Source organism: Pseudomonas sp. CFBP 13711 (assembly GCF_014842265.1).
GTDB lineage: Bacteria > Pseudomonadota > Gammaproteobacteria > Pseudomonadales > Pseudomonadaceae > Aquipseudomonas.
The window spans coordinates 115344-322508 of sequence record NZ_JACYVI010000009.1 but is presented as its reverse complement, the minus strand read 5'-3'; the positions used below and the strand labels follow the sequence as shown (position 1 = coordinate 322508).

Below are 207165 nucleotides of genomic sequence, written 5' to 3'. Positions count from 1 at the left end.
GCATCTCTCGTTCGTGGGTCGACGCTACCGAAACCTCAGCGCTATTGCACTGCGCAGATGTAGCAATGTACAGGGGTAAGGTTACGGGTCGTTCAACCTACCATTTTTACGAAACAGAGCATGGGCTCCAATATCAGGCTCAAATCGATGAAGACGCTGCGCTTAAACAGGCAGTGGAACTGAATGAGATCGTTCCATTCTATCAGCCTATTGTTGCACTGCCTTCTCAGGAAGTCGTCGGATTTGAGATCTTGGCCAGATGGCTCAAGCCAGATGGGAGCACTGGGATGCCTGCTGATTTTATTCCAGCGCTTGAACGCCTAGGGTTGATCCCCATGATGACTCAATCTCTCGTTAAGCAAGCTTGTAACGCTGCCAGGGATTGGGACGATCATCTTCATCTTTCGCTAAACGTCAGTGCAGCAATGATCACCGATGAGCTTTTTCCTGATCGGTTCCTGGATCAGTTGCGCCATGAGCAGTTTCCATTTGACCGCTTTGAGGTCGAAATAACCGAAGAGGCCTTGGTCGGTAACATCGAAGCTGCCGAGCGCAACCTGAACAGACTTCACGCACATGGCATCACAGTGGCACTTGATGACTTCGGCACTGGATACTCAGGCCTTTACCATTTGACACGTTTGTCCATTGATAAAATCAAGATAGACCGATCTTTTTTTGAGCTCGGTAAGACTGATCATCGTCCAATGGTAGAAGCTATTTTAGGGATGGCACGTAGCCTGAATATGAAAGTGACGGCGGAAGGCATCGAGGATTTTCACTCACCCTCCCTTCCATCATGGCTGGCCAGCAATGGGTGTAACTATGCTCAGGGGTATCACTACGGTCGGCCGCAGGCTTACGTTTCACGCTCCGTAGCTGGAGTTCCGGATCCTGAAGTTCTATCGCGACTCTAGCTGGTCGTGCAGCTCCTGTCAGTTTTCTTGCCGGCCTTCTATTTAATACCTCACCTTGTAGGTGGGTGAATCCTCTGGTCGGTTCTCACGTCGATCATAGATCTTTTTCGTGCTGATGTCGGCATGACCCAGCCAGGCCTGAACCTTGGCGATATCGGCTTCATGCTCCAAGGCATTGGTGGCTGCGGTGGCTCTGAGTCAATGCACCCCCAGGCCGTCGACCTGAATCCCGGCCTTTTTCGCTTAAGCCGCCACCACGGTATAGATGCCATCGGCCGTGACCCGCCAGCCTGCCTCGCCGCGGTATGAACAGCGGCACCTTCCTGTCCGCCACATGATGCCCCGAGCTTTCCAGGTACTGGTGAATGCGCCCCGCTGCCACCGGGTGCATTGGCAGGTAGCGCACCTTGCCGCCCTTGCCATGCACCTTTAAATGCTGAATACCACGGGGCTCCTGGATGTCGCTCACCTGCAGCAGCGCCGTTTCTTGACGGCGCAGCCCGTGGTAGAGAAGAACAGCCAATAGCGCCCGGTCGCGCAGACCTTTCAGCGTGGTTTTATCCGGCGCCTCAAGCAGCGCCTTCGCCTGGTGATCACCCAATGCTGGTGTCTTGCCTTCGTTGCTTTCAATCTTCGGTCGTTTTACTCCGTGCACTGGATTGTCGCCAGCGATTGCATTGCTCTCCAGGAGGTGATCAAACAGGCTGGCCAGGCGGCCAATTTGCGTCGGATCGTGGCGCCCGCCCAACCGCAATGCTCGAGCTGGGCACGCTAGGCCAGAACGCGCGATCGGGTCACAACGCGAAACTCATCGGCCGAAGCCAGGCCGACAAAACCACAGAAGTCTTCCAGGTCATTTTGATACGCGCGGCGTGTCCGAGGGTTGTCCAGGTTAGCAAACCACTCCACTGCGGCGGGAACCTGGGCCTGTGTCTGAAATTCAACCGACGTGAGCCGACGCTGATCGTTCTGATGGGTTTTCGTCAGTTCCTGCTTATCGTCCTCATGATTGATTCTCTAGAGACCACTGAGAACGGTTTCAGTCACAAAATAGCGTTAAATCGTGTCTATGTGTACGAAACCTATAAAGTACTCGCGCGTAGTATTGGATTTAGCTCCCTACCGCTGATCCGTATGAATGCTGTCTGCCTTGAACGCTACTTGTTTTCCTCGGACAAAGCGTAGGCGCGTCTTCTGCAGCGCCCGCCGCCACTTTCGTGGCCATAGCTGCACTCATCGAGGATTCACCATGCGTTCGTCCCATCCAATACGTTGTACCCTGGTTGCTGCAGTAACCGCCGTCAGCTTGGCAACCTTAGCCGGTTGCGCTCGCGATCCGGAAAAACCTACTTTGTCGGAATTAGCTGTCAGCTCGACCAAAAGCTTGTTCCGCACTGACAGCGACATGCAGAAAGTGCTTAACGCCCAAGCGGCGTTCGATCCTAAAGCCATTGAAAAGATCACGCCGGACGAAGCCCGTAAACAGCCTACTGTGGCTGATGGCGTAAAGCGGGTACTGGCCGACCAGGAGCGTGACAGCAGCCCCACAGCACTGGTCCCGGGCGTGGCAACCCATGAGATCACCGTAGCCGGTGCTGCAGGGAACTTGCCAGCAACCGTCTATACCCCTGCTGGTAACGGACCATTCCCGGTAGTGCTGTATTTCCACGGCGGCGGTTGGGTGATCGCGGACCGTACCGTGTATGACGGTGGCGCCCGCGGCCTGGCCAAGCAGGCCAATGCTATCGTGGTGTCAGTGGACTACCGTCGCGCGCCTGAATATAAATTCCCGGCAGCCCATCTAGACGCTGTTGCTGCCTACCGCTGGCTCACTAACAACGCTGCTAGCATTGGCGGAGACCCTAAACGCCTGGCGTTGGCCGGCGAAAGCGCCGGCGGCAATCTGGCGCTCGCCACTGCTGTGGCAGCACGCGATCAGGGCCTGACCTCGCCCAAGAGTGTGATTGCTGTGTACCCAGTGGGGCAGACCACGACCAACACCGAGTCGTACTTGAAGTACGCTGACGCCAAGCCACTCAATCGCCCCATGATGCTTTGGTTCGTGGCCAATGTGACCAAAAGCTCTGCCGATCTGAAGGATCCACGTTTGGACCTTGTGCACGCCAACCTTCACGGTCTGCCGCCAGTGACTCTGATCAATGCCGAGATCGACCCGCTGCGTGATGACGGTGCGCAGCTGGAGCTGGCGTTGCGAAACCAGGGCGTAAGCGTGGAGCGCAAGCTGTATGACGGCGTGACGCACGAGTTTTTCGGCACCGCTGCGGTGGTGGTAAAGGCTCAGGAAGCACAGGCCTATGCCGGCGCTCGCCTGAAGGCAGCTTTCTAAAACAGCCCTCTGGCTGCTGCGATGTCAAACCGTAGCAGCCAGTACCTTGGCTTACAGCTGGGTCAAAACGTACCTACTGTATGACAAATATGGATCACCAGACGTCCGTCGCAACCGGCGACATCTGACCCAAAACAGACGTGTCAAACGTCACTATTTATCTGAGATTCCTAGAATCGCAAGTCTTCAGTTACGTCTTCAGAACGCTGACCTTGCGACCCCGGCTTACTGAGCCGCCGCCAAGTTGAACGTGACCGCTCGCAGGGCTAGCCCTGTCATCACCCACAAGCGTCGAGGGCGTTCCATAGTCACAAAGTGGGAAAAAGGGTTGCGGCGCAGTAACAGTAGCCTCCCTGTTTTTTCTGAATGAATACCTTACGTGGCATGTCTCATGCGCTGACGGCTCCATTCCGGCGCCGGCATTGCCAGGACTCCCCACATGACTTCACCTCTTAGCGTCGTCGCGATCATGAAAGCCAAGCCAGGCAAGGAAGCGCAATTGAAAAACCTGCTGCAATCCGCCCTGCCGCAATTCCAGCACGAGCCTGGGTGCCAGGCCTATGCGCTGTTGACGGATCTCGAAGACCCCACCCGCTTTGTTTCCTACGAAAGCTGGGACGATGAAGCGGCATTGCAAGCGCACATGAAGGCCCCGACCCTGACAAACGCTATGCCGGTTCTGGAAAATATCCTAGCCGAGCCCATGCAGCAGATTCGCCTTAATCAATTGCCAGGCAGCACCGTCTAGGTCGTGGTGTGCCATGCACGCGTGATTGACATCCGATCAAAGGGAATGAGTCATGAAACATATTTTCTTCACTTCGTTGTTTGTTTTTAGCCTGACCGCTACAGCTGCACAGCAAAGCCTCAATCTTCCAAGCTGTGACATCCAAAACCAACAAGAAACAGCCGGCGAGACTGGCGGGCAGATCAGCGATCCAGGACAAGCACATATCTCAGTAAGAGCGAATGTTCTAAGTGCCGATATCAGTACCTCAAGAAAAGGCCGTGGTATTACCGAGGTTGAAGCACAGCGCATGGTGAAGCGTGTAGAGAACGTCCGGAATGAAACTAATCGGTTCGTCGAGCAGCAGGGTTTCTTGAGCGCGGCAGAGAAAGCTAGCTTTGACCGTGAGTTCGATGCCATTGCGATGCAGCTGTGTAGGTAAGAAAAATTGAGCAACGCCCAATTCCCGTCACGAGTGGGGCTGTGGCCGTAGAGGAATACCGTGATCGAGCAGGAAAAGCGGCTATCGCGCCTGAGGGCTTGATGGCTGATGGTAACCACGGCGAGAAGTCACCCAGTCCACCACCAACACAAATAACGGACATGTCGCTGCATCCACCACAAGTCCTCCCCGTGCGGGCTTTGTCAGTAGTAACAGGGCATCATCGGACCTCAGATCGTCCAGGAAAATCAGCCGTGACCAATCTTAGTGAAACGCTTAGTGCAACTGCCAGAAAATGGCGAAATGCTAACCAGGATCATCGTGGCGGCGTCGTGCTGATCTGGCAAGGCGCAGTGTACGGCTGGAAGGATTCCTTGCGTGACGCGAGCGATGAGAGTCCAGGCGTATACGCTGTGAATGAAACAGATCACATTTTCATTGCCGAAGGCGGTGATGAATACAACGGTGCAAAAGGCTGGGTAGCGGCTTTTTTTGAAAATTAGTAGGAAAAGTCGATGAGTACGAAAAAGCAATCTGCCCCGTATCCATTCCGACTGCCGACAGAGTTGCGCGAACGGCTGGAACACTGCGCGGTGGTGAATAACCGCAACCTCAACGCAGAAATGATCGCACGTTTGGCGACAAGCTTACGTGAGGTTGAGAAAATCGATTTAGTAGTTGAAAACAACGTCATGCTGAAAGCGCTGTGCGCCAAGTTGGAAGTTCAGGCAGAAAGTTAGAGAAAAGTCTGCTGTGCACCACATGTCTTTGGCAGTAGCAGGGCGCGTCTTTCGCGTCCGAGAGTTCAACGGGAAGATCGCTTCCAGAATGTTGCCGATGTGCAAAAAGAGATCACAGATAGGTCATGGATGAAAGCAGAACTCAGTGATGCCCCGGAACGAATTACCCGAAGAGGCCACAGGCGTGGCGTGCAAAGTCTTGTCGCTTGCCTAGCAATAGGCAGTGTCATTGGAGTCAGCGCTTTGCTGTGGGCAATCCGATCGGGGCCCCACCGACAAGTCCCGTCGATGGAGTCCAAAGCCCAGGTGTTGAACGCAGAGGCGGACAGAGGCTCTGTCATACGCTCGAATCCAACATCGTTGGACACAGGTCCGAACCCCGGGTCTCGGCAAACCAGCTTCAATGATCAGAACTTTATCCCGACCGGCGCTCACAACATCGTCACCTTTCAGCACAGCCCCTCTAACCCTCCTCGGGCTGATTCTCCGCAGAAGGTCAAGCTGACGATCGTCCGGCAAAGTCCCAGCATGAAGGATCGGGCGTGCTGGCCTTTCAAGTAGGGGAGTATTGAGTCCCGCAACTGTAGGCTTTCAGTGCGCCTCAAGCATCGCGACTAAGGAAAAAGAGTTAGCCGCGCACCGTGCCGGCCGGCGATAACATCGACATCTTATAAGTGGATGAAGGCAGCTATAAGTTCTTCGAAGTGCCGGTTACCTATACCTCCGAAGTTGCGGTGAATTTTAGCGATGAATCCTGCACACTTCCCGTTTGATGGCTTTAAGCACACGTCTACGAATCAGCCCGCTGAAGGGGCGTATCAGGTACCAATACGGGCGAAATTGGCGCAGGGCAACGGCATCAAGGCACTGCACGCGTGTTTCCGTAACAAGGCGGGTGAGACCGTCACCAAGTTCATTGGCGCTGAATCCGAGCACTAGACGCGCCGCGCCAGGCTGTTCGAAATGCTTAAAACTTTCAGCATCCGGGACGATTTCTTGGCCGTAGTCTAGCTTCCAAAAGCGCCCCGCCAGACCTAATGCGAGAGCTTTATCAGGAATGGTTCCAAGGTTGGTAAAGTTTTCAAGACTGAATGGCGGACGATTGCTAGCGGGAGCATTACCTAGCCTCCAAATTAACCGCTGCGGCATCTCGCGCAACGCGGTCATCGCCCGAACGAGTCGATCCTCGGTACTATCGTAGCTTTCGACAGCCCCCATTACTTGGGCGGCTGTAGCGCGAATATCGAGGGCGTGACGCTCACGAAAATGGTAATGAGGGAGGTAAATATCGAGCAGTTCCATTGCGTGACCTGCGGTTTTCGGTGCCCAACTCTAGCCATCAAGGCGATCGACACGCAAGGGGTATTTCGGCAATAGGGTATGCCTCCCCTCTCTCTTCTCTTAACAGGCGACACGATCAGCCCGGCAAGTAAACGCAATGACATAATAAGCGATCGCATTTTATTGACAGCATGTAAGCCCTCTAAGAACACAGGAAAAGACGCAAGAGCGCGTGGGGTAGCGCGTGATCAAACCGATGTATGAGGCTTGTGCATGGCACGATTAAAATTTTCTGCTAGTCGATATGGTTCCGTCCTCCTATCGCCGAATGCTTAAACGTGGCGAAGGCGGCGGCACCTCAGGCATTGCTCAGGCAAATTAATTACGCAAGATGCAGACCGGCTCAACCAGAGGTGCCAATCGTTTATGTCAAGCTGCCTTTTGGCATGATTTTACAAGTAGAGCGTCAACATGGAGGATATAAACACCCAACTGGTGATTCTGCTGGTGATAAGGCTTTCGCCGAAATGCTCCGAGCAATATCGGATCCTGCCGTGGGATCCGTTGTCTGCCCGGGCGGATATCCAATGGTCCTACCGGGCAGGCCGGGACGAATGGGGGGTGGAGGTTGATAGCCAATTAAGTATCTGCGCTGATGAGCAGTGGTTCTATGTCAGCGCTGAGCAAGTGGCGCGAGAAAACGGCAAGGAGATCCATCTCCGCACCTGGGAGGAACGAGTGGCCCGAGTCGCATTGTGATACAGATGATGGCAGGATGGCAGGATGGCAGGATGGCAGGATGGCAGGATGGCCGCAGGCCGGTTCTGCCTGGGCCCGCCTCTCGTCTCTGGAATTGCCATGTCGCGCCGTAATGTCGACCTACCGCCACTCAATTGTCTACAAACCTTCGAAGCGGCTGCACGCCAACTGAGCTTCACTCAGGCCGCTTACGAATTGAACCTGACCCAGAGTGCGGTAAGTCGCCAGATCAAACGGCTGGAAGAAAACCTGGCCCGACCTTTATTTCACAGACAGGCAACGGGACTCACCCTGACCCCCGCTGGCAATCAGTATTTCCGTACAGTGCAACGACTGTTGCGAGAGCTTGATCGCGAGTCGGCGGAACTGCGTCGTCGCGGTGCGGATGGTCAGCTGACGCTGGCCAGCACACCCACTATCAGCTCTATATGGTTGGCGCAATTGCTGCCGGAGTTCGAGAGCCTGCACCCGGATCTACACATCCGCATCCTGTGCAGCGAAAGCCCGCAACATATCGACGTCAGCGAATATGATCTTGGATTGTTCTATCACCTGGACGAACTCCTCTCACCCCACGGACTGGATCTATCGCCGGTATTCCAGCACGAACAGGTCATCAGCGTATGCAGCCCCGAATACCTGGCGCGACGCGGCATTATTCAGAGTGCGCAACAACTGCTGACCTCCCACACGTTGCTGATCGTTGAAGACCATTTCCATGACTGGCTGACCTGGGCGGACTGGTTTGCAGCCATCGGCGCGGTGTACAGCACCCCACGTCATGCACTGCGCACCAACAGCTATGAACTGCTGATGCAATCAGCCATCCGCGGGCAAGGCGTTTCCCTGGGCTGGCGCAGCCTGCTGGAGACCGAACTGGCGTCCGGGCGTCTGGTCATGGCCTTACCAGATACGATGGTTAGTCGAGGACGCTTGCATCTGATGCAGCCTCACCACCGCAACCCTCCAGCCTCGGTACGCAGTTTCTGTCAGTGGCTGCTGGAACGTGCAGGCAGCGGCGGTTGATTACGCCCTGAGTACACGGCCAGCGCGTGTATCACTCAACGAAACTGATCAACTTCCTTACTCAGCCCGGTAGCCAGCGAGGTCAACCTTTCTGCGGTGACGGCCATCCACACCTCAACCTAGTTGATTTGGTCGGGCCTCACAAAGATCCAATTTTTGTCTGCGGTTACCGCTATTCCATTTTCGGCCTGAGCTTTGGCATTATCCTTGATCATAGTGTCGATCTCGGTTCGAGATTTAGCATTATTATCCAACCAGAGACGCATACCGCCTTTTGTTGAATCCAGCGCATGGAAAAGCATAGGGCCATCGCTGTCTGGAGTATCACCCGCAACGAGAATAGGTTTTTTCCACTGATTAATGTAGGTAGAAATCGCAGCAGGCTTACCAGCAAACCAGGTTGCAGGAGTCCACAAATATGAGGACATTTTGAGCTTGAGATTGGCAACAGAATTGTAACGGCCTTCTGCGATCTGCTTACGCGAAGTCGTCAATTCTCCGCTTTCTCGATCACTAAGCAATGTCGTAACACCTATAACATTTTGTGGTTTTACCCCATAGCCATAACGGGGGTCGCTAGCAATCATCCTCACTAATTCCTCATGCGCTGCTGACACTACATAAACGTTAATACCATTTTCCATCAGTTTACGATAAAGTTCCTGCTGGCCTGCATATAATTTAGGTGCGCGAACTTCGCGAATCTCAATAATATTGTTTTTATCATACTGATAGATAGGAATTGGTTTTTCATAGGCCATTAGTTCGTCAACATATCCTTTGAGCTGAGCCAAGGTGAACCCTGAATATACCTGTGCTGCCCAAGGGTAACAGACCATATTGTCAAAAGCACAAAGCCGGTAATAATAACTGCTCAGGCTTTCTTTGTGGCCGTTTACATCTTTGAAAGGAATGAGCTTTAGGGAGGGGTCAAGGTTTTCTCGGTTAAGTAATCCTTTCATCTCCAGAAAAGGGAGTAGCGCTTCTTCCAAGTCATATTGATAACTAGTGTTGTCCATGTCAAACACTGCGTAGGCGCCGATATTTTTATTTGAATTTATTAAATTGTTCAGATGACTCGCTATTGATGGTGGCCAATGATTAAGTTCGGTAGCGCTTACGGTAAAGCTAATGATGCCTAAGAAAAACAAATATACTGATTTTTGAAGCAAAGAAAACATTAGTCCATCCATGCATGAGTTTGGCGAAATGTAAAGCTCGTTTCGCAATGATACCTGAACGCAATCTGTATTGCACCGCATTCCACTCTTGGGATCAAAATCGTGTTCGTCGGGATACCCTATGCCAGAGCCACTCGTGCTAGTAGTTCATAGAATACCTATGAATTCCAATCGTTGAACTTCACTGTCGTATCACGGGGCGGTAATGTCTAATGCTACGTCAAATGAAAATGCTGGCCACCCTGCTCACGGGTGTGTCAATCATTATTAATACGAGCTTGTTAGTGAAAACATATACATACTCACCGATGAAATTCGCTAGTTTTCAACGCAAGGTTCTCTCACTGCCTGACAATCTGCTTAGTCCAACTCAGGACGCGACCATGGGCCGTTCTACACATTAAACCCCCGTGCCGCAGATCACGGAAAATGTAAACCCCGAGCGATTCTCCCGGCTGTTGTAGATCTTGGTCGTGCTGATGTTGGCAAGTCCGAGCCAAGCCTGGACCTTGGCGATGTCGGCCTCGTGCTCCAGGGCATTGGTGGCTGCGGTTACGCTGAGACCATGGACGCCCAGGCCGTCGACTTCAATCCCGGCTTTTTTCGCGTACGCCGCGACTACCGTATATATGCCGTTGGCCGTGATGCCGGCACCGGCCAGCTTGCCTCGCGGCGGTATGAACAGCGGCACCTTTCTGTCGGCCATATGATGCTCTGAGCTTTCCAGGTACTGATGAATGCGCCCAGCTGCCACCGGGTGCATCGGCAGGTAGCGCACCTTTCCGCTCTTGCTATGCACCTTCAAATGCTGAATACCATGGCGCTCCTGGATGTCGCTCACCTGCAGCAGGCCGCTTCTTCGCGGCGCAGCCCGTGATAAAGAAGAACAGCCAGTATTGCCCGGTCGCGCTGCCCTTTCAGGGTTGTTTCATCGGGCGCCTCGAGCAGCGCCTTCGCCTGGTGATCGCCCATTGCCGGGGTTTTGCCTTCGTTGCTTTTAATCTTCGGTCGTTTCACCCCATGCACGGGATTGCCGCCGGCGATCGCGTTGCTCTCCAGAGGGGATCTAAGAGGCTGGCCAGCGCGGCCAATTTGCGCCGGATCGTGGCGCCGGCCAAACCGCGATGCTCGGGCTGGGCACGCCAGGCCAAAACGTGCGAACGGATGACGACGCGAAACTCATCTGCGGAGGCCAAATCCACAAAGCCGCAGAAGTCTTCTAGATCATTTTGGTAGGCGCGTCGTGTTCGAGGGTAGTCCAGGTTGGCAAACCACTCGACCGCGGCCGGAACCCGGGTCAGTGTCTGAAATTCGACCTGCTGTGAGCCGACGCTGATCGTTCTGGTGGGTTGTCGTCAGCTCTTGCATAGCGCCCTCATCATTGGCTCGGGTGCGTCGTTCATCACACATCCAGTCACGAAATTAACGGGAATACTTCCACCTATACAACCTACGTATCCATCGTCTCCCGTGTTGACGTGGGAGCAGCGTTTGCCATGGCAGGTAAGCCAGAGATCGAAATCCCCGAGTACCTGTTCGGGTGTCATTGCAGCCTCTGTCCCCGTTACCTGCTTCCTCTCTGCCTTTGCTGGGGAGACAGGAATAGCTCGTTGTGGCACATGTAAAGAATAAGGCGCTTTTTAGGTGGAAATTTAGCAAAATACTAGACAAAATGCCGTTCGGGATTGGGCATCTGGCTGATTTACAACTATTTTTACTGCGAAGTAGTTCCCTCAGCTGTACAGAAGATTTTTAAGCAGCGCGTTACCCAAACGCAATAACGCTGCAAACAAAAGCCCCCGCACAGCTCAGCTGTCGGGGGCTTTGTTTTGGGTCGCGTTCGAGGATTACAAACCCAGATCCGACAACCCGGGATGATCGTCAGGACGACGGCCCAGCGGCCAGTGAAACTTGCGATCCGCTTCTTTGATCGGCATGTCATTGATGCAAGCGAATCGCCGCGCCATCAAGCCGTCTTCATTGAATTCCCAATTCTCGTTGCCGTGCGAGCGGAACCAATTGCCTGAGTCGTCGTGCCATTCGTACGCGTAACGCACCGCGATGCGGTTATCGGTGAACGCCCAGAGCTCTTTGATCAGGCGATAGTCGAGCTCCTTGTTCCACTTGCGTATCAGGAAATTTTTCGCCTCTTCACGGTTCTCGGCGAAGTCGGCGCGGTTGCGCCACTTGGTGTCGAGTGTGTAGGCCAGCGAAACCTTTTCGGCGTCACGGCTGTTCCAGCCATCTTCAGCCAGGCGAACCTTCTCGATGGCGGATTCGCGGGTGAAAGGGGGAAGTGGCGGGCGAGTCTGGGCATTGGACGACATGGTGGACCTCCAGGCGGTGATGATTCGGTGGTGGGTGGGACGTTTAAGGCTAGGAACTGGAACGCAAACGCTGCTCCAGCATCAGTTGCGCAACCGCCTTGGCGTTTTCAGCAGCACTGTAGTCACCTATGACGCGGGCGACGGTGATCGCGCCTTCCATGAGGATGAGTAACTGCTTGGCCAAGGCTTGCGGATCGGCAATCCCAATCTGCTCGCAGAGCTCCAGTGTGTAGTCCAGCAGCTTTTGTTTATGCAGTTTGGCGATCAGACGGATGGGGTCTTGCGGGTCGCCCACTTCACCTGCCGTGTTGATGAACGCGCAGCCGCGAAAGCCTTCGGACTCGAACCAGCCTTTGAGCACGTCAAACATATTCAGGATGCGCGCTTCAGAGGTGTCAGCCTTGTCGGACTCAGTCCGGAACCAGTCCATCCAGCGCACGTCACGGGCGTTGAGTGCAGCGGCGGCCACATCGTCTTTGGTGGCGAAATAGCGATAGATGCTTTTCCTCGCGACGCCCGACGTCTTTACCAGAAGGTCCATGCCGGTGGCCTGGATGCCGTTCTGATAAATGAGTTGCTCGGCAGTCGCGAGGATTTTCTCACGGGTGAGGTTCGTTGATATATTCATGACGCAGAAGGTAGAACGTACGTTCTCCTGCGTCAAGCCACTCATTCAAAAACAGGCTCAACGCACCTGATCGGACTCCGGCAGCGCACGTTTCAAATCGGCTGCGCTGGGTGAGGCCTTGGCCAGCGTAACGGGGATGGATTTGGCCGCAGGCACCTTGCTGCGTTCAGCGTGGTGCCACAACGGAACGAGTGGGTTGCACTCGGGGTAGTACGCTGCGCAGCAGTTTTCGGGGATGTCGTAAGCGATGATCTGCAGAGGCCCTACCGAACGCGTGACCTGCGGCTCGATGGCGGTGGTGACGTTGACCCAGTCTCCCGGTTTGAAGCCCATTCGCAGGACATCATTACGGTTCATGAAGATGACCGCGCGGGTGCCGCTGACGCCACGGAAGCGATCTTCGTAGCCGTAGATCGTGGTGTTGAACTGGTCGTTGCTGCGCAGCGTCATCAGTTGCAGCACGTCGCGGCGAGTATGGTTCGGGTACACGTCATCGTCTTCTTCAAGCAGCTCGGGCGTAATGAACATTGCGCGACCGCTCTCGGTTTTCCATTCACGCTTCGCTGCGGCAATGGGGCGATGAAAACCGCCGGTTTCCCACATGCGGGTTTCCATGTCGTGGAAAATCTCGGGGTAGACCTGAGCGATGCCCTGACGAATCAGCGCGTAATCGCGGCGCCAGGCGTCCCAGTCGATTTGAGTGGTCCCAGGTAACGTTGCCTCGGCGATGCCCGCGAGGATGGCGATTTCGGCGCGGAGATGGGCGCTGGCGGGTTCGCTATTACCCTGCCAGGCCCGCACGCAGCCGGTGCTGTCTTCAGTGGTATAGACCTGCTCGACGCCATTTTGCACATCCTTTTCGATGCGCCCGAGGCAGGGCAGGATCCACGCGTTTTTCCCCGGGACTAGATGTGTGCGGTTCAGCTTGGTCGCTATCTGGACGTTCAGGTCCAACGTGTTCCAGGCCGGCTCCATGCGGGAAGTGTCCGGGATAGCCCGCAGAAAATTCCCGCCGAGCCCGATGAATCCGCGCACGCTCCCATCCAGCAGTCCTTCGCAGGTCTCAACGGTGTTCAAGCCTTTTTTCGACGGGACCGAGAAGCCATACAGCGCCTCAATCTTATCCACAGGAATTTTTTTCGGGTCTTCGGTAATGCCAACCGTGCGCTGCCCCTGCACATTGGAGTGACCTCGCACCGGGCAAATCCCGGCGCCGCGCTTGCCGATGTTGCCGCGCAGCAGGAGCAAATTCACCAACATTTGCACGTTGGTCACCCCGCGCCGGTGTTGGGTGATGCCCATGCCGTACACCAGCATCACGCGCTCGTGTCTGGCGTACACCGTCGCCACTGCCTCCAGCGCGCTACGGCTGAGTCCTGCCTGACGCTCGATGGTTTCCCACGGTGTTTGGAGCACGCAGTCGCAGAACTCGGCAAACCCTTCAGTGTGCTGGGCGATAAACGCCTGATCGATGATCCCGGGCTGACCCTTTGCCAGCGCCGCTTCATCCATTTCAAACAGCGACTTGGCGATGCCTAGCACAACCGCCGTGTCGCCACCGATTGCCAACTGATGGTATTGGGTGCTGATGACCGTCGACTTCGGCCCGAGCATTTCCACGGGGGACTGCGGATTGACGAAGCGCTCGAGGCCGCGCTCGCGGATCGGGTTGAAAGTGATGATCGGCACGTCACGCTGCCGGGCTTCACGTAGTTGATGCAGCATCCGTGGGCTGTTGCTGCCTACGTTCTGGCCGAAAAACAGGATGCAGTCGGTGTGCTCGAAGTCATCCAGCGTCACCGTTCCTACAGGTACCCCAATACTTTCCTGCAAGCCTACCGAGGTGCTCTCGTGGCACATGTTCGAGCTGTCGGGCAGATTGTTGTTGCCGTAGGCGCGGGCGATGAGCTGGTACATGAACGATGTTTCCAGCGAGGCCCGGCCCGATGCATAAAAAACCACGCTGTCGGGCGTCATGCTTTTCAGCTGCGCGCCAATGTCACGGTAGGCTTCCTCCCACGTGGTTTCCTGATAGCGATCGGTCGCTGCGTTGTACCGCATGGGGTGCGTGAGGCGGCCCTGTTGCTCAAGGTCGTAATCGGGCCACTGGCGCAGTTCGGTGAGCGTGTGCCGGGCGAAAAAGGCCGGGTCGGTCTTGCGCGACGTCAGCTCCCAAGCAGTGGCCTTCGCGCCGTTTTCGCAAAACTCGAGGCTGTGGGGTTTGCCGGGCTTGGCCCACGCGCAGCTGACGCAGGCAAAACCGCCGGGCTTGTTTTGCTTGATCAGCGGCAGGCCTGCTCGAATCGGCGCCTGCTCGCGCCAGAGGATCTCCATCACCGACTTTGCCGAGCCCCAGCCGCCGGCGGCAGACGTGTAGGGACGGAAATGAGCTTTGGGATGGATAAGCGACATGGAGTTGATCCTCGGCGGAGCGGGCGCACTGGAGACAGTCGCCCTCGTTAAGGCTACGACGAAGCGGCTCGGTAAAGGTTCGTTACATTTGCTGGCGGGCAGACCGTCAACGGCCAACATGACGATTGCGCCTTGGAAACGAACTTGCTGGATGAAATTCGATCAGTTCCAGAGGGCCGATTTTTCCACGGTTCCCTGACCGAAGGAGTGACTCGCGTTTTGCCGAATTTCAAACCCTTTCTGTTGCTGTGCCTGCTGTTAAGCGTTTTCAGCGTCAATGTTCAAGCCGCCGACGCCCCCGCCGCTGCCACTGCTCCCACTGCTGGCGCTGCCGCACCTGCCGACCCGGCGCCAGAGGATCCTGCCAAAGCGGAGATTCTGGTCAAAGGCGGATTGCTCGGCGCCATCAGTTCCAGCATCGACAGCGTTCAAGACAAGCTCGATGTGGATGGCCACTTGCTCGACTCCTGGCGCCTGCGCGCCGACCGAGCCGCTGACGAGATCGACGCGCTGGTCAACAAGCCGCAGTCGCGCTCAGCGTGGCGGATTGCCGGCGATTTCGTGATGCTGTCCCTGGTGTGGGCGGGCGCGTTCCTGCTGCTCAACCGAATCGGCGCGTTTCTGGTCACTCGGTTATCACGGCATCGGTTCCTGATTCGCCGCGATCGCGTGGTCGGGGTGCTGGGCTATGTGCTGCCATACATGGTGCCGGCGCTGATCTGCCTGCCGCTGACCCTCTACGTCAGTCACTTCATGCCGACCTCGGTGGGGCGCGCGCTGGCGCTGTGTCTGGCGTACTCGACCAGCAGCGGAATTTTCTCCACATCCGTGCTGTTGTCGCTGATCGTGCTGTTCAATTCGGGCCACAAACGGCCGGCGGTGCGCATCATTCGTCACTACGCGCCGCACCCGTTGTTCATCATCGGCTTTCTCGCGGCGTTGAGCGACGCGCTGACCAGTCCGCAGATTGCCCGGCTGTTCGGCGGCAACGTGACCACCAGCATCGCCGCGTTTACCGGGCTGATGGCGTCGGTCATGTTTGGCATGGTCGTCATCCGCATGCGTCGGCCGATCGCCCATCTGATCCGCAACCGTTCCCTCGGCGCCCGGCTGGCGCGGCCCGCGGTGCAACAGACGCTGAAGATTTTCTCCAGCCTGTGGCACTTGCCGATCCTGCTGATGATTCTGGTCTCGGCGGTGAATCTGATCGGCGCCGGCGAAGGCAGCCAGGAAGCCTTGCGTTGCGCGTTGCTGACGACGGTCCTGTTGATCGGCGCGGTGTTTCTCAGCACCTTGTTCCAGCACGTGTTCAAGCCCACCGAGGCGCGAACCGACAGTGTTTACAAGGAGCGTCTGCTGAGCCTGTTGCACGCCGTCATGCGTATCGCGCTGGCGATCGGCTTCATCGAGTTGCTGGGCCGGATCTGGGGCTTCTCGCTGTTTGAATTCGCCCAACGCAATGCGCTGGGCAAAGTGATCAGCGATTCGCTGAGCAGCATCGGTCTGATTCTTCTGGTGACCTGGCTGCTGTGGGTGGTAATGGACACGGCCATTCAGGAAGCCCTGAAGCCTCCGGCCAATGGACGTTCCGCGCGTCAGCCGAGCACGCGGGTGAAGACCATCCTGCCGCTGTTGCGCAACGCGATGAAGATCATCCTGGTGGTGATCTGCACCATCACGACGATGGCGAACCTGGGCATCAACGTCGCGCCACTGCTGGCCGGTGCCGGGGTAGTCGGTCTGGCGATCGGTTTCGGTTCGCAGCAGTTGGTGCAGGACGTCATTACCGGACTGTTCATCATCATCGAGGACACCATCTCCATCGGCGACTGGGTGGTGCTGGATTCGGGCCACGCCGGTACCGTCGAGAGCCTGACCATCCGCACCCTGCGTCTGCGCGACGGCAAGGGCTTCGTGCATTCGGTGCCGTTCGGACAGATCAAGGCCGTCACCAACCAGTCCCGACAGTTCGCTTATGCGTTTTTCTCGTTCCAGTTCACTTATGACACGGACGTTGACGCGGCGACCTCGCTGATTCGTGAAGCGGGCCAGTCGATCAGCGACGATTTGCTGCTGGCGAGCAAACTGCAGGGGCCGCTGGAGGTGTTCGGGCTGGACCGCATGGACATGAATGGGATCGTCATCACGGCGCAGTTCCGCACCTCTTCGGGTGGGCAGTACGCGGTGAGCCGTGCATTCAACGACCGGCTCAAGCGGCTTGTGGATAAGTCGGCTGAGGTGCGATTCGCGCAAACTTATCCACAACTGGTGATGAGCCCACACAATCGTCAGGCACCTGAGGGGGAAGAGGGCGCTGAGCAACAAGCGCTGCCCGGCAAGATATCGGTGGTGAACAAGGACGGGTCCGAAAGCCCGGTTTGAGATCTACCGGAACAGCCGATCACGCACCTGCAACATCAGCGCCTCATCCACCTCGCCCCAGTACTGGGGCTTGCCGGCGATGATGGCGGCGATGGGAATGCCGTCGCGGTAAACCAGCTTGTTGCCGACAATCGCCGGGACTTTCGCGCCGGGCAGCAGCGTCCCGGCGAGGTTGAGCGGGTCGACCCCGCTGACGGCAATCAAGCTGCCGTCCAGCGGGCGGTTGCGGACTTCGCGCAACAACGGGATGGCTTCGGGCAGCGCGAATTGCTCACCGGCCAGGCCGGCAACGAAGCGCCCGCCGCGAATCTCTCCGCGAGCTTCAAGCCGATGGAACGTGCGCAGCAACTCGCGCCACGTCGGCAGCCAGTCCGCCTCGCGCTCCAACAGGCGCCAGAACACCACGCCGTATCGACGCAGCAAGGTCATGGCGACATGCTCCAGTGTGTCGCTGTCGATCCGTTGCGACACGCCTTCTTCCTTCGCCGGCGCGCGACGCAACAACGCCCAGCGCCCGGCATCGTCCATGCCGCCAATGAAGGCGCCGCGATTGCGTCGGCTGGTGTGGCTGCTGCGTTTGCTCGCCGGGGTGATCAGCGCGCGCAGCCCGGCGAAGCTGTCGGCATTGACCAGCCCTGCGCCGACCAATTCCTGCAGCGCCGTTTCCAGTTCAGCCCGCAGCAAGTGAGCTTCGGAGGTCAGCTCATCGAAAAACATCGCGCCCTGGCTGGACAACACTTCATGGACCTTCTGCGCGCGCAGTGATAACTCGATCGGCGCCGGCTGTTCGGTCAGCCCGGTCCACAGGCGAACCTGCGGTCGCGGCAGCAGCACAATCGGCGTACTGCGCAACGCAGCGCTGCCGACCTTGTTGCGGCTGGTCAGGCGCATCCACACCACCTTGCCGGACCGACACAGGTCATCCAGCCAGATCGATGAATAGTCCTTCAAGCGGGCTGGAAGCAGATCACTGTCCCAGGCGCCTGCCGCCGACGAAAAACCCTCCAGTTGCGCGACGACTTCCGGCAAGGCGGCTTTGCCCTGACTCTGGGTCGTGGCGGACAGATGCTGCCAGTCGAACAGGAAGCGGGTGAAGTCCTGCAGCGACACCGGCTCGATTTCCCGGCGCAGGCGTTTGACCGTATACCGGTGGATACGCGACAGCAGATGCCGCTCGCACCATTGTTCCTCGCGGGCGTCAGGGTTGAACTGGCCGCGCAGCACATAACCTTCGTTCTCCAGCTGGGCCAGCGCCTGTGCGACTTCGCTGTGCGTCAGCGCCAACGGCTCGGCAATGGCGGGAACCGTCAGCGGGCCGAAACCGCCAAGCCGCGCCCGCACGATTTCTACGCGCGCTTCGTCCTCGCTCCACGTTTCATCGAACCCGGCCAATGCCGCCAAGGGCGGGTGCATTTCGGCGGCGGGATAGATCGCCTGCAAACAGGTCAGCCGCTCCAGCGGAATCCACAACGCCTGCTCCGGGGTGACCTGCAAGCGCGTGCCCCGGCCTGAGCGGGCCAAACTTTCCAGCCATTTCATCCAGTCGCCGTGCTCGCGGGCCTCAACGCCGGTGATGCAGCCCAGGGTCATCAGCGCCTCGTGCATCTCATCCACGCTTTGCGGCTGCGGCCAGGCTTCATCGGCCACCGCTTTGATCGCATCGACATCCAGCGCGCCGAGATCATCGGTGGATTCCGGATCGCTCCAGCGCCGATTCAGCACCGCCTGGGTGCGACGTTCTTCCAGCGGCGCGTTGTCGAGAAACGCATACGGCTTGGCGTTGAGAATTTCCGCTGCGAGTGGAGAGGGCGCGGGCAGATCGCGACTGACCAGACGCACTTCGCCGCTCTCCATGCGGCGCAGCAGTTTGAGCCAGCCTTCGGCGTCCATGGCTTCGTGCAGGCAATCGTCCAGAGTTTGCTCGATCAGTGGATGCTCGGGCACGTCGCGCTCGCCCACCAGATTTTCCAGGCAGGCGATCTGGTCCGGAAACACCGTGGCGATCAGGTCATCGCTCTTGATCCGCTGCAGCTGCGGCGCCACTTTTCGCCCGCCGGTGTAACGCGGCAGGGCCAGTGCGACACCGGCGTTCCAGCGCCAGCGCACGCCGAACAGCGGCGCATCCAGCACTGCCTGAATCAGTAAATGCTCGGCAGTGGCGGAGTTGAGATAACGCCAGACTTCATCGAGCGCAAAACTGTGCGCCGTGGACAGCGACAGCACGATGGCGTCCTCGCTGGCGGCGGCTTGCAGCTCGAAGTTGAAGGTGCGGCAGAAGCGCTTGCGCAGCGCCAGGCCCCACGCACGATTGACCCGGCTGCCGAACGGGGAATGAATCACCAGCTGCGTGCCGCCGGACTGATCGAAAAAGCGCTCAATGACCAGCGTGTCCTGTGACGGCAGCGCACCCAGGGCCGAGTGCGCGCGGGCGAGGTATTCAATGATCTGCTCGGCGCTCGCGAGATCCAGGCCCAGGCTTTTCATCAGCCAGTCCGTGCAGGCCAGAAGGTTGCCGGGATGGGCGCTGAGCTGCTCATCGATGTCGGCCTGCAAACGTGCGACGGCAAAAGACAATTCATCGCTGCGCCCCGGGGCCTCGCCCATCCAGAACGGGATGTTCGGCGGCATGCCGTGGGCGTCCTCGACCCGCACGCGGCCGGACTCGATCCGCAGAATGCGGTAGGACGTGTTGCCCAGCTGGAAGATGTCACCCGCCGCGCTTTCCACGGCGAAGTCTTCGTTGACGGTGCCGATGTTGAGCGCCTGGGGTTCGAGGACCACGCTGTAATCGGCATTGTCCGGAATCGTGCCGCCGCTGGTGACCGCGGTGAGTTTGCTGCCGCGCCGACCACGCAACGTGCGGGTTACCGCGTCGCGATGCAGGTACGCCGCGCGCACGCCCTGACGCCCGCTGTAACCCTCGGCGAGCATGCTGAGCAGCGCCTGATAATGGGTTTCGTCGACTTCGGCGTAGGGCGAGGCCTTGCGGAACAGCGCCAGCAGGTCCTGCTCCTGCCATTCCTGACAGCTGACCTCGGCAATGATCTGCTGCGCCAGCACATCCAGCGGCGCCTCGGGAATGACCAGTGTGTCGAGCTCGCCGCGACGCACGCAATCCAGCAGCGCCGCGCACTCGATCAGATCATCCCGGGAAACAGCAAACAGCCGTCCCTTGGGCGTCCCGCCTACGTGGTGCCCGGAACGACCGACCCGCTGCAAGAAGGAAGCGATGGATCGGGGCGAACTGATCTGGCAAACCAGATCGACGTCACCGATATCAATCCCCAGCTCCAGCGAAGCCGTGGCGATCAACACCTGCAGGTCACCGCGCTTGAGGCGCTGCTCGGCGTCGAGTCGTTGCTCTTTTGCCATGCTGCCGTGGTGGGCCGCTACCGCCTCTTTGCCCAGTCGCTCACTCAGATGCCGCGCCATGCGCTCAGCCAGCCGCCGGGTGTTGACGAAGATGAGAGTGGTGCGGTGTTCGCGCGCCAGCACCGCGAGCCGGTCATAGACCAGTTGCCAGACGTCACTGGACATCACGGCGCTCAAGGCAACCGGCGGCACTTCGATGGCCAGATCCCGAGGACGCGCGTGACCGATGTCAACGATGGCGCAGGGACGGCTGAGCGGATCGCTGCCGACCAGAAAGCGTGACACCCGCTCGATGGGCTTTTGCGTCGCCGACAGCCCGATGCGCAGCAGCGGCTTTGCACACAGCGCCTGCAAACGCTCGAGGGTCAGTGCGAGATGACTGCCGCGCTTACCCGCAGCGATGGCGTGAATCTCATCAACGATGACGGTCTGCGTGCTCGACAACATGCGCCGGCCGGAGTCGGATCCCAGCAGCACATAAAGCGATTCCGGCGTCGTGACCAAAATATTCGGCGCGGTTTTGCGCATGGCCGTACGTTCTTTCTGCGGCGTGTCACCGGTGCGCACGGCGGTGGTGATGCGCAGCCCCGGCAGGCCTTGCTGAACCAATTGATCGGTGATGCCCGCCAACGGATTCTGCAGGTTGATCTGGATGTCGTTGGACAGCGCTTTCAGGGGCGAGACGTAGACCACGAAGGTCTCATTCGGCAGCTCGCCGCCGTGCTCCAGTCCTTGATGCACCAGATCATCGATGACTGCCAGAAACGCCGTCAGGGTTTTCCCGGAGCCGGTGGGCGCGGCAATCAATGTGGACTCGCGTCGTTTGATCAGCGGCCACGCCTGGGCCTGGGCCGCGGTAATGGCCGGGAACGTGGAGCGAAACCACGCGCTGACCGCCGGATGAAAGGCGTCGAGCACCGGGTCGGGCGTCTGGGGAAGGTTCATGCGCAATTAATGCGGGCGCCGGCGGGTAGATGCAAGGGTCAGATGCTCAGGGGAAGACACAAGGGCGAGTGATCGGAGACGCGTTTCAGGGCGCCGCACGCGCGCATGCCCGCCGTTGTTGGGACTTGCCCGATGACGTGTTATGTTTGCGGACGTTTTTCACCTATTTTTAATCGACCTGAAGACTGAGCCTGCTGACTCTATGCGAATGCGCCTTATGCTGTTGGGCGGCGGGAATGCCCTCGGGCAGGCGTTGATTCGTCTAGGTGCCGAGGAGAACATTGGTTTCCTCGCGCCGCGTCCACCCCAAGACGGTTGGGACGCGGCAAGCCTGACGCAACTGCTCGATGACACCCGCCCGGATGCCTTGATCAATCTCGCTTACTACTTCGACTGGTTTCAGGCGGAGCGGGTGAGCGCTGACAGGCTGGACAATCAGGAACGCTCCGTCGAGCGTCTCGCTGAACTGTGCCAGCACCACAATATCGTCCTCGTCCAACCGTCCAGCTACCGCGTGTTCGACGGTTCGCGGGCGACGGCTTACAGCGAAAAAGACGAGCCCGTGCCGCTGGGTTCCCGTGGCCAGGCCTTGTGGCGCATCGAGCAAAGCGTGCGCGCCACCTGCCCGCAGCACGTGCTGCTTCGGTTCGGCTGGCTGCTCGACGACAGCGCCGAAGGCGTGCTCGGGCGCTTTCTCAGCCGCGCCGAATCCCCCGGTGAATTGCTGCTGGCGGACGACCGTCGTGGCAATCCGACCCCGGTCGATGACGCCGCAAGGGTCATCATTTCGGTGCTCAAACAGCTCGATTGCGCCGCGCCGCTGTGGGGCACTTACCACTACGCCGGGCACGAAGCGACCACGCCATTGGCGTTCGGTCAGGCCGTATTGACCGAAGCACGTCTGCTGCGCCCGCTGGCAATCGAAACGCCGACCGCCCAGGCCCACGCCGCGCGCCCGGACGCCAGCGAAGAGCCGCAGAACGCCGTGCTCGCCTGCAAGAAAATTCTCCACACTTTCGGTATCAAGCCACGCGCCTGGCGTGCTGGTTTGCCCAACCTACTGGACCGCTATTACCGCCATGTCTGATGCTCCTGTCCTCATCACCGGCGGCGCCGGTTTCATCGGTTCGCACCTGACCGACGCGCTGCTCGCCAAGGGCTACGCGGTACGCATCCTCGACGATCTTTCCACCGGCAAACGCAGCAACCTGCCTCTGGACAATCCCCGTGTCGAGTTGATCGAAGGTGATGTCGCCGATGCCGCGCTGGTGGCCCGGGCGGCGGTGGGTTGTCAGGCCGTGGCGCACCTGGCTGCCGTCGCGTCGGTGCAGGCCTCGGTGGATGATCCGGTGAAGACGCACCAGAGCAATTTCATCGGCACGCTAAATGTCTGTGAAGCGATGCGCGAGGCCGGTATCAAACGCGTGGTGTTTGCTTCCAGCGCTGCGGTTTACGGCAATAACGGTGAAGGCGAGGCCATCACCGAAGACACGCCGAAAGCGCCGCTGACCCCCTACGCGTCGGACAAACTGGCCGGTGAGCACTACTTCGATTTCTATCGTCGCCAGCACGGTTTCGAGCCCGTGATTTTCCGCTTCTTCAACATCTTCGGCCCGCGTCAGGACCCTTCTTCGCCGTACTCCGGCGTGATCAGCATTTTCGCAGAGCGGGCGGTAAACGGTCTGCCGATTGCGGTGTTCGGCGACGGCGAGCAGACCCGGGACTTCTTCTACGTCGAGGACCTGGTGGACCTTGTGGTGCAGGGCATCGAGATGCCGACGGTGGCAGAGGGCGCAGTCAATGTCGGGCTGAACGCGACGACTTCGTTGAATGAGCTGCTGAGCGCCCTTGCCGAGGTGGTGGGAGATCTGCCGCCGGTGAGCTACCTGCCGGCACGTTCGGGTGACATCAAGCATTCACGTGCCAGCAATCAGCGTCTGCTTGAGCGCTTTAAGGTGCCCGAGCCGACGCCGCTGAAAGTCGGGCTGGCGCGGCTGCTGGGGCGCTGAAACCCGCGCAGCAAAAAGGCACCGAGGAGGTGCCTTTTTTGTGCCTGCTGGTTCGGGCGCAAACGCTTCGAACTTCAAGCGCTTAGAACTTGTAGCCCACGCCGACCATGTACACCCATGGATCGACGTCCACGTTCACTTTGGTTCGGCCGACGCCCAGCGCCGACGGACCGTCCAGCGTGGCTTGGGTGTCGATGTCCACGTACCAGACGGCGGCGTTGAGCATGATCTTGTCCGTCAGCATGTAGTCCGCGCCGATCTGACCGGCCCAGCCCCACGAATTCTTGATGTGCAGGTTGTTCATGCCCTGTCCTTTGCGTTCGCTGCTCAGGTTTTCGTCGTAGAACCAGGTGTAGTTCACGCCGACACCGGCGTATGGCTGGAATTTCGACGTCGCGTCCATCGGGTAGTACTGCAGCGACAGGGTTGGCGGCAGCTGTTTCACGTCCGCCAGCTTGCCATCCAGACCCGGGCCCAGGCCTTTAACCGCGACAGTGTGCTGGAAGGGCGTTGCCGCCAGCAACTCAAGGCCCACGTAATCGGTGAGCATGTAGGCGAAGGCCAGCCCCAGTTGGGTGTCGCTGTCCAGCGTCGCTTTGGTACCCGGGACTTTGGTGCCGTCCAGCTTCAGGTTTCCGCTTTCTTCGTTGGGCGCCGTCGTGGCAGCACCGGCGCGAATGATGAAGTCACCGGCCTGGTGGGCGTGAGCGGCGAGAGGGACACCGAGTGCAAGCGCGAGCAGGGGCACGCTGAGCAGGGACTTGTGCATGGGGGCTCCGTAAGGGCATAAAAAGAGATGCCGTATGTTACGAAGCGTCTGTTTCGCGGTTTTTGACCTGGCTCAATGAAAGTGCAATTAGGGTGTGCCTGCTAACGACCCTCACTGCTCATCTGGCATTTCGTACACCAGAATCTTGTCCGCTTCCATCTGGTAACCCGCGTCGGCCAGTTCGGTGGTCGAGGATTTGACCTGCATCGGGCCTTCGATCCAGTAGGGCTGGTACAGCTCGTCCACCTTGACGCCCAGTTCGCTGGTCACGTGGACGATCTGATTCGGCGGCGGTGGAGGCACATGAATGCAGGCGCCGAAATATGGGACCAACAGAAACTCCGTCACCCGGCCTTCCTCGCTGACTTCCAGCGGCACGATGTAACCCGGCAGACGCACTCGCTCGCCGTCCAGCGACTTGACCACCGGTGCATGGGGCGCCAGTTGATGGGCGGCCGGCGCGGACTCGACGGACAGGGTGTCTGCCATGCTCGACAGGTTATGGATCGGCGCGGTGATCAGCTTCACCGGTGGCGCGTCGGGCGGGATCATTTCCTGCCACGTCAGCACGCGCAGGTCCTGGGCCCACAACGGCGTTGCGACGATCATCAACCACAGCAGCCAACCCATTCGCATCACAACGACCTCATAAACGAATCGACAACCCGTCTGCCAACGACTGGCGATAGGCAAGCCACGCGGGAACGGTGCCCATCAACACGGCAGCGCCGAGAATGCCTGCCAGCAGCGTCCATTCGTAGGTGCTTGGCAGGGACAGCGGCAGGTACAAACCGTAATTGGCCTGCACGTAACCCTGCGCGGAGGCAATGCCGATGTAAAGCAGCGCCAGTCCGCAAACCGATCCTCCCAGCGCCAGGGCAAACGCTTCCAGCACCAGCAGACTGGCGATGTGCCAAGGGCGTGCGCCCACCGAGCGCAGAATCGCCATCTCCCGACGCCGCTCGTTGAGGCTGGTGAGAATCGCCGTCAGCATGCCGATCAGCCCGGTGAGCACCACAAACAGCGAAATCACGAACAGCGCTTTTTCAGCCGTGCCCATCAGGCTCCACAGCTCCTGCAACGCCACCCCCGGCAGAATCGCCAGCATCGGCTCGCCCCGGAACTCGTTGATGTCGCGCTGCACAGCGAAGGTGGCGATCTTGCTGTTCAGCCCGAGCATGAATGCAGTGATGGCGGTGGGCGTGAGGTCCATGTTGCGGGCCTGGTCGGCACTGATACGCCCGGCGCCTTGGGCGGGCACGCCGTTGTGCCAGTCGATGTGAATCGCTTCCATGCCGCCGAGGCTAATGTGCAGCGTGCGGTCCACCGGCGTGCCGGTGCGTTTGAGAATGCCGACGACGGTGAACGGCTTGTCGTCATGCTTGACCAGACTCACCGTCGCGACGCCGTGGGCCAGCACCAGCTTGTCGCCCAGCGTGTAATGCAGCGCGTCCGCCACTTCCGCGCCGAGCACCACCTCGAACGGGTCGGTGGCGAACGGCCGGCCGTCGGCCAGCTCCAGGTGCTGCTGACGGCCGTACTGGTAATGCTCGAAATACGATTCGTTGGTGCCCATCACCCGATAGCCGCGATGGCTGTCGCCGAGGGAAATCGGAATCGCCCACTTCACCTGCTTGCTGTTGGCGAAGTGCTCGAAACTGTCCCAGCGAATGTTGTTGGTGGCGTTGCCGATGCGGAACACCGAGTACAGCAGCAGGTTGACCGATCCCGAGCGCGCGCCGACGATCAGGTCCGTGCCGCTGATGGTGCTGGCAAAACTGGCGCGTGCTTCGGTGCGCACCCGTTCGACCGCCAGCAGCAGGCAGACGGAGAGGGCGATGGCGAATGCGGTGAGGAAGGCAGTGAAGCGGCGGTTGGCGAGGCTGGCCAGCGCCAGACGAAGAAGATACATCTCAAACCTCTGCAGCGACGGCGGCGCGATTGAGTTCGGCCAGCGACAGGTTGCGGTCGAACAGCGGCGCCAGGCTTTGATCGTGGCTGACGAATAAGAGGCTGGCGCCGGCCTCGCGGCACTCGGCGAACAGCAACTGAATGAACGCTTCGCGGGCGTCGGCATCCAGCGCCGAGGTGGGTTCGTCAGCGATCACCAGCTCCGGCTGGCCGATCAGGGCGCGAGCGGCAGCAACCCGTTGCTGCTGACCGATGGACAGCGAATCGGCGCGGCGGCTGAGCATTTCGGGGTCTTTCAAACCCAAGTGAGCGAGCAGGGTTTCGGCCGCTATGTCGACGCTGCCGTGGCGTTGGGTGGCCCGCTGGGTGCGTAATTTGGAAAAGCGGCACGGCAGCTCGACGTTCTCGCGCACCGACAAAAACGGCAGCAAATTGAATTGCTGAAAGATGTAGCCGGTGTGGTCGACACGAAACCTGTCCCGGGCGCCGGCCGAGAGCTGTGTCAGTTCTTGGCCGAGCAGGCGAACGCTGCCGCGGTTGGGGCGCTGCACACCGCCCAGCAGACCGAGCAGCGTGGTTTTGCCACTGCCGCTGGGGCCTTTGAGAAACAGGGTTTCGCCGGCATCGAGGCGAAACGCCTGAATGTCCAGCAGCTGCGGATGCCCCGGCCAGCTGAAGCCGAGTTCGGACAATTCAATGAGCGCTTGAGTCATGGCCACACGTGCGTTTGAAAAGTGATCGACCGGGAAGCCCGGTCGCTGATGGAGTGGCGTTGGTTAAAACTTGACCACCGGATTGCTCGGACGCACTTCAGCGCCCATCTGGCGTTTCGGTGTCACCAGCTGCACCTGAATGGTCTGGGTGGCCGGGAAGCTTTTGAACAGCTGGGTCAGATCGAGCTTGTTGAGCACGTTCGGCGCGCTGCAGGTGAACTGATAGTGGCCGTGAATTTCGCTGTGCTCGTGTTCAGCCGCGTCGCCATCGGCGTGGTCGTGATCGTCGTCATCCTTGTCGCCGAACAGCGTGCTTTCCACCCGCTGTTTGGTCGCGGTGCATCCGGCTGCCTCCGGGAGACTGAACAGGGCGTGGGGTTTGAGCAGGGTTTCCTTGGCCAGGGCCAAGGTCATCTTGTCAGCGTCCGTGGTTGCCGGGTGCTCGAAGCCGACGATGTTCATCGCCGGCGTGTCGAGTTCCAGTTCCAGAGTGCGACCGTCCAGCGCCATATCCAGCCGCGCGACACCATGCACATGCGCGCCGAGACTGCCGTGCTCATGATCGTGGTCATGTTCATCAGCCGCTTGAGCAGCAGCGAGGGGCAGCAAGGCGAAGGGCAGGGCGAGTAGCAAACGACGCATGGGGAAGCTCCGGGGGCGAGTCTGAAATTTGTTATGTGATCTTATAACAATGCGTTGCGCTGTTTCTTAACTTTTTCAATCAGCCTTGTGGGAGGGTGAGCTTTCAGGGATCACGTGCAGGTCGACAATTCCTGTGGGACCATGCCGGTCCGCCCTATCAGAGGACACACCCCATGCTGCGAATCCGTGGAACCGTCGGCGATCTGCCGGTGGATCTGACTGTGGAAATGGACGACGCCGACTGGGCACGGCTGGGCATTCAGTCAGGCGCGCAGGTGCAGGCAACGTCGGCGCCGGTTGATACGTCCGTCAAGCCTGCGGCCAGTCGCAACGATGCTGTCTGGGATATCGCTCAAGAGCTGTTGCGCAAAGCGGGCCATCTGACCGGGCCGGATCTACTCGGTCAGCTGGAAGGTTTGTCGGGTAGCACCGCTGCGGGCAAACGCCTGATGGTGCGGATGCGCCACAGCGCCAACGTGAAAGTGGAAAGCCAGGGCGACACGCCGGTGTATCACTGGATCGAATGATACACACAACCGTTTTTGGACCCGTGTAGGACCGGCTTTAGCCGGGAATGCTTCAGCCGTCACACCACAAAATTGAGGGTGCTGGTGCGGGCCTCTTCCCGGCTAAAGCCGGTCCCACAAGTAGACCGCGTACATTCCTTGGAACTGGCTCGGTCCATTAAAAGACCGGCTTCAGCAGGGAAGGCTAGTAAAGCGCCGCAAACAGCCGACGACGGTAGGTCGTGACCAGCGGATGATCATTCCCCAGCAAGTCAAACACCTGCAGCAGCGTCTTGTGCGGCTGGCCTTCGTTGTAGCTGCGGTTGCGGATGAACAGCTTGAGCAGTCCTTCCAGCGCGGCTTCGTATTGCTGACGGGACAATTGCTGGATCGCCAGTTGGTGCGCGGCTTCGTCGTCCTGCGGGTTCTGCGCCAAGCGCGACTTCAGCTCGGCGACGTCAGGCAACGCGGCGGCTTCAGCCAGAAACGTCAATTGCGCCTTCGCCCCGGCCAGCGCGGCTTTGTGCTCATCGCTCTTCACCGCGTCCAGCACCGTGCGCGCTTCCGTCAGCTCGCCACGTTCGGCCAGGCAGCGCGCATACAAAATCAGCGCGGCAGCGTTGGTGTTGTCCTCGGCGAGGATGGTCTGCAGAACCGCTTCGGCTTCGGCGAAATGGCTCTCGGCGAACATCGCCTGCGCGGTTTTCAGCGGGTCGGCGGCGGCCGGCGGTGGCATTTGCACATGGGGCTCAAGCAGTGCGCGGATTTGCGATTCAGGCTGGGCGCCGGAGAACCCATCCACCGGCTGGCCGTCCTTGAACAGCACCACGGTGGGCAGGCTGCGAATGCCGAAGCGGGCCACGATGTCCTGTTCAGCGTCGCAGTCGACCTTCGCCAGCAGCAACTCGCCCTGATAACTCTCGGCAATCTGTTGCAGCAGCGGCATCAGCACCTTGCACGGCGCGCACCACTCGGCCCAGAAATCCACCAGCACGGGTTTGTGAAAGGAATTCTCGATGACCATCTGATCGAAAGTGGCGGTGGTCGCATCAAAGATGTACGGCGTGTCCTGGCTCATCGCGGGTCTCGAAAGAAGGCTTGATGGCGCGAACTATAAAGGGCTGGGGGGATTGTCGGAAGCGGGGTTGATGCCTGTCGTCAAATTGCAGACGCCTAGCGGCTCATCACCTGACCGCGTGATAAAGACTCACCTTGCGAAACTGCCACGGCTCGGCCAGATCGGGCAGCGTCAGCGCCTCCAGAATTCCCAGTCGCTGATACAAGGGGTGCTGAAAGTCCCGCACCCGGGAATCGGCCACCAACGCTTGTTTGCCACGACTGAGAAACTGATCCAGCAACGGCAGGTTGGCGCGGTCGTACAGCACGTCCGCCACGAGGATCAGATCGAAACGATCGTCTTCGGCGAAGAAGTCCCCCGAATACTGAAGCGTCACGCCGTTCAGCTCAGCGTTGGCTCGGCAGGCCTCGATCGCCAGCGGATCGAGATCACAGGCGACGACTTCGAGCGCCCCGGCCTTCATCGCCGCGATGCCTGCGACACCCGAGCCCGCGCCGAAATCCAGCACGCGCTTGCCCGCAACCCACTGCGGCTGCTCGGCGAGAAAGCGCGCCAGCGCCAGGCCACTGGCCCAACAGAAACTCCAGTAGGGCGGGTCTTCGAGAATGCGCCGGGTTTCCTCGGGGCTGAACGCGCGATCCATATTGTTCGCGTCGATCAGCCACAGCTTCAGGTCCGTCCCCGGCAGCGCTTCGGCAACCAGTTGCGCATCGCCCAACAGTTCGCCCAATGCGGCTTGCAGGTGAAACGGAGCGGTCACGGCGCGGGAGCGAATTGCAGCTGACCCAGCGCCTGAGTGGTGGGCTGGGTGATCAGCACGGACGGCAGATGCAGAATCAGCTGCCCCGACTTGCTGGCGCGGCCGCGCAGTTCAACGCGCGCGCCCACCGGAAAGGCCTCAGGATTGAAGCGCAGCTGAAACGGCAGCGACTGGTTGTTCCCCAGCAGCTTGGTGCTGGCCAGCAGTTTCTGCGGGCGATTGCGATCGTCGATCACCAGCAGCGCCAGCTCGACTTCCGCGCCGGCTGGCACGCCCAGCAACTGGCCGCTCAATTCGCGCTGGAACGGCTGCAACGGACCTTGTCCTTCCGGCAGCGTAATGGCGTTGGGCGCAGGTTTGGCGGGCGCCGCAGGTTTTGGCGCTTCGGCCGTGCTGCAGGCAGCGAGCAGGCCCACAAGGCTGATTACAGCAAGCGTACGTAGCGTCATGAACAGCTCCAGACAAAGCAGAATGCGGGCGAGATACGCACGGGATGGCGCAGTATCGCTGAGTGCGACGGGTTTCACCGCACTGAATGCGCGTCTATATACCTTAAAGCCCCGGACTTGTCTTGCCAGCGAGATGCGCTACCATGGCCCTCCCTTTTTTTGTTGCCTGCCACCATGCACTGTCCCTTTTGCGGTGCCAACGACACCAAAGTCATTGACTCGCGCCTCGTTGCTGAAGGCGATCAGGTTCGCCGCCGCCGCGAATGCGTCGCCTGCGAAGAACGCTTCACCACATTCGAAACCGCTGAACTGGTTCTGCCCCGGCTGATCAAGCAGGACGGCAGCCGTCAGCCCTTCGACGAAGAGAAGCTGCGCGCCGGCATGCAGCGCGCGCTGGAGAAGCGCCCGGTCAGCGTCGAGCGTCTCGAAGCGGCCCTGGCCCATATCAAAAGCAAACTGCGTGCGACCGGCGAGCGCGAGGTCAAATCGCTGATCGTGGGTGAGCTGGTCATGGGCGAATTGCAGAAGCTCGACGAAGTGGCCTACATCCGCTTTGCTTCTGTTTATCGGCGGTTTCAGGACCTCAACGAATTCCGCGAAGAAATCGACCGACTGGCCCGCGAGCCGGTTAAAGAGTGAGCATGACCTCGACAGAGCAAGGCGTGCTCGACGCAGCCTACATGGCGCGGGCGCTGGAACTGGCGCGCAAAGGCGTCTACTCGACGCATCCCAACCCGCGTGTTGGCTGCGTGATCGTGCGTGATGGCGCCATTGTCGGCGAAGGCTGGCACGTCCGCGCCGGCGAGCCCCACGCTGAAGTGCATGCGCTGCGCCAGGCGGGCGACAAGGCGAAGGGCGCCACCGCTTACGTCACCCTCGAACCCTGCAGTCATCATGGCCGCACCCCGCCGTGCGCCGACGCGCTGGTCAACGCCGGCGTGGCGCGTGTGGTCGCTGCCATGCAAGACCCCAATCCCGATGTGGCCGGCCGTGGCCTGTTGCGCCTGATGAACGCCGGGATCGCGGTGCAGAGCGGCGTGCTTGAGAGCGAAGCGCGAGCGCTGAACAAAGGCTTTCTAAAGCGCATGGAACACGGCCTGCCCTACGTGCGGGTCAAGCTGGCGATGAGCCTCGACGGACGCACGGCCATGGCCAGCGGCGAAAGCCAGTGGATCACCGGCCCTGAAGCGCGATCTGCCGTGCAGCGCCTGCGTGCGCAGTCGAGCGTGGTGCTGACCGGCGCCGATACCGTGCTCGCCGACAACGCGCGGCTCACCGTGCGCCCTGACGAGTTGGGCCTGAACGCCGAACTCAGCGCCCTGGCCGCGACCCGACCGCCGTTGCGCGTGTTGATCGACGGCCGTTTGCGTGTGCCTCTCGACGCGCCGTTCTTTACAGCGGGCAACGCGCTGGTGGTGACCTGCGCCGCTGCATCGGCCCGCGAGCGCTACCACGACGAAGGCCACGAACTGCTGGCACTGCCCAGCAGCGGCGGGCATGTCGACCTGCGCAAACTGCTGGTTGAACTGGCGGCCCGGGGCGTCAATGACGTTTTGGTCGAAGCCGGTCCCAAACTGGCCGGCGCGTTTACCCGACTGGGCCTGGTGGATGAATTTCAGATCTTCGTGGCGGGCAAGTTCATGGGCTCGTCGGCGCGACCGTTGCTGGACCTGCCGCTGGCGCAGATGAGCGAGGCGCTCGAACTCAAGATCGTCGAAATGCGCGCGGTCGGCAATGACTGGCGAGTCATTGCGATACCCGCGTCGCACCCCGGCGTATAATTCCGGCTTCCGCGCTCAGCGCTGGCCCTGTTTTCCAGGAGCACCCATGTTTACCGGCATCATCGAATCCATCGGCAGCATCCGCGCCATCACTCCGAAAGGCGGCGACGTCCGCGTTTACGTAGAGACCGGCAAGCTCGACCTTTCCGACGTCAAACTGGGCGACAGCATCGCCGTCAACGGCGTCTGTCTGACAGCCGTTGAATTGCCAGGCGACGGCTTCTGGGCCGACGTCAGCCGCGAAACCCTGAACGTCACTGCGTTCGTCGATCTGAAAACCGGCAGCCGGGTCAATCTGGAAAAAGCCCTGACCCCGACCACGCGCCTGGGCGGCCATCTGGTCAGCGGCCACGTCGACGGCGTCGGCGAAGTACTGTCCCGAGAAGAAAACGCCCGTGCGATCCAGTTCCGCATGCGCGCCCCCCGCGAGCTGGCCAAGTACATCTCCCACAAGGGCTCGATCACTGTCGACGGCACTAGCCTGACCGTGAACGCCGTCAACGGCGCCGAGTTCGAGCTGACCATCGTGCCGCACACGCTCGCCGAAACCATCATGGGCGACTACCGCCCCGGCCGTAAGATCAACCTGGAAGTCGACCTGCTGGCGCGTTACCTCGAGCGTTTGCTGCTCGGTGACAAAGCGGCCGATCCGACCCCAGCCCAGGGCGGCAACATCAGCGAAAGCTTTCTGGCCGCCAACGGCTACCTCAAATCCTGAATCGAAGGGGGTGCCGCGTGGCGCTCAACAGCATCGAAGAACTGGTTGAAGACATTCGCCAAGGCAAGATGGTCATCCTCATGGATGACGAAGACCGCGAGAACGAAGGCGATCTGATCATGGCCTCCGAGTGCGTCAAGGCCGAGCACATCAATTTTATGGCGCGTTACGCCCGTGGCCTGATCTGCATGCCGATGACCCGCGAGCGCTGCGAAACCCTGAAACTGCCGTTGATGGCGCCGCGCAATGGCTCGGGCTTCGGCACCAAGTTCACCGTGTCCATTGAAGCCGCCGAGGGTGTGACCACCGGGATTTCCGCCGCCGACCGCGCGCGCACCGTTCAGGCCGCTGCTGCCAAGGATGCAAAGGCCGAAGACATCGTCAGCCCGGGCCACATCTTCCCGCTGATGGCCCAGGCCGGCGGCACACTGTCCCGCGCAGGCCATACCGAAGCGGCATGCGACTTGGCGCGCATGGCCGGTTTCGAGCCGACCGGCGTGATCTGCGAAGTCATGAACGACGACGGCACCATGTCCCGTCGTACTGAACTGGAAGCTTTCGCGGCCGAGCACAACATCAAGATCGGTACCATTGCCGACCTGATTCATTACCGGATGATCCACGAACGTACCGTTCAGCGGATCGCCGAGCAGCCTCTCGACAGCGAACTGGGCCATTTCAATCTGGTGACCTACCGCGATTCCGTCGAAGGTGACGTGCACCTGGCGCTGACGCTGGGCAAGATCTGCGCGGAAGAAGCCACACTGGTTCGCGTGCATAACATGGACCCGCTGCGCGACCTGCTGATGGTCAAGCAGCCCGGCCGCTGGAGCCTGCGCGCTGCCATGAAGACCGTGGCCGAGGCCGGCAGCGGCGTCGTGCTGCTGCTCGGTCACCCGCTCGATGGCGACACGGTTCTGGCCCATGTGCGTGAAACCGCTGGCGGCACACCGATCAAGACGCCGACCACTTACAGCACCGTCGGTGCCGGTTCGCAGATCCTTCGTGACCTCGGCGTGCGCAAAATGCGCCTGATGAGTTCGCCAATGAAGTTCAATGCGATATCCGGTTTCGATCTGGAAGTTGTAGAATACGTGCCCTCCGAATAAAGACCGGCAGGTGACAGGCCCCGACAGCGTTCAGCCGTGGGTGGTTCTGGTCCCTGCAGTCGCCCATTCGTGGCCTAAAATCCCTGAAAGCGCGCGCCCGATGCGCGCTTTCATGCTCTTTAATACGAGAACACGAGACTCAGCCGAATGACCCTGAAGACCATCGAAGGTACCTTCATCGCCCCCCAAGGTCGCTATGCCCTGGTGGTTGGCCGCTTCAACAGCTTCGTCGTCGAAAGCCTGGTGAGCGGTGCCGTTGATGCCCTGGTTCGCCATGGCGTGAGCGAAAGCGACATCACCATCATCCGCGCACCGGGCGCGTTCGAAATCCCGCTGGTCGTGCAGAAGGTCGCTCAACGCAGCGAATTCGCCGCCATCATCGCCCTCGGCGCCGTCATTCGTGGCGGCACCCCGCACTTCGAATACGTCGCTGGCGAATGCACCAAGGGCCTGTCCCAGGTGTCCATGGAGTTCGGCGTACCGGTCGCGTTCGGCGTCCTGACTGTCGATTCCATCGAGCAGGCGATCGAGCGTTCCGGCACCAAGGCCGGCAACAAAGGCGCTGAAGCTGCCTTGTCCGCCATCGAGATGGTCAGCCTGTTGGCGCAGTTGGAGGCCAAGTGATTAACGACGAAAGCGATCAGTTCAACCCGCGTGATCCACGTGCGGCAGACGCTGGCAAGCCATCGAAAAGCGAAAAGCGTCGTGCCGCTCGCCAGATGGCGATGCAGGCCCTTTACCAGCGCCACATGGCTGGCCAGTCGCTGAACGAAATCGAAGCACAATTTCGCGTCGACAATGACTTCACCTCCGTCGATGCCGCTTACTTCCACGACATCCTCCACGGTGTTCCGGGCAATCAGGACAAGATCGACGCAGCGCTGGCGCCATGTCTGGACCTGACCATCGACGAGCTGGACCCGGTTGAGCTGGCGGTTCTGCGTCTGTCGACCTGGGAGCTGCTGGAGCGCGTCGACGTGCCGTACCGCGTGGTCATCAACGAAGGTATCGAGCTGGCGAAAGTCTACGGTTCGACCGACGGCCACAAGTTCGTCAACGGCGTGCTCGACAAGCTGGCTCCGCGTCTGCGCGAAGTCGAAGTGAAGGCGCACAAGCGCTGAGGCTTCTGGGTTTCTCCAGAACCTGAGCGTCTCCGCCATGGGCGAGTTCGAGCTGATCCGCAATTACTTTGCCGCCGCGCCCTGCGCGCGGCCCGGCGAAGGCGTTGCCTTGGGGATCGGCGACGACTGCGCCCTGTTGTCGGTGGCCGCTGGCGAGCAACTCGCCGTCTCCACTGACACGCTGGTCGCCGGGGTGCATTTCCCCGACGTCTGCGATCCTTTTCTGCTCGGCCAGCGCGCTCTCGGCGTGTCGGCCAGCGACCTGGCTGCCATGGGCGCCAGTCCTCTCGCTTTTACCCTTGCTCTGACCCTGCCGCAGGTTTCCGCCGACTGGCTGGAAGCGTTCGCCCGTGGTTTGAACACCATGGCCCAAGGCTGCGGCCTGCGCCTGATCGGTGGCGACACCACGCGCGGGCCGTTCAGCCTGACGGTCACCGTTTTCGGCACGGTCCCCAACGGGCAGGCCCTGACCAGAAGCGGCGCACGGCCCGGCGATTTGTTGTGCGTGGGCGGTCCGCTGGGCGACGCGGCCGGAGCGCTGCCGTTGGTGTTGAACCAGCGCAGCACCGAGGCGTCTACCACTCAGGCCTTGCTGGCGCGTTACTGGTCGCCGCAGCCGCAGTTCGAGCTGGGCATCGCGTTGCGCGGCAAGGCCAGCGCGGCGCTGGACATCTCTGACGGACTGCTCGCCGACTGCGGACATATCGCCACCGCCTCGGGCGTGCGCTTGCTCGTTGAGCGCGAAAAAGTGCCGATGTCTGACGCGCTGCTGAGTTTTTTCGGGCCTGATGCGGCGTTGAATGCGGCGCTCAGTGGGGGCGATGACTACAGACTGGCTTTCACGTTGCCGCCATCATGGCTGGCTGAACTGCAGGCCGCCGGCTTGCCTGTTTTCGTTCTGGGTCGGGTGGTCGAAGGCCACGGCGTGGCGCTGATCGACGCACTTGGGCAGGACGTCACCCCGTTGATTCGGGGCTATCAACATTTTCAGGAGACACGGTGACAGATCATCCTAATCAGGTCCCGGCGGAGAACGTTCCTCCGTCCGTTTGGACCAATCCGTGGCATTTCCTGGCCTTCGGCTTCGGCTCCGGCACATTGCCCAAAGCGCCCGGCACATGGGGCTCAATGGTCGCAGTGCCGTTTATTCCCCTGTGGCAGATGCTGCCGGACTGGGGCTACTGGCTGGTGCTCGGCCTGACGATACTGTTCGGCTTCTGGCTGTGCGGCAAAGTGGCGGACGACCTGCGCGTTCACGACCATGAAGGCATCGTCTGGGACGAGATGGTCGGGATGTGGATCACTTTGTGGCTGGTACCTGAAGGCTGGCCTTGGCTGCTGGTGGGTTTTCTGGTGTTCCGCTTTTTCGACATCCTCAAGCCTTGGCCCATTCACTGGATCGACAAGCACGTGCACGGCGGCGTCGGCATCATGCTGGATGATGTCCTGGCCGGTGTGTTCGCATGGCTGGCGATGCAAGGGCTGGTCTGGCTGTGGGCCGTGATGTAGGGGCTACGCTCATGAGGCGTTCAGGGGTGGGATGGCTGCTCGCTGTGTGGTTGCTGATGACAAGTGTCTGGGCGACTGCCGATGGGGCAACTCCTGCGCCGATGTCTGACAAGCCTAATGACATCCAGCTGGTCAGCGAGCACTGGATTGGTTACACCGAAACCGACGGCACGGGGCTGGGTTGGGATTTGATGCGGGAGATCTTCGAGCCGGCCGGCGTCAGGGTTGAGCAGCGCATCGAGCCGTACACCCGCGCGGTCGGGCTGGTGCAGCGGGGCGAGGCCGACGCGTGGATTGCCGCCTACAAGGATGAGGTCGAGGGCACGCTCTACTCGAAGTGGAACTACGACACCGACGAGATTTACACGCTGGGTCTGGCCTCCAAACCGCTTCCTACTCTGCAGACGCTGGGCAAATACCGTTTGGCCTGGGTGCGTGGCTACGAGTATCAGCACTATCTGCCCAACGTGACGCACTTCAACGAGGTCGCCCGGCGCGATCACATTCTGCCGATGCTCGAATACGGGCGCGCGGATCTGTATATCGATGCCAAACCGGAAATGGACTTCGTCCTCGCCCAAAGCGACGATCCTCAGCGTTATCGGCTGACCTATCTCACCTCCATTCCTTTGTACCTCAGCTTTGCTGATACCCCGCGAGGGCACGCGCTGCGGGATCTGTTTGACGTACGGATGGGCGAACTTGTGCACAGCGGCAAGCTGCGGCCGATCTTTGCACGCTGGAAGCATGCGTATCCGTTCGATACAGACGGTCGTCAATCCGGCAATGACGCTGCCCACTGATCAAACTTGTTGATCTGATTGGCCGACAATTCAGCCTAAGCGTCTGCCGGAACCTGCTGTTACAATGTTGCGAATTTCCAACCCTCATACTGATCAGGAGCACCCGGTGCCCGTCGTATTTGTCGCGGCTTCCAAGCTGCCTACCCCTTTTGCCACTTTCAAGATGAACGGCTTTCTCGAGCAGGAAAACGGTCGCGAGCATGTCGTGCTGACCCTCGGCGATGTGTCAGACGGGGCCCCGGTACTCGGCCGTGTGCATTCCGAATGCCTGACCGGTGATGCGCTGTTCAGTCAGCGATGCGACTGCGGTTCCCAGCTTGAGGCGGCGTTGCGCGCCATCGCCGCCGAAGGCCGCGGCGTGCTGTTGTACCTGCGCCAGGAAGGCCGCGGCATAGGCTTGATGAATAAGATCCGCGCGTATGAATTGCAGGACGGCGGTGCCGACACCGTTGAAGCGAACGAGCGTCTGGGCTTCGCCGCTGACCAGCGTGATTACGGCATTTGCCTGCCGATGCTGGAGCATCTGGGCATCCAGTCCCTGCGTTTGATGACCAATAACCCCCGCAAAGTCAAAGCGCTGACAGACATGGGCATCACTGTCGCCGAGCGTGTGCCGCTGCACACCGGCCACAATCCGCACAATAAGCTCTATCTGGCGACCAAGGCCGGCAAGCTGGGTCACATGATGGGTAACGAGCATCAGAGCGAAGTCGATCCGGCGTGATGCTTTGCAGTCTGCGCCGTCGTCTGGCGCAGGCTGGACGCGCTTGATGCGCCGCTGGGTTGCCTTTCTCCTGTTGCTGGTTGCTTTTCAGGCCGGCGCTGCGCAGCGGGTCGTTAGCCTCGCACCCTCTCTTACTGAAATTGTTATCGAACTGGATGCCGCCGATCTGCTGGTCGGTGTGGTCGACGGCGGTCCACGTCCGACAAAGGTGGCACGCCTGCCTTCGGTGGGTCGCTACGGGCAGCTCGACATCGAGCGCCTGCTCAGTTTGCAGCCCGATCTTTTGCTGCTATGGCCCGGCAGCGTCAGTGCAACCCAGCGCGACCAACTGAGGCGCCTGAATATTCCTACCTACACCGCCGAGCCTCACACGCTGAAAGAACTGGCTGATCAGATCGAGCAGATGGGCGAACGCCTTGGCCTCGCCGATCGTGGACGACAAGTAGCGGGGGATTTCCGTCAGCGATTGGCCGGATTGCGTGAGCGTTATCGCCGCGATGTCTCGCTGAGAGTCTTTTACCAAGTGTGGGATCAGCCGCTTTACACCGTAGGCGGCGGCCAGATCATCAGCGATGCACTGACCGTCTGCGGCGCACGCAACGTGTTTGAAGACCTGACCCTGCCGGCGCCGCAGGTGAGTATCGAGTCAGTGCTGCAGCGAGATCCGGACGTGATTCTCGCCAGCGACGCTGCATTGTTGCCGGCATGGAAAAGCTGGTCGCAGTTGAAGGCCGTAAAAGCCGGTCGCCTTTTTGCCGTGCCCGATAAAGGCTTCGAACGAGCAAGCGGGCAGATGGTGGAAGCGGTGGCGAAGGTGTGCAGCGTAATAGCGCCGGAACGCTGAACAGTCGGGCTGCAAATCTACAGCTCAGGCGTCCAGGTCACGCCAAACATCCACGTTCGAGCCTCTTCGCGATAGCCGTAGTTGCTGCCATCAAAACTGTACAGCGTGCGGCTGTAGCGTTTGTCCAGGGCGTTATCCAGTTTGAACTCAAGCTTCACTTCGTCGCTGGCTTTCCAGCTGCTGCGCAATCCAAACAACGAATAGCCGCCGATGTGCTGGGTGTTGGCCTCGTCGTTGTAGCTGTCGCTGACGGCCTGCCAACTGGCGCCGACACCGAGGCGATCGAACTGCCGATCAAGATCGAGGTTCAGGGTGCGGCGAGCGCGACGGTTGAGCGTGTGCCCAGTGTCACGGTCACGCGGGTCGATGACCGACGCGCCGAGCTTGCCGGTCCAGCCGAACAATTGCTGCTCAAGGGACGCTTCGACACCCTTGATCCGTGCCGAGCCGATGTTTTGGGGGCGAAAGTCGCTGTCGAGGGCAATCGCGTCCTGCAGATCAGTGCGATACAGCGAGGCCTCAAGGCGGGCGGTTTCGCTCAGGCGACTGCGCCATTGCAGCTCGTAGCTTTTGGAGTGCTCGGGTTTGAGATTCGGGTTGCTGAAGTCCGGGTAATACAGGTCGTTGAACGTCGGCGCGCGGAAGCCTTCGCTGTAGGACAGCAGCACGTCGTTGGCGTCATTGAGCGGAACGGTGAGGGTGCCGCTCCAGGTGTTCTGGCTGCCGAACTGCTCGTTCTGATCATGGCGCAGGCCGAGCTCGGTCGAGAAGTGCTCGCCTTTGAAACGATGCTGGATGAACGCCGCGCGGTTCCAGCGGCTGTCCTCGTCGAACGGCGTGCTGCTGTTGACGCGGTCTTCGTACCAGTCGGCTCCCAGCATCAGGCTGTTGCGCTCGTCCAGGGTCAGGTCGTTCTGCCAATTGAACGAGTCGCGGTAGGTGTTGAACTCGTAGTGATCGTTGCTCAGCTTATCCAGCGTCTTTTCGCGATTCTCGCTGTGGCCCAGCTCCAGACGGGTTTTCCAGGTCTGGTTGATGCGGGCGTCGACGTAGGTGCCGAGGCTGCTCAGGTCAAACTTGCTGTATTGCTGCTGACCCACCGTGTTGAACGTGACCGGGTCGAACAGACCGAACGGGTTGTCGAACTCGGTCTTGCCCCGATTATCCAGAGCGTTGAGGCCCATTTCCACGTCGTCGCTGAGCCAGTGGCTGAGGTTCAGGCTCAGGGATTTATTGCGGTAGGCGTCGTGATCGTCATCGCTGGAGAAGGACGGGCCGGTGCGGTCGATGCCTGCCGTTTCATCCAGGCTGGTGCTGAGGTTGAAATGCGTTTGCTGATCACCGCCCGACACGCCGAGGCTCTGCTGCTGCGTGCCTCGATTGCCGAAACTCGTATGCAGGCGGGCCTGGAGGCCTTGCTCGGCGCCCCGTCGAGTGAAGATCTGAATCACCCCGCCAATGGCGTCTGCGCCGTAGATGACCGAGCGTGATCCGCGCAGCACTTCCACTCGCTCGATCTGCTCGACGTTGAGGTATTGCAGGTTACTGTCCGCCGACGTCGCATTGGCAATGCGCTGCCCATCGACCAGCACCAGGCTCTGCGCAGCTTTGGTCCCGCGAATGAAAATCCCCGGCAAACTGCCCCGGCCGCCGCTGGGCGCCACTTGCACGCCGGGCACGCGACTCAGCAGGTCAGTGACGCTGCTGGGTTGCAGCCGCTCGATGTCGGCACGGGTGAATACGGTGCTCGCCGCAGTGCTGGCATCACGCTGCTCGACTTGGCGATTGGCGCTGATCACCACGCTGTCCAGCTTCAAGGCGCTTTCGCGATCAGGCTGATCGGCGAAGGCTTGGGTGGCGGGGATGAGGGAGAAGGCGAGCGCGAGGCGGGAAAGGGTCATGTTCTATACAAGTAGGCTGTCTGACACCCCTGGCCCCAGTGGGAGCGAGCTTGCTCGCGAATGCCGGGTTACAGGCGATGAAGATACGTTAAATGGGCAGACCTCTTCGTGAGCAAGCTCACTCCCACAGGGTTCGCGTTTGTCAGCTGATTGCGGTGTACAACCACAGCAGGACAGTCTCACGCCCCCCATCGCCCGGACAATGCCAGAGATGGACCTGCTGAAAAATTAACTGTGGGAGCGAGCTTGCTCGCGAATGCTGAGTGTCAGGCGATGAAGATGTGTCGAAGGCACGAACGTCTTCGTGAGCAAGCTCACTCCCACAGGGTTCGCGTTCGTCAGCTGATTGCGGTGTACAACCACAGCAGGACAGTCTCACGCCTCCCATCGCCAGGACAATGCCAGAGATGGACCTGCTGAAAAATTAACTGTGGGAGCGAGCTTGCTCGCGAATGCTGAGTGTCAGGCGATGAAGATGTGTCGAAGGCACAAACGTTTTCGTGAGCAAGCTCACTCTCACAAGTTTGCGGAATGACCCGGTCGCTCGGCCATCCCGCTTACGCCTGTAACTGTCTACATCTTCAGCAGGCGCTGGTTGATCGACGCTTCGATCCCGGCAGCATCCAGCCCGCACTCCGCCAGCATCTGCGCGGGTTTGGCGTGTTCGACGTACACATCCGGCAGGCCCAGATGCAGCACCGACTTGAGAATGTTCTCTCGCGCCAGGAACTCGCTGACCGCCGCACCGGCACCGCCCATGATGGCGTTTTCTTCGACGGTCACGAGCAAGTCGTGGCTGCCGGCCATTTCGCGCACCAGTGCCTCGTCCAGCGGTTTGACGAAACGCATGTCGACCACGGTCGCGTCGAGCTTTTCCGCCACGATCAGCGCTTCGGTCAACTGCACGCCAAACACCAGCATCGCGACTTTGCTGCCTTGACGACGAACCACGCCTTTGCCGATTTCCAGCGGTTCGAGACTGCTCTCGATCACGGCATTGGGGCCGTTGCCGCGTGGGTAACGCACGGCGGCGGGGCCTTTGAACAGGTGACCGGTGGTGAGCATCTTGCGCAGTTCGTTTTCATCGCTCGGCGTCATGACCAGCATGCCGGGGATGCAACGCAGGTACGACAGATCAAAACTGCCGGCATGGGTCGGGCCGTCTTCGCCCACCAGACCGGCGCGGTCGATGGCGAACAGCACGTCCAGATTCTGCACCGCGACGTCATGAATCAGCTGGTCGTAACCACGCTGCAGGAACGTCGAGTAAATCGCCACGACCGGCTTGGCGCCTTCGCAGGCCATGCCCGCTGCCAGCGTCACCGCGTGCTGCTCGGCGATGGCAACGTCGAAATAGCGCTCCGGGAAACGTTCACTGAACGCAACCAGATCCGAGCCTTCTTTCATGGCAGGCGTGATGCCCACCAGACGCTCGTCCGCTTCGGCCATGTCGCACAGCCACTGGCCGAACACGCCGGAATACTTGGGACCGCCGGCTTTCTTGGGCACGACCGGTGCGTTGAGTGGATCAAGCTTGGTGATCGCGTGATAACCGATCGGGTCGACCTCGGCCGGTGCGAAGCCTTTGCCTTTCTTGGTGACCACGTGCAGGAACTGCGGACCCTTGAGGTCGCGCATGTTGCGCAGGGTGGCGATCAGGATAGGCAGGTCGTGACCATCGATCGGGCCGATGTAGTTCCAGCCGAGTTCTTCGAACAGCGTGCCGGGCACCAGCATGCCTTTGGCGTATTCCTCGGTACGACGGGCGATTTCCCACGCGCCGGGCAGACGCGACAGCACTTTCTTGCTGCCTTCGCGCATGCTCGTGTACGTGCGGCTTGAGAGAATTTTCGCCAGATAATTCGACAGCCCGCCGACGTTGCGCGAGATCGACATGTCGTTGTCGTTGAGGATTACCAGCATGTCGGCGCTGACTTCGGGCGCGTGGTTCAGCGCCTCGAAGGCCATGCCGGCAGTGAGTGCGCCGTCGCCGATCACGGCAATGGACTTGCGCTCACTGCCTTGCAGCCGGGAGGCGATCGCCATGCCCAGCGCGGCGCTGATGGAGGTGCTGGAGTGACCGACGCCAAAGGTGTCGTATTCGCTCTCGCTGCGACGCGGGAATGCCGCCACGCCGCCTTTCTGGCGCAGGGTCGACATCTGCTCGCGACGACCCGTGAGGATCTTGTGCGGGTACGCCTGATGACCGACGTCCCAGACCAGCCGGTCGTCGGGGGTATCGAAGACGTAGTGCAAGGCCACGGTCAGTTCGATGACGCCGAGGCCGGCGCCGAAGTGGCCGCCGGTCTGGCCAACGGTGTAGAGCAGCTCCAGGCGCAGTTCATCAGCCAGGGCTTCAAGCTCTGCTTCACCTAAGCGGCGCAGGCCGTCCGGCGTCGCTGCCTTGTCGAGCAGCGGCGTGGACGGGCGCTCGCGGGGAATCTCTTTGAACGTCGTGGGCATCAGGCGAATCGTTATAAGTAAAAGAGGCGGCAGTTTACCTGATGCATTACCGGCTGCGCACGATGTGCAGCAACGCGATGTTCAGGAGAAACGATTGCCGGCGAAATGGGGCAGCGGCAGCAAGGCCGCTCACGCCCGATAAGTCCTATGACCTGCGCTTGGTTGCGGGGTTCGACTCGTTGCGGGCTTCGACTAGTTGCGGCGTTCGACGATATAACGCGCCAACGCGCGCAAGGGCTCCGCAGCCTCATCGAACGGTCGCAGCGCCACAAGGGCCTGATCGCGCAATTCAAGTGCGTAATGTTTGGCTTCTTCCAGACCCAGCAGCGCGGGGTAGGTCGGCTTGTCCCGGGCAATATCGGCGCCCTGGCGTTTGCCCAGCGTGGCGGTATCGCTTTCGACGTCCAGAATGTCGTCCTGGACCTGAAAAGCCAGACCGATGGCGCGGGCGTAAATCTGCAGCGAATCGAGTTGAACCTGGGTTGCGTTGCCGCTGGCCAGAGCGCCAAGCCTGACGCTGGCTTCGATCAGTGCGCCGGTCTTGTGCCGGTGCATGAATTCCAGCGCTTTCTGGTCGAGCTTGAGCCCGACCGAGCCGAGATCGATGGCCTGTCCGCCGACCATGCCGGCAGGGCCGGATGCACGGGCAAGGGTGGCGACCATTTTCAGTCGGGTGTCAGCGTTCTGCGGGGTGAGTGGGTTATCGCTCAGCACGCTGAAAGCAAGGGTCTGCAGACCGTCGCCGGCGAGAATCGCGCAGGCTTCGTCAAAGGCTTTGTGGGTGGTGGGCAGGCCGCGACGTAAATCGTCGTCGTCCATGGCTGGCAGGTCGTCGTGCACCAGCGAGTACGCATGGATCAGCTCGACGGCGCAGGCCGCGCCGTTAGCGTGCTCGGCGTTGCCGCCCAAGGCTTCGCAGGCGGCGTAAACCAGCAGCGGGCGCACGCGCTTGCCGCCATTGGTGACGCTGTAGCGCATGGCGGCGTAAAGGCGGGTCAATTCAGGGGCGGGCGCATCGAACAGCGTCTCCAGCGCCGCATTGACGCGAGCCTGGCTGAGTGCCTGATACGCCGCGATCATTCCGGCTGTTCCGCGTCAAATGGCTCTTCGGCCAATTCGCCGTCGCGTTCCAGCAAGACCTGCACTTTCTGCTCGGCCTGGGCCAGCGCGCTCTGGCACTCGCGGGTCAGGCGGATGCCTTGCTCGAAGGCGGTCAGTGAGTCTTCCAGCGACAGCTCACCGTTCTCCAGACGCTCGACGAGCGTTTGCAAATCCGTGAGGGACTGTTCGAAATCCAGTGCAGCTTTCTTGCGGGCCATGGCGGCTATCCCGGTAGACGTTAAACCGGCGCGACACTAGCAGAGCGCACGCATCGGGGCAAATGAGAAGGGGGTGCAGGTGACGGCTGCTGCCCCTGAGTCAGGCCGCAGGGCTAATGTGGGAGTCGAGCTTGCTCGCGAATAGGCCGGGACAGTCGCTAAACCTTCAGCGGCTGTCATGCCGTCTTCGCGAGCAAGCTCCGCTCCCACACGTTCATAATCTGCGGCCAACACTCGCGAGGCAGATGCAATTCTCGTGGGAGCGAGCTTGCTCGCGAATAGGCCGGGACATCCGATAAATCTTCAGCGGCTGAACGACCGTCTTCGTCCGGATGCGGCCCAGAGCAAGCTCACTCCTACCGGTGGGTGCGGCAAGGGTTAAAGGAAGGTAAACACCGTCTCGGCCGGCAGGCGCGATTTCGGCAGTTTGGCGTTGAAATCGCTGTCGCTGCGGTAGCCCAGGCTGACCACGACCAGGCTGGTGAAACCCTTGTCGCGCAGGCCCAATCCTTCGTCGAGCTTCTTGAAATCGAAGCCTTCCATCGGTGTCGCGTCCAGGCCCAACGATGCAGCGCCCAGCAGCAAGGTGCCCAGCGCCAGGTAGGTTTGCTTTTCCATCCAGTGCTGCACGTCCTTCTGATCGTATTTGTGCATGTTCACGTAACCGCGACGGGTTTTGTCCTGACCGGCTTTGGCCTCGTCATTGGCAAAACGTCCGTCAGCCGCCTCCTGGGCCAGCACGGCTTGCAGGTGCGATTCCGGCATTTCAGTGCAAGTGCAGAGCACGATCACATGGGAGGCGTTGAGCATCTTCGCTTCGTTATAGGCAAAACTACCCTCCGCCGACTTGGCCACGCGCGCTTTGCCCTGCTCATCGGAGGCGACGATGAAGTGCCATGGCTGCGAGTTCACCGATGACGGGCTGTGACGCAGTTGCTCCAGCAACTCGTGGATCGTCTCCTGCGGGATCTTGCGTGAGGCGTCGTAGGCTTTCGTGGTGTAGCGCGATTTTGCCAGTGCGGTCAGTTGCATGATGAATCTCCGAAATTGGAAAACGGAATCAGCGGGTCGGTGCAGGCGCGGCGTCGATCTTCACCCGCAGCAGGCTGTAGGGTTTTTCGCGCAGATCCCTGCCATCGTGGAAACCGGCCTGGCGCTGCAGCTGGTTGGCGGTGAAATACAGGTAGCCATCCGGCCCGACCGACAAGGTGTCCGGCCACAGCACGCGAGGGTCGTGAACGATGGTCTGCCAACTGCCGTCGGCCAGGCGTTTGCGGATGCCGTTGTGTTCGTAGTCGCCGGCGTAGACCGCGCCGTTGGCATCGGCTTCCAGACCGTCCGACGCGCCTTTTTCGCCGAGATCTTTGACCGCAGCGTTCAGTTGCGCCTCGCTCACACTTGCATCACGCAGCATCCCGGTAGGCACTGCATACAGGTGGCGACTGGAAAGCGCGCTGAAATACAGTGTCTTGCCGTCAGGGGACAGGGCGATGCCATCAGACGCAACGGCCATGGTTTTTGGCTTGCCGTCTGGGCCTTTGCTGACCAGTGCGGTTTGGCCTTCGACGACCGGTTTGAAGTCAGAATCGGCCGAAGTGGATTTTGCGCCGCTCAAGCGACGGGTCGCCTTGCCGCTGGCGATGTCCATGACAATGATCGCGCCAGGCCCGGAGACCGACGAATCCGTCACGTAAACCGTGCCTTCCTTGCCGCTGCGGAAATCAAAGCGCATGTCATTGACGTAGGTGCTCGGCAGGATGACGTTTGCCGGGAAGACCAGGGTTTTGACCACCTTGTTACTGGCCAGATCAACCGCCACCAGCTTGGCGCCGCCGGCTTTTGGCGCGGCGAAATTCGGTGCGGCGGTGTCCAGTAACCAGACGCGGCCCTGACCGTCGGCGACCACGCTCTGCACACTGATCAGCCCTGTGGCCGGGTTTTTGGGGTCTTCCTTGTTGATGGCGGCATCGGGGTAGGCGACGACTTTGCCGTCACGAATCTCACCCACGGTAAACGGCACGTCGTCGCCCCAGTGCGGGAAGTTGACGAAGATGCGCCCGGTTTCTGTCACGGTCACGCCGGTGGGCATGGCGTCGTGGAAGGTGAACACCTGCTCCAGCTGACCGATGGTTTTTTCCGCCGGTGCATTGGCGGGTAGCGCGGTGGTTGCGATCGTGGCGGCGATGCCGGTCTGGCTGATCAAAGCGACTGAGAGTGCCAGCGCCGACACCATCATGTTCTGTCTCATGGACACAAACGACTCCCGGCCTGCCGCAGCAGGCCATTCAAATAATGGAAACAGGTTCAGAAACCTTCGAGAACGATCTTGCCCTTGGCCTTGCCGCTTTCGATCACGGCGTGGGCGCGGCGCAGGTTTTCAGCATTGATTGCGCCGAAGTGCTCACCGAGGGTGGTCTTCAGTACGCCCTGGTCGATCAGATCGGCGACGCGATTGAGCAGTTCATGTTGGGCGATCATGTCCGGCGTTTCGTACAGCGAGCGGGTGAACATCAGTTCCCAGTGCAGCGACAGGGCCTTGCGTTTCATCGGCACGACGTCCAGGGATTTCGGGTCATCGATCAGCGCCAACTGGCCTTGTGGTTTGAGGGCCTCGATCAGCTGCGTGAAGTACGAATCGGTGTGGGTCAGGCTGGCGACATGGCTCACCTGGCCGACGCCGATCTGGTTCAGCTGCTCGACCAGCGGCTGGCTGTGATCGATGACGTGGTGGGCGCCCAGGCTTTCGACCCACTCGCGGGTTTCCGGACGGGACGCCGTGCCGATCACGGTCAGCTTGGTCAGTTGGCGGGCCAGTTGCACCAGAATCGAACCGACGCCGCCACCGGCACCGACGATCAGCAGACTGTCACCTTCGCCGCCGCCTTCTTCAACGCCCAGACGGTCAAACAGCAATTCCCAGGCGGTGATCGAGGTCAGCGGCAGCGCGGCGGCGTGGGCGTTGTCGAGTGTCTTGGGTTTGTGCCCGACGATGCGCTCATCCACAAGGTGGAATTCGCTGTAGCTGCCAGGGCGGGCGATGGAACCGGCGTAGAACACTTCGTCCCCGGCTTTGAATAGCGTGACGTCGCTGCCTGTTTCGCGAACAACCCCGACGGCGTCCCAGCCGACCACTTTGGGTTCCGTAGCGGCAGAGCCGGCGCGGATTTTTGTGTCCACCGGGTTCACCGAAATCGCTTTGACTTCGACCAGCAAATCCCGAGGGCCGGGCGTTGGCGTGGGCAGGTCCATGTCGAGCAGCGCATTGGGGTCTTCGATGGGCAGACCGTGTTGGGTGAAGGCGACGGCTTTCATGGCGATCTCTCTAAATGGGATGACAGAGGCGTATTGAAACGTTGGACCCATCTTGTTCTTGTTCGTCAGGCAGAAAAACCTGCAGAATCCGGCAACACTTTCACCGCTGGAGTGAAAATGATCCGCATCGACGACCTGACTCTGTTCGTTCGCACTGCCGCGCTGGGCAGCTTCTCCAATGCCGCGCGTGAGGTGGATCTGTTGCCGGGGCAAGTCGCGGCGGCCATCAAGCGCCTCGAACGCGAGCTGGATATTCGCCTGTTTGCCCGCTCGACGCGCAGCTTGCGTCTCACCGCTGAAGGCGAGCAGTACCTGCCGACCGCCCAGACGGTGCTCGATGCGTTACGGGATGGCCGGGAAAAGCTGCAGCGGGAAAGCGCTGAGCTGCAAGGCACGCTGCAGGTGGCGGCGCCGTCGGATCTGGGGCGAAACATGCTGCTGCCCTGGCTGACGGATTTTCGCAGCCAGCACCCGGCGCTGAATCTGCGCCTGTTTATCTCCGATCAAGTGGCCGATCTGTTTCGTGATCCGGTGGACGTCGCCATTCGCTACGGCGTGATCGAAGACGCGAACTACATTGCGTTGGCGCTGGCGCCATGGAATCGCCGGGTGCTGGTGGCATCGCCGGAGTACCTGGCGCGCAAGGGCCGTCCGATGGTGTCTGATGATTTGCTGCGCCATGAGTGCTTGCTGTTCACGCTGGCGGGGCGGGTGTACGACAAATGGCGGCTGGGCGGGCGAGTGTTTTCGGTGTCAGGCCCGTTGCTCACCGATGATGCTGATCTGGTGAGGCGCTGGGCGGTGGCGGGGCAGGGTGTGGCGTACAAGTCGTGGCTGGATGTCTGCGAGGACGTGCACGCCGGGCGGCTGGAGCTGTTGCTGCCGGATTACCCGGGCGAACCGACCCCGCTGAATCTGGTTTGCCCGCACCGCAAACAGTTTTCCCCGGCGGTGCAGCAGTTGCATTCGCTGTTGAAAAACCGCTTTGCGGGAATGGAGAAGGGGTTGCCGGCATTGTTGTGAGTATGAGTTGTGATCGTTCCCACGCTCCGCGTGGTAATGCCGCCCCTGACGCTCTGCGTCATCTGACGGCGGACGCGGAGCGTCCAGAATGCATTCCCACGCAGAGCGTGGGAACGATCAAGGTCTGTAGTGGATCCTGCGGTGCGCCACCAACTTGAGCGAACGCAAAATATGTGGGAGTGAGCTTGCTCACGAAGACGGGATTTCAACCGCTGAAGATTTGGTGGATGTACGGACGCCTTCGGGAGCAAGCTCCCTCCCACAAGTTATATGCCAGGCGATACATCTGCGGCGTTAATGGGAATGCCGTGGCTCTCCGCTTCGTGCGATGACCCGCAAATGCAAGGTCGCTGGCTCCAGACATCCGCCGGTGGACAACTGCCCCACCAACTGCCGATACAGCTCCTGCCACGGGGTTTGCGAGGCCGGCATCTTCGGTTCGAACAGCGCGCGGCGTTCGGCCATTTCCTCGTCGCTGACCAGCACATTAACGCTGCGGTTGTTCAGATCCACCCGCAGCCGGTCGTTGGTTTTCAGCAACGCAAGGCCACCGCCCACCGCCGCTTCGGGCGACATATTGAGGATCGAGGGACTGGCCGAGGTCCCGCTCTGCCGGCCATCGCCCAGGCACGGCAGCGAATCGATGCCCTGCTTGATCAGCGCAGACGGCGGCGCCATGTTCACCACTTCGGCGCTGCCGGGATAACCGACCGTACCTGCGCCACGGATCACCAGAATGCAGCGCTCGTCGATTTCCAGCGAAGGGTCGTTGATACGCGCGTGGTAGTCCTCCGGGCCCTCGAACACGATCGCTCGCGCCTCGAAGCTGTTCTCCGCGCCCGGCTCGGACAGATAGGTCTTGCGGAAGGCCTCGCCGACCACCGACATCTTCATGATCGCGCTGTCGAAAAAATTGCCGCTCAGCACGATAAAACCGGCGCGGTGTTTGAGCGGGTCTTCGTACGGACGGATCACGTCAGCGTCGTGGGCGACGGCGTTGCGCACGATGTCACCAATGGTTTTGCCGGAGACCGTGCCGCATTCTCCGTGCAGCTTGCCGGCCTTCTGCAGCTCGTGCATCACCGCTGGCACGCCGCCTGCGCGGTGAAAGCCTTCCCCCAGATACTTCCCGGCCGGCATGCAATTGACCAGCAACGGCACGTCTTCGCCGATGCGCTGCCAGTCGTCGAGGCTCAACTCGACGCCCATGTGCCGGGCGATGGCGATCAAGTGAGGCGGGCAGTTACTCGAAGCCCCCAGTGCTGAGGCCACCGCGATCGCGTTTTCAAACGCCTCGCGGGTCATGATCTGCGAGGGGCGCACGTCTTCGCGGACCAGATCGCAGATCCTCTTGCCGGTCATGTAGGCCATCTGCCCGCGTTCGCGGTACGCCGCCGGAATACTCGCGCAACCCGGCAGCGACATGCCCAGCGCCTCGGCCAGCGCGTTCATCGAAAGCGCGGTGCCCATGGTGTTGCAGTGGCCGACCGACGGCGACGCGGCGGTGGTCATTTCCATGAAGCCTTCGTAGTTGATCTCACCGGCCGACAGCAGATTGCGCGCATGCCAGAGCACCGTGCCGGAGCCGATCAGCTCGCCCTTGTGCCGACCGTCAAGCATCGGCCCGCCGGACAACACGATGGCCGGCAGGTCGGTGGTCGCCGCTGCCATCAGGCAGGCCGGGGTGGTTTTGTCGCAGCCGGTGGTGAGGACGACGCCATCCAGCGGGTAGCCGTGAAGAATTTCCACCAGCCCGAGGTACGCCAGGTTTCGGTCCAGGGCAGCGGTCGGACGGCGGGTCTGCTCGGCCATCGGGTGGACCGGAAACTCCATCGGAATCCCGCCTGCATCACGAATCCCGGCCTTGACCCGCTGGGCGAGTTCCAGGTGATGACGGTTGCAGGGCGCCAGATCAGAACCCGTCTGAGCGATGCCGATGATCGGTCGGCCCGATTGCAGCTCCTCGCGGGTCAGGCCGTAGTTCATGTAGCGCTCGACGTACAGCGCCGTCATGTCGGCGTGTTCCGGATCATCGAACCATTGCTGGCTGCGAAGGGGGCGTTTCGGCGTGTCGGACATGGTTCGGGTCTCTCTTGGAATTAGGTGTGCTGCGTAAGGTGTTCAGCGCTACAACAAACCGCGCACGGCGAGATTGCGTATCAACGCGCCGACGCCGAACGTCCACGGCGCCGCGTCACTGCTGTGGGTCACCTCATTGTGCAGGCCGCCGAACAGGCTGCTGCTGATACTGACCTGATCGCCCAGCTTGTGGGTGAAACCGCCACCGGCATGGTCGCGGTCGGCGGTCGGGGCGAAGAGGGTGCCGAGAAACAGCAGGAAGCCGTCCGGGTATTGATGGTTGGCGTTGAGCGCCTGGCCGGCGATGTCGGCCGGATCGCGGCTGATCTGCGACATCGAGCTTGAGCCTTTCATCACGTAACCGTCATCGCCTTTTACCTGCAGGTCGACGACGCAGTTGCGCACGTCATCGAGGGAGAAGGTTTCGTCGAACAGCCGAATGAACGGGCCGATCGAGCACGAGGCGTTGTTGTCCTTGGCCTTGCTCAACAGCAGCGCGCTGCGGCCTTCGAAGTCGCGCAAGTTGACGTCATTGCCCAGGGTTGCGCCGTGGATCTGCCCGCGACTGTTCACCGCCAGCACCACTTCCGGCTCGGGGTTGTTCCACTCCGATTTCGGATGAATACCCACTTGGCTGCCGCTGCCCACCGCCGCCAGCACGGGCGCTTTGGTGAAAATCTCGGCGTCCGGCCCGATGCCGACTTCAAGGTACTGCGACCACATGCCTTGCTCGATCAGCAGCGCCTTGAGTGTGCTCGCCTGTTCGGAGCCGGGCTTGATGTTGCGCAGGTTGTCGCCGATGGCGTTCTGCACGATCGCGCGCACGCTCTCCGCCTTGGCCGGATCGCCTGCCGCCTGTTCTTCGATCACCCGCTCGATCATGCTTGCGGCGAAGGTCACCCCTGCGGCCTTGATCACTTGCAGGTCCGCTGGCGCCAGCAGGTACGGTTTGTTGGGATCAGGCGTCGCGGTCGAATTCGCCAGCAGTTCTTCGAGGCTGGCGACACGTGTGCCCTGGGCTTCACGCACGGCGGCCAAAGGGGATTCCAGCTCCAGCAACTCACTTAACGTGGCGAAGCTCGACGAAAGATCAAACACCCCGTCGTTGCGCAGCACCACAGGCGATGGGCCGCTGACGTGTCCGGGCACCCACGCGCGACCGATCAACGTGCCATTGAGGCCGTCGGCGGGGAGGGTGTTTTCGGGAATGAGCTGGATGGGCATGGTGAAGTCCTCAACGCTTTTTATGATTTACGAACGACCCTAATCAGCACCGGCGATAAACTCCAATGACATCTGCTCAGTAATCGATAACACTGGGTTATCGCTCATCGAGGCATTCCTCATGTCAGACATTTCCTTTTCCACGGTCTGTAACTGGCTCAAGTTCAAGCATCTGGTGCTCATCGAAACCTTGGCGCGCACCCGCAACATGCACGCGGCGGCGCAGCACATGAACCTCAGCCAGCCGGCGGTGAGCAAAATGCTGCGGGAGATCGAACGGCTGCTGGGCTTTGATGTGTTCGAGCGCCTGCCGCGCAACATGCCGCCCACCGCCCTCGGCGAACATGTGGTGCGCTACGCACAGATCGCCCTGAATGACGCGAGCAAGTTCGTTGACCAAATCAGCAGCTTGCGCGAGGGCGGGCATGGCTTTCTGAAGGTGGGGGCGATCTTCGCGGCGACTGCGGTGGTGCTGCCGGAAGCTATCGTGCAGTTGAAACAGCGTTGGCCGCTGCTGTCGATCGAAGTGGTGGAGCAGACCAGCGACCACCTGATGGAAATGCTCGACGACAAGAAGCTCGACCTCGCGGTGGCGCGTTACACCAATGAAAACCAGCAGCAGGTGTACGACTTTCAGGCGTTGGCGCCGGAGCCGTTCTGCATGGTCGTCAACAGTCGCCATCCGCTGACCGAACTGGCACAGACGCCGCTGCAGGCGCTCGGAAACTGGCCATGGATTCTGTACCCGCTGGGCACGCCGATTCGCGCACGGATGGAGCAGGCGTTCGCCAAAGCTGGAATTCCCGTGCCGAAGAACACCATCGATACCATCTCGATGCAGACCTTTCTGCAAGTGCTGCAGGCAGGGCCGATGATCGCCATGTTGCCGGCTTCCATGGCGCAGCCGCATCTGGATTCCGGCCTGCTGAAAGTGCTGAACACGCCGCTGAAACTAGCGCCCCAGGATTACGGAATCCTCACCCGCCGAGGTGAGCCGTTGCTCGGGGCGGCGTCAGAATTTGCCGAAATTCTGCTGGCGAATGCGCAGCTGGCGCGTCAGTAAGCGATAACGCAGCGTTATCAATCAATGGAAACAAGTCATTATCCTAATCAACGCCGCTGTCAGTAACATCGCTCCGTGTTTCGACCCTCACATAACAACAATACAGGCGCCTCCGAGTGCCTGGAGGTCCCACCATGGAAACCGTTTCCCAGCGCCTGCCCGAGTCCTCGGGTCCCGGGCACGCCAGCTTTGAAGACCGCACCTACCGCAAAGTCATTCTGCGCATCCTTCCCGTCCTGCTCTTGTGTTACATGGCGGCGTATCTGGACCGCGTGAACATCGGCTTCGCCAAGCTGGACATGCTCAACGATCTGCAATTCAGCAACACCATCTATGCCCTCGGCGCGAGCATGTTCTTCTGGGGCTATTTCCTCTTCGAAGTCCCCAGCAACCTGTTGCTGCATCGCTTCGGCGCGCGGTTCTGGATCGCCCGGATCATGCTCACCTGGGCCATCGTATCCATGGCCGTCGCGTTTACCGTGCCGCTGGCGAAGTTTTTCCACATTGAGTCGGAAACCATGTTCTACGTGCTGCGCTTTCTGCTCGGCATCTGTGAAGCAGGCTTCTTTCCCGGCGTCATCCTTTACCTCAACTACTGGTTTCCTACCCGTCGGCAAAGCCGGGTGATGGCCGGTTTCCTCATGGCGATGCCGATCAGTCTGACGCTGGGCGGTGTGATTTCCGGCTGGTTGATGACCCGTATGCAGGGCGTCAACGGCATGGCCGGCTGGCAGTGGCTGCTGATCATCGAAGGCCTGCCTTCGGTGGTAATGGCCTTTGTGGTGCTGGCGTTCATGGCCAATAACATCGATGCGGCCAAATGGCTGTCGCCCCAGGAAAAGGCCATGCTCAAGGCCAACCTGGAGACCGACAGCAAAGGCAAGGCGACCAGTCTGCGCGAGGTGTTTTTCAACGGACGCGTGTGGCTGCTGGTGCTGATCCTGCTGACGTTTAATACCGGCTTCTACGGGCTGGCGTTCTGGATGCCGTCGATCATCAAAAGCGCCGGTGTTTCCAACCCGATGGACATTGGCCTGCTGACGGCCATTCCGTATGGCATCGCGGTGATCGCCATGACTCTCAACGCGCGGCACTCCAACAAGACCGGCGAGCGCCGCTGGCACGCCGCAATTCCGGCCATCATCGGCGGCATCGGCTTGATCCTCAGCGCCTACTTCGCCAGCAACGTGGTGCTGTCGATCATCTTCCTGAGCGTGTCCGCCTCCGGCGTGCTGAGCCTGATGCCGATCTACTGGACCCTGCCGGGCACCGTGCTGTCCGGCGTCGCGGCTGCTGCGGGAATCGGCATGATCAACGCCATCGGCAACCTGTCGGGCTTCACCGGCTCGATGATCACCGCCGTGGCAGAGAACCTGACGGGCAACATCAACAACGGCACCTACGTGCTGGGCGCCTGCTTGTTCATCAGCGCCGGACTGATTCTGTCCATCCCGCGGGCAATGTTGGGCAATCACAAGGCCGAAGCGCCTGCGCGGGGCGAGGTGCTTTCTCACGCGTAATCGGGATAGAGCGGACACACGCTTTTCCCTTTGGGAGATTCCCGGCGTCCAGACGTTCCACACTTTCGCGTAGTAACACGGTCCCTGTGGGAGTGAGCTTGCTCACGAAGACGGTATTTCAGTCGCCGAAGATTCAGCGGATGTTTCTGCCTCTTCGTCCGGATGTGGCCCAGACCAAGCTCGCTCCCACATGAACGGGTGCCAGCACTAATATCGTGCCCCGGTCATCCCTATCTTTTTGCCTGCCATCGCCAGCCGCGATGGCAGGCTCGCCATTGCCTGATATACGCAGCTCACCGTCACTCCTAGCATCGGTCGCACATGACCTCGCCGTCGGCGAAATGGAGAAGACCCTGTGAGAAACTTCCGGATTGGCCAGATCGTCCCCAGCTCAAACACCACCATGGAAACCGAGATCCCGGCGATGCTCACGTCGCGGTATTCCCTGTTTCCGGACGAGCGCTTCACTTTCCATTCCTCCCGCATGCGCATGATGAAAGTCAGCCCCGAAGAGCTGAAAAAGATGGACGTCGACAGCGACCGCTGCGCTCTGGAATTGAGCGATGCCCGGGTCGATGTCATGGCGTACGCCTGCCTGGTGGCAATCATGTGCCAGGGCGCCGGTTACCATAAAGTGTCGCAGGATCGTCTGAGTAAAACCGTTGCCAGCAATGCTTCCGACGCACCCGTGCTCAGCTCGGCCGGGGCGTTGATCGACAGCCTGCTTATGCTCGACTACAAGAAAATATCCATCATCACGCCCTACATGAAGCCACTCACCCAACAGGTCATCGACTACATCGAAGCGGCCGGCATCGAAGTGGTGGATGCCATCAGCCTGGAAGTCTCCGACAACCTTCAAGTCGGGCGCCTCGACCCAATGGATCTGGTTTCCCACGCCGACCGGCTCAACATCGGGCAAGCTGATGGAGTGGTGCTGTCGTGTTGCGTGCAGATGCCATCGCTGCCCGCCATCCAGGTCGTACAGGATCGGCTGGATAAGCCGGTTCTATCTGCGTCCGTGGCGACTGTCTATCAGATGCTCAAAACCCTTGGCCTCAAAGCGCAGGTTCCGAACGCCGGCCATCTGTTGTCGGGCGCGTTCTGAGGCGATGTCTGACGGGGTACTATGGCGGCCACTCAGGCCAGCACGCCCGGTACCCCACATGAAACTCGACCCTGTCTCGCTGCGCCTCTTCGTCAGCGTCGTTGAAGAAGGCACCATTGCTGCTGCCGCCAAGCGCGAACACATTGCGGCGGCGGCCGTCAGCAAGCGGCTCAGCGAACTGGAAGAGCTGCTCGATTCCCGGCTGCTCAACCGCACCAACAAAGGCATCACGCCGACCGACGCGGGGCTGTCGCTGTTGTTCATGGCCCGTAGCGCGCTGAACAACCTCAACGACATCGTCCTGCAGATGCGCGACTACTCCAACGGCACGCGCGGCTCGGTGCACGTGCTCGCCAACATCTCCGCGATCACCCAATTCCTGCCCGGCTTGATCAAATCGTTCATGGCGCTTTACCCGCTGATCAACATCAGCCTCGAAGAGCAGCAAAGCCTGGCGATCACCAAAGCCGTCGCCGAAAACCGCGCCGAGATCGGCATCTTCACGCGCCTGCCCCATGGCGCCGACATCGAAGTCTTCCCGTTCCGCACCGACCGCCTGGTGTTGATCGTGCCCAACGACCACCCGCTGGCAGGCCGCGAGTCAGTGCGCTTCAGCGACACCCTCGACCACGAATACGTCGCCCTGCGCAGCGGCACCCACCTGAATTTCCAGCTGATCAAAGCCGCCAACGACCTCGGCCGCTCCCTGAGAATCCGCATGGAAGTCGCCAGCTATGACGCCCTGAGCCTGATGGTTCAGGCAGGCGTGGGCATCGGCATCATGCCCGAAGGCAGCGTAGGGATTTACCGAATGGAGGGAGCGAAAGTGGTTCAGCTGGAAGAGGGATGGGCCAGTCGCGAACTCAACGTTTGCGTGAGGTCGCGGGCGGGGTTGTCGGTGGCGGGGGCGTTGTTTTTGAGGCATGTGTTGGCGGGGTGAGGTTGATCGCCGGTATTCTCGCCCCTACACACCTTAAGACAAGGAACGTTCACATGGTTAATTGGCCCGCCGTAACAGCTGTCTTCTCGGTCTACTGCGCTGGCGTGATCATCCCCGGCCCTAACTTCGTGGCTGTCGCGCACAAAGCGGTTTCTGCGACAACGGCTCACGCACTGATGCTGGTGGCGGGCATCGTGGTGGTGAATCTGTTCTGGGCGACGTGCGCCATCCTGGGCATTGGCGCAGTGTTTTCGCTGTTGCCGTGGCTGGCGTTCGTCGTCAAATGCCTCGGCGCGGGCTACCTCGTCTGGTTCGGCATGCGCCTGATATTCGCCTCCGGTAAACCTCCCGCCCTCAACGCCCGGGCCGGCGAGATGCCCAGCCTGCGAAGCGCCTTCAAACAGGGCGTCGCAACCAACATCGCCAACCCCAAGTCAGTCGCGTTTTACGCCGCGATCTTTTCCGCTGCCGCACCCAGCCATGTCGAGTTTGAAACCTTCGCGGCGATGCTGGCGATGGTCGGCCTCGTGTCGTCTGCCTGGTATGCACTGATCGCGACCGCGCTGTCACGGCCTCGGATTGCCGGGGCGTATGCCAGCAAGAAGAAGGCGATTGATCGGGTGTGCGGGGCGGTAATTGTGATGCTTGGGGTTAGGCAGATGAGTCGATGAAGACAAGCTGTTCTGGGTTTTACTCCCCCGTATTGGGATTTCTAACGCCATCCCGGCTAGAGCCTGGCCCACTGAATGCACGCGGTCAGTTAGTAGGACCGGCTTTAGCCGGGAAGGGGCCTGTCCAGACACCGAAAAGCTACCGGCAGCCGATTCGTCTTTTCCGCGTGTTGGCGCCTCGAGGTCAGCGTCGGTATCCTCGACCATCGCCGAATGGACCCTCCATCCCCATGCTGATCTTTGATTGCACCCAAGACGCCTGTGATTTCTTCTCCAAGAAAGTGAAGGGCGAAATCATCAGCGCTGTGCAGCCCTCCGCCGCTGCCCAATCGCTGGAACCGGACAGCGCAGCCCACGATCGAGTGGATCGCTGGCAACTGCACGTCACCAAATTCGGCAGGACTCATGTCCTGCTCGCCATGAAAGTCGACACGCGCTACGCGATGATGTTTGTGGGCCTGAAACGCAACGACGTGCAGGGTTTTCTGCAGCAGTTCAGCGCTCGATACATTCTTGGAGTGCTTGTGTTGGCGGGTAATGTTCTCGGGCAAATTCCGCCTCAGTCTGAGCTCCAGCGACACGTTGATCTGTTGGAAGAAAGCCTCCAGTCTGTGCATTTCTTCAAGCGTAGCGATCGGAGTGTTCAAGCCCACATCAATGATGTGCTCTACATGGCTGCATACGATGCCTACGAAGGAAAAGGGCTGCCAGTTGAGGCGCCGAGTCTCATCGCCTTCGGTGAGGTGCCCAACGGTATGCTCCGATCAATCAGGGGCGGGGATTACTTCATTCCGGCCGAGCTGGAGCTGAAGCAGGCTTGTCCGAGGTTCGGAATGGTGATGACCGAGGTGGAGATTGCGGATGGGTATAAGAGGTGGAGGTCGCGTCGGCGTGAGCAAGATCCGGAACCTGAATTTGATGATTAAAAAATAGAGGATCAGGACTTCGCGTGCAGAAAGCGCCTATGTTGAGCCACTTGAAAGAACGCTCGAATTGCTCCAAACCATGATGCAGCCAGTGTAGGTAAGCGCAGATGAACAGACTTGAACGGATCAAAGGCTGCCTGCTCGGCGGCGCGGTGGGCGATGCGCTGGGTGCGCCGGTCGAATTTCTCAAATGGAACGCCATCCACGCGACGTTCGGTGCGCGTGGCATCGTCGATTTCGTCCCCGCTTACGGTCGACTTGGCGCCATCACCGACGACACGCAAATGGTGCTCTTCACCGCTGAAGGTCTGTTGCGCGCCTATGTGCGCGGCATCTCCCGCGGTATTTGCAACGTACCCGGCGTCATCCACCATGCGTTGCTGCGCTGGCTGATAACCCAGGACTACTCGCCGGCCACTGACGTCAGCCTGGACGGCTGGCTGGTGCATGAACGCGAGTTGTGGTCCCGCCGCGCGCCCGGCCTCACCTGTCTAAGCGCATTGAAGGCCAGTACGGAATTTGGCTCTTTCGCCCAAAACGACAGCAAAGGCTGCGGCGCCGTCATGCGCGTCGCGCCGTGCGCGTTCTTCCCCAACGCGTTCGACAACGCCGCCGAATCCGGCCGTCTGACCCACGGTCACCCAACGGGCTACATGGCAGGCGGTCTTTTCGCCGACATCCTCCAGCGCATCGTCGACCGCCAGGACAGCCTCGAAGAGGCCGTCGCTAAAAGCCTGTCCGAGCACGGCCAGAAACCCGGTATGGAAGAAACACGTGCCCTGGTCGAGCGCGTGCTGTTCTTTAGCTACGAAGGCCACCGCCCAACCCCCGAGCGGATCGAGGAATTGGGCGGCGGATGGATCGCGGAAGAAGCCTTGGCGATTGGCATCTGGTGCGCACTGACTGCAACATCGTTCGAAGACGGCGTGATCAATGCCGTGAATCATAGCGGCGACAGTGACAGCACCGGGCTGATTGCCGGGCATCTGCTGGGTATTGAGCACGGCGTAGAAGCGATTCCGGATCGATGGCTTGCGCCGCTTGAATTGCGTGAAGTGATTGAAGCGGTGGCGGAGGATATCGAGCGGGTGCCGAGGGTGTTTACGGGATATGGCGGGGAGTTTGATGATGAGATTTGGAAGCGGTATCCGGGGGGGTGAAACTGTGTGGGGCAGCTTCTAGCGCGTCATGAGCGTTGCTTTGCGGTCATGGATGCGATCCTGATCCCTGGGATATACATTTAAAGGCAAAGGCGCTGTGGTGAGCGCCCTTTTCGTGGCGTCAGTGAAAACATGTGTGAATAACGCGTCGCTAAATTTTGGTTTCAGCGACACGTTTTGCTCTCGTGTCGCTGGCGGCGACATGTGCGCACAATGTTGTTTCTGAAATTGATCTTTGGCGACGTGTTAGCTCAACCCAGCGCACAGTGAAAAGTGTTTGGGTACGCTGGCACAAGGAATCCCGTCTCCAGGGCTTCGATAAGAGCATTACGGCGAGCTTCTAGCTCGTCATCCACGGTTATCATGTTGAGTTTTTCGATGACCTGGAACGATGCGCCAACTTCGTTGGCGTTGGATGGCTGCAGACGGTCCCGCTTTCGCAAGCCGTGCGCGAGGTAGAATTCTTTGGTAATCAGAACACGATCTACCGTCCAAGTGCTCCGAAGTGGCGTTGGACGGTAGAACGGTTAAGAGTGTTTTTTCAAGATTTGAATGATGTTCACGCAACGGCACCGCTGATAGGCGGAACTGTGTCGCACGCCTGCGGCTCACGCGATATCGCTCCCAAGCGATGGCATTGACGCTGAAATCTCGATGCCCTCGTACCTGGCATTTTCACTCTGGCGAACGACTAAGAAATACTTAGCAGTTGCCTGCCTCGCTGGCTTTTCATTAATTAGCGCTGGCCTTCAGTCGAGATGCGAAATTTAGGTTGTATTAGGATTTAGGAAGCATCTGTATTGGTGTTTTTTGATATGAGGATGGAATTGATAAATTGTTGTCTGCATCACACCTTCTGTGCAGTCAATGGGGTGCAATCAATGTGATTCATCAGCTAGCATTGTTTTTCATTTGAAAAAAAGCAGGGAGCTAACAATGTCGTTTGACGCATTTATGCAAGTGGACGGGGTAGAAGGTGAGTCGTTGGATGCTGACCATAAGGGTTGGATCGAGCTGCTCTCTTATCATTACGACGCAATCCAGTCGATCAGTCAGTCAGCGAGTTCCAACGGCGGGGCATCCGCAGGCGGTGTGGCGCTGGGCGATCTCCAGATCAGCAAATATATAGATCGAGCGACGCCCAAGCTCTTCGAGCTGTGCTGCCGAGGCTCGCACATCAAGACGGTCACGATTCGCATCCATCGTTCTGGTGGTGAAAAATTCAAGTACATGGACATCGTGCTTGAGGAAGTCTTGATCGCGACCGTCAGCGGACAGGGCGCCGATCAAGGTGGTTTTCCTGTGGAAATCATTAGCCTTAACTATGGCCGTATCAAGTTCGAATACTCCCAACAGCGTCGCGCTGATGGCGGTAGCGCAGGTATTGTGTCCGGAGGTTGGGACAGAACCGCCAACAAACCATTCGCGTAAGGAAACGCAACATGGCAGACGATGGAGAGTTTTGCGTGGCGCTGAGCTTTGCTCAGATGGCTGCGATCTTGACGCAAGAGTCGCTCACACCTGCGGAGATAATGTCAAACCGTATCTTCGGGAGTCTCCGCCTAGTTGGCGGTATCGTAGAGCTGGCAGGTTCAGGGGTTCTCTGCGCCGTGCCCGAACCAACGATGATTACTAAAATCGGATGTGTAGCAATGGGTGTGCATGCTTCCGACCAGCTTTCCGCAGGGGCAACACAGCTCCTTACAGGCAAAGAGACTGACTCTTTTGCTTTCAAAGCCGGCTCATCTGCCGCTGAAGCGCTCGGCACGTCTAAATCGGCTGGCCAGGTTATCGGTCTTGCAACTGAGTTTGCCGTTCCGCTTTCAACCGCTTCGCTTTACAACGCGTTCAGAGTGTCGTCTGTGCGAGCAGGTCGGATCTCAGTCGTCACAAGCGAAAAAATACCAAATGTCCCTAAGAACTTGGGCGGGGGGCACGCGCGGCGCAAGCATGTAGACAAGGACATTGGTTACCTAGTAACAAGATTCGCGTCGAAGAAGGTCGACGTGTCATCCACGTTCTACAACCTGGAGATCGCGGAGTGGGCCGTAAGTCGTGCACTTCAAAAAAACAGGCTTAAGATCTTGATGTATTCGAAAGCTAAATTTTTGCTGAGACACAAGCAATACACTTTTGATACGAGTCTGGAAAACGCCGTAGGCTGGGGCATCACAAGGTGGGATCAATCCAAGACGATCACGATGTCAAAGATCACCATAACCATTAAATATTCAGAATATAACCATATGCCTTACTATATCGTCACTGCATTTCCATCCTTGTGAGGTGACACGTTGAGCAAATACATGCACTTGCACAGCTTTATGTATGAAGTAGGCGAAGGTGTCGGCGAATTCCTGTCGGATGAGGAGAAGCAGGAATTCAAGCCGCTGACCTTGCCCGAGATTGTCAAAAAGTCATTCGGTAATGGCGGGGTATTGAGTTTGATTCATGCCTTGGTTTTGAGGCGACAAATAAAGCTTTATATAAGAAACCATATGACCGCAGACGGTTTAGCGTATGTATACCCCCCGTTTGGCCAGGAAACGTCGTTCGCAGAAGATTATTTTGAGGGTGATCTTTATGATTTCTTGTCGAGCGTTTTGGTCTTGCTGGATGCCGAAATCAAGGTTAGACGACAAAGGTTTTTCCGCTTCTAATCGTGCCGTTCAATGTAATTTAGGCTTCTAAGGCTGGACATGCGATACGCATATATACATGGATTCATGTTCTCCGTCGGTGATGCAGTAGGCGAGTTTCTAACCGAAGAAGAAAAGGGAGAGTTCGAACCCCTCACGCTTCCCCAGATAGTCAAGGAATGCATCGGCTATGGGTTTCTGGATCTGCTGCATGCAATCCTCTTTAAACGAGAAATGAAGACCTACATCCGAAGGAATATGACGACCGAAGGTTTGCAGTACGTCGATCCGCCTTTTGGTCAAGACACCTCCTTCGCCGAAGATTACTTCGAAGGCGACCTGTATGTATTCCTGACCACCGTATCCGCATTGCTCGACAGCGAAATTAAAATCCGAAGGAAAAAGCTTTTCGGATTCTGATTGGGAGACGGCGCAGGGTTGTTCGAAAGCGACTAGCGCACCGGCCACACCTATCTCGCCTCCAGCAACCGCCGCGCAATCTCATCCGTCTCCATCAGCGATATCTCCGTCACCTCACCAAACTCCGTCCCCCCGCCCGGCAACGTCCCCGCCACATGAAAGTGCACGTGCCCGATCGCCTGGCCTGCCGGCACGCCGTTGTTCTGCCAAACCGCAATCCCTGCTCTCGCATACGCCTTTTCAATAAGCCTCGCCGCATTACGCACTTCGACCGCCACCGCCGCCACTTCCTCGTCGGTCATTTCCAGCAACGAGGGCACGTGCCGCTGTGGCAGCACCAGCAAGTGCGGATGACCCCGTTGTTCTCGAGTCACGAAAGTCGCGGTGTGTGTGGTGCAGGAGAGGATGGTGTAGGGCCGCTTACCTTTCAGGTACGCGCAGAACGCGCAGTCGGGGTTGTCCGGCAGATCGAGGCTGGTTTCCGGGTTCATGAGGACCTCAGCGATGAAAGAAAGGACTGCAGCTCCAGCCGGTCAAGTTTTCGGTAGTCGTCGGGGCGGACGACGATGCGCAGCTCGTCGCAGACCTTCGAGTTGCGGGAGGCGAACATGAACGACAGCAGGGTGAAGCGGATGGCGTCCTGGGCGGGCAGCACGCTGGACAGTCGCGCCTGTCCGCCGCCGATCACCGGGATCGAAATCGTTCCGCCGTTGCCGCGTCGGGATACTTCGGCCCACAGCGCGAGCAAGCCTTTCCACACTTTGTCCGGCGTGGAGCGCGCGACGTTCTGGGTGTCCATTTCGCAGTAGGCCAGGAAGAAGATCAGCCGGTGCGCGTGCTTGAGCGTCGCGATGGTGCCGACACCGTATTGCACGTGTTTGCCTGGCTTGTTGAGCGTGCCGATAGAGGGCGTGTTGACCAACGCATCGTCCAGATGACGATCAAGCTCCTTGAGGTCGCCGCCGTAAAGCACCTGCAGCGCCTGGCCCTGCAGGCTGGAGGTGGCAATGATGTTCGGCGTTTCCGTGTCGAAGGTGTCGTTGGTGCCAATCACCAAATGGCCGTCCTCCTTGAGAAGGTCGCCGGGCACGATGGTGATTCGCGTTTTCGGTGCGTTGTACTCCTCGGCAATCGGGCGCGGCCACGCCTTGAACAACGCGGCGGAAACTGACACCACGATGATCCCGATCAGGATGCCAAACCCTTCCATCGCGTGGCTGCCGGGGTAAATGACGTTGAAGGTCTGCATGATCGTCGACAGCCCGCCGACGCAGGCGAACAACGCCACCAGAAAGTGGCGCCAGAAGCGCCACGTCTGCATGTCCTGAAGAATGATCATCACAGGCTCAGCTCGTTGTAGATTCTGCTGACATATCGATGGGGCCCTGCATCTCGCTCTTCGCGTAGCCCTCGACGTAGTTGTCCAGCGCGTACTGAATGATTTTTGGCTGGAAGGATACGGACACGTTGAAGTGCTTTTGATCGATGAGCGGTTGGGGGATGTTGTCCGTGACGATGTTTCTGCTTTGGCAGAGATTGGCGATAACGATCGGAAGATCGAGTTCGAGAATCACCTCGATTTCATAAGCAAGAAACGAATCCCCATCACCGCCTTTGCGTCGGCCATCTTCGCTGCCCAGAAAAATGACTTGCTTGGTGTTATTGAGGCGTTCGCGCAGTCGGCGTTTGATGGTCTCTGGCGAACTGCTGTCCCGCGCTTCGAACAAGTCATGGGCATTGAAAAAGTCGAAGTCGATTTTCTCGTTCTGCTTCCAGGCTTTCATCAGCCAGTAATGCTTGATGTCTTCACTGGCGAACGCGATGTAGGTTTTGTTGCGATAACTCATGATGAACTTCCTGTATTGGAACGAAGGCGGTTGTCCGCTTCGTTGACTAAGGCGCTCAGTCCATTGATTGCCGATTTTCGGGCGCGCGGAGGCGCCGCGTGGGTTAGCGGTGCGACGTATTCATGGGAAGTTAAAAAGCCGGCTTGTGGCCGGCTTCTCGGTGACGGGTTTGATTAGTTTTTGGCTAACCGCACCCGTCCGCAAAAGTGCGCGCTGCAAGGAGGCGCTTGTCAGGTAGACCGGGCAGGTCACGGAGACGGTGCCAGGTCGATCACCCATCGGCGTGTGGCCGACGGGTGCTGAAACGAAGGCGTGCAGGATACCCATGTTGCTGGCATCTGCCCAGTTCTGAAACACGCTCATTCCGCGCCTCGCCGCAATGTTGCCGGATGACGGCGGTTATTGAGGGTCGACCACCAAAAGATCCACCCCAGAATATGAATGTGCTGAGCCTGAACCTGTTCGGCGCTGAAAATCTCGTCCGGGTATTCGGCGCAATTGTGGCTGCGCAGGCGCAAACCGCCGCCCGGCAGGCGATACAGGTATTTCACCCGCAGCATGCCGTCGTGTTCCAGGGCGTACATTTCTCCATCGATGATCTGCACGCGTCCGCGATCAATGCCGATCAGCGAGCCGTCCTGAATCTTGTCCGCCATGCTGTTGCCGACCATTGCCACACAAATGGCGTTGTGCAGCTCCACGTCCATGGTTTCGAGCACACGCCGGGACAGGCGCACTTTGTGGTTGTGGATTTCGCCCACCGCCGTCCGGCCGGAGCTTTGAGTCTCCAGCTCGGTGTAGACCGGCATCTCCAGTTCTTCGCGCACGCTTCGCTCGGCCCGGGGCGGTTGAGTGTCTGGCTGCTGGGCAATTGAGCGGTCTTGTCCGGGGTGCTTCGGGCCCTCGCCGCTGCGCAGCCAACGCGCGTTGACGCTCAGCAGTTCAGCGACTTCTTCAATACGCGCCATGGGGATGCCGCGCTTGAACCAGTTGTTCACGTGTTGGGGCGTAACTTTTCGGTTGGCGGCAAAGTCCGTCGCGGAGAGATGGCACTCTCGCAAAAGGCCGCGCAGTCGATCACCTGATGTATTCATGGGCCGAAGTTTACGGCGGGTTGAAGCTCGTTTAAATGAACGAAGTGTTCAAATGAGCACGCCGTCATGCCTAGGCGTGAATGTAAGGATTACAACGTTCGGCTGTTTTTGTAGGCCGATTCATTCACTGTTTTCTTTTGCATCAACAATGGCTGAAGCCGATGTCATTGTTGGTCTTAAGCCATTGGCGAGCGCAAAGGCCTGACTAAAGCGGCCGGCAGGGAAGTTTGAATCAAACGGTGTTGCTCAGATAAGAAATTCTAACGGCGCAATTAAACACGCTGTGTGTGGAAGGCGAGTTTTAAACATTCGTGTAAGGGCGGAGGGCGAAAAAAAGCGGGATGTATGGGAGAGGGGTGTTCAAAAAGCAGGAGGCGGGGACGTGCAGGTAAAGCGTGGCCCCGTCGAAGCGGCGAGCGCTTCGGCGGGGCACAACCGGATCAGCCCTTGTAGGCCGCTACCGATTTGGTGATCGCTTCGCGAGCGGCGTCAGCGCCAGCCCAGCCTTCGATCTTCACCCATTTGCCTTTTTCGAGGTCTTTGTAGTTCGCGAAGAAGTGCTCGATCTGCTGGATCAGCAGCGGTGGCAGATCGGTGTATTCCTTCACGTCCACGTACAGCTGGGACAGCTTGTCGTGCGGGACTGCGATGACTTTGGCATCGCCGCCGCCGTCGTCGGTCATGTTCAGCACGCCGACCGGACGGGCACGGATCACGGAACCCGGAGCCACCGGATAAGGCGTCACGACCAGCACGTCGAGGGGGTCGCCGTCGTCAGCCAGGGTGTTGGGGATGAAACCGTAGTTGGCCGGGTAGAACATCGGGGTGGCCATGAAACGGTCAACGAAAAGGCAGTCGCTTTCTTTGTCGATTTCGTACTTGATCGGCGCGTGGTTGGCCGGGATCTCGATTGCGACGTAGATGTCATTCGGCAGGTCTTTACCGGCCGGAATCTTGCTGTAGCTCATTGGGCTTTGCCCCCTTGGTTGACCATTCAGAATCTGGCATGCAACGCCAAAAAGTGGCCCGGATTATAGGCACATTCCCGCAGCGTTGCCATGCGTGACGGCAGGCTTCAGGCGTCGTGTTGAGCCTGATAGACCGGGTTGTCGCGCTGAAGTGCCGTTAGCCGCGCCAACGGATCCTGCCGATAGAACGCTTTCAGTTGCCCGTAGACGGCGGGATATGCCTCGACGAGCAAATCCGGGGCGCTGAAGAAGTATTCGCTGATAACCGCGAAAAATTCAGCGGGGTTTTCCGCAGCGTAGGGGTCGATGGCGGTCTCGGCGTCCGGGTCGGCATCGAGTTGCCGATTGAGATCGTCGTATGCGCTCTGCATGGCGCTGGCCCAGTCACTGACGCGCATGTCGGGGTGCAGCGGCGGCAGGCCGTTCGCTTCGCCGTTGAGCATGTCCAGCTTGTGCGCCAGTTCGTGGATCACCAGGTTGTAGGCTTCCCATCCTCCGCTCGTCAGCACACCCGGCCAGGCCAGAATCACCGGGCCCTGGGACCACGCCTCTCCGCTGTGCTCGCCGTCCCATTCGTGTTCGATGCCGCTGGCATCGCGATGGCGTTGCGGGCTGATGAAATCGTCGCCGTAGAGGATGATTTCGTGAAAACCCTGATACCAGTTCAGATCGCCCAGGGCGAGCAACGGCAGCTGCGCCTGAGCGGCGAGAAACAGCCGCGATTCGTCATCCAGTTCGACGCCTTCCAGCGCCGTCAGGTGTTTGGCCTGCAGAAACAGCACGCAGCTGTCGAGCAGGTAGCGGTCTTCTTCGGCGCTCAGCCCGTCGAGGATTGGCAGGCGCCGGCGTGCGCGCTCCCACAGTTGCGGATCGACCGGATGGCGGGCCAGCGTGCGCCGTTTGCGCCATTCCCGGAACGACCACATGGGCTCAGCGCGCCTCGGCGGAGCGACCTGCGCGGCTGCGGATCAGACCGATGATCATCGGCAGCAGCGAGATCAGGATGATCGCCAGCACCAGCAGTGTCAGGTTCTTCTTGATGAACGGGATATTGCCGAAGAAGAAGCCCAGGGTGACCAGCCCGCCGACCCACAGCACCGACCCCAGTACGCTGAAGCCGAGAAAGCGCAGGTAAGGCATGCGGCCAAGACCAGCCACGAAGGGGGCGAAGGTGCGGATGATCGGCAGGAAGCGCGCGAGGGTGACGGTTTTGCCGCCGTGGCGACCGTAGAATTCCTGGGTTTTGGTCAGATAATCGCGACGGAAGATTTTCGAATTCGGGTTGCTGAACAGCTTGTCGCCGGCCGTGCGGCCGATGATGTAGTTAGTGCTGTCGCCGAGAATCGCCGCTGCCATCAGCAGGCAGGCCAGCAACACCGGGTCCATGCCGCCACCGGCTGCCACGGCGCCCGCGATAAACAGCAGCGAATCGCCCGGCAGGAAAGGCATTACCACCAGGCCGGTTTCGCAAAAGATCACCAGGAACAGAATCGCGTAAACCCAGGTGCCGTATTGGGTCACAAGCAGGTCGAGGTAAACGTCGAGGTGAAGAATCAGATCAAGCGGATTGAAATCCATGTAGGCACCTGGTTTTGAGACCCGATCCGGGTCGTGCGGGGCGAAGAGGGGAAATGTGCGCGGCAGTATAAAGGCATGCAGCAGCGATGTCCGCTGACACGCTGCCGCGCGTGCACCTTCAATCGCCGGTATCCGCGAATAAAAAACGGCCTCCGAAGAGGCCGTTGCTTGTCGCCCGATTACGCTAAATCAAAAGAAGCCCAGCGGATTGATGTCGTAGCTCACCAGCAGGTTTTTCGTCTGCTGATAGTGCTCGAGCGCGACCTTGTGGGTTTCGCGGCCGACGCCGGATTTCTTGTAACCGCCGAACGCCGCATGGGCCGGGTACAAGTGATAGCAGTTGGTCCACACGCGACCGGCCTTGATCGCCCGGCCTACGCGATAGGCGCGATTGATGTCGCGGGTCCAGACCCCGGCACCCAGGCCGAACTCGGTGTCATTGGCAATGGCCAGGGCTTCCGCTTCGTCCTTGAAAGTGGTCACGCTGACCACCGGGCCGAAGATTTCTTCCTGGAAGACGCGCATCTTGTTGTTGCCTTTCAGCAGCGTCGGCTGGATGTAATAACCGGTCGCCAGCGAGCCTTCGAGCTTCTCGACCTTGCCGCCGGTCAGTAATTCGGCGCCTTCGCCCTGGGCGATTTCGAGGTACGAAAGAATCTTGTCGAACTGCTGCTGCGACGCCTGCGCACCGACCATAGTGTCGGTGTCCAGCGGATCGCCGCGCTGGATCTTCAGCACCTTCTTCATCACCACTTCCATGAACTGCGGGTAGATCGACTCCTGAACCAGGCAGCGTGACGGGCAGGTGCAGACTTCGCCCTGGTTGAAGAACGCCAGCACCACGCCTTCAGCGGCTTTGTCGATGAACTCCGGCTCGGCCTGCATGATGTCTTCGAAGAAGATGTTCGGCGACTTGCCGCCCAGCTCCACAGTGGACGGGATGATGCTGTCGGCCGCCAGTTTCATGATGTGCGAACCCACCGGCGTCGAACCGGTGAAGGCGATCTTGGCGATGCGTTTGCTGCTGGCCAGCGCCTCACCCGCTTCGCGGCCATAACCCTGCACGACGTTGAGCACGCCTTTGGGCAACAGATCGCCGATCAGCTCCATCAGCACGGTAATACCCAGTGGCGTTTGCTCGGCCGGCTTGAGGACGATGCAGTTACCGGCGGCTAGGGCGGGCGCGAGTTTCCAGGCGGCCATCAACAGTGGGAAGTTCCACGGGATGATCTGCCCGACCACGCCCAGCGGCTCGTGAATGTGATACGCCACGGTGTTGCCGTCGATTTCCGCAGCCGAGCCTTCCTGGGCACGCAGCACGCCGGCGAAATAACGGAAGTGATCGACGGCGAGGGGGATGTCCGCGTTGAGGGTTTCGCGCACGGCTTTGCCGTTGTCCCAGGTCTCGGTGACCGCCAGCAATTCCAGATTCTGTTCGATGCGGTCAGCGATTTTCAGCAGGGTCAGCGAGCGTTCCTGCACCGAGGTTTTGCCCCACGCATCGGCCGCGGCATGGGCGGCGTCGAGGGCCTTGTCGATGTCTTCGGCGGTCGAGCGAGGGAATGTTGCGATCAACTTGCCGGTGATCGGCGAGGTGTTTTCAAAGTATTGGCCTTTGACCGGCGGCACGAATTCGCCACCGATGTAATTGCCGTACTGGGTCTTGAAGGTGACGATTGAGCCTTCAGTACCGGGGTGGGCATAACGCATGGTGAATATCTCCTTGCTCTTGTGATTGTCTGGGGATAACGCGTTGCGGCGTATGACTAGGTCGCATGGCTAGAGCGTAGAGCAAAGCGCGGGCCACTGCCGTCTGACGCCCGTTTTACGGGGACTTTGTGGATGGATCGTGTGGTCCTGACCGAGTGGTGTATCAACGGCGGGGCGGATCGAGTGACACTTTGTACCCTTTGCGTGACAACTCAGTGGCCCCCGCCTTTCGCAGCATTGCAATGAGTCCAGGCGAGGAGGATGCTGAGTCGCAAATCCTCCGCAGAGCCCCGGCTCAGGATGAAGAATAAAAATGCACAGCAATCACCTGACGCGCCACGCCGAACAAGTGCTGACCGTTACACAGGGCAAAACACCCCATCACCTTGCCACCGACCCTTCCATTGCCCGTTCATGGTTGCGGTGTCTGGAGGACTATCACCTCGACCCCGCGCAAGCCATGGCGCCGACCGTGCTTGAGCACGCGCGGGTGCTGGAAAGTCGCGAGCAGTTGCAGCAGGTCCTGACCATCGCCGGCGACGAGATGAACAGCCTGCACCGTCAGCTTGCCGGCGGCAGCGCGGTGCTGCTGACCGATGCCCGCGGGATCATCCTCAACTGCGTGACCGAGCCAGGCGATCGACGGATTTTCGAGCGCGCCGGTTTGTGGCTGGGCGCCGACTGGAGCGAGGCGCGGGAGGGCACCAACGGCATCGGCACCTGCCTGGTCGAGCGTCAGTCGGTGACGATCCATCGCGACGAGCATTTTCGCGGGCGCCACACCGGGCTGACCTGTTCGGCGAGCCCGGTGTTCGATCCCCATGGCGATCTGCTTGCGGTGCTGGACGTGTCGTCGGCCCGTCACGACGTGTCCCGGCAGAGCCAGTTTCACACCATGGCGCTGGTGAATCTGTCGGCGAAGATGATCGAAAGCAGTTATTTCCTGCGCCATTTCAATGACCAGTGGCTGCTGCGTTTTCACCTTCAGGCCGGCGCGGTTGGTCTTTTCAGCGAAGGGCTGCTGGCGTTTGATGGCGAAGGTCGCGTCAGTGCGCTGAACCAGAGCGCGTTGAATCTGCTCGGCTTGAGCCGTGACGAACTGGTCGGGCAGGGCGTGGAATCGTTGTTTGACTGCTCGCGGGATGAACTGCTGAGCCGCGCTTCGCCGGATGCCGCCGCCAGTTGGCCGCTGCGCACGCGTGATGGGCGGGGATTCTTCGCCGTGCTGCGTGGGCAATCGCGTACCGAACTGAGGGGCCTTGCTACGCCGGTGGTCAGCAAGATGGCGGTGCCGCTCCCTTCAAACGACATCTGCCTGGGCGATGCGTCGCTGCTAACTGATTTCCGTCGCGCGCTGAAGGTATTCGAGCGTGACGTGCCGTTGCTGATCAACGGTGAAACGGGCTCTGGCAAAGAGGCGTTTGCCAAGGCAGTGCATCAGGCGAGTCAGCGCTCCGCCAAGCCATTCGTGGCGCTGAACTGCGCGGCCATTCCGGAAAGCCTGATCGAGAGCGAGCTGTTCGGGTATCGCGGCGGCAGCTTTACCGGCGCGCGTAAAGAAGGCATGCGCGGCAAGCTGCAACAGGCCGATGGCGGCACGTTGTTTCTGGATGAGATAGGCGATATGCCGGTGGCCTTGCAGACCCGTTTACTGCGAGTGCTGGAAGACCGGCTGGTAGTGCCCATCGGCGGCGAGCCGCAGGCGGTGGATGTACGACTGATCAGCGCGACCCACCGGAATCTGCTGGAGCGGGTGGAGGACGGCAGCTTTCGTGAGGATTTGTTTTATCGGCTCAACGGGCTGGAAATCGCTTTGCCGCCATTGAGAGAGCGGAGTGATAAGGCGCAGTTGCTGGAGTTGTTGTTGAAACAGGAGGCGGGCGGGCTTTCGATTGAGCTTGAAGCGAAGGCGAGGCAAGCGCTGCTCGACTTCAACTGGCCCGGCAACGTGCGGCAGATGCGCAACGTGCTGCGTACGCTGGCGGCGCTGTGTGATGAAGGGCGAGTTGGTTTTGATGATCTGCCGGTGGCGATTCGGCGGGGGAGTGTGCAGACGATGCCCGATGAGGCCCATTCGCCCCTGGATGACGCCGAACGCGCAGCGCTCATCTCCACCCTGGAAACCCAGCGCTGGCACATGACTCACGCCGCCCGGGAGCTAGGCGTGAGCCGGAATACGCTGTACAGAAAGCTGCGCAAGCATGGAATTAATCGCTGAAATCCTGGGTGGATGAGACCGGTGTGAGTTCTCTCGATACTGCGGCGTGGCACCTGACGCCTTCCCGGCTAAAGCCGGTCCCACTAGGGCGTCGCGTTCAGCCAGTAGGACCGGCTTTAGCCGGGAAGAGGCCAGTGTGGGCACCATCAATTCTGCAATGTGCACGCGGTCTTTTAGTGGGACCGGCTTCAGCCGGGAAGAGGCCGGTGTGATCGCCATCAGTTCTGCGGCGTAGCGCCCGACGCCGTCCCGGCTAAAGCCGGTCCTACCATGGCGTTCACTCGCTCTCGGTAATTCCCCCGTGCGCATCCACTGCCTTCTACGCTAACCTGCGGCCCATGTTCTAAGAGGTCGGTCATGCACATTCATATTCTGGGTATCTGCGGCACGTTCATGGGTTCGCTGGCGGTGCTCGCCAAGGATCTGGGCCATAAAGTCACCGGCTCCGATGCCAACGTCTACCCGCCGATGAGCACACAGCTCGAAGCGCAGGGCATTCAGTTGATGCAGGGTTACGACCCCTCGCACCTCGAACCGGCACCGGATCTGGTGGTGGTCGGCAACGCCATGTCGCGCGGCAATCCCGCGGTCGAATATGTCCTGAACAAGGGCCTGCCTTACGTTTCCGGGCCGCAGTGGCTGGCCGATCACGTCCTTCGCGGTCGCTGGGTGCTGGCCGTCGCAGGCACCCACGGCAAAACCACCACCAGCAGCATGCTCGCCTGGGTGCTGGAACACGCCGGCATGGCACCGGGCTTCCTGATCGGCGGCGTACCGCAGAACTTCGATGTCTCGGCGCGTCTCGGTGATACGCCGTTCTTCGTCGTCGAGGCGGATGAATACGACAGCGCCTTCTTCGACAAGCGCTCCAAGTTCGTCCATTACGGCCCGCGCACCGCCATCCTCAACAACCTGGAATTCGATCACGCCGACATCTTCCCCGATCTCCCGGCCATCGAGCGGCAGTTCCACCACCTCGTGCGCACCATTCCGAGCGAAGGCCTGGTCATTCACCCGACCACCGAGCCCGCGCTTGAGCGCGTGATTCAAATGGGCTGCTGGACGCCGGTGCAAACCACGGGCGAGGGCGGTCAATGGCAGGCGAACCTGCTCAGCGATGACGGCTCAACATTCGAGGTGCTGTTTGAAGGTGCGGTCCAGGGCGTCGTCGACTGGGGCATGACCGGCCAGCACAACGTCGCCAATGCCTTGGCGACCCTCGCCGCCGCCCGCCACGTGGGCGTCGTGCCGCAGCAGGGCGTTGAAGCGCTGAGTGCGTTCAAGAGCGTGAAGCGGCGCATGGAAAAGGTCGCCGAGGTGCGCGGCATCATCATCTACGACGACTTCGCCCACCACCCGACCGCCATCGCCACCACGCTGGACGGTCTGCGCAAGAAGGTCGGCGATGCGCCGATCATCGCCATCGTCGAGCCGCGTTCCAACTCCATGAAGCTCGGCGCCCACCGCGACGGTCTGCCGGAAAGCGTGGTCCAGGCCGATCAGGTGGTCTGGTATGCGCCGGCCAATCTGGGTTGGGATCTGGCGGCAACCGCTGCGCAATGCACCATTCCATCATTGGTCTGCGACAGCCTCGACGGCATCATCGAGCTTGTGAAAAATCAGGCTGTGCCCGGCACCCATGTAGTCATCATGAGCAACGGTGGCTTCGGCGGCCTGCACGGCAAACTTGCGGAGGCCCTGCAATGAGCGGCCCGGAACGCATCACCCTGGCGATGACCGGCGCGTCCGGCGCGCAATACGGCCTGCGCCTGCTGGACTGCCTGGTGCGCGAAGACCGCGAAGTGCATTTCCTCATCTCCAAGGCCGCGCAATTGGTCATGGCCACGGAAACCGACGTCAACCTGCCGCCCAAGCCGCAGATGATGCAGGCGTTCCTAAACGAATACACCGGCGCGACCGCGGGCCAGATTCGGGTGTACGGCAAGGAAGACTGGATGTCGCCGGTGGCGTCCGGTTCCGGTTCGCCGAGTGCGATGGTCGTGGTGCCGTGTTCGACCGGGACGTTGTCGGCAATCGCCACGGGCGCCTGCAACAACCTGATCGAGCGCGCCGCAGACGTGACGTTGAAGGAGCGTCGGCAGTTGATTCTGGTGCCCCGCGAGGCGCCGTTCTCCAGCATTCATCTGGAGAACATGCTCAAGCTGTCGAACATGGGCGCGGTGATTCTGCCGGCGTCGCCCGGTTTCTATCACCAGCCGCAGACGATCGACGATCTGGTGGATTTCGTCGTCGCGCGGATTCTCAACCTGCTTAACATCCCGCAGGACATGCTGCCCCGTTGGGGCGAGCATCACTTTGGCGCTGATGAATAAGCTCGTCGTCATTGCCTTGGGCCTGTTGCTGACCACAGGCTGCTCGACCGTGCGCACCCTCGACGCCAACCAGCCCGGCGCGCCAGTCGTGTACGCCGGGACGCGACTGGATCTGTACGCCATCGAAGGCGGCTGCTGTGAGAAGGACCGCTTCGGCACCGAGGCGCCGAAATACCCGATGCTCGACCTGCCCGGCAGCGCGCTGCTCGACACGCTGCTGCTCCCGCTGTCGATCCTGACCGCGCTGGGTGTGGGGTTTCAGGCTACTGGCGGGATGTAACTCAGAACGGCGATCCCTGTAGGAGTGAGCTTGCTCGCGAAAGCGGTCTATGTCCTGTAGGAGATACGTCGGAAGTGATGGCCTCTTCGCGAGCAAGCTCACTCCTACAATATGCTGCGGTGTCCGGGCCGAATGCATTCCATGTGGTAGCGAGCTTGCTCGCGGCGGTCTATGTCCTGTCGGAGATACGTCGGATGTGATGGCCTCTTCGCGAGCAAGCTCACTCCTACAATATGCTGCGGTGTCCGGCCGAATGAATTCCATGTAGGAGTGAGCTTGCTCGCGATTGCGACATGACTGGCCCTGTAAAAGTGACTGTCAAACCGCGTTCGTGAGCAAGCTCACGACTACACAGTTTTTGCTGTCAGCTTGAGCAGTGCTCAGTCATTTCCCCAACCGCCGCAAATCATCTGATTCAACCACCCGCACCCCCTCCTGCTCTTCCAGCGCCAGGCGCCACAACGCGCGGGCGAGGTTGCAGGCTTCGATGCCGCCGTATTTGCCGGGGATCAACTTGGCAATCGGCGCGGCCAGCTGTTCCACAAACCGCTGATCCTGCCGCTCGCCAATCAACAACGACGGCTGGACGATGGTCAGTTGTGGCCAGCCCTGTAGCTTCAGCGCTTCTTCCATCTCGCCTTTGACGCGGCTGTAAAAGATGCTCGATTTCGGATCGGCATTCACCGCGCTGATCACCAGCAGATGACGCGCGCCCAGCTCGCGAGCACGTTTGCCGAATGCCACGACCATGTCCAGATCCACGGCCCGAAACGCTTCCTGGGAACCGGCCTGTTTGATCGTGGTGCCCAGGCAGCAGAAAGCGATGTCCACCGGACCTTCGAGGGTGGGCAACAAACTCTGGAGATCGCCGACCGGGTTTTCCAGCCGTGGATGTTCAGCCAGAGGACGACGGCTGGGGGCGAGGAGGCGGGTGACAGTGGGTTCGTTAAGCAGGCGGTCGAGCAAGTGCTCGCCAGTCAATCCGGTAGCTCCGGCAAGCAAAATGTGCTGAGGCGTCAAGTACATGATCTTTCTCCCTTGATACGCCACAAGCATAGGCGCTGTACCGGAACAGACTGCGAGCGAAGCGGGAGGGTTTCACAAAAACACATGAAATGTTCAAGTGACCCCGCTTTTGGGCCTGAGCACTCAGCGTCGAACGGTATTCAACGCCCGCTCCGCCTGGCTCTTGCGCAGCTGCCGCCAATGGGCGACCACACCTTTCGGCGCCCACATCTGCGGCTCGGAGGCTTCGAAGCTTTCGTCCGTCTCACGCTGGGCGACGATGTCTTTTGCCTCATTGAACGCTTGCACCAGATCGTCGGTTTCAACCAGCGCCTTGCCGAACAGCGCCTCGCCGAAGTAGGTGAAATCGGCCTCCTCAGAGCAGCCAAACGACACTCGATCTTCACGTGAAGCGGTAATCACCATCGTCCGCTCGTCCTTGATCGCCGGAATGAAACCGCCCGAATAGCAGGCGGAAATCACCACCACCTTGTCGCGATTCTTCAGCGGAGCCAGCACGCCAGCCATCTCATTGGCAGGCAGGTCGGACAGCTCCAGACGCGGCTGATCCAGCACCAACTCGTGTTCGTGGGTGCCGTGGCTGGTCAGGTAAATGAAGATCAAATCTTCCGGGCCGCTGCGCTTGGCCAACGTTTGCACGGCGCGGCTGATGGTCTCGCGGGTGGCCAGCGGTCGATCGGCCATATGATCGCGATGGTTCACCAAGGTGATTTGACCCGAAGCGCCGAAGCGCGTCGCGAGCAGTTTGTTGACGTAATCGGCCTCGCGCAGAAAGACGCTCTGCTTGCCATCGCCGCCCACGACAAGGCTGTAAAGCTCGATGGCCGGCGTGGAGGCGGGCACGGCGGCGAGGGCCTTTTCGACGAGGGCACCTTGGGCGAGCAAGCCGATTTCCAGCGGATCCGGCAGCAGCTTGCCGGCGGCATCGCGCACCCGCTGGCCGTTCGACCAGGTGCCGCTCTGGACTTCGCCTTCCGCGGTGGTCAGCACGCCGCTGCCTTGATAGTTGTCGTTCTCGAACTGCCCGATGTACACGCTGCCGTCCGGGAGCTTCAGGCTGCCTGAGCCTGCGAAGCGCCAGTTTTTGAAGTCGCCTTGGTAGCGCGTGCCGTCCGCGCCGATCAACTCGCCCTTGCCGGTGAACGCGCCATCCTTGAACTGCCCCGACCAGACATCGCCATCGGCGTTTTCGTAGCGACCGCGACCGTTGAGCTGATTGTTGTGAAAGCCGCCAACGTACTGATCGCCATCGGCGCTGTTGAAATTGCCCGTGCCTTCAAGCTGCCCGTCGACGAACTTGCCGCTGAACTGGTTGCCGGCCGAATCGCTGCGCTGGCCCTCGCCGTTGGGTTTGCCGTGGGCGAACTGGCCCTGATACTCGCTGCCGTCATCCAGTTCCAGATGACCGGCGCCGTCGTACAGGTCGGCCTTGAACTCGCCGCGATAGCTCATGCCGTGCTCTTTCAGCGTGCCTTCGCCGTCGCGCCGCCCCAGCTTGTAGCCGCCGACGTAGCTGCCGGCGCTGGTCGTCAGCGAGCCCTGGCCATTGAAAAGCCCGTCCTGGAAACCGCCCTTGTACACGTCGCCGTTGCTGGCGTGCCACTCACCCTGGCCGTTCCACTGACCGTTCTTGAATTCCCCGGCGTACCAGCTGCCATTGGGATAATCGATCCGGCCCTTGCCTTGCAGCACGCCGTTGATCACGTCGCCACGATAGCGTCCGCCGTCGGGCAGGCGAGCGTCCGGGGGCAACAGCGATTCGCCATCGCCGCAAGCGGTAAGAAGGAAGGTCAGGGCCAAAGGAGCAAACGCGCGCATGGTAAATCCCGAAAATAAGATGTTTCGGCGTGATCTGATCGCGTACGTGTATCGAGTCGCTCACACAGCCGCAGCGAGTATGCCGCAGCGAGGAACGCTCATGAAACAGTCTGTTACGACTGTTTCATGTTTCAGGAAGGTTTGCGCAGGCGTTATGGAGAGGCGGCGGGGCTTACACGAAGCACAGCGAAAGCGGTTCCGCCACGAACGCAGGCTTGTCCAGGCCTTCGATTTCAAGGGCCGCGGAGGCTTTGAGCAACCATTGGCCGGGCTTCTTTTCGGTCACCTCCGCCAGCGTGACTTTTAGACGAACGCGCGAGTTCACTTTCACCGGCTGAATGAAGCGCACGCTGTCCAGGCCATAGTTGATCGCCATCTGCATGCCTTCGGGCACGACCATCAAGGACTCCATCAGCTTGGGCATCAGCGACAGCGACAGAAAGCCATGGGCGATGGTCGAACCGAACGGGTTTTGCGCTGCTTTTACCGGATCGACGTGGATGAACTGGAAGTCGCCGGTGGCTTCGGCGAACAGATTGATGCGTCCCTGATCAATGGTCAGCCACTCGGAGCATCCCAGGTCCTTGCCTTCATAGCTCTTGAGTTCTGCAACGGGTACGTGGGGCATCGCTACTCTCCTAGTGGGTGATTGTTTTTGCGCTGGATCTTCACGGGCAGGCCCCCTGACACAACGCGCTCGCAGGTTTGCTGCCGCTTCGCGTCAGATCGCGAGCAAGCTCACTCCTACAGTTTGAACCGCAGTCGACGAGGTGACGCCGGCGCTGTTATTGCTTGGCATTGAAGATCAGCACGCGCCACTGCGCGGGTCAACGTGGTCTCAACTGGTGAATACCGCCCCATAGGCAGCGCGGGTGGCATGCCTATAATGTCGCCGCGAATCTGCTGGAGTTTTCTATGTTGCTAAGAGGCCTGACCTGGCTTGTGCTGTTCCAACTGATCGGAACCGCGCTCAATCACCTGTTTCTGTCGATCCTGCCCGGCCCGATCATCGGGCTGGTGCTGCTGATGATCTACCTCATGACCCGCGGCGAAGTCAGTGAACCCATCAGCCTGGCGGCCAGCAGTCTGCTGCGATACCTGCCGCTGCTGCTGGTGCCGCCCGCCGTGGGTGTGATGGTGTATGCCGACCAGATCGCCGAGGACTTCTGGGCGATCGTCGGCTCGCTGGTGATTTCCCTGATGGTGTCGCTGACCTTCGCCGGCTGGCTGATGCAGAAACTCATCGACCGTCAGGCCAATCGCCGGGAGCCATCATGAGTTTGGACTGGCACGGCGCCTGGCTGTCGGTGATTCATCACCCCTTGTTCGGTATCGCCATCACGCTGGGCGCGTATCAACTGGTGCTGGCTGGCTACGAGAAAACCCGCTGGGTGTTTTTGCAACCGGTGCTGATTTCGATGCTGGTGGTGATAGGCGTACTGGTGAGCTGCGGGCTGTCCTACGTTGAGTACCGCAAAAGCACCGAAATCCTCAGCATTTTGCTTGGCCCGGCAACGGTTGCGCTGGCCGTGCCGCTTTATCTGAACCTGCGGCGCATCCGGCAGCTGTTCTGGCCGGTATTGACTACGCTGGTGGTGGGCGGCGTCCTGGCCACCGGGCTGTGCGTCGGGCTGGGCTGGATGCTCGGCGCCGATCACATGATCCTGATGACCATGGCGCCCAAGTCCGTGACCTCGCCGATCGCCATGCTGGTCGCCGAGCAGATTGGCGGTGTGGCGGCGCTGGCCGCAGTCTTTGTGTTGATAACCGGGGTGATCGGCGGCATATTCGGCCCCGGCCTGCTGACGCTGGCGCGGGTCACCAGCCCGGAAGCCCGCGGCATGGCCCTTGGGCTGACGGCCCACGCGGTGGGTACGTCGGCGGCCCTGCAGGAAAGTGAGGAATGCGGCGCCTTCGCGGCGTTGGCGATGAGTCTGATGGGTGTCGCCACGGCCTTGTTCCTGCCGTTGGCGGTGTCTCTGGTTGCTTGAGGATAGGTTTATGTCGTTGCCGTTGTTTACGCTGCCGCTGTTTCCACTGAACGCCGTGCTGTTCCCGGGGTGCGTGCTCGATCTGCAGCTATTCGAGGCGCGCTACCTCGACATGATTAGCCGCTGCATGAAGCAGGGCGAAGGCTTTGGCGTCGTTTGCATCACTGAAGGCAGTGAGACGGGCGACGTGCCGGACGGTTTCTCGATGATCGGCTGCGAAGCGCGGGTCACCGATTTCCAGAAGCAGGACAACGGCCTGCTCGGCATTCGGGTAGTGGGTGCTCGACGCTTTCGGGTGAAGGACTACAGCACCCAGCGCGACAACCTGCTGATCGGCGAGGTCGAATGGCTCGACGATCCCGAGGAACAGCCGCTGCAAGAGGAGGACGACGATTTGGTCGCGTTACTCGCCGCGCTGGCCGAGCACCCGATGGTGGCCGCGCTGAACATGGGCCTCACCGCCAGCGGTCAGCATTCATTGGCCAATCAACTGGCCTACCTGCTGCCCTTCGCCGAAGAAGACAAGATCGAGCTGCTGGAAATCGAAGACGCCGAACAACGGCTCGATGCGATTCAGGACCTGCTCGACGAAATGCAGGGCGACATGCAGGCCTGAATGCTGTTGTTTTGCGCGGCGCGGACCGGATCGTTCTTCCGGCAGGCCGCGCCTGAGCTGTTTCAGTACTGGTAGCGGATCAAACCGTGGGGGAACGAGTGCAGGCCGAACCCGCCGAAAAGCGCCACCATTGCCGGTAGCACCAGCCACCAGACTTTAATCGGCAGGGCCTCCAACGGCTTTTTGTTCTGCACGAACGCAAGGCTCGCCGCGCAGGTGAAAAACGCCAGCAGCATCCCCGCCGTGACATCCGTTGGCCAATGCACACCCAGATAGACCCGTGACATTGCGATCGCCAGCGCCGGAATGCCGCCCAATAGCAGCCACGTCAGGCGCAGCCGCACCGGCTGACCGCGACCGGCAAGCACCGCCAGCGTCATGAACAGCGCAAACGAGGCCGATGCATGTCCGCTCGGCATGCTGTAGGTCCCCAGGGCCTCCGTCAGTACGTCAGGCCGGGCGCGGGCGAAGGTGTATTTCATGCTCTGGTTGATCAGCGCCGCGCCCAGGGTGGTGCCGACCGCGAAGATCGCATGGCGCCATTGCCGCGTGACGACCAGCAGGATCGTCAGCAGGGCGGCGGCGCAGAACTGAGTGCGGAAATCCCCCAGGCCCGTCACCATCACCACGAAGTTTTCGGCCGCAGCGCTCCGACTGGCCTGGACCACGGTCATGATGCCCTGATCGAAATCGGCCAGGTATGGCCAGCCCAGAAAAACACTTCCCAGCAGCACGAAGCAGGTCAGGGCGATGACCTTGGTCGCGTAGGGCTTTTGCCGAAGGCTGCTCTGCACGCTGATGCCCAGCAGAAGCGCCAGCCCGCCGCCCACCACGGCAGCCTGGGGCCAGAAGTTTTCCGGCAGCGGCAGGCGGATGGCCGCACCGGTCGCCCAGCCCGGCAGTATGTAGGCCACAGACCAGCCGGCAGCGGCAATCAAGCTCACACCGGCAAAGCGCACGAACGGCATGTCGCACATCCCGGCCACCATCGGCAGCATCGGGCGCAGCGGGCCGATGAAGCGGCCGACCAGCAGGCTGGCGATGCCGTAGCGCTGGAAGTAGGTCTCGGCGCCGCCGATCCATTCCGGATGATTGCGCAGGCCGGGCAATTGACGAATCTTCTGATGAAAGCGCCGGCCGAGGAAGTACGAGACCAGATCGCCCAATATCCCGCCGAGGAACCCCAGCAACAGCGCTTCACTCAACGGGAGTATGCCGCTGCCGGCCAGTGCGGCGATCGCGAACAGCACAACGGTCCCGGGGACGACGATGCCGGCAATCGCCAGGCACTCGATGAACGCAACGATGAAAATCGCCGCGCCGAGCCAGGAGGGGTTGGCGCTTAGCCAGGAGGTGATGCTGTCGAGCCACGCGCCCATGGGTTCAGTTTCCTTGCTCGATGAAAATATAGTCGCGTCCTTCGACTTGCCCGCGTCTGACCGGGTTCCGTGTGCAGAAGCGGGCATAGGCGGCGTCAACGAACCGGTACATCAGGTGCTCGTCGCGTCCGGCGGGGATGCCGAGGCGTGTCGTTTGGATAATGCGCGGCGGTCGCTGGCCCACGTCCTCGACGAAAAGCCGTTCTTCATCGAAGCGCTGGGCGTCCCACATCGGCACTTTCAGGCCCAGCGCTTTGCACAGCAGCGTCTGCCCGGCGCACAGCCGCTCTGGCGTGCGCACGTTGCCGCTGGCGTCGGGATTATTGAGCAGCATGCGGGCGAGGGCGTTCTCATCGGACACCGCGTCGACCCAGGGATAAGCCGATTTGATCAACACGGCATTGCCCGGACCTTCCGCGCTGAAGTTCAACGAGTCACCGCCACGGGCGTAATACATATAAATGTGCCCGCCTTCCAGAAACAAAGCCTTACGTTTTTCTGTGTAACCGAGGGACGCATGACTGCCTTTCTCGGCCACGTAATACGCCTCCGTCTCAATAATCCGCGCCGACAACCACAACCCGTCGACCTTGTGGCGGATCACCTTGCCCAGCAAATCCCGGGCAAGCGTCTGAGCATCGCGATGAAAGAAACTGTCCGGCAGGGCGCGTGGCGATTGGTCAGGCATAAACAACGGCAGTCAGAGAATGGACCGCGATCATATCAACATCGGCCTTAATTGGAGCTGAATGGCTAGGCACGCACCGGGGAGCAGATCAAAAATCCCATTGCCCACACGGGCGCCTTCCCGGCTGAAGCCGGTCCCACTAAAGCACCGTGTTCACATAGTGGGACCGGCTTTAGCCGGGAAGCCCTTGATCTGCCCAAACGCGCTTTTGATCTTGATCTTCGTACGCAAAAATTCCAGACACCGCCAAACGCGACTTGGGTGCAGGCTGAGCGCAGGGCCCACGCAGCGGGAACGGAGTGAGGGTATTGCGACGAAGGAGCAACCAAACCCCCGCATTGAGAACAACAAAACCCCCTTATTCTGACCATCCGCCCGTCGCCGCTGTCGTTCAGCACGCCCGACAGCTATAATCCGCCGCTTTCCCATTTGCCAAGACCCCCGAGACCATGACTAAGTCCGTTCTTGACTACATGACCCGCCTGGGTCGCGCCGCCCGCGAAGCCTCCCGCGTGATCGGCCGTGCCAGCACCGCACAGAAGAACCGCGCCCTCGCAGCCACCGCTGCCGCGCTGGACGCTTCCCGTGCCGAGCTGACCGCCGCCAACGAACAAGACCTCGCTGCCGGCCGCGCCAATGGACTCGAACCCGCTCTGCTCGAACGCCTCTCCCTGACCCCGGCCCGCATCGACAGCATGATCGCCGGCCTGCGTCAGGTCGCCAGCTTGCCAGACCCCATCGGCACCCTGCGCGACATGAACTTCCAGCCGTCCGGCATACAAGTCGGCAAAATGCGCGTGCCACTGGGCGTCGTCGGCATCATCTACGAGTCGCGCCCCAACGTAACCATCGACGCCGCCAGCCTCTGTCTCAAATCCGGTAACGCCACCATCCTCCGTGGCGGTTCCGAAGCCATCAATTCCAACCGCGCCATCGCCGCCTGCATCCAGCGTGGCCTCGACGAAGCCGGCTTGCCTGCCGCCGTCGTACAGGTTGTCGAAACCACCGACCGCGCCGCCGTGGGTGCGTTGATCACCATGCCCGAGTACGTGGACGTCATCGTCCCGCGCGGCGGCAAAGGCCTGATCGAACGCGTCAGCCGCGACGCCAAAGTCCCGGTCATCAAACACCTGGACGGCATCTGCCACGTCTACGTCAGTGCCCACGCCGACCTGGCCGCCGCCCAACGCATCAGCTTCAACGCCAAGACCTACCGGTATGGCATCTGCGGCGCGATGGAAACCCTGCTGGTCGATCAAACCATCGCCGCAGACTTCCTGCCGCCCATGGCCGCCCAGTTCCGCGAAAAAGGCGTCGAGCTGCGCGGCTGCGAGCGCACCCGCGACCTGATCGACGTTTTGCCGGCTACTGAAGAAGACTGGCACACCGAGTACCTGGCGCCGATCCTCTCGATCCGCGTCGTGACCGGTCTGGATCAGGCCATCGAACACATCAATCACTACGGCTCGCATCACAGCGACGCCATCATCTCCGACTCGCAAGCCCAGACTCGCCGCTTTATGGCTGAAGTCGACTCGAGTTCAGTGATGGTCAACGCGCCCACCAGCTTTGCCGACGGTTTCGAATACGGCCTGGGTGCGGAAATCGGCATCTCCACCGACAAGATTCACGCGCGGGGTCCCGTGGGGCTCGAAGGCCTGACCTGCGAGAAATACATCGTCGTCGGCGATGGCACACAATTGCGCGGGCAGGGGCCGGTCTGACTTGGCCGACGTCGGTCAGGCTTCAGTGAGCGGCGCCCAGGCAGTGGCCGATCCGATTGCGGTTCCGCTGAACACTGCACGGATGCCCCAGCGCATCGGCATACTCGGCGGCACGTTCGACCCGGTGCACATTGGCCATTTGCGTGGCGCGCTGGAAGTCGCCGAGCTGCTGAAACTCGATGAGCTGCGTCTGACGCCCAGTGCCCGACCGCCTCATCGCGACACGCCGAGCGTTTCGGCCCAGGACCGTCTGGCGATGGTCCAGTGCGCGGTGGCCGGTGTGCCGCCATTGACGGTGGATGATCGCGAGCTGTTGCGCGACAAGCCGTCGTACACGATCGACACGCTGGAATCGATGCGCGCGGAACTCGCCGCCGATGACCAGCTATTTTTATTGCTGGGTTGGGACGCCTTTTGCGGGCTGCCTTCCTGGCATCGGTGGGAAGAGTTGCTGGAGCACTGCCATATCGTGGTGCTGCAACGCCCGGACGCCGACAGCGAGTCCCCGGATGCGATGCGAAATCTGCTCGCGGGACGTGCCGTCAGTGATCCGAAGGCCCTCAAAGGGCCCGGCGGAAAGATTACGTTCGTCTGGCAGACGCCGCTTTCGGTGTCTGCCACCCAGATCCGTCAACTGCTGGCCAGCGGTAAGTCGGTACGTTTTCTGGTGCCAGACGCGGTACTGGCCTATATCGATACGCACGGGCTGTACCGTGCGTCGAACTGAAGGTGTGTTGCTACGCAGCCAAGTGCGCGAAGAAACGCCCAAACATACGAGTTGAAAGAGTTTTTTATGACTGACAAACGCGCTGTAAACCCAATCATCGAAGTGATCAGGGCTGCCCTGGACGACGTCAAGGCCCAGGATATCCAGGTGCTGGACGTTCGTGACAAACAAAGCATCACCGACTACATGGTCATCGCGACCGGTACTTCCAATCGCCAGATCAACGCGATGCTCGACAAGGTCCGTGAAGAAGTCAAAAAACAGGGCCTCAAGCCGCTGGGCGAAGAAGGCAAGGGCGACAGCGACTGGGTGCTGCTGGACCTGGACATCGCCATCGTCCACATGATGACCGCCTCCGCTCGCCAGTTTTACGACCTCGAGCGTCTGTGGGCCGGTGCCGAGCAGAGCCGTTCGGCCAGCGCTGCACACCACAGCCCGGAAAACGCTCACGTGCATTTTGACAAGCTGAACAAAGACCAGGCCTAAGGCTTCGTTGTGCGTTTGCGTCTGATCGCCGTTGGTTCCCGCATGCCCAAGTGGGTGGAAGAGGGTTGGCATGAATATGCCAAGCGTCTGCCATCCGAACTGGCGCTGGAGCTGGTGGAAATCCCGCTCAACACCCGTGGCAAGAACGCCGACGTGGCACGCCTCATCCGTCAGGAAGGCGAGGCCATGCTGGCGAAAGTGCAGCCGGGCGAGCGGATCGTCACGCTTGAAGTGCATGGCAAGCCATGGAGCACCGAGCAACTGGCGGGCGAGCTCGATCGCTGGCGTCTGGATTCGCGCACGGTCAACCTGATGGTCGGCGGTCCGGAAGGGCTGGCGCCGGAAGTCTGTGCACGGGCCGAGCAGCGTTGGTCGTTGTCGCCGCTGACGTTGCCGCACCCGCTGGTGCGCATTCTCATCGGTGAGCAGATTTATCGTGCCTGGACCGTGCTGTCCGGTCACCCTTATCACAAGTAGCGCCGCTGCCTTCACTGTGAACCTGCCCTAAATGTCTCAGCCGATTCGCCTGAAAGACCACGAAAAGGACGCACGCCTGGTGCGCAGCCGAGTCGTGGTCGGCGCAGTCGCGGTCGTCGTGCTGATCTGCGTGCTGGTCGCGCGGCTGTATTTCCTGCAGGTCATCCAGTACGAGTACCACTCGACGCTGTCCGAGAACAATCGCGTTCACGTGCAGCCGATCCCGCCGAGCCGCGGGCTGATCTACGACCGTAACGGTGTGGTCATTGCCGACAACCGGCCCAGTTTCAGCCTGAGCATGACCCGCGAACGCTCGGGTGACTGGACCCAGGTGCTGGACACCATCGTCCATGTCCTTGAGTTGACGCCTGACGACCGGATCATCTTCGAAAAGCGCATGAAGCAGGGTCGCCGGCCGTTTGAGCCGGTGCCCATCCTGTTCGAACTCACTGAAGAGCAGATCGCCCGTATCGCCGTTAACCAGTTCCGCCTGCCGGGGGTTGAAGTGGTGGCGCAGCTGGTTCGCCACTACCCACAGGGCGAGCACTTCGCCCACTCGGTGGGTTACATGGGCCGGATCAACGAGAAAGAGCTGAAAAGCCTCGATCCCGTGAACTACAGCGGCACCCACCACATGGGCAAAACCGGGATCGAGCGTTTCTACGAGCCCGAGCTGCACGGTCAGGTCGGTTACGAAGAAGTCGAAACCAATGCCCGCGGCCGCGTGCTGCGCGTGCTCAAACGGACCGATCCGGTGCCCGGCAAGGACATCGTCCTGAGCCTCGACATCCAGTTGCAGGAAGCCGCCGAAGCCGCCCTGGCCGGGCGTCGCGGCGCGGTGGTGGCGCTGGACCCGAACACCGGCGAGGTACTGGCGATGGTCAGTCAGCCGAGCTTCGACCCGAACCTGTTCGTCACCGGCATCAGCTTCAAGGCCTATTCCGAGCTGCGCGATTCGGTTGACCGCCCGCTGTTCAACCGTATTCTGCGGGGTCTGTACCCGCCGGGTTCTACCATCAAGCCGGCGGTGGCGATTGCCGGTCTCGACACCGGCGTGGTCACGGCCAGCACACGGGTTTTCGACCCCGGCTATTACATGCTGCCGAACTACGATCACAAATACCGTAACTGGAACCGCACCGGCGATGGCTGGGTGGATCTGGACACGGCGATCATGCGCTCCAACGACACCTACTTTTACGATCTGGCCCACAAGGTCGGGATCGATCGGCTGTCGGCGTACCTGAACAAGTTCGGCATCGGCCAGAAGGTCTCGCTGGACATGTTTGAAGAATCCCCCGGCCTGATGCCGTCCCGTGACTGGAAGCGCGTGACCCGGCGGCAGGCGTGGTTCCCGGGGGAAACACTCATTCTGGGGATCGGCCAGGGCTACATGCAGGCCACGCCGTTGCAGTTGGCCCAGGCCACCGCGCTGGTGGCGAACAAGGGCAAGTGGAACCGTCCGCACTTGGCAAAAACCGTCGAAGGGCAGAAGCCGGTGGACGAGAACCCGATGCCGGACATTGTCCTGCGTGATCCGTCGGACTGGGGCAAGGTCAACCACGGCATGCAGCAAGTGATGCACGGCGCTCGCGGTACCGCGCGCAAAGCCGCCATTGGTGCGCAGTACCGCATCGCCGGCAAGAGTGGTACGGCCCAGGTCGTGGCCATTCGGCAGGGCGAGAAATACGACCGCTCGAAAGTCCAGGAGCGCCACCGCGACCACGCCTTGTTCGTCGGCTTTGCGCCGGCCGACAGCCCGAAGATTGTCGTTGCGGTGATGATCGAAAACGGCGAGTCCGGGTCGGGCGTTGCCGCGCCCGTGGTGCGGCAGGTCATGGACGCCTGGCTGCTTGATCCACAGGGCCACCTCAAACCCGAATACGCCAGCAATGCACAGCCTCCGGAGACCGCGGCCCGTGAAGAGTAATTTCGACCGCATCCTGTCCAGCGAAGATGTGATGCGCCGTCGCGCCACGTTTCTGCAGAAAATTCACGTCGACGGCCCATTGCTGATCCTGCTGCTGACGTTGGCGGCAGGCAGCCTGTTTGTCCTTTATTCGGCCAGCGGCAAGAGCTGGGACCTGCTGATCAAGCAGGCGACCTCCTTCGGCATCGGCCTGGTGTCGATGTTTGTCATCGCCCAGCTCGAACCCAGGTTCATGGCCCGCTGGGTGCCCGCCGCCTACGTGATCGGGGTTTTGTTGCTGGTGGCGGTGGACGTCATGGGCCATAACGCCATGGGCGCCACGCGTTGGATCAACATTCCCGGGGTCATTCGCTTTCAGCCCTCGGAATTCATGAAGATCATCATGCCGGCGACCATCGCCTGGTACTTGTCCAAACGCACGCTGCCGCCGCACCTCAAGCACGTGGCGGTGAGCCTCGGGTTGATTGGTCTGCCGTTCATTCTGATCGTGCGTCAGCCGGACCTCGGCACCTCGCTGCTGATTCTGGCGTCCGGCACCTTCGTGCTGTTCATGGCCGGCTTGCGCTGGCGCTGGATTATCAGCGTGGTGGCGGCCGCAGTACCGGTGGCGGTCGGCATGTGGTTCTTCTTCATGCACGATTACCAGAAGCAGCGGATCCTGACCTTCCTCGACCCGGAGAGCGATCCCCTCGGCACCGGCTGGAACATCATTCAGTCCAAGGCAGCGATCGGTTCGGGCGGCGTGTTCGGCAAAGGCTGGCTCATGGGCACGCAGTCGCACCTGGACTTCCTCCCGGAAAGCCACACCGACTTCATCATTGCGGTGCTCGGCGAAGAATTCGGGCTGGTGGGGATTTGCGCGCTGCTGCTGATCTACCTGCTGCTGATCGGCCGCGGGCTGGTGATCACCGCCCAGGCGCAGACGCTCTACGGCAAGCTGCTCGCGGGCAGCCTGACCATGACCTTTTTTGTTTACGTTTTCGTCAATATCGGTATGGTCAGCGGTCTGCTGCCGGTCGTAGGCGTGCCGTTGCCCTTCATTAGCTACGGCGGAACTTCGCTGGTGACGCTGCTGTCAGCGTTTGGTGTTTTGATGTCGATCCACACGCATCGCAAGTGGATCGCTCAGGTTTGATTAAGGTGAAGAACTCAATGCAAGTAGTGCGTGGCTGGGCTGCTCGATATGCGCCGCTGGTCGGTCTGATGGGCATCTTCGGCTCAGTGCAGGAATCACTTGCCGGTGACTATGACGGCTCTCCTCAAGTCGCCCAGTTCGTCAGCGAAATGACCCGCGATTACGGTTTTGCGGGCGAGCAACTGATTGATGTATTCCGCGATGTGCAGCGCAAGCAGGCGATTCTCGATGCCATTTCGAAGCCTGCCGAACGTGTGAAGCCGTGGAAGGACTATCGCCCGATGTTCCTCACCGACGCGCGCGTTGCCCGGGGCGTCGACTTCTGGCGTCAGCACGAGGCCGCCCTGGCGCGCGCCGAGCAGGAGTATGGCGTGCCCGCTCAGGTCATCGTTTCGATCATCGGCGTCGAGACATTTTTCGGCCGCAACACCGGTAATTACCGGGTGATGGACGCATTGTCGACGTTGGCGTTCGACTATCCCCAGCGCGCTGATTTCTTCCGCAAGGAGCTCCGTGAATTCCTGCTCCTGTCCCGCGAACAGCAGGTCGATCCGCTGACGCTCAAGGGCTCCTACGCCGGCGCCATGGGTCTGCCCCAGTTCATGCCGAGCAGCTTTCGCGCCTATGCAGTGGATTTCGACGGCGACGGCCACATCAATATCTGGAACGACCCGGACGATGCAATCGGCAGCGTGGCCAGCTACTTTCAGCGTCACGGCTGGGTGGCCGGTCAGCCGGTTGTCAGCCGCGCGGACGTTCGCGGTGACCGCGTTGACGAGGGCTTGAGCCCCGGCATCGATCCGGTGAAAAACGTTGGGGAGTTGCGAGCGTTGGGCTGGGCGAGTCATGATGCGCTGCGCGACGACATGCCGGTCACGGCGTTTCGCCTCGATGGTGACAAAGGCCCTGAATACTGGATGGGTCTGAAGAATTTTTACGCAATCACGCGGTACAACCGCAGCGTGATGTACGCCATGGCCGTGCATCAGCTGTCTGAAATGCTTGTTCAAGCCCGGGACGTCAAGTAATGCGGCCACTGCCGATGCAACAACCATTGAAACTGATGGCCTTCACGGCGCTGACTTTGCTGATCGTCAGTTGCTCGACCAGCCGCCCGACGACCACGACGCAGCGGCAGCAGGGCAACATCATTCGTTCGCAGCCCGGGCTGGACATCAACAGGGCGCACAAAGACGGCGCGCCCTGGTGGGACGTTGACGTTTCGCGCATCCCCGACGCCATTCCGACCCTGCACACCGGCCCCTATAAGGCCAACCCGTACACCGTGCTGGGCAAGACCTATTTCCCGCTCAGCGATTCCAAGACCTATTCCCAGACGGGAACGGCGTCTTGGTACGGCACCAAATTCCATGGCCAGAACACCGCCAATGGCGAGGTCTATGACCTGTACGGCATGAGCGCGGCCCACAAGACCCTGCCGCTGCCCAGCTATGTTCGCGTGACCAATCTGGACAACAACCGCACGGTGATCCTGCGGGTCAACGACCGCGGCCCGTTCTATTCCGACCGCATCATCGACCTGTCCTACGCCGCAGCCAAAAAGCTGGGTTATGCCGAGACCGGCACAGCACGGGTAAAAGTCGAAGGCATCGACCCTTCTCAGTATTGGGCGCAGCGCGGCAAACCGGCGCCGCTGATGCTGGATCAGCCGCAGGTGGCCAGCAGCAATCCTCCGGCGCGTCAGCCGCAACCGGGCGCTCCGGTGATTACCGCATCAGCGGGTACGATCGAACAATGGACACCGCCGCCGCAGCAACATGCCGCCCCGGTCACGCCCGTGCCGATCGACGCAAAAAAAAACGCTTCCGGACAAGCGTCTGGGCTGTTTCTCCAAGTGGGAGCCTTCGCCAACCCGGACGCTGCGGAACTCCTGAGGTCGAAATTGAGCGGGATGGTCCGGGCGCCGGTGTTCGTGAGTTCGATCGCACGCAATCAACAGACGCTCTATCGCGTGCGGATGGGACCGGTCGACACGCCGGGTGAAGCCCAGCAACTGCAAAACAGCGTAAGGTCGGCCAATCTCGGCTCGCCGAGCGTCGTCACGTCAGACCAGTAACGCTTTTATCAGCGATACCTGCCCCGGAAACGGAGGCGAGTTTCGCTGCCTGACCGACGACGTGCCGACCGGGTGTGTCGTTGTCAGCAGCTTTTCACGGCACGTTCTGTAGAATGTGAGCCCGTTTGCCGGGGTAGCCCGGCACCCGCTTTGCCCGCAAGGGCATGTTTGCCCATTAGCATTTTCGAGAGACGGATGAACATCACCAGCTTTGCAAAACGCCTTTGCCTGCTAATCCCGCTATTCACCGCGCCTGCCGTGTTTGCGGCAGAACAGATGACGCCATCGCCACCGCAACTGGCTGCCAAGGCTTATGTGCTGATGGACGCCAACAGCGGCAACGTTCTGGTCGAAAACAATGGCGACCAGCGCCTGCCGCCGGCCAGTCTGACCAAGCTGATGACCGCCTACATCGCCACGCTGGAAATCCGTCGCGGCCAGATCGGCGAAAACGACCCTGTGACGGTCAGCGAAAACGCCTGGCGCACCGGTGGTTCGCGGATGTTCATCAAGGTGGGCAGCCAGGTCACCGTCAGCGACTTGCTGCACGGCATCATCATTCAGTCGGGTAACGACGCCAGCGTTGCGCTTTCCGAGCACATCGCCGGCAGCGAAGACGCCTTCGCCGACCTGATGAACAAGACCGCTGCCGACCTGGGCATGGTCAACAGCCACTTCATGAACCCGACCGGCCTGCCGAACCCTGATCACTACGCCACGGCCCATGACATGGCCCTGCTGGCGCGCGCGATCATCCACGAAGACCCGGCTCACTACGCGATCTACTCGCAGAAAGAGTTCTTCTGGAACGGCATCAAACAGCCGAACCGCAACCTGCTGCTGTGGCGTGACAAGACCGTTGACGGTCTGAAAACCGGTCACACCGAAGAAGCTGGCTACTGCATGGTGTCCTCGGCCGTTCGTGATGGCATGCGTCTGATCGCGGTGGTGTTCGGCACCAACAGCGAGCAAGCTCGTGCTGCCGAGACCCAAAAGCTGCTGACCTACGGTTTCCGCTTCTTCGAAACCCAGACCTTCTATCAGAAGGGCACCGAGCTGGCTCAGGCGCCGGTCTGGAAAGGCATCGAGCGTCAAGTCAAAGCCGGCCTGGCTGAAGACCTGACCATGACCATGCCAAAAGGCGAGCTGAAGAAGCTGGCTGCCAGCATGACCATGAACCCGCAACTGGTTGCACCGATCGCCAAAGGCGACGTTATCGGCAAGGTTGAAGTCAAACTGGACGACAAGGTCGTGCACAGCGCCAACCTGATCGCTCTGGACGCCGTCGACGAAGGTGGTATCTTCCGCCGCCTGTGGGATAGCATCCGCCTGTTCTTCTACGGTCTGTTCAACTGATCAACGATTGATCAAAAACTGACCGTTGCTCCGTACGCCCCCGTCGCCGAACGCGCCGGGGGCCTGTCCGTTTTCCGGCTTACGAGGCCGTTACTGCCATGACAGATACCGAAGTAAAAGCGCCAAAAATCGAATTTCCCTGCGCCGACTATCCCATCAAGATCATCGGCGACACAGGTGTGGGCTTTAAAGACAGGGTCATCGAGATCCTCGAGAAGCACGCCACCGTCGACATGAAAACCCTGGCCGAGCGCCAGAGCAGCAACGGTAAATACACCACCGTTCAGCTGCACATCATCGCCACCGGCCAAGACCAGCTGTACGACATCAACAGCGAACTGCGGGCCACCGGCTTCGTGCACATGGTGCTGTGATGGGGCCGGTTCTGGGCTTTCGTGAACTCGGGCTGACCGACTACGAGCCCACCTGGCAGGCTATGAAACGCTTCACCGACGGCCGCGACCGCGAAACCGCCGACGAGGTCTGGCTTGTGCAGCATCCGCCCGTCTTCACCCAGGGCCAGTCCGGCAAGCCCGAGCATTTGCTGCTGCCGGGGGATATCCCGGTGGTGCAGGTCGATCGTGGCGGCCAAGTGACTTATCATGGCCCCGGCCAACTGGTCGCTTACTTGCTGCTGGACGTGCGCCGTCTGGGCTTTGGCGTTCGCGAGCTGGTCACCCGGATCGAGCGCAGCCTGATCGATCTGCTGGCCAGTTACGGCGTAGACGCCGCAGCCAAGCCCGATGCACCGGGGGTTTACGTCGATGGCGCCAAGATTGCCTCGCTGGGGCTGCGCATCCGCAACGGCTGTTCGTTTCACGGCCTTGCGTTGAACGTCGATATGGATCTGGACCCTTTTAAACGGATTAATCCCTGCGGGTATGCGGGGCTGGCGATGACCCAGCTGCGCGAACAGGCAGGTCCGATTGAATTTGCCGAGGTTAGTGCCCGGCTGCGTGCGCAGCTCGTCAAACACCTCGACTACGCTGAGCAGACGACCCTAACGGGCGGAATCGATTGATATGACTACTGCGTATGAGGCAGCTGACACTGTCGTGAATACAGAGAATGCCGTACAGACCCTGATCCCGACAGTGAGCGTGACCACGCCCGAGCGTGTGGCGCGTCCGAAAGTGGAGGCCGGCGTGAAGCTGCGCGGCGCGGAAAAAGTCGCGCGCATCCCGGTGAAGATCATTCCGACGGTCGATCTGCCGAAGAAGCCGGACTGGATTCGCGTGCGCATCCCGGTCTCGCCGGAAGTCGACCGCATCAAAGCGCTGCTGCGCAAGCACAAGCTGCACAGCGTGTGCGAAGAGGCGTCTTGCCCGAACCTGGGCGAGTGCTTCTCCGGCGGCACCGCGACCTTCATGATCATGGGCGACATCTGCACCCGTCGCTGCCCGTTCTGCGACGTCGGTCATGGCCGCCCGAAAGCGCTGGACACCGATGAGCCGAAGAACCTGGCCGTCGCCATCGCCGACCTGAAACTCAAGTACGTCGTGATCACTTCCGTTGACCGGGACGACCTGCGCGACGGCGGTGCCCAGCACTTTGCCGACTGCATTCGCGAGATCCGCCTGCTGTCACCAAACGTGCAGCTGGAGACCCTGGTCCCGGATTACCGTGGCCGCATGGACATCGCGCTGGAAATCACCGCCGCGACGCCGCCAGACGTGTTCAACCACAACCTGGAAACTGTGCCGCGTCTGTACAAGGCTGCGCGCCCGGGTTCGGATTACCAGTGGTCGCTGACCTTGCTCAAGCGCTTCAAGGAAATGGTCCCTCACGTCCCGACCAAGTCCGGGCTGATGCTGGGGCTGGGCGAGACCGACGAAGAAGTCATCGAAGTCATGCAGCGCATGCGCGAGCACAACATCGACATGCTGACCCTGGGTCAGTACCTGCAACCGTCGCGTAACCATTTGCCGGTCCAGCGCTTCGTCCACCCGGACGTCTTCGACTGGTTCGCCGAAGAAGGTTACAAGATGGGCTTCAAGAACGTCGCCTCTGGCCCGCTGGTCCGTTCCTCGTACCACGCGGACGAACAAGCCAAGCTGGTCAAGTCGCTGCTCACGGCGGGCTGATCACAGCGTCGTTGATGCAGAAAGCAAAACGGGCCGGATAGAAATATCCAGCCCGTTTTTTTTGCGTTGCGTTTAGCTGTGCCGGAATCTACGGCTGGCGCAACTGCTGCAGCAGCTCCTGCGTCGGGTACCCGTCTGCCGGCCAGCCAAAGGATTGCTGTGCGCTGCGAATCGCCTTACGCGTGTTGGCGCCGATGATCCCGTCCGGGGCGCCTGCGTCGTACTGTCGGGCCGAGAGCAGCGTCTGCAACTCGATACGCTCGGAGCGGCTCAGCGGACGATCACCCCGCGGCCAGCTGCCCTGCACATAACCGCCGCCACTGAACCGCTCGGACAGCAACCCGATGGCCAGTGCATAGGACGACGAGTTGTTGTACTTGAGGATGGCGCGGAAGTTGTCCATCACCAGAAAGGCTGGGCCTTTGTAGCCGGCGGGCAACAGCAAGGCCGCCTGCTGTTGCAGCAAATTGGCCGGCAACGCTGAACCGTTTGGCAGCTTCAGCCCCAGCTGTTGCCATTCGCTGATGGATTTACGGGTTGAAGCGTCGGCCAGCGCGTAGTCGAAACCCTGAGCCAGTTGCACCTCAAAGCCCCACGGCTGGCCTTTCTGCCAGCCCGAGCTTTGCAGGTAATGTGCGGTGGAGGCGAGGGCGTCGGTGGGGGAGTTCCAGATGTCACGGCGACCGTCACCGTCGAAATCCACCGCGTGAGTGTTGTAGGTCGTCGGGATGAACTGCGTCTGGCCCATGGCGCCGGCCCACGAGCCCAGTATGTTCGGCGCATCGATATCGCCGTGCTGGATGATCTGCAGCGCGGCGATCAGTTGGTCCTGGGCAAACTGCGGTCGGCGGCCTTCATAGGCCAGCGTCGCCAGTGAACGAATCACCAATTGCGTGCCCTGGAACTGGCCGAAGCTGCTCTCCATGCCCCACACGGCGACCAGTGCCTGGCGATCAACGCCATAACGCTGCTCGATGGCGCTCAGCGCGTCGGCGTATTGGTTGAGCAGGGCTTGACCCTTGCGCACGCGTACGGCCGACATGGCGCCATCGAGGTATTCCCACACCGGGCGGCTGAATTCTGGCTGACTGCGATCGGCCTTGACCACGCTCATGTCCGGCGTGACGCCGGCAAACGCGCTATCGAACACATCGGGCCGCACACCCGCGTTCAGCGCCAGAGCACGGAACTGGCTCTGCCACTCGCTGAAGGTCATTGCGGGCTGGATTTCAAAGTTGCCGTCGTCGGGTTGCGCAACAGCGCCAGAAGGCGTGGGCAGATTCTTGACGACTTGGGCCGCGGGCGCGGACTGGAGAGGGGTGGCAACGGCAGCGGTAGGCTGCTCGGCACAGGCAACCAGCGCGAAGAGGCTGGAGGCGGCGATCAACTGGCGAAGGTGCCAGCGACGGGGAAAGCTTGGGGGCATTCTGGGGTCCACAGTGCTAAACCGGAAGGTGCAGACCTTAACATGCCGGCCCTGCTGGTGGGGCGTCAGTCAGTAACCTGAAGTTTTCACGCCGCCATAACGGAAGAAGCCTCCCAGCTTTTAGACTGGAAGGCTTCGCGGCGGTAGCTGCCTTTGCCTTTGCCGGGTTGTTCCTGACGGCTGCGGAACAGTGGCTGGGCGATGATGGATTTGGCCTTGTTCGGCCGCTTTTTGGCTTTGCTCATGGCGTTCTCGCTCAAGTGGTGGGGTGCATCAGCGGGGATATTCGGCCACTTCGGCGCCGCTGTCCAATTAACCTGAGCTATCGAAAGGTTACAGATTATTCCGCTGGCAATGCCAGCCGTTGTCCCGCCATCAGCAGCGTCAGTCGACTCAGACTGCTCCAGACCGAGCCTTGGGCCTGTCCTTTGATTTGCGCGTCGATGTGTTGCGCGTCCATCAACAGCTGACCCCAGCGTCGCGCGGAGTGGCGTTGCAGGGCCTTGCTCATCAACGGCTTGCGCTTGTCCCAGATGGGCGGGCGCGCCTGACTGAAGGCTTTGTCCAGCGGAATGCCCTGACTGAACTGCAACGCCAGATTGGCCAGCACACGCAGCTCGCGGGACAGCGCCCAGAGAATGACCGGAGGTTCGACGCCTTCGCCGCGCAGGCCTTCAAGCATTCGCAGTGCGTGGGCCGCTTCGCCATTGAGGATGGCGTCGGTCAGGCCAAAGACGTCGAAGCGCGCGCTGTCGGCCACCGCCGCCTGCACGGTCTCGACCGTGATCTGGCCTTCGTCGGCCATCAGCTTGAGCTTTTCGATTTCCTGTGCAGCGGCCAGCAAGTTGCCTTCCACCCGCGCAGCAATGAGTTCGATGGCGTCCGGCGTTGCTGCCAGACCGGCTTGTGACAGGCGCTGACGAATCCATTGCGGCAGCTGGCTGGCGTCCACCGGCCAGATCTGCACGAACTGGGTCTGCGGCCCTTCAACCAGCGCCTTGCCCCATTTGGTTTTCTGCGCCGAGCCGTCGAGCTTGGGCAGGCTGATCAGCAGCAGCGTGTCTTCGGCGGGACGGCCGCAGTATTCCAGCAGCGCGGCGGCGCCTTTGTCGCCGGGTTTACCGGACGGCAGGCGTAACTCCAACAGCCGGCGCTCGGCGAACAGCGACATGCTCGCGCCCGCCTGGAGCAGGGTGCCCCAGTCGAAGCTCGAATCGGCGCTGAACACCTGACGTTCGTCATAGCCCTGCTGGCGCGCAGCCGCACGAATGGCGTCGCAGGCCTCCTGACACTGCAGCGGGTCATCGCCGCTGACGATGTAGACGGGCGCAAGGGTGCCGTGCAGGTGTTTGGAAAGCTGGGCGGGGGCGAGTTTCATGGGTCAGAAAAGATCAGGGCCGGCGAACCGGCCCCGATGCCGTCACTTGGACGGGATTTCGATAGGCGACTGCTGTGGCGTCTCGTCGCGAATGCGTTGAGCTGCAGCTTCGGCATCGGCCTGGGCGCGGGCAGCGGCGTCGGCTTTGGCTTGGAGTTCATCGAGGCGCTCAGGCGTCAGCTGCTGCAGACGGGCCAGCACTTTTTGCACCAGGTCGCTTTGCATTTCCTTACGGATCTGCGCGGCTTCCTGGTCAGAGCCGATCAGGTTGTTGCCGTCATGGACGAAGACTTTCTGCGACTGCACGGAGTCATCAAGCAGCAGGACGTCTTTGCTGCCGTGAATTTCGTACTTCAGCACGGTGGTCAGCTCGTATTCGGCGGAGCGGCCGGAACCGGCGTAGCTCGCGGTGCGCTGGGTTTCGTCTTCACGGGCAATGAACAGCTTGTACTGCGCGCCGGTGTACACGTGCACGCCGCTGCTGGTCAGGGTCTGACGCAGCTGGGTGACGACGTCGCCGTAAGCATCGCGCGCGCTCACGTCCAGTTCCTTGATCGACAGGGCGTTGGTGCCGGTGCCGCGCAGCTGGAAACCGCAGGCGCTCAGCAGAACCGCGAGTCCCATTACCAGCAGATTGCGTTTGATCATCTTGTTGCTCCCTTGAATCCGTTAGAACCCGGCATCCCGGGTTCTTGAAATTGATGCGGCGCCTGCAGACAGGCGCCCGATGATTGCGTCAGCTGGCGACGATGTTTACCAGTTTGCCCGGCACCACGATCACTTTGCGGATGGTCAGGCCGTCGATGAAGCGCAGCACGTTTTCGTTGATCCGTGCGGCCGTCTCGACTTCCTCGCGGGTGGCGCTGGCCGGCATCTCGATATGACCACGCAGTTTGCCGTTGACCTGAATCACCAGCTGCAACGTGTCCTGCACCAGTGCCGAGTCATCGACCACCGGCCAGCCGGCGTCGATGATCGGGTCGGAGTGGCCCAGTGCCGCCCACAGCTCGTGGCTGATGTGCGGGGTGATCGGCGCCAGCAACAGCGCGACCGTCTCCAGACCTTCCTGCAACAGCGCGCGGTCCTGAGCCGAAGCCTGTGGCGCTTTTTCCAGCACGTTCATCAGCGTCATCACCTGAGCGATAGCGGTGTTGAATTTGTGATGCTGCCCAACGTCCTGACCGGCCTGCTTGATGGCCAGATGAATCGAGCGGCGAACGGCCTTCTGATCGTCGTTCAGCGCGCTCTTGTCGAGTGCGCTTGCAGCGCCCGCCGTCACGTGGGCCTGAGCCAGGCGCCAGACGCGCTTGAGGAAGCGGTGCGAGCCTTCCACGCCGGAGTCAGACCATTCCAGGCTCATGTCAGGTGGCGAGGCGAACATCATGAACAGGCGGCAGGTGTCGGCGCCGTACTGGTCGATCATCGACTGAGGATCGACGCCGTTGTTCTTCGATTTCGCCATCTTTTCGATGCCGCCGATTTCAACCGGCTGGCCGTCGGCAATCAGTTTGGCGCCGATGATCTTGGCCTTGCTGTCGCGTTCGAACTCGACATCAGCCGGGTTGAACCATGTTTTGCTGCCGTTGGCTTCCAGGCGATAGAACGTCTCGGCCACGACCATGCCTTGGGTGAGCAGGTTCTTGAACGGCTCGTTGGAACTAACCAGGCCTTCGTCGCGCATGAGCTTGTGGAAGAAGCGCGCGTACAGCAGGTGCAGGATCGCGTGTTCGATACCGCCGATGTATTGATCAACCGGCAGCCAGTGATTCGCGGCTTTAGGGTCGACCATGCCGCCCTCGTAGTGAGGCGAGGCGTAGCGGGCGAAGTACCACGACGACTCGACGAAGGTGTCCATGGTGTCGGTTTCGCGCTTGGCCGGCGCGCCGCAGGTCGGGCAGCTGCACTCGTAGAACTCTGGCATGCGCGCCAGTGGCGAGCCCGCGCCGTCCGGTACCACGTCTTCAGGCAGCTTGACCGGGAGTTGATCTTCCGGGACAGGCACGTCGCCACAGGTGTCGCAGTGGATGATCGGAATCGGGCAGCCCCAGTAGCGCTGGCGGCTGATGCCCCAGTCGCGCAGGCGGAACTGGGTGCGTGACTTGCCCAGTTCTTTCTTCAGCAGCGCGGCTTCCATGGCGTCGAATGCGCCGGCGAAATCCAGGCCGTCGAACTCGCCGGAGTTGATCAGTTGACCGTGCTCGCCGTATGCGTCCTGCCAGGGCGCAGGGGTTTCATCGCCCGCGCTGGTGCGCACAACGGCTTTGATCGGCAGGCTGTACTTGGTCGCGAACTCGAAATCGCGTTCGTCATGGGCAGGAACGGCCATGACCGCGCCGTCGCCGTAATGCATCAGCACGTAGTTGGCGACCCACACCGGCAGCTTCTCGCCGGTCAGCGGGTGCTCGACGAACAGCGAGGTCGGCAGGCCTTTCTTTTCCTGGGTGGCGACGTCCGCTTCAGCGACGCTGCCGCTTTTGCATTCGTTAATGAACGCTTGCAGCTCGGGATTGTTCTGCGCAGCCAGGGTCGCCAGAGGGTGCTCGGCGGCAACGGCCACGTAGGTCGCGCCCATCAGGGTGTCGGGGCGGGTGGTGAAGACTTTCAGGGTGCCGGCTTCGCCGATCGACGCCTGGTCGTACGGGAACTGCACTTCCATGCCACGGGATTTGCCGATCCAGTTGCGTTGCATGGTCTTGACCTGTTCAGGCCAGCCCGGCAACTCGTCGAGGCTCTCCAGCAGCTCATCCGCGTAGGCGGTGATCTTGAAGTAGTACATCGGAATTTCGCGTTTTTCGATCACCGCGCCCGAACGCCAGCCGCGCCCGTCGATGACTTGCTCGTTGGCCAGAACGGTTTGGTCGACCGGGTCCCAGTTCACGGTGCCGTTCTTGCGGTAGATCACGCCTTTTTCGAACAGGCGAGTGAACAGCCATTGTTCCCAGCGGTAGTAATCGGGTTTGCAGGTGGTGATTTCGCGGGACCAGTCGATCGCCAGACCCAGGCTCTTGAGCTGGTTCTTCATGTAGGCGATGTTTTCGTAGGTCCACTTGGCAGGAGCGACGTTGTTCTTCATCGCGGCGTTTTCCGCCGGCATGCCGAACGCGTCCCAGCCCATCGGCTGCAGCACGTTTTTGCCTTGCATGCGCTGGTAGCGGGCGATCACGTCGCCGATGGTGTAGTTGCGCACGTGACCCATGTGTAGCTTGCCGCTGGGGTAAGGGAACATCGACAGGCAGTAGAAGGTGTCCTTGCCTGGCTGTTCACTGACTTCAAAAGACTTTTGCTCGTCCCAGAAGGTCTGGGCGGCGGCTTCGATTTCGCGGGGCTGGTAGAGTTCGTGCATGGCTACTTTTGGCTGAAATGAGTGACCCTTGACCGCTTCTCGGCGCGACCGGATCAGGAAGCCTTCGCATGCCAGACGAGGCCGTCCGCATTGCGATGCATCCATGCCCGGTTGGGCGGAAGTGGATTTACAGGAAGCGCCGTAGCATACATGAGGCTACCAAGCCGAGGGAAACCCTGATTGCGTGCTCAAGACTCGCCATCTGCGGCATCCGCCGTTGGTCGCGGCACCGCGCCGGTTTTTGCAGTGGCGCTAAGCTCACTGACGGGGGTAAGTGTTTATCTTCAGTGAGGTGAGCGGATGGCAGAGCTGCAGCATGAAGTAGAGCAACCTGATGTGTATGACCGTTTGATCGATCGTCTGGGCCTGGCTCTGGACACAGCAAAAACGGCGGTGCGGCTTCGAAACGAATCCCCCGCCGAGCTTGAGTTGCGTGGATTGAGCCACGCCGAGTTTCAGTTGATCGAGGCTTATCTGGGCAGGACCGAAATCGTTATCAAAGAAGATTCTTCGATCATCACGAGGGGAAGTTCCAGCACCTCACGGGAGCCTTCCGAGTCGATGCGAGCGCCGCATCCTCAAGCCAATGTCATCTGGCTCAAGGATCAGCGCCGAGTCAAGGTGTCGGCAAAGTTGAGTCGCTACAGTTCCACCAAACATTTCAAGCGTTAACTTCTGCGGGGGGCTGACCCCGGCCAATCGAGCATTGCTGCTTAGCGTCATTGCTTCTAGGCTTCGGGCATCTTTGGAGATGCCCGATGCCCTTTCGTTATTTCATCAAAAACCTGCTACTGCCTCCGGGCCTTTTCCTGCTGTTGTTGGTGCTCGCCTGGTGGTTGAAAAATCGCCGGCCGGTGTTGGCGCGGGTGCTGTTCGTCATCGGCGTTGGCGGCATGACCGCGATGAGTCTGCCCATTGTGGTGGAGTGGTCGGCGAAGGGCATCGAGAGCATTCCGCCGCTGCCCCAGAGCGAGTGGGCCACGCTGGCTCAACGTGCAGATGCGATCGTGATTCTGGGCTCTGGCCGTGAACGCAATGACCCGAGCTGGGGCACTGACATCCCGACAGGCGTTGCGCTGGAGCGCATGAGGTACGCCGCGCGTTTGTCGAAGGCGTCGGGCCTGCCGATCCTCACCACGGGCGGGCTGCATTACGGCGAGCCACCGAGCGAGGCGGCGATCATTGCCAACTCCCTGCGCGATGACTTTGGGGTGAATGTCCGTTGGCAGGAAGGCGAAAGCCGCACGACCTGGGAAAACGCCAACATGACCGCCGCGATCTTGTTGCCCCAGGGCATCAAGCGCGTGGTCGTGGTCACCCAGGCGTGGCACATGCCGCGTTCGGTGTGGAGTTTCGAGAAAGCCGGATTTGACGTGGTTCCGGCGCCGGTCGGATTCCTGAGCGTGGACAACGCCCGCCCCTTCGGCGGCTGGACGCCGGAGGCGAGGGCGGTGTGGCAGAACGGGCAATTGATCAATGAAGCGGCGGGACTGGTGGGCTATCGCTTGTTTTACCGGTGACAGAATTGCCTTGGCGTCGTGGGGGACCCACGGTGGTGCGGTAGGCACTGTTCATGTGGGAGCGAGCTTGCTCGCGAAGAGGTCCGATCATCCGGTGAATCTTCAGCGGCTGAAATGCCGTCTTCGTGAGCAAGCTCACTCCCACAAGGTTGCGTTCGCTGCACGACGGCGCTGTGTCAGGACGCCGTGACCTCTATTGCAGAGAGCCAGCAACCGGCTCACACCGCCTTCGCCATCCTTCCTGCGAAGAACGCCCAGCCGATCAGCAGCAGCGACAGCACGATCAGCGGCCATGAGCGCCAGTGCAGGTAGGGCGTGAGGTTGTGCATCGGGGTCACTTCGCCGTACATCACAGCGCGCTCGAACTGCGGCACGGTGGTGGTGATTTCGCCAAACGGGTTGATCAGCGCGCTGACGCCATTGTTGGTGGCGCGGATCATCCAGCGGCCGGCTTCCAGTGCGCGCATTTGCGCCATTTGCAAATGCTGCAGCGGGCCGATCGAGGTGCCGAACCACGTGTCATTGCTGACCGTCAGCAGCAGATCGCTTTGCGCGGAGAGCCCCGCGGCGAATTCCGGATACACCACTTCGTAACAAATGAACGGCGCGATCTCGTAACCCTTCGCCTGCAACAACGACTGCCCGGATGGGCCGCGCGCAAAGTCAGACATCGGCAGGTTGAAGAAGGTAATCAGCCCACGCAGCAGGTCCTGCAACGGCACGTACTCACCAAATGGCACGAGCTTCTGCTTCAGGTAAGTGCCATCGCCTTCGCCCGTTACGGTAATGGCGTTGTAGTAACGGTATTCCCCATGGGTGCCTTTTTCTCGCAGCGGTACCCCGGTGATCAACGCCGAATCGCGCTCGGCCGCAAACTTGCCCATCACCGACAGATAACCTTCGACAGACTCTTTAAGCACCGGCACGGCGGTTTCCGGCCAGATGATCAGGTCCGCTTTTTTCGAGGTGAAGGTCATGTCCCGGTACAGCGCGAGTTGCGCGTTGAGCGCCGCCGGGTCCCACTTCATGCTCTGCTCGACGTTGCCCTGCATGGCTGCAACGGTCAGCGGCTTGCCCGAAGGCTCGGTCCAGGCGTGATGCTTCAGCGCCAGCCCGGCAACCCACGGCGCCAGCAGCAACACAATGCCAGCCGCCAACTTCGGGGCGCGCGTCCGCAAACGGGGCAGATTGCACAGCAGCGCTGCAGTCAGCGCGAGCACAAAGGAGATCAGCCACATGCCGCCCAATGGCGCGAGCCCTGTGAGCGGGCCGTCGAGTTGGCTGTAGCCGGAATACAGCCAGGGGAAACCGGTGAGGAACCAGCCGCGAAACATTTCCTGGCCGAACCACAAGGCGGCAAAGGCCAGTGAATCCGCCAGCGGGGCTTCGTTACGGCGGATCCAGCGGGCCCAAATCCATGCCGGCAGGGCGAAGAAAAACGCCACCGCCGCGCAAAACAGCACCATCAGGAAGGCCGCCAGCCAGACCGGCGCCTCGCCATAGGTGTGGATGCTGACGTAAATCCAGCTGGTGCCGCCGCCGAACAGGCCAAATCCGTAGGACCAACCGCGCCAGAGGGCCTGACGGGGTGTGAGGTCGCGCAGACCGAGATAGAAAACCACCAGCGCGACAATCGCCAGTGGCCAGATATCGAAGGGTGCCAGGGCCAGGGTAATCAACGCGCCGGCCACCATGACCAGCAGGTTACCGGGCCAGCCGGGGCGGGTGATCCAGCGCATTTACATTCCTTCAAGCGGGTAGGGCATCACGTGCGGTTGATCGGGCTCAGGCGCAGCAAGTGAATACGACGGCTGTCGGCATTCAGGATGCGGAAACGGTACGCGCCGATTTCGGTGATTTCATTACGCTTGGGCAGGTGCCCGAACGCGTTCATCACCAGACCGCCGACGGTGTCGAATTCGTCATCTGAGAACCCGCTGTCGAAGAACTCGTTGAAGCTCTCGATCGGGGTCAGCGCCTTGACCAGGAAGTCGCCACTGGGCAGCGGCTTGATGTAGCTGTCTTCCTCGACGTCGTGCTCGTCTTCGATGTCGCCGACGATTTGCTCGAGCACGTCTTCGATGGTCACCAAACCCGCCACGCCGCCGTATTCGTCGATGACGATGGCCATGTGATTGTGGTTGGCGCGGAATTCCCGCAGCAGCACGTTCAGACGCTTGGATTCAGGGACGAAGGTCGCCGGGCGCAGCAGGCTTTTCACGTCGCCGCTGCCACCGTCTTCCTTGAGAATCAGCGGCAGCAGGTCCTTGGCGAGCAAGACGCCCAGCACGTCATCGTGGCTTTCACCGATGACCGGGTAGCGCGAGTGCGCCGAATCGATCACGGCAGGCAGAAACTCGCGTGGGGTCTGGCTGGCCTTGATGCTGATCATCTGCGAACGCGGCACCATGATGTCGCGGACCTGCAGGTCAGCGACCTGAATGGCGCCTTCGACGATGGCCAGCGCTTCACTGTCCAGCAGCTTGTTCTGATGGGCTTCGCGCAGCAGCTCCAATAGCTCCTGGCGGTTTTTCGGCTCATGGGCAAATGCCTGGGTCAGTTTGCCCAACCATGACTTTTGCCCGTTGCTCGATCGGTCTTCGCTCATAGCCCTTACTCGTGGTCCTTGGCTGATGTTTCTAAATGGGGTGTGTCGGAATGCGGACTGTCGACGGATTCGTCGTCGGCGTAGGGATCCGGATAGCCAAGCTCTGCAAGCAACTCCCGTTCCAGCGCTTCCATCTCTTCGGCTTCGTCGTCATCGATGTGATCGTAGCCCAACAGATGCAGACAGCCATGAATCACCAGATGCGCCCAATGAGCGTCCGATGACTTGCCCTGTTCAGCGGCTTCACGGGTGACGACAGGCACGCAGATGACCAGATCGCCCAGCAGCGGAATGTCCAGCATCTCGTCGGGGACGTCGGCAGGAAACGACAGCACGTTGGTGGCGTAATCCTTGTGCCGCCACGTGTTGTTCAGTTCTCGGCCTTCGGCTTCGTCGACGAGGCGAATGGTCAGTTCCGAGTCAGCCGAACGCTGGCGCAGGCCCATTTCACACCAGAGGCGGAACTGGGCTTCGCTCGGGGCGCTGGCCTGACTCGCACGTTGCAGATCCAGCTCAAGCATCGCGTCGAGTGTCCCGTGAACCCTGGGGTACGGCCGGATTGTCGTTGCGTTCCTCGTAGCGCTCGTAGGCTTCGACGATGCGCTGCACCAACGGATGGCGCACGACGTCCTTGGGCTTGAAGTGGGTGAAGCTGATGCCCGGCACGTCCTTGAGCACGTCGATAACGTGGTTCAGACCGGATTTCGTGCCCTTGGGCAAGTCGATCTGGGTGACGTCACCGGTGATCACGGCGGTGGAGCCGAAGCCGATACGGGTCAGGAACATTTTCATCTGCTCGACGGTGGTGTTCTGACTCTCGTCGAGAATGATGAAGCTGTTATTAAGGGTGCGACCGCGCATGTACGCCAGTGGCGCGACTTCGATCACCTGCTTCTCGATCAGCTTGGCGACGTATTCGAAGCCGAGCATTTCGTACAGCGCGTCATACAGCGGGCGCAGGTACGGGTCGATTTTCTGGGACAGGTCGCCGGGCAGGAAGCCGAGCTTTTCGCCCGCTTCTACGGCAGGACGCACCAGCAGGATGCGGCGGATGGTCTCGCGCTCAAGGGCATCAACCGCAGCGGCCACTGCCAGATAAGTCTTGCCGGTACCGGCCGGACCGATGCCGAAGTTGATGTCGTTGGCGAGGATTTCCTTCACGTACCGCTGCTGATTCAAGCCACGGGGGCGAATCATGCCTTTCTTGGTACGCAGAGCGACGCCGACTTCGGCAGCAGGGTGGTTATCCAGCTCTTCAACGCCGGATTCCTGCAGGAACAGATGAACCATGTCCGGTGACAGTTCGGTCGCTTTCGTTTCCCGATACAGCCGGCGCAGCAGGTTCTCTGCCGAGGTGGTTTGTTTGCGCTCGCCGATCATCTCGAACTGGCCTCCGCGATTGCGGATCTCGATGTCCAGGCGCTGTTCGATCAAGCGCAAATGCTCGTCGAATTGCCCGCACAGATTGGCGAAGCGGTGAGCCTCGATAGGTTCGAGGCTGAAGCGATGTGGTTCGATAGGTGCGTTCAAAGTGGTTTTGGGCCGCCCGACGGCAATGTGAAGTGACGTGAAGGATAACCCCTGCAGGCAGTGTCAGGAAGGGTTCACTCACGAATGGATAAATGAGCTGCGCAGACGCCCGGCGGGGCAGCCGATAACAGACAGCCCGCCGGGCCTGCGAGCTGAATCGTGCGCCGGTGCAGCCGACGTATGGCGGCTGTCCGACAGCAGATTCAGCGCCCGGTCCTGCGCATAAACATCATGCGTGGCGATTAGATTGGGGCGCTTTGGCTTATTGCAACAACGACCCGCGCAGCGAGTGGGGTTGGGCGCTGTCGATATAGACATCGGCGAACTGGCCGATCAGCCGGGGGTTGTCGCAGCGGAAATTGACGATCCGGTTGTTCTCGGTACGGCCCTGCAGTTCGCCAGGGTCCTTCTTCGAATAATCGGTGACCAGAATGCGCTGCACGGTACCGGCCATCTTGCGGCTGATGTCCAGACCCTGGCGGTTGATCAGGTCCTGCAGCTGTTTCAGGCGTTCTTTCTTCACTTCTTCCGACGTGTCGTCGGGCAGATCGGCGGCCGGTGTGCCGGGACGCGCGCTGTAGACGAAGGAGTAGGAGAAATCCATGCCGACGTCTTCCACCAGCTTCATGGTCTGCAGGTGATCCTTCTCGGTTTCGCCCGGGAAACCGACGATGAAGTCGGAGCTGATGCAGATGTCCGGCACCGCCGCGCGCAGCTTGCGCAGGCGTGACTTGTATTCTAGCACCGTGTGATTGCGTTTCATGGCCGCGAGAATCCGGTCGGAACCTGATTGCACGGGCAGGTGCAGATGCTTCACCAGTTCCGGGACTTCGGCGTGGGCCTGAATCAGGCTGTCGGAGAACTCCAGCGGGTGCGAAGTGGTGTAGCGAATGCGGTCGATGCCGTCGATGGCGGCGACCACGCGGATCAGTTCGGCCAGGTCAGCGAGGCGCCCGCCGTGGGTGGTGCCGCGATAACCGTTGACGTTCTGGCCCAGCAGGGTCACTTCACGCACGCCGTTCTCGGCCAGATGAAGCACCTCGTTGATGACGTCGTCGAACGGCCGGCTGACTTCTTCGCCACGGGTGTAAGGCACCACGCAAAACGTGCAGTACTTGCTGCAGCCTTCCATCACCGACACATAAGCGCTCGGGCCATCGACACGGGGCTCGGGCAGGTGATCGAATTTTTCGATTTCAGGGAACGAGACGTCGACCTGGGGCAGGCGGGTGATGCGCGCCGCGTCGATCATTTCCGGCAGACGGTGCAGGGTCTGCGGGCCGAACACCACGTCGACGTACGGCGCGCGATCGCGGATGGCGGCGCCTTCCTGACTCGCCACGCAGCCACCGACGGCAATGACCATTTCCGGATTTGCCAGCTTCAATTCGCGCCAGCGGCCAAGCTGGGAGTACACCCGATCCTGCGCCCGCTCGCGAATCGAGCAGGTGTTGAGCAGGATGACGTCAGCGTCTTCCGCCCGTGCGGTCACTTCCAGTGCTTGATGTTCGCCCAGCAGATCGACCATGCGCGAGCTGTCGTACTCGTTCATCTGGCAACCATGGGTTTCGATGTAAAGCTTCTTGGCCATGCGGGGGTTCATCAGGTGATTCAAAGAACCGAGCATTATAGGGATGCGGGCCCCGGCTTCCTAGCGTCGTCTAACCAGCGGCATGCTATAGTTCGCGCCCTTTTCAAAACTCTGATCACTGCCTGCCTGTTATGACCAAACGCGAAGCTCCAATCTACAAGGTGATTTTTCTCAACCAGGGACAGGTGTTCGAGATGTACGCCAAACAGATCTATCAGAGTGATCTGTGGGGCTTTCTGGAAGTGGAAGAATTCGTCTTCGGCGAGCGCACCACCGTCGTGGTCGACCCCAGCGAAGAGAAGCTCAAGGCGCAGTTCGATGGCGTAGTGCGCAGCTTCGTGCCGATGCACTCGATCGTGCGGATCGATGAAGTGGAGCGGATGGGCACAGCGAAGATCACCGAGGCGCGTCACACCGGCAACGTCATGCCGTTTCCGATGCCCATGCCGGACAAGTAATTCAGATCAAGGCTTGTCGCTGTCGGCAGGGAAGGGCGCAAACGGCGTGCGTCCTTCAGCGGTCTGCAGCTCCAGCAGGTATTTGCGGAAAATCTGCCCGAGCACTTGGGTGGCCACTTCGAGATCTTCGCGCTTCATCTGTGCGGACACTTCGTCCGCCTGATCCAGCGCATCTTCCGAACCATTGACCGCCGCCATCTTCAGCACGATATACGCCTGAATGTTGTTGGCCTGCACCCCTTCGCCACGAAAGAACATCAAGCCCAGCTGGTACTGCGCCTGGGCGTGCCCCTGCAACGAAGCTTTTTCGAAGTAATTGAGTGCCTGGGTCAAGTCACGTGGCGCACTTTTGCCCTCGTAGTAGAACTCCCCCAACTCGTATTGCGCCTGCGCATCCCCATCCTGAGCCGCCTGCTGACAAGCGGACAACGCTGCTGGCAGGTTGTCTGGCTGGGTATTGAGGGTGCAACGACCCACCGCCGGGATCAACAACGAGTTGCCACCTGCATTAGCCAGCAGGGGATGAAGAAGCAACAGGCAGCCCAATGCAAGGGTGCGGCCGGTGCGATTCATGGAAGTCGACTTACCTCTGAAAAAGGTGCGGGCATGCCCGTCCAGCGAAACGTGCTGGCTGCGCATTATGAAATAAGCGAGGGCAACCTTACAAAGTCTTTACTGATTTTCTGCTGCGCGGCCTTGATTGGCCTGAATTCAGGGAGGTTGAGCAGGCTGTAGAGACGCGGGCGGAATCCATTCCGCCCGGTCTGCCCGTTATTTCAGTTGGGCGAATGCCTTTTCCGCCGCGTCCAGCGTCTGCTGCAACTCTGCGTCGCCGTGGGCGATCGAGGTGAAGCCGGCTTCGAACGCGCTCGGCGCCAGGTACACGCCGCCTTCCAGCATCAGGTGGAAGAATTGCTTGAAGCGATTGGCGTCGCTGGTCATTACGTCCTGGAAAGTGACGATTTCTTTGGCGTCGCTGAAGTACAGGCCGAACATGCCGCCCGCCTGAGTGGTCACGAACGGGATGCCGGCGGCGTCGGCGCGCTGTTGCAGGCCTTCCAGCAGGCGCGTGGTGAACGCACTCAACTCATCGTGGAAACCCGGGCGGCTGATCAGACGCAGGGTGGTCAGTCCCGCCGCCATTGCCAGCGGGTTTCCCGACAGCGTGCCGGCCTGATACACCGGGCCCAGCGGCGCGATATGCGACATGATTTCGCGTTTGCCGCCGAAACAGCCGACCGGCATGCCGCCGCCGATGATCTTGCCGAAGGTGCTCAGGTCCGGCTTCACGCCGTAATAGGCTTGGGCCCCGCCGAGGGCGACGCGGAAACCGGTCATCACTTCGTCGAAAATCAGCACCACGCCGTGCTCGTCGCAGGCCTCGCGCAGGCCTTGCAGGAAACCCGGCGCAGGCGGCACGCAATTCATGTTACCCGCCACCGGCTCGACGATGATGCACGCCACTTCCTGGCCGACGTCAGCGAGCATCGTTCTGACCGCGTCGATGTCGTTGAACGGCAGGGTCAGCGTGTGTTTGGCGAAGGCCGCCGGTACGCCGGGCGAACTCGGCACGCCCAGGGTCAGCGCGCCGGAACCGGCTTTCACCAGCAGGCTGTCGGAGTGGCCGTGGTAGCAGCCTTCGAACTTGATGATGCTGTCCCGCCCAGTGAAACCGCGCGCCAGACGGATCGCGCTCATGGTCGCCTCAGTGCCGGAACTGACCATGCGCACCATTTCCATCGACGGCACAATCGAGCAGACCAGATCGGCCATCTCGGTTTCCATCGCGGTCGGCGCGCCGTACGACAGCCCGTGTTCCAGCTGCTTGCGCACGGCATCCAGCACGTCAGGATGACTGTGGCCCAGAATCATCGGGCCCCACGAGCCGACGTAATCGACGTAACGCTTGTCGTCTTCGTCGGTGACGTAGGCACCGACCGCGTGTTTGAAGAACAGCGGCGTGCCACCCACGCTTTTGAACGCGCGGACCGGTGAATTGACGCCGCCGGGGATGTGTTTCTGGGCGTTGGCGAACAGGGTTTCAGAACGGGACATGATGAGGTCTCTGTTTGAATCGGGAATGAATGAGTGCGTAACCGGCCTGATGCAGAATCAGGCGGGTTTGAACAAATCGTTGAAAGCCCGGGCGCGGCGCGTAACTTCCTGAGTGGTTTCAGCGCCGAACAGCCCGTGCACGACGGCCAGCAGATCGGCGCCGTGGTCCACCAGCGGCGCGGCGTTCTCCAGGGTGATGCCGCCGATCACCGCAATAGGCAGCTTGATGCGTTTGCGTGCCTGGCTGAGCAGGTCGAGGCTGCAGGTCGGTGCGCCGGGTTTGGTCTGGGAATTGAAGAAGCGTCCGAAGGCGACATACGAGGCGCCGTCGGTCTTGGCCTTGTCGGCCAGTTCCAGCTGTGCGTGGCAGGTCGCGCCGACAATGGCTTTGTGACCAAGCAGGGCGCGGGCGTCAGGCAGCGAGCCGTCGGTTTGCCCAAGGTGCACGCCGACGCCCAGGCGCGCGGCCACTTCGGCGTCGTCGTTGATGATCAGGCGGGTCTTGTAGCGCTCGCACAGCTTGAGCAGCGCCGAGGCTTCGCGCAGGCGGCGGGTCTCGTCGCCGGATTTGTCGCGGTATTGCAGCAGGGTCACGCCGCCATCGAGGGCGGCTTCGACGTAAGACAGGAATTTGCCGGCCAACAGCTGGCTGTCGGTCACGGCATACAAGCCACGTAATCTCATCAGGGTGCCTCTTTTTCGTGGCGTTACGAGCAGAAATCCAGCGGCAGGCGGCGCGGAACGAATTGTCCCCGGCCCAGCTGTTCGGCATCGCGCAGCGTGCGCCAAGTGTAGTCCAGCGCCATTTGCACAGCGCCAATCAGGTCCTGGCCCTGCGCCAGTCTTCCCGCCAGGGCGCTGGCCAGTGTGCAGCCGGAGCCATGATAGCTGCCCGGCAAACGCTGACAGGTGAAGGTGCGTGACTGACCGCCGCGGATGTACAGACGGTTGTGAACTTCGTGCTCATCGCCATGACCGCCGGTGATCAGCAAGTGCTCGCAGAACGGCAGCAGCTTTTCGGCACATTCATCGGCGGTGCCTTCAGGCAGTTCGGCGAGGATGCGCGCTTCCGGCAGGTTTGGCGTGGCGATGGTGGCGAGTGGCAACAGACGCTCGCGCATGGCGTAACCCACTTCGTCCTTGCCCAGCCGACCGCCGCCACCGGCACGCAACACCGGATCGCAGACCATGGGCAGATGCGGATGCGCTGCCAGCAGTTCAACGACGGTGTCGACCATCTCCAGCGAACCCAACATCCCCAGCTTCACTGCCGCGACGGTGGAATCGTTGAGCACGGCATTGGCTTGCGCCAGCACCCACTCGCGGTCCAGCACGCGAAAGTCAGTGACGTTCACGGTGTCCTGAACGGTCAGCGCGGTGACAGCGGGAGCGGCGTGGCAACCCTGGGCGAGCAGGGCTTCGATATCTGCCTGCAAGCCGGCGCCGCCACTGGGGTCGTGACCGGAGAGACAGAGGACAACAGGGCGGGAGCTATAGATATTCATGGTGCGCGAGCTTACCACTAAACTTTTTGCCAGTGGGACCGGCTTCAGCCGGGGGAGGGGACGGTGCAAACACAATCATTTTTGCGGCAGGACGCCTGCTGTTAGTAGGACCGGCTTCAGCCGGGAAGGGGCCAGTGCGAACATCCCTCATTTTGCAGCGAGACGCCTGACGCCTTCCCGGCTAAAGCCGGTCCCACCAGGTGCATTGCGATCAGCCTGTACTGCTTGGCAATCTGGCCAAAGACAGTCCTGCATGTGAACGAACCGGTCTCACCCGATACACAGATTTAGATGGTGTCATCGAGCTATCAATCGCTATCCTGTGGCGCTTCATCTGTTCCGCCAAAAGAGTAAATGCAAGTGCGTTGCCCGCTGACCCTTTCGACCCATACAGCGGTCGCTCGCAGAATTGCGAAGCCGTCCCACGATTCCACGGCGGCTCGCGCCCGTCATCAGTGCCAAGGCGGTGACCCATGCGCTTGGTGCTGATTGCGCTGTTCTGCCTGTTGCCGATGTTCGCCAGCGCCGTGGACTTCGATGAAAACACCCGCACCCTTGCATTGGGGCGCGACACCCAGGTGTTCGAAGACCCCACCGGCGATGCGACCATCCAGCAAGTCTCATCTCCCGAGGGCGCTGCACGCTTCAAACCGCTTGCCGGTCCGTCGCTCAACGCCGGGTATTCGCGCTCGGCGTTCTGGCTAAAGGTGCGACTGACCTATCGTCCCGCCAACCCGCTGGCGTCCGCCGACTGGTTGCTCGAACTCGCCTACCCGCCGATGGACCACGTCGATCTGTACCTCGGCAACGGCGACGCGCGCCCCAGTCTGGCCTGGCAGACCGGCGACATGCTGCCATTTGCCAGCCGGCAGATTAAGCAGAACAACTACGTATTCGATCTCAACCTGAACGCCCACGAGACCAAAACCGTTTACCTGCGCGTCGCCAGTCACGGCTCGGTGCAGGCGCCGCTCAATCTGTGGGCCAGTCATGCGTATATAGAAGAGCAGCCGTCGCGCCTGTACATCCTCGGCATGATTTACGGCGTGCTGGCGGTGATGCTGGTCTACAACCTGTTCATCTACCTGAGCGTGCGCGACACCGCTTACCTGCATTACATCCTCTACATCACCTTCTTCGGCCTGTATCAGGTGTCGGTCAATGGCGCGGCGATCGAGTATTTCTGGCCCGACAACCCTTGGTGGGCCAATACCTCGACCACTTTCCTGATTGCTGCCGCGATCCTGTTTGCCAGCCAGTTCACCCGTAAATTCCTGCAGACGCCGAGCCTCGGTCGCTGGCTGGATGTGCCGCTTCTGGTGATGATGGTCTGCGCGGCGGTGATCATGGCGCTCGCGCTGAGCATGGATTACGGCGTAGCGCTGCGGCTGGTGACGGGGCTGGTCTTGCTGTTCACGCCGGTGGTGCTGCTGATCGGGCTGGCGGCGTGGTTCAAGGGACGGCGGGTCGCGCGGTATTTCATTATCGGCTGGTCGGCGTTCCTGATCGGCGGAGTGGTCAACGCGACCATGCTCCTCGGGCATCTGCCCAACAACTTCTGGACCATGTACGCCAGCCAGATCGGCTCGGTGATCGAGGTGGCGTTACTGTCGCTGGCGCTGGCCGACCGCATCAATGCCATGCGTGAGCGCGAGGCGCAGATCATGGCGCAGTCGCAGCAGGGGCTCGAAGCCCTCAATCAGCAATTGGCCGTGAGCAACCGACTGAAAGACGAGTTTCTCGCCACGCTGACCCATGAATTGCGCACGCCCATGAACGGCGTGATCGGTTCGCTGGAGTTGATGCAGATGGACGTGGCCGACAGCGAGATCGAGCTGTATCGCCAGACCGCCGCCGACTCGGCGCAAAACATGATGGGTATCGTCAACGGCATTCTCACGCTGACTGAACTGCAAGCGGGCCGCATCACCGTGCGCAACGAGCCATTTAGCCTGCGTCATGTGCTGTTTCAGCTGCGCAGTGGCTTCGAACCGCTGGCCCGCAGCAAGGCGCTGGCGTTCAGTGTGGAACTGGACGAGACGCTGCCGGACAGCCTGCACGGTGACGGCATCAAGTTGCGCCAGTGCCTGGAGTGCCTGCTGGACAATGCGATCAAGTTCACCAAGACCGGTTCGATCAGAATCCGCGTCAATGGCCAGCGCCCAGACGCCGAGCAAGTGCGGCTGGTGATCGACGTCATCGACACCGGCATCGGCTTCAGCCGTCTGGATGAAGAAACGCTGTACGCCAACTTCTTCCAGGTGGATGGCTCGACGACGCGGGAATACGGCGGGCTGGGCATCGGTCTGGCGATTTGCCGACAGTTGATTGAATTGCAGGGCGGGCGCCTGAGCCACCAATCCGAGCCGGGCAACGGCAGCCAGTTCCGCTTGAGCCTGGATGTGAAGATCGCCGCGCAAACGGTGTAGGAGCGCCACCCCGGTCACTCCTACATGGGCCGTGCATCCCGCGGGATGTGCATCAACTCTGATGCCAGCCATCGACAAGGCAAAACCGCCGTGATTTCGTCTTTTATGGCGCTGTCGCCGGTGCGGGGTGCGTGATTCACTAGGTCATCTGCACGACCGCCGCGTGCTGCCCGGACCGGAGTCGCCTCATGGACCAGCGCATCAATCTGCATCAGTTCGCCGAGACCCACGAAGTCACCAATCAGCCGCCTTCTCTGGACGGCACTAACCTGTACCGCATCGACCTGCCGCTGCAAGAGTGGTCGCAGCTCTTCGGCGCGGGTTGGGCACGGGACCGAATCGATGCCTATGGCGCACTGGCTGGTGGCCCGTTGATGGAAGCGGGTTTCCTCGCCAATCAGAACAAACCGGTGTTCGCCAGCCATGATCGCTACGGCCATCGAATCGATCTGGTGGAGTTTCATCCTGCGTATCACCAACTGATGCAGACGGCGGTCGAACACGGCATCCCTTCGCTGCCGTGGACCGATCCCCGAGAAGGCGCCCATGTCGCCCGTGCGGCGATGAGCTATCTGCACACCCAGGCCGAGGCAGGCAGCGGGTGTCCGCTGACGATGACCTTCGCCAGCGTGCCGGCCCTGCGTCTTCAACCGGACCTGGCCGAGACTTGGCTGCCGAAGATCCTCGCCACCCACTACGACCCGCGCAACGTCGGCATCGCGCATAAGGCTGGTGCGACCATCGGCATGGCGATGACCGAGAAGCAGGGCGGCACCGACGTGCGCGCCAACACCACCCGGGCCTATCCGGTCGGCCAGCCTGGACCGGGTCAGGCCTATGAACTGGTCGGGCACAAATGGTTTTGTTCGGCGCCGATGTGCGATGCCTTTCTCACCCTGGCGCAGACCGACAAGGGCCTGACCTGTTTCCTGCTGCCACGCCATCGCCCGGACGACACCCGCAACGCGTTTTACATACAGCGGCTGAAGAACAAACTCGGCAACTGGTCCAACGCCTCCAGCGAAGTGGAGTTCCGCGGCGCCCTGGCCTGGATGGTGGGCGAGGAGGGACGCGGCGTGCCGACCATCATCGAAATGGTGGCGATGACGCGCTTTGATTGCATGACCGGTTCCAGCGCGCTGATGCGTCAGGCGCTGACCCAGGCCGCGCACCATTGCGCCCACCGCAGCGTCAGCGGTCGTGTGCTGAGCGAGCAGCCGCTGATGCAAAACGTGCTCGCCGATCTGGCGCTGGAAAGCGAAGCGGCCCTCGCACTGACCTTGCGCATGGGACGCTCGCTGGAGCGTCTGGATGACGGCCACGAAGCCCGTTTCGCACGACTCGTAACGGCGGTGGGCAAGTACTGGATCTGCAAGCGCGCGCCGGCAATGATCAACGAAGCGGCGGAATGCATGGGCGGTGCAGGCTATGTCGAGGACAGCATCCTGCCGCGCCTTTACCGTGAGGCGCCGGTCAATTCGACGTGGGAAGGTTCCGGCAACGTGCAGTGCCTGGACGTCCTGCGCGCGCTGTCCAAAGAGCCCGGCGTGCTGGATGCGCTGTTCGATGAGCTGGGCGACGGTCATGGCGACAGGCGACTGGCCGCGCATATTCATGGCTTGAAGGAGGCGTTTCAGGACACCAGCGACATCCAGTACCGCGCCCGTCAACTGACCGAAGACATTGCCGTCGCGCTGCAGGCAAAACTGCTGCTGGAAGCGGGCAATGCCGTGGTCAGCGACGGGTTTATTGCCGGGCGCCTGGAACGGCCGGGGCGCGTCTACGGCGCCTTGCCGCGCGGGGTGGATGTTCAGGCGCTGGTCGCGCGGTCATCGCCGCAGGTATAACGCGTCCATTGCCGCGTCGGCCGCAGGCAAATCGTGCCTTCGTCATCTGTTGCAGGCAAGATATGCGCTTGCAAGATAAGAAGGATATGCATCGTGACCGAAGCTTTCATTGTCGTAGAAACTGCCGAACACGCCGTTGACCGGCTCGCTGAGCTGCACGCACGGGCAACCACCGCCTTGAGCCAGGCGCTCAAGCGCTACCTGAAAGACCGCGTCGAACCTACTGCCGCCGAGCGTCTGACGTTTCGCTACCCCGAGCTGCGCCTGACCTACCACTGCCAGGGCGAAGTGCCGCTGACCACCCGCGCCTACGCCAAGGTTCAGTTGCCGGGCACTTACAGTGTCACCGTCACCCACCCGGCGGCGTTCCGCAAATATTTGCTCGAACAACTTGTGCCGTTGATGAACGACTTCACCGTGACGGTGGAAGTGGGCGTCAGCGAGCAGAACATCCCTTACCCCTACGTGGTCGAGCAGGGCGATGAGCTAGCCGGTACCGGCGTCACCGCTGCGACCCTGGCCCGCGTCTTCCCGAGCACGGATTTGTCGGCGGCCACCGATGGCATCGCTGACGGTCTGTACGACTGGGCCAACACCGATCCGCTGCCGCTCGCGTTGTTCGACGCCGCCCGTGTGGATTTCTCGCTGCGCCGTCTGGTGCATTACACCGGCAGCGACTGGCGCCATGTTCAGCCGTGGATCCTGCTGACCAACTACCACCGCTACGTCGACCAGTTCATCGTGCATGGCCTGGAAAAACTGCGCGACGACCCGCGCTTCGTGAAGATGGTCCTGCCGGGCAACGTCGTCGTGGACAAGAGCATGGATTACGGCGAAGCCCAGGCCATCGTCTCCGGTGTGGTCTGGCACCGCTACCAGATGCCGGCGTATCACCTGATCGCCGAAGACGGCCATGGCGTGACATTGGTCAACATTGGCGTCGGCCCGTCCAACGCCAAGAACATCACCGACCACCTCGCGGTATTGCGTCCCCATTGCTGGCTGATGATCGGGCACTGCGGCGGCCTGCGTCAGTCGCAGACCATCGGCGACTACGTGCTCGCCCACGCCTACATGCGTCGAGACGGTATTCTTGATCGCGTGCTGCCGCCGAACATTCCGATCCCGGCGCTGGCCGAAGTGCAACTGGCGTTGCAGGAATCAGCCGCCCAAGTCACCGGCGAACGCGGCGACGATCTGAAGAAGCGTCTGCGCACCGGCACGGTCCTGACCTACGACGATCGCAACTGGGAACTGCGCTGGGCCCAGGAACGGCCGCTGATCAACCTGTCCCGAGCCGTGGCGGTGGACATGGAAAGCGGCACCATCGCCGCTCAGGGTTATCGCCTTCGGGTGCCTTACGGGACCTTGCTCTGCGTCTCGGACAAACCGCTGCACAGCGAGATCAAGCTGCCGGGTTCGGCCAACGCGTTTTATGAGCGTGCGGTCACCCAGCATTTGAAGATCGGCATCGCCGCGCTGGACCTGATGCGCACGCAGCTCAACTCGCTGCATTCGCGCAAACTGCGCAGTTTCGACGAGCCGCCGTTCCGTTAAGACGCTAGGCGTTCAACGAAAGGGCCACTAAAGTGGCCCTTTCTGTTTCTGTCATTTTTTTACCGGTTTCCCATGCCCCGCAACCAACGTCCCGATTCCCGCCGTCCTTCGCCTGATCGCACGGGCGCGCCCCGGCGTGTCGCCAAAGCACCGCCCGCCGAACCGCGGTTGATTCTGCTCAACAAACCCTTCGACGTGCTGACCCAGTTCAGTGATGGCGAAGGCCGGGCGACGCTCAAGGATTTCATCGACATCCCCGGCATCTACCCGGCCGGGCGCCTGGACCGCGACAGCGAGGGCTTGCTGCTGCTGACCAACGACGGCCAATTGCAGGCGCGCATCGCCGACCCCAAGCACAAGCTGGCGAAAACCTATTGGGTGCAGGTGGAGGGTGAGCCGACGGAAGAGCAACTGCAGAAGCTGCGCAACGGCGTCGAACTGAACGACGGCCCGACGCTGCCCGCACAGGCTCGGCAACTGGACGAACCGGAGCTGTGGCCGCGCAACCCGCCGGTGCGGTTTCGCAAAAGCGTGCCGACGAGCTGGCTGGAACTGGTGATCAAGGAAGGCCGAAACCGCCAGGTGCGCAGAATGACCGCGGCAGTCGGCCTGCCGACGTTGCGACTGGTGCGCGTGCGGATCGGCGACTGGAGCCTAGAAGGGCTGGGCCAGGGGCAGTGGCGGGAAGTGCCGGCGAAGCTTTGATTGAAGAACTGCAGCAAGACCCGAATTCGAATGCTGCTGAGTTCCATTGTGGGAGTGAGCTTTCTCGCGAAGGCGTCATCTCTACCGGCAGTTATTCAGCGTCTTAACGGGCCTCTTCGCGAGCAGGGTAGATCGGCGCCCCAGTCGCTCCCACAAAAACCTGTACCTGCGCGGACGCGCTTCAGCCGCGCAAATGCACCAGCGGCAGTTCGGTGCTCGCGAGTACCTGATTGAGCACGAAGCTGGAGCGCACGCTGGTCACGCCGTCGATGCGGGTCAGATGGCCAAGCAGAAATTTCTGATAGTGATCCATGTCCGGGACGACGACCTTCAGTTGGTAATCGGCGTCGATGCCGGTCACCAGGCTGCATTCCAGCACCTGCGGCAGGTTGCGGATGTGCTGCTCGAAATTCTCGAAGCGGTCGGGCGTGTGGCGATCCATGCCGATCAGCACGTAAGCCGTCAGGCTAAGGCCCAGCTTCTTGCGGTCCAGCAGCGCGACCTGACCCACGATATAACCGTCGTCTTCCAGCTGTTTGACGCGGCGCGAGCAGGGTGAAGGCGACAGGCCAATGCGTTCGGCCAGTTCCTGATTGGAGATGCGCGCGTCCTTTTGCAGTTCGGCCAAAATACTCAAGTCATATCTGTCGAGCTTGCTCACGATAAGCGCCTTTATTGAATGGATTGCGCAGGATTATTCATCTGAAGTGAATTATTGCGCAAGTGGTGTTTTCATCAGCAATATTCGCAATCCTGTGTCGTCCGCCAAAGCCTATTCTTTTAACCAGAATCACTGCCCGGACACAGCGTCCAGCGCGGCCCGCCGAATCAGGCCAGCCGCGGCCTCCAGCCCGACAGGGTTGATCAGGCCACCGGGCTACGCACTGTCCAGAAGACGATGCGAGGTGAGCCGATGCCACAAGTGTCGAGCCAGGACGAAGTATTCCAGAGAGGGCCATCGAGCCCTCTTTTTTTGTGCCCGGCTTTTGGCCAGCACCGCAGCAAGCGCTTCTATAGTTTCATCCGCCACGCTGATAGAGTGCGGCGAACGGCGCACCCGACTCGCAGTCCTATCCCATAGGTATCCGCGCCGTAGTGAGGAAAGCATGAACACGCGCATCTGGCGTTTGGCAGGTGTCAGTCTCTTGGCCTTGAGCATCAGTGCTCAGGTGTTGGCCGACGACAACAATCAACAGCAGCAACAGCAGCGTAACGAGCAGCAGCAGCGCCAACAGCAGCAACGTGGGTTCGAGATGCAGCGCCAGCAGCAGGAGAACCAGCGCGGCTTCAACGACAACCAGCAGCGTGAACAGCAGCAACAACGCCAGCAACAGCAGAATCAGCAACAACAGCAGCGCCAGCAGGAACAGGTGCAGCAACAACGCCAGATCCAGCAGAACCAGCAGGAGCGCGCCAATCAGCAGCGCCAGCAGCAGGATCGCGAGCGCAATCAGCAGCGTGACGATCAGCGCCAGCAGCAACGCCAGCAACAGCAGGATCAGCAACGACGCCAGCGAGAACAGCAGCAACAACAGCGTCAATTGCAGGACCGTCAGGGCGGTCTGCCCATTCAGGGACGGCCGGACACGGTGGTTCAGACCCAGGAGCCACGTCAGGGCTTCTACCGCGACCAGCCCCGAGACAACCGCTGGCGCGACGGCGACCGTCGTCCCGATAACGGCAACTGGCAGGCCGGCCGCCCCGGTGGTCATGGCGACGGCTGGGGATCGGGTCCGCGCTATCGGCCGGGTTACGAGATCGATCGCATGCCGGGTGGTTACTCGCGGGTGCCTTATCGCGGCGGGGATTACTTCTACTCAGGCGGTTACTGGTATCGCCCACAGGGCCCGCGTTATGTAGTTGTCCAGCCTCCACGAGGCGTTCGCGTCCGCTACCTGCCCGACTACGCGCAACAGGTCTGGCTCGGCAGCGCGCTGTTTTTCGTCGCTGCCGGGACCTATTACACCTACGAGCAGAACACCCAGGAGTACGTAGTCGCCGAGCCTCCGCAGAACGTCGAGCCGGTGTATTCGCCTCAGCAGCCGCAGCCCGTTCAGCAGGCAGCGAATCCCTACGATGTTGTCGCCTACCCGCCTGAAGGCAAGCCGCAACAGGAAATCGAACAGGACCGCTACGACTGCTACCGCTACGCCGTGCAGCAAAGCAATTTCGACCCGGCAGGTGCAGCGTATCAGCCGGCACCGGAAGTGCTCGGTGTGTACCGTCAAGCGATGGCCAGTTGTTATGCAGGGCGGGGATATAGCATTCAGCAGTAGAGGTGAGTAGCCACTGCCCACTCTATGTGGGAGCGAGCTTGCTCGCGAAGACGCCGGTGAGTCTGCGAAATTTTCTGCGGACGGAACATTGTCTTCGCGAGCAAGCTCTCTCCCACACATTGCGCATCGCCGCCAAATTCAAAGAATCCTGCAGGCTTAGCTTTCCCTGCAGGACGCCTTCAATTCAAAACCGGTCCATCCCCACGACCCACCACTTCCTGCGGATCCGCGTGCACCAGCACTTCGGCCTTGGGGAATTCGTCCTGAATCGCCGCTTCCACCTGCTCGCATAGGTCGTGCGCCACCGACAGCGTCAGCGTGCCCGGCAGCTCCAGGTGCAACTGCACAAACCAGTGATTGCCTGAAATCCGCGTGCGCAGGTCGTGGGCGCCCAGTACGCCGGGCACGCCTTCTGCCAGTTCGAGCATCTTGGCGCTGACATCCACAGGCAGTTCAGCGTCCATCAGCACCGACACCGTTTCCCGTGCAATGGAAATCGCGCTCCACAAAATGTAGAACGCGATCGCCAGACCAAAATAAGCATCCAGTTGGGAATAGCCGAAATAAGCCAGACCCAGCGCCAGCATGATGCTGAAGTTAAGCAGCAGGTCAGAGCGGTAATGCAGGGAATCCGCACGAATCGCCGCCGAACCCGTGGCCTTCACCACACGGTGCTGCAACATCAGCAACGCGATCGTCAGGCCGATCGACAACACCATCACCAGCAAACCTAACCCGGGGGCGCCGAGGGGTTGCGGGTGCTGGATGCGGTCAACCGCCTGAAAACCGATCAAGAACGCACTCACCGCGATAAAAAGCGCCTGGGCCATGCCCGACAGCGCTTCTGCCTTGCCGTGGCCATAGCGATGATCATCGTCCGCGGGACGCAGCGCGTAATGCACCGCCAGCAGATTGAGAAAAGACGCCGCGCCGTCGAGCATCGAGTCCGTCAGGCCGGCCAGCAGACTCACTGAGCCGCTTAGCCACCAAGCGACAGCTTTGGCGACGATCAGAATGCTCGCGACCGCAAGTGAGGCGCGGGTTGCCAGACGCAATAAGCGGGCGTGTTCGGGGCTGGTGCTCATGGCGCTTCCTTTAAATCATGAATCTCAAGCGGACGGGACAAGGCCCAGAGCAGCGAGCTGCTGCACGCTGCCTTTGTGCTGGATCAGGCGTGGATCATCCAGCGGCAATGTGCGGCCGAGCTCGGTCTGAATGATGGCTTGCAGCTTGAGGTTGTCGACCGTGCCGTCAGCGCGCACCGCCGGTTCAAGTTTCTGCGGATCGATCTGCGCCTGATTGCCGCTTGGCAGGTAGATCGCGCCTGTGGCGAAGTCCACGCCGAACGCGATCACGCCGGGGATGATGTAGAACAACAGGCCGATGGCGTCGAGTATCACGATGGCGGGGTCCATTCGGCCGCTGCCCTGAATCTGGCCACGACGATCCGGGTAGAAAATACTGCCGCACGCGGTCAGTTGCGTCAGCAGCGTGGCAACCAGAACACCGCCAATCAAACGGGATGGAATGCGCATGGGGATCTCCTCATAAGAAGTCGCAACTATACAAGGCAAATGCCTAATCAATAAGAGTATCCGTGGGGGAAGACAGTTCGTTGGCAGGGTGAACAAAGCCGCAGCGGCTCGCCGTATAATCGTCGCCCTGTTTCTGGAGCTCTCATGAATTCGCTGCCCATCGACGCCGTTCTCCCCGCCTTGCGCCAGGCCCTTGCCGATCGGGACGAGGCTGTGCTCGAAGCGCCGCCGGGCGCGGGCAAGACCACCCGTGTGCCGCTGGCGCTTTTGCACGAGTCGTGGCTCGCAGGGCAGACGATCCTGATGCTTGAGCCCCGGCGTCTGGCGGCTCGTGCTGCTGCCGAACGATTGGCAAGCGAGCTGGGGGAAAGCGTCGGCGAGACGGTGGGTTATCGGATTCGTCTGGACAGCAAGGTCGGTCCCAACACCCGCATTGAAGTGGTCACCGAGGGCATTCTGACTCGGCGGCTGCAGGAAGACCCTTCGCTGGAAGGTGTAGGGCTGCTGATCTTCGACGAATTTCATGAGCGGAGCCTCGACGCTGATCTCGCGCTGGCGCTTAGCCTCAACGGTCGTGCGCTGTTTCGTGACGAGCAGCCGCTGAAGATTCTGCTGATGTCGGCGACGCTTGAAGGCGCGCGTCTGTCGAGCTTGCTCAACGACGCGCCGGTCATCAGCAGCGAAGGGCGCATGTTCCCGGTGTCGATGCAGTGGGGGCGGCCGTTTCAGCCGGGGGAGTTCATCGAGCCGCGGGTGGTGCAAACCGTGCTTGACGCGCTGGGCACCGAGTCCGGCAGCGTGCTGGTATTCCTGCCGGGCCAGGCTGAAATTCGTCGGGTGAATCAGCAGTTGGCCGATGCCATTGGCGAGCGCAGTGACGTGCTGTTGTGCCCGCTGCATGGCGAGCTCGACCTGAGCGCCCAGCGCGCGGCGATCGAACCCGCGCCCAAGGGCAAACGCAAAGTGGTGCTGGCGACCAATATCGCCGAGACCAGCCTGACCATCGATGGCGTGCGGGTGGTCATCGACGCGGGGCTGTCGCGGGTGCCGCGTTTCGATCCCGGCAGCGGCATGACGCGCCTCGACACCCAGCGCATCTCCCGTGCCAGCGCGACTCAGCGGGCGGGCCGGGCAGGGCGGCTTGAGCCGGGCGTGTGTTATCGACTGTGGTCTGAGGCGCAGCACGATCAATTGGCGGCGTATGGGGCGGCGGAAATCCTTCAGGCCGACCTTGCCGGTCTGGCACTGCAACTGGCGCGTTGGGGCGTTGAACCGGCGCAACTGACCTGGCTGGATCTGCCGCCCGCCGCCGCATATGCCCAGGCGCAGGACCTGCTGGCCCGACTGGGCGCTCTGACGCGCAAGCTGGGTGAAGACTGGAAACTCACGGCTCACGGCCAATCGATGGCAGAGGTGCCCGCCCATCCGCGCATCGCCCATTTGCTGCTGCGCGGTCATGAACTGGGTCTGGGCCCGCTGGCCTGCGACGTCGCAGCGTTGCTGGGCGAGCGGGACATTCTGCGCGGCGCCGGTGCCGATCTGCACAGCCGGCTGACGTTGCTGGCCGGCGCAGAACGCGCGGCGAAAGGCGGGCAGGGCGGCGTGCAGCGAGCGCGGCAATTGTCGCGGCAATATCGCGGGTATCTGAGGGGCGCGGCCCGCAAACCGATCGCCGATCCAGATCACCCGCGCTGGCTCGGCGCGCTGCTGGCGCTGGCCTATCCCGATCGCGTCGCGCAACAACGCCGTGCCGGCGGAGCGGAGTATCGACTCGCCAACGGTCGGGCTGCCCTGTTCGCCGAGCCAGACGCGCTGATGAAACAGCCGTGGCTGGTGGTCGCTGATCTGGGCAGCCGCCAGGGCCAGCGCGAAGAGCGTATTTATCTCGCCGCCGAGTTCGATCCCGAGCTGTTCAACACAGTGCTCGCCGAACAGGTGACTCAGTTCGATCAACTGGACTGGGACGAGCGCGAGGGCGTCTTCCGCGCCGAACGTCAGTGCAAGGCCGGTGAACTGATCATCAGCCGCGAGCCGCTCACCGGGCTGGACGATTCCGCACGAGGTCAGGCCCTGCTGGCGCTGGTGCGGCGCAAGGGACTGGAGCTGCTGCCGTGGACGCCGGAGCTGCGCCAGTGGCAGGCGCGCGTCGGTTTGTTGCGTCAGATGGATCTGCAAACGCTGAGCGAAAGCCAGTGGCCGGATGTGAGCAACGACGGGCTGCTGGCGACGCTGGAGCACTGGCTGCTGCCGTACCTGGGCAAGGTCACCCGACTGAGCCACTTCGGTAATCTGGACCTCTCATCGATCCTCCACAACCTGCTGCCATGGCCCTTGCCCCAGCGGCTCGACGAACTGGCGCCGCACCACCTGACCGTGCCGTCGGGCTCATCGGTGCGCCTGGATTACAGCGAGTCCCCGCCCATTCTGGCGGTGCGCCTGCAAGAACTCTTCGGCCTGGCCGACACCCCGCGCATCGCCAATGGCCGGCAGATCGTCAAGCTGCACCTGCTGTCCCCCGCACGCCGCCCGGTACAAGTCACCCAAGACCTCGCCAACTTCTGGCGCAGCACCTACGCCGAGGTGAAGAAGGATTTGAAGGGGCGGTACCCGAAGCTATTCCATAAGTTGGACCCTTGGGTGGAATCGCTTAAGGATAAATGATTGACACATTCCGCAGTTTCCGTAGCACATAACATCAACGATTGACGTGCGGATTGAGCGCCAAGTCGGAGCATCCTGACTTGGCCGAATTCGCGAGCCGATCGAGTCATGCGTAACAACCTCGAACGAGGGTTGGCGTTTGTCGTTAACATCGTCCAGTCCGCGATACGTGGTGCTCATCTCGTACCTACGCCCCTGTTTCAGAGCATCTAAAGCTCGACCCTCAGTAACTGCATCGTGTTCGGATGCATCGCAAACCACAAATCAGTAACGTGAATTCATGCTCATCTGAGGTGATTCATGTCGTTTAGTAATCCATCCCATAAAGGCCGTCTGGCGTTGATATCCTCGGTTAAGGACGTCTCGGCCATTCTTCGATCCTACCCCTTCGCAGGAGCCAAGCCTGTACGGCTTGAGGGCAGCGATCTTTTGGTGATGTACCAAGGTCAAGAAGCTGAAACATCACTTGGTGACACCACATTTCATGTGCCATTTCTGTTTCATAAAAGCGGGGTTCCCTGGCATGAGGCTAATGACTATCTTCTGCAGTCAATTAAGAATAAAACGCATAAGAACTTACGGAATGACGACTTGCGTCGGATAGCCGGGAGATTACTCGATTATTTGAAGTTTTGTGAGGAGCGGAATTTAGATTGGCTAGATTTGACTGGTTCAAGACCAGCTTTTAGGCCAACTTATAAATATTTTGACTATCTTGTTAATCAAAGTGGTAGGAGTAGCGCGGTAATCAATCAGTATACCGCTGCGATCTATGAACTTTATAAATATGTCTCAATCTCATGGCATGTTATCGACATTAATCGGGTTGATGCAGTAAGGGATATCAGTTTTTTCGTTAAGTACGGTGAGGGGGGAGTGGTGGTGTCTAGAAAAAAGCGTGGTCAAACGCTTAGTGTTCCACCCAAAGGCCGGGTACCACTTGGCTTCGTACTTGAGGATGGTGAGATTTTAAGGCCTCTTGCAAACTCTGAGCTTAGCTGTCTTTTGAAATTGATCTCGAGTGAGAAAGAATGGCCCATGCAAGAGCGTCTGATACTGCTCATGTCGTTGATGACTGGGGCTCGTAAGCAAACCATCTTGACTATGCGCCTTCGACACTTAGAGGCATTTAACCCAAGCAAACTCCTGCTGGAGGGGGCGTATAAGCTCCACGCGGGGCCTGGTACGGGTATGGACACCAAAAAGGGTGTCCCTCAGATCCTATATGTTCCGAAGCAATTAGCAGAAGAGCTTTTGGTTTTTTCTAAAAGTCCATTGATGAATGCTCGCCGTGCAAAGCTTCGTTCAAATATCGAGACCTCAGGCTATCCGTGGGTGGAAGAGGATGCTTACCTGTTTATTTCTGATCAGGGAAACTGCTGCTACATGGCTAAAGATGATCCTCGCTACCGTCAAGTCAAGTCTCGGCAGACAGGGCAAGTGACGGATAATATGAGGCGCAAGCTTATAGGCAGCCAGGAGGCTGAGTTTCCAAAAGATTTCTCTTTTCATTGGTTACGGGCTACTTATGCTTATCAGCTTTATCAACGGTTACGGAAGTTGATAGGCAATGGAATGTTGAAGCCTGGTGAAGACATTCAGTTTATTCAGAAGCGGATGCACCATCGATCCAGGAAGACCACGGAAGACTACTTGAAGCTGTTCCTTATGTCACAGGAAACAGTTGTCGCGCAAGAGGTCTGGGAGGGAGTTCTTTTTAATGGTAGTTATAATGTTTTGAATGTAGGGAAGGATGATGTCTGAAGGCTTTGTTTTACGCCCGGCAGTTACTGTGGCAAGAGGGGAGGGCTGGAGTGAATTCTCACATCCAGAGCTATTACAGATCCAGCTCTCGAAACAGGTTCTGACCAAGCCACTTGATATCGGCTGTTTGGCATACAAGAAAAGAAGTGGCGAGAATAAATCTAAAAATTTAAGCGGTACACCCGTTGTGCTGGCTAGTCTCGATGTTAATCGCCGGGATTTAATAATTGGATTGTTAGAGGCATTTGTTGGGCTTGGCGATCAGTCGATGCTAACAAGATTCAGGCATCTTACCTATTTTTTTGATTGGGTAGACGCCCAAGACAGTCTGTGCATTCTAGGAGGTCCGAGTGATGCGCAACAGATATATCGGGAGTTTACTGACTACCTAAGGGCAAAAATAGCGCAAGGGGCTATCAAACCAATTACTGCATCTAGCTATCAAGTCTCAGCGATTATTGTCTTTGGTATCTTATATTCAAGTGTGAGCAGTCATATTGTGGCAGGTGCTTATAGAATAATAGGTGCAAAAGAGTCTCTGGCGCCTCGTGAGAGCCTTGTGTTGAACTACCAAAAAGCGCTGTCCGAAATTGCAGCTGGGTGCGCATCTATTATTTTGCATAATAAACCGTATCCGGCTAGTTTTGCGGTCGCGGGTCGAGATGTAACGATATTTGCCGCTAGGGCGGGCATAATTGGGCCATTTTCAAAGTGTCCACCGGTGTTTAATTTAGCTGAGAAGAGAGTTTCCACATTTGAAGAGTATCTCGACGTCTATAAGAAGGAAAAGTTCAGCCCTGCTGAGATTTTCCAGATCAAAGCGCATATAGCCAGCGCAAACCGACAATGCGTTGAAGCTAACAGCGATCCTAGACATTGGCTCAGAATAAAGATCGCAATTATTTCGCTCAAAGCATATGCGGGTTTGCTTTTGTTGATCACTGGCGCTTCACCCACCGAGTTTTCGCAGTTTTCATACGAAGATGCTCTTGGAGTGGTTAAGTCTCCTTTGAAAAAAGAGCTGTCAGCCGTGAAGTTTCGCGCCGCCGGGAAAACCACACTTTACAATCTTGGTCGCGGGAGCGGCGTCGAAGTGCTTCGCGATTATCTGAAAATTAGAGCTTGGATATTAGGTGGTAAACAGTTTGATCGACTTTTTTTTCTAGTTTCAAACGATAGGACCAGCCTGAAGCCATTTCCTACATCAGGTGTGATGGCAAAGTTTCATAATGCTATATCCGGATTGTTCATTGATCCTGTTGCGAGTATGCCAACGCCGCGTGAGATGCGAAAGCTAAAAAGCAATGTACTCCATCGAAAAAAGTTTTCGCCATCTGTCATCGCTGATGTATTGAATCATACAGAGCGGGTGAATTTGTCGACCTATTCTGAGGCCTCTCCTGAGCAGCAAGGTGAGGAGTTGAGGAAATATTGGGAAGCAGTCCGTCATGCTGCAAATAAGATTCTTGGTAAACAAGAGTCGGCTTCAGTGCAAATAGCAGTTCCAACTATAGCAGGGCACTGTAGTGAGTTTAACTCCCCAGTTATCTTGGGCTCTAATAGTGCATCTTTGATTAGATCGGCATGTAACACCGGCTTTGGGTGCGTGTTTTGCGAGAATTACGTTTTTCATGCCGAAAAGTCTGACTTGCATAAGCTATTGAGTATGCAATATGTGGTAAATAAGATTAGAGGTGTTGCTGCAGATTCGGAGCATGCTGAGCTGACCTATAAAAACTTGTCTGTCAGAGTGGAATATATTATAGCCATTTTGGCTGGTCGCTCTGAGTCTATGCAGAGATTGGTAGAGGACGTCAAGAGGACTGTAAATGAGTATGGAATACTGACAGCATTTTGGGAGAGTCGTCTCTCCAACTATGAGTATATAGGGGTGATTTCGTGAGCGGACGTCTAGAGTCAGTTAGCGTGTTTTCTGCATGTGGGAATTTGGAGCAAGAGTCACAGCCCGACATCGCTGCTCAGTCAGATCGCCCCCCTTCTGTAGGTTTTGTGCTCTGTCGAGATGCCAGTGGTCGTGCAACCGCTATCTATGGAAATGATGTGTGGGATTTTAATCCTTACAGACTTTCCGCTAATAGAATCGGAACCTTAATATTCTCTAGGGTGTTTCCTTCCGCTGGAGCCCAAGAGCGGTTGTTGATAGATGAAGCTAAGTTTATATTATATAAGATAATTTATTTTTCTGGTGGGGGGGTGATAGGCGTGTTGAGTCCGTCTACGTTGAACCAATATTGGCTAATAATAAAAAAAATGATGGTATTTTGCCATGAACAACACCGCAGGCCCCTAGTGGGGTACTTGTCAATCGAGCAGTTGTTGACCGTTAAAGTGTACATGGATTCTTTTATACGAAATCATGTGTCTGGTAATACGATAAAGACTTTGTCAGCGGTAATGACTCAGCTTGTTTCAATAGGGGTGCGCCGTTTAGGATTTGTTGTTGTTGATCCAAAACTTTTCCATCTGAAAGGGCCCGAGTCAAATCAGCATCCTATAATTCCAACAAGTTTATATTTGAACATAATAAACGAATCTGCTGTTTTGATTGATCAGCTTTACAAGGGGGTTGGCGCATATGAGTCATTCATTCAATGCTTTGCTGATGAGCATTATGGTATTAGCTATGAAGCCCAAAAGACTAGGCGGCTTGGCGGGATGAAGAACTACCGCCCAGATATGCTTCAGGCCCTGAAAGATCACAATCTGGAAGCGGTATTTTCGCTGGAATTCGAATGTACAAAGAAGCGAAGCTTGCAAGCAGTGCTTGCCAAGATGTTACTGGTTGTGAAAACTGTCATTCATCTCTATACGGGCATGCGTGATCAGGACGTTATGCGTATGAATTATAACTGCATTAGTCAAGAGGTTTTTAGACCGGATTTGATAGATGGGTCCGGTGTGATGCGGGATCCAGCGCAGTATTTCTCCGTTCTGTCGACGTCTACTAAGTTTGCTGGGTACAGAAAGGAAGGCCGATGGTTCGCTACGTTCGAAGTGGTCAGGGCTATTAATATCGCCCAGGCAATTTGCAGGGGGCTGGCGAAGCTCTATAATGTTAGTTTCACAGATGCACCGTTATTTCTCAATCCTTCTATAGTGGGCTACCGTAGAGGCAAGCCCGAAGTCGCGGTGGGGAATATTTCACTTGTGCACTACACAATTGCCTCTTTCCAAAAGCTAACAATTACTCCTAATGACTTGGTCGAGCTTGCTGAAAGTGATCCGAATCAAGATTTCAGTAGCCGATCCAGCTTTGCAGTTGGTCAACCATGGCCGTTGACTAGTCATCAGTTCCGGAGGTCGCTGGCTTTTTATGGGAGCAGCAGCGGGTTCTTAAGTTTGCCTACGCTGCGCTCTCAGTTTAAACAATTGACAAATGAGATGGCGCGATATTACTCGAACGGGTTTGAGAATTTAAAAACAATTTTCGGATACTATGATGAGGTCAAGAAAGATTTTGTAGTTCCTGGTAATCATTTTGCTTTTGAATTTCAAATGGCTATGCCTATGTCGATTGCTAATGAGCTAATCTCTAATCTCCTTGCCGGAAATGAGCCACTGTTCGGCGGGACGGGTTCGTATATTGAAAAACAGAAGCGGCTAGCTACTGAAGGGAAAGTCAATATACAAGAGCTCCGCAGTGAAACCGAGCGGCGTGTTCGTCAGGGTTTAATCAGTTACCGACCTACGCTCCTAGGGGGCTGTACGAAAGTTGGAAGATGCGATGACTTTATCTTGGGTGATTTTGTAGCGTGTCTATCCTGTGAGAATGCAATCATTAAGCCGGATAAGGTAAAGGCGCTTGTTGAAGAGTTGCACCTTGAGATTCAGCTTTATAAGGAGGGTGAAGGTGAACACATGATTTTGAGTAAAATGTTGGAGGAGTGTTACGCGTTCCTAAGCAGATTTATAAAGTTAAAGGAGTTGTGAAGATGACAGACAATGTTAAAAGTAGCGGTGTTTTGGCTTGCGAAGAAGCACTAGAGCGCTTGATTACCGGAAAACCTAATGTGGCTGCGCACGTAGGACTCGATCTTTCAAAGCTTACGGCGGGAGTCGTCAGCCATGAAGCTGGATTTGATCGTGGGTATCTCAAAAAGTCCCGGAAGCTTCACATGGCGTTGATTGCTAAGATTTCCGCTGTTCGCGATGGAGTGATGAAGGGGGCACTTGCTAATACTACTCGCAATGAATTGATTAGATCGAGCAAAAAAATCGATCGGTTGGAGGAGGAGCTTCTGACGGTTTGCACACAACGTGACGCAGTTCTAACCCAAAATCTACAGCTATGGGAAAGAATTCGACAGTTGGAGGGAATTAATGTGAATAGTACATTATTGGCTTTCAATAGGCGACCATGAGTGGGATTCGACGCGGATCAGTATCATTTTTTTTAACTCAGTAAATTGTGGGCCCGTTGCCTCACCAAGGCTCTTAGGAAACCCTCCTATAGTGATTTTTCGTACATTCAAATAAGCAACGCGACAGCTCGTCGCGTTTTCGTCAGATTTATTACTTCTAGAGTCTAGGAGGGTTCGAGGCTTACTGCGTTTCGTTTGGTGGTTCAAATCAACCTGCCAAGTTGGCAGTGCCCCTCTCAGAGGCTGGTATAGGATTTCTAATTTGCTGCGACACCGCCATACTGGGGTCTTTGCACCATCAACGCAGTGTTCAGCAATAGCTGCGACGCATTAACTAAATAGCTGCGACGGTCCTATAAATGGTCGGAAATAGCCGCGACAAAAATAAACCGGGGTCGGTTCGCCCCATCAAGCCCACAAAAAGGAGCGTCTCCGGCGTGTTTCCATTCCGCGGCGAAGGTGGCATCCCCTACGAGTCCACGCTGGAGCGGGATTTCATTGTCCGTACGGAATTCTCCAAGGATGTCCGCAATATCACCTCGCAGCCGGTTAGCATTCCTTTCGTTAGCAACGGCCGTCTTTACAAATACACCCCAGATTTTCTCGTTCATTTCAATCTCGGAGATCGAGACCTCGACAACCGGTCCAAGCCGTTGCTGGTTGAGCTAAAGCCCGAGGCCGAGTGGCGCAAGAATTGGCGAGTATGGCTTCCCAAGTGGAAAGCTGCTTGGCGGTACGCAAGTGAGCAGGGCTGGGTCTTCCACATCCATGACGAAACGAGAATTCGGGATACCGCGCTGCATAACATCAAGTTTCTGGAACGTTACGCACGAATGACTTTTGAGCCAGAAGACAGTGAGTGGATTATCGGGACGGTGCGGGAGATGGGCGTGGCGCCAGTCCACTACCTGCTGGCATTGCATTCCTGCGACCGGTATCGAGGCGAGGGGATCAGTCATCTCTGGCATCTCATTGCTACAAGACGGCTTCTCTGTGACATACGCCTTCCTTTGAACAAATTCCTAGAAGTTTGGGTGGTGTGATGGCCGACAACGATTTACTTGATGCTCAGCTCACTCCCTACGAGCCTGACCGGCTCCAGGTAATAATTGAGGTCGGTGCAGTCGTCGCTAACGGCGATTCTGCTTACCGTATTTCCCAGATCCTCGACTTTAGAACTGTGGTGGGGATTGAACTGGAGTCAGGTAAAGCTGCTGCGTTGCCCATCGAAGGCTTACGAGCGATCAAGCGCGAGAAAGTCGAGGGGCTCTACGCCAATTACGATATGGCGCTGATTGGCAGCGAAGACTGGGCCGAGGCGCAGAAGCGCTACGCTGCCATCGAGCCGCTTCTGGGGAGTGTGGTTATCGGTCGGCGAGACGTCCAAGCCAGAAGCGCCGCAGTTGGCGTTGATGTCGCGACCTTGTATCGCTGGATAAAGCGTTACAAGGACTGGGGTGAGAAGCTCGCTCTTATTCCGCGAAGGAGGGGATGGAAGGAGGGCAACTCACGCCTTTCGGATGAGGCCAATAGAATCATCGAAGATGTGATTACTAATTATTTCCTCAAACCTCATCGCCCAACGGTGCTATCGACAATCGATAAAATCGTCGAAACCTGTGAAGCCGCGCAGATCACTCCGCCTGGAGTAACTGCGATCCGGGCACGAATTAAAGGTGTCCCCGATAAGGCTTACCTCCGCGGCCGAGGTTATACGGAATTGGCTCGGAACAAGTACACGCCGATACCTGGCTCATTTCCGGGGGCGGACTATCCTCTTGCCGTTGTGCAAATCGACCCCACGCCAACACACCAGGCTGAAAGAAATAGCCTGATGTGATCGTTTTGCCTTGGTACTCATGAGTCTCGATTTTTGAGGCTCGATTGCCAACTGGTTATTGTCGTCGAAGCTGGCGTCATCGCTAATGGCGTAGAGGTATTCCATCAGCGCGGGGGAAGACCAGGTCATTGATTGGTCTTCGTGAAAGTCAGCGATCGCAAAAACAAGCGGGTGCCCCTGGATCTGCTCCAGGTCCCAGTATTTGTTTTTTCGATTGAGTTTCGAGTATAGGGCGCTGCCAAAGCGAATCGGAGCGCGGGTCTTCAGCAGTTCCCTGACCTCCTCCAGTGATCGCATCAAGGGCAAATGCTCCATTGGTTTTGGAGGCGGCTCATCACGCGGGGAGGGGCCTACGGTCACCGCTTCAATGAAAACCTTGCCCCTACCATCGCTCATTTCAAAGTCTGGTGCTTCGTGTTCCTTGTTTACGAATAGGTCGAGCTCGAGAAGCGCGGCGTACAGGTACAGCTCGTTCAGTAATGCCTGCAACCCGGAGCGACGATTTCCGGCGTAGCCATCCATCACAGCATCAACGCCCACGTGATCCGCAAGCGGCTACCGACTTACCGGAATCAATCGCCCACAATCTTGCCGGCTTTCGTTCCGGTAAAAGCGGTACCAAGCCGCGCATCATAAGAGATGGTGATCATCTCGCCGCCTGTGGGTGATAAATCCATCACCGTAAAGTGGCCAGCTGCGGATCCGGATAGCTGCGCGTGTTTCATTCGTGGCCTGGCCCGATGATTCGCGTCGATGCTATCTGGCTCGCCACCGAACCCATGGACATGCGCGCCGGCACCGACATGGCACTGGCAAGAGTAGTTGCCGTGTTCGGCGAGGCGAAGCCGCACTGTGCGTATCTTTCTGCCAACCGCCGGACCAACCGCATGAAGGTGCTCGTGCACGACGGCGTCGGTATCTAGCCAGCAGCGCGGCGCCTGAACCAAGGTAAGTTTCATTGGCGAGGCATCCATCGTGGAACGGAGGTCGAACTCGACCCGAACAACTTCAGGCGCTGGTGCTTGGATGCTCGTGCGAAGCATTCGAGGTCGAAAGGTCTAAGCTCCGACGCGGAATGTGAAGGTGTGATGGCTGGCCAGCCGCGTATCCTAAAGCAAGGTCATAGGCTGGCACACATTTATGGAAAAGCGTATCGTTTGGTGCACCCGCCTGTGTCGGGGGGCTAAGAGAAAGGTTTATGCATATGGATATTGAAACGGCTCTTAAGATCGAGGCGGCAGAAAGAGAGTATTTGTGCTCACGAGTGAAGAACCTGTCATTGATAAATGGAAATCCTTATGGTGCTCGCGTTTTTTTCAACGGGCAATTTTCGTGCTTTCAAGTAAAAGCAAACCCCAGCCCAATGCTTAATCGCATCTACGGTCACAACACGGAAGAGCCACATGCCATTTTGAATTTACTCAGACAATCGGTTGAGTATTCAACTGTAACCCCTTTGGTGGGAAAAACATCTACGCTAGTGCAACACATTCATATGGAGGATGGATGCCTTGAACGCCTGAGAGGGTGGACTCATTTGCAGTTATCTTGTCCGGTAAAGGACGTGATCCTGAATCAACACTCATTCGAAGTTGAGGAGGTCACGCCACAAACGCTTCCGGAATTCGCAGACATTCACGCTAGTGGTTTTCATACCAAGCCTGATCAGAGAATGCTGAGTCAAGCCTCATTTTTAGCGCCAATACCAGATGATCGGATGAAAATTTACGCGCTTAGAGCCGGTGGGAAGATGGTGGCAGGGGCCGTGATTTATTTTGCCAGCAATGGGGTCGCCTATCTTGGAACAGCAGCTACCCGGAAGGACGCACGGGGACTCGGTTACCATGCAGCACTTATATCTCACCGAATCGAACAAGCAAAAAACTATGGCTGCAGTCTGATCGCTGCGACTGCCTTAGCTAGCTCCCAAAGTCGCCGAAATCTGCAATGTGCTGGACTGGCGGAATCCCATATTCAAGCGCTGTATCGGCTGGCAGAAAATTGAGAAAATATTGGGAGTTCCTACAGGCGTTTTTGACCGATACTGAATGCGTTAGGGGGTTGTAAAAAAAGCAATTTTCTAAGCGTCCTATCAGGCCATAAGTCTGGCGACTCCGCACCACATCTCAGGATGCTAAAGACTGACAGAGGCGCTTCGGAGTGACATTCAAAAAGTGGTGGGCAGGGTGGATAGTACCCGTACCCTAGGCTATAGTTGTTCGTGTCCGAACGTGTTGGGGGAAATCACTTACCTTCTAGTTGACATGGTTTGTCTTTTTCATGGAGGTTGGTTGTAGATCGCCGCCCTGTAGAAACTAACACTAGCAGCAGGATTTGTACCGCTCTTCTTTACGTTAGTCGTTGGAGTCTTTTTCGCCCTGCCCGACGTCGCGCAACATCTCTTATTCGAACCTCAGTCTCAGATAGACGAATTACTGCTCAACAATATCTTCTAGTGCCTTGAGAGAACTCACATGAATACGACCGCCGCAGCTCTGAAACGCCCCATTGTTCATCGTACCAAAGGCAAAAATCTTGGCTCTTTGGTAAGACTTATGAGTCCGGGTGACTTGGGCGAAATTTTGAAGCCTTTTGTATTTTTGGCTATTTTTAGTTTAGATAAAAATCACAAGAAAGCCGAATCTGGAATGCATCCGCATTCAGGAATTACGACGGTCACTTTCATGATTGACGGCGATATTGCCTACGAGGATAGCACCGGCGCTGCCGGGATTCTGCCAGCGGGGGGCCTTGAGCTGATGTTTGCAGGTAACGGCGTCTGGCATGACGCTGTGCCAACCTGTGACGGTTCCATTCTGGGGTTTCAGCTTTGGGTGGCATTACCAGCTTCAGAGGAGAATTCCCCGGCGAGAAGTGTCTATCTAGCACCCTCTCAAATCCCGCAAGTTGGCCCGGCACGCTTACTTCTGGGGCAATATGAAAACGCCCATAGCGTTGCTGAAGCACCGGCGGGCGTGAACTATCTCGCAGTACGTCTCAAAGACGGAGAGAGCTGGCGTTACACGCCACCAGCCGGCCATACCGTAGCCTGGTTAGCAGTAGAGTCAGGGAGCATCAGCACTGGAGACCTCGTGACTAAGGGTGAGCTAGCTGTCTTCGAAGAATCCGAGCAGCCCATTGAAATTGTTGCGCGAGGTGAAACCGCATTTGTGTTGGGCTCTGCGGCCAAACATCCTCATGACCTCGTCACTGGTTATTATTCCGTGCATACCAGCAAAGAGGCCATGGCCAAAAGCAAAACCGAGATACACCGCATTGCCGCGCACCTGCGTCAAGAAGGACAATTGAACCAGGTCGTTGCTAGCCCATCGTCCTGAAAGGGGGTGATTGAAGGCTGCCCTGACTCACACCCTTAAACCGCGATCAAGCGTGCCATCCAGAATGTGGGTGTAAAGGTGCTGAATATAAACATCGTGAATGTTGGCTGACTTCAACGCAATGCCCCTTTCAGTTTTATAAAACGTCCCACCGCACCTTTGCAGATGCTTCATGAAGGTACGTACAGGCACGTTTTCGCGGCAAAGCTGCTTGAAATCAAGACCGGTGAGCTGCTCGAACTTGTTGAAGTCCAAGCCATTTTTTGTTTGCAACGCCGCACCCACTCGGGTCATCAATGACTCGATCTGATCCGGTTCCACCCCGAATTTCACGCACTTGCCCAGCACCAGAGGGTTTTCAATGTATTCATCGTAAAAGGCGTTGTCATTGATGATTCGATACCCACCGAGCATTGACTGCGCCCCGCTACCAAGCCCGAGGATGTCGCCTTCCAAGCCGTAGGTGTGCATTCCAACGATAGATTCAGATTGCTTTTCCCGTGCAAAGTACGCCAGGCAATACTGTTCGAATCCCTGCGCTTCGAGTAGGTCTTTCGCCGTCTGATAGGCGAGCTTGGTGTGCTCGAAGCTTAATTGGCCCCGACGGCCCGTATCGATCAAATTGGCCATCTTGGTGCCGGGCGAAGGTCGATATGGGTATACCGATATATGTTGAACGTCCAGCGCCACGGCGCGGGCGATGGAATGCTCGACCTGTGCAATTTCCTCATCGGGAAAGCCGGCGATCAGGTCGACGTTCACATTGGCGACCCCAGCCGACCTGGCCAGATCCACTGCCGCCACGGCCTGTTCGGCGGAGTGCGCGCGTCCTGCCCGACGCAGGTGTTCTTTGTCAAACGACTGTACGCCCAGGCTGACCCGATCCACCGGATGCGCGTCCAACGCACGAAGGTGGGCAACCGTGAGTGTTTCAGGGCTGGCTTCAAGCGAGTGTTGGCGTACTTTTGACAGGTCGAAATTGGACTGAAGCGCTTCCATTATCCGCTCAAGATGGTAGGGGTTCAGGCGAGTGGGGGTGCCGCCGCCCCAATAAATAGAGGTAGGGATATAATCGAGCCCGACACAGTGTTGGCCCGCATCATGTATCTGTTGGCAGAGCGCATCGACGTACGCCTCGCCTTTAGTGTCGGCAGAGGTCAGTTGACGGGTATTATTGCCAATCACATAATCACAAAAATGGCATTTTGATGTGCAGAACGGTACATGGATATAAATTTGCAGATTTCGAGGTGCCGTGTAGACGGGAGTTTGCTCGCGCATAGCACTAAATACATCGGATAAATATTGCATCCTTTAATCGCTCCATTCTTCATTGCATCAGTGACTAGATACCAATTGCTTGATCGTGTTATTCAAGAGGCTTTCCTTTTCAGCACTGCTGATGCGCCGGCAGGCGCCGCCTTGGCAGGCAAATGAATTGGAAATGATATGGTCGAATTCGAACGCCTTGAGTCGATTAAGCGTATCGGCGAGTGTCTTCCGGCTAGGCGGCGAAACCCAATACTGCCATGCCTGTTCTACGGGCACTAAGGTGTCACCAATGAACAATATATTGTTCACGCCGTTATTCCACAGGTATGAAAATGCTCCGGTGGTGTGCCCTGGGGTCGGAATGATCTGGATATCACTTCCTAACGCATGGTGTTCATAGGGCAGGGCTGCATTTATTGCAAAACCCTTGGCACTCAGTATTTTGGCTTCGATGTGGCTGCCTATTAACGGTGCGTTGAAGTGCGTTGAAAGTTTTACAGTGTCCTGGCTCACATGATGGCGGTCACCAATAAGTACCGCAGACACGCCGCCCTTTTTCTCGATAGCAGTATAAAAGGGGCTGATATCGGCCTTTGTGGCGAATAAAACATTACCTTCTGGTCTTAATGCCAAGTAGGTAAACGGGCTGGACGACGCCTGGGCGTCATCCCTGATTAAAAAAACATTGGGTAATATCTCTTTCATCTTATTCTCCGTTTGCTGGTGCACGAGCCCGAGGTCAAGCCTCAATACGCATGGAGTAGCGACCTTGTTTATCCCAGATCTTCCCGTATCGACCTTGTTTGGCAACCAGTTGCAGGTGCGTGCCTTGTTCCAGAATGCGTCCGGCCTCCAAGTAGATGATCAAGTCCATATCTTTGATGGTTGAAACGCGATGTGCGATTGCAATCACCATTCGGTCACTCATGGCATTGGCAATTGCCCTTTGAATGTCTTGTTCGGCGGCAGTGTCCAGCGCGCTGGTTGCCTCGTCGAGAATCAATGTCGGGCACCCAGGCTTGAGTAGGGCTCGGGCCAGACTCAAGCGCTGTCGTTCGCCGCCGGAGAATTCGCTGCCATTCTCGCCTGCAACGGTATTGAAACCTGCGACCCGACGTTTGATAAACGTCTCGGCCGAGGCCATCTGCGCCGCCCTGAGGACGCTAGCGTCGTCAGCATCAGGGGCGCCGTAGGCGATATTGTCGCGCACGGTGCGGTTAAATATCCCGACGTGCTGGCTGACCACCGCGAACTTTTCGCTCAAGGCGTCACGGTCAAAGGTTTTAAGCTCCACACCGTCCAGCAGGATTTGCCCACTGCTCGGGGTCAGTTGCCCTTGGATCAATCGAATCAGGGTGGTTTTACCCGCGCCCGATGGACCTACCAGACCAATCTTATGCCCTGATTCAACGGTCAGATTCAGGTCGTTGAATAACAACCCTTCGCCCGGGTAGCCAAAGCAAACGTTCTTGAACTCGATCCTGCCGGTCTGTTTGGCGACGTTATGCGCCGAACCCTGGACGGCGGGTGAAGGCGCAGGGGTGAGGTCATCCTGGAGAATAAAGTCCAACGCGCCATCCAACGACCCCAGGTTTTCATAAAAGCCAATCAGGTTTTTTGAGAGGTCGAAAACGGTCATCACCAAAATGTTCGTGGCGGTGAACACCAGTGCAAATGCGCCAACGTTGCGTTCACCCGCCAGAACGTCCTGCAAGGCCAGGGTTGTCATGACGGCGAACAGGCTGAACACGGCCACGCTGGAGAATACGCGCATTAGCAATACATAACTGCGCAGCTGGCAAGTACGGCGCCGCTCTTCATCCAGCCCTTCGGCCAGGAACCTGTTTTCGCGTTGGGAGGCGCCATACGAGTAAACCGTTTCGAAATTGCGTAGCACATCACTAATTTGTCCGGCGGACTGCCCTGAAGCCATGAACTGTTGGCGCCCCAACCGCAGGCAACGGAAGGCGAAAAAGGTTGTCCCGGACAAATAGATCACCAGCCAACCGATGATCATGAGTGCATAGTGGCTGTCGGCGATATATAAGATGATGCTGATGTTTAGAATCACAACCATCATGTTGACGACGTCGAACGTGAGCAATTGCACTAACGCAACGCAGTTGTAGCTTGATCGTTTTATGGATTCGACCAGTGCACCGCCGTGCCGGTGTTGAAGTGAGGCCGGCGAGCGATTCAACAGGTAAGCAATCTGCCGTTTCTGGATATGTGCACGCAAGTCAGCACTGGCCCTGACATCCACCCATTGATAAAGCCTGAAGAACACCATTGCGCCTGCGCTTAATCCGATAAGCCCAATAAACCAATGCACGGCCCCCAAGTGTTCGGCATCTCTAACACCCGTCAGCCCGTTGATAACGCGCTCGAATGCAACGGGTGTGGAACTTTCAAAAAAAGTACCCAAGGCGGTAAATACGGCCATTAACCCTATACGCAATGGCACGCTTTCACTCAGCATCTGACGTAAATAGACGAGTGGTGTTCGAGCCAGTGGCGGGTATGAATCCATAGTGCTATTACTCCTTGGACAAATTCAGGTTGTATACTAAAAACGTTTTACCAACTGATAGGAAGAACCATGAGCAGCAACCTCCCAGACCCGAAAAATTTAGAGCAGTCGGTAGCCTTTGATCTTTCATGGGCAGTCGATTTTGCAACGGACCTGCATACGGCCAATAAAACCGGCCAATTTCGCTTTGAGCTGGGAGACATGTCGATGGCAGACCTCGACCTCTCCAATACTCGAGTCACATACTCCAATGTCCGCGATAGCAATTTGTCCGGCGTTTCGTTGAAAGGCGCGCGCTGGGACGGTTGCTTTTTTGATTCGGCGAATCTCTCAAACGCCGACCTGAGCAACGGCATCTTTACCTCCTCCAGCTTCATCGATACGGGCTTGGCCAACACGGTGCTTTCCGGCGCAGATTTGAGTGGTATCAATGCCTCCAGTGCGTTGCTGGACAATTGCGCCGCTGACAATTCCAACTTGACCAAGGCCACGCTTGTCCACACAAAGGTGCTGAGAGGGACGTTCCGGGGTGCCATCTTCGCCGGTGCCGTCGCCCGAGAATCCATGTTTGAATCCGTGGATATGACAGGTGCTGATTTTTCGGATGGCGTTTTTTCGGACGCGGTGTTCAAGTCGGTTAACTTGTCCAATGCCATCTGTGCAGGGGCGAACTTCGAGAGGGCCGAACTCCGTGACATCAACCTGAGCGGTGCTGACCTGAGCAATGCTTTTCTGGCCGGGGCTGACTTGTCCGGCGTGAACTTCAGTGGCGCCAACCTAGCCAACGCCAACCTGCAAGGGGCCAACCTGGCAGGCGCCAACCTCAACGGTGCGCAAATGATCGGCAGCAACCTGCAAGAGGCGGATTTACGCGGCGCCAGCCTTGAAAAGACCGCAGTGGCAGGGGCCAACTTCGCCAATGCCAAGCTCGATGATTCGTTCATTCGCCAATCGGGCCTGCTTACCGATGCACAGGTGCAGGCCGCCAATCCCAAGGCACTCGCGCTGAGGCTCATCTAGGCCTTCGTCGCGTGATCAGCCTCGCCCTGGGACGAGCGTCCCAGGGCGCAGGCTCTGTGTATCACCTCTGTCAGCGTGACGTCGGTCGGGACACTGCTGTCGGCACTCCAACACAGCCGCGTGCCGCCGGCAGTGCGGCGGATCGCCAACCAGCTTCGTCCACCAGCGATCGCCAAATCGGAGACTTCTCGTTCCTCGGTAAATAGCGTGGACGCTGCTGCCGTGGTGTGTTCCAACACGATGACCACCTGCGGGTCGTTGCCATGCAGGCGCTGCTCACTGCCGGTGAAATACCCGATGCGCTGATCGTCGTTTTGACGCAGGGACGCAAGGATACTGACCGGTAAGGGCGAGAGTGCTTCGGCGATCGCTTGGGCAAACTGGTCGCTTGCCACGTCATGGTCCAACACCAGGTGTTTGATGTCGCGCGAACCGCGTCGAATCGGTGCGCTGACCCATGCAGGCAGCCGCGGTTCGGCGGCATTCCCGGCTGTTGCCAGCGGCATTTTCGGCGCGGTGTCGCTGGCGATAATGCGATAGAACCATTCCAGATGGCCCATCATGATCGACCACGAGGCTTCGTCCATGACGAGACGATGCAGGGCAATCGCGAGGGTGCTGTTTTCGTCGACGTTAGGGGAGGTCACCGCAAACAGCGCCAACGGTTCGTTTATCCCGGTGCCGACTTTTGAAAGCAGTGCCGTGGACAGTCGAGCTTCCAGTGTTTTTCTCTGCTCGACGGGCTTACCTGAAAGGTCCGCCCAGATCAGCGGCAGTGCATTGGATATCGGTGCGATGTGGCTTTCAATACCGTTGTCGGTCTGGCTCAACTGCATTCGTAGCGCGGGGTGCAGCGTGAGAAGCTGGAACAACGCACGTCGAAACAAGCTCTGATCCAATGGCTCCCTGGTCACAATGACACGGGTAATCCAGCCTTCTTTGCCCGTGGCGGGGAGCGCGAGAAGTTGCAACTGTGCGGCGGATAACCCCGTGGGTTGTTGGGGCGGGGTTATCTCTATCGGCGTGACCTGCGGCGCCAGCGTTTGTGTAATCGGCCAGCCTTGGTCGTCACGCTGGATAGAGGCCACCCTGATCAGCTTGGGGGCCACATCGTGACGTGGCCAACGGGTTCTGACTGCTTGTTCCAGGTCCGCCATGGTCCCGCCGTTCTTCAATACCGAGAAAATTTCGAGGTGGGGGCGCACTGCCTCCTGCGGTGTAGGTTCGTATTCGATCGAACGAAGGATCTTCGTCACGCGCTCACCGTCGGAAATGCCCGCCAGTTCAGCCAAGGCGCTGTCGCGGTCCAAATGACCTAGACGAACCTCCCAGGCGGTGGGTATTTCATAGTTCGAGAATCCTTTTTCAATGCCGTGAACGGCGACGCCCACGTCATTTATCAAGCAATTGGAAGAGCAGAAACCGGTGTCTTTGGGTTCTTCCCATCCGGCTTGACTGGTGCTCAGATAATCGTAAATGTCCTGCTTTTTGGCGTCGCTGTAGCGGTAGAAGTCGATCAGGCGGACCCGGTCAAAAATCGAATTATCGTAAAACGGTTTTCCATCCAGGCCGGCATAACGCTCAACCTGATGATAGATCCTGCGGCCCTCGGCCAGTTTTGCGTCGATGGTCTGAGGGTCGAAAATATTGCGGTCATGAAAAAACTTGAGGCGTTCCTCAACGATCTGCCCACGGGACATGCCGGTGAAGATGAGGTTGATACCTCGCTGGTCAGCCAGGGTCAGGCTGTGGTCCAGAAGGGCCTTGAAGCAACCTTTGCAGACAGTGCTGTGGCGTTTGAGGCTTTGACGGAAGACCTCGCGCATCTGTGCATGCGTTCCGGTGACGTGCTCGATGTTCAGATCGCGGGTGATACGGGCAATATTGTCAAATGCCTGGCGCGAAATGAAGCCGTTGTCGAACGTGTACGTCATGACCTTCAACTGCATGTCGACCAATTGGTGCAGTACATACGTTGAATCCTTGCCGCCACTGAACAGCAGCATGCAGTCGATATCCGATCGCTTGTGCGGTTGGTTTGCCGTGACGATAGCTTGCAGCGCATCCGCGTCACTGAAATATAGGTCCAGGCGCTCTTTGTAACGATCGTAACGACGGCACTCGTTGCAAACCCCGTCCTGGTCCAAACGGATGCCGCTGACCTGGGTCGAGATCGCGCACCGGCTGCAACGCATGGGCGTTTCAGACTGCGGCGTATGCACAACCGCGACATCCGTGACAAGCCCGGAAGATCGGACGAAGTGCTCAATGGCACTTAACTCCTCGGCGGTGAACGTCAACGGCTCGGTGCTTTTCGTCGGGCTGGTCATAGTTGCTCCAGCAATTGAAGTAGCTCATCGTCATCCGCTGTCGCGGTCAGCAGGTCGGCCTCGATTTTCGCTGCCAGGCCCTGGATAGTCGGGTTATCAAGAAAGTCGCGCAATGCGATACTGATGGCGAAGGCTGCTTCAACACGTGACAGAACCTGCATGGCGAGTAACGAATGCCCACCGACTGAAAAGAAGTTCGCGGTGGTGCTGGGCGTATCGATTTGCATGAGTTCGCGCCAGATGGATGCCAGCGTGACCTCTACCGGGGTTTGCGGGGCGACGTACTGGGCGCTGTCGGCGATTTTCGGGGTAATGTCAGGCAGGGCGCTGTAGTCGATCTTACCGGTTACGGTGCGTGGAAGAATGGGCAGGAAGATGAAATGGCGCGGGATCATCGACGTCGGCAATCGCTCGCTCATCGCCCGACGCAATTCATCCTCGGGTATTTCGGGGCTGGCAACAAGGTAGGCGATGAGTTCATTCTCACCTTCGTCAAGTTTACGTTCTACCAAGGTGATGTCGCGCACGTTGGGGTGTTGGTGGAAGTTGTTTTCGATCTCACCGAGTTCAATACGGATGCCGTTTATCTTGATCTGGCGATCGCGACGCCCGATGAACTCCAATGCCCCATCGTCGAGCGTGCGACCCAGATCGCCCGTGCGGTAAACCAGGTCGTTCGGGTCACCGCTCACAGGGTTGCTCACGAACACTTCTGAGGTGAGGTCGGGCCGTTGGTAGTAACCCAGGCTCTTGAAGGGGGTGCGGATGTAGATCTCTCCAATCATGCCGATGCCGCAGGGCTTTTGCCGGTTGTCCAGTATCAGCACGCGGCAACCGTCGATCGGCTTGCCCACCGGTACACTGGCACGTTCTGCGTCTTGCTCTCGAACAGGATGAAACAACTTGATCATCGTGGTTTCAGAGGGACCGTAGAAGTTGACCAGCTCGACAGCGTTGCCGAACACCTCAAAAAAGCGTTTGACGTCAACCGGTAGCAACACGGATCCGGCTACGCAAATCCGGCGCAGGGTGTTAGGCCGTTGTGAGCGCGCCTGCAAGGTTTTAAGCAAGATGCGCAGGATGGCGGGCGTGGTGTGCATCAAGGTGATCGCCGCTTCATCCAGCCAATTCACCAGTCTTTCACCGTCGGCGACCAAGTTGCGCTCCGGTGGCAGGCACACAGTGCCACCTACATTCAGGGGGGTAAACACATCTCGCAAGAACGCGTCGAACGCCGGGGAGGTCAACTGCGAACAGCGTACGGAGTCATTCAGATTAAACGCCCGCGCTTCCCACTTGGCGAAGTGTGCAATGCTTTTGAGCCGCCCCAGAATCCCCTTGGGTTCACCAGTTGAGCCGGAGGTGAAGTAGATATAGCTCGCGGCTTCGGGGTCTTCTTCTTCGGTGCAGGGCAGTGGCGTTTCCAGGCTTCGAGGTGCGCCGATCTGAATGCTTTCGATAGAGGTCGACAGCTCAAGTTTTTGGGTGGTTGCCGCGCCATTCGCATCACACAACATCGCGACCGGGTCCGCGCTGTCGATCGCATTGCGCAGGCGTGCTGGCTGTGACTGCGGGTCCAGCGGTACAAAGATAAGGCCTTCTTTCATCGTTGCAATGATCGCGGCGATGACTTGCTTGGGCTCCGAGGAGAGCACGATCACCGGACCGGACGTTGAACCCAGGCGGCTTCTCAAATCAGCGGCAATAGCATCAGACCATTGGTCGAGGGCACCGTAGGTGAGGTCGCCCCCAGCGCTCGATAATGCGATGCTCTCGGGGTGCTGTTTTGCAAGGGTGGCAAAGATTTTCGCGGCATTAGTGGTCATGAGCAGTGTTACCTCCAAGGCATAGTCGGCACAGGGCGGTTTCCCGTATCCGCGGCCCGCAATGAGTGATTTGGCGAATAAGGAATCAATTCTTTGAGCACGATGTCGCTTGAGTCGACCGGCGCGCGCAAAAGCGTGCGCAGGCGCTTATCGGCATAGAGCTGCATCTGGTCGCGAACCCCTGGCGGCGAGGGTTCGGTGAAATTTCCATAGGCCAGCAATCCCATGGCACGGGGCTGGGTACCGAACTCCACCACGGCGCTGAAACCATCGCCACCATTGGCGATGTAGCCTGGTGTCGGGCCTGGCTGGGCAAAGTAGGTGGCGCGGATCAGCCCCAGCGGATCAGGTCCGCCATTGGCAGGCAGCCGTTGAGCGCCGGGCAACTTGAACAGTTCACCCCAGGCAACGTCCGGGGCCACGCCTGTTTCGCGCAAGCCCCGAACTGCTTCGCCAAGCAGCCCGGCGGCTTTGGCCGGCACGGCGAGGCCGCGGGGGCCGGCTAAGGGGTTTCTCGGATCGAAGGGGATCGTGAAGATATTGTCGTCACCCGGCATCAGCTTGACCCATTGGCTGAACAGCACGGCGCCGCGGCTGTCGGCATTCATTGCGCGGTCCCAGCCGGAAAGAATCCGCGCCCCTACCTGGCTATCGGGGTCACTGGCCTGGCGTCCCGCCGCAATCAAGTCGTCGAGCGTGCGCAGTGCGAGCTCGGAGCCGGTGTCGAGCTTCAGGTTCAGCAGCGCATTGAAGTCAATCGTTGGAGTGGCCTCCAGGCGCTGAATGATGCGCTGCGCGCGCAAGTTGACGAATGTGCTTGTCACCAGACCTTTCGCATAGTCTGTGGAGGACAGACGCGCGGGCTGAGTGGCTGTCCAGGGTGGGTCATTGGCGTTCTGCACCCATCCGCTTTCAGGGTCGATGACGGCGGGCAACTGCTCCAGGGGCAGCACGTCGGTCCACAGGTTTGCTCGCTTGCTTCCATCCAGAATCAGCGCGTCGCGGTGGATGTTGTTACGCGAGGCCGGGTTGCGGCCGCCGAAGTAATAGGCGATTTTTCCGTCGCGGTCAGCGTAGATGATTGAGAAAATTGCAATCTGCTGGCGCTTGAGTAGCCGGTTGAACGTTTCATGATCCTGTGCACGTGCCATATCGCGGTATTGAGTTAGCGTGTGGGCCGCGTCCTTGCCGGTGACCCAGAGCGCGAGTGCCCGGTCCTTGTTGCGGGCGACCACCGGCCCGAAGAGGCTGTCGCTGAAGGTGATGAGTTTGTCTATGAACTCACCCGAAGGCTGGCGCAAACGAATGGTTTCGGTGCGGGTCTGGAACGCCGTCGGTTCGCCGTCGAGCAGGTATCCATCGCCTTTGAGTTTGAGCTCATACAGGTAATAGCTATGCATGGGGTTGACAGTATGTGTCCAGCCCAGTTTCTGATTGAATCCGATAACTTGCGTGGGCAGGCCGAGCAGGCTCACGCCGTAGAAGTTTCCGTGGGGCGTCACCGACTCATATTCGAACCATCGCACCAGGTCGGACCAAGGCAAGTGCGGGTTACTCAGCAGCAGGGCGGCGCTGCCTGATTTTCGGGGGGCAATGGCAACGGCGTTGGAACCGCGATTCTGCACACTGGCGATCGCCGGCTCTGCGCCCGCACGCCAGGCGCGGGTGTCATCGCCAACCTTGGCCGCTGAGACGGCAAAATCGTAAAGCATCACGTGCGCCAAGCGCGCCAGCACATCGACAGCCTGAATCGGCAACACCGCCCGCAACTCATCATCGATCTCGCCGCGATGCGCCGTCGCGTAGTCGTTAATCCCGTCGGCAAAAGATTGCAGGCTTTCGCGCTCAACGGGCTGCTGTTGCTCCCACCATTGAAGCGCGGTGCTGGCAATGCCCATCTGGTGGACCCAGCGATCCTGCGCCAGCGCGTAATCCAATTGCAGTTGGCCTGGTGTTTCGGCCAGCCGTCCGCGCGAACGGGCCATCAGCGTCAGCACCGCATTGGCGTGGCTGCGCATCTGTGTCCAACCTGCAGCATACGCCAGCGCGTTCTCGGAGCTGGCCTCTATGTGCGGCACACCCCAACTATCCCAGGTGACGGGAATCTGCTCCCGGGCAGGGGCGGCGCGGAGAAAAGGCGACGTGAAAATGACGACACAAATAACAGCGAGCAGACGATTGCCAGTGATCCCCATAAATTACACCTCCCTGTGTCTCGCATCCGCAGATCCGTCTAGTCACGGGGCCATCCCCTAGGTACAGGTACAGCCCTGATGTGAAGCTGTCATGTTTGAACCCCGCTATCGCGAGATGCTCGAGGCTAGTACAGGTTCGTGAGTTGTGCCAATAGAAGAATCTCGATCAGGGATGCTTGATGGCACGAATGGTCAATACAATTTTTAAAGAAAAAATGCTTTTTTTACAAATTGAACTACTTTTGTTTTTCGATATGGGGCTACATTAAGTCCCCGTAACGGCCTGAGGCCGACACGGCGATGGTCATCCCTGAGGGCGAGTGCGTCAGACGACGCCCCAGGTTCACAAGGAGCAGTGAAATCGATGGTAGATCAGCTTCAATTCCCCGTTGACTCACAGCCGTTGCCGGTTAAGGCTCAGGCTCAGGACATTTATCCGCTGACCTTCCTGCAAGAAGGTCTGTTATTTCACTCTCTGCAAGACGGCGCAGAGTGTGACTATCTTGTGCAAGTTTCTTGTCGCCTCAACGGCGTCGACCCTGAGCGCTGGCGTGCAGCCTGGGGGCAGGTCGCCAGTGGCGTCGACACCCTCAAGACCGCCTTTGCTTGGCGCAATGTCTCCCCACCGATGCAGATCGTGGCGCGTGACGTTCCATTGCAATGGACGCTGATCGACTGCAGTAGCCAACCCGCCACAGAGCAGGAGCGCCAGTTCGACAGCTACCTTGAAAAAGATCGTGTCAGCCGTTTCAACCTGTCTCGTCCACCCCTGCATCGAATGGCCGTGTTTATTCTGGGCGACGGCGCATTGCGGTTTGTGTGGACGTACCATCATCTGATCCTCGACGCCTGGTCGGCCGCCATCCTGCTCGGTTGGGTCATGGACACCTACCTGACCGGCAGCCATCCCCCCAGCGCGCCGTTCAAGACCTACGTCGGCTGGGTCCAGAAGCGCGATACCACCCAGGCGCGGGACTATTGGTCGAACCTATTTGCCGAGCCCGCGCTGGTGTCGAGCCCACCATTTCTACAGCCTTCATCTGAAGTCGCCGAGCGTCAGCCGCAGCGCCTTAAACGCGTACTTTCACAGCTCAGCACCACACAAATCGCACAGGCCGTCGTTGCCCGCCGCCTGACCTTGGCCACCTTGGTTCAGGCAGCATGGGCGTTGACCTTGCGTGATTTCAGCCTGTGTGAAGACATCACGTTTGGCTGGGTGATTGCCGACCGCTCGGTAGATCTGAAAGGGATCGACAGTATGGTCGGGCTGATGGTCAACACCGTGCCCATGCGCTTGCGCTGCAACCCGGCGACGGCTGCCGGTGCGTTTCTCGATGAGGTCCAGGCCTCATCGACCCTCGCCTGGGACAACGGCCGGTTGCCGCTGACAGAGATTCACGAGATAGCCGGGCTCTCTGCAGGGGAGGCGTTGTTCGAGACGGTCGTGGTGTTTGAAAACCTGCCCCCCCTGCGGGATGGCACCGCTAACGGCGTCAGCGTAGAAGACCGGCGCGCATTCTGGCGAACCAGCTACCCCATCAGCCTGATGGTTGCGCCCGGGCCCTGTCTGAAACTCGAGATTGCCTATAACGCAGCACAGGTAGAGGAGGGCGCAGTGGCTGCGCTGTTGGCGCGCATGCAAGCATACGTTGTGGCCTTGGTTGGGTTGCCGGATCAGCCGATCGGCGCACTGGTGGAACAGGCGCCTGCGTTCAAGTGGCAAGGGGCCCAGCAGCCGCTTGGCGAGCATGGGCTGCGCGTGCAACTGGGGGTTCGGTTGGCCGCACGGGGGCAGTCGACGGCACTGCAGTGGGGGGATGATTGCTGTATGTCGGCTGCCGAGTTGGCCGAGCGCAGCGAGGCAATGGCAACGCGATTGCGGGCATTGGGCCTCCAACCGGGACAACTGGTCGGCACCCATCTGGATCGTGATGCCGGGCAGGTCGTCGCGTTGTTGGCGTTGATTAAACTGGGCTGTCCGTTTTTGGCAATCGATCGTTGCTTGCCGTTGGAGCGCAAGCAGTACCTGGTCGCGGACAGCGGTGTCGGGTTGATCCTTGGTCAATTGGGTGATGACCTGCAACTGAACAATGTGCAGTGGGCAGCTGTGGATGCATCGGGCGAGTGGATCGCGGCACCTGACTGTGTGACGGGCGGCACGAAGCTGGCAGGCAATGCAGCCTATCTGATGTACACCTCTGGCTCGACCGGGCAGCCTAAGGGCGTGATCGTACCGGCCCAGGCGCTGGAAAACGTGTTGATCAGTTTTACCCAGTCTCCGGGCCTAGCCGAGCACGACCGGTTCCTCGCGTTGACCACCCTCTCATTTGATATTTCCTTGCTGGAGATTTTCGCCCCGCTGTGGAGCGGAGCATTGCTATTACTCGCACCGAGTGAGCTGGGCCGAGACCCGCAACGGCTAGGTCAGATGATTGCTCGCACTGCCCCGAGCGTGATGCAGGCGACGCCCTCCATATGGCGACTGTTGCTGCAGCAGGGCTGGGAGGGCAGTCTGCAGATGCGTGCCTGGTGCGGAGGCGAAGCGCTGGAACGGGAGCTGGCTGACCGCTTGCTGCCCCATGTGAACCAACTATGGAATCTCTACGGGCCGACCGAAGCGACGATCTGGGCGATGGTCGAACAGGTCGGCAGGCAGGCCCAACCAACTTACCTGGGCACGCCGATTAATAACATGCGGGCCTATGTGCTGGACGCCCACGGTCATCACGTTCCGATGGGAGGCCGGGGCCGATTGTTCCTCGCCGGGCAAGGGCTGGCTTGCGGCTATCACAGCCGCCCCGAGGCCACGCAGGCGGTATTCGTGGCCGATCCCTTTACGGCGGAAGCGCCGTCCTTGATGTACTGCACGGGCGATATCGTGCATATCAACGAGCAAGGACGGCTGCGTTACTTGGGGCGAAACGATGGCCAGATCAAGTTTCGCGGTATCCGCCTGGAGTTGGCTGAGGTCGAGGCCGCCTTGAACCGGCACCCGGCAGTGGTGGCCGCCGCTGCAAAACTCTGGCCCGACGCACAGGGTCACTACGAGTTGGCCGGCTACATTGTTTGCCGGACCCCGGTCAGTCATGAGGACGTACGCACCGCCGCAGCCGCTGTTTTGCCGCCGGGGGCCGCACCGGCCTGCATCATTGAGCTAGACCGCTTGCCGCTATCGCCTGCCGGCAAGGTCGATCGCAAACGCCTGCCTGCACCAAGCCAGGGGGTCCAAGCATCCGACGAACGCCTGCACCGCTCACAGGTCAGCGAAGTAGTTGCCGCCACTTGGAGCAAGGTGCTGGGCATGCGCTCGGTCGGCCAGGACGAAGATTTTTTTGCCTTGGGTGGCCATTCGCTGAAAGTGGTCGCGGTGACCTCGTTGCTCAACAGGCTGTTTGGAACGTCAATTGCGCTGGTGGACTTGTTTCGGGCGCCGACCTTAAAAGCCTATGTCGCCCGGGTCGAACACCTCGTCAATCACCATTGCGGGGTAGCGCTTGCGGCGCCACGCGTGGTCGACCGCGATGTGTGGCGTCCACTATCATCTTCGCAACGTCAGCTCTGGTTCGCCATCCACGCCGATAAAGAGCGGCGGGCATTTCAGTTGACCTGCGCGCTGCAAATTGACGGCGCGCTGGATGGGCAGGTGCTCAGCCAGGCCGTTGAGCAGTTGCAGCAACGCCATGGCGCACTACGCACGGTTTTCCGCGAACATGCCGGTGAACCGCAACAGAAAGTCCTGGCCTCACCCCAGCGCACGCTACGCCTATGGGACGTTGCAGAGCAGGAACCGGCGCTGGCCCAGCTCACGCTTGAGGCCTTGCCATTAACGCAAGGGCCGCCGTTGCAATTCGTTTTGGTCAGGCAGTCTGCGACCCGGGCGGTCTGTGTGCTGATCATCCACCACCTGCTGGTAGACGAATGGTCGCTTGGGGTATTGGTCGAGGATTTGAGCGAACTCTACAGCGCGATACACGCAGGCGCAGCCTTGCCGATACAGGCGGCCAAGGTTGATTTTGTTGATTTTGTTGATTATGTCGCCGATGAACTCGAACAATCCGAGGCGCCTGGCCGCCGTGTCGACCTGGAGTATTGGGCCCGGCAACTGCATCAACTGCGCCCCACACGCCTGAGCCCGGATCGCCTTGGCGCGACTCACCGGGTGTCAAGTGGGGGGCACGTACGCATTGATCTCGACGCGACGCTGCGGGGGCATCTGGAGCGCGTAGCCGCCGCGCGCGCGATCACCCCCTTTGTGGCATTGCTGTCCGGCGTCTACATCGTGCTGCAGCGCTATGGCATGGGCGAAGACATTTGCCTGGGCGTGATGGATGCCGGTCGCACTCGATCCGGGATGGAGCGTGTGGTCGGGCTGTTCGCTCGCGCGCTCCCCATTCGTCTGCACATGGATGAAAGCGAGTTGCTGGAAATCTTGATGCGCCGCGTCCAGTCAACATTGCTGGACGCGTCGATCCACGCCAATACACCCCTCGATGAAATCGTCCGGGGCCTGGAGTTGTCAGGCGCACGCGGGCGAAATCCGCTGTTCAATATCTTGATCGTCATGCAAAACATGTTGGGCGGCACGAGCACCTTTGGAGGCATGCAGGCCCGCCCGGTTGCGGTTGACAGCGGCGTGTCCGAGTTCGATCTGCTGATCGAGATATTTACCTGTGACAATGGCTACGGCATACGCATGGTTTACGACCGGGACCGCTTCGAGGCCGGCAGAATCAACGAGTTTGCCCAGCGCCTGGAGCGTACCTTGTTGCAAATAGCCGATAACCCGCTGGCGCAAGTAGGCGATATTAGCTTGCTGGGGCCGGGCGAAGTCGACTCCTTGCGTCAAGCCTTTGCTTCGGAGGCGCCATGATGCCCAGTCGCCAGGAGTTGCTGCAGGAAAAACTGCGTGCGTTGAACCCCGTGCAAAGGCGCCTGTTCCTCGATGCGGTGGGCGAGCGCCTGAAGGCCCAGCGATTGACGATCCCTCGGCGCGAACGCAGTGATCGCTTCAGCCTTTCGTTCTCCCAGCGACGGCTTTGGTACATCTATCAGTCCAACCCCGCCAGCACGATGTACAACATGCCTGAGTGCGTGCGCTTGCGTGGGGCCTTGGATCTGGCGGTGTTCCAGGCCGCCTTTAACGATGTCGTCGCACGGCATGAAAGTTTGCGCGTGACCTTTCGCAATACGCCGCAAGGGCCGGTCCAGATGGTGAACAAGCAGTCTGACTGCGCCATCGAGGTGGTGGACCTTTCGGGCTTGAACGGGGAGCAGTTGGAGGCGCAGGCGCGTGAGCTACTGTTCGAGATTTCCGACCGGCCATTTGACCTGAGTTGCGGCCCGGTCGTACGCCTGTCACTGATAAAAATGGCCGACGACCATCACTTCCTGTTGATCAACATGCACCACATCGTCAGTGACGGGTGGTCCATGGGCGTTTTTGCACGGGATTTTTCTGCCTTTGTGGCGGCGCGCTTGCAGGGGATAGAGCCCCAACTCCCGCCGCTGGCAATCGGCTTCGGCGACTTTGTGGAGTGGCAGATAGAGCGCTTGAATGGGCCTGTGATGGACCAGCAAATGGCCTACTGGCAGCCAAGGCTCAAACAGGTTGAAGAGCTGGTATTACCTTTTGATCGCTTGCCGACGGCGTCGACGACCGAGCGCGGTGGGTTTGAGTACATTCTTTTTGATCGAACCTTGGCCGACGCTATCAATGGCTGCGCTCGGCAGTGCGGAGTGACGTTGTACATGATGTTGCTCGCCGCGTTCTGTGTGCTGCTGCACCGGCAATCGTTGCAAAGCAGCATCACCGTGGGCTCACCTACGGCGGGCAGGGTGCGCGCCGAAACCGATAACCTGATCGGCTTTTTTGCCAACACCTTGTTAATCACCTCGGAGGTGCGACCGGACATGAGTTTTCGCGAGGTTGCACTGGGGGTGCGACAGGCAGCGCTGGGGGCCTTCAACCATGATGAAACGCCCTTCGAAAAGCTGGTTGAAACCCTGCGCCCGGATCGCGACTCGGCACGCAGTGCGTTGTTCCAGGTCATGTTCATCCTGCAAAACACGCAAAAACCGGCGCTCAATTTGCCTGGCCTGATCACCGAGCCCTTTGCCGCCGGCAGCCTGTCGGTGAAGTTTGACATGCTTATCGAGTTTTATGAGTCGCCGCAAGGCATCACCGGGTGGCTGGGCTACCGTCGCGACTTGTTTGATGAACGAACCTGCAAGCGCTTTGCGGACAATTATCACCGTTTGCTTACGTCGATTATTACCGACCCGGACCAGCTCGTGTCTGAACTATCCGTGGACGTCGAGCCGGCCTTGTCGGCTTTCAACGATGACCTGGACACCGAGTTTTAGAGCTTAATTATTGGCTTGAGGGCATTTGGCACATGTGTGGAATTGCTGGATTCATGGATTTATCCGGTCAGGCAAACGCAGCGCCCAGCGTGCTGGACTCGATGTTGCGAGCATTGATTCATCGCGGGCCGGATTCGCAAGGTACCTGGGTGGAGGGGAGCCGAGCTATTGGTATGCGGCGCCTGGCAATCATCGACCCACAAGGCAGCGAGCAGCCGCTCTTTAATGAGGACCGCTCTCTGGCACTGGTGGGCAATGGCGAGATTTATAACTACATCGAATTGCGCGAGCGGCTGAAGGCTCGCGGCCACATCTTTCGCACCCATGGCGATATGGAAGTGGTCCTGCACCTGTTCGAGGAATACGGCGCGGACATGACCGACCATCTCAATGGCCAGTTTTCGTTGGCGTTGCTGGAGCGTCAAAGCGGTCGGTTGTGGCTGTTTCGTGATCCCATGGGGATTACGCCGTTGCATTACGCGGTGTTCGGTAACACCTTTGTATTCGCGTCCGAAATCAAGGCCATCCTGCAACACCCGGCAGCCTCCCGGGCGATCGACCCTATTGGCCTGGATCAAGCGCTGTGTTTCCCGGGGCTGGTAAGCCCGCGCACGCTGTTCAGCGGCGTTCGCAGCTTACCGGCGGGGCATCGCCTGCTGGTCGACGGTACGGCTATCACGCAGGCGGTGTTTTGGGATATGGAGTATCCACTGCAGGGTGAGTCGTCAGCGTTTACCGATGAAACGGCGGCCGTCGAGCAGTTTCTCGGGCTGTTCGATGCGGCAGTCAAGCGTCGCCTGCGCGCCGATGTACCCGTGGGCCTTTACCTCAGCGGCGGCCTTGATTCGTCTTTTCTGGGGGCGTCGATAAAGGCCGTCGCGCCTGATCATGAGTTGACTACTTTTTCGGTGGTCTTCCCCGAGAATAGAGCGATCAACGAGCGCATTTTCCAAACGTTGATGGTGCGCCAACTGGGCAGTCACCACATAGAAATCCCGTTCGAGCCCGCACGCATCGCCGACCATTTGCATGAGATGGTCTGGCATAGCGAATGCCCGGTGAAGGAGACCTATAACACCTGCACCATGGCCATGTCCTCGGCGGCGCGGGCTCACGGTATTCCCGTGGTACTGGGTGGGGAGGGTGCCGACGAGTTATTGGCCGGCTACCCGGGGTATCGTTTCGACGCCTTTAATCAGCAGCGGGGGGCTGAAGGCCTGAGCCAGGAGGAGGCCTTTGCCCGAGAACGATTGTGGGGCAGCAGTGCGGTGCGCTACGAACGCCAGTACGGCGACTATCGCGGGTTTCGCCGACGGTTTTTATCCAGGGATCTGGAGCAACACCTAGTCGCCGAGGATTGTCTGTCCAGCCCGGTCATCGACGTGTCCAAAGTGCTGGGGCGCCATCCAGTCAATCAACGTTCCTACTTGGATATGAAGCTGCGGCTGGCTGACCATCTGCTCGGCGATCACGGCGATCGGATGAACATGATGTCTTCGATTGAAGGCCGCTTTCCGTTCCTGGACCGCGAGGTCGTGGACTTCTTACGCCAGCTTCCGCCGCACTTCAAACTCAAGGGCATGGATGAAAAATACCTGTTGAAGCTGTCCGCAGCCGGGCGTGTGCCGAACGCGATCATTCGCCGGGAAAAATTCGGTTTCCGTGCGCCTGGTTCGAGTTACCTGCTCGCGCAAAACAAAGCGTGGATATACGAAGCGCTTTCGCCTGAGCGCATTGCTAGGGAAGGTTTCTTCGACCCCGCTGCGATTGCGGCCGAACTGCAACGGCTGCAGCATACCCCCGTCGGTGCTAACCCGCATGCCGACGACGACATTGTGCTGTTTGCGCTGACCTTTTCGATCTTATTGGAGAAATTCGCTATCAAGGGACTGTAAAGGCTGACCACCGCTCATCAGGTTATACGCGATTAATCGGGAAGACTGAACTCGGTTAGTGCATTAGATACTGGCGGATTGCCCGTAACTGATAGGCACGGAAAGACTGTGGCCACTTAATAATAAGCTCTGCCTAATTATTCCGTAAAGGTGGGATCCTTAATATGTTATATCTTTGTAGTGTGGCTTTATTTTTATAAAATAAATTGCTCAAATCCTTCTTCTGCAGCTGCGTTTTATTGACGTAATGGAGTCTATAAAACCGTTAAATCCCATAAATAGAGGGCCTCTTCTACCGTGTTGAAATTATTTCATAATATGAAAATTTCCTACACTAGTCGCTTGACAGGATTGGATCCATTGTCTAAAAAGTAGCAGGCGAGTTACCCCTCGCGCTGTATAGGACCGCTTGTCTTTCCCGCATTACAAGTTGCACCATGGGGCTAGCAAGCGGTTTGCTCTGTATTTAACTTTCGTTTCAAAGCCGTCTCAAACCATTAAGGAGAGACAACTATGCACTTGAAATCAGTTATACAAACGCAAGAGAGCACTACGTCTGATATTCCAACCTCACCCGTTGCTTATCGTGCTGCCAGCCTGCGCCAGCAGGCCGCCCGCAACAACGATGGCCACGATCTTTCGCAGCAGGATTTCAGCGGTGCCGATCTGTCCCGCCTGCGTCTGCGTGCGAGCAACCTGAGTGGCAGCAAACTCTCGCAGGCCAACTTGGCCGAAGGGCGTTTCGAGTCCAGCGTTTTCACCGGTGCGGATCTCACTGAGTCCAATCTGTCGAAAGCGGTACTGCGCGGCAGCAATTTCGAAGGTGCAACACTGTCGGGCGCAACACTCGACGGTGCCGTCTTCGAAGATGCTCGACTCACTGCGGCCTTGATGTCTGGCGTAAGTGCTCAGCAGGTTTCTTTCCGCCGTTCTTCGGCAGACGGAGCCAACCTATCCCAAGCAAATCTGTCGGGCTCGGATTTCTCTGACGCCTCCCTGGCATCGGCTGATATGGATCACGCCTCTCTGGTAAACGGCAACTTTTGCCGTACCAACCTTGAGAGCGCGAACCTGCAGGCTGCTGACTTAGTCAAGGCGTTCCTGGGCCAGGCCGTGATGATTGGTGCCAACCTGTCCGGTGCCGACCTGAGCGGGGCGGACCTGCGCTTTGCCAACCTGCGGGGTGCGGACCTGCGTGATGCCAACCTGAGCGACGCCATCCTGACTGAGGCTTGCCTCGATGGTGCCGATTTGCGCGGTGTGCAGTGGGCCGGCGCAACGTTTGCCGGTACCGGCTTCAAGGGTGCTCAACTGGATGACCTGCTCGTACAGCACCTGACAGTGGGTGAAGTTAAAGGCAGTACATCCAGAGGCGTCATGGGTGTCTTCAATGACATCGTCGTCGCCGGGAAAGGCGGTGGTGGCGGTGGCGGTAACGCCTGATAGCCACCGGCTGTTTTAACGCCTGNTTGGGGTGTGAAACGCGATTCGAATTTTTCAAGGAGCGAACATTGCCCACCCGTCTTGCGCAAGCCCTGGCACATCACGCCCGTTTGGTGCCTGATCAGGTGGCGTTTCGTTTTCTGAATACACAAGGCATCGAGGTCGATAGCCTGACCTACGAAACCCTTGCCCGGCAGGTCAGCACAATGGCTGGCGGGCTTCTGGCCCGGGGCTTGCGCCCTGGCCAGCCGATTGTTTTGGCGTGTAGCAAACCTGCGCAATTCATTCGTGCTTTTCTGGCCATCGTGCACGCCGGCGGTATTGCCGTGCCGAATCCCGTCAATGGGCGCCGTCAAGGCCGACTGGCCCATGTATTGGCTGACTGCCGGCCTTTTGCTCTGTTGCTTAGCGATGCGGCGAGTGTCGCCCGGCATCCCGAGGCCCAGATCGACACCCAACTGCTGGCGCTGGATGAACTGGCCGGCATCGCCGTACCGCCGTTCAACGCAAGCGCAGAGGATGTCTGTTTTATTCAATACACCTCCGGGTCCACGAGCGCGCCCAAGGGCGTGGTGGTCACTCACCGTCAACTGGCCGCCAACTCGCAGATGATCGCCGCCGTGTTCGGCCACGACGCCGGCACTCGGTTCGCCAGCTGGTTGCCCTTATTCCATGACATGGGTCTAGTCGGGGCAGCCTTGCATCCGTTGTTGATCGGGGCGCAGGCTATTTTGATGCCGACCGAGGGGTTTCAGGAACGCCCGGAGCGATGGCTGAAGATGATCTCCGATTATCAAGCTCATACCAGCGGCGCCCCAGACTTTGCCTATCGACTCTGCGCGGCCATTGACGAGCCGGGGCGCCTTGAAGGGATTGACCTGTCTTCCTGGCGCGTGGCCTATAACGGCGCAGAGCCGGTGAGCGCCAAAACCCTGCAGCGTTTTACCGCGACCATGGCGGCCCATGGGTTTGACCCCAAGGCATGGTTGCCATGTTATGGGTTGGCGGAAACCACCTTGCTCAGCGCAGGCCACCGTCAACATTCGCTGGCGCACGCCGGCCGCTTTTGTCGCGAGGCCCTGGAGAGTGGCCGCGCTGTCGCGCCCGTGGGCGGGCAACCCGCCACGGAGATTGTCAGCTGCGGCGCAGCGGCACCCGGGGCCGACATCCGCATCGTCGACCCGACCTCCCTAAGCCCCTTGGCCGATGGCTGCGTCGGTGAAATCTGGGTCGCCGGGGAACATGTGGCGAGCCGGTACTGGGGGACTGGGACCGAGGCTTTCGGGGCAACACTTGCAGCCAACCCGCTGGCGTCCTATCTGCGCACCGGTGACTTGGGCTTTCTGGCAAATAATCAACTGTATGTCACGGGCCGTCTCAAGGACCTGATGATCATTGCCGGGCGCAACCTGTATCCGGCAGACATTGAAGCGCTTGCTCGCGAAGCGCACCCACTGTTGGCACAGGCGCGGCTCGTCGCAGTGGCACTGACCCGCGAGCAGTTCAGCGCGTGCATGGGGCGTGTGTCGTTGCAGGCATTGGATACCGAACAGTTGGTGTTGATTGCCGAACTGCCGGTCCTGCCGGTAGCGATTGGGCTGCAACAGCTCGTCCAGGCGGTTGTACACGCGTGTGAACATCCGTTAGGGGCGATCATATGGGTGGCCAGGGCCGATATCAGTGTCACCACCAGCGGAAAGATTCAACGTGTCGAAGCCCTGCGCAAACTGCTTGAGCACAAATACCGGGTCCGCTCGGTCTGGCTCTCGCCGTCCGTGGGCGATAGCCTCGATGGCGCGCTGGCCAGCTTGGCCCAAACCTTGGGTGCCCGCAGGACGCAGAGCACGGTCACCGCGGCGTTGGCGGAGGTGTTCAGCATCGCTGCCAGTTTGCCAGCGCCGCTGGCCGCTGATTTGCCCCTGCTGGCCGTTGGGTTGAGTTCACTTGCGGCGACCCACCTGTTTGCCAGATTGTCCGAGGCGACCCACATTCGGGTTTCTCCGGCGCCGTTATACGAAGGATGGAGCCTGGCCCAACTTGGCGCTTGGCTTCGTCAACAGCCGCAGGTGCGGTCACCAGCCCGCGCCACGCCCGCTAGCCTGCTCGCCGGGCAGCAGGCCATTGTGCAACGCCGTACGGAGCGGGGCGATGGTGCTTACTCACTGGCATTCGCCATCAGCGGCCCGGCCCCGGCGATTGATCAGGTAACAACGCTCGCCGTGCAGTTGCCCAACTACATGGAGGCGATGGGTCTGCGCGTCAACACCACAGTCGCCGGCCCCGGTTTTACCTGGGATGACACACCGGCGCCGGTTCCAGTGACGCATTTCACCGGATCGGCGCAGGCGTTTTTGACTGCACGCTGTGCCGAGGCTTTTGACCTGACGCAGGGGCCTTTACAACTGGTGCGAATCCACGCCGAATCCGCAGAAACGCTTCTGGTGCGGGTGCATCACATTGCGGCGGACTTCTGGGGGATGCTGTGGATCGCACGTTACCTGGTGCAGCCCAGCGGCAAGCAGCCCGTGGCGCGACAACCCGTGGCGCGACAACCCGAGGCGCCGCCGGTCGACAGCGCCGACCTCGCGCACTGGCGCGATGAGCTGGCGGCGTTCAACCCGGTCCAACTGCCACGCGAGCGCAGCATCGTGCCGGCGCCGGCGCCCCATTGTGTCCCGTTCACCCTGGCCCAAACGCCCCTCGACCGCCTTGGCCAGGCCACAGGGCAGACGCCGTTCGTGGTGCTGCTGACCTGCCTGTTTGCGCTCGTGCAGCGCTGCACCGGTCACTGGGACGGCGCGGTCGGTGTACCGGTCAGCGATACCTCGGGAGGTCGACAGGGGTACGGCATCAGGGTGGTGCCCATCAGGGCGCAACTGGCACCTTCACACGTCTTTGCAGAGGCCGCCCGTCACATCGGCCACAAAATCGCGAGGGCCTTGATCCATGACAGCGCCTCCCTTGAACAGATCACTGCGCAATGGCGCCAGGCGCGCACCGAGGCCGGTAGCTTGTTTGAAATCGCGACGGTTCATCTGCCTGCGGTGGCGGACGTGCCGCCGTCATGGCGACGTTTGATTTTGCGTGATGGGCGCAGCCAAGTGCAAGTGGACGGTTTGACACTGTCCTGCGATGGCCTGGGGCCGCATGCCTTGGAGCAGCCGATCGAAATTGTCAGCTGTGAGACATCCGCCGGGGTGGAGGGTGTGGTCCGCGTCGACGCGGGTTGTTTCAGCGCCGCGACCGCAAGGCGGATTGCGCAGGGCCTTGAGCAGATACTTGCGGCGGCTGCGCAGAATCCGGCGATGGCGTTACAGGCATTGGTCGATCAAAGCACCGACCGTGGCTGGCAGGCGGCGCCGGGAATCAATACCGCGGCGCGCAGCTTGCCGGCCATGATCAGCGAATGGGCGAAGTCCCACGCCGATTTGCCGGCTATCCAAACGCCTGAAGAAACGTTGAGTTACCAGCAACTCGAAGAGGCCAGCAACCGCCTGGCGCGGCAGATTTTGCAGCGGTTCAAGCCTACCCTGATTGCAGTACGCAGCGGTAAGCCAAGCGAGTGGCTGGTGGGTGTACTGGCGGGCATGAAGACCGGCGCGGCGATCCTGCCGCTCGACAGCAGCTTGCCCACTCAGCGCCTACAAGCCCTGCTGAGGCTGAGCGGCAGCGATCTGTTGCTGGACAGCGAGCTTGCCGGCGAGCGGGTGTTACCCGTCGATGAGGTGCCGAGGATGAGCCTTTCCCAGCCTGACACCAGGGCGCAACTCGAGCACATCACGTTGCCGGAGATACCCATCGACAGCCACGCTTACCTGATCTTCACTTCAGGCTCCACCGGCCAGCCCAAGGGTGTTCGGCAGACGCACAAAACCTTCGGTCATTTTCTGCAGTGGCAGGCTCAGTCCCTTGACATGGCGCCAGGCGCTCGGGTCGCACAGATTGCTGCGCCTGGGTTCGATGTGGCTCTGTGCGAGATATTTGGCGCGCTGTGCCACGGTGCGACGTTGGTGATGCCGCAGCGTACCGTCGACTTGGCCCCAAGCCGGTTGCTGCAGTGGCTCGATGACGCCGCAATCACCACTGTGCAGATCACTCCCAGCCGGTTGGACGAGATGCTGCGCGGCAGCAGCGGTTGGCCCCGCGCCTTGAAAACTCTGGCCACCGTCGGTGAGCCGCTACGCCTTACGCTGGCCGGCGAACTGCTCAAGCGCGGTGGGCCGCCATTGAAATTGATCAATATTTATGGGCCTACCGAAACCGTCGCAGCTTGCTGGCACCAGGTCACGGCCGCAGACCTTCAGCGCGTGCGTATTCCTGTAGGCCGGCCGATTCCCGGACGCGCCGTTGAAGTGCGGGACACGGCGGGCCTTCCTGTGCCGGTTGGTGTTCAAGGCGAGATCTATTTGCGCACGGCGGATATGAGTGATGGTTACACCGGCGCCACTGGCGACGCAGGATTTGTGCTATCGCCCTCGCGCGCGGCCGATGGCTGCGGGCTCTACCGCACGGGGGATATCGGACGCTGGACGGCAGACGCAGTACTCGAAGTGCTGGGCCGCCTGGACAACCAGGTCAAGTTCAAGGGCGTGCGCATCGAATTGGAGGAGGTGGAGAGTGCGCTTGCCTTGCACCCCGCCGTGCACGCTGCCGTAGCGTCTGTGCGCCAGGTGGAAGCAACCCCCAGGCTGATCGCCTATATCGAGGCGGACGAGGGCACATTGGTGGCGGATGTACGTCGCTTCGCGCTCAACCATTTGCCGTTGGTGGCAGTGCCGTCGTTGATCGTCGTCGTCGCGCATTTACCGCGAACACCCAACGGCAAACTGGATCGTCGCGCACTGGCCGCCTGGGAACTCCCGCAGCCTGCTGCGACACCCGTGGATGCAGGTCTGTCGCCGAATCTGTTGCGCCTGCAAGGAACGATTGCGGCCCTGTGGCAAGAAGTGTTGCCCCATGAGGAAGCCCCAGGTGCCGACACCGACTTTTTTGGCATGGGCGGGCATTCCATTCACGCCATGCAAATGCTGAATCTGCTCAAGACTAGAACCGGGGTCGCCATCGGCCTGGCGCAGTTTCTGGCTGAACCCACGGTATCGGCGCTTGCCAGCCTGGTAGACAGCTACCTAACGCTTACACGCCCAGCAGAGGTCAACTGATGTCACACGTACTCCCAATCGTCATCGATGACAATTTTTTAAGCCCACAGGACCTGGTATCTGCCGCGCGCAGTGGTTGCAGCCTGCGCCTGCATACCGGCGTAGTGGATAAAATCGACCGTGCACACCGCTTTGTGCTCGAGATCGCCGGCGCCGAGGCGCTGCACTACGGGATCAATACCGGCTTCGGCTCATTGTGCACCACGCATATCGACCCGGCTGACTTGTCCACGCTGCAGCACAACCTGCTGAAATCCCACGCCTGTGGCGTAGGCCCAACGGTGAGCGAAGAGGTCAGTCGCGTAGTGACGCTGATCAAGCTGCTGACGTTTCGCACCGGTAACAGTGGTGTGAGCCTGTCGACCGTCAATCGGATAATTGATCTTTGGAACCACGGCGTCGTTGGCGCCATCGCCCAGAAAGGCACCGTGGGTGCCAGCGGCGACCTGGCGCCCCTGGCCCATTTGTTCCTGCCACTGATTGGTCTGGGCCAAGTCTGGCATCGCGGCGTGCTGCGCCCCTCTCGTGAGGTCATGGACGAGCTGAAGTTGGCCCCCTTGACCCTGCAGCCCAAGGACGGCCTGTGCCTGACCAACGGCGTGCAGTACCTCAATGCCTGGGGCGCGTTGTCCACGGTCAGGGCCAAACGCCTGGTGGCGCTGGCCGATCTGTGTGCGGCCATGAGCATGATGGGCTTCAGCGCCGCCCGCAGCTTTATTGACGCACAAATTCACCAGACCTCCCTGCATCCGGAACGCGGACACGTCGCACTGCATCTGCGTACGCTCACCCACGGCAGCAACCATGCGGACTTGCCACACTGCAATCCGGCCATGGAGGATCCTTACTCCTTCCGCTGTGCGCCACAGGTACATGGTGCGGCGCGCCAAGTCGTGGGGTATCTCGAAACAGTCATCGGCAACGAGTGCAACAGCGTGTCGGATAACCCGTTGGTGTTTCCCGACACCCGGCAAATCCTCACCTGCGGCAATCTGCATGGGCAATCGACGGCGTTCGCACTGGATTTCGCGGCCATCGGCATCACGGACTTGTCCAACATCTCAGAGCGTCGCACCTACCAGTTGCTGTCCGGCCAGAATGGTTTGCCAGGTTTTTTGGTGGCCAAACCGGGCCTGAATTCGGGTTTTATGGTAGTGCAATACACCAGTGCCGCGCTGCTCAATGAAAGCAAGGTGCTCTCCAACCCGGCCTCGGTCGACACCATTCCTACCTGCCACCTGCAGGAGGACCACGTGAGCATGGGCGGCACCTCGGCCTACAAGCTCCAGACCATCCTGGACAACTGTGAAACGATTCTTGCCATCGAGCTGATGACGGCGTGCCAGGCCATCGACATGAACCCTGGCCTGCAGTTGTCCGAGCGGGGACGTGCCATCTACGAAGCCGTGCGCGAGGAAATACCGTTCGTCAAAGAGGACCACTTGATGGCAGACCTCATCAGCAAGTCCCGGGACCTGTGCCAACACTCAACGGTGATCGCCCAGCAACTGGCTGAGATGCAAGCCCAATGAGTGAAGGCCAACCATTCCTGAGTGCGCAGGCGCGAGGGCCGGCCAACGCCGGGCAGGAGGGGCTCTGGGTGGTGCAGTCGATCGGACGCGCCGGCACTGCCTACCAGGAAGTGTTGGCATTGAACCTGGAGGGCGCGCTAGATATCCAGCGCCTGGAACAGGCCGTGGACCGGGTGGTGCGACGTCACCCCAGTTTGCGCAGCTGCTTTGTGGCCGGACCCCAAGGCCTCGAACAATGCGTGTGGAGCATGGGCGGGCCACAGATGGTGGCCGAGCCGGTGGCGCCTGGGCACCTTCAAGGCTGGATGGCACACCAGCAGCGACTGCCGTTCAATCTGTCCGTCGCGCCCTTGTTTCGTGTGCGCTTGGCGGTGCTGGGGCCGAACCACCATGTGGTGCTGATCGTGGTCCACCATATCATTGTCGATGGTTGGTCCCTGGGCGTGTTCGAGCGTGATCTGTCGGCGTTCTACGCGGCGGGACCACACGCTGGCTTGCCTGAGTTGAGCACCTCACCCATCGACCATGCGCGTCGCGAGCGCGAGCGCGCGCATACGCCCGCCTGGCGGGAAGCCCAGCGCTTCTGGTCGCAGTATCTGGCCGGTATTCCCAGGGTTGCTGCCCAGAGCGGGTCGCAGGCATTGACCCAGGCTCTGCACCTCGATGGCCAGGCAACCCAGGCACTGCTGGCGGTTGCACGGCAGTTGAAGGTCTCGGCGTTTGCGCTGGGCTTTGGCGCCTTCGCCGTGGCCATGAGCACGCTGACGGAGCGTGACGACCTAGTGCTGGCGACGGACTTCAGCGGTCGCACCGAGCCCACTTACGAGCCAGTGATAGGCCTGTTCGTCAACCAGATTCCACTGCGCTGGAGCATGAGCCCCGGCCTCACCGGCGCATCTGCCGCACAGCAGGCCCAGCGGCTGACCCGCGAAGTGCTGGCACACGCTCACCTGCCTTACCCGCTGATTGTCGAAGCTTGTCAGCACGCAGGCGGCCAGCTTTTCGAGGGGAAATTCGTGTTGCACAACATGCCGCGCCATCCCGTGCATCTGGAGGGCCTCAAGGTTCAGGTCAGCGGGGGCCAAGGCGCTGATCCGAAGTTTCCGGTTTTGCTCGAATTGTGGGAGCAGGGCGACGGCCTGTCCGGAAGCGTGACGATTGACCCCAGCCGTAGCCGGCTGACCCCGCAGTTGCTAGCCCAGCGCTTCCACGCCGTACTGGAGAGCATCGTGCTCACGCCGCAAAGGCCGCTGGGGAGGATGGCACCCGCGCCAGCAGCCCCTGCGTTCGTTCCGTCGCGCCGACGTGTCGATGTGACCGCCGACCCGGTCAGCATCACACCGTCCACGGTCGCGCCACGTCCGACCCTGATCGAGTGCCCATCGGCGGACGTCGACTTGTCGCGCTGGGCACACAAGGAATGTGACGTCATAGAAACCCATCTCAGGCGCAGTGGTGCCGTTCTGTTTCGTGGGTTCGGCCTGAACAGCAGCGACATGTTCGCGCGGGCAGTCAAGCAACTGGGCGGAGAACCTCTGCCCTACGTACAGCGCTCGACGCCAAGGAGTGAGGTGGAGGCGGGTGTTTATACCTCCACTGAGTACCCGGCGGACCAGAGCATTTTCTTTCACAGCGAAAATGCCTACGCCACACGTTGGCCGGCACGGCTGTTCTTTTTCTGTGAGACCCCCGCCGCCGAAGGCGGACGTACACCGTTGGCCGACTGCCGGGCCGTGCTCAAACAACTGCCTGAGATGATCCGCAACGCGTTTGAACGCCACGGGGTGATCTACCGGCGTCGGTTTCGACCCGGGCTGGGGTTGAGTTGGCAACAGGTATTCGCGGTGGATGACCTGGACACCCTGGAACGTCAATACGTACAGCAAGGCTATCGATTTTCCAGAGGTTCACACAATGAACTGGTTGCCGACCTGGCGGTGCCTGCCGTAGTCACCCACCCCGATACAGGGGAAGTCGCCTGGTTCAATCATGCCGCACTTTTTCATCCCGCGGCATTGGCTGAGGCACTGGGCGAGGTTGCTGCTGGGCAGGATGTGTCTCAACTGCAGGCAATGGAGACCTTGCTAGGCGACGGGTCGGCGATACCGGCTGAATGGATTGCGCAGATACGCCGCGCGTATGTCGCGGCGTCGTTTGCCTTCGACTGGCAGCAGGGCGATCTGTTGATGCTGGACAACCGTTTGACGGCGCATGGGCGCGAGCCATTTACCGCGCCGCGGCGAATACTCGTGGCGATGACACACGCGCAGCGACACCAACCATTGTTGAAGGAGTTTTAACCATGCACGAGCATACAGTCGCCGCTCCTCACCAGGTTTTCGAATGGTCGGGCGATAACAGTGCCGGGCCGCGCATCAGTGTGTGTCGATTCGAAGTCGACGTAAGTGTGACGCTCGACGCGTTGGGCGCTGCACTCAGCACTGTCTGGCAGCGTCACGAAGCGTTGCATAGCCGCCTTGTCGTGCTAGCGTCTCGGCGTTATCCGCTGACAGAGCTGGTAAGGCCCGCCGCCCCAATGATTCGCGTGTTGGCCGAGGCGGCCGACGGGGCGTGTGCCCGCGCGGCTGTCACCAACGCTTTGTTGGAGGGGCCGTCGGTCAACGACGACTGGCTGGGCGATGGTGTGTTTGTACCGACTGCCAACGGCCCGACGTTGGTCGCTTTGCGCCACCGTGCAGCGTTGGTCGATCCGGAGAGCTGGGTACTGCTGATCCGAGAACTCGCCGACCAATTGCAGGGCCTGCCATCGGTCACGCGACTTGACTATAGCGAAGTGGCGGGCTGGCTTGACAGTCAGTACCCGTCGCCCCTGCAGACTCTTGCCCAAACTAGCGCATGGACCCGTGCTCCACAAGATTCGGTCGCCTTGCCAGCTAGCCTCGATGTGGCGCGCGTCGACCGCACGGTGTGCCTGGCCGTGTTCTGTGCGGTCCTGGCGCGCTTTCGCGTCGACGCCGCGCCGGCGATAGATGCCTGCGACTCCATTCGGGCCACGGTCGGGGACCACGCTGGTGTCGGTGCCTACCGTGTGGCGGTGCCGGTTGCAATGCGGCTCGACCCGTCAATGCGCATTTCCGCCTTGGTGAATGCCTTGCAAGGGAGCACGCCCCCATCACCCTTCGCGGTGCCGAGGTTGGCGGATGCAGGTTTTGCCTGGAGCGATACACCACAGACTACGATGGGCCCCCTGACACTGCTGGAGATTGAGTGGATGCCCGGCGCAGTGCCCGTGGCACTGACCTGCCACCGCATGGGCAGCTACTTGCAGGTTCATCTGTATCACGATCCCAAGGTGGTCGACAGCGTGACGGCTGCCGCGCTGCGGCTGGCGTTTGTGAGTGCGCTTGAGGCGACTTTGCAAGCCCCTGACTCCCCGATTGATGTTCTGCCATTGACACCGCCGCAGAGCGCTGCGTTGACATCTCGTGGCCCGCGTGCAGAAGGGTGGGAATGTCCCTTCCTGAACCTGTTTGAGGACGTCGTCGCGCACCAGCCGCAGGCGGTGGCCATTGAGCGTGTCGGCACCCAGGCACTGGTGACTTACCAAGCGCTGGACCTGCACGCACGGCGTATCGCCAATTCGCTTAAACAGCGTGGAGTCGGGCCAGGAGAGGTGGTGGCCGTGGTACTCCCTCGCAGTATTGAGTGTGTTGCGGCCATTTTGGGCGTGCTCAAATGCGCGGCCGTGTTCATGCCCATCGCGCCTTCAACGCCCACAGTACGCCTGGGCGCGTTACTGGCAGGGGCGGGGGCGACCGTGGCGCTGGGCAGAGCCCACAGCATGATCAGCCCGCCGGATGCCAGCTGCGAGTGGATCGACATCGAGACGATCGGCGCTGATGATCAACCCTTCGAGCGTGCCCCAGTGGGCCCCGAAGACATTGCCTACATCCTGCATACATCCGGTTCCAGCGGCCTGCCTAAACCAGTGGAGCTGACACATGGCGGCTTATCCAACTATCTGCAGTATGCCGCACGGCATTACGCCTTGGCAGAAGGCCGCGGGGCGATCGTGCAATCGCCGGTGACCTTTGACCTGACGCTCACGGCGTTGCTGGGGCCGTTGGTGGTGGGGCAGCGATTATTGCTGGTGGACGAAAGCGAAGCCGGCCACGGCGCAGGCGCGGAGGTGGAGCAGGTGTGTGCGCTGCTGCGACGCGCGGACATCACTTTGCTCAAAGCTACGCCGTCCTATCTGCGCCTGCTCAATACCTTGCTGTCGGGCGAGTCACTGTCCGGTGCCGTCAGGGTATTGGTGGTGGGCGGCGAGGCGCTGCCCTTTCCGGTGATTGAACCCTGGCTGCAAGGCCCACGCCCGGCTCAAGTATTTAATGAATATGGGCCCACAGAAACAGTGGTCGGCTGTGCCTGGGCACAGATCAACGGCCCCTGGCCCGAAGGCACACCCGCGCCGATCGGCGGGGCCATCGACAATGTGCAATTGAGCGTGCGCGATTGCCAGTGCCGAGCGCTGCCGGTGGGTGCCATCGGCGAAATTTGCGTGACCGGCCGGGGCGTCGGCCGCGGTTATCGAGGCCGTGAGGAAGAGTCCGCTCAGCGCTTTGTCGCCACGCCCGAAGCCCCGGGAAGGCTATACCGAACCGGCGACAGGGGGCGAATGCGCTTCGATGGGACGCTGGACTACCTTGGCCGGCTGGATGATCAACTCAAGCTCAACGGCATTCGTATCGAGCCCGGAGAGATCGAGCGTTGCCTGGAGTCGGCGGCAGGCGTCAAATCGGCGGCCGTCGTCAAGGCCGGCGACACGGATGGTGGCGAAACTCTCATCGCGTTTGTCAGCGTCGACGGTGTGATCGCGCTCGAACCTCAGGCACTGCGTGAGTATGTTCGCAATCTGCTGCCCGCCGCCTTGGTGCCGGCGCGTATTGCGGTGCTGGCGGCACTGCCGGTGACCGAGAATGGCAAAATCAACCGTAGCCTGCTGACCCTCCAGGCCAGCCAGATGACCGTGCTGCCAAGTGTTACTCCCGAGCCTGCCGCCTCTGCATTGGAACAGGCGTTGCTGGCGATCGTCACACAGGTGCTGGGCGACGGTACGATGGGTGTGACCGACGATGTTTTCGACCGCGGCGCAGACTCCATCCGCTCAATCGCTATTGTTGGCGCGGCAGCACGCGAAGGCATTCATTTGACCGTAGCTGATATCTTCGAACACCGCAGCATCAGGGCCTTGGCCGCCGTCGCGCGGGCAACCGGCGCTGCGACGGCCGGTATCGAGGCCTTTGCCCTGCTGCAGATTCAGGATAAACAGGCATTGCCGCCGGATATTGTGGATGCCTATCCGGTCAGCCAGCTCCAGGCCGCGATGATTTTTCATTACGAGCTTGAGCGTAGCAACGCCGTCTACCTGGATGTATTCAGTTACCGGCTGCAGTTTTCGCCAGACCTCGACGTGCTGCAGGAAGCGGCACGCTTGCTGGTCACTCGGCATGAAGCGTTGCGCACCACCTTCAACCTCGCCAGCTACAGCGAGCCCCTGCAACTGGTGCACAAGCAGGGTCAGGACTTGCTCGATATTGTGTCCCTTGAAACCCTTGATGAGGCGGCGCAACAGGCGTGTATCGCCAGCACGTTCGAGGAAGAAAAGGCCCGTTCCTTCGACATTGGTGCGTTACCGCTGGTGCGCTTGCGCTTGGCGAGCCTTGGGCCGGACAGTGTTCAACTGACCATGAGCTTTCACCACGCCATCATTGACGGCTGGAGCGACGTGAGCTTGTTGATGGAGTTATTTGGTTTGTATCGGGCGTTGCTCGACAAGCAGGCACTGCCGCCGGTACCTGCGATCCGCTATGCCGATTACATCGTCCTTGAGCGACGCGCCATTGCCAGCGCCTCTACGCGTGATTTCTGGCAACGGTATCTGCAGCAAGCGCCCTCGGGGTTGTTGGGCCAGACCGTACGTGTGCCCGATGAGGGCCGCGGGGTGCAGATCATTCCTGTGGCCATTGCCGCCGAGCAGGCGCTGGTTTTGCGCCGGATCAGCGCCGCCCATTCACTCCCGCTCAAAAGCCTGCTGTTCGCTGTACACCTGAAGGTGCTCAGTGAGATGAGCGGCCAGGCGGACTGCTTGACGTCGATGGTGATGACGGGGCGTCCGGAACACGCCGATGGGCAAAAACTGCTCGGGCTGTTTATCAACAGTGTGCCGGTGCGAGCCAGGGTAGAGGCCAGCTCCTGGATCGCGCTGGCACGTATGGCACTTGCGGCGGAGGGCGAGGTATTGCCGCATCGCCGCCTGCCACTGGCTGAAATACAGGGCATCAACGCGCAAGCCAGGTTGTCCGATACTCTGTTTTACTTCACTCACTACCACATTGCTTCCAACCTTGGGAGCCTGGGCGTCAAGCTGCTGGACCTCAAGGCCCATGAAGCGTCGAGCTTCAAGCTGGTGGCCAACTTCTCCGTGGACCCATTCGATGACAGCATCAAGCTGACGTTGGCGATTAAAGGTGACGCGCTCAGCCGCACAGACCGCGCCCGGCTGGCGGCGCTCTATGCGGCGGCGCTCACGGCCCTGGTGGATGATCCGCAGGCGTCACCCGAGGTGCCCGTGGCGGTTGAGCCTGGCGAAGCGCCGCCCGACACTCAGACCGTCGTCGGCCGTATTCGACAGACCATCGACCGTGTCCCTGAGCAACGTGCAGTCGTTTGTGGCGACCGCTCACTGAGCTATGCCGAACTCGGCGTGCTCGCCGCGCGTGCCAGTGCACGAGTGCTTGAACGGGTATCGGCCGGCGGGCGCGTGGCGATCCTTGCGCCGAGGTCGGAGCGTTACATCGCAGCATTAGTCGGGATTCTCGCGGCGGGGGCAATCTATGTCCCTCTAGACGCTGCCCATCCGGCAGCGCGCCGCGAGGCCATCCTACGCGATGCACAGCCGGGGCTAATCATCACCGATGATCTTGCAGCAGCATCGGGTTGGCCTTGCATGACCTTGGATGACCTGCTGGCGCCAATAACCAATACGCGGGTGTCGACGGTGGCGCCGCAGCGCGAGAGCGCTGCCTACTTGCTTTACACCTCGGGCTCGACCGGCAGCCCCAAAGGCGTTCTGGTGTCGCATAAAGCCCTGGCGAGTCTGTTCGAAGCCATGACTCAACGCCTGAGCGGTGCCGAGGGCGCCGTGTGGCTTTCCCTTACATCGGCTGGGTTTGATATCTCTCTGCTGGAGTTGCTGTACCCGCTGGTCTGCGCAGGGACCATCGTGGTCTATGAAGGCTCACAGAAAGTGCTGGCGTCCCCTGGCGCGAATGCCGAGCCGGACGTGAAGTTCAGTCTGTTTTTCTTTGCCAGCCAACCCGGGCGCCAAGCCTATGAGTTGATGCTGGACGCTGCACGTCGAGCCGACAAACTGGGCTTCCACGCGATCTGGACCCCCGAGCGTCACTTCCATCCTTTTGGCGGCCCATTTCCAAACCCCGCTATCACCGGTGCGGCCTTGGCGGTGGTCACTGAGCGCCTGAAAATCAGAGCCGGCTCGCTGGTGCTTCCCCTTCATGACCCTGTGCGCGTCGCTGAAGACTGGGCGATGGTGGATGTCCTTTCAGGCGGCCGGGCCGGGATCGCCATCGCCACCGGCTGGGACCGGAACGACTTTCTGCTGGCACACGGCGGGCCGCAGAACTTCTCGCACCGTCGCGAGTTGACGCTGGAGGCGATCAACATCTTGCGTGAGTTATGGACAGGGCAGGCGGTAACCGTGGACCGTGGCGCAGGCGAGCAGCACATCTGCACCTTTCCCCAGCCCATTCAGGCCGGTATACCGTTGTGGCTGTCGGCGTCGAGTGCAGTCGAGACGTTCGAGACTGCCGGGAAAAGCGGCACCAATGTACTGACCCACCTGTTGGCCCAGGACGTGGCCACCTTGCAGAACAATATTCAACGCTATCGCCTCGGTGCAGGCTCAGACGGCACAGTCAGCCTGATGCTGCATACGTTTGTGGCGGCGACGCGGGCTGAAGCGGAAGCGGTCGCTCGCGAGCCGCTCAAGCGTTACCTGATGTCCTCCGTGGATCTGGCACGATCCGTGTTTGGCCAGACGGCAAGTGACGGGCTCGATGACGACCTCAATTACCTCGCAGACCGGGGGCTTGAGCGCTATATGCATAGTGCCAGCCTGATCGGCGGCGTGCAGGACTGCGTCGAACGGGCGCGTGCATTGATGAGCATTGGCGTGAACGAATTCGCGTGCTTGATTGACTTCGGTGTCGGCAGCGAACAAGTTCTGCAGAGCCTTGACCAGCTGGATGAGGTGCGTCGCCAATTACCGGGCGGCTCCATGACAGCGCAGGACAACTCTGTCGCAGGCTTGTGTGCCCGCCATGGCGTGACTCACCTGCAATGCACACCCACGGCGGTACGCGAGTTGCTCACCGATAGTCGCAGCCGCAGTGCTATTGCGGCACTCGACACCCTGCTGGTGGGGGGCGAGTCATTGCCCCAGCACGTCGCCGATGAGTTACTGCAAGTCACGCGCGCCAGGCTATTCAATGTCTATGGCCCGACTGAAACCACCATTTGGTCCACGGCGTGGCGCATCGCGGCCGGGCCTGTACGGATTGGGTCGGCGTTGGGCAACGGCGTCGTTCATGTGCTGGATGCCAACAACCAGCAGGTGAGTGGAGGTCAGGCGGGTGAAATCTGCATCAGCGGCACGGGCCTGGCAGAGGGTTACTGGCGCCGGGAAGCGGAAACCCGCACGGCGTTCTGTTCGCTAACCCTGACGCCTGGCGAAGCGCCGACCAGGCTTTACCGTACTGGCGATATGGGGCGCTTTGACGCTGCCGGGCAACTGGAATTTTTGGGGCGTAAGGATCGCCAAGTGAAAATCGGCGGCCAGCGCATTGAATTGGCTGAAATCGAAGAACAGATCCGTGCAGTTCAAGGCGTCGCCGATGCTGCCTGTGCGATTGACAGCGATGGCTCGATTGCGGCCCTGGCCACCCTATATCCGGGCGTGGAAGTTGACACCGCAAAAATACGCGGCCATCTGCAGAAAACCCTCACCAGCGCAATGCAACCACTGGCCCTTGGCATCGGCGCACTGCCGAAAAACCCGAATGGCAAACTCGACAATGCCGCCTTGATTGCCATCGCCCGTGAACACCATCATGCCCCTGCGCCCGTGGCGGATCGCACCGAAGCGCTTACACCGACGGTGCGCTCACCCCGCTGGCAGGCGATGGCCCAGGTTTGGGAGCAGACGCTGCTGACACCTGTGGCTGATGAACACAGTGAATTTTTCGCCAGCGGCGGCAACTCGCTGCGGGCGATGGTGATGGCCAGCCGTCTGAGCCAACAACTTGGGGCCAAGGTTTCAGTACGAACGGTATTTGAAAACCCGACCTTCGGCGCATTGTTTGCCGCGCTGGACGCCGATTCGGTGGAAGCTGCAGGCCCTCTAGAACCGATGCCTGTGGCTGAGCGCTCAGCGGTGAGTGTGTCCCAGGAACGCTTGTGGCTGGTGGAGAGGATTTTACCGGGCCAGGCTGCCTACAACGACTCGATGCTGCTCAGTGTGACGGGCGAGCTGGATGGCGCCAGGGTCAGCGCTGCGTTGGCGCAGATCAGCGCCCGGCATGACGCGTTGCGCATGACATTTGAGGAACACAATGGGCGGGTGCAGGCCAAGTTCAACACGCAGATGGCGCTGGACTTTTCGGTGCAAGACCTCAGGAACGTGCCCCACAGTGAGCGTATTGACGCAGCCCTGGCTAGCGCCCGCGAGCAAGCGCGCCTGCCTTTCGACTTGGAGCATGGCCCGTTGCTGCGTGCGCGTTTGTTGCAATTGGAAGACAACCAACATTACTTGCTGATCACGGTGCATCACATTGTCTGTGATGGCTGGTCCCTGTCGGTCATGCTCAATGAGTTTTCTGTCCTTCTCAGTGGCGCCGGGCAATCCCTGCCGGCAGTAACGGCAAGCTTTCGCGAGCACATAGATACCGAGCGTCGGCAGTTGACCGCTGAGCGGCGCGCCGTATTGATCGACTATTGGACACGGCAGTTGGATGACCTGCCAGCTCCGTTGGAGTTGCCACTAGACTTCGCCCGGTCCAAGGCCGAAACCTTTCACGGGGCCACGGCCAACCGCGTTATGCCTAGTGCCTTGCTTGCCAAGCTTGATGCCTTTGCGGCGGCCGAAGGCGTCAGCAGTTACATGGTCTTGATGGCGGCGGTCAGCGCTGTTCTGGGGCGCATCACTAACCGTCGAGACATCGTTCTGGGCACCGACGTGGCCAACCGTTTTTCGGTGGCCAGTGCGGGGGCTGTGGGATTGTTCGTCAACCAGATGGTGGTGCGAACTCGACTGACTGGCGCGCAGAGCTTTCGCGAACTGGTCAATACAGAGCGTTCGACCATCCTGGACGCATTGGACCACAGCGACTTGCCGTTCAATGAGCTGGTAGATGAGCTTTCACCCACGCGAGACTTGAGCCGCAACCCGCTATTTCAGGTGGCCTTTACCTATCAGGAGCCCATGGACTACAGCCAGTTGGGTGGCGCCGGGCCGGCCCTGAAAAGAATCCCGTTGGACATCGGGATATCCCGTGTCGACCTGGAAATAAACGCCACGCGCAACGTCGACGGTTTGCTGATAGAGGCGATTTTCAATGATCGTCTGCAACGGCGCGAGAGCATCGAGCAGGTACTGACGGCGATTGAAGTTTTCCTGGAGCAGGCCCTGCGGTCGCCGGATACCGTGCTGCAAGATACCCAACTGATAACCTCAGCTGATCGTCAGGTGCTGGAAGCCGGGCTTGGCAGTTTCGGCGTGGATTTCGGTCTTCAGTCGCCCAGCCAGATGCTGCGCACCTGGGCTGAGCGAACCCCGAGGGCGATCGCCCTCTCAGGGCAGGAGGGAACCTTTACCTACCGGCAGCTGAGCGAACGCGTCGACGCCCTGGCATGCGGGTTGGCCCGGCAGGGCGTCGAGCGCGGTTCGCTGGTGGCGACGTGCCTTCAACGCGACGCCTCACTGGCCGTGGCAATGTTGGCGTTGTGGCAACTGGGCGCCGTGTATCTACCGATCGACCCGGACCACCCTGCGAGCCGTTCAGTCCAAGTCTTGGACAAATCCCAGGTCAAGGTGCTGCTGACCAGTGAGGCCTTACAGCAGCACAACGAAGCGTTGGACTGGAAGGGGCGCCAACTGGTGCTCGAACACTGCCTGATTCAAGGCGAATCATTGCCATTGGCGCAGGGGCTGCAGCGCGAACCGGCTTACGTCCTATTTACGTCCGGCTCCACCGGCGCGCCCAAGGGCGCCATTGTTCTGCACGAAGGCATGATCAATCACCTAGGCGCGAAGATTGCGGACCTTGAACTCGGCGCTCAAGATCGCCTGGCACAAACCGCCCCTCAAACCTTCGATATTTCCATCTGGCAGTACATAGCGCCGCTGATGGTGGGCGGGGCGGTGCACATTCTCGATGATGAAACCGTGCGTGACCCCGGATTACTCTTGCAGGCGTGCGAGACCGGTCAAATCACAGTACTGGAGAGTGTGCCCTCGTTCCTGGAGCTGCTGGTGGGTTTGGCGCAACGTCGAGACACGCCTTGTTTCTCCAGCTTGCGGATCATGCTGTCGACCGGCGAGGCTTTGCCGGTGATGCTCTGCAGGCGTTGGTTTGCGCTGTTTCCGCATATCGCCTTGCTCAACGCCTATGGCCCCACGGAATGCTCCGATGATGTCACCCATCACTTGATGACACAGGCGCCTGCACAGGAGCTGGCGTGTATCGCCATCGGCAGGCCCATCGCCAATGTGCGTCTTTATGTGCTGGACGACTCCGACCGGCTGTGCGCACCTGGCGCGGTGGGCCAGCTGTGTGTTGCCGGTATCGCGGTGGGCGGCGGCTATCTTAATGATGTTGAGGTCACGCAACGCGCGTTCGTCGCCGATCCGTTTGCACCTGACTGCGGCACCCCGATGTATCGCACTGGTGATCTGGCCCGCTGGACGCCGGATGGGCTGCTCGAATACCTGGGCCGCATCGATAACCAAGTGAAAATACGCGGTTGCCGCATTGAACTGGGTGAAATTGAAACCTTTTTGGACCAGGACCCATTGGTCAAGCAAAGTGTCGTGACGGTGGTCGACGACGACCAGGCGCGCAAGCGCTTGGTGGCCTACGTTGCGCCAGACTGGTTCTACGTCGAATCGACGCTGGACCAGGAGATGCAAAGCGGCCGGCAGCAAGAGTGGCGCTCGGTCTATAACTACTTTTACGAAAACGAGGTGGCGGGCGAAATCCAGGGGCCGGTTGATCCGACTTTTGACACAACTGGCTGGAACGATAGCTTTACCGGGCTTGCGATCCCTTCGGTTGAGATGCGCGACTGGCTGGATCAAAGCTTGGCGCGCATGCAAGCCTTCAAACCAAAGCGCGTACTGGAAATCGGTTGCGGTACTGGGATGGTGCTGTTCGGGCTTGCGGGCGCCTGTCAACGTTATGTCGGCCTGGACTTTTCCGAGCCTGTGGTGAAACGCCTGGGAGGGCTACTGGCCACGCAGCGCCCTGACTGGCAGCACGTACGCCTTGAGCATCTGGCTGCAGACGAATTGTCTCAGTTGGATGAGGGCAACTTCGACCTGATTGTCCTCAATTCGGTGGTGCAGTACCTGCCCGGCTCCGCCTACTTGATCAATGTGTTGCGCGAAGCCATGGGCAAACTCGCGCCAAAGGGACAAATTTACCTGGGCGATCTGCGCAGCCTTGAACTACAGGAAGTCTTCCATACCGCCATCGCGGCCAATGATGCGGCTGATTATCCGTTGGGCCAGTTACGCGCACGGGCCAGCAGCGCCATAGCGCATGACAAGGAGTTGTTCCTGTCCAGCGGTTTCTTTGCCCGGCTGTTGGCCGATGACGTGCTTGCGCGGCGTGCTCCGGGGTTACTAACCTGGCTGAAGAGCGGTTTTTTTGAGAATGAGTTGACGGTCTATCGCTTCGACGCCGCATTGACCTTTAATGGAGAGGCTGCACTGCCGGCTGAGTCGTTGCCTTGGCACGCCCTGGGGGGTGACACCGACGCACTTGAACAACGCTTGCAATACCTTGGGCGGAGCAGCTTGCACATTACCGGCGTGCCCAACCGCAGGCTTGATCGCGACCGCCAACTGGCGGCCCGAATCGACTGTGATACCGGCGCCGCGCCACAGGCACCGGCCCTAGATGTGTTTGCGCAAATGGCCGCCCGACATGGCTTGGTGGTGCAGTCGCGCTTTATCGAGGGCAAGCCGTTTTTGCTCGACCTGCTGTTTCAACCCGTACTAGCCAGCTGGCCTGCGTCCGTAGGGCGTGGGCCAGGCGCCAACGAACCGCTGCGCAACCGGGCAATGCAGCCAATCATGCAACGGCTTCGGGACCGTATAGGCGAACATCTGCCGGATTTCATGGTGCCCCACAGCATCACGGTCCTCGATCATCTGCCCTTGACGCTCAATGGTAAAATCGACCGTAAAGCGCTACCCAAACCACTGTTCGGGGGCGTGGATGCGCCTTTGCACGACACGCAGCCACGTACCCGAGCCGAAGAGATCCTGAGTCGTGTTTGGCAGAAGGTACTCGGCCTTCCTAGCGTGGGCCTGCGCGATAATTTTTTCAGCCTTGGCGGTGATTCGATTCTGGCTATCCAAATCGTGTCGGCAGCCACGCGAGAAGGAATGTTGCTGTCCCCCAAACAGGTGTTCCAGAACCAGACGATTGCCGAGCTAGCCGCAGTGGCCACTGCGGTGCGTAACGCCAGCGAGGAGCGGGCGGCGGACGGAAGCTGCCCATTGTCGCCCATCCAAGCCGAGTTTCTGCAACGTGACCTGCCACGGCCTCAGCATTGGAATCAATCCATCTTGCTCGGCACCGACCAGGTGCTTGATGAGCACCAGGTCCACAGCGCATTGGATAAGGTCACGCAGTGCCATGATGCCCTGCGGCTGCGTTTCCGCCGAAGCGCGGACGGTAGCTGGCAGCAGCACTACGTGACCGGCCGTACTCACTTTGAACTGCGGGTATTGCTGGCGGAAGAAACCCTGGCCCAGGTGGGTGCCGAGCTTAATGCCGGACTATCCCTTGAGCACGGCCCTCTGCTTCGCGTTGCGCTGCGAACGGGCGCTCAGCCACGGCTTTTGCTGATCGCTCATCACCTGATCATTGACGGTGTGTCATGGCGCATCCTGCTTGATGATCTGGACCGCGCCTTGGCCAACCCGCAGGGCTGGCAACCAGATGCGCGCACTGCCAGTTATCGTGCTTGGGTGGAACGGCTGATTGGGCTCGCGGAATCCCGCGCGCTGCGGGAGGACTTTTCCTATTGGATGGAGCAAGCACGCCTCGGGCCGGCCCATCCTGTTGCAGGCGCCGTGACCGGCGCTGCATGCGCGACACAGGTGCTGGGCGGTCCGCTGTCCGAGGCGCTGTCGAGTCGACTCTCGCAGGTGGGAACCGGTGCACGTATCGAGGAAGTGTTGTTGACAGCGCTGGTCATGGCACTGAGCCAGGCCAGCGGCTGGTCTGATGTGGTACTGGCGAGTGAAACCCACGGCCGTGATCTATTTGACGACTTGGATGTCTCGCGCAGTCTTGGCTGGTTTACCACGCACTTCGCCGTGCGCTTGCGCCTGCCGCGCGACGGAGATGCGGCAGACGCACTGGGCGCAATAAGCGGCCAACTGCGTCGGGCACGCTCACTCGCCGCCAGCTATGGGATTTTGCGTACCTACGACCCCGACCCCGAACTGCGTGCCAGCCTCGCTGGGCAGCCTGCGCCGGAACTGGCCTTCACATATTTCGGGCGTACCCAGGATGCCGGCGAAGGCGGCCGCCTATGGAGGACCGAAGGGGAGAGTGGGGCGGTACGTGCACCCGCCAATGGCAGTGAAACGGCCTTGGAAGTCAGTGCAGTGTTTATCGGGCAACGGCTATCTGTGTTCTGGACCGTCGAGTTGTCACGGCTTGATCTGGAGTATGTCGCCGGAATCCAACAGGCGTTCCCCCAAGCGCTGGCCGATGTGCTGAAGGTGGAGGATGTTCACGGGCTCGACGTTACGTTTGCGCAGAACGGCGTGCTTGCCGCCGCGCTGAGCGAACTCATGGACAACACTACCCAGGACTGAACTGCCCAAGCTGTTGCAGCAATTACTTTGTTGGCTATACCAGGAGGTTGCCATGTTAACCAATACTTCGCTTGATCTGATCATGCGTGACGTTTTTCTGGAACTGCCGGATTTTGTGCCGGGCAGTCGTACCGTGTTGAAACTCGAAGGGCACCATATAACCGGGTCGATCAAGATAAAGCCGGCCATAGCGTTGATCGAGGCCGCCGAAGCCCGCGGGCTGGCGATACCCGGTGTGACCACCTTTATCGAGTCCTCGTCAGGCAACCTGGGCGTCGCGATGAGTTGTGTGTGCGCAAGCAAAGGCTACGGATTCATTTGCGTCACAGACCCCATGGCGACACAAGCCAATCTCAAGGCCATCCACGCCTATGGCGGGCGTACGATTATTGTCGACGGACGAGATGCCAACGGGGGCTTTGTGGGCACACGTATCGAAACCATACGGCAGATGTGCGCCGAGGACCCGACATGCATCTGGCTCAATCAATACGAACATCCTGCCAACACTCAGGCTCATCGCGACCAGACCGCCCAGGAAATACTGCGGACCTTTCCCGCGCCAGAATGGCTATTTATCGGGGTCGGGACGTCTGGCACGTTCATGGGCTGCGCTGAGGCATTCAAGCAAGCCTCACCAGCCACCCGTTTGGTGGCAGTGGACCCCCTCGGGTCCGTCAGCTTTAACGGATCGCCCGGAAAACGGCTTATCCCCGGGATTGGTGCCAGCCAGAAACCCAAGCTACTGGATGCATCCCAGGCTGACTTTGTGGTTTCAGTGAACGAGCGCGATACGATTGCCACCTGCCGTGATGTCGCTAGGCGCTACGGCATTCTGCTGGGTGGCTCATCGGGATCAACGCTGGCGGCCATTACCGCGCTCTCGGCGCAGATAAAACGCGGTAGCACCTTAGTAGTCATTGCCCCCGACTTGGGCGAAAAATACCTCGACACCATTTACGATGATGCGTGGGTCAATCGACATTTCGCCCCTGAACACCAAGCCGTGGAGCTGTCGTCATGAGCGCCGCCGGGTTTGCCATTGTCAGTGGAGCTGCCATCGAAGGCATTCTGTTGGGACAGCACCATCAGGTAATAGACGTGATTACAAACGCCTATCAACTGCATGGCCAGGGGCATTCGGTGAACCCCGACAGCTACTTCCTGCGGTTTGCACAAAAACCAGACGCTCGCATCATTGCGCTGCCCGCGTACCTCGCAGGCGACGTCGACACCGCTGGATTGAAGTGGATTTCCAGCTTTCCGGGAAACATCCAGCACAACCTTCAGCGCGCCTCAGCAGTGCTGATACTCAATAACTTCGCAACCGGCTACCCACGAGCGCTCCTAGAGGCCTCCTTGATCAGCGCACACCGCACCGCCGCCTCGGCCGCGCTTGGGGCCGGGGCGCTAACCCACGGTAGTCGCAGCGTGCGCAAGATCGGCATTATCGGGGCAGGGGTGATCGCCCGCCAAACACTCGATTACCTGTTCGCCGATGGTTGGTCGGCGAAGGAGATCGCGATTCATGACCTGAGGGCGCAGGATGCCGACCGCTTTGCCCAATGGGTGAATGAAAAGGGCGGGCAAGCGGCCTATGCAGTCGACGATGCACGGGCAAGCTGTGAGCACGCGCAACTGATTGTTTTGGCGACGACGGCCGCATCGCCGTACTTGATAGAGCCCGGCCTGTTCGCCCATGCCCCGACGGTATTGAACATCTCGCTGCGCGATATAGACCCCGCCTTGATCTTAGCCGCGCAAAATGTGCTGGACGATGTCGATCATTGTTTAAAAGCGAATACGTCACCGCACCTCGCTGAGATAAAGACCGGCAACCGGGCGTTTGTCGCCGGCACGTTGCATGACGTGCTGACTCAGCGCCTGTTACCTGACCCTGATCGGGCGCGCATCTTTTCCCCATTTGGCCTTGGCGTGCTGGACATCGCACTTGGTAACTTCGTGCTGAAGGCTGCACGCGCGAATGGGGCTGCCGTAGAAATAGATAACTTTTTTGCCAGTACCGCACGGTGGTGAGCCTGATGACAGTGACTAATCTGCAAGCTGGGGGCGCGCGCTGGTCATCAGCACTTGACCTTGCTGCCGTTCACCGCGCTGCGCGCCGTCTGGAGGGCTTCATCCTGCATACCCCGGTACTTGAGTCACACGCACTGAATCTGGCCGTCGGCGCTAAGGTTATGGTCAAGGCAGAGTCATTGCAGAGCGGCGGATCATTCAAGTTTCGTGGTGCACTTAACGCGCTCCTGGCACAAGAGCAACGCCCCAGAGAGGTAGTGGCCTATTCTTCCGGCAATCATGCTATAGGCGTCGCGATGGCAGGCAAGCTTATGTCGATACCCGTTACCGTCGTTATGCCTCATGACAGCCCTGCGATCAAACTGGCAAAAGTACGAGAAGCCGGTGCTGGCGTCGTGTTCTATGACCGAGGCCGTGATGATCGTAATGCAATCGCTGAGCAACTTTGTACAACGAAACGAGCCCTGCTAATCCCCTCATTCGACAATGCCGATGTGATTGCGGGCCAAGCCACCGTAGCCCTGGAGTTAATCGATAGCGTGCAGGCAAAGGGCTACGCCCTGGAGCATATATTTGTGCCCTGTGGGGGAGGGGGGTTAGTAGCGGGCAGCTGCATTGCCGCCGGCCACGCAGAGCAGCAGTGCTCAATTATTGCGGTTGAACCAATAGGTTACGACCGAGTTGGGCGTGCTCGTCGCTTCGAGCTTCCCGAGCGAAATATTGCCACATGTGGATCAATTTGCGACGCACTGTTGACGGCGATGCCTAGCAGGCTGCTCTTGAATTTGTCTGAATTCAACGCATTGGGTACATCGTGCGTTGATGATGATCAGGTAGCTTACGCAGTGCGTTTCGCATATCAGGAGATGGGGCTGGTGCTCGAGCCTTCTGGCGCGATTGCACTAGCGACAGTGCTTACGGCCCCAGCAGAAATAAAAGGTAAATTAATCGGGGTCATTTGCTCCGGCGCAAATGTTGATAAGGATCTCCATGCAAATTGCTTGGTGGAAGGGCGGCTCGCCTCAAAATCTCCTTTCGAGAAAACACCGAATTAAACATATGGCGACGGGTAGGTGATAGATACCCGGGGATACTAAACGGAGTTATTTATGCTGCTGTCGTACTTTAAATATCTTATTCTTCCATTATCACTTCCGCTGACTCTGAGTATTTTTTTAACTTTAGAAATCGTCAAAAACTATGATAAGCCTAACAACTACAAACACTCCTCATTAAAAACAAAGCGCGCCTTAAAAAACATAAAAACAGAGGGTGAACTTAAAAAAACTCTACCTCCAATTTAATATATCTCAATAACATTTAGACACATTTTTATGCGGTTGAATAATTACTAGAACGTACTTGGAGGGCGATGTTAAGAAAATGAATGCAGAAAAGGCATGATCCGATATTCACATCCCCATAAGCTTGAGGCGTTTGATCGATCGGGGGGTGGAGTAAGGGCTCATTTCCATCAGCTCAAAACCTTGAACCTTGAATTGTGCCTATAAAAAATCTCCTCCATACTAAGGCGGCGATCACCACCGAAGGTGGCCAGCGCCATCGTGACTGGGGTTCCGTGGGCTGAATAATTCGACAAAGCACCTATCTGGCTCTAGTCCGGCGGGGACTACTTCGACGGTGGTGGAAGTGCGAATCGTTGAAGAGATGCTGCTGCAGCTACGCGAGAACTTTGTGCTCTGATGCCCAATGACATTAAACCCGAACCGAGCTCGTTTCCTTGTGGCTGGTGGGAGACGGGGTAGCCTGATGGACTGCCATCTCTGGTATGCCGAATTGTAGTGGTCAGGATATCCGATATAGATCCCTGTATGCCTCTATATAGACGCGCCAGTGAGCACTGAAAGCACCATATCACCCCACCTGATCACATGAAGCCTAATTACTATCCAAGGATTATCAGCTCTGTAACTCAAAAAATCAAAGCTGGAACTAGTGCAGGGATGTCATCTCGAACTCTGGTTCCCTTGGAATCCCCGTATTCTCTAGCTTAGCTTATAAATCAGGCGGAAATTGGAGAGATGCTGGGCAGGCCCGGGATTGGAGGCAGCTCCATCCCGCGAACCAACGGACTGACCAAACTAGGGCTTGGATGAAGGGTTATCATTTAAGTCATTTGGCCAAGCAAGTCCAAGATTGGAGGCAGGCCGATCCTATGAGCCAACTGACTGACCAAGCAGGAGCCTTGATGGAGGGAAATCAAACAGGTCCTCTGGCTGAGCAAGTCCGGATTTTAAGCAGGATCGATCATTTGAGTCAGCTGGCTGACCAGGCGAAGGCTTGGCTGACGGGCGATCACTTGGAGCTGGCCCGCCAAATGCTCCCTGGGGAGCTGAAGTTCAAAGCACTGCTAAGCGAGCTTGCCTCCCGCTCGTCTGAGATCGTGGATGCACCTGCGTACGCGAGCGACTTGGAGCAGATTTTCGCCGGAGAGATTGAATCTGTTTCGGTCGGGGACTTGTACGTCGCTGATATAAGACCTGAAGCTAATACAAAGCCGACGCTCTCTGGGGCGCCCACATGGCTACCGTACCTGTGGCTACTTTGCATAGTGCCTGTTAGATGTGCTGACTCACTGGGAAGACGTGCGACAGGGGTTAGTAGACATCAATGAGCGAAGACCAGAAGCGTATTCGTTTGCAAGCCTAAGGCGCTTCATAAGCTCCAATCTGACGGGCAAACCAGGCGATGTTACGTTTCTTAACTGGCTCTGATGTCCGCATGCGAGTAGCGCGCGGGATGAAGTCCGAGGTGCTAATGACCCTCCCTAAATACGCGCCCGTGGTGGTTTTAGAAAAGGAAGATCGCACCTGGCTCTACGTTTCATATGAGCACGAATGAACGGGCTTAATGATTTTGGACATCTCAATCGGGCGCTAAGATAGCGCCCAAATCCGAGGTGTTATGGGCATGCGTACTTCTTACTCGAACGAATTCAAACTCAAAGCAGCGGCCATGGTGCTGGACGAGGGACAATCGGTCCCTGAGGTCTGCGACAACCTCAGCATTGGCCGAACCGCGCTGCGTCGCTGGGTCGAACAGGTGCGTGCGGAGCGCCAAGGCGCGACGCCTGTGGGCGCCAAGGCGATTACCGCCGAGCAACAGGAAATACAGCGACTCAAGACATTGCTAAGGCAGAAGGACCGGGATATCGAAATCCTAAAAAAGGCCAGTGCTCTCCTGCTTTCGGACTCCAAAGATCATTCGAACTGATCAGCGAGCTGGGCGAGCACTACGGCGTTCACGATTGTTGCCGCGCGCTGGGAGTCAATCGCAGCAGTTTTTACGCCTGGCGCCAGCGGCAGGGCGTCGTAAACCGCACCTGTGCGAGGCTTAGGGACAAAAAAAGCCGTAGACCAATGGTTTGTTCATCCTGCTCGCGCGCTCAATTATCAGCCACCGTGTCACCTGCTATCGACCTCCCAAGGATATCGGCATGTCCTGGATCTGTTAGCCCAAATCGAATACGGCGTTTACGTATAATCCGTCGACATCAATTGCCAAATCATCTTTCGCGTCGTTTCTGTGCTCCTGTCTAAGCGCGTGTGAGGAACTCGGTACAGGGCACAGGATGGTCAGTTCGACTTCGCTTTGCAGCCTGAAGAGCATGGAGCTTCTATCTGCGTAGTGAAGATTAGAGCCCGAACAAGTTCTAATGCTTCAGCAGAAGTCTAGTCGGAATCTTCCTCGTTGAAGGACACCTTTGTGTCATTCAGATCGGACGGCGCTAGATGCCCGACGGGGATCTGATCCCGGATGCTATCTGAAAGGCTTTGAGTCTTATTCTTGCGTCCTGAAACTGCGAAAAGTCGCCTGGACCCGTGCCCTGGCAGCGTGATTTTCGTAACCGCTTGTACTTTTTTTCGACAAAAATTTTGTCTCTGAATTCGATTAATCCGCTTAGCTTCGGTAGGCATTTGACGAGCAGGCTAAAAGTGATAATGCTGCTGCGAATTTGTTCGCGTCGTAAGGAGATGCCACTTCCTGAACCATTGTCGCTTTCGGAAACTTTTTACTGCCATAAGAAAACACTGATTTTAATGCGGCAGCCCTTGATTTTACAGCATCGTTTTCACCTCGACAGATTTCGCTATAAGAACGAACAGCAACTGAACGAAATGTGGCCGCTGGACAGTCTGAACTGCCAATGCGATGATGAGTTGTCAGCGTCGATGTGTCGGACGCAATCATTCATGTTGTTTCTGGTTTGGAATTGCCTATGCGCGTGCCTATGTCTGCCTCCAATGAATATGTCGTATATCTCCACCGTGGCGTTTTTTCTTCTTTGTTATTGGTCAGTTTTGTTTGGTGCCTCTACGCCTTGAGAGCCAATCCGCTTGAGATGTTGGAAAGCTGGGATTTTTGGGGCATGGTTAAAGTCACCTATGTCATTGGTTTTAGTGCTGTGTTCTGGCCTATGATCTACATTGAGGGGGTTGACTACATTTACTCCCGCATGGGGAAAAATGGCAGGCAAAACTTGGAACATTCCAAATCGCTTCAGAAGGATCTGGTAGTCGCGACTCTCACTGCACTGGCTCTTGCGTGTATTTATTGGCTCGATTCCGTCAGCTATGGCCTTACAGGAATCGATATCGCGTTCGTTGGTTTACCGCTGCTAGTTAACGCTTTGTATACACTGGTGCAGTGCACTAGAGTTAAGATCGCCGGAGAGCCTGTGAGAAAGAAGGCGATTTTTATCAATTTCTGCTTTGTCTTTGCTTTTATCGCAGTCACGTTTCGTTTGCTGATCAACAACTCTTCTGGGGAGTTGGAGTCTGATCAAGCTCTCTTCTTTCAGGTGACGGTAGTGCTGTGCGGGCTGCACTTCTTTCTGACAACCAACTTTATGCATATGGCTTGGCGCCAGGGACGAATTGAAACTTCTGCGTTCAAGCACTACTTTTTTAATCAAGTGATCAAATCCAAAAATGGCTGGTACAACATAATGGAAGCAGAGATGGTGCATCTGAATCGCCGCCTGCGGATCCGCAAGGCAAAATATGCTCAAGAGATGCGCAAACGGCAGAAGAAAAAAAGAAGCTAACCCGCCGTCCGCTAATCGTGGTAATCAAGTTTTTAAGCGCGTAAGAAGCCCGAAGCCTCCGGCGAGAGCCGCGTAGTTTTTCTCATCGGAGCAAATACCCTGCCTCCTTCAGACTCCGGCTCGGCAATCTCCCTAGGGATTGCCCCGGCCGCCGTGGATGGCAATCTGGGCTCGAACAATTTATCCGTAAATATCCTGCTAACCATGACTTATATTCGCAGAGATATATCTGGATATTTTGTTTCGCTTGAGCTTCGGATCAGTGCCTCCAGCAGCTTTACCTCGCGGGCCTCCTCGCGTGAATGCCAACCCCCATGGCTCACGGGCCCACTTACCATGGCGTGGATCACTCCAGATCCACTGCAATTAGAGGCTCGGTGGGTGCCAACGCTGAAGGGGATCAACTCAAAAATTCTATGAAAGATTCTGTTACAGTTTATATCCACCCCAAGCACGTATTCTGCAGTGTGGACCAACAGTTCATCAACTTTCCAGAGGTCAAACCAGGTGTTAGGTTTTCCTAAAAGTACAGGAGGGCGGCCCGGTAACTGGTCGCCAGAGGCGAGTGAAGCGCTTGGAGAAGCGCGGGTTATGTTTGCTCGCTAAGCATTTCTCGTTGTAATGGCAATTGACTAGCAGCTTGAGGCTGCGATGCTGACATCAGGACGCCGGCCGTGAGTCTTCTCGGATCAAGGTCAATTTACTTAGTGAGTTCTGGTGTCGTTGCCACCCATTCACTCTTTCCCAAAAAGGTGCTCAGGTGAGTGATCCTCAAAGCTCTCAGCTGCGTTAGGTTCTTCCCCCTACGTTCTTATATCTCCCTCCGGTCTCGCTGCTGGTAGAGGTCATCTTCGGGCTTGCAGCGTTGGAGCGGGTATATGAGGACAATCCTCAGGTTACTGCACGCTGGCCCAGCTATAAGAGTCTGAAAAAAAGGTTTCTGGGGCAAATTTTTAGCGCTCCCACCAGGCCGTCCAGCCTGCGTTCATTGTATGAAATGGAAGGGGATATGCGGGCAGCCGGGTTCACCGCACCTGGCGTCGTCTGGCGACCCCACTGCGAGTGGACCTCGTTACCCAAACAAGGCCTGCTGAGGGATCACCGCTCCATCGCGATGTGGACAGCACGGCTAGATTGCAACCCTGAGCTGGCAGTCAGCTTGGTCAATCTTCCAGGTATGAGCGATCGGATAGCGAGCGCCACTATGGTCCCATTCCGCCCCCGTGCTCGCTGCGTCCAGAGCAGACATAGAGCGCGCCTTTTCCCGCAGCGATGTCCTTCAACACCTGGAGCATGAGAGGCGACATTAGCCGCATACTCGTTTTTTCATAATCCCTCCTTCTGCCGTGATGAGTTCCAAAGGCACACGGACCATCGGCGCGTTCGACTTACCAACTTGGGTCTTGGCGATGATGAAGCGCTGGCCTGCGATCAGCATTGTCGGCCCGGTAAGGTAGCTGAGCGCCAACTCAGTGTAGGGAACGCCATACGCGCTCCATTCGACCGAATGGCCGGTGGCGCGGAAACGGCAGGCCTGTGCCAGCCAGAGCCCGGGGCCGGCATGGCCGGGGTTATCGATGTAGCGCAATTGGATCTTTTCGCGTTCCAACAGGGGGGGGCCGTCGATAGCGTTTGTGGAGGGCGAGTAGATGCCCTTGTACTCGTTGAGTACCGGGCAGTGGCGGATGTAGGTTCCGTCAAACTCCACTGGCGCGCCTTCTGAGCGGGCGGTCAGCCAATCGATCATTTGGGCCGAGAGTTCTGATACAGGCACTTCTGCCAGCTGGTCTGCGCCTCGCTGGAGCGTCTTGGTGGTCATGCAGGTGGCCTCGGCTTGTTGGTTTAAACAAAGCTTGAGGCATGTCCGGGTGTGCCATCGAGAGCGCACATAACTTTCTCAGACCCTAGCCTCGGCTTCGGGAATCGATAGACTGTTCAAAAGTGTGGTGTCCAAGGGCTGGAACCATGAGGAGAGCGACTATTGAGCACCGACTATGGAAGATGATCGCGCTATAGAGCTGTACGCATCGTTTCGCAAGAACATCCGGGATAAGCTAATTACAACAATTGTTTCTGGGCCCAACCTTTCTGGCGGAAAACCGATGCCGGGAATGACGCTGGGGATGTATCAGCAATCTGTCTCAGACTTCCTCAGAGAGCTTGCGAATAGCACGAACGATTTTCGCGGCTGGATCAACACGCTGGCTGCCTGGGCACCGGTCTACAACGCATGCGATCAAGATGAACGACTTAGCTTGATCAAGGAGCATATTTCACCATACTCAGCACTTGTGCTGGGTGCTCCCCAAGCTCTAAAAGGCCGAATTATGTTCGCAGCCGCCACGTCTTGTGGACTGGCAAACCACCAGCTCACTCCCTCGCTGCCCGGCCTACAATGGAACGGGTCGAAGTTCCTCACGATGGCGGTTGCTTCCAAAATTGGTCAGCCCTGGATCAATTGGCGGCGACTAGCTCCAATTCTCGGAGAGTTGGGCCACGGACCTATTTCGGAAGGCACTGACGACTACCGTAATCAGAGAGAGCACGGCCACCCGCGCAATATCGGGATAGGAATAACGACCTATGTTTCTGTGGAGGAACATTCTGAGGGCCGAACATTGGAGTTCGGCTTGAAACAAGCTATACCGCTCGAGACGGTGATCGAGGTCGCAGTTGGTCAACATGCCGTGGCAGTCAAGGCCTATGAGGCTCTGTGCGACCTTGCCCAGGAGCAATTTGGCGCTCTTATGGCGGCGGCTCGCGCCACGCCGGTTCCCAATGCTTGAAACTGGTCTAGATCCCGGAGCAGAAACGTGGAGTCCTGCTGGTGTCTACCGCCTTTTCATGCAGTGTCTGCTTGCATATTGCCCAAAAAAAACCGGGCAAAGCCCGATTCTTCTTTCAGAATTTAATCAGCAGCGTGGCGACAGATCGTCACCTAGAACGCGTTTGATGGACTTGCCGGCAAAGGCGGAGCCTTCCACCTTGCTAAAGGCTTCAATTGCAGCGGCGTCGAAAAAGCTGCGGTACTTGGGCGACTTGTGCAGGCGCGTCAGTTTCGCTTTGGCTTGTGCTTTAACTGTGCTATTGACTTTAGTGGTCATTTTCGGATACCTCGTCGTTGTCCTCATAATAGTCTCGGGTCAAGTCGTAAGCAAGACCGATACCTTGATGATGCAAGAAGCCCTCACGCTGGTAGGCCTCGCGGGCTTCTGGGATAGGGTCGTCAATCACCACATAGGTCAGCTCCAGCAGCACGCCGTAATTTCGCACTGCGCTGAGCCCCAATGGCGCCACATAGCCTCGCGTGAGAAAAGTGTCGTCAGGATTGCGCTCGATGTAGAGGACAAAAATCTTCTCGCGGCTGTCTTTAGGTGATGCCCAACACATGCCGGCCAGCGTTCCGTCATACCAGATCGCGACATCGATGGCCTTGTAGTGAGCCGGTCGGTTCTTCCAGGTCAACACCCGCTCCCAGCCGAAGTCGTAGGGTGTAAGCCAGTCCTCGTATTGGGCAATCGCTTCCGCATCGATTTCTCGCAGAGTAAGCAGTTCTGGGTGATAGTTCAGCGCGCGAGCCGCCATTTCCTCTACTGCGAGTTCGCGGGACGCCTGCTGGTACGCCCTTAGTGTTTCAAGTTCCAAGCTTGGTGCCTATGCCAGTTGAGTGGACGCCAAACGCTGGCAGCGCATGGCGGGCTTGTGATGGTAATCGGTGCCTGTGCATGTGCTCTCAAGCAAGATGACGGCCTGCGCGGTCACTGCTTGGTCGCTTTGCTTGTTGATGGCTCCGGTTAGACCTTCGCACATCTCGACTACGTATTTCGGGGCCTTCTACTGAGGATTTCGGTCGCAAGCGCCGCGCGCGTGGCGCTTTGAGAGTGCTTGCTTGATGATGCCAGAGTAGGGCTCGTAGTCCTTCTGTCCTTGCATACAGCCCTCCTGCGTCACACCAATGATTAGGATTCTGGATAGTCATGCAACGGGGGCTACCGTGCCGGCGAAACGCAACGAGTTTACCAGTGGGTATCTTGAACAACTTACCTGCGTTATCAAGGGACCGAATGTTGCTCCAGCTGCTTGCCACCGTAGAAGCCAAGTTCGCTCATATGGAAATTGCCAGCGTAGTTGCCTGAGCTGCCGAAATTACAGCGACAAAAGCCATTTCGCCCGTTCACCGAAGTAACAGTCATCCAGAACGGCAGCATGTAGCTCTTCGCCTTTACCTCATCCTGGGCGTACATGATGGCACAAAGCATTGCCTGAGATTTAAGTACGGCGGGGCTGTCTTGAATGGCATGGTTCATTGCGTTGACCCCCCTCGGAGTTAGATGGATCAATCTTCGCGGCGAAGCTCAGGTGTCACAGGCAGCCCAACCTACGGGCCGAGACTAGATGCGCAGGTAGTGCCGAGAGGATTGCGAAATTGGGAAGAGTGGGGACGCGGTATCGACTGTCAAGCCACATTGGGCTCTCAGCCGGACCCCACGCAGATCATCACGGAACTCCCACGCATGCGCGGAAAAAGCTCAGGACGGGCACGGGCTTCGATCAACCGGTTTTGTCGTCGTAAGCTGGTGCTGGAGTGGACTTGTTCTGGGCGACCATTGCGGTGACTTGCTTGTGCAAGGCCGCCTGTAGATCAGGCGTGAGTGCGTCGAAAAGGCCGGGAAAGGTTTTCTCAGCGGATTTGTTCAAACCTCAACATGGCTATACATCGTTCGAAGTATTTTCTCAAGACTTGACCACTCTGTAAGTTTAATCCTCGAGCGCGGCTTTATGTCATCTCAGCGCTCTTCGTTTACGAGCAGCTTACCACCAGTGATAGATACTCCTGATCCAGTCCCCGGTATTCACAAAGCTCGGCGAGTAGGGGTACATCTGACCGCCGCAGAAATTCATCCCTCCTAAGCGCGTCCGGTCCATCATTCCTAGTAATAGAATGTTACTCGTGCCCTGGCTAGTCCAGCATTTACTATTGAGCGTTGCAACAGATCAGGACTACAAGGCGCTGACCTGGGTGCCCCCTGTTTAGGTCAGAAATGATCAACTATTGCTACCGAGACAATTGGCGATCATTGGTCTCGAGCAATACTGCTGGATATATTCCTCGCTCGCCACGCGCAAATGTCTGGATGTGTTTATAAGGTAGGCGCTGCAGTTTTCTGATTAGATTCCACAAGCAGCACTTAGAAGGGCAGGAAGTGCCTCACTAGCTTTCCCAACAATCATAAGCTTATTTGCCGTACCAATAGATACATTGACCAGGTTCACGTGAATGACGACGGCTCCAGAAGAGAGCGCTATGTGTGGGATCTCTGCCGCTGGCGTGCCGACGCCAGATGTGCCTACAGAAACAAGCACGTCGCAGCTTTCGGATGTTTTGACAGCAGACTTCCACACAGCGGGGGAAAGATCCTCACCGAACCAAGTGATGCTTGGGCGAAGTCTGCCATTGCACCGAGGGCACCTGGGCGGATCGTGCTCGACGGCATGCTGAAAATCATACTGGCAGACCTGCAACTCAGCACTCCGACCGCATGCGAAGCATTTGGGTGTTATGAGACTTCCGAGAAGATGTGCGACATCTGCCGACCCGGCCCGCTCGTGTAAGTCGTCGATATTTTGCGTGATCATAGCTACGGTCCGATCGGTGCTTGCTAAACGTTGTATCGCTAAATGAGCAGCATTTGGCTTCGCTTGACTCATCTGATTACGCCGCCACAGATAAAACCCCCAGACCAGAGCAGGGTTTTCGCGAAAGGCCTTAGCTGTCTCCAGTTTCTCGGGATCGTGAGTGGACCAAACCCTGGTCAGCTTGTCACGAAACGTAGGAATTCCACTCTCCGCTGAAATACCAGCGCCGGTAAAAAACACAATGTTTTTCGCCGCCTTCAACGCCGCAACTGCCCGATCCGCATCAGGCATACAGGGGCCTCTTTCGAAAGAAGGGATGGGTTACGTGATTGGCTTTCGACTGCATCTAAACGTATACCCCGTGCTGAATCTGTGAGAGATAACGCTCAACCGTAGTGAACCCAACTGACGTTTCGATGAGCTCAACTGGCATGAGTCCCGATAAATGCCTAGGTGATCGGCACAGCCAGTCTTCTGCCATCGCCTGTGTACCTAAAACCGTAATCGCGTGCTCAAGCGTCTTCGCGAACTGGAATGCCATTGCGCTTTGTTGGGCATTCAGCCGATCCATTCCCAAGCCAGACTTCAGCAGGAGATTGACCTTCCGCTGAGACTTCCCTGTTATCAGCCTGATCACATTTCGCTTCGTGTACAGCGTCGAACTGGAAAGCATCATTTGCACGTCCTGCAGCGCAAACCCTTCTAGGACGAGTTTCACAAGAGCCACGTCCCCAAGCTCCTCAAGTGGGCGCTTTGTCAGCGTCTCTGTCGGTCTCCGAGCCTGGCGAGCTCTGGGAGTAGAGTCCGGTACTAGATCTTTCATCGCACACCTTGCAGGTTTAGAAGGGTAGCCTGCTACAGGATCCAACCTTTGCGGCTTACACACTGATGGCGAACACGCTATCGGGATTTCTTGAGGTCAGTTGCAGCGTCGAAGATCACCTGTATCAACGTGGCATTGTCCAAAACGCCCGACCCAGAAAGGGCATAGCAGTTACCCCCCTCCACCTCGAATGCTTCACATGGACCGCCTAAGCTGGGGGATTCGAGGACAGATATTTTTTTGACGGGCTCCATAAGCCAGCGATGAGTACCGTTCATGTGAGCAGGGGTGACAATTTGGACCTGCTGAACCCTAATTCGAGAGGTTTCACGACGCACTAGAGACGCTACGTCCTGTGCGTGCTGAATCATTAGCATGCATGTATCCGGTTCGACCGCGCCTACCCGAACCACGCTCAGGTAAAACCACGGGTACATGAGTTCCTGCTCAACGTATGGCCAGATTTGTGTTTCGCCACATTGAGGATTGAGGTCGGGTAACTGAATCTCAGAGCTTCGGTAGGTAGTGAACATAAGCCCTCCAAAATGAACACTATAGATTGTAGCTCTATAGGGCTCAAGAAGGCTTCATCGTTCTCTTTGTGAGCCTGAAAATTGGAACTGAACATCGCGTTTGGGCAGGTCCTTCGGGATATCCGCAAGCAAAGGGGCCTTACCCAAGAAGATTTCTCGGACGTAAGTAGCAGAACGTATCTGAGCACGCTGGAGCGTGGGTTGAAGTGCCCGACCATTGACAAGGTAGCGCAGTTGGCTGAGGTCCTGAGCGTCCACCCTGCCACACTCATCACGGCAGCATTTCTCGCCCAAGAACGTGCGGTCGCTCGTAAGGAGCTGCTCCATCAAATCGACGCGGAACTTGAGAAGCTCGGCATGCTTTAGTCAGCGGATGCATCAATTAGCCGGAGTGGGGGGCGGCGCTGATTGAAAATTAATCCACCCTGTCGATTGAAAGACCCAAGGCGGCTTGCCGATTTTGATACTGGCGATTGTGGATAGGGCTGGCAGGTGGTCTGGGGCTTGTACCTATGGAGACGGCAGCAGGCCAAGCAGGCGATGCCAAATGCCGCCCGTTTGGCAATTCGCAGACTGGCATCAGCAGACCGGCAGGTTTGTGTGGTACCTACCCCTCGCCAAGACGATTGTCTTCTGCGACGACCAAGATCACGCCGAGCGCATGCGACAGGAGCTCGTTAAGCTCACCCGGCCGCTGTCAGCAATCGCCGCTACGTGATGCGCATCACCGGTGATGACAACGAAGGTAAAGCGCAGCTTTCGTACTTCATCGATAATGACGAGCCTTACCCCGTCATTGCCACCACCTCCAAGCTGCTTACTACCGGAGTGGATGCCAAGACCTGTAAGCTCATCGTTTTGGACCAAAACATCAACTCAATGACCGAGTTCAAGCAGATCATCGGTCGCGGCACCCGCCTGCGTGAGGATTACCACAAGCTTTACTTCACCATCATGGACTTTAAGGGCGCCACGCGGCTATTCGCCGACGCGGATTTTGACGGCGAGCCGGTGGTGATCTACGAGCCCAAGGCCGACGACCCAGTGCTACCGCCAGAAGTTACAGAAGGTCCCGGCACTGGTGAATCTGAACCACCACCCCATGGTTCTGACACAGGAGATGCTGATGACACCCCGCCCGGCGGCAGCAAGGGAGACGGCGACAGAGAGAGTCGCATCAAGTACGTGATTGACGACGTAAACGTGCGTGTCGCGGTTGAGCGCTCGCGATATCTAGACGCCGACGGCAAGCTCATCACAGAGGACTACCGCGTCCGACTCAAAAACGATATCAAGGAGGCACTCCAGGCTGAGTTCGGTAGCCTCACTGAATTCGTACGTCGCTGGAACAGCGCGGAGCGCAAGCAAGCTGTGCTCGAAGAACTGAGCGGTCAAGGTGCACCGCTGAAAATCCTGCAACAAGCCGTGCCCAACGGCGTAGAATTCGATGCTTTTGATTTGGTTGCCCACGTTGCCTTCAACCAGAAACCGCTCACCCGTCATGAGCGCGCCAGCAATGTTAAGAAGCGCGATGTGTTTAGCAAGTATGGGGAACAAGCTCGCGCGGTGCTCGAGGCTCTGCTCGACAAATTTGCCGATCACGGCGTGCAAGACATTGAAGACACCAAGGTGCTGGAGTTGCCGCCCTTCGATCAGTTCGGCAGCAAGACGCAGATCAGGCGCGGCATCTTTGGCAGCATTGAGCAGTACACCCAAGCCGTGCGAGTGCTTGAACAGGCGCTCTATGAGCAGAACGAACAGAAACAGGGCTGAGCCAAACCTCAGGCCGTGTAACACGAGAAGAGCCAGATGAATCTCAGCAGTACCATCAAGACCATCCAGGACATCATGCGCAAGGATGATGGCGTCGATGGTGACGCGCAGCGTCTGGGCCAGCTCACCTGGATGCTTTTTCTCAAGGTCTTTGACCAGCGCGAGGAAGAGTGGGAGGACGACAACCCTAGGTACAAGTCTCCATTGCCTGAGCGCATGCGCTGGCGTCACTGGGCAGCCTTGGTACCCGGTGCAGATGGTAAGAAAGCACCACAGAAGACCCCGAGCAAAATCATCAGCTTCGTGAATAACGAGCTGTTCCCCACGCTTAAGGAGCTCGATGCCAACGCCAGCGCCCAGCACAAAGTGATTCGCAGCGTCTTTGAAGATGCCAACAACTACATGAAATCGGGCACCCAACTGCTGGCCGTGATCGAAAAGCTGGAAGAAGCTATCAACTTCCACGACTTTAAGACCCGCGCCAACTTGGGCGATGTGTATGAGCAACTGCTCAATGACCTGCGTGGTGCCGGCAATGCAGGCGAGTTTTACACTCCACGGGCTATAACCCAGTTCATGGCTGACCGCGTGAACCCCAATCTTGCGCAGCGCGAAACCGTGATGGACCCGGCCTGCGGTACTGGTGGATTCCTGACGGCAGCTATCGGCCACTTCCGCAATCAGATCACTACCAAGTCCAGTTCAGCCGACAATGCTGCCATCGAAACGCTGATACGCGGTATTGAGAAGAAGCAGCTGCCTCACTTGCTGTGCACCACCAACATGCTGCTGCACGGTATCGATGTTCCAAGCCAGATCGAGCACAAAAACACCTTAGGCATCGGCTGGAACGAATGGCGCGCCAACAACAAGGTCGATTGCATCATCACCAATCCTCCCTTCGGAGGCTATGAAGATGATGGCGTCGGCAGCGACTACCCGACCGACCTGCGCACGCGGGAAACGGCCGACATGTTCATGGCGCTCATCATCAAGAAGTTGCTGACGGAAAACGGCCGCGCCGCCGTGGTGCTGCCCGACGGCTTCCTGTTCGGCGAAGGCACCAAGGCGACGCTGAAAAGACTGTTGCTCTGCGAATGCAAGCTGCATACCATCGTGCGCCTGCCTAAGGGAGTGTTTGCACCCTACACCACTATCAAGACCAACCTGCTCTTCTTCACCAAGGGCGCAGTAGCGGATGACGGTACCGAACACTTCCACACCGACACCATCTGGTATTACGAGCATCCGTACCCGCTAGGCTACAAGAGCTACAGCAAGACCAAGCCCATCCGCTTTGAGGAATTCAAGCCCGAGCAGGAGTGGTGGGGTAGTGAAACGAACGATTTTGCTGACCGGGTGGAAAACGAATTTGCCTGGAAGATAGACTTCAAAACCAAGCGCGAACAGGCCGAAGCCGCCGCTCAGCCGCACTGGCAACGCGCCGAACAGTTGGGCAACGAAGCCAGTACTCTCGAAAACCGTATCCGCGACCTGCGTGACTCCATCAAGGGCGTGACAGACGGCAGACAGCGCAAACTGGTCGAGGATGAGATTGATACCCTACGCATCCAGGCTGACCACTTGCGCCTTCAAGCCCGTGATGCCCAGACCGCCGGCGACCAGCTTTACTGGCCCATCTATAATCTGGACCTGAAGAATCCCAACGCACCGGAGGAAGAGAGCCACGACCCCGACGTGCTGCTGGACAAATATAAGGCTTTGCTTGGCCAGATCGAAGAAACCGAGAACCGCCTGACAAGTGAACTCGCTGCCGCGCTGGCACACCACTTCGTCGGCGAGGACGCTTGATGGATGCGCAGCAGTTTTTGGCTGAATGTAGACACATTGCGAATGCACCGGGGGGCGTGACGCGGTTGCGGGAGCTGGTGCAGCGTTTGGCTATTCAGGGGCGGTTGGTCCCGCAAAATGATTTGGATGAGCCAGCAGAAGACTTTCTGACAAGGGTATTAGGGCAGGTACGGCCAGCGGCGCGGCGACGATCCAGAACAACAACCTCAGCATCTATCAAACGCACTACGAACTTACCCACCGGTTGGACATCAACATCGCTGGATCGCCTTGCCAACCCGCAAGCTGGATTTGCGTTCAAGGCCAATCTTTTTAATCAGAATGGTACAGGACTACCCATCATTCGAGTACGGGATGTCGGTCTCAGCGCTCCTGCAACCTACTACTCTGGTGAATATAGAGACGAGTTTCTCGTTGCTCGTGGTGACTGGCTGGTGGCAATGGATGGTGACTTTCGCATTGCGGTGTGGGACGCTGAAACAGCGCTGTTAAATCAACGAGTCTCAAGGCTTCGCTTCTACTCCAATGAAATCAATAGGAAGTACGTTTGCATTGCTTTGCAATTTGAATTGAGAAAGCTCCAAGGCGTTAAGAACTATACGACAGTAGATCATCTTTCTGGCTTGCAGATAGCAGAGTCGGAAATTGCGTTGCCTCCCCTCGAGGAGCAATTCCGAATCGTCGCCAAGGTCGATGAGCTGATGGCCTTATGTGACCTGTTAGAAGCGCAGCAGCAAGAGCGCCACAAACTGCAGAACCCGTTGCGCCAGTCTATCCTGCAAGCTCTCGCCAATGCCCAAGCCCCACATGAGCTCCAGCAAAGTTCGCAACGCCTGCAAGCCAACTTCGAATACTTGTTTAGCGTATCGGGGGACGTTCGACTTTTCCGCGACGTGCTTTTCGATCTCGGGTTGCGAGGCATGCTCTTGCCCGAGTCAAAGCTGACTGTGCGAGATGACTCTTCGAGCGAAGAGTTTGGTCCGCTCCCCACGGGATGGGAATGGAAGAAACTAGCTGATCTGTCCGAGTACATCACGAGCGGATCACGCGGCTGGAAGACACACATGACGAGCACGGGCGATTCGTTCATCCGTTCCCAGGACATCCGGCAGGATGCTCTGATCTTCGAATCTCCCGCCTTCGTCACATTGCCGGAGCGGATAGAAGGAAAAAGAACCTTGGTTCGCGCGGGTGACCTTTTGCTTACCATCACCGGTGGGAACGTCGGCCGATGTGCAGTTGTTCCAGAACTGCCAAACAAAGCCTACGTCAGCCAACACGTTGCTCTGATTCGGTTGCACGAACCGGGCTGGTCCGAGTTCATGCACTTCTGGATGATCAACGCCTTTGGCGGGCGAGCCTTCTTGGCCCGCTATATCTATGGAGACAAGCCCGGTTTGAACCTTGCTCAGGTAGGTAGCGTCCCGATGCCTGTTCCACCCGCGTCTGTCGTTCCCGAGATACTGACAAGCCTTCGCAGGCATCAAGCGCTATGTGATGAGCTTGCGAAGCAACTCGATGCCAAGTGCGACCTCGCAGCACGACTCAGTATTGCCACCGTCGTAGCCCTCACCGGCATCACCGTCCCGCAGGAAGAGGAAGGCCCCGTGAAAGTCCCGCAAACCGAGCTCATCGCCCCGCTGCGCCTGGGCACTATGCCTAAAGTGAAGGACCAGGCCCCGCTGGCCACCATCTTAGCCCGCCACAACGGCGAGTTGTCCGCCCGCGACTTGTGGCAGCGTTTTGGCGGCGAGATTGATGCTTTCTACGCGCAGCTGAAAACCGAGGTAACGCACGGATGGATTGCCGAGCCTTCAGTGGCCGAGGTGCGGGAAAAAATCGTTAATGAAACAGCGGAGGACTGACCATGCAACTGAGGCACCTGGCCATTCCGCACTTCCGCAACCTGCGTGGTGTGGTGATCGACTTCGCAACGCAGCTATCACCCATGCCGGGTGTGGCTACGGAGGCATTGGCTAAGTCCATCTGTAGTCATGCCCTGATCGGTCAGAACGGTACCGGTAAGTCCAACTTGATCGAGGTTCTGATTACCATCTTCCGCGACGTGGATATGGACCACAGTGCTGCGCTGGACTACACGCTGGAATACGAGATCCGAGAGCGAACGGTGCGTATCCAAGCCGATACCACAAAGCAAAAGCGCCCCTTCGTGTGGGTAGATGGCAAGAGTCAATCACAAGGCTACCTGCTGAAGAACCGCGAGCTGCTGCCCTCTCACATCTTTGCCTATTACTCCGGTCGCAACGAGCGCATCGAGGCTCTGTTCCAAGAGCATCAGCGTCGCTTCAACCAGCGCCAGGAAATCACTACCGACGAAGTGCTGCCAAAGCAACTACTGGAGAATTTCACCGCCAGCGAGGCTGACATCCGGGCTCTGGAAGAAGTCAAACGCCGCCGCGAGGCCCGGCTGAAACAAGCTGGCGACGACCGCTTGCGCCGGTTGTTCTACTGCCGTGGTGGCCATAGCCAGCTGGTTCTGCTGGCCTGCCTGCTGTCGGACGACCCGGTATTCCAGAAGGTGCTGAAGAATTTGCACATCGAGTCGCTGGAATCCGCGCTGTTCGTACTGAAGGAACCACACCGCCTGCGCGAAAAGCGCCGAGGCGGCAAGTTCGATGAGAACGAGCTGAATGAGGGCGATCCGCGTTTCTGGTATGCACGTGGCAATGTAGTAAGCGAGTTCCTCGACAAGCTGTGGCAAGTAGCCTGGGCACCTATCGAGCAGGAGGCCACTAAGCAGATTGACTTCCGTGGCCGAACTGAAAAGCAAAAGCAGCTCTACCTGTTCGTGCCTAGCCACGCCAAGCTCAGGCAACTGGGCGAACTGGTGGGCGGCACCGACAGTTTCTTTCGCTACGCCGAAGGAGCCTACATTGGTGACCTGATCGACGAGGTGCGCATCACTGTGAAAAAGCGCGACGAACACGGTGGCAAGGTGAGCTTCACCCAGCTCTCCGAAGGCGAGCTGCAGATGCTCACCGTGCTGGGCCTGATGCGCATCACCCGTGAAGACCACTGCCTGTTCCTACTCGACGAACCCGATACCCACCTGAACCCGATCTGGAAGCTGCGCTATTTCGATGACATTGAGGGTGTACTGCAGCGTGAGTCAACTGGCACTCTGTCGCACGATCTGGTGTCAAGTGAGCCGGCTTACCAAGTGCAATCGCAAGTAATCATCACAACGCATGATCCGATGATGGTAGGCAGCCTCAAGCGTGAGCAGGTTCACATCCTACGCCGGCAGGGTAATCGAACGGTAGTGGATATACCCGACGAGCACCCGCAAGGAATGGGAGTAACTGGGCTGCTCAAAAGCGAGCTGTTCGGCCTGTCGTCCACGTTAGATATCGAAACCGAGCGGCGCCTGTTCCGCCGTAACGAGCTGTTCGTTAAGCATCCCCGCACTGCGGGCGAAAATGCTGAGCTTTCGCGTCTCTCCGCCGAGCTAGCGGACCTGGGTTTTTCAACGGCCGATTTCCGCGATCCGGACTACGCGCTGTTTGTGCGAAAGATGGCGCAGCATCGAAAGTTTCGGAAACCTGCGCTTACGCCGGAAGAGCAGGCCGAGCAGGCACGTATTGCTGACGAGATCATCGACGAGATCTTGCGTGAGGAGGCAGAGGGGTGATCTTTATAGATCTGGAAAACAAACTGCCGACGGATGCCGACCTGCCCGCGCACATTCGCTGGAAACATGACGACTGGAGGGCGTGGTTGGCTGAGTCAGCACGCCTAGTCGGTGAGCTCGACAAGCTCAATGCAGCTGGGCAGACCGATGAGCGCAACGACTTGATCGACAAATACAGCGGTCACTGGGGAAAACTGAAACCGTGGCTGTTGGCGCTGTCGAATGGCAAGTGCTGGTTCACCGAAGCGCGCGACATCGCCTCGTATATCGATGTTGAACACTTTCGTCCGAAAAAGTCCGCCCGTAATATCAAAGGGCCCAAACGCGATGGCTACTGGTGGTTGGCTTTCGAATACATGAACTTCCGTATTGCCTGCACCGTGCCTAATAGGAAGAAGAGCACCTGGTTCCCTCTCCGATACGGTTCTCAACATTCGACCTACGGCTATCGTTGTGAAGGCGATGAAATTCCTTACTTCCTAGACCCGACGAATGCCCACGACGTGACGTTGCTATCCTTCGATGAGGAAGGAAAGGCCGTCCCTGCACCCGGCATCCCGCGCTGGGAATATGTACGGGTAAAGCGCACGGTGGAACGCCTAAAGCTTACTGAGCATCAGGCGTTGGCCGAAGAGCGCAGAAAGGTCTGGCAGAATACTACGAAGCTGATCAGCAAGTATCAGCAAGCACTATTAGACATGCGAACTTCTGCTGCAGCTCGTGAGCGGGCGAAGGCTGCAGCACGTGACATCGCTTCCCTCACTAAACCGGATGCTGAGCTGTCTGCTGTGGCGAAATGGTGTATCCGTTTGTGCAATGATCAGCAGCTTTTGAGACTGCTGGGGTGATGACGCGCAGGTCTAGCTGCGCTGCTACCCGCTGTCGCAAGCAGCTGAAGCCTATCGGCAGGTCTTGGCAGCGCTCGCCGCGACAGGTCGGATCGTACATGTGAGATCAACACATCTTGAAGTTTTAAAAATCCAGCTTCTATCGCAGCTTGCTCGCAGCGCTCTACCCGGCGCTCCTTGCCCGTCGCCCTCGCCCGTCGTACATTGCTTGTGCACTGCTCAGGACTGGCACCCCGAGAAATAGTAACAATGCAATAGCATGCCTTCTTCCAGCGTCGAATGCCGCTGTGTCGGTAGCTGTCCCGCAGGGCATCGATACTCGTTCAATGCCGCAATGTAGACCAAGTCCTGCTTAGCAAGCCGATATTCGACTTGCTGCCAGATGTCGGGGTTTCGATGCGATGGTAGCGATGCCAGCTTGCTCGCAGGCAAGGATTTCCAAGCCCTTGCAATAGCCTTGGTCGGCGAACACCGTCCCTGCCACGATCTAGACGGTGAGCAAATTAGACAACCGCAAGCGTTTCCACACAGCCCGGGTCGATAGCAGCCTGTTTTGGTCAGCCTCTATCGACGGCAGTATCGTGACCGTATCGCATCGGTCCCGCCAACCCTGCTCTCAGATCGAACCCAAAAATAGCACGGGCTATAAATTTAGCTATCGTTAAATTAATAGTTGGTGTTAAGGTTTGCGCAGATTGACCAGCTATCTTCCCATTAGCCGAGGACCCTATGCTCAAACGCCATCGTGAAACGCTTGAAAATCGCCTTGAGGAAGTCCATACCTCTGGTTGGACGCAGATAGCTTGGGGAGAGCTTTATCTTTGGTACGCGGCAGAGCGGCTTTCGGTGAAAACTTACAAGCACATTCTGGAAACTTATCGTGAGCTTCTAGAGGATGATCATGCTGGCCTGCTAGTGACGAACGTGTCCGGTGGCATTGTTCTAACGAGTTCCGCTGAGACCTCACACCTTAACGACATCGTTAACCAGGGCTTCGACAATGCGCCAAAAGTAGGAAAATAGCTGAATAGAAGGTCGCAATTGGCCTCCTAATTAACTTAACTGATTGCGGGGTAATGCTAATGAAAGCGCACAGCTATAGCGTGAAAGTTGATCTTACGGGAGTTAGGAGGTGGGGGAAGGATTTTAAATTGATAACGGACGTGATTCGTTCAGGCGTAAAAAATGAGCATGGATTCGCTGCGCTGAAAGGCCTTACAGACATTCGGTTCGAAGGGTGGCCGGTAGCGATTAGATTTAAGACCGCTGAAAATCGTACCAAATTCTATAGTCGTATGCGACGCGTGTTGCACCCTGAAATCATTAAAAAGATTGGTTTGAAATCTACCTTCCCAAATGCGGAGCGATCTAAGCCTGTAAGATATTTGCGCTCCTAGCGAACGGTGATGCAACCGCTCTCGCGGCAGGATGCGTTCAGCGGACTTAATCAGTTCTCCTAGAGCGATTATGGCCTAGGATGAACCGCTTTCCACTCGATGTTTGCGAATGAATACGGCCCGACGTGAATATTCATCACTAGGCTGTACCCAATTAACAGCCACGGAGCGCATCCAATGTCTTTACCTCCAATCCTTGTTGCGCAAAATCAAGTCTCGACCGGCGTAGATCAATTTACTGCGGCGCTGGTCAGTTATCTTAATCATCTAGGCCTTCCAACGGACAACGTTTTGGTTCCGATTCAAGAGCGTCAGCGCGTCATCGGCAACCTGCCGGATGTTATTGGCAGCATAGATCTTGTCAAGCGTGGCGAGTCACTTTATATTTCAAAGTTCATTGCTGCCTGTGGCGCAGGGCTTTTTGATGCGGCCCTAAACTTCATTTGGGATGAAACGGTTGTTAATTTAAGGAAGAAGGTTGCCCGTTTCGATTTGGAGTATTTCTACGACAGTGTCATTACTGACGCAACGCGTCGAAGCAAGCTTCGCGGAGAAGAAGACCTTGTGAAAATCGAGGAGTGGGAGCTGGTTCGCGGCTGCCATGTTACCGGCATTTTATCTGATATTGGATATCGCCATCTTGATTATATCCGAGATATGCGGAATTGGGCTAGCGCTGCCCATCCGAATCAAAATGAGCTTACTGGCCTCCAACTTATTTCTTGGCTTGAAACCTGCCTCAGAGAAGTTATTTCTAAGGAGCCTGAGCCGGCTGCAATTGAAGTGAAGCGCTTCCTGCACAGCATCCGGACTCAGGTACTTGCAGAGCAGGATGCTCAGCACATCCGTGTTGGTATGGAACGTCTGCCTGTCGATATTATCAAGTCGCTGTTAAGAGCTATTTACGGAATGTATACAGCTGACAATACATCTATCCAGGTAAAAACAAATATTAGATTGGTAGGGGCTAAGTGTTGGACGTTAGCTCCAGATGAGACGCGATACGAATGTGGCTTTCGCTTTACAACATTCGCTGAAAACGGAGAAAATGTACGGAAAGTGTTGGCGCATGAATTTCTTCAAGGTGTTGGAGGGTTGGGATATTTATCTCCTGATTCGTTAGCAGTTGAAATGTCAGCCTGCATTACTGCGCTTTTCAATGCGCATAGCGGATTTAACAACTTCCACAACGAACCAGCACACGCGCGAAATCTTTCGGCTTATGTTCCTGCAAATGGCCAGATTCCTGAAAGTGTTCGAGTTCCCTATGTTAATACTTTAGTAATGGCGAGAATAGGCAATGGATATGGGATTTCTGAAATGGCCGTACCCAAATACCAAGACATGATTTCCCGGTTCGGTGAAGAAGAGTTCGTGGTGTTTGTAAGGCTTTTGACCGATCGCCAGATTCAAGCCCGGCTGGCCTTACGAAATTGCTCGTCCTTATTCAAACAGCTGGCTATGAACTTCCTTCCTTTGACTGCAAATCAAGTTACTAAAAACGCGCTCAGCGCAATTGTCGGGAGCACCGATCAGCACTTACCGAATTTGGGGCGTGAGACTAGCTATGTGCGCATACTCTCTGCTTACTAACTTAGCGGAGATTTGCCATTGGATGGGGCGGAAGTCCGCCCCAGGATGAAATTTCCTCTTTGCGAACGTTTGTTTTGGGTCGATACCGGCTTCAGTATTTCTTGTCAGCATCGCGGATTGGCCTCGGAGCTATCGACCCTTCAACAATTCGATGTTCAGTAACATCAAGACCGACTTTCATTATTGCAAAGACGTCTGGAGGAATATCGGCGATCACGTCCCCGCTGCCATCGCCTGTGTCCTGACATTCACAGTCGCCCTCACTGATTTGGCCACTGGACACTTGCTCCACCCTCGACTGATGAACTGAGCTGATATCTTACGCCGGTGCATGTGCAACCTACAATTACCACCCAGAACCAGACATTGCTATGTGCCGTTCTGTCAATATACCTGCTCAATGGCAGTGAATGAACCTGGAGGACCTGTCAATCCAGAACCGGGGACAAGGAGGGATTAGTCAATAATAGGCATGCAGATTGACAGTCAACCGTAGTTCGCTCCATTTGCGCTTCCCCCAAAGAATTCCAGGGCCAGTGCACTGTCAATCCTCAAGGGGGGTAGGTGATACTAAGTACTATTGGCCAGACGATCCGCTGATCGCTGAGCCGACCGCGCGGGTGAAGCCGAGGAAGTGAACGGCAGCACAAGGGCATGACAACGAGCGGATGTAAAAAAACTTCACACGCCATGTGAGGTAAATGCGAGCTCAACCCGTGTAATAGTAACGAATCGCATTTGCACTCGTTTCAATTACGGAGTCAGCTCGTGGTCAAGCTCTTTAACCGCACTCATGCATCAGTCCTGCTGTGTTCTGCCTTACCTGGTTTTGCAATGGCTGCCCAGACGGTCACCGAGTTGGCGCCCAGTGTCATCCAGTCCACACGCGATGCGGCTGACGGCTCGGGAAGCTATACGGTTTCTGAAGGGAGCACCGCCAGCAAGACCTCCACCCAGAATAGAGATGAAGCCCAAACCGTCAACACGGTCACTGCGCAAACCCTGGATGACTACCAGGTCAAAGATCTCAACGACGCCATGCGCTTCGTCAGTGGTGTGTCCCAGACGAACACGTTGGGGGGCACCAAGGATGCTGTGATCAAGCGCGGATTTGGAAGCAACGACGACAACTCCATTTTGCGGGACGGGGTCCGCTCGGCGATTGGCCGCAATCTCGGCGCCACTACTGATCACGTGGAAGTGTTGAAAGGCCCGGCATCGCTGATGTATGGCGCGCTGGAGCCGGGCGGGCTGATCAATGTGATCAGCAAACAACCGCAGTTCACCCAAAGCACGACCTTGACCGGATCTGGCTACAGCGAAGGCGGCGGGACGTTTGGTGTGGACACCACCGGGCCGCTGGGCGATACCAACTTGGCGTACCGGCTGGTTGCCGAGCGCTCCCACGAGGACTACTGGCGTAATTACGGTGTCGATGAGCACACGCTTATTGCGCCATCGATCGCCTGGGTCGGCGACCGCGCCAGTTTCTCGCTGGCCTACACCTATAACGATTACGCCAGCCCCTTTGACCGCGGCACCGTGTTCGCCAATGGCCACCCGGCCGACATCAGTTACCGCGATCGTCTGGATGAGCGCTGGGCCAAGACCGTCGGCATCAGCCAAAGCACCACCGCGAAGTTCGAGTATCAACTTAATGATGCCTGGAAAAGCCGGTTGACCTACGGATGGACCGAGGATCGTTACAGCCTGGCGATTGCACAGCCCAGCACCTTGAAAGGCGACACCCTGCGCCGTATTGCCAATGGCGGGCACTATGACTACGAGAGCCGCTATAGCGCGCTGGACTTCATAGGCGATCAGCAGTTGTTCGGCCAGCGGCATGAGATTGTCGTTGGGGTGGACAACGAGTCGCTGGATAAATACCGCGGTAAAACCTATCGCAACGCCAGCAGCACCGCCGGCAACCTCGACATCCAGAACCCCACCTACGGCAATCTGGCTGAGCCTGCGACGGTCAGTGCGGCCCAGAGCAACGCCGAAAATAACCTCGTCACCACCTCGGCGTACTTCAAGGACAACTGGCACCTTAACGATCGCTGGATTCTGGTGTTTGGTGGTCGTCAGGAACACTGGGATCAATACAGCGATCAGGGGCTGGGCAGCGCCTATGCGCCGGGTGCCGATTCCAACGGCGACAAGTTTCTGCCCTTTGGCGGGATTGTTTATCAGCCGGCCGACAACGTCGCGCTCTACGCCAACTACAGCCGTTCCTTCGTGCCGAATGATGCCGACGATGCAGGCAACACCTTCAAGCCTACCGAAGGTCGCAGCTACGAAGTGGGTGTCAAATACAGCCCGGTCCAGGCGCTCAACGTGAACCTGGCCGTGTATGACATCGTCAAGAAAAACCTTGTGAACAGCGTGCTGCAGGCAAACGGCGACAGCATTGACGATGCGGTAGGGAAGGCGCGCTCGCGAGGGGTTGAACTGGATGTGACAGGAGAGATCGCGCGTAACTGGAGCATCATCGGCACCTACGCCTATGACCACACGGAAGTGCTGAAAAACGCAGAATCACCCGAGCAGGAAGGCAACCGCTTGCCCAATGCGCCGATGCACACCGCGAGCCTGTACCTCAGCCATCAACTCGGGCTGCCTGCCGAAACCGGCAAGTGGCATGTCGGCGCAGGTGCCCGATACGTCGGAGAGCGGCCGGGCGACGATGCCAACAGCTTTTGGCTGGACAGCTACACGACGGCCGATGCCTTTGTGCGCTGGGATTTACCCACCCATGACTACAAGACCAGTCTGCAGTTGAACATCGACAACCTGTTCAACAAGGAATACTACCCGGCCACCACGGGCAGCAGCACGCTCCAGGTGGAGGAGGGAGCGCTCCGAACTGCGCGGCTGACTGCCAGCGTCACGTTCTGATGGCAGCGATCGGTGCCGGGCAATCCGGCACTGGTCGGTTCAGATCAAACGACTCTCTTGTGCATCCGTACAGAGGGTTTACTCACCCTGCGCTGGGACTCTGAACCGCGCGATCACCGGCATGTGATCAGAAATCAACAACGTATCCGCCTGCCTCACCCGTGCCTCGACCCGTTTCAGCTTCGGGCTGTAGAACAGAAAATCCTGCGTCCGGTCCGGGCCGCTGATGCGGGGATCGTTAGGGAAGCGGGTGTACCACGTGCGACGGTCCTCACCGGCCACGTCTTCATTGCTCGGGATCATCGGGAAGCTTTCCCACAAGCCACGCAGCTCACTCTCTGCCGCAAACGGCGCGCGCTGCTCGGCAGGTAGCCGCTGATAT

The 207165-nt window shown here is 59.0% G+C and carries 166 protein-coding genes and 3 pseudogenes (1 of these 169 cut by a window edge); 98 read left to right on the top strand and 71 right to left on the bottom strand.

The genetic code is table 11. The features are described from left to right. Positions 1-917, top strand: a 917-nt coding sequence (locus IFT47_RS18455) for an EAL domain-containing protein (protein WP_192176535.1), incomplete at its 5' end; no start/stop codon positions are given. Positions 918-959: 42 nt separating this feature from the next. Here IFT47_RS18455 and IFT47_RS18450 read toward each other — a convergent pair. Next, a pseudogene (locus tag IFT47_RS18450) lies at positions 960-1931 on the bottom strand (tyrosine-type recombinase/integrase). A 235-nt stretch (positions 1932-2166) separates the two neighbouring features. Here IFT47_RS18450 and IFT47_RS18445 point away from each other — a divergent pair. The 5 genes from IFT47_RS18445 (at position 2167) to IFT47_RS18425 (ending at position 5173) form a co-directional block, all read left to right on the top strand. Further along, entirely contained in the window at positions 2167-3264 is a 1098-nt protein-coding gene (locus tag IFT47_RS18445) for an alpha/beta hydrolase (RefSeq protein ID WP_192176534.1), read from the top strand. Between the two features lie 439 nt (positions 3265-3703). Next, positions 3704-4012: a putative quinol monooxygenase gene (locus IFT47_RS18440; protein ID WP_192173826.1), complete on the top strand. Its 309-nt coding sequence runs from the start codon at positions 3704-3706 to the stop codon at positions 4010-4012. A gap of 52 nt (positions 4013-4064) precedes the next feature. After that, positions 4065-4433: a hypothetical protein gene (locus tag IFT47_RS18435; RefSeq protein ID WP_192173825.1), complete on the top strand. Its 369-nt coding sequence runs from the start codon at positions 4065-4067 to the stop codon at positions 4431-4433. Positions 4434-4687: 254 nt separating this feature from the next. Then, on the top strand, positions 4688-4936 hold the full coding sequence (locus tag IFT47_RS18430; protein ID WP_192173824.1) for a hypothetical protein: 249 nt from the start codon (positions 4688-4690) through the stop codon (positions 4934-4936). Between the two features lie 12 nt (positions 4937-4948). Next, positions 4949-5173: an Arc family DNA-binding protein gene (locus IFT47_RS18425; RefSeq protein WP_192173823.1), complete on the top strand. Its 225-nt coding sequence runs from the start codon at positions 4949-4951 to the stop codon at positions 5171-5173. A gap of 741 nt (positions 5174-5914) precedes the next feature. Here the strand turns inward: IFT47_RS18425 and IFT47_RS18420 are convergent. Further along, the gene (locus IFT47_RS18420; protein WP_192173822.1) at positions 5915-6475 is read right to left on the bottom strand and encodes a hypothetical protein; all 561 of its coding nucleotides are present in this window, start codon (positions 6473-6475) and stop codon (positions 5915-5917) included. 450 nt (positions 6476-6925) lie between these two features. Here IFT47_RS18420 and IFT47_RS18415 point away from each other — a divergent pair, with 450 nt between their 5' ends. Both IFT47_RS18415 and IFT47_RS18410 read left to right on the top strand, forming a co-directional pair. Next, positions 6926-7213 (top strand): hypothetical protein, encoded by a 288-nt coding sequence (locus IFT47_RS18415; protein WP_192173821.1) that lies wholly within the window; start codon positions 6926-6928, stop codon positions 7211-7213. Between the two features lie 99 nt (positions 7214-7312). Continuing rightward, positions 7313-8239 (top strand): LysR substrate-binding domain-containing protein, encoded by a 927-nt coding sequence (locus IFT47_RS18410; protein WP_192173820.1) that lies wholly within the window; start codon positions 7313-7315, stop codon positions 8237-8239. Between the two features lie 119 nt (positions 8240-8358). Here the strand turns inward: IFT47_RS18410 and IFT47_RS18405 are convergent, their stop codons facing one another. From IFT47_RS18405 to IFT47_RS18385, 5 genes and pseudogenes are all read right to left on the bottom strand, one after another. After that, positions 8359-9420 (bottom strand): haloacid dehalogenase-like hydrolase, encoded by a 1062-nt coding sequence (locus IFT47_RS18405; RefSeq protein ID WP_244655996.1) that lies wholly within the window; start codon positions 9418-9420, stop codon positions 8359-8361. A 400-nt stretch (positions 9421-9820) separates the two neighbouring features. Beyond that, a pseudogene (locus tag IFT47_RS18400) lies at positions 9821-10788 on the bottom strand (tyrosine-type recombinase/integrase). Positions 10789-11267: 479 nt separating this feature from the next. After that, positions 11268-11747 carry a nuclear transport factor 2 family protein gene (locus IFT47_RS18395; protein WP_192173818.1) on the bottom strand — a complete coding sequence of 160 codons (480 nt, stop codon included), beginning with the start codon at positions 11745-11747 and terminating at the stop codon, positions 11268-11270. 49 nt (positions 11748-11796) lie between these two features. After that, positions 11797-12375, bottom strand: a complete 579-nt coding sequence (locus tag IFT47_RS18390) for a TetR/AcrR family transcriptional regulator (protein WP_192173817.1) — start codon at positions 12373-12375, stop codon at positions 11797-11799. Positions 12376-12432: 57 nt separating this feature from the next. Continuing rightward, a complete protein-coding gene (locus tag IFT47_RS18385) occupies positions 12433-14787 on the bottom strand; it encodes an FdhF/YdeP family oxidoreductase (RefSeq protein ID WP_192173816.1) in 2355 nt (784 codons plus the stop codon). On the opposite strand from IFT47_RS18385, the gene IFT47_RS18380 reads away from it, so the two are divergent. Together IFT47_RS18380 and IFT47_RS18375 are read left to right on the top strand one after the other, a co-directional pair. Next, positions 14786-14986 (top strand): hypothetical protein, encoded by a 201-nt coding sequence (locus tag IFT47_RS18380; RefSeq protein WP_192173815.1) that lies wholly within the window; start codon positions 14786-14788, stop codon positions 14984-14986. The genes IFT47_RS18385 and IFT47_RS18380 overlap by 2 nt on opposite strands. A 20-nt stretch (positions 14987-15006) precedes the next feature. After that, a complete protein-coding gene (locus tag IFT47_RS18375; RefSeq protein ID WP_192173814.1) occupies positions 15007-17169 on the top strand; it encodes a mechanosensitive ion channel family protein in 2163 nt (720 codons plus the stop codon). A 3-nt stretch (positions 17170-17172) separates the two neighbouring features. Here the strand turns inward: IFT47_RS18375 and IFT47_RS18370 are convergent, their stop codons facing one another. Continuing rightward, the gene (locus IFT47_RS18370) at positions 17173-21486 is read right to left on the bottom strand and encodes a DEAD/DEAH box helicase (RefSeq protein ID WP_192173813.1); all 4314 of its coding nucleotides are present in this window, start codon (positions 21484-21486) and stop codon (positions 17173-17175) included. 202 nt (positions 21487-21688) lie between these two features. Here IFT47_RS18370 and IFT47_RS18365 point away from each other — a divergent pair, with 202 nt between their 5' ends. Further along, positions 21689-22573: a sugar nucleotide-binding protein gene (locus tag IFT47_RS18365; protein WP_122536834.1), complete on the top strand. Its 885-nt coding sequence runs from the start codon at positions 21689-21691 to the stop codon at positions 22571-22573. Next, a complete protein-coding gene (locus IFT47_RS18360; RefSeq protein ID WP_192173812.1) occupies positions 22566-23495 on the top strand; it encodes an NAD-dependent epimerase/dehydratase family protein in 930 nt (309 codons plus the stop codon). The genes IFT47_RS18365 and IFT47_RS18360 overlap by 8 nt, the downstream gene beginning before the upstream one ends. An 82-nt stretch (positions 23496-23577) precedes the next feature. On the opposite strand, the gene IFT47_RS18355 is transcribed toward IFT47_RS18360, so the two are convergent. The 5 genes from IFT47_RS18355 to IFT47_RS18335 all read right to left on the bottom strand — a co-directional run bounded on the left by IFT47_RS18355 (position 23578) and on the right by IFT47_RS18335 (position 27530). Next, the gene (locus IFT47_RS18355; RefSeq protein ID WP_192173811.1) at positions 23578-24264 is read right to left on the bottom strand and encodes an OmpW/AlkL family protein; all 687 of its coding nucleotides are present in this window, start codon (positions 24262-24264) and stop codon (positions 23578-23580) included. 111 nt (positions 24265-24375) lie between these two features. Beyond that, a complete protein-coding gene (locus IFT47_RS18350) occupies positions 24376-24900 on the bottom strand; it encodes a DUF3299 domain-containing protein (RefSeq protein ID WP_192173810.1) in 525 nt (174 codons plus the stop codon). Between the two features lie 10 nt (positions 24901-24910). Then, entirely contained in the window at positions 24911-26176 is a 1266-nt protein-coding gene (locus IFT47_RS18345) for an ABC transporter permease (protein WP_192173809.1), read from the bottom strand. 1 nt (position 26177) lies between these two features. Next, a complete protein-coding gene (locus IFT47_RS18340) occupies positions 26178-26888 on the bottom strand; it encodes an ABC transporter ATP-binding protein (RefSeq protein WP_192173808.1) in 711 nt (236 codons plus the stop codon). Positions 26889-26951: 63 nt separating this feature from the next. Then, positions 26952-27530 carry a DUF2796 domain-containing protein gene (locus IFT47_RS18335; RefSeq protein WP_122536840.1) on the bottom strand — a complete coding sequence of 193 codons (579 nt, stop codon included), beginning with the start codon at positions 27528-27530 and terminating at the stop codon, positions 26952-26954. 173 nt (positions 27531-27703) lie between these two features. Here IFT47_RS18335 and IFT47_RS18330 point away from each other — a divergent pair, with 173 nt between their 5' ends. Beyond that, positions 27704-28057 carry a hypothetical protein gene (locus IFT47_RS18330; RefSeq protein ID WP_192173807.1) on the top strand — a complete coding sequence of 118 codons (354 nt, stop codon included), beginning with the start codon at positions 27704-27706 and terminating at the stop codon, positions 28055-28057. Between the two features lie 184 nt (positions 28058-28241). Here IFT47_RS18330 and trxA read toward each other — a convergent pair whose 3' ends face one another. From trxA to IFT47_RS18315, 3 genes are all read right to left on the bottom strand, one after another. After that, positions 28242-29114, bottom strand: coding sequence for a thioredoxin (gene trxA / locus IFT47_RS18325; protein ID WP_192173806.1), 873 nt, complete (start codon positions 29112-29114; stop codon positions 28242-28244). 106 nt (positions 29115-29220) lie between these two features. Then, positions 29221-29874: a 50S ribosomal protein L11 methyltransferase gene (locus tag IFT47_RS18320; protein WP_192173805.1), complete on the bottom strand. Its 654-nt coding sequence runs from the start codon at positions 29872-29874 to the stop codon at positions 29221-29223. After that, entirely contained in the window at positions 29871-30323 is a 453-nt protein-coding gene (locus IFT47_RS18315) for a hypothetical protein (protein WP_192173804.1), read from the bottom strand. Before IFT47_RS18315 ends, IFT47_RS18320 begins: the two co-directional genes overlap by 4 nt. Before the next feature lie 174 nt (positions 30324-30497). Here IFT47_RS18315 and nrdR point away from each other — a divergent pair, with 174 nt between their 5' ends. The 11 genes from nrdR (at position 30498) to IFT47_RS18260 (ending at position 38932) form a co-directional block, all read left to right on the top strand. Beyond that, positions 30498-30962 (top strand): transcriptional regulator NrdR, encoded by a 465-nt coding sequence (gene nrdR / locus IFT47_RS18310; protein WP_065988433.1) that lies wholly within the window; start codon positions 30498-30500, stop codon positions 30960-30962. Between the two features lie 2 nt (positions 30963-30964). Then, positions 30965-32104 (top strand): bifunctional diaminohydroxyphosphoribosylaminopyrimidine deaminase/5-amino-6-(5-phosphoribosylamino)uracil reductase RibD, encoded by a 1140-nt coding sequence (gene ribD / locus IFT47_RS18305; RefSeq protein ID WP_192173803.1) that lies wholly within the window; start codon positions 30965-30967, stop codon positions 32102-32104. Between the two features lie 46 nt (positions 32105-32150). Continuing rightward, positions 32151-32822 (top strand): riboflavin synthase, encoded by a 672-nt coding sequence (locus tag IFT47_RS18300; RefSeq protein ID WP_192173802.1) that lies wholly within the window; start codon positions 32151-32153, stop codon positions 32820-32822. A gap of 17 nt (positions 32823-32839) precedes the next feature. Beyond that, entirely contained in the window at positions 32840-33931 is a 1092-nt protein-coding gene (gene ribBA, locus IFT47_RS18295; protein ID WP_192173801.1) for a bifunctional 3,4-dihydroxy-2-butanone-4-phosphate synthase/GTP cyclohydrolase II, read from the top strand. 147 nt (positions 33932-34078) lie between these two features. After that, on the top strand, positions 34079-34555 hold the full coding sequence (gene ribH / locus IFT47_RS18290) for a 6,7-dimethyl-8-ribityllumazine synthase (RefSeq protein ID WP_037017809.1): 477 nt from the start codon (positions 34079-34081) through the stop codon (positions 34553-34555). Further along, the gene (nusB, locus tag IFT47_RS18285; RefSeq protein WP_192173800.1) at positions 34552-35052 is read left to right on the top strand and encodes a transcription antitermination factor NusB; all 501 of its coding nucleotides are present in this window, start codon (positions 34552-34554) and stop codon (positions 35050-35052) included. Before ribH ends, nusB begins: the two co-directional genes overlap by 4 nt. A 37-nt stretch (positions 35053-35089) precedes the next feature. Beyond that, positions 35090-36055, top strand: a complete 966-nt coding sequence (gene thiL, locus IFT47_RS18280; RefSeq protein ID WP_192173799.1) for a thiamine-phosphate kinase — start codon at positions 35090-35092, stop codon at positions 36053-36055. Further along, positions 36052-36561, top strand: a complete 510-nt coding sequence (locus IFT47_RS18275; RefSeq protein WP_122536850.1) for a phosphatidylglycerophosphatase A family protein — start codon at positions 36052-36054, stop codon at positions 36559-36561. The genes thiL and IFT47_RS18275 overlap by 4 nt, the downstream gene beginning before the upstream one ends. Before the next feature lie 56 nt (positions 36562-36617). Then, positions 36618-37364: a substrate-binding periplasmic protein gene (locus tag IFT47_RS18270; RefSeq protein WP_407073247.1), complete on the top strand. Its 747-nt coding sequence runs from the start codon at positions 36618-36620 to the stop codon at positions 37362-37364. A gap of 106 nt (positions 37365-37470) precedes the next feature. Further along, positions 37471-38088, top strand: a complete 618-nt coding sequence (gene ribA, locus IFT47_RS18265; protein WP_192173797.1) for a GTP cyclohydrolase II — start codon at positions 37471-37473, stop codon at positions 38086-38088. A 46-nt stretch (positions 38089-38134) separates the two neighbouring features. Beyond that, positions 38135-38932 carry a cobalamin-binding protein gene (locus tag IFT47_RS18260; RefSeq protein ID WP_192173796.1) on the top strand — a complete coding sequence of 266 codons (798 nt, stop codon included), beginning with the start codon at positions 38135-38137 and terminating at the stop codon, positions 38930-38932. Positions 38933-38949: 17 nt separating this feature from the next. Here IFT47_RS18260 and IFT47_RS18255 read toward each other — a convergent pair whose 3' ends face one another. The 7 genes from IFT47_RS18255 to IFT47_RS18225 all read right to left on the bottom strand — a co-directional run bounded on the left by IFT47_RS18255 (position 38950) and on the right by IFT47_RS18225 (position 47927). After that, positions 38950-40833: a TonB-dependent receptor domain-containing protein gene (locus IFT47_RS18255; protein WP_192173795.1), complete on the bottom strand. Its 1884-nt coding sequence runs from the start codon at positions 40831-40833 to the stop codon at positions 38950-38952. A 573-nt stretch (positions 40834-41406) separates the two neighbouring features. Beyond that, the gene (dxs, locus tag IFT47_RS18250) at positions 41407-43296 is read right to left on the bottom strand and encodes a 1-deoxy-D-xylulose-5-phosphate synthase (protein WP_192173794.1); all 1890 of its coding nucleotides are present in this window, start codon (positions 43294-43296) and stop codon (positions 41407-41409) included. A gap of 192 nt (positions 43297-43488) precedes the next feature. Next, positions 43489-44376 (bottom strand): (2E,6E)-farnesyl diphosphate synthase, encoded by an 888-nt coding sequence (gene ispA, locus IFT47_RS18245; RefSeq protein ID WP_192173793.1) that lies wholly within the window; start codon positions 44374-44376, stop codon positions 43489-43491. After that, on the bottom strand, positions 44373-44615 hold the full coding sequence (locus tag IFT47_RS18240; protein ID WP_062384761.1) for an exodeoxyribonuclease VII small subunit: 243 nt from the start codon (positions 44613-44615) through the stop codon (positions 44373-44375). The genes ispA and IFT47_RS18240 overlap by 4 nt, the downstream gene beginning before the upstream one ends. Positions 44616-44993: 378 nt before the next feature. Beyond that, positions 44994-45647 carry an oxygen-insensitive NAD(P)H nitroreductase gene (nfsB, locus tag IFT47_RS18235; protein ID WP_192173792.1) on the bottom strand — a complete coding sequence of 218 codons (654 nt, stop codon included), beginning with the start codon at positions 45645-45647 and terminating at the stop codon, positions 44994-44996. Between the two features lie 28 nt (positions 45648-45675). Then, positions 45676-46863: an L-dopachrome tautomerase-related protein gene (locus tag IFT47_RS18230; protein WP_192173791.1), complete on the bottom strand. Its 1188-nt coding sequence runs from the start codon at positions 46861-46863 to the stop codon at positions 45676-45678. A 56-nt stretch (positions 46864-46919) separates the two neighbouring features. Further along, positions 46920-47927, bottom strand: coding sequence for a zinc-binding alcohol dehydrogenase family protein (locus IFT47_RS18225; protein WP_192173790.1), 1008 nt, complete (start codon positions 47925-47927; stop codon positions 46920-46922). A 117-nt stretch (positions 47928-48044) separates the two neighbouring features. On the opposite strand from IFT47_RS18225, the gene IFT47_RS18220 reads away from it, so the two are divergent. Next, the gene (locus IFT47_RS18220; protein WP_074893178.1) at positions 48045-48950 is read left to right on the top strand and encodes a LysR family transcriptional regulator; all 906 of its coding nucleotides are present in this window, start codon (positions 48045-48047) and stop codon (positions 48948-48950) included. Between the two features lie 294 nt (positions 48951-49244). Here IFT47_RS18220 and IFT47_RS18215 read toward each other — a convergent pair whose 3' ends face one another. Together IFT47_RS18215 and IFT47_RS18210 are read right to left on the bottom strand one after the other, a co-directional pair. Continuing rightward, positions 49245-51029, bottom strand: coding sequence for an IlvD/Edd family dehydratase (locus IFT47_RS18215; protein ID WP_192173789.1), 1785 nt, complete (start codon positions 51027-51029; stop codon positions 49245-49247). A 48-nt stretch (positions 51030-51077) separates the two neighbouring features. After that, positions 51078-52253 carry a fumarylacetoacetate hydrolase family protein gene (locus tag IFT47_RS18210; RefSeq protein WP_192173788.1) on the bottom strand — a complete coding sequence of 392 codons (1176 nt, stop codon included), beginning with the start codon at positions 52251-52253 and terminating at the stop codon, positions 51078-51080. Between the two features lie 121 nt (positions 52254-52374). Here IFT47_RS18210 and IFT47_RS18205 point away from each other — a divergent pair, with 121 nt between their 5' ends. The 11 genes from IFT47_RS18205 to IFT47_RS18155 all read left to right on the top strand — a co-directional run bounded on the left by IFT47_RS18205 (position 52375) and on the right by IFT47_RS18155 (position 62700). Continuing rightward, entirely contained in the window at positions 52375-53316 is a 942-nt protein-coding gene (locus IFT47_RS18205; RefSeq protein ID WP_192173787.1) for a LysR family transcriptional regulator, read from the top strand. 134 nt (positions 53317-53450) lie between these two features. Further along, positions 53451-54836, top strand: coding sequence for an MFS transporter (locus tag IFT47_RS18200; protein WP_192173786.1), 1386 nt, complete (start codon positions 53451-53453; stop codon positions 54834-54836). Positions 54837-55191: 355 nt separating this feature from the next. Further along, positions 55192-55944 (top strand): maleate cis-trans isomerase family protein, encoded by a 753-nt coding sequence (locus IFT47_RS18195; RefSeq protein WP_342345382.1) that lies wholly within the window; start codon positions 55192-55194, stop codon positions 55942-55944. Between the two features lie 58 nt (positions 55945-56002). Next, positions 56003-56884 (top strand): LysR family transcriptional regulator, encoded by an 882-nt coding sequence (locus IFT47_RS18190; RefSeq protein ID WP_192173785.1) that lies wholly within the window; start codon positions 56003-56005, stop codon positions 56882-56884. A gap of 53 nt (positions 56885-56937) precedes the next feature. After that, complete coding sequence (locus IFT47_RS18185; protein WP_192173784.1) at positions 56938-57555, top strand: LysE family translocator; 618 nt, start codon at positions 56938-56940, stop codon at positions 57553-57555. A 230-nt stretch (positions 57556-57785) separates the two neighbouring features. Next, complete coding sequence (locus tag IFT47_RS18180) at positions 57786-58481, top strand: DUF6933 domain-containing protein (RefSeq protein ID WP_192173783.1); 696 nt, start codon at positions 57786-57788, stop codon at positions 58479-58481. Positions 58482-58588: 107 nt separating this feature from the next. Next, positions 58589-59641, top strand: coding sequence for an ADP-ribosylglycohydrolase family protein (locus IFT47_RS18175; RefSeq protein ID WP_192173782.1), 1053 nt, complete (start codon positions 58589-58591; stop codon positions 59639-59641). A gap of 936 nt (positions 59642-60577) precedes the next feature. Continuing rightward, complete coding sequence (locus tag IFT47_RS18170; RefSeq protein WP_192173781.1) at positions 60578-61072, top strand: Hcp family type VI secretion system effector; 495 nt, start codon at positions 60578-60580, stop codon at positions 61070-61072. A gap of 11 nt (positions 61073-61083) precedes the next feature. Beyond that, the gene (locus IFT47_RS18165; RefSeq protein WP_192173780.1) at positions 61084-61926 is read left to right on the top strand and encodes an RNase A-like domain-containing protein; all 843 of its coding nucleotides are present in this window, start codon (positions 61084-61086) and stop codon (positions 61924-61926) included. 9 nt (positions 61927-61935) lie between these two features. Next, complete coding sequence (locus IFT47_RS18160) at positions 61936-62301, top strand: hypothetical protein (protein WP_244655994.1); 366 nt, start codon at positions 61936-61938, stop codon at positions 62299-62301. A 66-nt stretch (positions 62302-62367) separates the two neighbouring features. Next, complete coding sequence (locus IFT47_RS18155) at positions 62368-62700, top strand: hypothetical protein (protein WP_244655993.1); 333 nt, start codon at positions 62368-62370, stop codon at positions 62698-62700. A gap of 50 nt (positions 62701-62750) precedes the next feature. On the opposite strand, the gene IFT47_RS18150 is transcribed toward IFT47_RS18155, so the two are convergent. The 9 genes from IFT47_RS18150 to exaC all read right to left on the bottom strand — a co-directional run bounded on the left by IFT47_RS18150 (position 62751) and on the right by exaC (position 69897). Beyond that, positions 62751-63191 (bottom strand): HIT family protein, encoded by a 441-nt coding sequence (locus tag IFT47_RS18150; RefSeq protein WP_192173778.1) that lies wholly within the window; start codon positions 63189-63191, stop codon positions 62751-62753. Further along, positions 63188-64039, bottom strand: coding sequence for a macro domain-containing protein (locus IFT47_RS18145; RefSeq protein WP_244656002.1), 852 nt, complete (start codon positions 64037-64039; stop codon positions 63188-63190). Before IFT47_RS18145 ends, IFT47_RS18150 begins: the two co-directional genes overlap by 4 nt. A 7-nt stretch (positions 64040-64046) precedes the next feature. Then, positions 64047-64547 carry a TIR domain-containing protein gene (locus tag IFT47_RS18140; RefSeq protein ID WP_244655992.1) on the bottom strand — a complete coding sequence of 167 codons (501 nt, stop codon included), beginning with the start codon at positions 64545-64547 and terminating at the stop codon, positions 64047-64049. 120 nt (positions 64548-64667) lie between these two features. Next, positions 64668-64910: a hypothetical protein gene (locus IFT47_RS18135; protein ID WP_192173776.1), complete on the bottom strand. Its 243-nt coding sequence runs from the start codon at positions 64908-64910 to the stop codon at positions 64668-64670. Next, entirely contained in the window at positions 64907-65641 is a 735-nt protein-coding gene (locus IFT47_RS18130) for a LexA family transcriptional regulator (protein ID WP_192173775.1), read from the bottom strand. The genes IFT47_RS18135 and IFT47_RS18130 overlap by 4 nt, the downstream gene beginning before the upstream one ends. A 440-nt stretch (positions 65642-66081) precedes the next feature. Further along, on the bottom strand, positions 66082-66609 hold the full coding sequence (ppa, locus tag IFT47_RS18125) for an inorganic diphosphatase (protein WP_062384817.1): 528 nt from the start codon (positions 66607-66609) through the stop codon (positions 66082-66084). A gap of 107 nt (positions 66610-66716) precedes the next feature. Beyond that, complete coding sequence (locus IFT47_RS18120; RefSeq protein ID WP_192173774.1) at positions 66717-67535, bottom strand: M90 family metallopeptidase; 819 nt, start codon at positions 67533-67535, stop codon at positions 66717-66719. 4 nt (positions 67536-67539) lie between these two features. Continuing rightward, on the bottom strand, positions 67540-68187 hold the full coding sequence (locus IFT47_RS18115; RefSeq protein ID WP_065988392.1) for a DedA family protein: 648 nt from the start codon (positions 68185-68187) through the stop codon (positions 67540-67542). 189 nt (positions 68188-68376) lie between these two features. Then, positions 68377-69897: an acetaldehyde dehydrogenase ExaC gene (gene exaC, locus IFT47_RS18110; RefSeq protein WP_192173773.1), complete on the bottom strand. Its 1521-nt coding sequence runs from the start codon at positions 69895-69897 to the stop codon at positions 68377-68379. A 313-nt stretch (positions 69898-70210) separates the two neighbouring features. Between exaC and IFT47_RS18105 the strand changes: the two genes are divergently transcribed. From IFT47_RS18105 to IFT47_RS18090, 4 genes are all read left to right on the top strand, one after another. Next, positions 70211-72115, top strand: a complete 1905-nt coding sequence (locus tag IFT47_RS18105) for a sigma-54-dependent Fis family transcriptional regulator (protein ID WP_192173772.1) — start codon at positions 70211-70213, stop codon at positions 72113-72115. 357 nt (positions 72116-72472) lie between these two features. Then, positions 72473-73822: a UDP-N-acetylmuramate:L-alanyl-gamma-D-glutamyl-meso-diaminopimelate ligase gene (gene mpl, locus IFT47_RS18100; protein ID WP_192173771.1), complete on the top strand. Its 1350-nt coding sequence runs from the start codon at positions 72473-72475 to the stop codon at positions 73820-73822. Then, on the top strand, positions 73819-74448 hold the full coding sequence (gene ubiX / locus IFT47_RS18095; protein ID WP_065988388.1) for a flavin prenyltransferase UbiX: 630 nt from the start codon (positions 73819-73821) through the stop codon (positions 74446-74448). Before mpl ends, ubiX begins: the two co-directional genes overlap by 4 nt. Continuing rightward, a complete protein-coding gene (locus tag IFT47_RS18090) occupies positions 74441-74728 on the top strand; it encodes a YceK/YidQ family lipoprotein (RefSeq protein WP_122536988.1) in 288 nt (95 codons plus the stop codon). The genes ubiX and IFT47_RS18090 overlap by 8 nt, the downstream gene beginning before the upstream one ends. 384 nt (positions 74729-75112) lie before the next feature. Here the strand turns inward: IFT47_RS18090 and IFT47_RS18085 are convergent, their stop codons facing one another. From IFT47_RS18085 to IFT47_RS18075, 3 genes are all read right to left on the bottom strand, one after another. Next, complete coding sequence (locus IFT47_RS18085; protein ID WP_192173770.1) at positions 75113-75754, bottom strand: oxidoreductase; 642 nt, start codon at positions 75752-75754, stop codon at positions 75113-75115. A 123-nt stretch (positions 75755-75877) separates the two neighbouring features. Next, positions 75878-77572 carry a C13 family peptidase gene (locus IFT47_RS18080; RefSeq protein WP_192173769.1) on the bottom strand — a complete coding sequence of 565 codons (1695 nt, stop codon included), beginning with the start codon at positions 77570-77572 and terminating at the stop codon, positions 75878-75880. 172 nt (positions 77573-77744) lie between these two features. After that, complete coding sequence (locus tag IFT47_RS18075) at positions 77745-78200, bottom strand: MaoC family dehydratase (RefSeq protein WP_192173768.1); 456 nt, start codon at positions 78198-78200, stop codon at positions 77745-77747. Positions 78201-78487: 287 nt separating this feature from the next. Here IFT47_RS18075 and IFT47_RS18070 point away from each other — a divergent pair, with 287 nt between their 5' ends. The 3 genes from IFT47_RS18070 to IFT47_RS18060 are packed head-to-tail and all read left to right on the top strand — an operon-like array spanning position 78488 to position 80179. Beyond that, positions 78488-78850 (top strand): CidA/LrgA family protein, encoded by a 363-nt coding sequence (locus tag IFT47_RS18070; RefSeq protein WP_065988384.1) that lies wholly within the window; start codon positions 78488-78490, stop codon positions 78848-78850. 2 nt (positions 78851-78852) lie between these two features. Beyond that, positions 78853-79563: an LrgB family protein gene (locus IFT47_RS18065; protein WP_192133651.1), complete on the top strand. Its 711-nt coding sequence runs from the start codon at positions 78853-78855 to the stop codon at positions 79561-79563. A gap of 10 nt (positions 79564-79573) precedes the next feature. Continuing rightward, positions 79574-80179, top strand: a complete 606-nt coding sequence (locus IFT47_RS18060; RefSeq protein ID WP_192173767.1) for an LON peptidase substrate-binding domain-containing protein — start codon at positions 79574-79576, stop codon at positions 80177-80179. Positions 80180-80241: 62 nt separating this feature from the next. Here the strand turns inward: IFT47_RS18060 and IFT47_RS18055 are convergent, their stop codons facing one another. After that, on the bottom strand, positions 80242-81558 hold the full coding sequence (locus IFT47_RS18055; protein ID WP_192173766.1) for a bifunctional DedA family/phosphatase PAP2 family protein: 1317 nt from the start codon (positions 81556-81558) through the stop codon (positions 80242-80244). A 4-nt stretch (positions 81559-81562) separates the two neighbouring features. Beyond that, on the bottom strand, positions 81563-82246 hold the full coding sequence (locus tag IFT47_RS18050) for a DNA-3-methyladenine glycosylase (RefSeq protein ID WP_192173765.1): 684 nt from the start codon (positions 82244-82246) through the stop codon (positions 81563-81565). Positions 82247-82695: 449 nt separating this feature from the next. On the opposite strand from IFT47_RS18050, the gene IFT47_RS18045 reads away from it, so the two are divergent. The 12 genes from IFT47_RS18045 to lipA all read left to right on the top strand — a co-directional run bounded on the left by IFT47_RS18045 (position 82696) and on the right by lipA (position 94242). After that, positions 82696-83970: a glutamate-5-semialdehyde dehydrogenase gene (locus IFT47_RS18045; protein ID WP_192173764.1), complete on the top strand. Its 1275-nt coding sequence runs from the start codon at positions 82696-82698 to the stop codon at positions 83968-83970. A gap of 82 nt (positions 83971-84052) precedes the next feature. Beyond that, on the top strand, positions 84053-84697 hold the full coding sequence (gene nadD, locus IFT47_RS18040) for a nicotinate-nucleotide adenylyltransferase (protein ID WP_108121747.1): 645 nt from the start codon (positions 84053-84055) through the stop codon (positions 84695-84697). 66 nt (positions 84698-84763) lie between these two features. Beyond that, entirely contained in the window at positions 84764-85183 is a 420-nt protein-coding gene (gene rsfS / locus IFT47_RS18035) for a ribosome silencing factor (protein ID WP_192173763.1), read from the top strand. Between the two features lie 9 nt (positions 85184-85192). Beyond that, a complete protein-coding gene (gene rlmH / locus IFT47_RS18030) occupies positions 85193-85660 on the top strand; it encodes a 23S rRNA (pseudouridine(1915)-N(3))-methyltransferase RlmH (RefSeq protein ID WP_037017961.1) in 468 nt (155 codons plus the stop codon). Positions 85661-85691: 31 nt separating this feature from the next. Then, the gene (mrdA, locus tag IFT47_RS18025) at positions 85692-87590 is read left to right on the top strand and encodes a penicillin-binding protein 2 (RefSeq protein WP_192173762.1); all 1899 of its coding nucleotides are present in this window, start codon (positions 85692-85694) and stop codon (positions 87588-87590) included. A gap of 31 nt (positions 87591-87621) precedes the next feature. Further along, positions 87622-88725, top strand: coding sequence for a rod shape-determining protein RodA (gene rodA / locus IFT47_RS18020; RefSeq protein WP_163022102.1), 1104 nt, complete (start codon positions 87622-87624; stop codon positions 88723-88725). 17 nt (positions 88726-88742) lie between these two features. After that, positions 88743-89753 (top strand): lytic murein transglycosylase B, encoded by a 1011-nt coding sequence (gene mltB, locus IFT47_RS18015; RefSeq protein WP_192173761.1) that lies wholly within the window; start codon positions 88743-88745, stop codon positions 89751-89753. Beyond that, complete coding sequence (locus IFT47_RS18010; protein ID WP_192173760.1) at positions 89753-90802, top strand: septal ring lytic transglycosylase RlpA family protein; 1050 nt, start codon at positions 89753-89755, stop codon at positions 90800-90802. Before mltB ends, IFT47_RS18010 begins: the two co-directional genes overlap by 1 nt. Positions 90803-90997: 195 nt before the next feature. After that, complete coding sequence (locus tag IFT47_RS18005; RefSeq protein WP_192173759.1) at positions 90998-92158, top strand: D-alanyl-D-alanine carboxypeptidase family protein; 1161 nt, start codon at positions 90998-91000, stop codon at positions 92156-92158. Between the two features lie 98 nt (positions 92159-92256). Beyond that, the gene (locus IFT47_RS18000) at positions 92257-92532 is read left to right on the top strand and encodes a DUF493 domain-containing protein (RefSeq protein ID WP_074892711.1); all 276 of its coding nucleotides are present in this window, start codon (positions 92257-92259) and stop codon (positions 92530-92532) included. After that, entirely contained in the window at positions 92532-93179 is a 648-nt protein-coding gene (gene lipB, locus IFT47_RS17995; RefSeq protein ID WP_192173758.1) for a lipoyl(octanoyl) transferase LipB, read from the top strand. The genes IFT47_RS18000 and lipB overlap by 1 nt, the downstream gene beginning before the upstream one ends. A gap of 1 nt (position 93180) precedes the next feature. Next, positions 93181-94242: a lipoyl synthase gene (gene lipA / locus IFT47_RS17990; RefSeq protein ID WP_244655991.1), complete on the top strand. Its 1062-nt coding sequence runs from the start codon at positions 93181-93183 to the stop codon at positions 94240-94242. Between the two features lie 88 nt (positions 94243-94330). Here the strand turns inward: lipA and IFT47_RS17985 are convergent, their stop codons facing one another. The 5 genes from IFT47_RS17985 to leuS all read right to left on the bottom strand — a co-directional run bounded on the left by IFT47_RS17985 (position 94331) and on the right by leuS (position 100389). Next, complete coding sequence (locus tag IFT47_RS17985; protein WP_192173757.1) at positions 94331-95668, bottom strand: lytic murein transglycosylase; 1338 nt, start codon at positions 95666-95668, stop codon at positions 94331-94333. Between the two features lie 86 nt (positions 95669-95754). Then, positions 95755-95913 (bottom strand): alternative ribosome rescue factor ArfA, encoded by a 159-nt coding sequence (gene arfA / locus IFT47_RS17980; RefSeq protein WP_037017982.1) that lies wholly within the window; start codon positions 95911-95913, stop codon positions 95755-95757. A gap of 95 nt (positions 95914-96008) precedes the next feature. Further along, the gene (gene holA / locus IFT47_RS17975) at positions 96009-97046 is read right to left on the bottom strand and encodes a DNA polymerase III subunit delta (protein ID WP_192173756.1); all 1038 of its coding nucleotides are present in this window, start codon (positions 97044-97046) and stop codon (positions 96009-96011) included. 42 nt (positions 97047-97088) lie between these two features. Further along, the gene (locus tag IFT47_RS17970; RefSeq protein ID WP_192173755.1) at positions 97089-97694 is read right to left on the bottom strand and encodes an LPS-assembly lipoprotein LptE; all 606 of its coding nucleotides are present in this window, start codon (positions 97692-97694) and stop codon (positions 97089-97091) included. A gap of 88 nt (positions 97695-97782) precedes the next feature. After that, positions 97783-100389: a leucine--tRNA ligase gene (leuS, locus tag IFT47_RS17965; protein ID WP_192173754.1), complete on the bottom strand. Its 2607-nt coding sequence runs from the start codon at positions 100387-100389 to the stop codon at positions 97783-97785. 300 nt (positions 100390-100689) lie between these two features. Here leuS and IFT47_RS17960 point away from each other — a divergent pair, with 300 nt between their 5' ends. Together IFT47_RS17960 and IFT47_RS17955 are read left to right on the top strand one after the other, a co-directional pair. Beyond that, positions 100690-101061, top strand: coding sequence for a hypothetical protein (locus IFT47_RS17960; protein ID WP_192173753.1), 372 nt, complete (start codon positions 100690-100692; stop codon positions 101059-101061). Positions 101062-101147: 86 nt separating this feature from the next. Continuing rightward, positions 101148-101909: a YdcF family protein gene (locus IFT47_RS17955; protein ID WP_192173752.1), complete on the top strand. Its 762-nt coding sequence runs from the start codon at positions 101148-101150 to the stop codon at positions 101907-101909. 218 nt (positions 101910-102127) lie between these two features. On the opposite strand, the gene lnt is transcribed toward IFT47_RS17955, so the two are convergent. The 5 genes from lnt to miaB form a co-directional block, all read right to left on the bottom strand. Next, positions 102128-103648 carry an apolipoprotein N-acyltransferase gene (lnt, locus tag IFT47_RS17950; protein ID WP_192173751.1) on the bottom strand — a complete coding sequence of 507 codons (1521 nt, stop codon included), beginning with the start codon at positions 103646-103648 and terminating at the stop codon, positions 102128-102130. Positions 103649-103674: 26 nt separating this feature from the next. Further along, on the bottom strand, positions 103675-104517 hold the full coding sequence (locus IFT47_RS17945; protein ID WP_065988361.1) for an HlyC/CorC family transporter: 843 nt from the start codon (positions 104515-104517) through the stop codon (positions 103675-103677). 5 nt (positions 104518-104522) lie between these two features. After that, positions 104523-105038, bottom strand: coding sequence for an rRNA maturation RNase YbeY (gene ybeY, locus IFT47_RS17940; protein WP_192173750.1), 516 nt, complete (start codon positions 105036-105038; stop codon positions 104523-104525). After that, the gene (locus IFT47_RS17935) at positions 105031-106047 is read right to left on the bottom strand and encodes a PhoH family protein (RefSeq protein ID WP_192173749.1); all 1017 of its coding nucleotides are present in this window, start codon (positions 106045-106047) and stop codon (positions 105031-105033) included. Before IFT47_RS17935 ends, ybeY begins: the two co-directional genes overlap by 8 nt. A 262-nt stretch (positions 106048-106309) precedes the next feature. Then, the gene (gene miaB, locus IFT47_RS17930) at positions 106310-107638 is read right to left on the bottom strand and encodes a tRNA (N6-isopentenyl adenosine(37)-C2)-methylthiotransferase MiaB (protein ID WP_192173748.1); all 1329 of its coding nucleotides are present in this window, start codon (positions 107636-107638) and stop codon (positions 106310-106312) included. A gap of 131 nt (positions 107639-107769) precedes the next feature. Here miaB and IFT47_RS17925 point away from each other — a divergent pair, with 131 nt between their 5' ends. Then, the gene (locus tag IFT47_RS17925) at positions 107770-108096 is read left to right on the top strand and encodes a DUF1820 family protein (RefSeq protein WP_065988358.1); all 327 of its coding nucleotides are present in this window, start codon (positions 107770-107772) and stop codon (positions 108094-108096) included. A gap of 6 nt (positions 108097-108102) precedes the next feature. Here the strand turns inward: IFT47_RS17925 and IFT47_RS17920 are convergent, their stop codons facing one another. The 4 genes from IFT47_RS17920 to IFT47_RS17905 all read right to left on the bottom strand — a co-directional run bounded on the left by IFT47_RS17920 (position 108103) and on the right by IFT47_RS17905 (position 111656). Beyond that, positions 108103-108669, bottom strand: a complete 567-nt coding sequence (locus IFT47_RS17920; protein WP_192173747.1) for a tetratricopeptide repeat protein — start codon at positions 108667-108669, stop codon at positions 108103-108105. A gap of 198 nt (positions 108670-108867) precedes the next feature. Further along, positions 108868-110151: a glutamate-1-semialdehyde 2,1-aminomutase gene (hemL, locus tag IFT47_RS17915; protein WP_192173746.1), complete on the bottom strand. Its 1284-nt coding sequence runs from the start codon at positions 110149-110151 to the stop codon at positions 108868-108870. A gap of 57 nt (positions 110152-110208) precedes the next feature. Continuing rightward, a complete protein-coding gene (gene thiE, locus IFT47_RS17910; protein WP_192173745.1) occupies positions 110209-110835 on the bottom strand; it encodes a thiamine phosphate synthase in 627 nt (208 codons plus the stop codon). Positions 110836-110858: 23 nt separating this feature from the next. Next, entirely contained in the window at positions 110859-111656 is a 798-nt protein-coding gene (locus tag IFT47_RS17905; RefSeq protein ID WP_192173744.1) for a hydroxymethylpyrimidine/phosphomethylpyrimidine kinase, read from the bottom strand. Positions 111657-112129: 473 nt separating this feature from the next. Between IFT47_RS17905 and IFT47_RS17900 the strand changes: the two genes are divergently transcribed. The 4 genes from IFT47_RS17900 to IFT47_RS17885 all read left to right on the top strand — a co-directional run bounded on the left by IFT47_RS17900 (position 112130) and on the right by IFT47_RS17885 (position 118194). Beyond that, entirely contained in the window at positions 112130-114085 is a 1956-nt protein-coding gene (locus IFT47_RS17900) for a sensor histidine kinase (RefSeq protein WP_192173743.1), read from the top strand. 200 nt (positions 114086-114285) lie between these two features. Then, positions 114286-115932 (top strand): acyl-CoA dehydrogenase family protein, encoded by a 1647-nt coding sequence (locus tag IFT47_RS17895; protein WP_192173833.1) that lies wholly within the window; start codon positions 114286-114288, stop codon positions 115930-115932. Between the two features lie 93 nt (positions 115933-116025). Beyond that, positions 116026-117489 carry an AMP nucleosidase gene (amn, locus tag IFT47_RS17890; RefSeq protein ID WP_065988354.1) on the top strand — a complete coding sequence of 488 codons (1464 nt, stop codon included), beginning with the start codon at positions 116026-116028 and terminating at the stop codon, positions 117487-117489. Between the two features lie 72 nt (positions 117490-117561). Next, entirely contained in the window at positions 117562-118194 is a 633-nt protein-coding gene (locus IFT47_RS17885) for a pseudouridine synthase (protein WP_244655990.1), read from the top strand. 181 nt (positions 118195-118375) lie between these two features. Here IFT47_RS17885 and IFT47_RS17880 read toward each other — a convergent pair whose 3' ends face one another. Next, the gene (locus IFT47_RS17880; RefSeq protein WP_074893299.1) at positions 118376-118855 is read right to left on the bottom strand and encodes an Lrp/AsnC family transcriptional regulator; all 480 of its coding nucleotides are present in this window, start codon (positions 118853-118855) and stop codon (positions 118376-118378) included. A 409-nt stretch (positions 118856-119264) separates the two neighbouring features. Further along, positions 119265-119735 carry a hypothetical protein gene (locus IFT47_RS17875; RefSeq protein WP_244655989.1) on the bottom strand — a complete coding sequence of 157 codons (471 nt, stop codon included), beginning with the start codon at positions 119733-119735 and terminating at the stop codon, positions 119265-119267. Here IFT47_RS17875 and IFT47_RS17870 point away from each other — a divergent pair, their 5' ends adjacent. Further along, complete coding sequence (locus IFT47_RS17870; RefSeq protein WP_192173742.1) at positions 119736-120470, top strand: DUF6515 family protein; 735 nt, start codon at positions 119736-119738, stop codon at positions 120468-120470. Between the two features lie 179 nt (positions 120471-120649). On the opposite strand, the gene IFT47_RS17865 is transcribed toward IFT47_RS17870, so the two are convergent. Next, positions 120650-121555, bottom strand: coding sequence for a cation diffusion facilitator family transporter (locus IFT47_RS17865; protein WP_192173741.1), 906 nt, complete (start codon positions 121553-121555; stop codon positions 120650-120652). 24 nt (positions 121556-121579) lie between these two features. Continuing rightward, complete coding sequence (locus IFT47_RS17860) at positions 121580-122005, bottom strand: polyribonucleotide nucleotidyltransferase (protein ID WP_122536914.1); 426 nt, start codon at positions 122003-122005, stop codon at positions 121580-121582. Between the two features lie 144 nt (positions 122006-122149). Here IFT47_RS17860 and hrpB point away from each other — a divergent pair, with 144 nt between their 5' ends. From hrpB to IFT47_RS17825, 7 genes are all read left to right on the top strand, one after another. Then, entirely contained in the window at positions 122150-124666 is a 2517-nt protein-coding gene (hrpB, locus tag IFT47_RS17855) for an ATP-dependent helicase HrpB (protein WP_192173740.1), read from the top strand. A 300-nt stretch (positions 124667-124966) separates the two neighbouring features. Next, a complete protein-coding gene (locus tag IFT47_RS17850; protein ID WP_192173739.1) occupies positions 124967-126430 on the top strand; it encodes a site-specific integrase in 1464 nt (487 codons plus the stop codon). Next, a complete protein-coding gene (locus tag IFT47_RS17845; RefSeq protein ID WP_192173738.1) occupies positions 126423-128333 on the top strand; it encodes a hypothetical protein in 1911 nt (636 codons plus the stop codon). Before IFT47_RS17850 ends, IFT47_RS17845 begins: the two co-directional genes overlap by 8 nt. Further along, positions 128330-130381 carry an integrase gene (locus IFT47_RS17840; RefSeq protein ID WP_192173737.1) on the top strand — a complete coding sequence of 684 codons (2052 nt, stop codon included), beginning with the start codon at positions 128330-128332 and terminating at the stop codon, positions 130379-130381. The genes IFT47_RS17845 and IFT47_RS17840 overlap by 4 nt, the downstream gene beginning before the upstream one ends. A gap of 2 nt (positions 130382-130383) precedes the next feature. Continuing rightward, on the top strand, positions 130384-130812 hold the full coding sequence (locus IFT47_RS17835; protein WP_192173736.1) for a hypothetical protein: 429 nt from the start codon (positions 130384-130386) through the stop codon (positions 130810-130812). Between the two features lie 359 nt (positions 130813-131171). Then, positions 131172-131855, top strand: coding sequence for a TnsA endonuclease N-terminal domain-containing protein (locus tag IFT47_RS17830; RefSeq protein WP_192173735.1), 684 nt, complete (start codon positions 131172-131174; stop codon positions 131853-131855). Next, complete coding sequence (locus tag IFT47_RS17825) at positions 131855-132652, top strand: helix-turn-helix domain-containing protein (RefSeq protein ID WP_244655988.1); 798 nt, start codon at positions 131855-131857, stop codon at positions 132650-132652. Before IFT47_RS17830 ends, IFT47_RS17825 begins: the two co-directional genes overlap by 1 nt. Here IFT47_RS17825 and IFT47_RS17820 read toward each other — a convergent pair. Beyond that, entirely contained in the window at positions 132566-133174 is a 609-nt protein-coding gene (locus IFT47_RS17820) for a hypothetical protein (RefSeq protein WP_192173734.1), read from the bottom strand. The two genes, IFT47_RS17825 and IFT47_RS17820, sit on opposite strands and share 87 nt — an antisense overlap. Before the next feature lie 194 nt (positions 133175-133368). On the opposite strand from IFT47_RS17820, the gene tnpB reads away from it, so the two are divergent. The 3 genes from tnpB (at position 133369) to IFT47_RS17800 (ending at position 135990) form a co-directional block, all read left to right on the top strand. Next, a complete protein-coding gene (tnpB, locus tag IFT47_RS17810; RefSeq protein ID WP_342345381.1) occupies positions 133369-133575 on the top strand; it encodes an IS66 family insertion sequence element accessory protein TnpB in 207 nt (68 codons plus the stop codon). 281 nt (positions 133576-133856) lie between these two features. Further along, positions 133857-134657: a GNAT family N-acetyltransferase gene (locus tag IFT47_RS17805; RefSeq protein WP_192173732.1), complete on the top strand. Its 801-nt coding sequence runs from the start codon at positions 133857-133859 to the stop codon at positions 134655-134657. Positions 134658-135126: 469 nt separating this feature from the next. Then, positions 135127-135990, top strand: a complete 864-nt coding sequence (locus IFT47_RS17800) for a pirin family protein (protein ID WP_192173731.1) — start codon at positions 135127-135129, stop codon at positions 135988-135990. Between the two features lie 27 nt (positions 135991-136017). Here the strand turns inward: IFT47_RS17800 and IFT47_RS17795 are convergent, their stop codons facing one another. The 3 genes from IFT47_RS17795 to IFT47_RS17785 are packed head-to-tail and all read right to left on the bottom strand — an operon-like array spanning position 136018 to position 139792. Continuing rightward, positions 136018-137301: a coproporphyrinogen-III oxidase family protein gene (locus tag IFT47_RS17795; protein ID WP_192173730.1), complete on the bottom strand. Its 1284-nt coding sequence runs from the start codon at positions 137299-137301 to the stop codon at positions 136018-136020. Positions 137302-137328: 27 nt separating this feature from the next. After that, positions 137329-137967, bottom strand: coding sequence for a hypothetical protein (locus IFT47_RS17790; protein ID WP_192173729.1), 639 nt, complete (start codon positions 137965-137967; stop codon positions 137329-137331). 34 nt (positions 137968-138001) lie between these two features. Further along, positions 138002-139792: an ABC transporter ATP-binding protein gene (locus tag IFT47_RS17785; RefSeq protein WP_192173728.1), complete on the bottom strand. Its 1791-nt coding sequence runs from the start codon at positions 139790-139792 to the stop codon at positions 138002-138004. Between the two features lie 69 nt (positions 139793-139861). On the opposite strand from IFT47_RS17785, the gene IFT47_RS17780 reads away from it, so the two are divergent. Continuing rightward, positions 139862-140812 carry a pentapeptide repeat-containing protein gene (locus IFT47_RS17780; protein WP_192173727.1) on the top strand — a complete coding sequence of 317 codons (951 nt, stop codon included), beginning with the start codon at positions 139862-139864 and terminating at the stop codon, positions 140810-140812. Here IFT47_RS17780 and IFT47_RS17775 read toward each other — a convergent pair. Genes IFT47_RS17775 through IFT47_RS17765 form a run of 3 tightly spaced genes read right to left on the bottom strand, consistent with a single transcriptional unit; the run spans position 140809 to position 147163 of the window. Then, positions 140809-143142, bottom strand: a complete 2334-nt coding sequence (locus IFT47_RS17775; RefSeq protein WP_192173726.1) for a condensation domain-containing protein — start codon at positions 143140-143142, stop codon at positions 140809-140811. The genes IFT47_RS17780 and IFT47_RS17775 overlap by 4 nt on opposite strands. Continuing rightward, positions 143139-144968, bottom strand: a complete 1830-nt coding sequence (locus IFT47_RS17770) for a non-ribosomal peptide synthetase (protein ID WP_192173725.1) — start codon at positions 144966-144968, stop codon at positions 143139-143141. The genes IFT47_RS17775 and IFT47_RS17770 overlap by 4 nt, the downstream gene beginning before the upstream one ends. Positions 144969-144976: 8 nt before the next feature. Then, positions 144977-147163 (bottom strand): penicillin acylase family protein, encoded by a 2187-nt coding sequence (locus IFT47_RS17765; RefSeq protein WP_192173724.1) that lies wholly within the window; start codon positions 147161-147163, stop codon positions 144977-144979. A 364-nt stretch (positions 147164-147527) separates the two neighbouring features. Here IFT47_RS17765 and IFT47_RS17760 point away from each other — a divergent pair, with 364 nt between their 5' ends. The 14 genes from IFT47_RS17760 to IFT47_RS17695 all read left to right on the top strand — a co-directional run bounded on the left by IFT47_RS17760 (position 147528) and on the right by IFT47_RS17695 (position 185817). Next, on the top strand, positions 147528-152033 hold the full coding sequence (locus tag IFT47_RS17760) for a non-ribosomal peptide synthetase (protein WP_192173723.1): 4506 nt from the start codon (positions 147528-147530) through the stop codon (positions 152031-152033). 17 nt (positions 152034-152050) lie between these two features. Next, on the top strand, positions 152051-153526 hold the full coding sequence (locus IFT47_RS17755; RefSeq protein ID WP_192173722.1) for a condensation domain-containing protein: 1476 nt from the start codon (positions 152051-152053) through the stop codon (positions 153524-153526). 32 nt (positions 153527-153558) lie between these two features. Next, on the top strand, positions 153559-155421 hold the full coding sequence (asnB, locus tag IFT47_RS17750; protein ID WP_274598127.1) for an asparagine synthase (glutamine-hydrolyzing): 1863 nt from the start codon (positions 153559-153561) through the stop codon (positions 155419-155421). A gap of 513 nt (positions 155422-155934) precedes the next feature. Further along, positions 155935-156864, top strand: coding sequence for a pentapeptide repeat-containing protein (locus tag IFT47_RS17745; protein WP_192173720.1), 930 nt, complete (start codon positions 155935-155937; stop codon positions 156862-156864). A gap of 113 nt (positions 156865-156977) precedes the next feature. Beyond that, positions 156978-162023: an AMP-binding protein gene (locus IFT47_RS17740; RefSeq protein ID WP_342367044.1), complete on the top strand. Its 5046-nt coding sequence runs from the start codon at positions 156978-156980 to the stop codon at positions 162021-162023. Beyond that, on the top strand, positions 162023-163555 hold the full coding sequence (locus IFT47_RS17735) for an HAL/PAL/TAL family ammonia-lyase (protein ID WP_192173718.1): 1533 nt from the start codon (positions 162023-162025) through the stop codon (positions 163553-163555). Before IFT47_RS17740 ends, IFT47_RS17735 begins: the two co-directional genes overlap by 1 nt. After that, a complete protein-coding gene (locus IFT47_RS17730) occupies positions 163552-165855 on the top strand; it encodes a condensation domain-containing protein (protein ID WP_192173717.1) in 2304 nt (767 codons plus the stop codon). Before IFT47_RS17735 ends, IFT47_RS17730 begins: the two co-directional genes overlap by 4 nt. A gap of 2 nt (positions 165856-165857) precedes the next feature. Continuing rightward, entirely contained in the window at positions 165858-178712 is a 12855-nt protein-coding gene (locus IFT47_RS17725) for a non-ribosomal peptide synthetase (protein ID WP_192173716.1), read from the top strand. Positions 178713-178764: 52 nt separating this feature from the next. After that, positions 178765-179736, top strand: a complete 972-nt coding sequence (sbnA, locus tag IFT47_RS17720; protein ID WP_192173715.1) for a 2,3-diaminopropionate biosynthesis protein SbnA — start codon at positions 178765-178767, stop codon at positions 179734-179736. Continuing rightward, positions 179733-180749 (top strand): 2,3-diaminopropionate biosynthesis protein SbnB, encoded by a 1017-nt coding sequence (sbnB, locus tag IFT47_RS17715; protein WP_192173714.1) that lies wholly within the window; start codon positions 179733-179735, stop codon positions 180747-180749. The genes sbnA and sbnB overlap by 4 nt, the downstream gene beginning before the upstream one ends. 5 nt (positions 180750-180754) lie before the next feature. Next, positions 180755-181804: a threonine ammonia-lyase gene (locus tag IFT47_RS17710; RefSeq protein WP_192173713.1), complete on the top strand. Its 1050-nt coding sequence runs from the start codon at positions 180755-180757 to the stop codon at positions 181802-181804. A 1876-nt stretch (positions 181805-183680) separates the two neighbouring features. After that, positions 183681-183983 carry a transposase gene (locus IFT47_RS17705; protein WP_241090298.1) on the top strand — a complete coding sequence of 101 codons (303 nt, stop codon included), beginning with the start codon at positions 183681-183683 and terminating at the stop codon, positions 183981-183983. Between the two features lie 111 nt (positions 183984-184094). Beyond that, on the top strand, positions 184095-184253 hold the full coding sequence (locus tag IFT47_RS28195; RefSeq protein ID WP_192173829.1) for an antitoxin Xre/MbcA/ParS toxin-binding domain-containing protein: 159 nt from the start codon (positions 184095-184097) through the stop codon (positions 184251-184253). 736 nt (positions 184254-184989) lie between these two features. Next, positions 184990-185817 (top strand): hypothetical protein, encoded by an 828-nt coding sequence (locus IFT47_RS17695; RefSeq protein ID WP_192173712.1) that lies wholly within the window; start codon positions 184990-184992, stop codon positions 185815-185817. Positions 185818-187123: 1306 nt separating this feature from the next. Here IFT47_RS17695 and IFT47_RS17690 read toward each other — a convergent pair. Continuing rightward, positions 187124-187636: a phage protein NinX family protein gene (locus IFT47_RS17690; protein WP_192173711.1), complete on the bottom strand. Its 513-nt coding sequence runs from the start codon at positions 187634-187636 to the stop codon at positions 187124-187126. A gap of 175 nt (positions 187637-187811) precedes the next feature. On the opposite strand from IFT47_RS17690, the gene IFT47_RS17685 reads away from it, so the two are divergent. Then, positions 187812-188603: a hypothetical protein gene (locus IFT47_RS17685; RefSeq protein ID WP_192173710.1), complete on the top strand. Its 792-nt coding sequence runs from the start codon at positions 187812-187814 to the stop codon at positions 188601-188603. A gap of 126 nt (positions 188604-188729) precedes the next feature. On the opposite strand, the gene IFT47_RS17680 is transcribed toward IFT47_RS17685, so the two are convergent. The 5 genes from IFT47_RS17680 to IFT47_RS27975 all read right to left on the bottom strand — a co-directional run bounded on the left by IFT47_RS17680 (position 188730) and on the right by IFT47_RS27975 (position 192181). Then, positions 188730-188921, bottom strand: a complete 192-nt coding sequence (locus IFT47_RS17680) for a hypothetical protein (protein WP_192173709.1) — start codon at positions 188919-188921, stop codon at positions 188730-188732. After that, complete coding sequence (locus tag IFT47_RS17675) at positions 188911-189462, bottom strand: hypothetical protein (RefSeq protein ID WP_192173708.1); 552 nt, start codon at positions 189460-189462, stop codon at positions 188911-188913. The genes IFT47_RS17680 and IFT47_RS17675 overlap by 11 nt, the downstream gene beginning before the upstream one ends. A gap of 407 nt (positions 189463-189869) precedes the next feature. Then, positions 189870-190124, bottom strand: coding sequence for a hypothetical protein (locus IFT47_RS17670; RefSeq protein ID WP_192173707.1), 255 nt, complete (start codon positions 190122-190124; stop codon positions 189870-189872). An 862-nt stretch (positions 190125-190986) separates the two neighbouring features. Continuing rightward, entirely contained in the window at positions 190987-191745 is a 759-nt protein-coding gene (locus tag IFT47_RS17665) for an SIR2 family NAD-dependent protein deacylase (protein ID WP_192173706.1), read from the bottom strand. Positions 191746-191800: 55 nt separating this feature from the next. Further along, positions 191801-192181, bottom strand: a complete 381-nt coding sequence (locus IFT47_RS27975) for an antitoxin Xre/MbcA/ParS toxin-binding domain-containing protein (protein WP_192173705.1) — start codon at positions 192179-192181, stop codon at positions 191801-191803. 710 nt (positions 192182-192891) lie between these two features. Here IFT47_RS27975 and IFT47_RS17655 point away from each other — a divergent pair. The 9 genes and pseudogenes from IFT47_RS17655 (at position 192892) to IFT47_RS17615 (ending at position 206783) form a co-directional block, all read left to right on the top strand. Further along, positions 192892-193176, top strand: a complete 285-nt coding sequence (locus IFT47_RS17655; protein ID WP_192173704.1) for a helix-turn-helix domain-containing protein — start codon at positions 192892-192894, stop codon at positions 193174-193176. 244 nt (positions 193177-193420) lie between these two features. Beyond that, positions 193421-194583 (top strand): annotated as a pseudogene (locus IFT47_RS17650) (type I restriction-modification enzyme R subunit C-terminal domain-containing protein); the annotation flags it as partial. A gap of 36 nt (positions 194584-194619) precedes the next feature. Continuing rightward, positions 194620-196395, top strand: a complete 1776-nt coding sequence (locus IFT47_RS17645) for a class I SAM-dependent DNA methyltransferase (RefSeq protein ID WP_192173703.1) — start codon at positions 194620-194622, stop codon at positions 196393-196395. Further along, complete coding sequence (locus IFT47_RS17640) at positions 196395-198260, top strand: restriction endonuclease subunit S (protein WP_192173702.1); 1866 nt, start codon at positions 196395-196397, stop codon at positions 198258-198260. Before IFT47_RS17645 ends, IFT47_RS17640 begins: the two co-directional genes overlap by 1 nt. 2 nt (positions 198261-198262) lie before the next feature. Next, positions 198263-200047 carry an AAA family ATPase gene (locus IFT47_RS17635; RefSeq protein ID WP_192173701.1) on the top strand — a complete coding sequence of 595 codons (1785 nt, stop codon included), beginning with the start codon at positions 198263-198265 and terminating at the stop codon, positions 200045-200047. Continuing rightward, on the top strand, positions 200044-200895 hold the full coding sequence (locus IFT47_RS17630) for a hypothetical protein (RefSeq protein WP_192173700.1): 852 nt from the start codon (positions 200044-200046) through the stop codon (positions 200893-200895). The genes IFT47_RS17635 and IFT47_RS17630 overlap by 4 nt, the downstream gene beginning before the upstream one ends. Before the next feature lie 729 nt (positions 200896-201624). After that, on the top strand, positions 201625-201918 hold the full coding sequence (locus IFT47_RS17625; RefSeq protein WP_192173699.1) for a hypothetical protein: 294 nt from the start codon (positions 201625-201627) through the stop codon (positions 201916-201918). 551 nt (positions 201919-202469) lie between these two features. Further along, positions 202470-203885 (top strand): hypothetical protein, encoded by a 1416-nt coding sequence (locus IFT47_RS17620; protein WP_192173698.1) that lies wholly within the window; start codon positions 202470-202472, stop codon positions 203883-203885. 834 nt (positions 203886-204719) lie between these two features. Beyond that, positions 204720-206783: a TonB-dependent siderophore receptor gene (locus IFT47_RS17615; RefSeq protein WP_192173697.1), complete on the top strand. Its 2064-nt coding sequence runs from the start codon at positions 204720-204722 to the stop codon at positions 206781-206783. A 78-nt stretch (positions 206784-206861) separates the two neighbouring features. On the opposite strand, the gene IFT47_RS17610 is transcribed toward IFT47_RS17615, so the two are convergent. Further along, positions 206862-207165 carry the end of an endonuclease/exonuclease/phosphatase family protein gene (locus tag IFT47_RS17610; protein WP_192173696.1) on the bottom strand. It continues 788 nt past the right edge of the window, so only the last 304 of its 1092 coding nucleotides appear in the window; the start codon falls outside the window, past its right edge; the stop codon is at positions 206862-206864.

Excerpts from the sequence above, each read along its gene's own strand:
- IFT47_RS18445 (WP_192176534.1), top strand. The coding sequence starts at position 2,167 with ATGCGTTCGTCCCATCCAATACGTTGTACCCTGGTTGCTGCAGTAACC.
- IFT47_RS18440 (WP_192173826.1), top strand. The coding sequence starts at position 3,704 with ATGACTTCACCTCTTAGCGTCGTCGCGATCATGAAAGCCAAGCCAGGC.
- IFT47_RS18435 (WP_192173825.1), top strand. The coding sequence starts at position 4,065 with ATGAAACATATTTTCTTCACTTCGTTGTTTGTTTTTAGCCTGACCGCT.
- IFT47_RS18425 (WP_192173823.1), top strand. The coding sequence starts at position 4,949 with ATGAGTACGAAAAAGCAATCTGCCCCGTATCCATTCCGACTGCCGACA.
- IFT47_RS18420 (WP_192173822.1), bottom strand. The coding sequence starts at position 6,475 with ATGGAACTGCTCGATATTTACCTCCCTCATTACCATTTTCGTGAGCGT.
- IFT47_RS18415 (WP_192173821.1), top strand. The coding sequence starts at position 6,926 with ATGGAGGATATAAACACCCAACTGGTGATTCTGCTGGTGATAAGGCTT.
- IFT47_RS18410 (WP_192173820.1), top strand. The coding sequence starts at position 7,313 with ATGTCGCGCCGTAATGTCGACCTACCGCCACTCAATTGTCTACAAACC.
- IFT47_RS18405 (WP_244655996.1), bottom strand. The coding sequence starts at position 9,420 with ATGTTTTCTTTGCTTCAAAAATCAGTATATTTGTTTTTCTTAGGCATC.
- IFT47_RS18395 (WP_192173818.1), bottom strand. The coding sequence starts at position 11,747 with ATGTCGTCCAATGCCCAGACTCGCCCGCCACTTCCCCCTTTCACCCGC.
- IFT47_RS18390 (WP_192173817.1), bottom strand. The coding sequence starts at position 12,375 with ATGAATATATCAACGAACCTCACCCGTGAGAAAATCCTCGCGACTGCC.
- IFT47_RS18380 (WP_192173815.1), top strand. The coding sequence starts at position 14,786 with ATGGAGTTGATCCTCGGCGGAGCGGGCGCACTGGAGACAGTCGCCCTC.
- IFT47_RS18385 (WP_192173816.1), bottom strand. The coding sequence starts at position 14,787 with ATGTCGCTTATCCATCCCAAAGCTCATTTCCGTCCCTACACGTCTGCC.
- IFT47_RS18370 (WP_192173813.1), bottom strand. The coding sequence starts at position 21,486 with ATGAACCTTCCCCAGACGCCCGACCCGGTGCTCGACGCCTTTCATCCG.
- IFT47_RS18365 (WP_122536834.1), top strand. The coding sequence starts at position 21,689 with ATGCGAATGCGCCTTATGCTGTTGGGCGGCGGGAATGCCCTCGGGCAG.
- IFT47_RS18360 (WP_192173812.1), top strand. The coding sequence starts at position 22,566 with ATGTCTGATGCTCCTGTCCTCATCACCGGCGGCGCCGGTTTCATCGGT.
- IFT47_RS18355 (WP_192173811.1), bottom strand. The coding sequence starts at position 24,264 with ATGCACAAGTCCCTGCTCAGCGTGCCCCTGCTCGCGCTTGCACTCGGT.
- IFT47_RS18350 (WP_192173810.1), bottom strand. The coding sequence starts at position 24,900 with ATGCGAATGGGTTGGCTGCTGTGGTTGATGATCGTCGCAACGCCGTTG.
- IFT47_RS18345 (WP_192173809.1), bottom strand. The coding sequence starts at position 26,176 with ATGTATCTTCTTCGTCTGGCGCTGGCCAGCCTCGCCAACCGCCGCTTC.
- IFT47_RS18340 (WP_192173808.1), bottom strand. The coding sequence starts at position 26,888 with ATGACTCAAGCGCTCATTGAATTGTCCGAACTCGGCTTCAGCTGGCCG.
- IFT47_RS18335 (WP_122536840.1), bottom strand. The coding sequence starts at position 27,530 with ATGCGTCGTTTGCTACTCGCCCTGCCCTTCGCCTTGCTGCCCCTCGCT.
- IFT47_RS18330 (WP_192173807.1), top strand. The coding sequence starts at position 27,704 with ATGCTGCGAATCCGTGGAACCGTCGGCGATCTGCCGGTGGATCTGACT.
- trxA (WP_192173806.1), bottom strand. The coding sequence starts at position 29,114 with ATGAGCCAGGACACGCCGTACATCTTTGATGCGACCACCGCCACTTTC.
- IFT47_RS18315 (WP_192173804.1), bottom strand. The coding sequence starts at position 30,323 with ATGACGCTACGTACGCTTGCTGTAATCAGCCTTGTGGGCCTGCTCGCT.
- nrdR (WP_065988433.1), top strand. The coding sequence starts at position 30,498 with ATGCACTGTCCCTTTTGCGGTGCCAACGACACCAAAGTCATTGACTCG.
- ribD (WP_192173803.1), top strand. The coding sequence starts at position 30,965 with ATGACCTCGACAGAGCAAGGCGTGCTCGACGCAGCCTACATGGCGCGG.
- IFT47_RS18300 (WP_192173802.1), top strand. The coding sequence starts at position 32,151 with ATGTTTACCGGCATCATCGAATCCATCGGCAGCATCCGCGCCATCACT.
- ribH (WP_037017809.1), top strand. The coding sequence starts at position 34,079 with ATGACCCTGAAGACCATCGAAGGTACCTTCATCGCCCCCCAAGGTCGC.
- thiL (WP_192173799.1), top strand. The coding sequence starts at position 35,090 with ATGGGCGAGTTCGAGCTGATCCGCAATTACTTTGCCGCCGCGCCCTGC.
- IFT47_RS18270 (WP_407073247.1), top strand. The coding sequence starts at position 36,618 with ATGACAAGTGTCTGGGCGACTGCCGATGGGGCAACTCCTGCGCCGATG.
- IFT47_RS18260 (WP_192173796.1), top strand. The coding sequence starts at position 38,135 with ATGCGCCGCTGGGTTGCCTTTCTCCTGTTGCTGGTTGCTTTTCAGGCC.
- IFT47_RS18255 (WP_192173795.1), bottom strand. The coding sequence starts at position 40,833 with ATGACCCTTTCCCGCCTCGCGCTCGCCTTCTCCCTCATCCCCGCCACC.
- dxs (WP_192173794.1), bottom strand. The coding sequence starts at position 43,296 with ATGCCCACGACGTTCAAAGAGATTCCCCGCGAGCGCCCGTCCACGCCG.
- ispA (WP_192173793.1), bottom strand. The coding sequence starts at position 44,376 with ATGATCGCGGCGTATCAGGCACTCAGCCAGGCTCGCGTCAATGCGGCG.
- IFT47_RS18240 (WP_062384761.1), bottom strand. The coding sequence starts at position 44,615 with ATGGCCCGCAAGAAAGCTGCACTGGATTTCGAACAGTCCCTCACGGAT.
- nfsB (WP_192173792.1), bottom strand. The coding sequence starts at position 45,647 with ATGCAACTGACCGCACTGGCAAAATCGCGCTACACCACGAAAGCCTAC.
- IFT47_RS18230 (WP_192173791.1), bottom strand. The coding sequence starts at position 46,863 with ATGAGACAGAACATGATGGTGTCGGCGCTGGCACTCTCAGTCGCTTTG.
- IFT47_RS18225 (WP_192173790.1), bottom strand. The coding sequence starts at position 47,927 with ATGAAAGCCGTCGCCTTCACCCAACACGGTCTGCCCATCGAAGACCCC.
- IFT47_RS18220 (WP_074893178.1), top strand. The coding sequence starts at position 48,045 with ATGATCCGCATCGACGACCTGACTCTGTTCGTTCGCACTGCCGCGCTG.
- IFT47_RS18215 (WP_192173789.1), bottom strand. The coding sequence starts at position 51,029 with ATGTCCGACACGCCGAAACGCCCCCTTCGCAGCCAGCAATGGTTCGAT.
- IFT47_RS18210 (WP_192173788.1), bottom strand. The coding sequence starts at position 52,253 with ATGCCCATCCAGCTCATTCCCGAAAACACCCTCCCCGCCGACGGCCTC.
- IFT47_RS18205 (WP_192173787.1), top strand. The coding sequence starts at position 52,375 with ATGTCAGACATTTCCTTTTCCACGGTCTGTAACTGGCTCAAGTTCAAG.
- IFT47_RS18200 (WP_192173786.1), top strand. The coding sequence starts at position 53,451 with ATGGAAACCGTTTCCCAGCGCCTGCCCGAGTCCTCGGGTCCCGGGCAC.
- IFT47_RS18190 (WP_192173785.1), top strand. The coding sequence starts at position 56,003 with ATGAAACTCGACCCTGTCTCGCTGCGCCTCTTCGTCAGCGTCGTTGAA.
- IFT47_RS18185 (WP_192173784.1), top strand. The coding sequence starts at position 56,938 with ATGGTTAATTGGCCCGCCGTAACAGCTGTCTTCTCGGTCTACTGCGCT.
- IFT47_RS18180 (WP_192173783.1), top strand. The coding sequence starts at position 57,786 with ATGCTGATCTTTGATTGCACCCAAGACGCCTGTGATTTCTTCTCCAAG.
- IFT47_RS18175 (WP_192173782.1), top strand. The coding sequence starts at position 58,589 with ATGAACAGACTTGAACGGATCAAAGGCTGCCTGCTCGGCGGCGCGGTG.
- IFT47_RS18170 (WP_192173781.1), top strand. The coding sequence starts at position 60,578 with ATGTCGTTTGACGCATTTATGCAAGTGGACGGGGTAGAAGGTGAGTCG.
- IFT47_RS18165 (WP_192173780.1), top strand. The coding sequence starts at position 61,084 with ATGGCAGACGATGGAGAGTTTTGCGTGGCGCTGAGCTTTGCTCAGATG.
- IFT47_RS18155 (WP_244655993.1), top strand. The coding sequence starts at position 62,368 with ATGTTCTCCGTCGGTGATGCAGTAGGCGAGTTTCTAACCGAAGAAGAA.
- IFT47_RS18150 (WP_192173778.1), bottom strand. The coding sequence starts at position 63,191 with ATGAACCCGGAAACCAGCCTCGATCTGCCGGACAACCCCGACTGCGCG.
- IFT47_RS18145 (WP_244656002.1), bottom strand. The coding sequence starts at position 64,039 with ATGATCATTCTTCAGGACATGCAGACGTGGCGCTTCTGGCGCCACTTT.
- IFT47_RS18140 (WP_244655992.1), bottom strand. The coding sequence starts at position 64,547 with ATGAGTTATCGCAACAAAACCTACATCGCGTTCGCCAGTGAAGACATC.
- IFT47_RS18135 (WP_192173776.1), bottom strand. The coding sequence starts at position 64,910 with ATGAGCGTGTTTCAGAACTGGGCAGATGCCAGCAACATGGGTATCCTG.
- IFT47_RS18130 (WP_192173775.1), bottom strand. The coding sequence starts at position 65,641 with ATGAATACATCAGGTGATCGACTGCGCGGCCTTTTGCGAGAGTGCCAT.
- ppa (WP_062384817.1), bottom strand. The coding sequence starts at position 66,609 with ATGAGCTACAGCAAGATTCCGGCCGGTAAAGACCTGCCGAATGACATC.
- IFT47_RS18120 (WP_192173774.1), bottom strand. The coding sequence starts at position 67,535 with ATGTGGTCGTTCCGGGAATGGCGCAAACGGCGCACGCTGGCCCGCCAT.
- IFT47_RS18115 (WP_065988392.1), bottom strand. The coding sequence starts at position 68,187 with ATGGATTTCAATCCGCTTGATCTGATTCTTCACCTCGACGTTTACCTC.
- exaC (WP_192173773.1), bottom strand. The coding sequence starts at position 69,897 with ATGCGTTATGCCCACCCCGGTACTGAAGGCTCAATCGTCACCTTCAAG.
- IFT47_RS18105 (WP_192173772.1), top strand. The coding sequence starts at position 70,211 with ATGCACAGCAATCACCTGACGCGCCACGCCGAACAAGTGCTGACCGTT.
- mpl (WP_192173771.1), top strand. The coding sequence starts at position 72,473 with ATGCACATTCATATTCTGGGTATCTGCGGCACGTTCATGGGTTCGCTG.
- ubiX (WP_065988388.1), top strand. The coding sequence starts at position 73,819 with ATGAGCGGCCCGGAACGCATCACCCTGGCGATGACCGGCGCGTCCGGC.
- IFT47_RS18090 (WP_122536988.1), top strand. The coding sequence starts at position 74,441 with ATGAATAAGCTCGTCGTCATTGCCTTGGGCCTGTTGCTGACCACAGGC.
- IFT47_RS18085 (WP_192173770.1), bottom strand. The coding sequence starts at position 75,754 with ATGTACTTGACGCCTCAGCACATTTTGCTTGCCGGAGCTACCGGATTG.
- IFT47_RS18080 (WP_192173769.1), bottom strand. The coding sequence starts at position 77,572 with ATGCGCGCGTTTGCTCCTTTGGCCCTGACCTTCCTTCTTACCGCTTGC.
- IFT47_RS18075 (WP_192173768.1), bottom strand. The coding sequence starts at position 78,200 with ATGCCCCACGTACCCGTTGCAGAACTCAAGAGCTATGAAGGCAAGGAC.
- IFT47_RS18070 (WP_065988384.1), top strand. The coding sequence starts at position 78,488 with ATGTTGCTAAGAGGCCTGACCTGGCTTGTGCTGTTCCAACTGATCGGA.
- IFT47_RS18060 (WP_192173767.1), top strand. The coding sequence starts at position 79,574 with ATGTCGTTGCCGTTGTTTACGCTGCCGCTGTTTCCACTGAACGCCGTG.
- IFT47_RS18055 (WP_192173766.1), bottom strand. The coding sequence starts at position 81,558 with ATGGGCGCGTGGCTCGACAGCATCACCTCCTGGCTAAGCGCCAACCCC.
- IFT47_RS18050 (WP_192173765.1), bottom strand. The coding sequence starts at position 82,246 with ATGCCTGACCAATCGCCACGCGCCCTGCCGGACAGTTTCTTTCATCGC.
- IFT47_RS18045 (WP_192173764.1), top strand. The coding sequence starts at position 82,696 with ATGACTAAGTCCGTTCTTGACTACATGACCCGCCTGGGTCGCGCCGCC.
- nadD (WP_108121747.1), top strand. The coding sequence starts at position 84,053 with ATGCCCCAGCGCATCGGCATACTCGGCGGCACGTTCGACCCGGTGCAC.
- rsfS (WP_192173763.1), top strand. The coding sequence starts at position 84,764 with ATGACTGACAAACGCGCTGTAAACCCAATCATCGAAGTGATCAGGGCT.
- mrdA (WP_192173762.1), top strand. The coding sequence starts at position 85,692 with ATGTCTCAGCCGATTCGCCTGAAAGACCACGAAAAGGACGCACGCCTG.
- rodA (WP_163022102.1), top strand. The coding sequence starts at position 87,622 with ATGCGCCGTCGCGCCACGTTTCTGCAGAAAATTCACGTCGACGGCCCA.
- mltB (WP_192173761.1), top strand. The coding sequence starts at position 88,743 with ATGCAAGTAGTGCGTGGCTGGGCTGCTCGATATGCGCCGCTGGTCGGT.
- IFT47_RS18010 (WP_192173760.1), top strand. The coding sequence starts at position 89,753 with ATGCGGCCACTGCCGATGCAACAACCATTGAAACTGATGGCCTTCACG.
- IFT47_RS18005 (WP_192173759.1), top strand. The coding sequence starts at position 90,998 with ATGAACATCACCAGCTTTGCAAAACGCCTTTGCCTGCTAATCCCGCTA.
- IFT47_RS18000 (WP_074892711.1), top strand. The coding sequence starts at position 92,257 with ATGACAGATACCGAAGTAAAAGCGCCAAAAATCGAATTTCCCTGCGCC.
- lipB (WP_192173758.1), top strand. The coding sequence starts at position 92,532 with ATGGGGCCGGTTCTGGGCTTTCGTGAACTCGGGCTGACCGACTACGAG.
- lipA (WP_244655991.1), top strand. The coding sequence starts at position 93,181 with ATGACTACTGCGTATGAGGCAGCTGACACTGTCGTGAATACAGAGAAT.
- IFT47_RS17985 (WP_192173757.1), bottom strand. The coding sequence starts at position 95,668 with ATGCCCCCAAGCTTTCCCCGTCGCTGGCACCTTCGCCAGTTGATCGCC.
- arfA (WP_037017982.1), bottom strand. The coding sequence starts at position 95,913 with ATGAGCAAAGCCAAAAAGCGGCCGAACAAGGCCAAATCCATCATCGCC.
- holA (WP_192173756.1), bottom strand. The coding sequence starts at position 97,046 with ATGAAACTCGCCCCCGCCCAGCTTTCCAAACACCTGCACGGCACCCTT.
- IFT47_RS17970 (WP_192173755.1), bottom strand. The coding sequence starts at position 97,694 with ATGATCAAACGCAATCTGCTGGTAATGGGACTCGCGGTTCTGCTGAGC.
- leuS (WP_192173754.1), bottom strand. The coding sequence starts at position 100,389 with ATGCACGAACTCTACCAGCCCCGCGAAATCGAAGCCGCCGCCCAGACC.
- IFT47_RS17960 (WP_192173753.1), top strand. The coding sequence starts at position 100,690 with ATGGCAGAGCTGCAGCATGAAGTAGAGCAACCTGATGTGTATGACCGT.
- IFT47_RS17955 (WP_192173752.1), top strand. The coding sequence starts at position 101,148 with ATGCCCTTTCGTTATTTCATCAAAAACCTGCTACTGCCTCCGGGCCTT.
- lnt (WP_192173751.1), bottom strand. The coding sequence starts at position 103,648 with ATGCGCTGGATCACCCGCCCCGGCTGGCCCGGTAACCTGCTGGTCATG.
- IFT47_RS17945 (WP_065988361.1), bottom strand. The coding sequence starts at position 104,517 with ATGAGCGAAGACCGATCGAGCAACGGGCAAAAGTCATGGTTGGGCAAA.
- ybeY (WP_192173750.1), bottom strand. The coding sequence starts at position 105,038 with ATGCTTGAGCTGGATCTGCAACGTGCGAGTCAGGCCAGCGCCCCGAGC.
- miaB (WP_192173748.1), bottom strand. The coding sequence starts at position 107,638 with ATGGCCAAGAAGCTTTACATCGAAACCCATGGTTGCCAGATGAACGAG.
- IFT47_RS17925 (WP_065988358.1), top strand. The coding sequence starts at position 107,770 with ATGACCAAACGCGAAGCTCCAATCTACAAGGTGATTTTTCTCAACCAG.
- IFT47_RS17920 (WP_192173747.1), bottom strand. The coding sequence starts at position 108,669 with ATGAATCGCACCGGCCGCACCCTTGCATTGGGCTGCCTGTTGCTTCTT.
- hemL (WP_192173746.1), bottom strand. The coding sequence starts at position 110,151 with ATGTCCCGTTCTGAAACCCTGTTCGCCAACGCCCAGAAACACATCCCC.
- thiE (WP_192173745.1), bottom strand. The coding sequence starts at position 110,835 with ATGAGATTACGTGGCTTGTATGCCGTGACCGACAGCCAGCTGTTGGCC.
- IFT47_RS17905 (WP_192173744.1), bottom strand. The coding sequence starts at position 111,656 with ATGAATATCTATAGCTCCCGCCCTGTTGTCCTCTGTCTCTCCGGTCAC.
- IFT47_RS17900 (WP_192173743.1), top strand. The coding sequence starts at position 112,130 with ATGCGCTTGGTGCTGATTGCGCTGTTCTGCCTGTTGCCGATGTTCGCC.
- IFT47_RS17885 (WP_244655990.1), top strand. The coding sequence starts at position 117,562 with ATGCCCCGCAACCAACGTCCCGATTCCCGCCGTCCTTCGCCTGATCGC.
- IFT47_RS17865 (WP_192173741.1), bottom strand. The coding sequence starts at position 121,555 with ATGAGCACCAGCCCCGAACACGCCCGCTTATTGCGTCTGGCAACCCGC.
- IFT47_RS17860 (WP_122536914.1), bottom strand. The coding sequence starts at position 122,005 with ATGCGCATTCCATCCCGTTTGATTGGCGGTGTTCTGGTTGCCACGCTG.
- hrpB (WP_192173740.1), top strand. The coding sequence starts at position 122,150 with ATGAATTCGCTGCCCATCGACGCCGTTCTCCCCGCCTTGCGCCAGGCC.
- IFT47_RS17850 (WP_192173739.1), top strand. The coding sequence starts at position 124,967 with ATGTCGTTTAGTAATCCATCCCATAAAGGCCGTCTGGCGTTGATATCC.
- IFT47_RS17845 (WP_192173738.1), top strand. The coding sequence starts at position 126,423 with ATGTCTGAAGGCTTTGTTTTACGCCCGGCAGTTACTGTGGCAAGAGGG.
- IFT47_RS17835 (WP_192173736.1), top strand. The coding sequence starts at position 130,384 with ATGACAGACAATGTTAAAAGTAGCGGTGTTTTGGCTTGCGAAGAAGCA.
- IFT47_RS17830 (WP_192173735.1), top strand. The coding sequence starts at position 131,172 with ATGGTCGGAAATAGCCGCGACAAAAATAAACCGGGGTCGGTTCGCCCC.
- IFT47_RS17825 (WP_244655988.1), top strand. The coding sequence starts at position 131,855 with ATGGCCGACAACGATTTACTTGATGCTCAGCTCACTCCCTACGAGCCT.
- IFT47_RS17820 (WP_192173734.1), bottom strand. The coding sequence starts at position 133,174 with ATGGATGGCTACGCCGGAAATCGTCGCTCCGGGTTGCAGGCATTACTG.
- IFT47_RS17805 (WP_192173732.1), top strand. The coding sequence starts at position 133,857 with ATGGATATTGAAACGGCTCTTAAGATCGAGGCGGCAGAAAGAGAGTAT.
- IFT47_RS17800 (WP_192173731.1), top strand. The coding sequence starts at position 135,127 with ATGAATACGACCGCCGCAGCTCTGAAACGCCCCATTGTTCATCGTACC.
- IFT47_RS17795 (WP_192173730.1), bottom strand. The coding sequence starts at position 137,301 with ATGCAATATTTATCCGATGTATTTAGTGCTATGCGCGAGCAAACTCCC.
- IFT47_RS17790 (WP_192173729.1), bottom strand. The coding sequence starts at position 137,967 with ATGAAAGAGATATTACCCAATGTTTTTTTAATCAGGGATGACGCCCAG.
- IFT47_RS17785 (WP_192173728.1), bottom strand. The coding sequence starts at position 139,792 with ATGGATTCATACCCGCCACTGGCTCGAACACCACTCGTCTATTTACGT.
- IFT47_RS17780 (WP_192173727.1), top strand. The coding sequence starts at position 139,862 with ATGAGCAGCAACCTCCCAGACCCGAAAAATTTAGAGCAGTCGGTAGCC.
- IFT47_RS17775 (WP_192173726.1), bottom strand. The coding sequence starts at position 143,142 with ATGACCAGCCCGACGAAAAGCACCGAGCCGTTGACGTTCACCGCCGAG.
- IFT47_RS17770 (WP_192173725.1), bottom strand. The coding sequence starts at position 144,968 with ATGACCACTAATGCCGCGAAAATCTTTGCCACCCTTGCAAAACAGCAC.
- IFT47_RS17765 (WP_192173724.1), bottom strand. The coding sequence starts at position 147,163 with ATGGGGATCACTGGCAATCGTCTGCTCGCTGTTATTTGTGTCGTCATT.
- IFT47_RS17760 (WP_192173723.1), top strand. The coding sequence starts at position 147,528 with ATGGTAGATCAGCTTCAATTCCCCGTTGACTCACAGCCGTTGCCGGTT.
- asnB (WP_274598127.1), top strand. The coding sequence starts at position 153,559 with ATGTGTGGAATTGCTGGATTCATGGATTTATCCGGTCAGGCAAACGCA.
- IFT47_RS17745 (WP_192173720.1), top strand. The coding sequence starts at position 155,935 with ATGCACTTGAAATCAGTTATACAAACGCAAGAGAGCACTACGTCTGAT.
- IFT47_RS17735 (WP_192173718.1), top strand. The coding sequence starts at position 162,023 with ATGTCACACGTACTCCCAATCGTCATCGATGACAATTTTTTAAGCCCA.
- IFT47_RS17730 (WP_192173717.1), top strand. The coding sequence starts at position 163,552 with ATGAGTGAAGGCCAACCATTCCTGAGTGCGCAGGCGCGAGGGCCGGCC.
- IFT47_RS17725 (WP_192173716.1), top strand. The coding sequence starts at position 165,858 with ATGCACGAGCATACAGTCGCCGCTCCTCACCAGGTTTTCGAATGGTCG.
- sbnA (WP_192173715.1), top strand. The coding sequence starts at position 178,765 with ATGTTAACCAATACTTCGCTTGATCTGATCATGCGTGACGTTTTTCTG.
- sbnB (WP_192173714.1), top strand. The coding sequence starts at position 179,733 with ATGAGCGCCGCCGGGTTTGCCATTGTCAGTGGAGCTGCCATCGAAGGC.
- IFT47_RS17710 (WP_192173713.1), top strand. The coding sequence starts at position 180,755 with ATGACAGTGACTAATCTGCAAGCTGGGGGCGCGCGCTGGTCATCAGCA.
- IFT47_RS17705 (WP_241090298.1), top strand. The coding sequence starts at position 183,681 with ATGCGTACTTCTTACTCGAACGAATTCAAACTCAAAGCAGCGGCCATG.
- IFT47_RS17695 (WP_192173712.1), top strand. The coding sequence starts at position 184,990 with ATGCGCGTGCCTATGTCTGCCTCCAATGAATATGTCGTATATCTCCAC.
- IFT47_RS17690 (WP_192173711.1), bottom strand. The coding sequence starts at position 187,636 with ATGACCACCAAGACGCTCCAGCGAGGCGCAGACCAGCTGGCAGAAGTG.
- IFT47_RS17685 (WP_192173710.1), top strand. The coding sequence starts at position 187,812 with ATGGAAGATGATCGCGCTATAGAGCTGTACGCATCGTTTCGCAAGAAC.
- IFT47_RS17680 (WP_192173709.1), bottom strand. The coding sequence starts at position 188,921 with ATGACCACTAAAGTCAATAGCACAGTTAAAGCACAAGCCAAAGCGAAA.
- IFT47_RS17670 (WP_192173707.1), bottom strand. The coding sequence starts at position 190,124 with ATGAACCATGCCATTCAAGACAGCCCCGCCGTACTTAAATCTCAGGCA.
- IFT47_RS17665 (WP_192173706.1), bottom strand. The coding sequence starts at position 191,745 with ATGCCTGATGCGGATCGGGCAGTTGCGGCGTTGAAGGCGGCGAAAAAC.
- IFT47_RS17645 (WP_192173703.1), top strand. The coding sequence starts at position 194,620 with ATGAATCTCAGCAGTACCATCAAGACCATCCAGGACATCATGCGCAAG.
- IFT47_RS17640 (WP_192173702.1), top strand. The coding sequence starts at position 196,395 with ATGGATGCGCAGCAGTTTTTGGCTGAATGTAGACACATTGCGAATGCA.
- IFT47_RS17635 (WP_192173701.1), top strand. The coding sequence starts at position 198,263 with ATGCAACTGAGGCACCTGGCCATTCCGCACTTCCGCAACCTGCGTGGT.
- IFT47_RS17625 (WP_192173699.1), top strand. The coding sequence starts at position 201,625 with ATGCTCAAACGCCATCGTGAAACGCTTGAAAATCGCCTTGAGGAAGTC.
- IFT47_RS17620 (WP_192173698.1), top strand. The coding sequence starts at position 202,470 with ATGTCTTTACCTCCAATCCTTGTTGCGCAAAATCAAGTCTCGACCGGC.
- IFT47_RS17615 (WP_192173697.1), top strand. The coding sequence starts at position 204,720 with ATGGCTGCCCAGACGGTCACCGAGTTGGCGCCCAGTGTCATCCAGTCC.